This is a genomic window from Winogradskyella sp. (assembly GCF_013213835.1).
In the GTDB taxonomy this organism is placed as follows: domain Bacteria; phylum Bacteroidota; class Bacteroidia; order Flavobacteriales; family Flavobacteriaceae; genus Winogradskyella.
On record NZ_JABSSU010000007.1, the window covers coordinates 1 to 230686 of the forward strand.

The following is a 230686-nucleotide window of genomic DNA, read 5'->3' on the forward strand; positions in this document are numbered from 1 at the left end:
TAGATGTCCTTTTTATTGCACATTTAGAAGGATGCGGTGGATTTTCAATTATTGCAAACGGAACATTTGGATTTTCTTCCTCTACTTCCTCTACTGCCTCTACTTCCTCTACTTCAACAATTTCCACATCTTCAGAATAAACATCTATAGGTTCTAGGGGTTCTGGCGAGGTTGTTTTTTCTGTACTACCAGCAACTTCAAATGTAATTGGTAGAGTATAAGGCACAACCACATTCTCTCCTCTTTGCTTACCAGGAATAAACTGTGGTAATGCCTTTATAACACGTTTCGCTTCTATTTCTAGCTTAACATGTGGTGCTCTTGCTTTTACATCAATAATTTTTCCTGATTGATCAATTCTAAATTGAACAAAAATTCGTTTCATACCAGACGGTAAATCTAATTGACTTGTCATATTTAGATCAAAATTTCTTGCAACATGTTTTTGAATAAATTCTATGACACATCTTTTCTTATCGTCATTTGTTGATTCACCTTCACATACCGTTGGATGAGGTACACTCTCAACAACGTGAAAAGGCACTTCTGACTGTTCTTCTAATTCAAGATTTTCTTCAACTACTATGGTCTCTTCTATTTCGACCTCTTCAGTTTCAGGCTGTACCGGTTTTTCTTGAGCAAATAGCGAAAAATTCGTTACTAGAACTAATGTAAACAACGCTGTTCTACATTTTAAATTAACTTTTTCTTGTAGCATGAATATATTTTATTGGTTAATAACTTTGTTTGCATCAATTATTATTCCATAAAACGGATTAATCACAATATTGACAACCACTTAATGATACGGCAATACCAAAAGTCAAGTTAAATACACTACCATTAAAAGCCCCTAAACCACTTAAAACCGGATCATAATCATCTAGTGAAGTCAGCCCATAAATATAGGCTATATCTGTATAAAGTGATACTTTTTCATTGATCGCATAATGCAATTCTAAACCACCGAGAAGATTTAAATACGATTGTTTGTTATCTGTTAATTCACCTAAAGGTTGTACAAAACTAAATCCAGGACCTGCATGCAAAATAGTTCTAAATCTATAAGGCAAAACACCTAAAAACTCAGTAGGATCATAAACAAACTGAACATTTACTCTAGAATAATTTATTTTAAATTCAGGTGCATCAGCATCATTCTTAGCACGATTAAAGCCATAATCTAATTTAACTCCATACGTTCTCTTAAACATATGCTGAATACCTAAATTTACTGTCGGAAAATTGACTGATTGCGCAGAGACTCCATCAATAAATCCGTTAGACGATGGGTTGTTAAACCCTAAAGCAAATAAAGCTTTCCATTTACTAGATTGTTTAAATTGTGCGTTACCATGAAACACAAAAAAAACAAGACTTAAAAAGAAAAGGTAGATTTTTAAATATTGTTGCATCAGATAGTTTTTGGTTTATTTGTATTATGTACTATAACCTGCCTTACAAAACTAAGCAATTCTTATTTGTACTTATTAAACTGAGTATTGTAGTTGGTGCACTTTACTTTATCTATACCAAACTTTTTGAAAACAGTCGTTTAGATATTAATCAATTTCTTTCGGTTTTACGTAAAAACAATCCATTCTCATTAAAAACTGTTATTATTCTAATGACCTTAAGCATTTGTAATTGGTATTTTGAAATTCTGAAATGGAAACATCTTGTCAGTACATTTCAGAAAATTTCATTTAAAGACGCTATTGAACAAAGTCTAGGTGGCCTAACTGCTTCTTTAATAACACCTAACCGTATTGGTGAATATGGTGCTAAAGCTATTTACTTTTCAAAACCATACAGAAAGCGCATTGTATTACTCAACTTAATCGGGAACATTTCTCAAATGGCCATTACCACTATTTTCGGTATTGTTGGGTGTATTGTATTTGTGAATTTCTATTCAATTGAAGTTGATTATTTTAAAATTACCAAGATCATTTTTGGCTTTGTTTTAGCTGGCTCACTTACCGCCTTTGGTATTAGAAAAATATCATTGCGTGTAAAAGGTTATTCGATGCGAGAAATGCTTATTCACGTCAAAGCAATAGGCACATCAACACATCTAAAAATACTATTTTTTTCATTGATGAGATACGTAATCTTTTCTTTTCAATTTTATTATTTGCTTAAAATTTTTGGTGTTGACATAAGTTACTTTGCTGCAATGATTGTAATTACAAGTATGTATTTTTTGGCTTCTATAATTCCGTCTATTTCTATATTCGATGTTGTTGTAAAAGGAAGTGTGGCAGTGTTTTTATTTAGTTTTATTGAGGTTAATGAACTTATAGTTTTAAGCACAACAACCATAATGTGGCTACTTAATTTTGCTTTACCAAGCTTATTTGGCAGTTATTATGTGATAAACTTTAAACTGCCATCTGCGAACGAATGATAACAATTTTGGTCATATCAGTTATTATTGTATACCTTATTCTCATCAGCTCATTAATTATTGGATTTGATAGAGTTGAGGATTTTAAGCTTCAAGATTTGAAATCTAAGACTTCTTTTTCGGTGGTCATTCCTTTTAGAAATGAAGCCGAAAATCTTCCTAATTTGCTTAAGACGATTTCCGACTTAAACTACCCAAAACACTTATATGAAATTATAATGGTAGATGATGCTTCTGAAGATGATTCGATCGCACTCATAAAAAAAACACTCAACACCAAACCTTTTAAGAATTGTCAATTCAACATTAAGATTATTTCAAATCATCGCACATCTTCTTCTCCAAAAAAAGACGCCATTACCTCAGCCGTTGCAATTGCAAAATATGAGTGGATTATAACTACTGATGCCGATTGCTTAGTTCCTAAGTACTGGTTAGATACGTTTGATGAATTCATACAAATGCAAGACACAAACTGCATTGCGGCGCCAGTAATGTATAATGGAAATACGTCTTTTTTTAATAGATTTCAAACACTAGATTTTTTAAGTCTTCAAGGCACAACTATTGGTGGCTTCGGAATTAAAGCACCCTTTTTATGCAACGGTGCCAATTTCGCCTATTCTAAAACTATCTTTAATCTGGTAAATGGTTTTGAAGATAACTCGGATATTGCAAGTGGCGATGATATTTTTCTACTCGAAAAAATAAAGAAGCTAGATGCAAAAAAAGTACATTATTTAAAAAACACCAATGCCATTGTCCAAACAAAACCAGTTGATACTTTTAAAGAGCTGATAGAACAACGGTTACGTTGGGCTTCTAAAACAAGCCATAATAAAAATTGGAAAGTGAAATGTATTGGCTTAATTGTAGTGATAGCAAATGCTATAATGCTTTTTTTATTGCCTTTACTTCTGGTTGGATACATTGATTTTAGAACTGCAATTTCAATACTAGTAATTAAACTTTCAATTGACTTTTTACTACTTTTTAAAACCTCAAGATTCTTTAAACAAGAACACTTACTACTCTCCTTTATCTCTAGTAGCATTTTATATCCAATATTTAGTATTTATATCGTCATTTTATCACTATTTCGTGCTTACCACTGGAAAGCTAGAACACACAGAAAGTGATTTTGATTAGATATTTTTTGGTAGCTTTACTTTATCATTAAAAATTGTAATTAGAGATGAGATACTTAGTAATCCTATGCATGGTATGTTTTAGTTTTCAATGGAGCATAAGTCAAGAAAGCTATACGATCAATGGTGAAAGGTTTGAATTAAAGACTGAAATTGAAGGTAAACTAGATCTTTTATGGAACACCATAAATGGTAACTACCGATATTTTATTCGTACCGAAGATGGCTCCATAATCGAACTAAAGAATACACAAGGTACTGATAAAAATTACAACGAAGAATACAAAAAAACACTTCGAGAGCTTACTCAACTAGACACAAATAAACTTAAATTAAGACTTTATGATCTTAAAAGCTTTTTAGATGGATATAATGCATCCGCCGATTCAAACTACACTTTTGAAGCAACAGATAAAAGTATTTTAATGCGCTTAGGTGTATCTGGTGGAATTACTAATAATCCGTTTGTTGGAAACCTGGATAACACTAAAACACCACTATTTGGTGCTGAATTAGAATTATTAGAAGCAAATAGCAGCCTGAGACATGCGGGATTTATTCAATTACGACATGCTTTAGAAAGTGATGACTTTCAATATAGCACAACAGAATTCTCACTTGGTTATAGATATAGAGTCATAAATAAAAGTACATTCTCAATTTATGGACAAGTGAAATTGGCCACACTCAATTTATCTAATGTTACTATTCTAGATGAAGACAATATGGAAAGTGATATCAGTGACACTGCTTTTGACGTGCCATTAATATTCGGTATTGGTTCTGATATTAAAGTTGGCGAAAAGAGTTACATCACTATTATTTACGGTGAATTATTTAGTGCTTTTTTAGACAACCAAGGTAATTTCTCAACTGATATTTCTGTTGGGTATAAGTTTAATTTGTAAGCATCATAGATTTCGTAATTTTTCAAAATCCTACAGGAAAAATATAAACTCATGAGTCTAAGAAACTTCAGAACTTCAAATCCTGTGTTTCATGGTTATTTTTGGGATGATGGTAAGTCGTCTTCAAAAACTATGACTGTTACTGGCATATTTTTTAAGTCAATGTTGGGCATATTAGTTATATCAGTGATTACAGCCTATTTATGGAAACTCAATGAAGAAGGAATGCCCATGCGTTGGTTTACTCTTGGTGGTATGCTAGGTTCTGTAATTATTAGCATAGTAATTTCCGTAAGACAAAACTGGGCATACTTTTTAGTACCGCTTTATGTTATAGCTAAAGGATGCTTTTTAGGAGGTTTTTCATCTTACGCACATCGTAATTTTCCTGAGTTACCTTATCAAGCTATAGGTGTCACCATAGTTACCTTTTTTGTAATGCTAGTGCTGTACCAGCTAAGAATTATTGTTGTTACAAAAAAACTACGAAGTGTTATCATATCTGCTTGTGTTAGTATCATGGTTGTATACCTCATCTCGTTTATTCTTAGTCTTTTTGGCATAAAACCTTACATCTGGGGAACATCTTGGTTTGCAATCGCCTTTAATATTCTCGCAGCAATTGTGGCATCTTTTGCTCTACTTTTAGATTTTGATTATATAGAACGCTATAAAAATAAAGCACCTAAACATAAAGAATGGATTGCCACTTGGGGACTTTTAGCCACACTCATTTGGTTATATATTGAGGTATTAAGATTAATGCAGAAATTTGCCATACGGTTTTAGATTCTCTGGTTAATGCGCAAAAATCACAAAGCTTCTTGTCTTTAATTAGTCAATAACAAAACATGTAAATCAGTGTAACACAGTGGCAATGTCTCAAAGAATAGTATAGTTGATTAATGTATTCTAACTACAATTGGTAATTCAAAGGAAGTAGTGACTTCTTGTCCACGTTTTGTAGCTGGTTGTAAATTAGGAAGTTCTTTAATACTTTGGCGCATTAGGCTATCTATTTCAGGAATTTCTGCAACAGTCTCAGGTTTAATAGTAATAGAATTTACAACCAAATTACCCTTGTTATCAATAGTTATTTTAAGCCGAATGGTATCATTTACATCATTAGAAACTATTATGTTTTGAGATTCGAGATAGCTATTAACACTTAGAAGAAGTGTATTCTGAAAGCATTCTTTACTTTCTAACTTATCTATAATACCATCGCAAATACTAAATCTAGGATAAAGGTCAACATCATTCCAGTTGAAAGTCTTCAAATCCTCTTGGAGTAAATCCTCAGAATTCAGCTTTTTCTTTTCAAAATAATTGCAAGACGTAAATAGGATAATAATAAAAAGAAAAACTATTCGATTCATTAGCGCATTTCTAATAGCGAAATGTACGATATTTTTCTATTTTACTCTCTAATAGATTTTTAAAAAAGGGAATCTAAAAATGGTTGCTTTATTTCTTCTGTTGAAATTTTTCTTCTTTTAATTCTTTCAACCTTTTTTCTGCGAAGATTCTAAATGGATTATCTTTCTTTACTTCTAAAAAATCTTCATAAAGTTTAATCTTTGAATCAATATCTGCGTAATATTCATCCTTTGTTCTCAATATGAAAAAATCTGTCATGATATCTTCTGGATTCTCTTTCTTGGCTTTTTGAAATTGTTTTAGAGCTTCTCTATGTTTTTTTTGTCGATTTAATACTATACCTAACTTTTGGTATTCCTTATCTAAAGGGATATCACTCAACAATAATGACCTTCTGTAATATTCTTCAGCTTTTTCAAAATTACTTAATCGTTCGTAATAACCCCCAATAACAAACATAGCGTCTGCATCATTAGGACTAAACTTTAAAGCTTCTTTTCTATGATAAATGGCATCTTTATAATCTGAATTCTGAGCATAACAAATACTCAATTTTTCATGTAAAAATTCTGAATTCTCACCAAAGTCTAACAGCTTTTTAAACCAAACTTTAGCGTACTCGTATGAATCTTCAAAATAATAGGATTGTGCTTTTAAACTGATGAGTTGAACATTTCTATCATAAGATGCTAAACCTTTATTTACAAGCTCTCGAGCTTCTTTAAATTTTCGTTTTCTTATTTGGTGTTTTGCAATTTTAAATATTGCTTTTTGGTGCGTGTCATCTAACTCAAAGGCTTTAGTAAACTCTTGTATGGCTAACGTATCACTTTGCTTTTCTAACAACAATCCTAATTCGTAATGAAAATTAGGATTTAGACTATCTGATTCTATGAGACTCTCATAAATGTCTTTTGCTTCTATATATTTTTTAGTAAGACGCAAGAGTTTGGCATATTCAAATTGAAATATGACATTTTCTGGATTAGCATGTATTGCCTTTTTGTAATGAGCTATACTTTTATCATAATTACCTAAAGCTCTGTAAGCCATCGCAATTTTGTGATACACCGAATCTTGACTCGATAAGGATTGATACACTTCTATAGCTTTTGTGTAATTGCCCAGAGCATACAATTTATCTGCTTCTTTAAATGAAGATTGAGCATACACACTACTAACTGTTAATATTGACACTAACAGTATTACTAAATATCTAAGCATAATTTTGTTGCTATTGTTATTCAACTTCAAAAGAAATAGGTAATGAATAAGGTACTGTAACTGACTTGCCTTTTAAGGTTCCAGGTATAAGCCTAGGCAATAGTTTTATAACTCGTTTGGCTTCTTCTTCTATGTCTTTACTTGGACCTCTTGCTATAATATCTTTAATGTGTCCATCTGTAGCTATTTTAAACTGAACAAAAACTCTTTTTCGACCTTCGTTAAGACCTTTTGCTACCTTAGAATTAAAGTGCTGTTTTACATGATCATTGATAAAATCATTAAAGCATTGCTTGCGTTCTTCATTACTTGAAGAGTCTTGGCATTCAGCCAAACTTGGTACATTATCAATTGCATGAAAAGGAATTTCTATTTCATCCGTCACGTCATTTTCAACAGACTCAAAAACTGCTATTGATTTGCCATCAGTTATTACCACTTTGTGAAAATCATCTGAATCTAATCCTTTTAACATTTGGTCAAATTCCATTTGCTCTTCTGGTGTTTTATTTGCCATATCATTTACAAAAAGTCTATGCACACCATCACTAGTTATTGATTCCCAATGTGCTTTTGCTTCATCAGTTTTTTTCCATTCAAGATAATCAACGTAAGATTTATGCTTACCTTTTATTATCTGTTCAGTTCTTTCTATGTCTTCATCAGTTAGTACTGCTTGTTCTCTTTTCCTTTCTAATGTTCTTTCCATTATAAATTTTGTAAAAGCCTTAAGCTTTAAAAAACTCTCTCTAGTCTCTATATACCTTTCTATACTTTTATTGCTTATCCCAGCAAAATTTGATAATATCATAAAGTCGACACCTTCTTCATTCTTTTTTAATATTTCATTGTAATAAATTTCTAATAATTCTTCATCAGTCAATTCTTGAGTTTCGGATGAAGATTCAGTATTAATAGTCTCTTGAGCCCTTACCTCAGTAGATGAGTAAATCAACATTCCAAAAACTAATGGTAGTATTAAAGTATACTTAAGTAAGTTCTTTTGTTTCGATTTGGATTTTTGTAACATAGTGATTCGTTTTTTGATTAAGGATTTCTTGAAAAATGAATTTGTAAATGACATGTGATGAACATCGAAGACTTGCCTTAAGAGACTTTGATAATAGTCTATTTTATCTTGATGCTTTATCGCTTTAGAATCTGCAATGAACTCGTGTAACTCTTTTGCTCTATTTTGATAGATGTATGCTAACGGATTAAACCACAAGACAATTTTTAATAATTCAAAAAATACCAGGTCTACAGTATGAAATTCTTTTACATGGACTACTTCATGATTATAAATAGTAGGTCGTTCTGAATCCGAAATTTGATCTCCGAGAAAAATGGTATTAAAAAAGGAAAAAGCTGCACTACTTTTTATTATTGGTACTACCAGAATATTACCATTCCATCGTTTAGGACTTTGGGACTTTATCCAATATAGCTTGCCAAGCCTAAATAAAAAGAGTAAACCTGCCAATACTACTCCAACATAAAAAATCAACAGCCATATCGGTGTTTCTGGCTCATATATGGTAATACCCGCATGGTTGGCCATTTCAATATCAAGATTTGATGGTGTTGCACTACCAATAAAAACTTCTGGTAAGCTTATTACTGCATTCTTGGTTGTTAATGTTCTTATACTTTGAAACTTAAGAAACGGTAACACCAAGGATAATATTGAAGTCATTAATAAATACGCACGGTTACAATTGAAAAACGTTTCTCGCCTTAAAAACAAGTCATAAACGATTAAAAACAATGCTTGAAAAGCAACAATTTGGATAAGATTATACAACATACTTATTTATTTTTGTTAATCTCTTTCAGTATGGATTCTATATCCTTGATATCTACATCATTTTTTTGAACAAAGAATGACACTAAGCTTTTAAACGACCCTTGAAAGTAATTATCAACTAACTTATTTATTGATTGATTACTGTAAGAAGATTTTTGTACAACAGGAAAATAAACATGTCCTTTACCTTGCTTTTCATAATCTACAAAGCCTTTAGATTCTAAAATTCTTACAATGGTAGAAACTGTATTATATGCAGGCTTTGGATCTGGCAAAAAGTCTATAATAGACTTTACGTTGGCTTTTTCTAACTGCCAAAGTACTTGCATAATTTCCTCTTCTGCTTTTGTTAATTGTTTCATTTTCAAAATATTTTCCTTGCTAATATAACTAATTTTTTAGTTACAACTAATATCTTAGTTTAATAAAATGTAACTAAGCACCCTTTTTTGAGTCTAATTGGTAAACTCGTTTTTTATGGAACTTTTTTTAGTCGTCTTAGGTATTTTATTAATGTTATTAGGTATTGCTGGAAGTTTCCTTCCTATAATTCCTGGGCCATTAACCAGCTGGGCTGGGTTATTAGTTTTACATTTCACAAAAGGTGTGGAGCTTAGTAACACTTTTTTAATTGTGACAGCAATTGTGGCTATAATTATTCTGATTCTTGACTATGTGATACCAGCCATGGGAACAAAAAAATTTGGTGGTAGTAAAGCTGGTGTTATCGGAACAACCATTGGCTTAATAGTCGGTATCATAGTACCAATTCCATTTGGTATTATTATTGGGCCGTTTTTAGGTGCTTTATTTGGGGAACTAACCCATAGAAACGATATGAAAAAAGCCACCAAAGCGGCCTTTGGATCCTTTCTCGGATTTATAGCTTCTACCTTTATGAAGTTTTTGATTTCGGTTATTTATTTAGGATTCTTTATCGTAAAACTTATGGAACACGACGCAAGTTGGTTCTAGTCTATAAATCACAAAACCTGGCAACGAGAGTAGCCAGGTTTAGTTTTTTTGCTATTAACTCAACAATTACTTAAGGGATTAATTAATCATTGTTGACATGCTAAAAGTAATGTTCTACTTTAATATTTTGTTGTGGTAAAACCGCAGACTTGTTGCGGAAAAACCGTAATTCTTAGCAATGACAAGGGTTTAAAGCCGAAATTTACAGCCTAAAAAACCGCAATTTTTTGAGTTTTCTTATAAAAATCCTTTTTCTCTAGCCTCACTTAGCAGAGTTTCGTCTTTTCCATCAGATACCGAAAAGAGTAATTTTAGTTGTTTTTTGCGCTTTTCAATCGCACTAGTTGATAAAGAAATATACTCTCTTAAGCTTTTCGTTTTTATACCTTGAGATAATAAATGCAATATTTTCCTGTTAATTTCATCTACATAGATTTCACTAGTGATAGTTTTCTTTATATAGTTACTCACTGTACTGCTATAATATGGTGGATATCTTAAAATCTGTTGGAAAGCATCGGCTAGCTCCATAGATGTTAAATCACTTTTTATTAAAAAGCCGTCAGGGTTTATTTCCTTTATGATATTATGAATTCTAAATGATTCATTAAACATGGTCAAAATAATGATCTTAGCATTTGGCAGCACATCTTTAGCGAGTAATGCGAGATCTTCTCCTGATGCATATTTACCATCCTCAGATGCTGGAAGGCTAATATCAAAAAAGCAAACATCATAAGGTGTATTTTTAGATGCTCTATTTATCATCAATTGTGCTGTATCGCAATTATTGGCAGTATCAATAAGTAAGGTTTGGTCGTCTTCTTTTGTTGCCATTAACACATTTTGGTAGCCTTCTAAAATAATAGGATGGTCATCTACCATGAGTATGTTAATATGTTTCATGTGTGTTCGAGGTGTAAGGGATTTTAACGTTAATAGCTGTACCTTGATTTGGTTGAGATGAAAAGGTAATTTCCCCGTTAATACTCTTTACACGAGAAGTCATATTCTTTAAACCAATTCCCTTCTTACTCTTGGTAGTGTCAAAACCGTTACCGTCATCAATGATACTCAAGCAAATTACATCATTTTCTAGAGATAAACTAATTTTTACTGCTTTGGCGTTAGCGTGCTTGTAGATATTTTGCAATGATTCTTGTATAACTCTATAGATGTTAATCTTAGTTTTATTTGGCACTATATCCCAGCTAATATCATCTGTATGATTGAATTCATTTTTTAAACCATAAGCTTGAGATTGATTATCGTTGAGTTCAGTAACTATATCCATAAAACCTGCACCCGAAACAAAATCTGTATTTAACTCATGGGATATCTTTCTAATATCTTCTTCAATAACTTTCAGTTGACCTATGTAATTTGCGCGAGACATCATCGCCTCTTTTCCGTCTTTAAAATTAATACTATCTAAACTTAACCTGGTCCCAAACAATCGTCCTAAAACTCCATCATGTAATTCTTCTGAGATTCGCTTTTTCTCTAAGGTTCTTGCTTCCTCTACCTTGTCTTGTTGCCCAAGCATGAGATTATAAATCTGTTCATTAGCTTCTTGTTGTACTTGCATTAATTTCAACTTTCTATTCTTAGCCCGTTGAGACAGCAAAATATAAATTAGAATGGCTGTCAACAATATGCCTCCAGATAAAATAATGAGATAAAGGTTCTCTCTCGAAATTTGCTCATTCTCAGCTTCAAGTTGATCAGTTTTTAGCTCGATTCTTGCAAATTTATTTCTTACATTTCTTTCAACTTTCAGCAAACTATCCGACAATTTAACGTGCTCATTTAAATATTTCACAGAGGATTCAGAGTCTTCCAACTCAGATAGTAACATTAAAACTTCTAATAAAATATCATTTGCCGTTATTTTTTTAGACAATTGATAAGTCTCATTTGCGTATTTTAAAGCTTCTGCTTCTTCACCAACACCTTTAAAATACTTTGCCATACTAATGCAAGCTCCCATTTTAACAAATTCGTCATTTATACTATCTGCAATTTTATAGGATTCATCAAACAGCTTCTTGATATTCTGATGACTATCTAAGTTACCTAAGTATTTAGAGTACGCTAAATTTTCTAATACCAAAGCGTAAAACGAAGGATCTTCAGCCTTAAGATCATAATTCTCTACTAGATCTTTAAAGATATCTACAGATTCTGAATACTTTGATTGCTTTCGTTTTGCGGAACCAATATTGTTAAGTGTGTAAATCCCATTATTAAAATCATCCTCCATACGCAACGCCACCTCATAGGCTTGTTGATGATACTCTAAGGCCTCCTCAATATTATCTAACTCATCAGATATACTAGCTAGAGTTGAAAATAAAATCCACTTCTGTTCCTGTATCTCATTTGTTTCCTCCACTCCATCTAATAATCTTAGCGCTTTAACAGTGCTTTCACTAGCACCAAAATAGTCCTTCCCATCTAGTTGTATTTTAGCCAGTCCTCCTAGCGCTGCAGACATATCTAAACTTAAATTGAGATCTCCAAAGCTCTTAACTGCTTTAGTGTAATAATAATAAGCACTATCCTTTTCCTTAAAAAAATATGCATAACCAAGAGCGTAATAGTTGTAAGCCAAGCTTTTGGAGTCATTGAGTTGAGTTGCTAAACGCTTAATCTTATGATTGCTGTTAATATAGTTATCCATATCGTCTACATCGATATAAAAATAACTGATATTCTTCTCCACTTTGAGTAAAACAGAATCATTATTAGAGGTAGAAGCTAGTCTTTTTGCATCTAGTAAAACTTTAAAGCGTTTATTAGGCTCTAGATTTTCTGTTTCAGAATAGGTAAGTAGTTTAGAAATACTATCTAGAAGAATTTTATCTTTTTCATTCTGACAATACACAGAATTAACAAATAATAAAATAGAGAAAAATTTGAGCGTTATAAACTTCAATATCTAAAGAATCTGGAATTAGCTCAAATTTAAATAAAATAAATATTTAATGTAATGAAATTGTCTACAAACAGGAAAGCCCTTGCTTTTTAAGCAAAGGCATTATTATACTTAAGTTTAAAGGAGTCTTATCCTCTAGTAGGCTTCCTTAACTTAGTTTTATTGTGTGCTAATAAGTCAATACTAACAGAATTTTCTTTAATGTTTGTTTCGTTTTCAACAACTGTACTATCTGATTGTACACCAGAAACAGTTAATAAAGCTACAGCTACTAAGGCAAGAGTAATTTTTAAAGTTTTCATACGAAATAGGTTTAAGTAATAGTCAACAATTATTGGCGTAGCGACCATCGCTACAACATTTGAGGGAGGAAAATGGATAATTAACTATTTTAGGAGTAAACCTAAATATGTACTAAAACTTACGAGGGAAGTTTTTTGATAAAATCTAAAAGTAAAATGGATTAAATATGGCCTCATCATTCTGAGGTTTCAAGGGACTTCAAATATAGACTTTATTATGAAACAAAAAACAATTTCATCGATAAAGTGTATATTTTCAACGACAAAAAGCATGTCTTCAGGCTTTTTAGCGCTATTTTTTGTGTTTAATCTAAAGGTGAAGACTATATTTTAAACAAAAAAGCATCCCGATTCAACCGATTATTTATCACTTTTCTATTGATTAGTGACATGGAGGAAAAGGAAAGCCTTTCATTGGCAAAAAACTCAACGATTTAAGTTTTCTACAACACCCAACTCTAAATAGAATTGAGCACAACACAACATTTTTATATTTATGTATTTGCAGATACAAATACGTAATAATCATATTCTGTTACAAAAGTATAATACTATAGTTTAAAAACAAACATGTTTGAATTAATATTTGATATTATTACAAAACTGTTAGCTACAAATTTAAATTTGTACATTTAAAACTAATTTCCAACTAAATCATATGAGCAAACAATCATACCTCTTACTAATTACTATTATTTCTGCTTTGGGCGGGTTATTATTTGGTTATGACACAGGTGTTATCAATGGGGCACAATTTTACCTAAGTAAATATTTTGAACTAACTGATGCCTTAAAAGGTTGGGTTGTTGGTAGTGCACTTTTAGGCTGTTTTGTAGGTGCAATTGTTGCAGGGAAGCTCAGTATTAAAATTGGGAGAAAAAAATCACTAATTATATCTGCAATTCTATTTACAATTTCTGCCTATGGCTCTGGGCTACCAAGTTTATTCCCAGAAACTGTGACCGTATTAGTTATTTTTAGAATTATTGGTGGGCTCGGAATAGGGATCGCTTCCATGAATGCACCAATGTATATCGCTGAAATAGCACCTGAAAAAATTAGAGGTAAAATGGTCACCTACTATCAACTTGCCATTGTAATTGGCTTTTTTAGTGTATTCTTAGCCACGTATTTTATTGGTAATAACTTAACGCAAGAACAAAATATTTCTATTGGTTGGAGACGTATGTTTTGGTCTGAACTTATCCCAAGTTTCTTATTTTTAGCGCTTTTATTTTTCGTGCCGAAAAGCCCAAGGTGGTTATGTTTAAAAGGAAAAACAGGTGAAGCACTTCAAATATTAGAGAAAATTCAAGACTCTGAGAGTGCTCAAAGAGACATTAAAGAAATAGAAAAATCTTTGAAAGACGAAAATGAAGAGGCAGCGAAAGTAAATCCATTTACCAAACCATTTTTAGGTATTATAATAATTGGCACGATTCTGTCAATATTACAACAATTTACTGGTATAAATGCTGTATTATATTATGGTGCAGATATTTTTGAAAAAGCATTGGGCTATGGACAAGAAGACGTGCTTAAACAGCAAATTTTACTAGCATTCATAAATGTAATTTTCACTTTAGTTGCTATGTATTCTGTAGATAAATTTGGAAGAAAACCATTAATCTATATTGGCTGTATTGGTATGATTACAGGATTCTTATTGTTAGGTGTAACCTTACAACAACAAACTGTTGGTGTGCTATCCTTAATTGGAATACTAGTATTTATTGCATCTTTCTCTTTATCTATGGGGCCAATTGTTTGGGTTTTATTATCCGAAATGTTCCCAAATAAAATAAGAAGTGCCGCTATGTCTATTGCGGTTGCCGCGCAATGGGCAGCCAATTATTTAGTGTCTCAATCCTTTCCTATGGTTGTTGGTAGCGACTTAAATAAAAGCTCCATGTGGAATGGATCTCTTCCATATTTCATTTTTATCTTTTTCATTATTATAATAATTGTAATTACTTATAAATTAATACCCGAAACCAAAGGAAAAACACTTGAGGAGGTAGAAGAGATTTGGAAATAACACAAATCATATAAAACCAAAAAAGCATCTCAAATGAGATGCTTTTTGCGGTCTGGACGGGACTCGAACCCGCGACCCCCTGCGTGACAGGCAGGTATTCTAACCAGCTGAACTACCAGACCGTGCTTGATAGCGGATGCAAATATACACTGCATTTTTAATTCCACAAATAAAAATGAAAAAATATTACTCTAGGTTCAAATAAATTTTTGACGCTCTATCATATAGGTCGTTAAGATTTGATTAAAACCCGCATTTATGTCAGCTTCAACATACTTAATTCTATATTGTCCACACTTGATTTTGAGGTCATTGAAATAGTCTGTTACGGCCTTTTCATAATTTTCTTTTATAGAATCTGCATACAAATTGATGTATTCTCCTGTTTCAACATCTATAAACCGTTTTGGTCGGTTGTCAAATTCAAAAGAGAGTTCTTTTGATTTATCTATGATATGAAACAAAACAACTTCATGTTTATTATGCTTTAAATGCCTCAACGCCTCAAAGAGCTTTTCATCATCCTCTGCGGTTTGAAACATATCTGTAAACACAAAAATCAATGACCGTCTATGAATCTTCTCGGCAATTTGATGTAGATATCTATACGTTTCTGTTGTCTTAGATTCTGGCTTAGAGATTACAGCTTTACTAAGTTGACTTAATAACATCTGATGATGGCGTTCACTTCCTTTTTCTGGTGAGTAAAAATCATAATTATCACTATAAATACTCAAACCTACAGCATCGCGCTGTTTTTTTAATATGTGCATTAATGACGCACTTGCCAAAGCTGAAAAAGCTATTTTATTAAGATTATCTATTGTAGTACCAGCAGATTCTGGATAATGCATAGAGCTACTATTATCTACAATAAGATGACATCGTAGATTAGTTTCTTCATCATAACGCTTGGTGTATAAACGGTCTGTCTTGGCATAGAGTTTCCAATCGATATGTTTAGTACTTTCGCCTTGATTATAAATTTTATGTTCAGCAAATTCAGCAGAAAATCCATGAAATGGACTTTTATGCATTCCAGCAATAAAGCCCTCAACTACTTGCTTGGCTAATAATTCGAGATTTTTAAAACCACCTGCTTTATTAAGTTCTAACTGTAAATTCATATGCTACCGAAACTAAAAAAGGTTTGCCTATTAGGCAAACCTTTTATCAATTCTTTATGAATGTCTTTTTATAATAATGCGTCTATAGCGTCTGAATATGCATTTTTTGGTGCCACACCAACTTGACGACCTACTACTTCACCGTTTTGAAACACTAATACTGTAGGAATATTTCTTACACCATATTTTGCAGCAAATTCTTGGTTAGCGTCAACGTCAACTTTACCAACTACAGCTTTTCCTTCATATTCTGAACTAATCTCATCAATGATTGGCCCAACCATACGACAAGGTCCACACCAAGCTGCCCAAAAATCTACCATAACAGGCTTATCGCTCTTTAATACCGTTTCTTCAAAAGTTGCATCTGTTATTTCTAATGCCATAATATTTATATTTTATTGTGTTGTACTTTGTTTAAATAATTCACAAACTTAGTCAAAAAAATCGCTATTCCTTACACTGGATATATTCGATTTGGCTATGATGTTATTAATCAGTCTTATACTAATTCAATTTATACATTACATCTTGTGCTTCGAGCTCTTTTAGTAGCTCTTGAGAGATTTTTACCTTTTGTTTTCTACTTGGCATTGTAATTTTTAGTTTTTCGGAATTGTCATACACCAAAAAATTTAATGTATTATTTCCGTCGTGCATTCTAAATAAATCTTGAAGTTGAAGAATCGTATCTTTTTCTAATTCATCTATATTTAATTGAATGGATAGTTTCTTAGCATAAGTATCCATGACATCATGCAACAACTGAAAATTGTTGAACTGAATTCTTGGATCACCTTTTTTACCAGTGTCGCGATTTGTCCAGCCTTCTTTTACAAATGCTCTTACATAAACAAATGAATTTTGAACCAAGAAATGCCTGTGCTTTAAATAATCTTCACCAAAGATTCTGAACTCAAAACTATCGGTATAATCTTCAATGGAAAATGCAGCCCAACCTTTGCCTTGTTTACTTACACGATGTTGCACATCTGTTACTACTCCACCAAAAGTGATTTCCCTATTAAGAACAGCTTCCAAATTATTAAATACTGAAATGTTTCCATTACAGAAGGTTCGCATTTCAATTTTAAAATCGTCTAACGGATGACCCGAAATATAAATCCCTACAACCTCTTTTTCTCTTGAAAGCTTCTCCATGGTTCCCCAATCCTCTGATGGCGGCACTTGTGGCTCTGCTATTGTGACTCCACTTGCTTCACCAAATAGGCTTACCTGGGCAGAGTTTTCATTTTCCTGATGCTTTGCACCATATTTCATTGCCTTTTCTAAAAAGGTAATACCATCACCATCATGAGCAAAATATTGTGCTCTGTGCGTGCCTTCAAAACAGTCAAAACCGCCAGCATATGCTAATCCTTCGAACGATTTTTTGTTTGCCGCTCTTAAATCTACACGCTTTGCTAAATCGAAAATAGACTTGTAATTCCCACCTTCTTTTCTATTCTCTACGATGGTTTTTACTGCGCCATGACCAACACCTTTTATGGCTCCCATTCCGAATCTAACCGCATTGTCTTGGTTTACCGAAAACTTGTAATAACTTTCATTAACACTTGGCCCTAATACTGGTAAACGCATACGTTTGCATTCTTCCATAAAGAAGGTTACCAATTTAATATCGTTCATGTTATTAGACAGTACAGCTGCCATATATTCTGCTGGATAATGCGCTTTTAAATATGCTGTTTGGTAAGCAATCCAAGCGTAACATGTTGAATGCGATTTGTTAAATGCATAACTCGCAAAAGCTTCCCAATCTTTCCAGATTTTTTCAAGCTTTTTTCTGTCCATACCTTTGGCTTCAGCTTGGTCTAAAAACTTAGGCTTCATTTTATCTAGTACAGCCTTTTGCTTTTTACCCATTGCTTTTCTCAAAACATCAGCTTCACCTTTGGTAAAATCTGCTAGTTTTTGAGATAATAACATTACTTGCTCTTGGTATACAGTAATGCCGTAGGTTTCTTCAAGATATTCTTCCAATTCTGGCAAATCATAAATGATTTCTTCTTTACCATGTTTACGATTAATAAAACTTGGAATATATTCTAAAGGTCCCGGACGATACAAGGCATTCATGGCGATAAGGTCAGCAAAAACAGTTGGCTTTAAATGCTTCATGTGCTTTTGCATTCCGGGTGATTCGTATTGGAAAATCCCAACCGTTTCACCTCTTTGGAATAACGCATAGGTTTCTTCATCATCCAACGGAAAATTCTCTGGGTCTAGCACAATGCCATGCTTCGCCTTTACAATCTTAACTGTATCTTTAATTAACGTCAAGGTCTTTAATCCAAGGAAATCCATCTTCAACAGACCAGCACTTTCTACAACTGAGTTATCAAACTGCGTGACGTATAAATCTGAATCCTTTGCAACAGAAACAGGTACATAATTGGTAATATCGCCTGGTGTAATAATTACACCACAGGCGTGAATACCTGTATTTCTTACTGAACCTTCTAAAACTCGTGCTTGATTTACGGTTTCTGCTTGTAAATCGCTACCATCAGAAATATTAAGTAGTTCATTTACTTTATCTAGTTCTTCAGCCCTAAACTTTGCTGCTAATTCTTTTTCACTCTTGCCAAAAATCTTTCCAAGCTTAGACATATTCGGAATTAACTTCGCAATATGGTCAGCTTCATTAAGCGGCAAATCGAGCACGCGCGCGGTATCTCTAATTGAAGATTTAGCCGCCATAGTACCATAAGTGATAATCTGAGCTACTTGATTTGCACCATATTTATCAATTACATACTGCATAACACGACCACGACCTTCATCATCAAAATCGATATCAATATCTGGCATACTCACACGGTCAGGATTTAAGAAACGCTCAAAAAGTAAATCGTACTTAATTGGGTCTATATTGGTAATCCAGAGACAATACGCTACCACAGAACCTGCAGCAGAACCACGACCTGGCCCAACAGAAACATCCATTTTTCTGGCTTCGCGAATAAAGTCTTCTACAATTAAGAAGTAACCTGGATAACCTGTGTTTTCTATAGTTTGAAGTTCAAAATCTAGACGCTCTTCTATAGCTGGTGTAATTTCGCCATAACGCTTTTTAGCACCTTCATAAGTGAGATGTCTTAAGTACGCATTCTCACCGCGCTTTCCTCCATCTTTTTCATCATCTTCATGCTTAAATTCCTCAGGAATATCGAAAGCTGGAAGTAAAACATCTCTGGCCAATTCAAAAGGTTGAATCTTATCAACGACTTCTTGAATATTAACAATCGCTTCAGGAACATCTCTGAATAAAGCCTTCATTTCTTCTGAAGACTTAAAATAGTATTCTTGGTTTGGTAAACCATAGCGGTAACCACGTCCACGACCTATTGGCGTCGCTTGCTTTTCACCATCTTTTACACACAATAAAATATCATGGGCATTTGCATTTTCTTGAGCTACGTAATAGGTATTATTCGTTGCTACCAATTTTACATTATGCTTTCTCGCAAACTGAATTAAGACTTGATTGACACGATTTTCATCTTCTTGATTGTGACGCATTAACTCAATATACAAGTCATCACCAAAGGTGTCTTTCCACCACAACAACGCTTCTTCAGCTTGGTTTTCACCAATGTTCAATACCTTACTTGGTACTTCGCCATAAAGGTTTCCTGTTAAACAAATAAGATCTTCTTTGTATTGTTCAATAAGCTGTCTATCAATCCTTGGTACATAATAGAAACCATCAGTAAAAGCTGCTGAAGATAATTTGGCTAAATTATGATAGCCTTTTTTGTTTTTAGCTAATAGTACGATTTGATAACCGTTATCTTTTCGAGTTTTATCTTGGTGGTTTTCACAGACAAAAAACTCACATCCAATAATTGGTGTAATTAATTTTCCTTTTTTCTCTTCACCATTTTCTTCTGCCTCTGCGTGTTGGGCTTTTATTTTTTTATTGTGACCTGAAACTGCTTGCACAAAGTGAAAAGCACCCATCATATTACCATGGTCGGTTAATGCAACAGCTGGCATATTTTCGCTTGCCGCAGCATTCACCAAATCATTAATACTTATAGTAGATTGAAGAATTGAAAATTGACTGTGATTATGCAAATGGACAAAATCAACTTCAGAGAGTTTTGCAACTGCTTCAGTATCTGTTTCAATGGTATCACTAGCAGATTGTTGCTCTTTCTGAAGACGTTCATTAATCTTAGCACTTGCACGTTTTAGATTAATGTGTTTTAAACCTATGAGTTGAATTACCTCTGGATTCTCTTGAGAAAATTGTTCAAAATAATCTGGTTGAACATCGAGTTGTTCTTTAGTGTACTCTTGTCGTCTTATTAATTCTAAGAAACAACGAGTTGTCGCCTCAACATCCGCTGTTGCATTGTGCGCTTCAGCAAATGGCTGATTGAATAAAAACTGATGTAACTCTGTTAAGGTTGGTAGTTTAAATTTTCCTCCTCGACCACCAGGAATCTGACATAAAGTGGCTGTATGCTCTGTACACGTATCTAATACTGGTAATTCTTGTAATGGGTTTGCAACATCTTCGCGTACAAACTCAGCACCCATAATATTAACATCGAAGCCTACATTCTGTCCTACTACAAACTTAGTCTTAGATAAAGCAATATTGAATTTCTCTAAAACCTTTTGCAACGAAATACCTTGTTCTTGAGCTAACTCGGTTGAAATACCGTGAATTTTTTCTGCATCATAAGGAATATTGAAGCCTTCTGGCTTTATCAAATAATCTTGATGCTCAATACAATTTCCCATAGCATCATGCAGCTGCCATGCAATCTGTATCGCTCTTGGCCAATTATCTGTATCTGTAATTGGTGCATCCCAGCGCTTTGGTAAACCCGTTGTTTCGGTATCAAATATTAAATACATAAAATCGTCTTGAGGTAGAAAATCGAAACATTAAAATTAATAAATAATGCTTCTTTTCAGAAATGAAGTTATAAACAGTTTTAAACAAACAAAACCCCAAGCATTATGCTTAGGGTCTTCAATATTATTTGCTGTGATTACTACGCTTGAAGATAATCTGGAACACCATCCATATCAGAATCTAAAGCATCTGCTGGATCACCATCAGCGTTAGGATCTGCATTTTCGTCTATAGTTAAAATGCCATCATCATCGTCATCATTATCTAAATAATCTAAAGTACCATCACTATCGGTATCTCCTGTTTCAAAAACAGTAAATAATCCATCATTATCATCATCATTATCTAAGTAATCTGCATCACCATCACTATCGGTATCTGCAGGATTCCCATCCATATCTACTTGAATTTCGTCCACAGTTGGTACTCCATCTCCATCATCATCATTATCTTGATAATTTGGTGTACCATCACCATCCGTATCATCGTTATCTAAATCACCATCACCATTAAAATCTTCAAAAACATCAGGAACACCATCACCATCAGTATCTGAACAGTTTAATCCATCAATCACCGTTTGGATAGATCCATCTTCGTCACCACAATATTCAATTTGCTCCTGTAAATAAAACTGGTATTGGGCACATAACTGAATGTAAGTCCCTAATGTAGCATTCGCAAACTCAGTTTGAGCTACATTACTATTTGCATTAGCAAAAAAGCACGGAAAAGTGCAAGTACCTAATAAATCAATTTGATCTTGTATGGCTCTATCAACATCACCACAATAACTACGTTGCTCGTTTAGTGCTGCTATGTAAGCATTACATGCAGCTTCAAAAGCATCGCTGTTTATAAATCCATTTGCTTCTGGTTGACTTGCTACACTATATGATGTTGCTGCAATTGTAGTTTCCATCTCCTTGTCCTCGCATGTAATTGGATCAGCAGGTATTGTACCAGTTAATATTGGAACTCTGTAAAAAACACCTCTCGTCACAGCAATAGAATTCAAACCTGATGCATCAAAAGCTCCAAAAGAAAATGTACCCGTTAACGTACCACTTACAATATCTATTTCATCAATAATTATTTGCCCATACTCTGGATTAACAGGATTCGCAGGATCTGGATTAGGTTCTGGGTTATTATTTGTACTATAAAATGCACCAAAACCATTATCGTATTGCGCTTCTGTTGTATTAACATCACCAACAGTAAAAGTTCTTTCAACAACTGAAGGCACCTTAAGATTTATAGTTTCTCCGTTTCTAGTTCCAGTAATAGTTAAAAAACCATTTGCATCTATACTTGCAGAAAAGCCATTAGCACGCCAGATTTGCTGCTCTAAATCACCCTGAAACGCAGGTGAATTAAACTGAACTTCATCTCCACAACTAAATACCGTTAATAGAACGAAAGATAAGAGGATTAGTTTTTTCATATTTTTATTAAATAGTAGCTAGTTTCAAATATAACGAAACAAGAATTCCAAAAGTATAATAATTTTTCATTCTACATCATATATTTGGCATTACTATTAGCCAAAAACACCTTTCTTTTAGTTAATCTGACTAAAAGCCTTGAGAATTAAAAATTTATACTATCTTTGCGCCCTCATTAATAACAGAGGTCGAGAACCTCATTAATTAATTATTATGCCTGTAAAAATTAGATTACAAAGACACGGTAAAAAAGGAAAACCTTATTACTGGATCGTAGCTGCGGATTCTCGCGCTAAAAGAGATGGTAAATACCTAGAAAAATTAGGTGCTTACAACCCAAACACAAATCCTGCAACAATTAACTTAGATGTTGATGGCGCCGTAAAGTGGTTAAACAATGGTGCACAACCAACTGACACTGCAAGAGCTATCTTATCTTACAAAGGTGCTTTACTAAAAAAGCATTTAGCTGGTGGTGTTAAAAAAGGTGCTTTAACTGAAGAGCAAGCTGAAGCTAAATTCAACGCTTGGTTAGAAGAAAAAGCTGCTAAAGTACAAGCAAAAGCTGACGGTTTAACAAAAGTAGATGCTGACGCTAAAGCTAAAGCATTAGAAGCAGAAAAAGCTGTTAACGAAGCTCGTATTGCTGCTAACGCACCTGTTGTTGAAGAAGTTGCTGAAGAAACGGCTTCTAACGAAGAAGAATAAAAAATTTATTTTTATACTTTTAAACCCTGGCCGAAGCGTCAGGGTTTTTTTATTCCCGAGAACATGGGATTTTTTTAAATCGTCATATTAATTAAAATAGATTCCTGCTTCCGCAGGAATGACAATTATTTTGAAAAAAGAAGATTGTTTTTACTTAGGTAAGATTGTAAAGAAATATAGTTTTAAAGGTGAACTTTTAGTCAAGCTAGATACAGATGAACCTGACCTATACGAAAATCTGGATGCCATCTTTTTAGATTTAAGAGGGAATCTAGTTCCTTTTTTTATTGAATCTTCTCAACTCCATAAATCAGATTTATTGAGATTAAAATTTGAAGATGTTGAAACAGAAGCTGACGCAGAAGCACTCATTAAATCAGAGTTGTATTTACCATTAGAATTACTACCTAAACTTGAAGGTAATAAGTTCTATTTTCATGAAGTGATTGGTTTTACCATAACTGATGAAAACTTTGGTAAAGTTGGCATCATTAAAACTGTAAATGATTCAACTGCACAAGCGTTATTTGAAGTTGATAGAGATGGTGTTGAAATCTTAATACCAATGAATGATGAGTTTATTGTTAAAGTAGATAGAGACAAAAAAACAGTTATTGTAAATACACCTGAAGGATTGATTGATCTTTATCTTGGGTGAAATTACAATAAACAAAATCCAAATTCCAAAATGCAACATAAAATTTAGATTCCTGCCTTCGCAGGAATGACAAAAGACAATTTAAAACTTGTCATTCTGAACTCGTTTCCGAATCTTTGTGTAAAACTTTAGAGATGCTGAAATACATTCAGCATGACAGCAAAATGAACAAGCCTTTCAAATTCAAACAATTCACCATTCAACAAGACCGATGTGCTATGAAAATTGGCACTGATAGCGTTTTACTTGGTGCTTGGACATCAGTTAAGCATAATCCTTATTCAGTTTTAGATATTGGTGCTGGCACAGGTATTTTATCATTAATAATTGCACAGCGTAGTTTTGCTGAACAGATTGAAGCTATAGAAATTGATGATAATGCGTTTGAGCAATGCTCAGAAAATTTTGAAAACTCACCATGGAATGACCGTTTGTTCTGTTACCATGCAGCTTTACTAGAATTTGTAGAGGAAGTTGATGATGCTTTTGACCTCATCATTTGTAATCCACCCTTTTATTCTGAAGACTATAAAACCAATGATGCTTCAAGAGATTTAGCAAGATTTAACGATGCTATGCCTTTTGAACACATCATCTATGCAGTTGCGCATTTACTTTCAGAAAACGGATTATTTTCAATAGTTATTCCATATAAAGAAGAACAAAAACTTATTGATTTGGCTAAAAAGGTTGGACTTTCAGCAAAACGTATTTTGCATGTAAAAGGGAATCCGACAACTGATATTAAACGAAGTCTTATAGAATTTTCAGCTCAAGATTGCACTACCGAAATTAAAGAACTTATTATTGAAACTGGTCGCCATCAATACACCGAAGATTACATCAATCTAACTAAGGACTTTTATCTTAAAATGTAAATTATACATGGTATTTATATTGCCCAAAGAAAACGTTTTCGTTAATTTTGCTTTCATACTAAATAACTACATATGAAGCCAGACTTATTTGAAGCTCCAGATTATTATAACTTAGACGAACTACTTACAGAAGAACATAAACTTGTACGCGACGCGGCAAGAGAATGGGTAAAACGCGATGTTTCTCCAATTATAGAAGAAGCTGCACAAAAGGCAGAATTTCCAACATCAATTATTGGTGGATTGGCAGAAATTGGTGCTTTTGGACCTTACATTCCTGAAGAATATGGTGGCGCAGGATTAGATCAAATCTCTTATGGTTTGATAATGCAAGAAATTGAACGTGGAGATTCTGGTGTACGAAGTACAGCATCTGTACAATCATCATTGGTAATGTATCCTATTTGGAAATACGGTAATGAGGAACAACGTCAAAAATATTTACCAAAGCTTGCTTCTGGTGAATGGATGGGGTCATTTGGATTGACAGAACCAGACCATGGAAGTAATCCAGGTGGCATGACAACCAATTACAAGGATATGGGAGACCATTACCTTTTAAATGGTGCTAAAATGTGGATTAGTAACGCACCGTTTTGTCAAGTAGCTGTAGTGTGGGCAAAAAATGAAGAAGGTCGTATTCATGGGCTTATTGTAGAACGTGGCATGGAAGGTTTTACAACACCTGAAACACATAACAAATGGTCACTAAGAGCTTCGGCTACTGGCGAACTCATTTTTGATAATGTAAAAGTACCGAAAGAAAATTTACTACCTAACAAATCCGGCCTTGGCGCACCGCTTGGTTGTTTAGACTCTGCACGTTACGGCATTGCTTGGGGAGCAATTGGTGCTGCAATGGATTGTTACGATACTGCTTTACGTTACAGTAAAGAACGTATACAATTTGGCAAGCCTATTGGGCAATTTCAGTTACAACAAAAGAAACTCGCTGAGATGATTACCGAAATTACTAAAGCACAATTATTAGCTTGGAGACTTGGGGTGATGCGCGAAAATGGTACTGCAACCTCAGCTCAAATCTCTATGGCAAAACGTAACAATGTGGATATGGCCATAAATATTGCTAGAGAAGCAAGACAAATGCTTGGCGGCATGGGAATTACTGGTGAGTACAGCATAATGCGCCACTCAATGAACCTTGAAAGTGTAATTACTTATGAAGGCACACATGATATTCATTTATTAATTACTGGTCTTGATATTACTGGATTAAATGCGTTTAAATAACTATACTAAGTGATTTCAATCACTAAAGAAAGCAGCTCATTCTGAGCTGCTTTTTTGTTTCATTTATTTGTATCTTTATCTGTATGAAAAAGAAGCTTTTACTACTCATGGTGGTACTTGGACTTATTGGCTGTAACTCTGACGATGAAACAACACCAAGAACACCACAAGTCTATAATTTGTTATCTCTTGGCGATAGTTATACAATTGGCCAAAGTGTTTGTGAGACTTGTCGTTTCCCTGAACAATTAAAAGATAGCTTAATTCAAACTTTTCCTGAAGAAGACAGTTTTAATCTTCAAGTTATTGCACAAACTGGTTGGAAAACCACTGATCTTATTAATGCTATTGCAAATGAAAATCCTCCAAATACTTTTAATTTAGTGACTTTACTTATCGGAGTCAATAATCAATATCAAAACAGACCCTTTTCCTTATATGAAGAAGAATTCCCGATACTTGCTAACAAAGCAATTGAGTTAGCCCAAGACAATGCCAATAATGTCATAGTGGTGTCTATACCAGACTATGCATTTACACCTTTTGGCCAAGGTTTTGGATTCTCACCCACAACATCTGAAGAGATTGATCAATACAATGTATTTGCAGAAACCTACTGCATTGCCAATGGTATTACTTATATAAACATCACAGACATCACACGTCAAGGTTTAGTTAATACAGATTTGGTTGCTGCTGATGGTTTGCATCCTTCTGAATTGGCTTATGCACTTTTCGTAGAACGTATACTGCCAGAAGCCATTAATAAATTACAATAATGTTTTACTATTTTAGTACAAACATTATTTATGTCTTCAAAACGTAGATTAGACCGCGCTTTTAAAAACGCAGAAGTTTTTCATTTTGATAACTCGAGTAAGTATATATTATTCAGCGATTGTCACCGTGGCGATAATAGCTTTGCTGATGACTTTGCGAATAACAGAAATATCTACTTTCACGCATTAAGTCATTATTTTAAAGAAGGCTTTAGCTACTGTGAACTCGGTGATGGTGATGAATTGTGGGAAAATCTCTCTTTTAATTCAATCTTAAATGCACATAAAAACGTGTATTTACTGATGAAACAATTTCATGATGAAGGCCGCTTACATCTCATTTGGGGAAATCATGATATGGTATACCGTAATCCAAAATATGTTGAAAAACACTTGTCTATGTATTTTGATCCCAAAGTCGGAGAAGATGTAGAACTTTTTTGCGGTTTAAAGTATCACGAAGGAATTGTTTTAAAGCATTCTGAAACTGGGCAAGAACTTTTTTTGCTTCATGGTCATCAAGCTGATTGGTGGAATTACATATTTTGGAAATGGAGTAGATTTCTTGTTCGTATCCTTTGGAAGCCATTGAATGTTATGGGAATTGCAGATCCAACCAGCCCGGCGAAAAACTACAAAGAACTAATAAAAGTTGAGCGTAGAACCAAAAAATGGATTACTGAAAATAAAAACCTCGTCACCATTTCTGGTCACACGCATAGACCACGTTTTCCTGAACCTGGCGACATAGCCTTTTTTAATGATGGTAGCTGCGTGCATCCAAGAAGTATTACTGGTCTAGAAATTGAAAACGGAAAAATATCATTAATAAAGTGGCAGATTAACACCACTAATGACGGTACTTTAAAAATTGAAAAAGTATTACTTGAAGGGCCAACTCCTTTATTAGATTACAAAACGGAATAAACAACAGCTGAGATTTTGAAAGTTTATGACTCTGGAGCCAACTCAACTTCCAAGCCTTCCATTTCTGGTGTCATTTGAATTTGACATCCTAAACGTGAGTTGTCTTTAACATAAAATGCCTCAGAAAGCATTGCCTCTTCATCATCTTGTATTTCTGGTAATTCAGTATCGCTAATTACATAACACTGGCAAGAAGCACACATCGCCATTCCACCACAAACACCAATTGTACCTTCTGGAGCCAATTCGTACGAACGTACTACCTCCATAAGATTCATTGCCATATCTGTTGGCGCTTGCACCTTATGTGTTACTCCATCTCGGTCTGTTATAGTTATGTTTATGTCTTGTTCCATATGTTTTAGTCGTTAGTAACAAGTTTAAAGTATTAAGTAGTATTCAATACATATATTATTCTTTCTAAATTAGAAATACTGTTTTAATGAGTAATTGTAACTCAAGACTAATTACTTTCTAATAAATACTTTTTACTAAGTTACTTTTTACCAAGTTACTCAATTGCTTTTACTACGGCTTTTGGTGCTTCCTTACGTGTGCCATCAAAACCATCTACTCCACTGACGGTTGTGTATTTAAGAACATAACGTTTTCCAGGATTTATAATTTGATATGCGGCTTGACACATTAATGTTGCCTCATGAAAACCACAAAGAATCAACTTTAATTTTCCGGGATAAATATTACCATCACCAATGGCAAAAATACCAGGAATATTAGTTTGATAATCTAAAGCATTATTCACCTTGATGGCATTTTTTTCTATTTCTAGCCCCCAATTAGCTATCGGCCCTAATTTAGGAGATAGTCCAAATAAAGGAATAAAATGATCTGTCTCTAGGTAAAATGGTTCTTCGTCTTTCTTAGTAACTTCTACCGCTTCAACCTTACCATTACCCTGAATTGCAGTAATTTCTGCTGGTGTGATTAAATTTATTTTACCTTCATTTTTAAGTGCCTGAACTTTTTCGACAGAATCTAAATGGCCTCTAAATTCGTTACGTCTATGCACCAATGTAACACTAGAAGCAACATCAGCCAAAAAGATACTCCAATCTAAGGCTGAATCTCCTCCACCTGCAATAACCACTTTTTTATTGCGATACATTTCAGGTTCCTTAATCATATATTCAACACCCTTGTCTTCAAAATCTGTAATGTTATGAATTAAAGGTTTTCTTGGCTCAAAACTACCCAAACCACTAGCAATAGCTACAACTGGAGCTTTGTGCTGTGTACCTTTATTGGTTGTAACAATAAACGAACCGTCTTCTTGCTTCTCTATGGTCTCTGCACGTTCACCAAGCGTAAAACCGGGCTCAAACTGTTTACCTTGTTCTAGTAACTTTTCCGTTAAATCTCCAGCAAGAATTTCTGGATAAGCTGGGATATCGTAAATCGGCTTTTTAGGGTACAATTCTGAACATTGACCACCAGGTTGAGGCAAAGCATCTATTAAATGACACTTTAGTTTTAGAAGTCCGGCTTCAAAAACCGTAAACAATCCTGTAGGTCCAGCACCTATTATAATAATATCTGTTGTAATCATGAAAAATGAATTGGAAACAAAACTACTAATGCATTTTTGAGTATAAGGTGACAAAAGTCACATAACTACTCTACATTTATAACACGCTCAATTTGCGGAGCATATTTTTTAATAGTCATTTCTACACCAGATTTTAAAGTCATCTGATTTACACTGCAAGATGTGCATGCGCCAACAAGCTGCACCTTTACTAACTTATCATCATCAATTGATAATAGGTTAATATCGCCACCATCACTTTGTAAAAAAGGACGGATTTCGTCTAATGCTTTTTGCACATTTAATTTTAGTTCTTCTGAGCTCATCTACTTTTTATTTACTGCAGAGCAACCTGCCATTGTTGTAATTTTTATTGCTTCGGTAGCTGGTAAAGCTTCATTTCTAAATACCACTTGTTGTACTACTTCTTTAGTTAATTCTTCAAATGCTGCTTCTATTGGTGTTGCCGTTTGCAAAGCAGCAGGTCTACCAACATCTCCTGCTTCTCTTATACTTTGTACAATTGGTACTTCACCCAAAAATGGCACATCTAAATCTTCAGCTAAGTTTTTAGCTCCCTCTTTCCCAAAAATATAATACTTATTATCAGGTAATTCTGCTGGTGTAAAGTACGCCATATTTTCTATTATGCCTAAAACAGGCACATTGATACTGTCTTGCTGAAACATTGCGACACCTTTTTTAGCATCTGCTAAAGCTACATTTTGTGGCGTACTTACCACAACAGCACCTGTAATTGGCATGGCTTGCATAATACTTAAATGAATATCACCAGTACCTGGAGGCAGGTCTAAAAGTAAAAAGTCTAATTCACCCCAAGCAGCATCAAAAATCATTTGATTTAATGCTTTAGAAGCCATTGGACCTCGCCAAATTACCGCTTGTTCTGGTTTTGTAAAAAATCCTATTGATAACACCTTGACACCATAATTCTCAATAGGTTTCATTTTAGATTTTCCATCAACATTTACAGATAATGGTCTTTCATTTGCCACATCAAACATAATCGGAATTGATGGCCCATAAATATCAGCGTCTAACACTCCAACCTTAAAGCCCATTTTAGCCAATGTTACAGCCAAGTTAGCTGTTACTGTAGATTTACCAACTCCACCTTTACCGGATGCTACTGCAACTATATTTTGAATACCAGGAATTGGCTTTCCTTTGATTTCATTCTTTGGTTTATTTACGGGTGCATCAACTTTGATATTTACTTTAATCTTAGCCTTTTCGTAAACTTCTCTATGTATCGTTTGTAAGATTTCAACTTCTGTTTTCTTCTTTGCTTGAAGACTTGGGTTTTTAATTGTGATGTCTACTATAACCTCATCTGCAAACGTTACCACATTTGTTACCGCGCCACTATCTACCATATTTTCACCTTCTCCCGGAACAGTAATGGTTTTAAGTGCATTTAATATATCTTGTTTATTAAGCTTCACGTCTTATTTTATCTAGTTTTGTTCTGACTGCAAAGATAACTAATAATCCAAGAAGACATCTTAGTTCATTTAGAAGTTTTATCAATCCTAATATTGGCTTAAATTATTCTATTTCAGTTCTAACAACGCTTTAACTGAATAAAACTTCATAATTATAAATCAAAAATCTTAAGCGGCATAATTTATGATGCATTTTCAGAAACCAATCATTCATGAATCTGCGTACCTTCTTCTTTATATTATCTTTCTTAACTATTTCAAACTTCTCTTTTGCACAAGGTAAAATTGGCAGAGCTGAAGATAGCCTTAAGGATGCTGACGAACAAAGTTCTAACTCTGAATCTAACAGCAACAGTTTTGACTTCAGCTCGTCTGATGACGCACTCTTCGGAAATATATTTGCCGAACTATTTGGTAGGTTCTTTTTTGAAGCTTTCAGAGGTGTTTTTATTGAACTTCCTGACGAAAAACAACCATTTTTAACGGCATATCCGTACGCTGAATTAGGGAATGGTAACTACTCGAATAACTGGAATGATACTTCAACTAACTGGCGTGGAGCAATAACCATTAAATATATTTCTGAAAGCTCAAGGATAAAAGGCGGTCATCTAAACTTTGATTTTAAGTTGAATGATAAACTGGCTATTGAATTGGATTACCTGCAACTGTGGGAACGAAGTTCTATTTATGAGAATGACCAGCTTGCTATTTACAATGCATTCTTTAAATATAACCGAATACGAACAAAACATTTTAACGCATTTTGGGGCATTGGCCCAACGTTTGTTGATGGAGCTGTAGATGAAATCGGCATTAGTTATGCTATTGGTGCAGAGGTTTTCCCGATTAAACCAATAAGTTTTGAAACGTCTTTTAATCAAACCTTTATTAACAGAAGTACACTAAATAGATTTCAAGGCTATATGAATTATCACTTAAAACAGTATCGATTCCAAGTCGGCTATGAATATCTCAAAATTGGCAGTCAGAAATTTTCAAATATTGGTTTAGGTGTTGGTTTGTATTTTAACTAATCATCAAACTTTAATTCTTGGTTAGGATCCCAATATACCTTTTGTAAATCCTGAATTTGACTATCAATCACAACAATACCTTCATTCTCTAAAAGTTGTTGCATCAAATTTGTACCATCGAAATGATGTTTCCCAGTTAGTAGTCCTTTTCTATTAACCACGCGATGCGCTGGCACATCCTTACCGTGAGAATTATTCATAGCATAACCCACAATTCTAGCGCTTCTGACAGCACCAAGATACTTAGCAATTGCACCGTAAGAGGTTACTCTTCCAAAGGGAATTAATCTAACAACCTCGTATACTTTTTCAAAAAATGGTTTTGGCTCGGCACGCATTACCACTCACTTAGTATATTAATAAAAGTCACTAAAGCAACAATCCCAGTGATAACACCTATACTATAATTCATGCTCTTTTGAGATGTAAATTTTGTATCCTTAATCTTTTCGAAAAAGAAGATATAAAAGTAGAGCATTACAAAAGTGCCCATTGCAGCACCGGTAACATAAGTAATAATCGTTGTTCGTTCAAAATTAAGCCAACCAAAAGAAGCCAAGGTAATAGTCATGTATGCTTGATACGGAATTGGAAAGACATTTAATGCCGACAAAAACATACCATGAAAAAAACGACTACGTTTGCTTTTATCCTCTGTTTCTACTGGTGTTTCATTTTGATTTCTAGCAATGACGAGAAAGTAAATTGTAATCAGTACAAATATTACGAAAGCAACACGTTGCAAAATTTCTACAACATCTGGTCTATTTGATAAATATCTTGAAAAAATAGAGGCTAAATATGTTTGAACAAAAACAATTGAACAAACTCCAGAGGAAAAGGTAATACCACTTCCTGGTCCTTCTTTAAGACTAATTTTAGCAGCAGTCATATTCAATAATCCTGGTGGTATTACACCTATAAGTGCGACGAAAAGTCCTAAGAAAAAAACGACAGTAATACTCAAATCTTAATTGATTTTGAATCTAATATACGTAATTGGTTTGTCTTTCTCTAAATATTGATTTTCGTAAAAGGTTTGTATTTGAGTTACTTCTTCTGGACTACCTTCTAATTTATAGACATGATGATTGGCATAAACCACCTGACAACCTAAACCATGAAGTAACCCAAGCGTATAACCGTGCATAAACTCACTGTCAGTTTTTAAATGCATAATACCATCTGGCTTCAACACTTTTTTATAACGCTCCAAAAATTGCATATTGGTTAATCTATGCTTGGTTCTTTTGTATTTAATTTGAGGATCTGGGAAAGTAATCCAAATCTCATCAACTTCGTTTTCGTCAAAAATATATTCAATAAGTTCTATTTGCGTTCTTATGAATTTTGCATTAGGAATAGCTTCTTCAACAGCTGTTTTTGCACCACGCCAAAATCTTGCTCCCTTAATATCTATACCTATAAAGTTTTTTTCTGGATAACGCTGAGCTAATTCTACAGTATATTCACCTTTACCACAGCCTAATTCTAAAACTATAGGATTTTGATTCTTAAAAACCTCCGTTCTCCATTTTCCTTTATATTTATATATCTGGTCAACTAGGTCTTCTCTAGTTGGTTGAAATACATTTTCAAAAGTTTCATTTTCTCTAAATCGCTTTAGCTTATTTTTACTTCCCACGTGGTTTACTGCTTAATAATAATTCGGTAAAATTAAGGAAACATTTTAGGTTTACCTTTGTTAAGATGTATCTAAAATTGAAAATTAGATAAGTGCAAAATAAAAAGAGAATATTAGTTGCTCCATTAAATTGGGGATTAGGCCATGCAACGCGTTGTATACCAATAATAAATGAGTTAAAATCTCATGATTTTGAACCTATCATTGCTAGTGATGGTTTCGCGTTATCGTTGTTACAGAAAGAATTCCCAGAATTACAATCCATTAAACTACCATCATACAATATTACCTATGCAAAGAAGGCCAATAGTTTCAAATTAAAATTAATAAAAGATTCCCCACATCTTTTAAAAACGATAAAAAGAGAACGTAATCTTATTAAACAACTAGTTGAAACCGAAAATCTGTCTGGCATCATCTCTGACAATCGTTTTGGCATTAGACACAAAAGCATTCCTTCTGTATTTATAACACATCAACTCAAAGTTTTAAGTGGTAATACGACTTGGTTGAGCAGCAAAATGCATCAAAAAATAATTACAAAGTTTGATGAATGTTGGGTGCCTGACTATAAAGGCAAGAACAATCTCAGTGGCGATTTAGGCCATGTTGACGATTTAAATATTTCATTGAAATATCTTGGACCTTTAAGCAGATTTCAAGGAAAAGACTTAACCACAAAGTATAAACTACTTGTAGTGTTATCTGGCCCAGAACCACAAAGAACGTATTTAGAGGAAAAAATTTTAAATGAACTTATCTCTTTTGAAGGTAATGTGTGCTTAGTTAAAGGCATATTAGAAGCCGAGCAAACTATTGAAGAACACCAAAATACTATTATTTACAACTATATGACTAGTAATCAGCTTGAAGAGGCATTAAATTCAAGTGAAATGGTACTAAGTAGATCTGGTTATACGTCTTTAATGGATTATGCAAAACTCGGAAAGAAAGCATTCTTAATACCAACACCTGGTCAGTTTGAACAAGAATATTTAGCAGAAAAATTACAAAAGGAAAACATCGCGCCATTTAGCACACAAAAAGATTTTAATATTGATATGCTTAATGAGATGAAAAATTATAAAGGTTTTGTGAGCGATGAGGCAGACTTAGACTTTAAATCACTTTTCAATCTTTTCTAAAGTAAAAGAGAATTCACTACCAACACCAAGCTCACTTTCTACATATAACTTTTCTTCATGAGCTTCTATTATATGTTTAACAATAGACAAACCTAAACCAGAGCCTCCTTCTTTTCGTGAACCACTTTTGTCTACTCTATAAAAACGTTCAAAAAGTCGTGGTAAATTTTCACTATCTATACCTTCGCCGTTATCTGTAACTCTTACTATTACTTTGTTTTTAATGAGGTTTTCTATACTCACTTCTGTTGTTCCCTTTTGTCTTCCGTACTTAATAGAATTTACAATGAGATTTGTTAGTACTTGCTGAATACGTTCTTGATCTGCATTAACCAATATAGGATTGGCATAGTCCATATCAAATGTTAGCGTGATACGTTTCTTAGCTGCCTTCATTTCAAATAAGTCAAACACGTTTTGTACCAACTTAACAATGTCAAAAGTTTCTTTATCCAAATTAAGATCACCAACTTCTAGTCTGGTAATCATATCTAAATCTTTAATGATGTAGGTTAAACGCTCAACACCTTTACTTGCTCTTTTGAGGTATTTTTCCCTAAGCTTTTGATCTTCTATTCCTCCATCTAAAAGTGTATCAATATATCCTTGAACGGTAAAAAGAGGTGTCTTTAGCTCATGAGAAACGTTACCTATAAATTCTTTTCTATATTCTTCTCTTACTTTTAAGGTTTCAATTTCAATCTTTTTGTCTCGAGCATACTTATCGATCTCTTTTCGGAGCGTTCCCATGTCTGTTGTAATAGGTTGCTGTCTTAAAGTGGTAGATTCTAAAAGTGTAAGATCATCATAGATCTTTTTTACACGCTTGTAAATAAATCGTTCAACCCTAAACTGAATAATAGAGAAACACAACGGAAAACAAACAAGTGGGAAGAAGATAACTTGCCAATTTATTACATGATAGTAATACAAAAAAACACTCACTAGGAGTGTTGAAAATATCGTTACATATAACGATGTTCTAATAGCGAACTTATAAGATTTTTTAAGGCCTTTCTTTTGCATTAATCTACAAACTTGTACCCAACGCCTTTTACTGTTTTAAATGATTTGTCACCAATTTTTTCACGAAGTTTTCTAATATGTACATCGATAGTTCTTCCGCCAACAACAACTTCATTACCCCAAACTTTATCTAAGATTTCTTCGCGTTTAAATACTTTACCAGGCTTAGATGCCAACAAAGATAGCAATTCAAACTCTTTTCTTGGTAAAATAATCTCTTCACCCTTTTTAGTAATCTTGTACTCTTCTCTATTAATAATAAGATCACCAATCTTCACAGAGTCTGAAGCACTCTCAGTTTCTTTGAGTCTTCTTAAAAGTGCCTTTACTTTACTGACTAATACTTTTGGTTTTATAGGTTTGGTGATATAATCGTCAGCACCAGCTTCAAAACCAGCGACCTGAGAATAATCCTCACCACGTGCCGTTAAAAATGTGATGATGGTATTATTCAATTTTGAATCTTGCCTAATTCGCTCACAAGCTTCAATACCATCCATTTCTGGCATCATCACATCGAGAATAATTAGATGTGGCTTATGTTTTTTGGCCTTTTCTATGGCTTCATTACCATTTTCACCAGTAATAACTTGATAACCTTCACTTGATAGGTTATAACCAACAATCTCTAAGATATCTGGTTCGTCATCAACAAGTAATATTTTAATGTCCTTCTTTTTCACCAATATGATTTTTTAAGGTTGGGTAAATATAAAGTATATCTGTTTACGTTATTAAAAATAGTAAATTGATAACAATTCGCTAACATTTGTAAATATCACGAAAGCAAACATAGAATGCACAACCATAATATGTTATCTTATTGTAAATTAAGACTCTTGTTGATAAAAACACCATTAACACTCGGTAAATGTTAGTATATTTGGAGCACTAATTAATTTACATTACAATATGAAAAAAATTTACTCTTTATTTTTAACATTAATCTTGGCATCTTTCTCGTACGGTCAAGTAATTAATGAAGTTGATCCAGACCAAAGTGGCTCTGACACTCAAGAGTTTGTGGAAATTTCCTGGACAGCTAACACTTCTTTAGACGGTTTAGTATTAGTGACATTTAATGGTAATGGCGATGCAAGCTATGGTGCTTTCGATTTAGATGGCTTTAGTACAGATGCCAATGGATTCTTTGTTGTGGGTAATACAGCTGTAAATGGGGTTGATTTAGTTCAACCTAGTAATTTTTTACAAAACGGTGCTGATGCTGTGGCTTTATATACAGGTAGTGACACAGATTTTCCTAATGGTACAGCGGCTACAACATCCAATTTATTATCTGCACTAGTTTATGGAACGAATGACTCGGATGACACAGATCTTTTGTCTGCCTTGGGGGAAACTACTCAATATAACGATACAGCTACTGAGTCTATGCAAAGACAAGGTGATGGATCTTATTTAGCTGCTGCTCCAACACCAGACGCAGCGAATTCAGCAGAAACTTGTGATTTAATTCTTAGCAATATTAATTCTACATGTGACGCAATAACAGCAGGTACAGACACTTATACAGCGACAGTAGATTTTACAGGCGGTGGAACAGGTACTTACACTGTAACTGCGACTTCAGGGACTGTAGACCTTACGCAAGGTGATCCTTCAGTTGATGCCACAGGTACAATTACAGTTACTGGAATCAATGAAGGAACGGATATTACAATTAATGCTGCAGACGGCGGTGCTTGTGATCTAGATGCTAATGTGTTTTCACCTTCTTGTGTTCCAAGTAATGATTTACCTATAACTGATGATTTTGATTATAGTGATGGAAGTCTAATTGGTAATGGGCTTTGGACTGCTCACAGTGGTACTCCAGGAGACTTTCAAGTTTTATCAGGTCAAGGTGTAGTGCAGCACGGCGCACCAAGTGAAGATATAAATATTGAGTTCACAGCTGTTACGGGTAGTGTTTATTATTCTTTCGATTTTAGTGTTGACAACCCTGGCAATGTAATAGGAACAAATGGTACAGATTTTGAATATTTTGCTCACCTGATGAATGATGGTGGAAGTTTCAGAGCTCGCTTAGATATAGTCGCTCCAAATACTACAGGTGATTACACATTAGGAATATCATCTGGTACATCTACGGCTGAAGCTACTTGGGCAACCGACTTAACTTTTGGTACTACATATAGAGTTACGGTGCGATTTGGTCAAGATAACTCTGAAGCACAGTTATGGATCGATGCAACTTCTGAAACTGACACTTCTATATCAGGATCTACTGGTGGTGCTCAAACTGTAAATCAATTTGCTTTTAGACAATCCGATTCAAGTGAAAATGAAACTATTAGAGTAGATAACCTTACTCTTTCTCAATCATTTAATGAGACCTTATCATTAAATCAATTTGACGCAACATCTTTCTCAATCTTCCCTAATCCAACTAATACTGGTATTGTAACAATAACATCTTCTGTTAACGAAGAAATAAATGTACAAGTATTTGACTTATTAGGTAAGCAAGTAAAGAACGAAACTCTAACAAACAATACGTTGAATGTTTCAAATCTTAAAACTGGAATCTATTTAGTTAAGATTACTCAAAATAATGCTTCTGTTACTAAGAAATTAGTGATTAACTAATCATTATTTGATACATATTTAAAGCGCAACTAGTTTTAGTTGCGCTTTTTTATTTTCCATATTTTTGTATCAGTTAGTTTAACTGATTTCATGATAGATACAAAAGCTGTTTTTAATATTAATTCTCAATCGAAATTTGAAACGATTGCACTTGAAGTATTTAAACATCAGTTTAATAATAACGCTATATATCGATCTTTTTGCGACTTGCTTTATATTCATCCTTCAGATGTAAAAAGCATTAAGGATATACCTTTTTTACCGATCCAGTTTTTTAAGAGTCATGAAATTTTAAGTTCTAGAGAAATAGTAGAAAAAACCTTCACTAGTTCAGGTACAACTGGAAGTATCACAAGTAAACATTATGTTACAGATTTAAGTGTTTATGAGCAAAGCTATATCAAGGCTTTTGAACACTTTTATGGCAATATTGAAGATTATGTGGTATTAGCACTATTACCTTCATACCTTGAACGTGACGGTTCTTCTCTAATATATATGGTTAACGATTTAATTACTAAATCTAATCGACTAGAAAGCGGCTTTTACCTTAATAATCTAGATGAATTAGCTGAAACTCTACATCAACTTGAAGCTAAAAAACAAAAAACATTACTCATTGGTGTTTCATTTGCATTACTTGACCTTATTGAACAGTATCAATTTAAATTGAACTACACCTTAGTCATGGAAACTGGTGGTATGAAAGGCAGACGTAAAGAAATTACACGAGAAGAACTTCATTCTATACTTAAAACTGGCTTTGGAGTTAATCAAATACATAGTGAATATGGTATGACTGAACTTTTGAGTCAGGCTTATTCTAAAGGTAATGGCATTTTTGAATGTCCACCTTGGATGAAAATACTTACTAGAGATACCGAAGACGCACTTTCACTTCAAAAACACAATAAAACTGGTGGCATTAATATTATTGACCTCGCTAATATTAATTCTTGTGCTTTTATCGCGACTCAAGATCTTGGCAAAGTCCATGAAAATGAACAGTTTGAAATCATTGGAAGATTCGACAACTCAGATATTAGAGGTTGTAATCTTATGGCTTTGTAAGGAATTAAAAATATTTACGACTAAATCAACGCTATAGAAAAAGAAAGATTTTCATATAGTTGATTGATTGGTTAGAGAAGCCCAAACGAGAGTTTGGGCTTTTCACTTTGCTTATACAATCTTTATGATATATGTGTTTCTCTTTCCCTTATTTAAAATGATATACTTATCATTGATTAAGTCTTCTGAAGACAAGTTATAATCTTCTTTAACTTTTACTTTATTTACAGATACCGAGTTTTCTTTTAGTGCACGTCTCGCTTCACCATTAGATTTTAAAAAGTTGGTTTTTGCAGCCAGTGCACCAATCATATCTAATCCTTCATCAAAATCAGCCTTAGATATTTCTGCTTGTGGTACACCTTCAAAAACATCTAAGAATAAGGTTTCATTTAAAGTCTTTATATCTTCTTTAAATGACTTACTAAATAAGATATTTGACGCTTTTTCCGCATTTTCAAAATCTTCATGAGAATGCACCATCGTTGTGATTTCTTGGGCTAATCTTTTTTGTAAAATTCTAAGATGTGGTGCTTCAGAATGCTCAGAAATTAAACTATTAATTTCATCTTCAGATAAAAATGTAAATATCTTAATATACTTCTGAGCGTCTTCATCACTAGAGTTTAACCAATATTGGTAAAACTTGTATGGAGATGTTCTTTTGGCATCTAACCAAACGTTTCCACCTTCAGATTTACCAAATTTTGAGCCATCACTTTTTGTAATTAATGGACAGGTGATTGCAAAACCTTTTCCACCACCAATTCTTCTAATTAATTCTGTACCTGTGGTTATATTTCCCCATTGGTCACTTCCACCCATTTGTATTGTACAGTCATTATCTCTGTATAAATGCAGGAAATCATAACCTTGCACTAACTGATAGGTGAATTCAGTAAAACTCATTCCGTCGTTAGAAGTTTCGCCAGAAATTCTATTTTTCACAGAATCTTTAGCCATCATATAATTAACAGTGATGTGCTTACCAACATCTCTAATAAATTCAAGGAATGAAAACTCTTTCATCCAATCGTAATTATTTACTAATACTGCAGCATTAGCATCATTACTATCAAAATCTAAGAAATGAGATAATTGTTTTTTTATGGCTTCTTGGTTGTGACGTAAAGTTTTCTCATCAAGTAAATTTCGCTCAGAAGATTTACCAGACGGATCACCAATCATACCTGTCGCACCACCAACTAAAGCCACAGGCTTATGACCACAACGTTGATAATGTGCTAACAACATAATAGGAACCAAATTACCTATATGAAGAGAATCTGCCGTAGGATCAAAACCAACATACGCACTGCGCATAGCTTCATCTAAATGCTCTTCAACTCCTGGCATACTATCGTGCAACATGCCTCTCCATTTTAGTTCTTCGACAAAATTCTTTCCCATTATTATGTTTGATTTTAAGATTACGCAAAGATATATTTCCACATCAAATCACAAAAGACAATTTTAATGTAATTTAGCTGTATGATACTAGTAACAGGCGGCACAGGAATTGTTGGTTCTCATTTACTTTATAAACTTACTTGCAATGGTGAAAAAGTAAGAGCAATATACAGACGAGAAAAGACCATAGCACGCACAAAACATGTGTTTTCTTATTTTTCTAATAATCCTGAAGACTTATTTAACTTAATAGAATGGGTAAAGGCTGATATTAATGATATTCCAAGACTTGAAGTTGCTTTTAAGGATGTAACTCACGTATATCATTGTGCTGCATTTGTGTCTTTTGAACCTGACAAATATCATCAGCTTAGGAAAATTAATATTGAAGGCACAGCGAATATTGTAAACCTTTGTATATCGTATAAAATTAAAAGACTGTGCTACGTAAGTTCTATTGCAGCTCTTGGTCATAATGAAAACCCAGAAATACGCATTCATGAAAATACACCTTGGAATCCTGAAGCAGATAATAGCGTCTATGCCATTACTAAATATGGCGCAGAAATGGAAGTTTGGCGTGGCTCACAAGAAGGTGTTGATGTCGTTGTAGTAAACCCTGGAATAATTCTTGGTGCCGGATTTTGGAATGGTGGCAGTAGCGGGAATTTGTTTAAAAAAGTGAATAAAGGCATGTCCTTTTATACCAATGGTATTACTGGTTATGTTGATGTATGGGATGTTGTTGACCCTATGATAGCTCTAATGAATAGCAATATTATTAACCAAGGATTTGTATTAGTATCTGAAAACCTCAGTTATAAGGATTTTTTAACTAAAACTGCTCGTTTTTTAAATGTAAAAGGACCTACTAAAGAAGCGAAATCTTGGCTTTTACAAATATTTTGGAGATTAGATTGGGTAAATCATAAGCTAACAGGTAAGCGAAGAATACTTTCTAAACAAGGCGCAAAATCGGTGGTTAACACATCAAAATATGATAACTCGAAAATAATCGAGACGTTAAATTACCAATTTAAGTCTATAGACAAGACCATTGCCTCTGTGAGTGAATTATACCTGAAAGACCTTAAATCTTAATTCTTTTTAGATGTAAAAGGATTTTTATTTTTCTTGATTAAGGTTGAATCAGGAAAGTTTTTATGTACCTTATGTATAGAATCATTCTTTCTTTTTCTAACCGCTTTTATTGAATCCTTTTTGCGTTGCTCTATCTTATCTAGTTCTTTTTCCTCGTCCTCTAATTTCTTCTTTTCCTTTTCAATTCTAGATTTGACATTTTCAATCATGGATTTGTAATTATCAGAATCGAAGGCATAATATGCATTACTTTCTGCAAACTGCAAACTATCAATATTATGTTTTGTAAGCACATAAGTTTCTGGCTCAAACCCTTTGGTTTCTAATAATTTCTTATTGACACCTTTTGCGCCACTTACAACATACAAATCGAATAAAACAGCTTCCATCTTATTTTTAGAAATAAGATTTTTAGGTTTTTCTGGCTTGCCACTGTTAGTACAAGCCAGAAAAAATAATGTCAATAATAAGCTATAAAATCGTTTCATTACCTATCAAAGGTTAGTCTTCTACCAGCTTTAACGTCTAAAACTTTAAAGTTTTTGTACGCAAGTTGTCCATTCACTAAAGTATGGGTAATTCTACTTTTAAAAGTACTTCCTTCAAAAGGAGACCAACCACATTTATATAAGATATTATCTCTATTTACGGTCCAAGGATGATTTAAATCTACAATAACTAAATCGGCATAATAGCCTTCTTTTATATAACCACGCTTTTCTACATCAAATAAAATAGCTGGGTTATGACAAGCCTTCTCAACAATTTTTTCAATAGAAATTTTGCCTTGATGATGTGCTTCTAATAAAGCAACAAGAGCATGTTGCACAAGTGGTCCACCAGATGGCGCACTAGTATATGGATTACTTTTTTCTTCTAGCGTATGAGGTGCATGGTCTGTTGCTATCACATCAATTCTATCATCTAAAAGTGCTTCCCACAATTGATCTCTATCAGTAGCGGTCTTCACTGCCGGATTCCATTTAATATGACTTCCTTTTTTAGCATAATCTTCATCTGAAAACCACAAGTGATGGATACAAACCTCTGAGGTGATTTTTTTATCCTTTAGAGAGATGTCATTTGTGAATAGGTGGGTTTCTTTGCCAGTAGACAAGTGAAATACATGTAATCTGGCACCTGTCTTTTTTGCCAATTCTATAGCTTTTGAAGACGATAAATAACATGCTTCTTCACTTCTAATAATCGGATGTAATTCCATAGGAATATCATCACCATATAGCGCTTTATATTTTGCTAAATTCTCTCTAATTGTACCTTCATCTTCACAATGTACGGAAATGACCATATTGGTGCTAGAAAAAATCTTCTCTAAAACTTCAGGGTCATCAACCAACATATTACCTGTAGAAGAACCTAAGAAAAGTTTTAATCCTGCTACCCCATTCGGATCTACCTTTAAAATCTCATCTAAATTATCATTTGTACCGCCAAACATAAACGAATAGTTGGCATGAGAAGACTCTGCTGCAATAGCAAATTTTTCTTCAAGCTTTTCAACAGTAGTTGTTTGAGGGTTGGTGTTTGGCATCTCAACAAAAGAAGTTATTCCACCTGCTAAAGCCGCTTTTGATTCTGTTTCAATATTCGCTTTGTGCGTTAATCCTGGTTCTCTAAAATGTACCTGATCGTCAATCATTCCAGGTAACACATAATTTCCTTCAGCATCTATTACAATTGTATCTGGTGATTTAACGCTGATAGATTCACCTATTTCAACAATGATATCATTCTCAATTAAAATATCACCTTCAGTTATTTTTCCCTCGTTTACAATCTTTGCATTTTTAATAATAGTATTTCTCTTTACCATAGTTTTAAAAAAATAAACTTTTCAACTTTAGACTAATTACTCCAAAAACAGCTTCATATATAATACTACCGCTCATTTTTGATTTTCCCTTAATTCTATCCTTAAATATAACTGGAATTTCAACAATTTTAAAGCCTTTTTTCATGGCCTTAAATTTCATTTCAATCTGAAAAGCATAACCTACAAACTTGATTTTATTTAAGTTAATAGTCTCTAACACTTCACGTTTATAGCACACAAAACCAGCTGTAGAATCTTTTACTTTCATCCCTGTTATTATTCGCACATAACGTGATGCGCCATAGGACAACAAAATTCTAGACAAAGGCCAGTTTACCACTGTAATGCCCTTTACATACCTAGATCCTACTGCAACATCTGCATTATTTTCATTACAGGCATTATATAGGTGTATTAGGTCTTTTGGGTTATGCGAAAAATCAGCATCCATTTCAAAAATATACTGATAGTTTTTTTTCAACGCCCATTTAAACCCATCTATATAAGCAGACCCCAAACCACTTTTATTCTTTCTTTCAATTAAAAATAGCTTTTGATTAAATACAACTTGTAGCTTTTTTACCGCCTTCGAGGTATAATCAGGTGAGTTGTCATCTACGACTAACACATGGAAGTCCTTTTTTTGTTGAAAAACAGCTCGGACAATTGCTTCTATGTTTTCAACTTCATTGTAAGTTGGTATGATTACAATAGCATCAGACATTTGATCCATATGATTTAGTTAGCCTTAATTTTTAAGGATTGGACAAATGTAACGGTTTTGAAGTATTTTTTAATGTTATAAAATTCATAAGATTCTAAAAAAATATAAATTATGCTGAACTTGATTTTCTTTATATTTTAGCATCATGCGCGACTTTATAACTCACGATTGGCTAACAGCTTTCACAGTTTTTGGTTTACTTGGAATTGTTATATCAAAAATCTTAAACACATTACGGTTTAATGATTTTTTATATGTTGTTGGTAATTCGAAATATTTGAATATTTACAATCGAGACCAGAAGTTTATTGACCCTTTTGAAGGTTTCTTATTTGTAAACTTAGTTGTATCTGTTAGCATCTTTATATTTTTCTTTTATGATACTTATGTTGAGACAGTTAATTTTGAACTCATTAGTTTTTTAAAACTGCTTTTCACGGTAGCAACTATTATCATTATTAAAATACTTTTAGAACGTTTATTAGGTAGTCTTTTTGAAATAGACAGTCTTATTGACAACTACCTTTTTCAGAAAATCACCTTTTTCAATTACTCTGGCCTCATTTTTATGCTGTCTAATCTGTTTATTTTATATACTACTTTTGATCTAAATATTGTCATAATAACAACATTAATACTCATTTTTTTACTTAATCTTATTGGCTTCATTACTTCATTCAAATATTATCAAAAGTTTATAATCTCCAATTTTTTCTATTTTTTGTTGTATCTTTGCGCTCTCGAAATTGCGCCATATATCATTTTATATAAGGTAATTAGAGAATATAACATCTAAAAAAACGATACAGCATGAAAGTGAAAACGATCTTAGTATCACAACCTGAGCCCAAAATTGAAAACTCTCCATACTTTGACCTACAAGAAAAGCAAAAAGTAAAAGTAGATTTTAGACCTTTCATTCACGTTGAAGGAGTATCTGCTAAAGAGATAAGACAACAAAAAATAGACTTAAGCAAGTTTACTGCAATAATCCTTACAAGTAGAAATTCCGTAGATCACTTCTTTAGAGTGGCTGAAGAAATGCGTTTTAAAGTGCCAGATACTATGAAGTATTTCTGTCAATCTGAAGCAGTTGCTTATTATTTACAAAAATATGTCGTTTATAGAAAGCGTAAAATATACGTTGGTAAACGAACATTTGCAGATTTAATGCCGTTAATCAAAAAATATAAAGACGAGACATTCTTATTACCAACTACAGACAAGGTTAAGCCAATTATTCCTGAAAACTTAGATAAGTTAGGTGTTAATTGGACCCAAGCAACCTTCTATAAAACTGTAATTAGTGATTTGTCAGATTTAGCTAATGTATACTATGATATTTTAGTATTCTTTAGTCCTTCTGGAATTGAGTCATTATTTTATAATTTCCCTGATTTTAAGCAAAACGATACGCGAATTGCAGTATTTGGAAATACGACAGTAAAGGCTGTTAAAGAAAAAGGGTTGCGCGTAGATATTGCTGCACCGACACCAGAAACGCCTTCTATGACAATGGCATTGAAAAAGTATATTGATTCTGTTAATAAAGGAAAGTAATTTACTTTAATTGATATAAATAAAAAAACCCAACTCATTAAGTTGGGTTTTTTTAGTATATGTTGCGTTAGTGCGCATATCGCTGTGGGCCACCACGTCTTATTTCTTCTGACGCATAAGACTCAAACTTCTTAAAGTTTTCTCTAAAGGCATTAGATAATTTAAATGCCATTTTATAATATGCCTCGTCATCATTCCATGTGGATCTTGGACTTAACACTTCTGATGGAACACCAGGACATGACCTTGGTTGTGCCACACCAAATACAGAATGAATATGGTAATCATCATAATTGTATAATCCTAAGTCACCATTTAAAGCTGCAGTAATCATCGCTCTGGTATACTTTAATTTCATACGTGTTCCTACACCATAAGGACCACCTGTCCAACCTGTATTTATTAACCAAACATTTACACCAGCCTCTTTCATTTTCTTGCTTAGCATATCAGCATACTCAGCAGGGTGTAAAGGCATAAACGGTGCACCAAAACATGCTGAGAATGATGGTACTGGCTCTACAACACCTGCTTCAGTTCCTGCAACTTTAGCTGTATAACCAGATATAAAATGATAAGCTGCTTGCGCTGGAGTCAACTTAGATATTGGAGGTAATACACCAAATGCATCTGCCGTTAAAAAGAATATATTCTTTGGATTAGAAGCATATGATGGTTGTTTAATATTATCTATGTGATAAATAGGATAACTTACTCTTGTATTTTGTGTAATAGAACTATCAAAATAGTCGACATCGCCATTATCCTTAAAAATGACATTTTCTAATATTGCACCTGGCTTAATTGCTCGGTAAATATCTGGTTCTTTTTCTTCAGAGAGATCAATTACCTTAGCATAGCAACCACCCTCAAAGTTAAAGATAGAATTTTCAGCTGTCCAACCATGTTCATCGTCACCAATCAGTTTTCTATCTGGATCTGTTGAAAGGGTTGTTTTACCAGTACCAGATAAGCCAAAGAAAATTGCCGTTTCACCATTGTCACCAACATTGGCAGAACAGTGCATTGGCAATACATTCTTTTCAACTGGAAGAATAAAGTTCAATGCAGTAAAAATTCCCTTCTTCATTTCACCTGTATAGGCTGAACCAGCAACTAGAGCAATCTTCTTAGTAAAATTTAAAATTGAAAAATTACCTTGTCTTAAACCATGTGCCTCAGGATTAGAACATTCATAACCTGGTGCACAAAGTACCAACCATTCTTCATTAAAATCTTTTAACTCTTCTTCATCTGGTCTTAAAAACATATTATAAATAAACATATTAGACCAAGGATATTCAGTTACTGTTCTCACATTCATTTTGTAACTCGGATCAGCACACACATATCCATCTCTGACATACAACTCCTTTCCACTTAAATAGGCTTCTATTTCATTTTGTAGGAAATCAAAATTTTCTGATGAAATTGGTTTATTTGAAGGTCCCCACCAAATGCGATCTTTAGTGTAATCGTCTTGAACCAAAAAACGGTCTTCTGGAGATCTACCTGTAAATTTACCTGTATTAATAGCCAAAGTGCCATTTAAGGTTTCTTTACCCATTCCTTTTTCTATGGTAGCAGCTTGTAATTCTTTAGGCGATAATTGATAATTAATTTTAGCATCTTTGATGCCATACTTTTCTAACGAAATCGTTTTCGTAATTGAAGCGTGGTTAGCCATAATTATGTGTTGTTTTTAGGCTTTCAAAATTAAGACATTATTTTAAAATAGATATGGGTTTAAAGTATTAATTAACTTTTGATTTTAAGATGTCTATTAACATTACTAGCCATGCACTAATGAGAAGCACACCACCTAATGGAGTGATTAAAGCAATTGATTTAAAATTAAAACTAGAAAGTGCATCTGTTGCTAAGCCATAAATAGACCCAGAAAAACACAAAACACCAACAATTATGAGATAAAAAACCCATTTTTTTGCTTTGATATTCAGAAAAGAAGATGAACCAATTATTAAAAGCAGAAAAGCATGATACAGTTGGTAACGCACACCGGTTTCAAATGATTGAATAGCGTCTGCGTCGACTAATTTTTTTAATCCATGAGCTGCAAAAGCACCTAATACAATTGCAATAACCCCAAAAAAAACACCTGTAGCTAATATTTTTTTGTTCATAATTAAAGTAAAAACTGATAATAAAATCCCTTTTCTATTTCTTACATTCGTGTTACACAAAATTAGTCATATTTATATCATTATGCGAAAGATATTAATCATTGGGGCCGGAAAATCCTCCTCTTACCTTATCAAATATTTGGTTGATAAATCTAAAACTGAAAACCTCAAGATTACTATTGGTGATATAAATGTGGATGCCGCCAAAAAGCTTACCAACGACGATGCTGTAGATGTTGTTAAACTTGATGTTTTTGATGCTGAATCAAGAACCGAAGCTGTTAAAAATGCAGATATAGTAGTCTCGATGTTGCCTGCTAGATTTCATATTGAAGTAGCAAAAGATTGTATAACCTATAAAAAACACATGGTGACGGCTTCTTATGTCAGTAAGGAGATGGAAGTGTTAGATGAAGAAGCAAAAGCTAATGGTCTTATTTTTATGAACGAAATAGGTGTAGATCCTGGTATCGACCATATGAGTGCCATGCAAGTTATAGATCGAATCAGAGACAACGGTGGAAAAATGATTTTGTTTGAATCATTTACTGGAGGTTTAGTTGCACCAGAATCTGACAATAATCTTTGGAACTATAAATTTACTTGGAACCCAAGAAATGTTGTTGTTGCCGGGCAAGGTGGAGCTGCAAAATTCTTGCAAGAAAACCAGTATAAATATATTGCTTACCATCGTTTGTTTAGGCGAACAGAATTTTTGGATGTTGATGGTTATGGAAGATTTGAAGCCTATGCGAACAGAGATTCATTAAAGTACCAACATGCTTATGGACTCGATCATGCACAAACCTTATATCGTGGTACGATGAGACGTGTCGGTTATAGTAGAGCATGGAATGTATTTGTGCAATTAGGTATGACAGATGACAGCTATACTATAGATGACAGTATAAATATGAGCTATCGCGACTTTGTCAATGCCTTTTTACCTTACAGCCCAACAGATTCTGTTGAATTAAAATTTAGACATGCTCTTAAAATAGATCAAGATGATGTTATTTGGGATAAGTTCTTAGAATTAGATCTTTTTAACCCAGATAAAATGGTTGGTTTAGATAAAGCCACTCCAGCACAAATTCTTCAAAAAATCTTAATGGATAGTTGGACGTTAGATGCTGATGACAAAGATATGATTGTGATGTACCATAAATTTGGTTACGAGATTAATGGTGAAAAACGTCAGATAGATGCCACTATGGTAGTTACTGGCGAAGACCAAACGTATACCGCAATGGCTAAAACCGTTGGTTTACCTGTTGCTATGGCAACTATGGATATACTTAACGGTAAAATAAAAACACCTGGAGTTCAAATACCAATAACTAAAGAAATTTACGAACCCATTCTTGAAGAACTTAAAACTTACGGAGTAGAATTTAATGAAAAGAAAGTACCTTATTTAGGCTACAACCCTTTAAACCTTTAAGTAGAAATACTATGAAAAAGGCGGAGTTATTCCTAGGCATTGGTTTATTATTACTAATGATTTTAAGGCTGTTTGTGAGTTATCCGTATTCTGCTATTCTAATAACTTTGACTTCAATTCTTTTAGGATTAATCTACTTCTTTTTAAGTTTTCTTTTATTAAACGGAATTAAGCTTAGACATCTTACCAAGACAGGTGCGTTTGCTGGCATAAGTTCTTTAAGAATAATAGGAACCATATGCACAGGTATAATTTTATCATTCATAATCATTTATTCCCTTTTTAAATTTCAAGAATGGCCATATGGAAGTATTGGACTTGGTTTATCTCTTCAACTTATGGCTGTTATTGTCGTTATAACAATTATTAAGCTTATTAGGACTAAAAAACAATTCTACTCAACATTACTTATGCGATTAGGAATTATTTCTTTTTTATCATTAACATTTTACTTTGTTCCAGATGCAAAACTTTTAGAAATAAAGTATAGAGATTATCCTGAATATATTGAAGCAGAAAAAAACTTAAGAAAAGATCCTAGCAATAAAGTTTTACAGCAAAAAGCCCGAGAAGAACGAATTAAAATGGACAAGTCTTAATACTTTTTTTATTTCAATTTGAAATCTATTCACTAATTTTATATTTCAATTTAGAACACTAAAACTAGATTTCAATGAAAATAAATGACAAAGGCATCTATATTGATGGTATAGATAAAAAAATACTTCGTGCACTGATGGAAGATGCCAGAACTCCTATATTAGAAATTGCACGTTTAGTAGGGATTTCTGGGGCTGCAATTCATCAACGTCTTAAAAAGTTAGAGAAATCCGGTTTATTAGCAGGATCAAAATTTATCATTAATCCTAAGATTTTAGGTTATACAACCATGGCATTTGTTGGGGTATACCTAGATAAAGCAGTTAGTAATCCTGAAGCCGTAAAGCAATTACAAAAAGTACCAGAAGTTATTGAATGTCATTATACCACTGGCGAATGGAGCATCTTTATTAAAATCTTATCTAAAGATAATGAGCACCTCATGCATTTACTAAATACTCAAATACAAGGTATTAAAGGTGTTTCTAGAACCGAAACATTTATTTCACTTCAACAGCAGATTAATAGACAGATAAAAATATAAGACAATAAAAATGCTCTGAGTACTCAGAGCATTTTTATTATATATGTTTTGATAATTAATCTCTTCCACCAAACACTTGTAATGCCCAATAAAGTAATGAGGCTAATGCACCAATTGCTGCAACCAAGTATGTTCTAGCGGCCCATCTTAAGGCATCCTCAGATCCTTTATACTCTTCAGGTGTCACCATATTCTTAGCTTTCAACCAAGCTAAAGCTCTATTGCTAGCGTCGTATTCTACTGGTAAAGTGATGAAACTAAACAAGGTTGCGAATCCCATCATTGCTAAACCAGCTAAGGCTACCCAATAACCTATACCAACCCCAGCAGCAGCACCAAGTACAAGTCCACCAATAACTACCCATTGGGACATTCCGGAAGTAACGCTCACAATTGGCACCAATTGAGATCTCATTTCAAGGTAACTATACGCTTGAGCGTGCTGTACTGCATGACCAACTTCATGCGCAGCAACGGCAGCGGCAGCGGCATTTCTCTGGTTATAAACGGCTTCGCTTAAGTTAACCGTCTTATTTTTTGGATTATAATGGTCGGTTAATTGACCTGGTGTTGAAATGACCTCAACATCGTAAATCCCATTATCTGCTAACATTTTTTCGGCAATTTCTCTACCACTCATTCCGTTTCTTAAATGGATTTTGGAGTACTTTGCAAACTTTCTTTTAAGCGTGCTACTTACCATCCAACTCACAAGTGCAATTGCCCCTATTAAAACATAATATCCTAACATAGTTTTATTTTTTAGTAATGTAAATGTACTAAATGAACAGCAAAAAATAAGCCAAAATAATATTAAGAAAAAATGTCAGATATTGACAATTACATGGCATCAACTGACCAATCGAAAGCCTCGGCGATCTCTTCGTAAACAATCTTACCTTTTATAATATTAAGACCTTTTCTTAAAGATGCATCTTTAGCACAAGCCACTTCCCAACCTTGATTTGCTAATCTTAACACATAAGGTAAAGTAACATTTGTAAGAGCCAATGTAGATGTATATGGCACAGCACCTGGCATATTTGCTACGCAGTAATGCACAACGTCATCAATGATGTAAGTTGGATCCTCGTGAGTTGTCGCTTTAGTCGTTTCTATACAACCACCTTGGTCTACTGCAACATCAACAAGTACGGTTCCTGGACGCATATCCTTAAGCATATCTTGTGTAATTAACTTTGGCGCTTTAGCACCTTTAATTAATACTCCACCAACAATTAAATCATGATCTTGAATACGCTTTCTGATATTAAATTCACTAGAAAACTCAGTAACAACGTGATTAGGCATTACATCGTTTACGTAACGTAACTGTTTCATGTTAATATCCATAATGGTCACATGAGCGCCTAAACCTGCAGCCATCTTCGCTGCTTGAATACCAACAGTACCAGCACCAAGCACTAAGACTTTTCCGGGTGGCACACCCGGAACGCCGCCAAGTAACACCCCACGACCTTTAATTGGTTTTTCTAAATATTTCGCACCTTGTTGAATTGCCATACGACCTGCAACTTCCGACATTGGTGTTAATAATGGTAATGAGCCATCTTCATCCTCTACAGTTTCATATGCAATACAAACTGCTTCACTCTTAATCATTGCTTTTGTCAAAGGTTCACTCGAAGCAAAGTGGAAATATGTAAATACGACATGATGCGGTTTAATTAAACCATATTCTTCAGCAATCGGTTCCTTAACTTTTACAATCATATCTGCAGCTGCATAAACCTCTTCAATGGCATCTAACATAGTTGCACCTACATCTTGATAGTCCTTATCAGAAAATCCACTGCCTAAACCAGCTGTTTTTTGAACATACACTGAATGATTGTTTTTAATAAGTTCGAAAACTCCTGCTGGTGTCATACCAACTCTATTTTCATTGTTCTTGATTTCTTTAGGGACTCCGATTTTCATGGTTAATTGTTTATAAGGATTCAAAAGTCGAAATTCTACTAAAAAAGTAAGCTGTGCAAATTTGGACTCAAAAAGAGATGCATTATTATTGAATTAACATAATATGTTTTATTTATTGAAAAATATGCAATAATACTCTGATTTTAAGCATAATAAATCAATAGACAAATGTTGTAAAAATCCGATGAAATGAAACCAGATAAATTCGATATAAAAGAACCTAAGTTTAGTGTTAGAATTATTGATAAGATTTCATGAAATATTCAGTCAATTGCTAAGGTGACTTTGTCAACTTTTCCGTTCACAAAAACAACCATTAAATATTCTGGTTCTGAATTAAAAAAACTTGGTGGACTACCTAATTTGTATGTAAAAAAGTCTTTGTTTCCTTTTGATGTATTATTGGGGTTTCCTAATAATTGTAATACTTCATTCTTTGACTTACCAATAAGAAGTCTGGACTCAATCAGATCATCTACCATTTTATGGCGTACAGACCAATTTGATCTCCACTGATCAGTATCAAAAGGTTCTTCAAAAAGCGAAATCAAAGAATAACTAACAATAGAGGCTATGAAGAAAAGCAATACCAGTTTATATGTTCTATTTAGCCTCTTCATTATTAAGAATTTTACTCAGTTCTATTCTATCTTAAAAACTAAACTTCGACTACACTCAGTTTGACAGTTTAAAAAAATTCAAATTGACATTTACAGTAACTAATCTACAACTTTTTGCAACCTTGCCTTTTGAACTACAGTAGTCGGATATGAAATGACTTCCACTCCATCTTCTCCTTCTGTACCAGAGACTTTTTGTGCTTTTTTACTAGAAAAGGTTATTTCAAAATCCACATGGTCTTTATAAAAACGCTCTGTAGTGGTTAATATATTGCCTTGCACTTCGAACATGGAATATAAGGTATTATCAATCAACTTGGCATCAAGAAAAATACCGTTATTTTCATCAACAATATAGTCGCCTTTTTCAGCATCTTTCTCAATGAGATTGTATAAACGTTCTTGTCTGTTACCATTCATAATGTAGACCAAAGTGTATTGATATTTCCCAATAGAATCGGTTTGTTGCAAATGGAATTCCATATCTAATTCTTGCGTTCCATTTGCATTTACAATAGTTAACTTTCCTTTATAAATACCATAAAAGTCTCCAGGGAATTGTAGACTATCATTTTGTGCGTTTAGAAAGGTAACGATTAAAGCAAATAAAGTTAGAATTACAACTTTCTTCATGTTAGCCAACAATATTTACAATCTTACCAGGGACCACAATCACTTTTTTAGGTGTACGACCTTGTAATTGTTCTTGTGTTTTTTCGTTAGCTAATACTGCTTTTTCAATATCATTTTTACTCATGTCTAATGGCAATTCCATTGTGAAACGCATTTTACCGTTAAATGATATTGGGTAATTCTTACTACTCTCTACCAAGTGCTTTTCTTCAAATATCGGGAATGACGCAGTGGAAATTGAATCTTCATTTCCTAGTGCATTCCATAATTCTTCTGCAATATGTGGTGCATAAGGCGAAATCAAGATTAAAAGTGGTTCTAAAATTGCTTTTGAAGTACACTTTTGAGCAGTCAACTCATTTACGGCTATCATGAACGTAGATACCGAAGTATTGAAGGAGAAATTTTCAATGTCTTCTTCTACTTTTTTAATGGTTTTATGAAGCGTCTTTAAGTTATCTTTTGTCGGCTCTGCGTCCGTAATCTTTAAACCATTGTCGTTGTAGAATAACTTCCAAAGTCTTTTAATGAAACTATGTACACCTGTAATACCTGCAGTATTCCAAGGTTTATATTGCTCTAATGGTCCAAGGAACATTTCATACAAACGTAAACTGTCTGCACCGTATTGCGCACAAATGTTATCTGGATTCACCACATTGAACTTAGATTTAGACATTTTTTCAACGTCGCGTCCTACTTTATAAACACCATCTTCAAGAATGAATTCAGCATCCTTAAATTCAACACGCCAATTTTTAAATGCTTCAACATCTAATTCATCAGAAGAATTTACAAATGACACATCCGCATGAATGGTCTGTACCTTCAAGTCACCAACTAATCCTTTTGATACGAATTTATTTTCTCCTTCTATTCTGTAAACAAAAGCAGAAGTCCCTAATATCATCCCTTGGTTAATCAGTTTTTTAGCAAACTCATCGTGCCCAACATAACCTTTATCAAACATAAATTTTTGCCAAAAACGCGAGTATAATAAGTGACCTGTAGCATGCTCGCTACCACCAATATATAAATCTACCTGCTGCCAATAATCAATAGCTTCTTTAGAGAAAATAGCCTCATCATTATGTGGATCCATATAACGGTTAAAGTACTGTGAACTTCCTGCCCAACCTGGCATGGTATTTAACTCTAACGGAAACACTGTTTCGTTATCTATCAACTCATTACTCACTACTCTATTCTCAATACTATGCCAAGCCCAAACTGTTGCATTACCTAATGGTGGCTCACCAGTTTCGGTCGGTAGATATTTTTCAACCTCTGGTAACGTAATTGGTAAATGCTCATCGGCAATCATTTGTGGCATACCATTTTTGTAATACACTGGGAAAGGTTCTCCCCAATAACGTTGACGACTAAATACAGCATCACGTAATCTATAATTTATTTTCCCTTTACCTTGACCTATTTGCTCTAACTCATAGATGACACGCTTTGTTGCTTTTTTGTAATTCATACCATTAATGAAATCGCTATTAGCAATTATCGTTTTCTCTTTATCTGCAAAAGCTTCTTCAGAAATATCTGCACCTTCAATAATATTAGGAATCGAAATATCAAAATGCCTTGCAAAATCATAATCGCGTTGGTCACCACATGGTACTGCCATTACAGCGCCTGTACCATAGCTTGCCAATACATAATCACCAATCCAGATAGGAATTGGTTCTTTGGTAAACGGATGCTCTGCATATGCGCCAGTAAACACACCTGAGATATTCTTAACATCTGCCATTCGGTCGCGCTCGCTTCGTTTTGCAGTAGCTTCGATGTAAGCTTCAACAGCGTCTTTTTGTTCAGCAGTTGTAATTTGAGATACTAAATCGTGTTCTGGAGCTAAGGTCATAAAACTTACACCAAAAATGGTATCGGGTCTTGTAGTGAAGACTTCAATTTTAGCATTGTAATCTTTCACGTTGAAAACTACAGAAGCACCAACTGATTTGCCAATCCAGTTGCGTTGGCTTTCTTTAAGAGAATCTGTCCAGTCAATTGTTTCTAAGCCTTGTAACAAACGTTCAGCATATGCCGAAATACGCATGCTCCATTGGGTCATTTTCTTTCGCACAACTGGATGTCCGCCACGTTCAGAAACACCATTTACGATTTCGTCGTTAGCTAAAACTGTTCCTAGTGCAGGACACCAGTTAACTTCGGTTTCTGCCAAATATGTTAATCTATATTTTAATAGAATTTCTTGTTGTTCTACTTCAGAAAAGTTTGCCCAAGCTTCAGCAGTAAAGATTTCTACATCATCATCGCATGCTGCATTTACATTTGCATTTCCTTCTGCTTCAAAGATTTTTACTAGCTCCGAAATAGCTTCTGCTTTATTGGCTTCATTATTATACCATGAATTGAACAGTTGAATGAAAATCCATTGTGTCCATTTGTAATATTTAGGGTCAGACGTTCTTACCTCACGAGACCAATCGAACGAAAACCCAATCTGGTCTAACTGACGACGATAGGTTTTAATATTCTGTTCTGTTGTGATTGCTGGATGCTGCCCAGTTTGAATAGCGTACTGCTCTGCTGGTAAACCAAAACTATCATAACCTTGTGGGTGCAACACATTAAAGCCTTTATGACGTTTGTAACGCGCATAAATATCTGAAGCAATATAACCTAGCGGATGCCCAACGTGTAAACCTGCACCACTTGGATAAGGAAACATGTCCAAAACGTAATATTTTGGTTTTTCAGAATGGTTTTCGGCTTTAAATGTTTGGTTTTCTGCCCAATATTTTTGCCACTTAGCTTCTATGTCGTTGAAGTTGTATTTCATGGTAATTAATTCCTCCTAATAAAGCGGCAAATTTACGCTATTACTGCACAATAAAAAACTAAAGCCAATAATACTGTTAGACCGCTAATTTGTTTAAATTCGTGACGTTGAATTTTAATTCTGGGTATTTATGTCTGAAAATTTTGAAACTACACTCGCTAATCACGAAAGCTTACAAAAACTTATTAATGAAAAAGATATAAATACATTTGTCAAATTTCCGTCATTTGACACCTTTAGTAGTGAATTTATAGATTGGTTAAGTCCGAAATACCATGAGGCATTTCTTGAAATTTATAACACACATTCTGGTACAAAGAAAGAATCTAAAGTTGTAAAACTCATTAACTCAACTTGGTTCTGTAATGCTGAAACTAGCGAGAAAATTGTTGAATTTTTACTTCCTAGACTACAAGCTACCAATGTGCTCTCTCAAGAATTAGCCAAGAAAATAAATGGCAATAAAGATTTAGAAGTTATTTTAAAAGTGAGCAGCTCTTTAGTCAATAATGTGCTCACATATGTGAATAAGGCCATTTTTGAGAAAGACCATCCGAAAATTCAAGAAGAAAAAAACGCAATTATAGATAATTGTCTTGCGGTTTGTGATGAACTGAAAAGATATAAAGCTTCAAGTGAAATTGAGTTTTCTATGTTCAATGGTATTTTAGACAGACTAAAGAGCGTAAAAATGAATGAAGCTCAACAAATTAAGTATGACTCTTATTTAAAAAAATCCCAGTCATCTTCAAATAAATATGTCATTGTTACTGTTATCATCGTAATTATTGCTTTAATCAGATTAATAGCTAGATTTGCTAATTAATTATTAATCCTAATCACCTATGGCTTCATCTTTTGACAAATACCAAAAACGAAAACTTGTATCATCCTACGTTTCTGTGGTTATTAGTATTGCGTTGGTATTGTTTTTATTAGGTTGCCTTGGATTACTTGTGATTAATTCAAAAAAATTAGGGGATCACTTTAAGGAGCAAGTGGTAATGACCATCTACCTGCAAGATTCTGCTAAGGAAGTTGAAGTAAATCAGTTGAAAAAGAGTTTGGCAATGTCTGATTACACCAAAGAAGCTACATATGTTTCTAAGGAAGAAGCTGCTGAATTTATGAAAGCAAAAAATGGTGAAGATTTTATGGATTTTGTAGGATATAACCCGCTTAAAAATTCTATAGATGTTTACCTTAAAGCAGACTTTGTTACCAACGAAAAACTCAATGAAATAACAGACGGCTTATCGAACAAATCCTTTATTGAAGAAATTCGTTATGATAATGACCTTGTAGAATTGATGAACAATAACGTTAAGAAAATTAGTTTTTGGGTGATTGTCATTAGTGCTTTATTTACATTAATTGCAGTGCTATTAATTAACAGCTCAATACGATTGGCTGTATATTCTAAACGATTTATTATAAAAACCATGCAGATGGTAGGTGCTACAAAAAGTTTTATTCGTAGACCTTTTGTTTGGAAAAGTGTGCAACTTGGAATTATTGGCTCTGTAATATCTTTAATAGGTATGGCAATAGTTCTATATTATCTAAATATTTACTTCCCAGAGCTAGAATTACTTAATAATACCTTGATGATTGTAGGTCTTTTTGCTGGTATTTTTATAATTGGCATTATCATCACTTGGATTAGCACATTTATTGCAACGCAGCGTTTTCTGAATTTAAAAACGGATCAGTTGTACTATTAACCTATTTAAAAGGTTACACTTTAAATCATTCTAACAGTATTTAGCACATCCTCTTTGTAAGTAAAAATTATTGATCATTCAATTTTTTAGCAATTAAACTTATAAAATCGCAATTCAACGGTCATAATTTTCCCTATGTAATAAAAAGGTTATTATTACGTTAACTAATTAAGCCCTTACTTAATAAACCCTTATAAAATGAAAAAGACGTTGTCCTTTATCGCTGACGCGAGTTTTGTATTAATTTTAATTTCTTTTTTGACGCTTCAATCTTTTATGGTTCAGAATTCTGATATTGAAAAAAGTCAAAATACCATTGAAAACGTCAATAAAATCACAAAAGCCAAGAAGTAATTAAGAGTTACTTCTAATTCCATTAAACACTTTACAAATGCGAGACCTCATGGTTTGGTATAATAATGCAACGATCCCTGCGTTAGCTTTATAAACCACCTCCGATGAATACTTCTGTACGCAATGCAATAATCATCACTATACTTGTTATTGTTATTCCACTGTTAATCTTTAGGTCTTGTGTCATCTATAATCCAAATCCTAGTGATTGCACAATTGTCAGTACAAAAATCACAGCAATAAAAGAAGGTGGATCTTATGACATCGTATTTAAAGGCAGCGAAAATGAAAGTTACTACATTAACCGAGGGATTGAGCAAGGTTTAAATTTAGATTCTCTTAAGACAAATGTTTTAAATAAAACTGTTACTTTGCACATTGCTAATTTATTATTTGGTCCTACCAAACACATTTCGCAAATGCGTGTTGATGATCAGATAATTTTTACTGAATTTGACTAAAGCATATCATGGGAGAAAAAAAACGCAAAGAACAATCAAAAGCAGAATTCATCTTCGGAAAGAAAAACTATAAATTTATGCTTATAGGATTAGCTTTTATAGTCATTGGCTTTATTTTAATGTCGGGCGGTGGAAGTGATGATCCTAACGTTTTTGACCCTTCAATTTTCAGTTGGAGACGTATTAGATTAGCACCTACTTTAGTGCTTATTGGTTTCGGAATTCAGGTATATGCGATACTTCTTAACCCAAATAAAGAGAAGAAATCCAAAAAATAAAATTCAAAATCTTAATTATTTCCTTTTGAAAATTGTAATTTGATGCAAGATATTTGTTTTTATGGAAATCATCGATGCAATCATTTTAGGAATCATACAAGGACTAACAGAGTTTTTACCTGTGTCTTCTAGTGGTCATTTAGAATTAGGTAAAGCCATTTTAGGCGACAACTCATTACCCAAAGAAAGTCTATTATTTACAGTCGTTTTACACTTTGCAACTGCACTAAGTACTATAGTGATTTTTAGAAAAGATATCGCTGATATTATAAAAGGTATTTTGAAATTTCAGTGGAATGAGGACATGCAATTCTTAGCAAAAATTGTTTTATCCATGTTACCAGCAGTTATTGTAGGGCTCTTTTTTGAAGAACAGTTAGAACAACTTTTTGGCGGTAATATCATGCTTGTAGGCTGCATGCTTATAGTAACAGCCATACTTCTATTCTTAGCCGACAAAGCCAAAGACACCAATAAAAATGTCTCATTTAGCAATGCGTTTGTTATAGGTATTTCTCAAGCAATTGCTATGCTTCCTGGTATTTCTCGCTCTGGCGCTACCATATCAACATCGGTACTATTAGGTAATGATAAAACCAAAGCTGCACGTTTTTCCTTCCTAATGGTTGTGCCATTGATTTTTGGCAAAATTGCAAAGGATATACTTGGTGGTGAAATCACATACGAAAATTCTAATTTCACTGTATTAGGTATCGGATTTATAGCAGCTTTTGTTGCTGGGTTATTTGCTTGCAAATGGATGATTGCCTTAGTAAAACAAAGTAAACTGACTTATTTTGCTATCTATTGTATTATTGTTGGTGCCATTGCAATAATCTGGTCACTACTATAATGAAAACCGAAGAAGATTATAAAAACGGACAGGTTTTATTGATAGATAAACCTTTAAATTGGACCTCTTTTCAAGCAGTAAACAAATTGCGTTGGGCTATTAGACAAGCCTTTTCTATTAAGAAAATAAAAGTAGGTCATGCTGGTACATTAGATCCACTAGCGACAGGTTTGTTAGTCATATGCACAGGAAAAATGACCAAGCAGATAAATACTTTTCAAGGTCAAGAAAAAGAATATACAGGCGCTTTTGTAATTGGAAGTACGACTCCTTCTTACGATCTAGAAACTGAGATTGATGCTACCTTTCCAACCGAACACATTACTGAAGATCTAATTCATAAAGCTACAACTCAGTTTATTGGTGATATTGAACAATTTCCACCAGTGTTTTCTGCTATAAAAAAGGATGGAAAGCGTTTATATGAATTTGCTAGAGCTGGCGAAGAGGTTGAAATTAAATCTAGAACGGTTCATATTTCTAAGTTTAAAATTACATCTATAGAAGGTAATACTCTTAAGTTTAGAGTGGTTTGTAGTAAAGGTACTTACATTCGTTCTCTAGCGCACGACTTAGGAAAAGCCTTAAACTCTGGAGCCCATTTATCTGAATTAAGACGAACCAGAATTGGTGATTTTAAAGTTGAAAATGCCTTAACACCTAAAGATTTCATGAGTCAACTTCCATAAAAAAAGTAAGTCTTACTTGTAATTTATATTCTGTTTTAAACCATTTCGTTAGTATCTTCGTATATACAAGAGGATATAAAACCCACTCTTTGAAGTTTTTAGAAAAACATAAAGCTGCTATTATTACATTACTTCTCACAGGAATTGTAGTGCTTTCGCTTTTCAGTTTTCAACTAAAACTCAAAGGAAAACTTCTTACCGAGAGTTATTACTTAATTGAGCCAGAAGAAGAACTTACCAAAGAAGAACAAAAAATTATTGAAGATTTAAATAAATCTGCATCTAACAAAGCTTTTAATGAAGATGAAGAATACAAAGAAATGATGCGAAATTTTAAATCTATTAGTGCTAATGACTTTGAGCGTACTACTAAAGAACTTGAAGAGGCAAAAGCTTCGGAAACCGAAGTTAAAGAAGACATTAGTATTAACACATCATCTCTGGGAAGTGACAATACTTATGCATTAAACGCTAATGAAACTGGTTCTTACAAAAAGCTTCAAGAGCAATTAAACAAACGTTTAGAGAATAAAAAACAAGCCGAAGCACATGCCAAAACTAAAAGTACTTTAACCTATTCACTAAAAGGAAGAACACTCACCTATTCTGATAATCCGAGATATCTTTGCGAAAAAGGTGGCAAAATAGTAGTAAGTATACATGTGAATCACAAAGGTCAAGTATTTGATGCGTTTATAAACGGTGCATCAAATTCTAATAACCAATGTTTAATAGATCACGCTATTGAGTATGCAAAATCAGTAGAATTTGACACATCTAGTAAAACAGATCAATTGGGTACGATTACATTTTTATTTAGTGGTAAATATTAAACTAATAAGTCAACCAAATCTTCAACCGTAGATTGTCCCTTATCTTTATTGTACCAACGTTGTAAATCTTCCTTAAACTCAGGTGTTAGTTTACCATGCTCCGCCTTATAATCATTTACCATTTTGGCAGCAATAGATGGTCTTGGTCCAAATGTATTCACTACTTCTTCGGTTGAATTATCAATCATTATTAGTTTTGGTATAGCCTTTCCTCCATTGGTTAAAAATTCATTCATCAAGGCATCATTATCATCTCTTAGCACAACTCTTAAATCAATGGTATCGTTGAGTTCAGCAACTTTATTTATTACAGGCATAATATGCGCAGCATCACCACACCAACTTTCTGTAATAACCAACCAAGTTACAGGCTTATCGTAAGATTCAATTTTAGATTTAAATTCATCTGAAAGCTTAACCGTTTTATCCCAACGTTTCATGCGTCTATCATTAAGCATTGTGTAATTAACAAGTGCTTCCGTTTTTTCGTGCCCTGTTGTTGACTGATTTTCTACAAGTTCTTGTACTAAAGTTCTATATGCTTCGTAAGTCATCGATTGATCTAAACTTGTTGCTATAATATCTTTTATCATTGTTTGTTCTGCCAGTTCCATAGTATATAAATCTATTAGTTCTATACCACAAAATTACTTGTCTTTATCAATAAATAATGTGACATATGTTACCTTAGTAGAGTATTCTTTAAAAACTTACAAAATGAAAAGTGCTAATTGGATATATACACTTAAAATCATTAAACTAATTGGGCTATTTATATGGGCATTATGCTTTATTGCAGATAACTTTGGATGGTTTGAGTCTTCTGAGATTATGAATACTGAACTTCTTAAAACCATTAAGTATCTTGGAATTTTAATCTATTTATTGAGTTACCTTTTTGAACTAAAATTTGTTGTAAAAGAAAAAGACATTGAAATTTCTAAACTAAAGACTAAACTTCTAAATTATGAAAAATGATACGTTAAAACGTTGCGGTTGGCCATCTAACGATGCTCTTTATATAAAATATCATGATGAAGAATGGGGAGTCCCAGTTTATGATGATGACACCTTATTTGAGTTTTTAGTTCTTGAAACGTTTCAGGCAGGATTAAGTTGGATTACTATTTTGAGAAAACGAGAGAACTTCCGAAAAGCCTTTGACAACTTCAATTACACAAAAATCGCCCAATATGATGCATCTAAATTCGAAGAATTACGCCAAAACGAAGGTATTATTAGAAATCGTCTAAAAATAAAAGCAACTACGACAAATGCGCAGGCGTTTATTAAGATACAACAAGAGTTTGGTAGCTTCTCAAAATTTATTTGGGCATATGTTGATGGCAAACCAATAAAAAACAAGTTAAAAGATTACAGAGAAGGACCAGCAAATACTCCTTTATCAGACCAGATAAGTAAAGACTTAAAAAAACGCGGGTTTAAGTTTGTCGGTACAACTATAGTTTATGCTTTTATGCAGGCTACAGGAATGGTTAATGACCATGAAGTCTCATGTTTCAGATATAACGAAGTCTAATTTATTCGCCTATGAAACTCAAAATAAGCTTAATTCTTCTTTTTATAATTCAACTCAGTTTTAGTCAAACTAAAAATAAAAAGGAGGAACGCATCCCTAAAGACCAGTTTCCAGATCAAGCATTAGAATTAATAAACGAACTTCCTACTAATTGTAAACGTATAAGATTTTACAAAGAAACTGATGGTGACAAAAAAAGTTACGAGGTAAAATTTAAATACCAGAAAAAGAACTACAGTATTGAATTTTCTGAAGATGGAATTTTAGAAGATATTGAAGTACTCATTAAGTTCAAAAACTTAGAGAAAGTCATTAGAGCGAATATCAAAACTCACTTTAAGTCTTACTATAAAACGTATAAACTTATTAAAGTACAAGCTCAATACCTGTATCAGAATGACGTTGATTTCAATGAATTTACAAAATATGTTCTCAACAATACCAAAGAACTACAACCCAATTTTGAGATTATTGCAGAGGTAAGAGAAGTCAAAAAGCGCGAGATTAAAGAATTTACTTATAATTCAAAAGGAGAGTTCATAAAAGACATAACATTAGAACCAGAATCTTACGAGCATGTCCTTTACTAAAAGCATCATCACTTTTTTAGCGAGTTTATTAGGTTTAAACATAGTGTTTACACAATCTGATTTTGAAAGTTTAGGAGAAACCGCCTTTGCTTTAAACACTAATATCTCTTCTGATTGCAAGATAAACTTTGCTCTGAGATCTCGCTACTATTTATACCAAGACGAATCATTTAATTTTGAAAACAGACAAATAGATCTTGTCCACTTTTCAACATTTAGTATTGACTATAACAAATCGGTTAGTTTTGGACTTCAATATCGTTTTAGAGAATCAATAGATGGTGGTTCAAATGAGTTGCGTGTAACTCAACAGTTTAATTATACCAAAAAGAGAGAAGGTTTACGATTTGGACATCGTATAAGAATAGAACAACGTATTTTAAATGAATTTACAATTTTTAGGACACGTTATAGATTTGCTTTAGATTTCCCTCTTAAAGGACAAAAATTAGATGTTAACGAAGCATACTTTATTGGTGCTGTTGAAGCGCTTTTAAGTATGAGTAAATCAATACGCCCAGAATTTGACCAAAGAACTACCGTGCAAATTGGTTGGTTACTGCCGCACCAACTCAGACTACAATTAGGACTAGAATATAGATTTGAAGCTTTTAATTTAAATACTGAGGAACGACTTTTCGTGCTGACTTCTGCTATTTTAAAAATTTAGAGAAATCTTAAAAAGTCTGACCTAGAAATAGACCTCGCACCTAAACTTTCTAAATGATTTGTATGTAATTGGCAATCTATTAACTTATAATTTGAATTTCTTATGAAGGTTATAAAACCAACTTTACTGGCATTACTCACCTTGGCAAACATACTTTCACCACAAAAAACCCCATTATTTAAATCAATACCATATAAACCTCCAACCAATTCTTTGTTTTTCCAAACCTCAACAGATTTTGCATAACCTAGGTGAAACAAATTCTCGTAGGCATCTATCATATCTTTTGTAATCCAAGTTCCTGATTGCCCATGGCGCTTCATCATAGCACATTGTTCTACCACTTCTCTAAAAGACTTATTCATAGTAACTTTAAAATCGCCTTTACGCAGAACTTGTTTCATGCTTTTGGATACTTTTAATTCTTTGGGAAACAAGACAAATCTTGGGTCTGGCGACCACCAAAGTAAGGGCTCTTCATCTTCAAACCACGGAAAAATGCCATTAGCATAAGCATGAATCAACCTTTTAGAGGATAAATCTCCACCAACAGCCAAAAGACCATCTACTGATGCCTCAGACACATCTGGAAACTCTATTTTCTCTGATAAAAAGTGCACTTCTATGGTCTCTTTCTACTTTTTTTGTTGATTTATAGTTAAATATATAGACTTAGTTTTGAAAATATTGGATTTTTACAGATATTTGCTTTTGACTTTTATTTGTAGATTTTTGTTCATCATTGCTTTTTTTTAAATTTATTTATAGAAGTCAAAACCTAAAACCACAATATTAAGTCTCGATTAACCATCGAGACTTTTTTTTATTGAACTAAAAAAGGCTTGTCTATTTTAATAAACAAGCCTTTATAATTTATCACTTCAATACCAATTAAAAAGGTAAATCATCATGATCATCCTCATTTAAATCACTAACTGGCTCAAAAGCTTCAGTTGGTGGAACCGGAGGCATATTACCATTATCTGCAGCTGGCTGTACAGCTTCAATTCTCCAACCTTGAATAGAATTAAAGTATTTTGTCTCACCTTGTGGATTTACCCATTCTCTTCCTCTTAGGTTAATATTAATTTTTACCTGTTGCCCTACTTGGTAGTTATTAAGTAAATCCGTTTTATCTTGAATAAACTCAACCATAATGTGTTGCGGATATTGTTCTTCTGTCGTAACTACAATCTCTCTTTTTCTGAATCCATTGCTTCCAAAAGTTTGGGTCTCTCCAATCACCTTAATACGTCCTTGTACTTCCATTTTTATTTATTAATCTGTTTAGTTTTATATTTTTTAAGGTCACGAAAGTAATAACTTCCATGCACTTACTACGTCTCCGTAACTTAAATAATTTTGCGCTAACTTATGTTTTTCTCTATGAGATGCGGATGTTATATTAGGATAACGATCACTGACATCTGCAATAAACTGATTGACCTCATCAGTAGTAGGTAATGCGTCAACATTTGCGAGCATACCAAGATCATTACCAGTTAAAATCATACTATTTCTAATATTCTCGGGTAAAGCATCTACACCAATACCTAAAGTTCTGAGCGGTTTTGGTATTTCAAAAAAGCCCTTATTAGCTCGTGTATAATAACTTCCACCTGCTCGAGATACTAAATCTAACTTATCTTGATTAATGGTATCATTTTCATCCATTACCTCTTCAGAAATATGAAATTTAACCACTTCACATATCACTAAATTCCCTGCTCCTCCTCCTGTTCCTAACTTAACGATATCATTAACTTTACACTCAAATTGAACAGGAGATTCGGCAACTCTAAAAGGTTTTACCACATCTGACGGTAACATTGTAAGACCAGCTTTTTCAAATTCGTTAACACCTTCAGGATATTCAGTACTACTCAAGGACATCTGTTGCACAATATCATAACTGACAACATTAATCACAACTTCTCTAACAACTTCAATGTTTTCTAAAGTATGTTTTGTTGTGTTATCTCTAACACGTCGCGCTGGTGAAAAAATCATTATCGGCGGATTAGAACTAAAGACATTAAAAAAACTATAAGGTGATAAATTAGGATTACCATTTTCATCAACAGTACTAGCAAAAGCAATAGGTCTTGGGGCAACTGCACTCAATAAATAACCATGTAACTTGGCTGTAGTTAAATCCTTTGGATTAAATGAAATCATGTAGCTAGCTCATTTTGAACAAATATAATTATATTGGTTAGCTGATAAAAGTATTTTATACACATAAGCATACAATATTATCAACAGTATTTCATTAACTAACTAAGAAATTATATTGATTAATGACCTTTAACGCTAATCGTGATTTTATTCGTTGGATAATTATATTGTCTTCATTTATAATTATTTCATTAATTCTTTGGAATACCTATTCATTTTTTCAAAAATTTAAGGCTGAAGAACGAAATAAAATGCAAACTTGGACCTTTGCTTATCCTGAATACACAAAATATTTTTATCAGGATGGAATAGAACTGAACTCAATTGCTGAACGAATAATCATTGATTCTACTGTGACCACACCAATGGTTCTTTTAGATAAAAACAATAAAATTTTAAATGAACGAAATATAGATTCTTCGGTTTTAAAAAGTCCAACAAAGATGGTAGACTTTATTAATAAGCTTATCTCACAAAATGAACCTATTGAAGTTGAATTGCACAACAAAGAAAAGGCAAGGTTATACTATGGTAATACCCCATTATTAAATAAACTAAAGTATTATCCTCTAGCACTATTACTTATTATTTTGTTGTTTGCCGCTGTTGTGTACTTTTTTTATAAAAGCTCTAAAACTGCTGAACAAAATAAGCTCTGGACAGGTATGGCCAAAGAAACAGCTCATCAAATTGGTACTCCATTGTCATCATTAGTTGGTTGGACCGAAATCTTAAAAACAGAAAATGTCAATTCTAACTATATCTTAGAAATTGAAAAAGACATTGACCGATTACAAACCATCACAGAACGTTTTAGCAAAATCGGGTCTGCACCTACATTACAAGAGCAAGATATTGTTGAAGCCACTAGTTCTTCATTCGAATACTTAAAAGCTAGATCATCCAAGCTCATTAATTTTAAAATTGAACATCCAGAATCCTCCATTTCTGTAAAACTAAATGCACAACTTTACAGTTGGACAATTGAAAACCTAGTGAAAAATGCCATTGACGCCATGAAAGGAAAAGGTGCTTTACAACTTGAAATAACTCAAAAAGAAAAACTAGTTTTTATTAATATTTCTGATACAGGTAAAGGAATTGCTAAGCAACAATTCAACAAAATTTTCGAGCCTGGTTTTACTACTAAAAAGCGCGGGTGGGGACTTGGCTTGTCTTTAGCAAAACGGATTATTGAGGATTATCATAACGGAAAAATAAAAGTACTTCACTCAGAAATAGGTAAAGGAACTACAATTCAAATTGCAATGAAGACTATATAAATTCCTTTGCAATTTTACTAGCAACAGTTTCAAATTCATCTCTAGACAGATGCGTTTTACTCGTAAAACGTGCATCGTCCATTGTATGTAATGGAATAAGATGCACATGTACATGTGGTACTTCTAAACCTATAACAGACATGCCTACACGCTCACAAGGAATCACTTTCTCTATCGCTAAGGCAACGCGTCTCGAAAATTGCATTAAACCTAAATAGGTCTCTTCATCTAAATCAAAAATTTTATTGACCTCTTTTTTTGGAATACAAAGCGTATGACCTTTGGCATTAGGATTTATATCTAAAAAGGCATAAAACAATTCTGTCTCGGCAACCTTGTATGATGGTATCTCACCATTAATAATCTTTGTAAATAGTGTAGCCATAAATCTTGAGAAGTTTTCATAAAAATAAAAAGATTCCTTTAAAAAGGAATCTTCAATACTCATTATTTATCTGACATTCTTCGACTTCACTCAGTGTGACATGAGTATATTATCGAGAAATCTCTAAAATATCAAATTTCATTATACCGTTTGGCACTTTAATTTCAGCAACATCACCAACAGATTTTCCTAAAAGCCCTTGACCTATTGGTGAATTCACAGAAATCTTACCAGCCGCTAAATCTGCTTCACTCTCTGCCACCAAAGTATAGGTCATTTCCATACCATTAACCTGATTTTTAATCTTTACAATAGATAATGCTAAAACCTTTGACGTATCTAACTGAGATTCATCAATAACCCTTGCATTTGCCAATGTTGCTTCCATTTTAGAAATCTTCATTTCTAATAAACCTTGAGCCTCTTTTGCTGCATCATATTCAGCATTTTCGCTCAAATCACCTTTATCTCTAGCATCAGCAATGGCTTGGGAAGCCTTTGGGCGCTCCACATCTTTAAGCTGATTTAATTCTTCTCGTAATTTTTTTAGTCCTTCAGCTGTATAATAAGATACTTTACTCATAATTCTTTCGTTTAACACATTAATAACTAATATGATATCTAAAAAAGATCCCGAACTAAATTCGGGAAAATAAAAAATCTCGCCTTAACGAGATTGTCTGACAAATATACAAATTATTTACGGTATAGTTGAAATAATCGTAACTTGCTTTTTTAAAAAACTCTATGAAAAGACTCGTATTTCTATTTTCGGCATTATTGTTTACGTGTAGTAGTGATGATAATAATAACACCAACTGTAACTTTTTATTTGATGCAACAGTAAATCTTCAGGTAAATACTAATTTACCTCAATTTAATCAATTACAATTTCCTGGCAATGGTGTTTATGTACCCAACCAAGGTAATAGTGGTATTTGGCTATGGAGTGCTACATCTTCAACATTATTAGCTTGGGATGCGGCTGATCCAAGTCAGGTCCCTACTGGTTGTTCTACGTTAATAGATGCAGGCACTGGAGATATCGTAGAAACGACGTGTGATGACGTCAATAGATACAGTCTTACTACTGGACAAGGTCTTGACGGAAATACAGAACCCTGCACGTTAAAACCGTACAGGGTTGATAATCTTGGCAATGGTCAATTCTTAGTTTCCAATAACTAAAAATTAAAGGTTACACCCAACAAGAAGTTAGTGATGGCTTGAGGATAAAAGCCAGAAAAGAATCCTGTAGAAACACCTGTTGGACTGCTTGCGTCATCAAAATCAAACGAGCCAAAGTAACCGTTTGCTACATATTTTTCATTAAAAATATTATTTACCAAACCTGTCAAAACAATAGAATCAACAATCGACTTTGTTTCTAATGTATAGGTAAGATTAAAATCGTTAACAAAGAAACTATCTAACTTAGATTCTGGGTTTTCAGTATTTCCCATGTATTGCTCACCAACAAACTTACTCAATAGAGACATTTGTAGGTTTTTTGTAGGTTGTAAGACAATTGCATTTGCAGCAACAATATCAGGTGAAAACGCAATATCTGTTTTACCCAAGTTAACTAACTCACCATTCAATGAGGTAATTGTTTCTCTATTTTTATTCGTACTTATAGTCATATTTGGTTGTAAGGTCAACTTTGGTGTCAAAGGAATTATAGCTTCAAGTTCTAATCCTAATCGATAACTTTCACCACTATTACTTCTTAACTGAGCACCAACATCATTAATTTCACCTGTAAGTACTAATTGCTCATTATATAGCATTAAATAACTATTTGCACTAAAACTGAAATTTCCTTTTTTGTGTCTCCAACCCAGTTCAAAATCATTCAATTGCTCTGGCTCTATGTCAGGATCGTTTTCAAATTCGTCTCTACTCGGTTCGCGATTTGCACGTGCATAAGAAAAATAGAAATCATTACTGTCATTTAGTGAATAGGTGATTCCTGCTTTTGGATTAAAAAAGGTATAATTCTCATCAACGTTAAACATCGTGAGATTAGAATTAATACCTGAGGTTTCATAATTCACATTACGTACTTGTAAATCACCATACAACTGCACACGATCATTAAGCTTATAATTTGCCTTTGCAAAGGTTGAGAAATCATTTTTCTTGGCATTTCCATCATAATAGCGATCTCTAATATCGGACTGACTTGCAAACTCTGCCCAAATTACCTCACCAAAGTGGTCTCCATCGTAGTGACTAAATGAACCACCAAATAACATATCTAGGTTGTTGTTTTTATAATTGACATTAGCATTAATAACATAAAAATCATTATCTAACCAACGACGACGAATTAAATCAGTTGTATTTTGGGTGACACCATTTACAGTTAATTCTTCAAATCCATACGTAGCAAAATCATCATCTTCTCTGAACTGTTCAAAATATCCACGACCATAGGTATAATTTAATCCAATATTAGTAGACCAATTATTATCAAAACGTTGATTCCAGTGCAATTGATAATGATCTTGACTGTAATTATCCACTTCGTTGTCATAAAATCTAGTATTACCTTCATCGTCAGTGTAAATTCCTGCAGGATTAAAAGTTCTATCATTCTCTAATGTCGTGCGGTCTATGCCAAACCACGATTGGTAGGTGATATTGTTACCACCAAAAACTACAGCTTTAATCAAGGTATTATCATCCACAAAGGATCCTTGAATAAAATAAGATTTCAAATCTGTTGAGGCTCTATCTACGTAGCCATCGGATGAAATATTTGACAAACGACCAGCGATTTCAAAGTGATCATTAATTAAACCTGTACTATATTTCACAGTATGTTTTCTAGTATTAAAGCTTCCAAATGAATTAGATATTTCACCATAAGGCTCTTTAGATACTGCATCTGTTAATAAGTTGATACTTGCACCAAAAGCACCAGCACCATTAGTGGATGTACCAACACCTCTTTGCAATTGTAAACTCTCTACAGATGAGACGAAATCCCCTAAATTAACCCAAAATGTACCTAAGGATTCAGCGTCATTATATGGAATTCCGTTTATGGTAATATTTGTGGATTGTGCACTTACACCACGCACTCTTATCCCAGTGTAGCCTACACCTGCACCAGCATCACTTGTGGTAACAACTGAAGGTAAAAAGTTCAGTAAAACAGGAACATCTTGACCTAAATTACGCTTCGCGATGTCCTTCTTTGATACATTCGTGTGTGTAATTGGTGACTTAGCATCAACACGAACAGCTTTGACTAAAACTTCATCTAGTTTTTCAACTTTTGTTGTGTCTTGTCGTTGTTCTTGAGCGTTGAGTGAAATGACTAAAAAGAAAGAAAATAAAAAGATATACTTTCTTTTTTGAGATTCCTGCCTTCGCAGGAATGACAGATTGTTGAATAAAGTTTTCATACGACTACAATTGTTTCATAATCGAATAAAAAGAGGTAATTATTCTTTGGTTAAAATTGATTGTTTCGATGTACATGAGATATTGAAACAAGTTCAGCATGACACAACATCTTTATTTCCTTAGCAGCATTACCTGCCCAGGTTCAATGGGTATGATCTCAGCCTTTTTAAAGTTAAAAGTTAAAAGTTAAAAGTTAAAAGTCTTTAAAACTGCTAACTAAAACTGAGAACTGCTAACTAGAAAAGCACCCCTTTTGAGAACGGCGCGAAGATACTACAGAATTATGATTTGTGATTAACGATTTTTGATTTTTTTAAATCTTTGGTGGTTTCCTGTTAGCTTTCTTTTCAGAATTTTTGCGTTTATTATCTAAGCGTTTTTGTTTTACAGCTTTTGGAATTTTAGTTGGTTTTCGTTTAATCTCTTCTTTTAGACCTTCATTTATAAGATCTAAAAAGCGTTTAGTGACAATGGCTTTATTTCTGAATTGACTGCGACTCTCATCTGAGTTCAGGATTAAGACACCTTCTTTATTCAACCTATTATTCAATCGAATCTGTAATCGTTGTTTTTGATCTTCGTTAAGTACTTTTGAGTCAGCAAGATTGAAAGATAGAAGCACTTTGGTAGCAACCTTATTTACATTTTGCCCTCCACTACCTGAACTTCTCACAGCTTTAAAAGTAAGCTCAAATTTTAATGCTTCAACATCCACTACTTTTAAATTTGATGTGGTGCTTTTAATAAATCGTTAACGGTTTTAACTGGATTGAAGGTAATAATAGGAACCTCAACAAAAATGGTATTCCAAAAAGCCATACTACCATTCCAAAGTCCTGGTAATTCAAGCGCTTTTAAATCTTTACCGTTTTGAGTTTTATTGGTTATAAAAGCAGCATTATGATCTACAAAGTCTTCAAGATTATATTTTTCTCCTTTGTAATTCTTTACACCACAAACTAGGTCTACTGGATTAAAGTGTGTGGCATTACTCAGCTTATCTTTTTGCCATTTATTATTCAAATCAATTTGAGCAGATTCTACAATTTGTAAGGATTGGTTTCCAAACTCATCTTTAACCCAGAATGGACCTCCCCCAGGTTCACCCTCGTTCTTTACCATGCCGCAAACTCTAATCGGTCTATCTAATTTTTCGCGTAAATACTCAATTTTATATTTATCTAGGTATTTATGATATTCTCTAGATATTTTAATACTCATCTCTTCTACAAGAAACGTTTCAATCTCCGTAAATTCTGCTTCTGAAATTTTCTCTTTATCTAAGTAATGCATGTATTCAAATGCCTTTGTTTGTAATTTTAAAAGAATACCTGCTAAGACCTTTTTGTACTTGGTCATTTCTTCCTTGTACTGCTTTACAACAACATTATCTATATTCTTAATAAATATAACATCAGCATCTAACTGGTTTAAATTTTTTATTAACGCACCATGACCAGATGGTCTATATAATATGGTTCCATCTTCTTGTCTAAAAGGTTCGTCTTCAAAAGTCACAGCAATAGTATCAGTTGACTGATGTTGATACGAGAATGAAATATTAAATGATACACCAGTATCTTTTTCAACTTGTTCTTCAATTCGAGTAAATTCCTCTGAAAACTTGTCTTTATGCTTTTCTGAAATTGTAAAGTGAAGCTCAGCAGTATTATTCACAGAAGCATAAAGTGCTGCTTCGTATAAATGCTCCTCGAATGCTGTAGAGATGTGATGACTTTTATATTTATGAAATGGCAACAAGCCTTTTGGTGAGTTTCCAAAATTTAGTTGATCTTCATTAAGCATCGTATTGACAAAATATAACGCTTTATCATTATCACTTAGCTGATAATAATCGATATTTCTTTGCTTGAGATTATCAAGAACTTGCTGATAAAAAGGAAACTTCTCTAAACCAACAATAAATAAGGCTAAATCTCTTAGATTATTCTTATTTATAAATGAGTTTAAAGATTCCTTGCTTGGGTGATAGTCTTTTAAAAATTTATATAAAAACTTAAACATTCTTGTCGCCGCACCCGAGGCAGGAACAAATTTTAAAATAGAATGCTTGTCTTTATTGGCGTCAAAATAGGAGGTATTATCATTAATAGATTCTTCATTTAGGCTAATAATACCATTAACTCCTTTTTCTATGGTTGCCGCATCAGCAATATTTGTAAAAGGAATACCTGATTTAAACAATTCTATTTGGGAGTTTACTTGTTCAACAGTTAATCCCTTATTCTCAATTTGTTTTAAGTCTTCAAATGTAAAACTCATAGGTTATTCTTAAGTAGGTTGTCTACATGTTTAATAGCTAATTTAAGCCGTTCTTGTTTGTTGCCTTTCAATACAACGAACGGCTTTTTATGGGTAATTAAAGCTGATTTAAAAGCGTTAAACATGAGCTCTCTTTCATTTGGTCTATCTCTTAAATCATCAGCTTCCCATGGAGTGTCAATATAGGTTAAAAAATAGAGATTATACGTATTTTTCAGCGCATATTTTTCTAAAACAGGATCGCAAGTTCCTGAGTAATAAGCTTCACTATATACCTTAGATTCAAGTAAATCAGTATCACATATAAGAACAGAATCTGTCTTTTGCGCTAAGTCGTTTTCTAATTTCATTTGGCCTACAGCAATAGGTAACAAATCGTGAGGTTCGCAAGTTTTGCGTTCATTATTCCATTTATTTTGCAAATATTCACGCGCATATTCTGGCACCCAAACAGAATTATAATGTCTTGCTAGTTGCCTAGATAAAGTCGTCTTACCCGTAGATTCTGGGCCAAACAGTACAACTTTTATACAGTTTGCTGGTTGTTGTTTAAGTGCTTCTTCCATGCTAGATATCCGAAAATTGCAATTATGGTAAACCCTAAATATTGAAAACTTGTAAAGGTTAATCCCTTATAGAAGTATAAAGGTACTGAGATAATATCACCTATGATCCAAAAAATCCAATTTTCAATTTTACGTCGCGCCATTAACCACATACCTACAAAAAATATCGCTGTGGTTATTGTATCTACATAGGCAACCCAATCATTCCATTTTTCAAAAGTTTTATACACCACAAATACAAATAAAAGTGTTGCAATAAAAATTCCGACACTTAAAGAACGTTCTTTATTTGTAGTTCTAGAAATAGGAGTAACATGAAATTCATCTACTTTTCGCGTCCAAATAAACCAGCCATAAACACTCATGATAAAATAGTATCCATTAATCATCATATCACCAAGTAATGACCACTTCAATAATAAATAAACAAAGATTATTGTACTTATCATTCCAGTCGGAAATACCAAAATATTGTTCTGTTTAGAAAACCAAACCGATAGAAACCCAAAAATTACAGCAACAATTTCTAAAACAATATCTACAGTTGCATACTCCACATACTGCGTAAAGAAAAAATCAAAAATCTGGTTCATAATCGCTTCTGTCTGTTTTGACAACTTTCATTTGTAATACTGAAATATCGACTTCTTCAAAAGAACGTCTAATTTCTTTAGTTAAAAATGGCATTACCACATCATAATCACCATAAATCTGAGTACTCAACGGGTTTTCTAAAACCGTAAATTCTGAATCTCTTAAACGTTTTATAAAATTGATGACATGAATTTCATAATCATCTTGCAATGGTGATAATGTTAATTCTACTGATATTTTCATATTTATTTCCCATGAAAATGGGAATCTCTTAAATTATAATTTATTTATTCTATTGAGGTACTGAAACAACACTTCGACAAGCTCAGTGTGACAGATCAGTATGACAATCACGCACGTAACTCATCAAAAAACGTTTCATCTTCTTCAAATGCTGTACCGATGACTACTAAATCGGCTCCTGCATTATAAGCAGCATCTAACGTTTCTTTTGTTCTTATTCCTCCACCAACGATTAGTGGAATATTTAATATTTTTTTTACTACTGAAATGATCTCACCTTCAATAGCATGGGTTGCCCCGCTTCCAGCTTCGAGATAAATTAGTTTCATACCTAATAATTCTCCTGCTTTAGACGTATTTACTATGGCTTCAACATGCTCTCGTTTCATTGGCTTTGTTTGACTTACACGTTCTACAGAAGTTGTTTTTCCGTTTTCAATCAATACATAACCTGTCGGCATCACTTCGAGATTGGTTTTAGATAATTTAGTAACTGATTCTACATGTTTACCAATTAAATAATCTGGATTTCTTCCAGAGATTAACGACAAAAACAAAATGCCATCCGCTTTGTCAGTTATTTGAATCACATCACCAGGAAATAATATTACCGGCAGATGAGTATGTTTCTTTATATTTTCAACCAATGTTTCGGTAACTCCTTCATTAACTTCACTTCCACCAACAAAAATATGTGTCGCAATCGACTGATTGACTTTTGTCATAAATCGTGAAACCTTATCTAGAGACATTTTATCTGGATCTATTAAAACCGCTAATAACTTTTTTGATTGAGAAATGGATTGAAGTATGTCTTTATGCAGATTATTCATGAGGTACGATATAAGCACAGGTAAAACCTTCAAACTCTAAAAAGGCTGCATTAAATCTATATTTCTTGTCTTCATAATCTATCCAAGCAACCGTTTGTTCATCTTCGACCATAAACGGAATTACCAAAAAATGTTCTTTAAATAGCATTCCTGATGTTGCGAACAGTTTGTATAAAGATTCTTTTATTCCCCAAATAATAGTCAATCTTCTTATATAGTAGTCTGAATCTTTTATTAAATATTCAAACTCGTAGTTAATGAATTTATGAGCGATAATTCCAATTTTTTCTCTCTGTTTTTCAATATCAATACCAACTTCTTTGTCACTGATAATGACACCAGAAAAAGTAAACGAATGTGTAATTGAGATATGTTTTCCGTCTTTTAGATATGGTTTCCCATTATCATCGTAAAACAAATCTTGATCTGTATAACCAAATTCTCGCAACAAATGACGCACACTCAAAAAACCACGTTGATGAAGTTTACTTTTCATTCCCAAAACGCGTTCTAAACTACTTTTCTTGAGATCTAAAGGTTGAAAGAGTTCATTATAAGATTCTTCAATTTTCCAGATTTTAACAGTAGTTTGTGAGTTAACTTTTATGGATTTGTACAGTGGCATTTAATATTCTGAAAGCTATTGATTACCTTTGCACTGCCTTTGGCAGATTTGGCATTTATTAGTGGACGAATTTAACCAATTCAATGCTAAACCCAAAGGCGGATTATTTTTAAAAGAGATAAAAAATTATGAGCACAAAAACAATTGCTTACGTACCAAATAAGGTAAAAGACATGTCGCTTGCGGCTTGGGGAAGAAAAGAGATTGAATTAGCGGAAGCTGAAATGCCAGGTTTAATGAGTCTTCGTGAAGAGTATAAAGATGAGCAGCCATTAAAAGGTGCACGCATTGCAGGTTGTTTGCACATGACGATACAAACAGCTGTTTTAATCGAAACATTACAAGCTTTAGGTGCAGAGGTCACTTGGAGTTCTTGTAATATATTTTCTACACAAGATCAAGCTGCTGCTGCTATTGCTGCTGCTGGCACTGCGGTTTACGCTTGGAAAGACATGACCGAAGAAGAATTTGATTGGTGTATAGAACAAACATTATTTTTTGGTGAAGACAGAACACCATTAAATATGATTCTTGATGATGGTGGAGATTTAACAAATATGGTATTAGATAAATATCCTCACTTAGCTGATGGTATTAAAGGTCTTTCTGAAGAAACTACAACTGGTGTACACAGATTATACGAACGTGTTAAGAATGGTACATTACCAATGCCAGCAATTAATGTAAACGACTCTGTTACTAAATCTAAATTTGACAATAAATACGGCTGTAAAGAATCTGCTGTAGATGCTATTAGACGCGCTACTGATGTGATGCTTGCTGGTAAACGTGTTACTGTTTGTGGTTATGGAGATGTTGGTAAAGGAACTGCAGCTTCTTTTAAAGGTGCTGGATCTATAGTAACAGTTACTGAAATTGACCCAATTTGTGCCTTACAAGCTGCAATGGACGGTTTTGAAGTAAAGCGTTTAGAAACCGTTGTTGGTAACTCTGATATTGTAATTACAACTACAGGAAACAAAGACATCGTAAGAGCTGAGCACTTTAAAGCAATGAAGGACAAAACCATTGTTTGTAACATCGGACATTTTGATAACGAAATACAAATGGCTTGGTTAAACGAGAATTATGGTGACACAAAAGATACCGTTAAACCACAAGTAGATAAGTATACTATTGAAGGTAAAGACATCATCATCTTGGCTGAAGGTCGTTTAGTAAACTTAGGTTGTGCCACTGGTCACCCAAGTTTTGTAATGAGTAACTCGTTTACAAACCAAACGTTGGCTCAAATAGAACTTTGGAAGAACAGCGAAGCATACAACAACGAAGTGTATATGTTGCCAAAGCATTTAGACGAAAAAGTAGCGAAACTACATTTAGAAAAAATTGGTGTTGAGCTTACAGAATTAAAAGCCGACCAAGCAGAATATATTGGTGTAACGGTTGAAGGTCCATATAAACCTGAGCATTACCGTTATTAATCAAATTCCAAAAACTAAATTCCAAGACCCAAGCATTACTGCTTGGGTTTTTTTGTTACTTTTAGTCATTAGCCACTAACACCATGAAACAACTAGATAAGCTTCAAGAGTTATTATCCGAAATTGAAAAACATATCCCTAATTTTGAAGTTCAGAATTCTAAAGTTTCAAAATCTTCAATTGGTTGGCATCTAGACCATAGCTTAAAAGTTGTTAATGGCATATTGGGTGTTTTAGATGAAAATCCGAATCCTAATAAAAAGCCTCTTAAATTATTGGGTCGATTGTTTTTATTTTTCGGCTACATTCCTAGAGGAAAAGGCACTGCTCCAAAGGTAGTGCGACCACCAGAACACATTCTTTTAATTGATATAGAACAACAACTTGATGACGCAAAGGCAAAAGCTAATCAATTACATCAGATTGCTGAAAGTGCTATGTTTACGCATCCATATTTTGGTTCGCTATCCAAAAAGCAAAGCATAAGATTTATAGAAGTACACACCAAACATCATTTAAAGATTATAGATGATATCCTAAATAAAAACCCTTCCTAATAAAAGAAAGGGTTTCATTCATCAATTTTTAACCTAAAAACATGATGTTTAATCTATAGATAGATTTAGATTTTTTAAATCGTAGAAATAGAATTCTTTACTATCATTCATGGCTACAAACAAACCATGAGGAAATTTGTTACCAAGAGATACTGTTGTAACATCACAACCGTCTGTTTCAACCGTTCCAAGATTGATTTCCTTTACAAATTCATTAGTATTTCTATCAAAAACTGAAAACGAATGTGCTTGTTGATTTGAAACCACTAAAAATCCTTTGTCTTCATTCTTAACAATTGCGATACCTTCAATATCTCTTTCAAAAATATTAGCCCCAAAACATGTTAATTCCTTGTTCCCTTTTGATGGGTCAGCATAATATTTATGTATACAATTCATCTCATCAGAATAAAACACAAATCCTAATTCATTATCTACAGCTATTGCCTCTATTTCCTTCTTTCCACTGAAATCTCCAAATTCTCTTACCAATTCAGAACGAATTCCAGTACTATCAGAAACAAATTGATATTGATGTAAATAATTGGATGTTGGACCACTCTTTCTGCTAACTATAGCATATGTACTATCACCATCAGAATAGCACGCAACACCCATTGGACGCTTTTTATCTATTTCCAATTCATTGGTAAATACAGGAAACCCACCATTATCTAATGGTTTCATATCAGGAATTGAATATAGTCTTATCTGATGTTTTTCTCGCTCTGTAAAGACTATCACATCGGTCGTTGTAGAGTCATTCAGTTTAAAACCATAAGACACATCAACATTGTTAGGATAACTTAACCCTGTAATAGATTTCTCTTCTATTATCTTTCCTTCTAAATCAAAGGCATAGACGCCACCATTCAATTCATCTTTATCTGTACCAAAAACGATACTTTCTGAGGGATTCTCTTTGTTTACCCAAATTGCTGGGTCATCAGTATCATGCGGTGTTTTTTCTGTTATTAAAGTGGGTTCAATTACAGGCAGGTTGTTCTTCTTGCAACCCAAAACAAACAACACTAATACTAATAAAAAACAGGCCTTACTTTCTCTTAAATAAATCATACTTTAATCCAAAAGTTACACGTGTTCCGTAATACTCAGCTTGCATAGTTCTATTTCTCACACCTTGAAAATAACGAAGTGGCTGATCTGTAATATTATTTACATCAGCATATATTCTCAAATTGTCATTAATTGCATAATTTAAATTAAAATCTAAGAAAAACTGCTCGTCATAATAACGATCTGTAAAAGCATTTCCTCCAATCTCATCAACATAAGAATCAGAATAGTTGGCAGATAAACGAATATTAAACCTCTTATCTGTATATGCTAACGACCCATTAAACATATTTGGCGCTGTACCAGGCAGACCTAAACCATCTCTTAAGTCTCCAGCCTGATCTGCAACTCCTTCTGTACTCGAATCTAAATATGTATAGTTTAAATATATATTGAAATTCTTAGCAAACCCTGGTAAGAAATCTAACTGACGTTGGAATGACACTTCAAATCCAAATACCTCTGCGGCATCACCATTTAAGGGTTGAAAAACGTTATAACCGGAGGTACCAGGTCCTAAATCATTATTATCTGTCGCAATAGTTTGAGACACATAAATAAAATCTTGAATATCTTTATAAAATACACCACCAGAAATAATACCAACATTATCAAAGTAATACTCAGCCATTAAATCGAAGTTCATAGCTGTTGTTGCTTCTAAACCTGGATTACCTAACTCAATCTCCTCATCTTCATTAATTATATTTCTGAATGGCACCAAATCTGAATAATCTGGTCTAGCTAATGTATTTGTCCAAGCCAATCTTAAAACTGCTTTTCTACTTAGGTCATATTTAAAATGAATACTTGGTAATATGTTAGTATATGAGTTATCATCTTTTGTTAGAGATGAAGCTGCCGGATCAAAATCACCATCATCATCAAAGCTTACAATATTTCCTTCAGTTTCTATTGAAGTATTCTCAATTCTCACACCTGCTAAAACAGACAACTTATCAGATAATTTTTGATCTGCCATGATATAACCAGCAAAAACATCTTCCGTAACATCAAAATTTTGAGACAAGAACTCTTCAGGTAATGAAGTTTCTTCAAATAACGCAGAATTACTAAGGTTTAATTGACCTAAGTACTCTGGCGACACATAATTACCTGCAACGTATTGTCCGCCAGCTAGATAATCAGCATCTGTTTGGTTTGTTAGAGGCATAGTACCGAAGTCAAAATTTCCTGCATCAGCAGATAATGGCTCAAATTCAGAGAAGTCATTATCTCTTATTTTACTTTTAAGCCTAGCCCTTAAACCAGCTTTAATAAAGCCATCACCATTACCAAATAAATCTGAAGGTATTTCTACATTAGCGAATAAGTTAATGTCCTCTTCTTCGGTAAACTGATTTTCTTCAGTTATTTCTCGTAATGAATAACTATCTAATGCAACATCATTTGCATTAGCAGCAGTAATTACTGGAAACTCAGTATCTGAAAGATTTACATTGAAAGCTACAGGTTCTCCATCTAACCCTTCTTCTAATTCATAAGAAATATAGCGTTCATTTAAACGCTCTTCTGATGCACTTGCATAAGATGTCAACCAATCAAATTTAACTTTTCCAAATAAATGCTCACCTCCAAGTGTATAGTTTTGCATTCTCTGATCTTCTAGACGTGTATTCTGATTTCTATCATTATCTAATCCACCTTTTGTCTGTCTTCTTATTTCACCTTGAAAATCAGAACCTACACCATTTATGATAGTTGTTGGCTCAATAGACCTGTATCTCAATCTGTAACGATTCTCTCTATCATCTCTCCAGTTATACATGGTCTTAAGATAAATAGAGTTATTAGCATTGAATCTATAATCAAAATTTGCTGAAAAACTTCTACGAACACGTTGTACTATATAGGTTCTAATATCGTGTTCCGCTACGTAAGGATCAACATCTACATCATCTCCAGAAATTGGATCTTCTGCTTCATTCGCCCACTCAAACTCAATATTATCAGATCCGAAATCATTATCATTGATAGAACCTGCAAACATCCAACCGAATTTTCCATCCTTACTTCTATCTCCATATAATAATGATCCGTTAAGAATTCTTTTATCTGTTATAAAATTAACACCTGACCCAGCTGTTGCAGAAAGTCTAAAACCTTCTGGTGCACTTCGCGTTATTAAGTTCACCGAACCACCAATAGCATCGCCATCCATATCTGGTGTTACTGCTTTATTCACCTCAATCTGCTGAATCATATCTGCAGGAATTAAATCCATCTGCACATTACGGTTATCACCTTCAGCCGATGGGATTCTTGAACCATTTAAGGTTACTGAATTTAATTGTGGTGCAAGACCTCTGATAATAATATTTCTTGCTTCTCCTTGATCTACCTGCATTGTAATACCTGGTATACGTTTAACAGCGTCACCAATATTTGCATCTGGAAATTTCCCTACCTGATCCGCAGATACAACATTTGTAATATTTAGCTTATTTTTTTGTGTATTTAAAGCCTTTGCCTGTCCACCAATAAATCCTGTTAGAATGACATTGTCTAATGTCTCTGATTTTTGAACAAGAACAACCTTTATTTCTGTTGTTACATTTTCAATAACTTCTACCTCAACAGTCTGATCTGCATAACCTAGATATTGTATTGTTAAGGTTTGTTTACCCGATGGCACTTCTAGTAGTAAAAATTTACCCTCAGAATCAGAAACTGTTCCTTTTTTTGAGTTCGCTACGCTAATAGTTGCATAAGGCACAAAAATACCTTGCTCGTCTGTTATAACACCTTGAATATTACCTTCTTGAGAAAAACCAAAAAGTATATTCACTATTAAAAAAAGTGTGAAAATAAACTGTTTTTTCATTGTATTTGTTAGTTGGTTAATTAATCCTTCAAATAAAGGAATTGTGCGGCCGAAGCGTATTAACTAACATTTACGATATGTTTATGGTTTACCAGTTTAAGAGTAGGAATTAACAATCAGTTAACTATTAGGTTATTATTAACAAACCTAACTTTGAAGTTTAATTTACGTATTCGGAATACGCAACCGCGTATTCAAAATCCAGCTTTCTACGAGTGATCTATTTGTAGTAATTTCCGCAAAAACATAAAGATTAGAAGAAAAACAGTAGGAATCTTCAGCAAGTTCAAGGACGACTTTATCATCACAATAACTTGAATGTAAAAAGTATAATTCCTTATTAAGAATTAATACATATCCCACATGATTGTCTAAGCCAACAAAGTATAAACCGTCACCATATACTGTATTAACCCTAGATTTTAGTTCATCCAAGCTTAATCCTGAAAATATCTTAAGACTTGATTTTTGTTGAAGTAGCTTCGCTTCATTTAATCCTGCTGCTTGCGCCATCTTATAACGATTTAGATTGAAGCCTAAATGCTTTAGCGTGGTAGACACAAAATAACCACAAGCAATTTCCCCATTATTTGGTATATCTGTATGACCATTAAAATCCCAAGTTGTGCCATACCAATGCGGTACAATCCCATTTAACAAAGTTGTATATATGTAGTTTGACGCACTATCAATAGCTTTTGTTCTATCCGTTTGATAGCGTCTTTTAAAATAGGCTTTATCATTAATGATTTTATGTCTTAATTCAGTATAATTTCCTTTAGGTTTAAAATTTAAGTCAAGTTTTAAAGAATCTTCCGAAACTGCTTCTTGAGCTTCTACCATTCGTTCAACCACTTCAATTTTAGAAGTCTTTTTACAATTTAAAAGCAACAGAAAGAAAATACAGTAAAGCATATGTCTCATAATACTTTAACGTATAGAACGGCTTTGTATTATGTTGTCCGTCATCTAGAATTAAAAACATAAAATAAGTAATGTTACGTATAGTATGGCATTAAAAAAACCATTAGTTTTATAATGTTTGGTAACCAAATTTAATAGAGAAACCTTTTTAACGACTTTTCAATCTCAATAATTTTCTAAAGCATCTCAAAAACTATGAAAAAAGAATTAAACTTGTCATTCCGAGCTTGTCGAGGAATCTCATTGTTACTATTAATCTTCTTTTTAATTGGTTCCCTAAGCTGCGATAAAAACGATGACGATAACAATGGCTCTCAAAACCCTATAGACCAATTGCCACCAGCAACACAAACTGGCGAAAATACCGCAGGATGCCTTGTTAATGGCGAAGCTTTTTTACCTAATAATGGGAGTATACAACCACTTGTATTAAACTATCTAAATGGTGAAGATTTTACTTTAGGCATCTCTAGAGAAGTTAATGGCAGCCTATATACTATAAGAATAAGTCAGTTTAATATACCTTTACAAGAGGGTGAAACCTATTTGTTAAATACTGAATTCACAGGCAGTCCATCGAGCGCTCAGTATATAATTAATACGTTTCCTCCACCATCACCAAATTATTATTCTACAAACAGTATGGTAACTGGTGAGCTCACTATTACTAGCAACGATTTTAATAACGCCATATTAAGCGGTACCTTTTGGTTTGATGCTATTAATAGCGAAGGCGACATCGTAGAAGTGCGCGAAGGCCGCTTTGATATACAACTATAAACTTTTTTAAAATAAAAAAGACCCACAAGTATAAAACTCTTATAGGTCCTTTATTTCTATATGTATTTTAAATCCTATTGCTTCGGATGCACTAATTTCATTTCATCAATAAGATGTGTTGCCCCTGCATACTTATCTACTATAAACAGTACATAACGTAAATCTACCATGATGTTTCGGCAAATTTCTGGATCATAATTCATATCACTCATTGTGCCTTCCCAAACACGATCAAAGTTTAGACCTACTAAGTTTCCTTGGGCATCAATTGCAGGACTACCAGAATTTCCACCTGTGGTATGGTTAGTACCTAAGAAACACACTGGTACTTTACCATTCTTATCCGCATAATTGCCGTAATCTTTTGAATTATGTAAATCTCTTAATTTCTGAGGTACATCAAACTCATAATCACCAGGCACATATTTTTCAATAACTCCATCTAAATACGTTACCGGATTATAATACACAGCATCTCTAGGTGAATAGCCTCTTACTTGACCATATGTAACTCTCAATGTGCTATTAGCATCTGGAAAATAACGCTCGTCTGGAAGTGCTTTCATTAATGCCGTCATGTATTCGGTTTGTAATGCATTAATCACTTCATTCTTTTCCTGAAATTCTGGATCTATGCTGCTATAAAACTCATCAATTATTGGCTTTGCATAGGCGTATGCTGAATCAGCATTTAGATTCTTGATAATTGTTTGAGCATCACCTTCAAGTAATTGTAATGCTGAGTCTAAATTTACAAATGCCGATGTTTCATAAATTGAAGCATTAGCAGTCTTTCCATAAAGTGGCATAACATTTAGATGCACACCTTTATCAACCTCAATATCAAAATTCTTATGAATACCTTCTAAACGACCTTTTAAACTTGCTTTGGCTCTGTCTAATACTTCAGGATTTGATAATAATGCTTGCTCAACTTGATATGATCTAAAGATCATATGCATTAATTCATTAGTTACTATAAATACTTCAATAAAGTTTCTTCGTTTTATATTACTCTGAGCAAAATCCTTATAAAGTTTATCAAATTTTGGTAGAATATGACCATACTTATCTTCTAAACCTTCTTCCTTAAGTGCTCTTTTAAAGGTCTCTTCAAATTCGCGACGTTTGGCAACTGCATTACTTTTTTCAATACCTAAGTTTTCACCAATCCACTTTTTCCAAGCATTTGCAATTCTTGCCTGTTTAGACGCATATTTAATTCTAACAGCATCACTTTCTTTCATTTTAGCATCAATCACTTTTAACGCTGCCTCTCTGATAGCAATATTTGTTGGGTTAAATTCTGAAGTAATATGTTCTATCGCTACTGCTGGAAGATACTCATTAGTACGACCAGGAAACCCAAATACCATTGTAAAATCACCTTCTTCAACACCATCTAAGGACACAGGCAAAAAGTGCTTTGGCTTATATGGTACATTGTCTTTACTATATTTTGCAGGCTTATTGTCTTTGTTGGCATAAATTCTAAACATCGAAAAATCTCCAGTATGCCTAGGAAACACCCAATTATCAGTATCACTACCAAATTTACCAATACTACTTGGTGGCGCACCTACTAAACGGATATCTTCAAAACGTTCTGTTACAAATAAGAAATACTGATTGCCTTTATAAAACGACTTGGTCTTTACATCTTGCCATGCTTCTTTTGGCCAAGTTTCCATTGCAGCATTGCTATTCTTTGTAATTAAGGATTGCTTTTCTTTTTCGGTCATGCTATCAGTAACACCATTTAAAACGGTATCTGTAACATCATGAATGCTTACAATAAATTCAATAAACAAACCTTCATTTGGCAATTCTTCTTCTAAAGACATTGCCCAAAATCCATCCTTTAAATAATCATTTTCTAAAGATGAATGTGATTGAATCTGGCTGAAACCACAGTGATGATTGGTTAAGACTAAACCTCTATCTGAAATAACCTCACTAGTACAACCACCATTAAAGTGACCTATTGCATCTTTAAGGCTAGAATTATTAACATCATAAATGTCCTTTGCAGATAGTTGACTTCCTAAGCTTTGCATTTCGCTTTCATTCATGCCTTCTAATAACGAAGGAATCCACATGCCACCTTGTTGAGCAGACACTTGGAAAACAATGAAAAAACAAAGCAATTTTATAATTCGCATATTAAATATTTTTTAGTTTTTGTAAAGATAGAAAAACCACATTTTATATCTTTAATACTTCTTGTTTTTAAAGCGATAAAATGATAAATCACCAATCTAAATTGCCAAACGTTGGCACCACTATTTTTACAGTAATGAGTGCTTTGGCAAAAGAACACGGTGCACTTAATTTATCACAAGGTTTTCCTAATTATCCAAGTTTACAAAAATTGAACCAATTGGTCACTGATGCTATGAACTCAGGTCACAATCAATACGCACCAATGGCAGGAAATCTAAGTTTAAGGTTAGCTATTACTAACAAGTATAATCTACTTTATAAAAGCACGTATCATCCTGAAGATGAGATTACAATTACCGCTGGCGCAACACAAGCCATTTATACTATCATTTCTGCCTTTGTAAAGCCAAAAGATGAAGTCATCATTTTTAAACCTGCTTACGATTGCTATGAACCCGCCATTGCATTGAATGGTGGTAAAACCATTTCCATTCAGCTTTCAGCACCAAATTATAGCGTGGATTGGTCTGAAGTTGCTTCAAAAGTGAATTAAAAAACAAAAATGATTGTCATTAATTCACCACATAATCCAAGTGGTACAGTTTGGTCAACCGCTGATATGATTCAGCTTCAAAATATTACAAAAAACACTGATATCATTGTATTGAGTGATGAAGTATATGAGCATATTGTTTTTGATGACGAAACTCATAAAAGCGTGTGCTTATTTAATGACTTAAAGCAGCGTAGTTTTATCACAGCTTCATTCGGAAAAACATTTCACAATACAGGATGGAAAATTGGCTACTGTTGCGCACCTAAGTATCTTATGGAAGAATTTAGAAAAGTGCACCAGTTTAATGTGTTTAGTGTTAACCATCCGATGCAAATTGGTATTGCTCAATTTATGCAAGATGAAAACACCTATTTAGAACTGCCACAGTTTTTTCAAAATAAACGTGATCTATTTTTGAATCTCATTTCTGAATCTCGTTTTAAATTCACGCCTTCTAAAGGCACCTATTTTCAAGTTTTGGATTATTCAGCCATTACTGAAAAGCATGATGTAGATTTTGCTAAACACCTCACCAAAGTATTTAAAATTGCGTCAATACCACTTTCAGTATTTAATGAGAATAACAAGGATGATAAGGTCTTACGCTTCTGTTTTGCTAAAACCGATGATACTTTAATTAAAGCTGCCGAAATTTTATGTAAAATATAAGTAACTTTTTTTAATTCAATGTGTCAAAAGAACAAATGACAAAATCAAATTACAATATGAAGTATTACATTTTACTGTTATTCTTAGGATTTTCATTATCTACATTGGCTCAAAAAGTTGAGAAAAATGGTAAAACTTATGAAGTTAAGAATGAGAAAGTATGTTTAGATGGTGAAGACATCACTACAACCCTAAGTGCAGAGGAAAAATCTTTAATCCTTGAAGATGCCGCAGCAATTTCTGAAAAAATGAAACTCGAAAAGAAGGCTCAAAAAGCCAAGGAAAAAGCTGAAAAGAGGAATGCACAAGAGGCTAAAAAAATAGAAAAGGAACGTAAAAAAGCAGCAAAGGAAGTTAAGAAGGTTGAGAAGGCAAGAAAAAAAGCTGAGAAAGCACTTAAAAAACAAGAAAAATTAAAAAAGAATTACAGAAAAGCTCAGGACAATTTAGCTAAAGCTGAAAAGAAATATAAAAAACTTAAAAAGAAAGGAAAGCTTTCACCAGTTGATGAAACGAAATGGTTAGAAAAAATTGAAAAACTAACCGAAAAAGTAGCCAAAGCTAAACGCAAACTATAATTACCTTTTTTGCCCGTCAATTGTATTCTAAATTCGTAATTTTATACTATGAAGAACGAATTAAAAGTTGCAATTATTCAAACCGATTTAGTCTGGGAAAACCCAGCTGACAATAGAAAACAACTTGCTTACAAGGTCAATGCTATTTCTGATAGTGTTGACCTTATTATTTTTCCAGAAATGTTCACTTCCGGATTTACGATGAATGCCTCTACAGTTGCAGAAACTATGGATGGCACTACCATAAATTGGCTGAAAGACCTTGCACAACATAAGCAAGCTGCTATTATGGGAAGTCTGGTAATTAGTGGAAATAGCAATTATTATAACCGTTTTGTTTGTGTTGAACCTTCTGGTAGGATTCATCAATATGACAAGCGTCATACGTTTACACTCGCAGGTGAAGACAAAGTCTATACTGCGGGAACAGAGAAACTTATTTTTGAATATGAAGGTTGGAAAATTTGCCCACTAATTTGTTATGACTTGCGCTTTCCTGTTTGGGCTAGAAACACTGCAGACTACGACCTTTTAATCTATGTTGCCAATTGGCCAAAAGTAAGGGTTAGTGCATGGGATGCCTTATTAAAAGCTCGTGCAATTGAAAACATGAGTTATTGTATTGGTGTAAATCGTATTGGATTAGATGGCAATAATTACGAATACACTGGACATTCTGGCGCGTATGATGTTTTAGGTAATCGTTTAGATACCATAGCGGAAAGTGCAGAAAGTAACGAAATCATAAACTTAGATAAAGCTCATGTTAGTAAATACAGAGAAAAATTAGGCTTTTTAAATGATAGAGATCGCTTTAATCTAGAAGCGTAAAGTCTATTATAAAATCAAAACTGGCTCTTACCTCTTCAACCTTTTCCTGAGGTACGTAACTTACACGCTCTGGCTGTATACCTAGAAGATAATTACCCGTATCATATTTACCATTGCCATTTGTATCATGCACAACTCTTAGTGCGTATAACTTTGGTATTAAATCAGTAAAGTCAACCATAGGTAAATCCTTAGCATAACGTTCGTATGCGACCTCACCTTTATTATCAATTAATTGCACAATTAGTGGCAATTTTGCATTTCTAAGATTGACTCTAATGTTTCCGTATTCAGATTTTAGCTTAGTTCTAAAAGCATAATTAACCGTATCCTTATTTGTACCTTCATAGAAATCTGTGAATGCTTCAGGATATACTGTAAATGTATAACGTTGACCTTCTTCTTTTTCAATAGGGAAAGAATACCTATTTAATAATGAATCATATTTTACTTCGTACTTTAGATAGGTAGAATCGCGATCCATTAAGGTAATTTTAGTTGTATCAATTTTTGAAAAAGGCACCGAACCTTCTAATGTAAAATCCTTATCATAGTCTATGACATTGGAAGATAGTTTCTTTATCGTTAATGAGTCTTTATCTAGTTTTCTAAAGCGATGTTTAAAAGTGTCAATAAACTTTTCATTAGAAACAATGAATAACGTCGTATCAATCTCAAGCTTTGGCTTATACCAATAATATAATGTATCGGTTTTGGTGTCTTTTGTAATTCTCGTTTTAAAGTCTTCTGGTGTTTCAGCCAGAATCTTTATTTTCATAGACTCATAATCACCTTCATAAGGAAAAATAATTTTAGTCTCACCATCTTGCTTCGGCTTAAAACCTTTAAAATTGGTTTGCTCTTTAAACAAGGTTAACGGATATGTTGAATCATTTGGAACAGTAATAAATCCTTCATGAAATGCTATTTTTTCAGTCTTTTGATCGAAGGTGAAATTTCCATTTTTATCTTTTAATGCAATCAACTTATACGTTCCTGCTTTAATATTATCAATACTAAATGTGGTTACGCTATCAAGCGTATTGGTAACATAAATAGGCTTTTCTTTAAATACTATGGAATCGGTATATGTAGAATCCACATCGTACAACATCACTGAAATGAAAGGATCTGGCTCCTGCATTAAAGCATCCTTTACATAGCCTTTTACAGATAAAGAGTCTATGGTCTCGCCTGTTGAAAATACATATCTGTAGTATGGATATGGATTTTCCTCGTTATTATCTACAATACTTTCCCCAAAATTGAAAGCATAAGTTGTATTTGCTTTTAAAGTATCTTTTATTTTGATAGAAATATACTTGCTTGCTCCTCCCATAGGATAAATCACAGGATCATACTCCATTGGTGGCGATATAATAAGCTGTTTTCTTATATCCTTTATTTTAATGTATTCATCAAAATAAATTTTGATTTCAGCTGCGTTAAAATTAGTTGAGAAATTCTCTGGCACTGATTTTTCAATTACAGGAGGATCTTCATCAATTTCACCACCTGTTGGAGAACCTCTATTTGCACAACTGGCAAGAGTAATTCCTATAAGTATAATAAAAAAAATACGCTTTAATGACGTCGTCATCTGTATAGAATAGTTTAGCACAAAGAAACAATTTTAAAAGCTACACACAAAACGCAAAAATTAATTTGCAATTGCCATAGTTGCTAGACTTAACTTAATATTAGGAATTTTTAATAATTGTTTAGCACAAGCCTCAACCGTAGCGCCTGTAGTTATAATATCATCAACCAATAAAATGTGCTTACCATTTAATGTGTTATTAGGAGATATATCAAACACTGAATTATCTTCATATCTTCTAGATCGTCCTTTAAATACTTTAGTTTGAGTAGATTTAATGCGTTGTAAAACAGTGTCATTATATTCAATATTTAGAGCATTGGCTATTGCTCTGCCAAAAGCAGTAACCTGATTATAACCTCGCTTTTTTAATCTAGATTTATACAATGGCACAGGTATTACAACATCTACGTATTGATATGCTTGTAAAGACTGTAACTCTGCACCTAACCAACTACCCAAAATTCCACTAATATGCTCATGTCCTTTATACTTTAAGTTGTGCAATATCTGCTGTACTTTTCCCTTTTTAGAAAAGTACAAAAGTGCGGTTGCATTCTCTAACTGTACACGACCATAAAGCACTTTTTTTACATTTTCAGAATTATTAAAGTGAAAATTAGTTACAGGTAACTCATGACGGCAAGTTATACAAATACTAGATTCATTGTCTTGTAAGGGATTATCACAAGCCTCACATACATGAGGGAAAAACAGGTTTATCAAATTTTTTAACACTTATATCGAATAAAATAAGATTATGATTCAAGATACTATAATTTCGTCGTCAATTAATAGAAATTAATATGTTAGTTAACCCTCGTTTATTTAGCTACAGATTAATTATAGGTTCTTTATTGGTTGTTTTAACTGCACTAGGAGTATATAGTTTCACAAACTATAAATCTATTAAATCCTACGAAAACTTCTTGGTGCAAGAAAAGGTTTTGATAGAAAAAGAACTATCAGAAATCTTGTCTAGTTATGACGAATTAAGCCAAGATTACGATCTTTTGTCTGCCGAGCTCCAAGAGGCAAAATTAGAAACTAAAATTGCTTTAGATTCTTTAAGATTATTAAAAGGAGACTTATCAATTATCACGAAGTTTAAAAATCAACTCTCTGTTATTAAAACAAAGAGTAGAGTTTTATTAAGTACCATAGATTCTTTAAATGCTGAAAATTTAAGGCTAAAAGAAGAACAACTGTATGCCTTAAATAAAATAGAAAATAAATCTAAAAACATCAACAAACTTAAAGAGGTTAATGCTTCTTTGAATAAGTCTATAGACGAGGCAGCTGTTTTAAAGGCAAGTCATATTGAAGCAACATCTTATAAATTAAAGTCTGGTAAGAAACGTTTCTCGGAAAAAGCGAAGCGCGTAAATACCTTAGACATTTGTATTTATTTACCAGAAAATCCATTGACCCAAGAAGGTAAAAAGGACATATATGTACAGATTGTTAGTCCTCAAGGAAATGTCATTGCAGACAAAGGTGAAGTGAGATTTGGAGACACTTCATTACTATATAGCCAAAAAGAAGTGGTGAATTACAATAACGAATCATTAGAATTCTGCTCTCAAGTAGTGGCTGATACCAAAGACCAACCACTTCAAAAGGGCATTTATTACGTTAACGTCTTTCATCAAAATCAAAGAATAGGGTCTACTAGTATTACATTGAAATAATTCGCCCATCATAATTTTTGAAAAACCGTTCTCTTAATTTGAACGGTTTTTTATTTTTGCACCTATGGCAAATGAAGACAAATTCAAAAAGGTAATCTCTCACGCAAAAGAGTATGGTTACGTGTTTCAGAGTAGCGAAATCTACGATGGATTAAGTGCAGTATATGATTATGCTCAAAATGGTGCTGAATTAAAGAAAAACATTCGCGACTATTGGTGGAAAGCCATGGTGCAAATGCATGAAAATATTGTAGGTATAGACGCAGCAATTTTTATGCATCCAACCACTTGGAAAGCTTCTGGTCACGTTGATGCATTTAACGATCCATTAATTGATAATAAGGATTCAAAGAAACGTTATCGTGCAGATGTTTTAGTAGAAGATTATTGCGCTAAAATTGAGGCTAAGATTGAAAAAGAAATCAAAAAAGCGGCTAAGCGGTTTGGTGATGCTTTTAATAAAGAAGAATTTGTTTCTACCAACGGAAGAGTTTTAGGCTACAAAGAAAAGATTGATACAATTCTTAAACGTCTTGGTAAATCTTTAGAGAATGAAGATTTAGCAGATGTAAAAGCGCTTATTGAAGAACTTGAAATTGCTGACCCAATGACTGGTTCTAAAAACTGGACAGACGTTAAACAGTTTAACCTTATGTTTGGCACTAAACTCGGTGCTAGCGCTGAAAGTGCTATGGACTTATATTTAAGACCGGAAACTGCTCAAGGTATATTCGTTAACTTTTTGAATGTTCAAAAAACAGGTCGTATGAAAATTCCTTTCGGAATTGCTCAGACCGGTAAAGCCTTCAGAAATGAAATTGTTGCGAGACAATTCATCTTTAGAATGCGTGAATTTGAACAAATGGAAATGCAATTTTTCATTAAACCAGGCACTCAAAAACAATGGTTCGACTATTGGAAAGATACGCGTCTAAAATGGCACAAATCTCTTGGAATGGGAGACGACAATTACCGTTTCCACGACCATGAAAAATTGGCCCATTATGCTGATGCAGCTACAGATATAGAATTTAGATTCCCATTCGGATTTAAAGAATTGGAAGGTATTCATTCTCGTACAGATTTTGATTTAAAACAACACGAAGAATACTCAGGTAAAAAATTGCAGTACTTTGACCATGAAGAAAATTCGAGCTACACACCTTATGTGTTAGAAACCTCTATTGGTTTAGACCGTATGTTCTTAGCTGTGTTCTCTAACAGTCTGCAAGACGACACTTTAGAAGATGGCAGTGAACGAACTGTTTTAAAATTACCTGCAGTTTTAGCACCAACAAAAGCTGCCGTATTACCATTAGTTAGAAAAGATGAAGCCTTAACAAAAATGGCAAAAGATATTGTAGATGACCTTAAATGGGATTTTAATGTAATTTACGATGAAAAAGATGCTGTTGGTAGACGTTATAGACGACAAGATGCTGCTGGTACGCCATTCTGTATTACTGTAGATGGTGAAAGTATTGAAAATAATACTGTAACCATTCGTCATAGAGATACTATGGAACAAAAACGTGTAAAGGTTGATGAACTTAGAGATATCATTAAAGCTGAAGTTGATGTGAAACATTGGCTCATGAAGATGAAATAAATACAAACTTTTTAATACCTAACCATGAGAGAACTAAACGACATACTCACTATAATTGACAGTTATATTGGTAGCGCCGCTTGGTTTCCTTATGTACTACTAGGTACTGGTTTATTCTTTACCATATACCTAAGATTCCCACAGGTTAGATACTTCAGATTTGCATTACGCGTTGTTAGTGGTAAGTTTGACAAGGCCGAGCATGAAGGTGATACTAATCATTTTCAAGCCTTAACAACGGCGTTATCTGGTACAGTTGGTACAGGTAATATTGCCGGTGTTGCATTAGCCATTCATATTGGTGGACCTGCTGCAGTTTTTTGGATGCTGATGACTGCCGCGGTTGGTATGTGTACAAAGTTTGTTGAAGTAACGCTATCGCATAAATACAGAGAAAAAGCCGAAGATGGTACAATGGCAGGTGGCCCAATGTACTACATGAAGAACAAACTGAATATGAAATGGCTAGCCGCCATTTTTGCTATTGCGACAATTCTTTCTTCTTTTGGTACAGGATCTTTACCACAAATAAATAGTATATCTGCATCACTCAATGCTACCTTTGGTTTAGATGAGATGCTTGTTGGTGGAGTTTTAGCTGTTTTACTTGGTCTTGTTATTATTGGTGGAATAAAACGAATTGCCGCTGTAACCTCTAGACTTGTTCCTGCAATGGCATTTATTTACCTTGTCGGTGCACTATCAGTGATTATTTATAATTATGATAATATTATACCTTCATTTATATCAATATTCTCTGATCTTTTTACAGGTTCTGCAGCAACAGGTGGTTTTTTAGGTGCAAGTATTGCTTTTGCATTTAATAAAGGTGTCGGTAGAGGACTTTTTTCTAACGAAGCAGGACAAGGTAGTGCTCCTATCGCACATGCTGCTGCAAGAGCGAAAGAACCAATTTCTGAAGGTCTTGTTGCTATTTTAGAGCCTTTTATTGATACTATTGTGATTTGCACTCTGACTGCAATGGTATTATTGTCCTCTGGTGTATGGACAGAAAAACTTCAAAATAAGTTTGATTTTGTTGATATGGAAATTCTAGATGGCAAATATTTTGATACCACAGATGACGGAAGAATTGCATTAGGAAGTCATATAAGTAAAGAAAAGCCATTACCACTTTTTACAGGACAACTCAATGTTATTGATGGTAAAATACAGGAAGATATCTCAATAATTAATGCTAGATCCTTAGCTGAGAATATTGCCATTTTTAGAAATGAAAAGCCTATCAATGAAGTCATAAATATAACCAACGGTAAACCCGAAGATGTAACTCTTGTTTTTGAAGGAAAATCATTAGTACACAGTGCACCACTAACAGCAGAAGCTTTTACCAGAAGTTTCTTTGGTCGTTATGGCCAGTATATTGTCTCAATAGGCTTGTTATTATTTGCCTTTAGCACGGCTATTAGTTGGTCATATTATGGTGGACGAGCAATGACATATCTTTTAGGGTCTAAATCTGTAGTGTATTATAGAATTGTATATGTGTTTGCTTTTTTTATTGCTTCGTTTGCAGATACTACAGTGATTTGGACACTTTCAGGGATTACAATTGCATTAATGACGCTTCCGAACTTATTCGGAATTCTGATGCTACGAAAAGACATGAAGTCAACTGTTGATAGTTATTGGAGTAACTTTAAAAAAGATTGGCCTGAAGAGAAAACACCTGAATGATAGTCTTTCTTAAAATCTATAAGCTACAGTGATCCCAAACTTTCCAATAAAGTCGTAATCGGTATCACCACTTTCAAATAGATTTCGCCCTATTCCAAAATTAACTTCACCTGTAAGTCCTTTTTTTGTAATCCATTTTCCGCCCAAACCTATTCCTAGTGCAAAGTCAGTCGTCCAATTATCTACACCATCATCAAAAATAAAATCGACATCTCTATTCACTCGATTCAACATTCCAAAACCTTCAAGAAAAAAACCAGCCGCATACTTTTTCCCAAAATAATATCGGTAATACGGCGACGCATAATAACTTATATCATCACTTATCTCAGAATCATATGGTATAAAAACACTTATTCCAACACCAGATTCTTCATCTAACAAATGCTCATATCCTACTTCAAAGGCACCCAATACGAGCACAAAAGCATTGAGTTTTACTTCATGTTTTTTTAATATCTCTTGACTTACAGCTTCTTCATTCTGAGCATTAATAGTACTTATTGAGCAAAGCATTACAAATACCAAAAGTATCTTTTTCATAATATTGATTGAATTGATTTAGATCATAATTGCTAACACAATTATAGTTCATAGATACAAAAAAATAAAAATGGTTGCGTGAGAATTATCTTAAAAATAAGCCTTCAACTGTATTGTTCCAGTATGAATGGTGTTAGAAGTCTCTGTTTTTCTTCCAAAATAGTTAAGATTTAAATCTAAAAACTTAGTCAATTTTTTCTGAGCTAATAAACTCCAAGTGAAGTTCTTATCGGGTTGCAAACCTTCTAGCATTTGATAAGCAACTGGCGTATTTGCATTACCTTCAAAGGCATTTTTGAAATAATTAAACTCACCTGTTAAAGCAATTTTTTGAGCTTTATTATAGGTAAACGAAAGTCCATAATTATTCTGAGCTAAGGTCTCTAAACTTCCAATGGTATTAGTTTTTGTGGTGTATTGATAAAAGACATCAAACTGTGCATTCTCACTAAACACATAAGACAGTTTTGGTTGAAAACTCTCTTCTTCAATCTCAAAGTTTCGGTTACTAAAGTTCTCACTAAAACTTTCATCCTTACCTAAACTCGCAATAATATTAAATAACCAATTTGTGGCGAACTTATGATTAAACTGTAATTGATGATTCAATAATTTGTTTTCTTGAAAACCTATTGACAATAAATTTCTACTTCTGTTAGACAAAAATGTATACGATGTAGTGTAGCGTTGTTTTCCTCTGTTGAAGAATAACACATTTCTAATGCTGTTATTCAATGCTAACTCATTCTCTTCATCTTCTGCAAAGGGATTGAGGTTAAAATTATTGCCTTCTCGTCTAAACTTTCTATCTATCAAATACGAAGTCTGATTATAAAAATGTGAAAAGAATTTCTTGGTTTTGTTCTCAGATTTTGCCCATTGCATCGGATTAATGGTTATTGCTTGGCTCAACCTATTTTGGTGCGTTTGCACAAACACTTGATTGGGTAACAGCACTCTAATATAACTGCCTTGGTCAGCAAACTGAGCAATTTCAAACTCGTTGAGTTCTTGTATACCATTCTCATTATAATCTATCCAAGTGTATGCACCTTGACCAGCTTCAACCTCAACATAAGTAAAATCTTGTTGTGGTAAGGTACCAGAATTAGTTTCGAAACTGGTATTCCAGAAAATGAGATTATTAAACAATTTTTGATTAAAATTTAAACGGCTATTCAAACTCTGCTCATCAGGTGAATCTTCTATTACGGCTTTTAAATCTCTATAGTTTACAAAGAGTTGAAGATTGGTGTATTTATTCTGAATTAATCTCGACTTTAAATAATAGGTGTTTGAGGTATTTACCCGCTCTAACACGTTATTTCTAATACTATCATTTAAACGTTTGATGTAACCAACTTCTGCAAAAACTTTGGTGCTATCACCAATTCCAACAAAAGCTTCATAAGATTGAAATTTTTGACTTAATGGTGTTAATTCTTCAGTTTCTATAGTGGTTTGTTCGTTACCTTCAATAGCAAATTTAGTACCTACCCATTTTTTGTTTTTGCCATACACAGCTCTATTAAATGACCTCAAAAATGTAGACTTATTAATAGTACCTTCACTATTTAACAAGCTCGAATTAGAGAATATATTAAAGTTGCCAAGCTGAAGGTTTGCCGTAAGATTATGTCTGTTACCACTAATATTTTCTGAATAATCAAGAAATTCAAAATTGTAGGATGCTACACCTTTTTTAGAATGTGACAATTGTAATCCTGAAGTCATTAATAGTTGATTCCCAAAGTTCACATTACCTTGGTTGTTCTCCGTGTTATCTAAATTCCAATCACGACTAAATTCTGCTCTATATAAACGCTGAATGGTTCTAAAATTATCTTGAATATAGTCTGCATCTACCAATGCCGACAAATTCCAAAGGCTATCAGATTTTATGAGGCTTTGATTAATCCTGAACTTACCAGCAAAGCCATTATTATCGTCGTCGTCCAAATTAGAAAATAAGTTATTATCGTTTTTGCTTCCAGTCAATTCAAAATAGATATCCGTTTTTTCAGAAGGCTTATATCTTCCATTCAATACCGCAATTTGCAAGCGTTCTGGTGCAACCAATTGTGTTATGGGTTCATAGTTTCCTTGAGGTATGCCACCAATTGGTGCTACATATTCAAAAATATTGCTCACTGCATTCCCATTACTTAGCACATAATTACCTTGATTAGCGCCAACCAAAGTAAACCTAACACTAAATAATTCATCATCCGGATTTTGTGAGAACACAAAGATGGCTTCACCATCAACAATGTCTTGCCGATAGAGAATTCTATTTTCAGAAAAAGATTCTGGTGTTGCAGAAGGTGCAACCATTAGACTTTCATCATCACCTGCATCAGCCAAAATCTGAGTTTGCTCGGAAGATAAGTTTTGTTGTAATGGCTGATTTTTGGCATCACTTTCTGAATACACAGAGACATTCAGGCTTAACCTTTCGGTATTAAAACTACTTCCACCAAAAACTGTAAAACGTGAATAATTTCGTTCGCTAAATTGGTAATCTACCGTTATTCGCATTTCGGAAGTAATCGGATACGTTGAATTAAAAATGATTTCACCAGCATTGTAATCAATAATATAATCTCTGTTCTCACCACGTTCTAATGGCACACCATTGACATAAACCGTTTCACTACCAGAAACAATGAGTACAAATAATTCATTATTTGGACCACGTAACTTATATGGACCTTGATTACCTTCTTGTGCTGTAAACTGTGTTGTTGTAAACTGTCCTCTTACCAATGCACCAGATGCAAATACAGAAGTTTTATCACTGAGATTAGCATTCACCATCAAGCCTTGTACACGTTTAGAAAATTTAGCGAAGTAACTATTGGTATTCACAAGGTCTATATCACCAGCTCTAATGTTCCAATTGTCACTTAAAAGCTCTATAAAGACTTGATCAAACTCATCTAAACGCTGTGAATAGCCGCTTTCTTGTAATGGAATATTAGCATCTTGAATAGATGCTCGTAAAGATACTTTATCACTTAATTTACCAGAAATCTGAAGGTCTAACTCACTGTTCAATACGGAGTTTTGATTGTTTCCTATGGTAACACCTCGCGAAATACTTCCAGAAGTTGTTAATCCATCAAATGGTGTGAACGTATTTCGTGTATTTGTATTTCGTAGCTTATATAAAGCTTCAGCACCTTTAGACCTATCAACTATAACATTATCATCTAGCTGCTTATATACCTTAGTTATAAAATCTGGATATTTTAGATATTCAATATCAATAGAATCTAATTGAATATTTTTTTTGAAAGTTAAAATAGACTTGGCAAAATCCACTTTAAAATTAGTAGAATCAAGCACTTTATTATCCTTTGTAGTCACAATAAATCGCGAAGGATTTATACTCACAGAATCTATTCGAATAGTATCCTTCACCCCAAAACGTTTTTTCTGGTATCCGCTATTTTTATCTTGGGTAGAACCAAGATAAGAGCATAAAAGAATTAGAAAAAGAATCGCTTTTTTCATCTAGAACTATAACTTCTTATCCTACAAAATATTTTAATGTTAAAATAGCTGCAAAATAATAGTGTAAAAGTAGGGTATTATTTAATTTTGGTCGTTGTCGAGTTATACATCTTGCAAAAGACATATTCACCAAGATGTCAGGTTGAGCATTGGTTGATGTCAAAATATATTTTGATTGAAAGCACACTGCGAAGCAGTCGAAACCACTTCAACAATTAGTAATTTTGTTCTAATCGAACAATTAAAAAGATTACCGCTTTCGCGGCAATACATATGAAAATAGCATCTTACAACGTAAATGGCATTAGAGCAGCTATAAATAAAGGCTTTATAGATTGGTTAAAAGCTACAAATCCAGATGTGATTTGTCTTCAAGAAATCAAAGCAATGAAAGAACAGCTCGACTTAAAACTGTTTGAAGACGCTGGTTATAACTATCATTATTGGTTTAGCGCGCAAAAGAAAGGTTACAGTGGGGTTGCTATATTGAGTAAAACTGAACCAAATCACATAGAATTTGGCACCGGAATAGAATCCATGGATTTTGAAGGTAGAAACATTAGAGCAGATTTTGATGGTGTGTCTGTAATGAGTATGTATTTGCCTTCTGGTACTAACGATGCACGATTAGCGCATAAGTTTGAATACATGGATTTAATCCATGATTACTTGAATAATCTGAGAAGTAAAATACCAAATTTAGTGGTTTGTGGTGATTATAATATTTGTCATGAAGCTATTGATATTCATAACCCAAAAATGAAAGGTGTTTCGGGATTTTTACCTGAAGAACGCGAATGGCTTGGGCATTTTATTGATAGTGGTTTTACAGATAGTTTCAGATATTTGCATCCAGAACGCCAAGAATTCTCTTGGTGGAGTTACAGAGCAAATTCTAGAGCCAATAATAAAGGTTGGAGATTAGATTATGCCATGGTAACAGAGCCTTTAAAAGAAAACATAAAACGAAGCGTTATACTAACCGAAGCAGTACATAGCGACCATTGTCCGATATTATTAGAATTAGATATTTAAAAATATAGATTGAATTATGATTAAAAGAATTTCTTTAGTAGTTATCACATTAACTCTTTTCTCATCTTGTGTATCGAAAAAAATATACACAGAACTTGAAGACAAATATGCCAACTTAAAAAAAGAGAATCGAGGCTTAAATGATGAAGTTGAGTCACTATCATCGGCAAACACTAAACTCAATAACGATTTAGCAAGTCTACAATCTGCATATGATAAAGCTGTAGCTGAAAGAGACAAATTGCAATCAGATTTAGCGGCTACCAAAACAAACTTAGATAACTTAAAAGCAAGTTATGACGCATTAGAGAAGAACAGTTCTGCTGAAATTGCTAAAAACTCTAAAAAGAATAGAGAACTACTAGCACAGCTTGAAGCAAAAGAACAAGCCTTAGCCGCAGAAAATGAACGTTTAGAAAAATTAAAGAAAGAACTCGAAAATCGTTCTAAACGCGTTGCTGAACTAGAAAGTGTGATTGCTGCTAAAGATGCTAATATGAAAGCGCTTAAAGACGCCATTTCTAAGGCCTTAACCGATTTTGAAGGTAAAGGTTTAACTGTAGAGCAACGTGACGGTAAAGTGTACGTTTCTATGGAAAACAAGCTGTTATTTCAATCTGGAAGCTGGGCAGTTGGTTCTCAAGGAAAAGAAGCTGTAAAGCAACTGGGTAATGTTTTAGCGGACAATCCTGATATCGCCATTTTAATAGAAGGTCATACCGATAATGTACCATACAAAGGCAATGCACAACTAAGTGGCAACTGGGATTTATCTACAAAGCGTGCTACAGCTATCGTTAACATCTTAAGAGAGAATAATAGTATAAATCCAGAAAATTTAACAGCTGCTGGGCGTGGTGAATATGCTCCAATTGCAACTAACGAGACTGCTGAAGGCAAGGCTAAAAATAGACGAATTGAGGTGATTTTAACACCAAAATTAGATGAGATTTCTAAGTTATTGAATGATATATAATTTGTCATTCTTGCGTAGGCAGGAATCTCACATACTAAAAAACCTTAACATAGATTTAGACCTTTCAAGTTTTAAAAACCTGAAAGGTCTTTTTATTTTTGTTTAGATTCTTTGGTGACTGAGGTTCACGAAATAATTGTATAAAATCCTAAAACAACACTATAACAAACTCAGTGTAACAGTTCAGGATGATAGATGAAGTTTAACTAAAAAGTTTCCTGCTTTCGCAGGAAGTAATTATGAAATATACAACACTACCACATACAGATATTAAAGTCAGTAAAATTTGTCTCGGCACAATGACTTGGGGAAATCAAAACACCCAAGATGAAGGGTTTGCTCAAATGGATATGGCACTAGACAAAGGTGTCAACTTTTTTGATGTTGCCGAACTATATCCTGTACCTGCAACAGCAGAAACATATGCAGATACAGAGCGAATTATTGGTAATTGGTTTACTAAAACCGGAAAAAGAGATAAAGTCGTTTTGGCCACAAAAATTGCTGGACCTGGTGATTACACGGCTCATATCAGAACTACTGGCTTTAGAAAAGCTTCACTTAACGAAGCCGTTGATAATAGCTTAAAACGCTTACAAACTGATTACATCGATTTATACCAATTACATTGGCCAGAACGTCAAACTAACACTTTTGGGATTAGAGATTACAAGCATAATCCTAACGATGGTTGGGAAGATAACTTCAATGAAATTCTACATAACCTTGATGAAATTATAAAGTCTGGTAAAATAAGACATGTTGGTATTTCTAACGAGAAAGCATGGGGAACAATGCGTTATTTAGAAGAATCTAAAACACATAATTTACCTCGCATGATAACCATTCAGAATGCATATTCTTTATTATGTAGACCTTTTGAAGGTGAGCTAGCTGAAGTAGCTCTTAGAGAAAATATTGGACTTCTCGCCTACTCACCAATGGCTTTTGGTGTGCTTTCTGGTAAATACATTAAAGGCACTGCAGCGGATAATGCAAGATTAAAACTCTTTCCGAGGTTTGCACGTTACAGTAGCGAACAATCTACAGAAGCTGCTAAGCGTTACCTGCAAATTGCAGAAGATAACGGAATGACTTTAGCTCAAATGGCATTAGCGTTTGTAAATCAGAGACCATTTGTAACTAGTAATATTATTGGCGCTACTAACCTCAATCAATTGGAAGAAAATATAGATAGTGTTAATATTGAACTTTCTAAAGAAGTTTTAAATGCAATAGATGCTGTACATGCAGCAATTCCAAATCCTGCACCTTAGGATTTATAGTTTTAGTGAGTATTTTATTAATAAGTCATGTAATTTTTTAACTTCGATTGGTTTTGAAATAAAGTCACTGATACCAACATTCTGAGCTGCTTTCTTGTCATCACTATAGGTACTAGCAGATACAGCAATAATAGGAATCGGATTGTTCATAAATTTTGATGTCTTCTTAATTCTTTCAGTAGCATTAAGACCATCTAATAATGGCATTTGGATGTCCATGAAGATCATATCATAATCATAGATTTTATATTGATCGATTGCTTCTAAGCCATTATTTGCGTAATCAATGTGAATATTGAACTTCTTAAGCATCATGCCTAATACTTTTTGGTTCATAATATTATCATCAACCACTAAAGCATTAATTGTTTTGTCAAGTCGAGGTAATTTATTCAACAATCCTATTCCATTCGCATCTCTTGTTAACTTATTGGCTCTTTTCAATTTAAGTGTAAAATAAAAGCAAGATCCTTTTTCAGCAGAAGGTTTAAACCTTAATTCCCCATTCATCAGTCTTACCAAATCATTTGAAATAGTTAAACCTAAGCCTGTTCCTCCGTATTTTCTTGTTGTCGATAAATCCTCCTGCTCAAAGGCTTGAAAAATCTTATTAACCTTGTCATCTTTAATTCCAACTCCTGTATCTTCAATTGAAAACTTTAGCTTATCAAATTCCCCGTCAATTTCCTTTTGTTCAATTGTAAATCTTACCCAACCCTTTTGAGTAAACTTGATCGCATTGTTAAGAAGATTAATAATAACTTGATGAATTCTGACTGTATCTCCATATACAAATCTTGATGCCTCACCTGATTTCTTAAAGTCATAGAATAAATCAATTCCTTTTTCTGTAGCTTGAAACTTAAATATTTTGATTAATTTACTTAAGTCGTCTTGAAGGTCAATTGCCCTATTTTCGAGGGTCATTTTTCCCGCTGAAATTTTAGAATAGTCCAGAATTAAGTTAATCAGACCAAGTAGATGACTTGAAGAAAAGTCTGCAATTTCTAACAATTCCTTTTGATCCTTATTTAATTCTGTTTGATTTAATAAGTTAACCGCACTAATAACACCATTTAACGGTGTTCGTATTTCATGACTCATATTTGCTAAAAAGCTAGATTTATAAGATGCTGTTCGCTCTAGCTCTTCTATGGTCATATTAAGACCATCTATGTTTTGAAGTAGATTTTCTTTAAGATGATTATAAGCTTTAAACAAAAAATCAACTTCTAAAATATTAGACTTATCATTCAATGTTGTATTCTTATTATCCTTAAAACCAGATTTGATAAATCTATTAATTGAGAATTTAAGACGTTCTAAATCTGTTGCTAGACGTATTGAAAAATAAAACATCAAAATTGCCAGAATACCAAACATTGCAACAATAGAAATAATAACATATTTATTGATATCACTATTTTTTTTAGTGATTTCGATATTACTTAGGTCTTGTATGGTGTTAAATTTATCTAATATTGTTACGTTTAGTCTAACAATCTTATCATACAATCCTGTATTGCTTGTTTTACCAATTTCATAATATAATTCCACCACTTTATTAAATAAGTATTTATATTTCAGTAAGGCGTCTTCTACTTTTTTATTTTTATAATACTTTAAAATTAGAATATCACAGTAACGATTAAAATCAGACAGATAACTACTGTCTGTGCGTAGTAAAAAATCTTTTTCAAAACGTCTTAGAGATAAAATTTCTTCATTATTTATTAAGTTAGAATCTTCTATAATATGAGCTATCTCTCTCATTGAACCAATTGTACCATAATCTCTATAACCTAATTCTAATTGTTTCCTTTTAATTGTATTGGCACTACTTTGAAGTAAAATAAAATCATGTTTAAGCTCATCAATTAAACCGATAAACTGCTCATTTTCACTCATCATCCTTAAATCTACCAATAAGGGCTCTAGTTGTTGTTTTTGTATTCTAATTTGATTGATATATCCATCTATATTTGCTTCTTTCTTAGTGTCATAAAATAGCTTAGACTTATAACCATAAAGCAAAAATGACTGAAAACTAGAGGTTGTATTTATAATTTGAGACTTTAGATTAGCTATTTGACTACTTAAGTTTTCGTGATCAAGTTTTTGGTTATTAAAATATTTGTAACCAAAAAATAAAAGAATTGCTACTGAAAATACAGATAAAAAAGCAGAGATTAATCTAAATCTAAACGTTTTATAAAAGGTAAATTTCATTATTTATAAGAAAAAAGGGACTGTGAAATTAGTAAAATAAAACCCTTTAAAAGTTAACATAGGATTAATAAATAACCCAAATGCCAAAATCAAAAAAACCCTTTCCGACAATTCGAAAAGGGTTTTTACTTAGATATTATTTGATTTCGTTACCATCTTTATCAAAGAAATGGTATTCAAGATATGTGTAAGCATCTCTAGGTAAAATTTTTACCCATTTTTTATGTTCAAAGAACCACTTTGCACGTACTGATGGATACCCTTTGGTTAGAAAGGCAGCTATAAAAGGATGAGCGTTTAGTGTTATCTTTTTATAGTCTTTTTTCAAGAGACGTTCTAGGTCTTGCTTAATGCGTTGCACAACTTTTATTGGTGCCTCGATTTCATCTCCACCTACTAAATTAGGATTTTCTTCCTTAGTCTTAATTTTTCGCTCTGGTCTAACTCTTTGTCTTGTAATTTGAACTAAACCAAACTTACTAGGAGGCAATATTTTATGTTTTGCCTTGTCATCTTTCATCTCTTCTCTAAGATGATTGTAAAGTTGTCTACGGTTTTCTGGTTTACCCATATCTATAAAATCTACAACTATAATTCCACCCATATCACGTAATCGCAATTGACGGGCAATTTCTGTAGCAGAGATGAGGTTTACTTCCAGAGCAGTATCTTCTTGGCTTTTTTCTTTGTTTGAACGGTTACCACTATTTACATCAATAACATGCATTGCCTCTGTATGCTCTATTACTAAATAGGCACCTTTGGCCATAGAAACTGTTTTACCAAAAGACGTTTTAATTTGGCGTTCAATCCCAAATTTCTCGAAAATAGGAACGCCATTTTTGTAATACTTTACAATAGACTCTTTCTTTGGTGCAATCTTTTGCACATAATCTTTTACTTGTATATACAATTCTTCATCATCTACTACTATACCAGAGAATGAATCATTAAAGATGTCTCTTAAAATTGAAGACGCTTTATTCATCTCTCCTAAAACTTTTGTAGGATGATGTGCCTTGTATAGCTTTTTACACATTGCTGTCCATCTCGTCAGCAAATTTTGCAAATCATTGTCGAGTTCGGCTACTTTTTTGCCTTCTGCGACAGTACGAATAATAACTCCAAATCCTTTTGGTGTGATACTTTTAACTAAACGTTTTAAACGATCTTTTTCTTCTTGAGATTCAATTTTTTGAGAAATTGAAATTCTATTAGAAAATGGTACTAAAACAATGTATCTACCAGCAATAGATAATTCTGAACTAATGCGTGGTCCTTTTGTAGAAATTGGTTCTTTTACTACTTGTACTAAAATAGATTGATTAGACTTTAAGGCATTTGTAATACTGCCATTTTTATCTAAATCTTTTTCTAAAGGAAAGTCTTTGAGTGTATAATCTCTTAATTTCCCTGTGCTTACACGCTTAATAAATTTTAAAAGTGAAGGTAGTTTTGGTCCTAAATCATGATAGTGTAAAAAACCATCTTTTTCGTACCCCACATTAACAAATGCAGCGTTTAGACCAGGAATAACTTTACGTATTTTGGCGATAAATATGTCACCTACCGCAAAATTATTATCCTCTTCATCTTTGTGCAATTCAATAAGCTTTCCATCTTTTAATAAGGCAAAATCAACAATATCTGAACTCGATCTTACGATTAATTCCTTGTTCATAATGTTAATTTGTATCCCATAAATTTGGGATGGATTTTACTTTATTATTTGACACAGGATTCCTGATAAAATATCAGGATTTCCAACAAGTTTAAATTATTAGAAAACTTAAACTTTATATCAAAGAACGTTTTTTTTAAAACTGAAAAAAAGTAGTTGTACCTACAACTACTTTTTCAGCTTATTTCTTTTTATGACGATTAGCGCGTCTACGTTTTTTACGCTTATGCGTCGCTACCTTGTGTCTTTTTCTCTTTTTACCACTTGGCATAATGAATAATGCTTTTTTTAATTAATATTTTTTTTAACTTTTCTAGTTTACGTCAACATTAGATTTAACTCCTTCTAAAAATACTTTAGCAGGCTTAAACGCAGGTATGTTGTGTGCTGGAATTTTGATAGTCGTGTTTTTAGAAATGTTACGACCTGTCTTCTCAGCTCTTGTTTTTATAATGAAACTTCCGAAACCTCTTAAATACACATTATCACCACTTTCTAGAGATGATTTCACTTCTTCCATAAATGTTTCTACAGTAGCTTGAACATCTCCTTTTTCCATTCCTAGTTTATCAGAAATTTTAGCTACTAAATCAGCTTTTGTCATTGTTATTAGTTTTTGGTTACTATTAATTATAAGGGATGCAAATATATGTAATTTAATTTCAATATTTCAAACGTAATTAATTAAAATTTAACGTAATAAAGATTTAATTTTGCTTGTCAACCAAAAAAGGGAAATGGAATTTAACAAAACTATAACTTTCTGGTATTCAAACAATAAAAGAGATTTACCTTGGCGTAAAACTAAAAACCCATACCACATTTGGCTTTCGGAAATTATTTTACAACAAACACAAGTTAAACAAGGATTATCTTATTACGAAGCTTTTGTTAAAACCTTTCCTACTGTTTATGATTTGGCTGAAGCATCTGAAGAAAGAGTGTTAAAGCTTTGGCAAGGACTTGGGTACTACTCAAGAGCAAGAAACCTTCATTTCTCAGCGAAATATATTGTAAATGAACTCAATGGGATTTTTCCTTATTCTCATAAAGATATTTTAAAACTGAAGGGTGTTGGTGATTACACAGCAAGTGCTATTGCTTCCTTTGCCTTTAATGAGATTGCAGCTGTAGTTGATGGTAATGTTTATAGAGTACTTTCTCGTTATTTTGGCATTAGTACCCCAATAAATTCTACAAAAGGTATCAAAGAATTTAAAGCTTTAGCGTCTTCATTAATTGACCATAAAAATCCAGGTTTCTTCAATCAGGCAATAATGGAATTTGGTGCTATACAATGCAAACCAAAAAAGCCAGATTGTACCTCATGTCCTTTAAATATGAGTTGTATAGCACTTGAAAAAGACCGTATTGATCAACTTCCAGTTAAGCTAAAAAAGACAAAGATTACCCATAAGTACTTCAACTTTTTGGTCATCATTTCTAATGATAGTAAGATTATCTTGGAGAAACGCGAATCTAAAGGCATTTGGCAGAACCTATACCAATTTCCACTAATAGAATCGGAAAGAAGTTTGGACGCTCATGAATTTAATGAGTTGAATTTAAAAGACTCACCTTTAAATAATTTAGAATTTGAGTTTGCATTATACAACGACAATGACATTGTACATAAACTTTCGCATCAACACTTGCATACAAAATTTTGGATAATCACTTCAGAAGAATCTCTTGAAAATGCTATTTCAATATCAGAAATTGAGAACTATCCTGTACCTATTCTTATTGGTAAATTCATAGAAGAATTCAATTTTTCAAATTAAAAGGACTCATATTTTTTTCATACATTTAAACTAAGATTACAAAAAGCTTAATTTTGTAATCTTTTAATAATAGATATCATGTCAGGAACATTAAATAAAGTAATGCTAATTGGGCATTTAGGTGATGAAGTAAAAATGCACTACTTTGATGATAAAAATTGTGTTGGTCGCTTTCCTTTAGCGACAAATGAAACTTATACAAACAGACAGACAAATGAACGTGTTACAAATACCGAATGGCATAATATTGTTGTTAGAAACAAGGCTGCGGAAATTTGTGAAAAATACCTAAGTAAAGGTGATAAGGTATATATTGAAGGTCGTATAAAAACCAGGAAATGGACTGACGACAAAGGTTTGGAACGTTATTCTACGGAAATACAGTGTATAGACTTTACATTCTTAACTAATAAGAATGAGCAACAAGGACAGATGCCAAAAACTAACCAACCAATATCACAACCTCAGCAATCTACACAACCAAGTGTAACACCTGAAGATGATGATTTACCATTTTAATTTCTAATTAATTCGCTTTGGACCCAGAACCCTCGGTTTTATTGTCAAATCTTCTAGTTTCTAATACATCATTCATTTCTAGCGTTGTATTACTATTTATACTGCTTGCATGTTCGGCATTAATATCAGGTGCTGAAGTTGCATTATTCTCATTAACAAAATCAGATATAGACGAAGGTTTGGAGAACAAATCTGCGGCCATGGCGATTATTTCTTCATTACTAGAGCGTCCTAAAAAGCTGTTAGCGACCATACTAGTTGCAAATAATTTTATAAATATTGCAGTAGTAATATTATTCGCTTATATCGGTGAAACTATATTTCAGGATATTTCTAATACCCTAGTCCGTTTTTTATTAGAAGTTGTAACCGCAACTTTTCTTATTTTGTTATTTGGTGAAATAGTCCCTAAGGTTTATGCCAGCAGAAATCGTGTTGAGTTCTCGAATTTCATGGCAAGACCTTTAAAAGTATTGGATGTTATTTTTTCACCTATTAGTCTTCCAATGCGTTTTGTTACTGTGAAAATTCAAGAGTCATTTGGTAAAAAACGCTCTAATATTAGCGTAGACCAATTATCTCAAGCACTAGAACTTACAAATGATGATGACACCACTAAAGAAGAACAAAAGCTTCTTGAGGGTATTGTATCTTTTGGTAACACAGATACCAAACAGGTGATGCGTCCTAGAATGGATTTATTTGCTTTAAGTATAGATACCTCATTCAATAAAGTTATTAATGATATCATTACTCAAGGTTATTCTAGAATACCGGTATATGAAGAAACTATTGACAATATAAAAGGTGTCTTATATATTAAAGATCTTCTTCCACATCTCAGCAAAAAACAATTTGATTGGACCAAGATTCTGAGAGAACCTTTTTTCGTGCCAGAAAACAAGAAACTAGATGACCTAATGGTAGAATTTCAAAATAAAAAAGTGCATTTAGCATTGGTAGTAGACGAATATGGTGGCACCTCTGGTTTAGTATCTTTAGAAGACATTATTGAGGAAATAGTAGGTGATATTAGTGATGAATATGATGATGTAGATTTAATCTACACTAAAATTGATGATAATAACTATAGTTTTGAAGGTAAAACACCTTTAAAAGATGTCTATAAAATTGTAGGCCTAGAAGACGATGTTGAAGCTTTTGAAAACCGAAAAGGTGATGCTGAAACTTTAGCTGGTTTTGTACTAGAAATCTCTGGTGGATTCCCAAGAGTACAGAGCAAAATAAATTTCAATAATTACGTTTTTACTGTAGAAGCTTTAGAACGTAGACGTATTAAGCAAATAAAATTTACTAAACTAAAATCCACCCCATGAAACGTGTAGTGTTTCCCTTACTTAGTTTATTTATGATTGGTTGTGGCAATGATCCGTTACCAAAACCAAAAGGTTATTTAAGATTAGATTATCCGGAAGCTAAATATCAGAAAACAGATATACCTCTTCCATTTACATTTGAACAAAACAACCTTTCTGACCCTATAAGAAAAGTAAAATCATTAGGTAGTACTAAAGGTATCGAAGTTAAATATCCAAAATTAAAAGCAACAATTTATCTTAATTATAAGACTGTAACTTCTACTAACTTAGATAGCTTACTTAGAGATGCACAAAACCTTACCCAAAAACATACTATGAAGGCAGATGAAATCTCTCAAAACCTGTATGAAAATATTGAACAGAATGTTTTTGGAATGCTATATGAGGTAGGTGGTAATGCAGCTTCACAATCTCAATTTTACGTTACCGATAGTATCAATCACTTTTTAAGTGGTTCACTATATTTTTATGCAAAACCAAACTATGACTCTATTTATCCAGCTTCTGAGTATTTAAAAAACGATATTAAACGTATTATGGAATCTATTGAATGGAAAAAATAATATGATTCAATTCTAATTGACTATTCTTACATTCAATTAAAATTTAGGTAAAAAAAAAAGCAGCCAATTGGCTGCTTTTTTATTCTAAAAGCTAAAAGACTAGAAGCTATATCTTAAACTAGCATTCCAAGTTCTTCCGTTTGTATTGAATAATCCAAAACGATCAGAGTTTTGAATAGTAATCTCATTAAACGCGTTGAATACGTTACCACCTAAAGTAAGTTTGTTTCCACTTAATTCGAAGTCGTAAGAGAAACCAAAGTCAGTTAATGAGAAAGGATCTATAGTACCTACATTTTCTGTTTGTACTGAATTACCATCATTTAACCAATGTCTGTCGTAATAGTTGATATTTCCGTAGAAATCTAAATCTTCAACCACCTCAGCTCTAAATCCGAATCCTGCGGTAAACTGAGGAGCAGTAGAAACATTAACACCTTCTCTGTTAACACCATCACGAGTTTCTAATAACTCACCAGTATCAGAGTTGTAAACAGAAACATTCGACTCACCATCAAACTTCCAGCTACCAGAAGATACATACCCAGTTAAGCTAATGTTATCAGTTAATCTATACTGTAAATCTAATTCTACACCTGTATGAACCTGACGAACACCTCTATCAAAAATACTTTGGAAAATATCATCAGAATCGTCATCTGGAGTACCATTATCATCCTGGTCAGAACCTAAGATTGTTCTATTATCCCAATCAGTGTAGTAGAAGTTAAAAATTGCCTTGAATCTGTTAGTCTCAAAAATATAACCTAATTCAATACCTGTGATTTCTTCATTATCAACTTCAGGATTGTCAACAATTACACTAGATCTTCTGATATTTTCAAAAATGTTATCTAAGAATGGTTGTCTTGAGTAGTAACCAAAGTTACCGAAGATTGTACTTTCTTCACCAATGTTATAGCTAACACCAGATTTTAAATTATAACCAATTTTACTTAATTTATCTGACTTACCAGGATCTGTAAAACGACCTTCTCTTTGGTAAGATTGGTTAGAAACAGCACCTTGGAAGAATGCAGAGAACTTATCTGTAGCATACTCTAACTGAGAGAATACACCTTGATAGTTAATATTTTCTGAGTAATCATAATCAATTCTTTGACCTTCATCAGCAAAGTTAAATAATGCAGCCCAAGGATTTGGATCGAAAGAATCTGTTACAGTTGCACCGTCAGGTCTGTCATTAGCCCAACCAGATAAACCATAAAAATCAGCTACTTGTCTAAAGTGATCACCTCTATAAAATCTGAAATCAACACCAGCACTTAAATCTAATTGCTCAGTTAACTCAGTTGAGAAATTAGATACTAAACCGTACCATTGGTGGTTGTTAACAGAAGATCTTCTGATGTAACCTGCACCAAGTGGAGCACCATAGTCACCACCAACACCGATTAAAGCATTTTGCTCTTCAATAGCAGCATAGTCTATTTGACCGTCAGCAGTACGGATACGTCCATTACCTCTTGGACCTGTTCCACCACCACGTCCCCATGATGCATACAATACAGTAGATAAATCCGACTTTTCAGAAATATCCCAATCCCAGTTTAAGTTCATTACTGGTTTGTGGTAATAGTTTTGTCTTTCAGACTCAATACCATCATCAGTGTAACCCCAATGTTGGTTAAATTTAGGATCTCTATCTATAGTCTCTTGACTTTGAGACCATCTTTGTCCGTGTAATTGAGGAGCACCAGTTAATAAGAAGTTTAAGTTGTGCTGCTCATTTGGCTTATAACCTACAGAGAAGAAATATGTTTGTCCTTGACCATAAGTACCTTTTGCCCACTTTCTGTGTGCTTGCCAGTGGTCTAACAATACAGAGAAAGACCAACCTTTATCATTAATACCAGAATCGTAACCAGCAGTAGTTTTGATATAACTATCGTTACCACCTAATACTCTTACGAAACCACCTTCTGTTTTTTCTGAAGACTTCATTACTAAGTTGATTGTACCACCAACAGAAGAAATTGCAAGTTTAGAAGCACCTAAACCTCTTTGTACTTGTACACCATTAGCTACGTCAGCAATACCTGCCCAGTTTGACCAGTATACACGACCATCTTCCATACCATTTACTGGCTGACCATTTAATAATACAGCAGTGTTAGTTTGGTCGAAACCACGTAAGAAAATCTGACCGTCACCGAAACCAGTTTGGTTAGACACATAAGCAGAAGGAGTGTTCTTTAAAATTTCTGGTACCTCAACGTTACCAACAGCTCTTTCTTGAATTTCAGACTTTCTAATAGTAGATACTGCTACTGGAGTCTTTCTGTCTTCAGCTAAATCGATAACACCAGAACCTACAACAATAACTTCATCTAAGCTATTATCTGCAGATAATACTACTGTACCAACATTAGCATCACCACTAAACGTAATCACTTTAGAAGTGTAACCTACATAAGAAATAACAATCGATCCAGAGTCTGCTTGAGTCGTTAAAGTAAAGTTACCATCAAAATCAGTTGTAACACCGTTTGAAGTACCTTTTTCAAGAACGTTAGCACCTGGAAGCGGAGAGTTCATTTCAGCATCTACTACTTTACCTGTAATAGTGCTTTGCGCAAAAGCTACTGTAGAGAACAATGCTACTACAGCAACAAGTAAAAATTTAGTAATTTTTTTCATTTTAATTAGTTTCAATTATGGCGCAAAAGTAGTCTTTATAATTTGATTTACATTACCAAAATGTTAAGAATTTTAACATATTTGTTAACCGAATCTAGATTTCATTCCGTTTTTAATAGCTATTTTAAGCATTCAATGTTTTATTGAGAATTATTTTAAATTATCACTAATTACGAAGGCTAATTTTTGTGATATTTAAAAAACCTTTGAAAATTGATTTTTTCAAAAAAAAAAATCAATTACTCACTATTTATTTAAATCAAAAAAAGCATTTAGAGAGAACCCTAAATGCTTTACTAAAATTTTAAATATTCATTAAGAATTCTTTCTGTAATGTTCTAATAGACTTGAAGTGGAAGCATCGTGCTTATTTATTGCTTCACCGCTAAATTCTTTCAATATTTTATTTGCAAGCTGCTTACCTAATTCAACACCAAACTGATCATAACTATAAATGTTCCAGATAATTCCCTGAACAAATATTTTATGCTCATACATGGCTATAAGTTTCCCTAAGCTTTCAGGCGTCAACTTATCAATTAACAAGGTAGTTGTTGGTTTATTACCTTCAAAAATCTTGAATGGCAGTAACTTTGCCTTTTCCTCTTCAGATAACCCTGAACTATTCAATTCAGACAATACTTCAGATTCTGATTTTCCATTCATTAAAGCTTCGGTCTGCGCAAAGAAATTAGACATTAACTTATCGTGATGTTCTTTATTACCATGTAGCGAATGCACAAAACCAATAAAATCTGCTGGTATTAGCTTTGTGCCTTGATGAATTAACTGAAAAAAGGCATGCTGAGAATTTGTCCCAGGCTCACCCCAAATAATAGTTCCTGTTTGGTAATTAACCTTATCTCCTGTTCTATCTACATACTTACCATTACTTTCCATAATGCCTTGCTGTAAATAGGTAGCAAACTGATTTAAGTATTGTGTATAAGGAATAATAGCTTCGCTTTCTGCTTTAAAGAAATTGTTATACCAAATGGTTAATAATGCAGAAACAACAGGAATATTTGATTTAAAATCAGTGGTCTTAAAGTGCTCATCCATTTTACCAGCGCCATTAAGAAGGCTTTCATAGTTTTCATAACCTAATGCTAAACTGATAGATAAACCAACAGCACTCCAGAGGGAGAAACGTCCACCAACCCAATTTTTCATAGGGAAGATATTTTTCTCATCGATACCAAATGATTTTACGCTTTCAATATTTGTGGATACCGCTACAAAGTGCTTAGACACTGCTTCTGTTGGCAGAGACTCTAAGAACCAACTTCTTATAGAATTCGCATTTGATAAAGTCTCTTGCGTAGTGAATGTCTTAGAAACAATAACAAATAATGTTGTTTCAGGATCTAAATTCTTTATGATCTCGTTGTAATGATCGCCATCTACATTACTTACAAAATGCGTGTTTAAGTGATTTTTATAATATTGAAGTGAATCTACAACCATCGCTGGCCCAAGATCCGAACCGCCAATACCTATATTTACAACATCAGTTATAGCTTTCCCAGTATATCCTTTATGATCACCATTTACTATTGAATCTGTAAAAGCTTTAATTTTTTGTCTAACCTCAAAAACTTCAGGAACCACATTCTCACCATCAACAAAAACCTCAGCGTCTTCTGATGTTCTTAGTGCTGTGTGAAGTACTGCTCTTCCTTCTGTTGCGTTAATAATATCACCTTCAAAGTATTTTGAGATAGCATCTTTTAAATCAACTTCATTTGCTAACTCTATTAGAACATCTATTGTTTCTTCAGAGATTCTATTCTTTGAAAAATCTACATAGAAATCGTCCCAGCTAAGTGTTAGCTTACTAACGCGCTCAGTATCTTCTTCAAATAACTCCTTTAAATGTTTAGATTGTATTGTTTCAAAATGTGATTGTAACTTCTTCCAAGCATCTGTCGATGCCGGATTGATTGATTTTAGTCCCATTATTGTATTGATTGATCTTCTGTTATTGTATTAACTTTTTCTTTTGGCTCTGCATCTAAGAAAAAGATATCATCTAGTCTCTTCTTAATTGGCTTTATATGCTCAAGGTATTTCACCTTTAAACTATCACCTATAGGCTCTGCTTGTGGTAATTTTTGTTTGAATGGGTCAACCTGTCTACCATTCTTCCAAAAACGATAGCACACATGTGGTCCACCTGTATTACCAGTCATACCGACATAGCCAATAACGTCACCTTGCTTTACAAACTGCCCCTTTTTGACAGCCTGTTTACTCATATGTAAATACTGTGTTGTATATGTATCGTTATGTCTAATCTTAACATACTTACCATTACCGCCACGACGTGTTGATTCGATGACTGTACCATTTGCAGTAGCCATAATTGGTGTGCCAATTGGTGCGGCAAAATCAGTACCTTTATGGGGTCTAATCTTGTAACCGTAATATGCAATTCTTCTCTTTAAATTATAGCGAGAAGATACTCTTCCAAATTTTACAGGTGATTTTAAAAAGGCACGTCTCATATTTTTTGCCTCTTCATTAAAATAATCTCTGATGCCTTTAATTGAGTCAGTAACAAACTCAAAGGCATAAAGCGAATCTCCTTTATGTTCAAAATATGCAGCTTTTACATCATGTACTCCTGTGTAAATACTATCGTTAATGTATTTATCAGTGTATATAACTTTAAAACGATCTCCAGGTTGTAAACGGCTAAAATCTATGGTCCATGCATAAATATCGTCTGCTAAAATATAAGCTAACTTATAACTTAAACCTTTTTCTTCGAGAGTTTCTGAAATACTATTTTTTATTACACCAGTAGCCGTTTTTTCAACATACCTTATGGGTTTTTTACCTTTATAGGTTTGTATTGAGTCTTTAAAATCAATCACCACATAATCTTCTAAACTTTGCTGATAAATAAAAGCTGATGGTTTTTTAATGCTATCACTAAGGTTTTCCTTTGGGAATAATAATGTGTAAGGCTTACCTACTTGAAGTTTTCTAGCTATATCAAAAGTATCTTTAGCCTTTTCGGCAATCTGAAAAATTTTGGGATAACCTATGTGGTTGCGGTCTAGAATGATACCGAAAGTATCACCTTTTCTTATTGTATCTCTTTTGAACTCGTAGTGCTTTTCACTAAAACCAAACTCTACTTTTTCCTTTTTTACAACAACAGGTTGTACATTACTGTCTTCGTTTGGTTTGACGTCCTTACATGCTGAAACAAATACCAAAAGTAAGGTAATTGCTATCAATCTTCTCAACTGCATTAATAATGCGGATTATAAATTATTTCCCCAATTCTTTAATTCTTCTTCCGTCCATAAGTCTGGAAAGAAAATACGTCTTTGATATTTTGGATGCATATACTTTTTCCAATCGCTACCTCCTGTCGCTTCACCATCACCAAGTCCACTTTCTATATAATGTCTTGCAGCATTGTAATGCGCCATTACCCAAGTAACGTTTACTGTATAATCAAAATGTCGCATTGCCTTAACTAAATCTTTATCTTTTTGATCTTCTTCTGGCAACTCTTTAAAACGTGTCCATAGATTCTTGGTATTATAGGTTTCCATAAACCTTAAGAACTCGTCTTTATAACGCGCCTCAAAATTAACTAAAAGTGTGGATTTTTTACCTGTTTTATGATCTTTTCCCGCAGCTTGCCAATATAAATGCTCAAAAGCATGTGTGAATGGTGTATTTCTATCTATGTTTTCTCTAAATCTGTAATCAATAAGGTTGATAAGTTCTGTAGATGCGAACTCAATCAAACGGTATTGAGCACTCTGAAAACCACTAGCAGGAGTTAAGGTATATCTAAACTTCATATATTGCTCAACCTCCATGCCTTCTCTCATGATATTAAATGACGTGGTAAGCATATCAAAATAACGACTAACGCGCATTATTTTGCTCTCAAAAAACACAACATCTAAATCTTCCTTTTCTGCAACTTGCGAAATTTCATGCAGTATCATTTTAAAAATGAGTTCGTTTATTTGATGGTAGGCAATAAATACCATCTCATCTGGCAATGTAGTTCGCTGAATTTGTAAATTTAATAACGCATCTGTTTGTATATAGTCCCAATAAGTTATAGGCTTACTGTATAGTAAGCCATATAAATGATCATCTGTGTCTTGGTCTATTTTATTATACTTTTCTTGAAGCTCTTTTAGAATTTCGTCAAAGTTAGGTTGGTCTGACATATATTTAATTGTCTATTACTATTGGCAAAGAATACTTTAATCCTTTGAATGCTTCTAAGTCTGCTCTTAGTGAACCTACAGCCAAATCTGCATGAATTTTTAATGGTATTTTATTTTCATCATCACTTACCCAAAGCGTTAAACTTTCCTCTTCTTTAAATACACGACCAGCCATGACATATGGTCTAAATTTAAGTGCATTTATCTTCACTCTATTTCCATTAAGTCTAATCTTAACTGTTTCTCGTCCTAAAAATTTAAGCTTAAAACCATAATTCTCTTCATCAAAGAACATATTCGTCTGAATTTCATCACCAATCTTTAATGACGGCACATCAATGCTATTTCTCAAATAATAATACATTGAAACCATGTCTTGAACATCTTTCTCAGTAGAAAACGTATCGATTTTTTTCTTTTTCTTATTATTTACAATCGCCTTCCCTTCTTTGTGATCAAAATCAATTTCGATATCCTTAGTATGTCCACCTTCATCTATTTTTCTGATAAATTTATAAGGCGAACCAGTATTTTTATCAAAATAACTCTCGTATCTGTCTCTTACTTTAAAGAACAAATTAACAGCACCAGTCGTTTTTCCTTTACCCACGACATGATAGACGGATTTACCATTCAGGTTTTTTTCATTCACCTTCAAAGTTGCTTCACCAGCTTTAAACCAGCCGCTATAACTCATTCTAAACTTAAACCATTCTCCTTTTTGAAAGGCTGAATCTGTTTTTGTGCTTGAAGGGTTAAGCCCTGCAAAGAATATTAATAATGTAAGTAGATATTTCATAACGCTTTTATTGTAAATTTAAAAAATGTCACATAATTAATATGTTACATTAATCTTAAATACAATTACTATTCCAAAAATATAAAAACGATAAAACCCAAACTATTAACCTGAGTTAATTTAATATGTGAACAATAGAATTATAAAGTACCTCGTTTAGCTTGTTCTCGCTCTATAGATTCAAACAAGGCCTTAAAATTACCGGCGCCAAAACCTCTTGCACCCATACGTTGTATAATCTCAAAAAATAGCGTTGGCCTATCTTCTACCGGCTTGGTGAAAATCTGCAGCAAATAACCTTCTTCGTCAGCATCAATCATAATACCTAAGGCCTTGAGCTTTTCTATATCTTCTCTCAACTCATGATCAAAAATATCTAATCGTCCTGGCACTGCTTTATAATATTCTTCTGGAGGAGTAGATAAAAACTCAACACCATTTGCCTTTAATTGAGACACCGTTTTAATGATATCATCTGTTGCTACTGCGATGTGTTGTACACCAGCTCCTTCATAGAAATCTAAATATTCTTCTATCTGCGAACGCTTCTTACCTTCAGCTGGTTCATTAATTGGGAACTTTATTCGACCATTACCATTAGACATTACCTTACTCATTAATGCTGAATACTCAGTATGAATTTGCTTGTCATCAAAAGACAGGAAGTTTTCAAACCCCATAACGTCTTCATACCATTTTACCCAAACGTTCATTTGATTCCAGCCCACATTACCAACCATATGATCAATATATTTTAAACCAGCAGCAGGCGGATTATAATCGGTTTTCCATTCAACAAATCCTGGCATAAATACGCCATCATAGTTTTTTCGCTCTACAAACATGTGAACCGTCTCGCCGTAAGTATAAATTCCTGCAGTGACTACTTCACCAAATTCATCTGTATCTGCTTTAGGCTCTTGATAGGACTTAGCACCTCTAGATGTGGTTTCTTTATAAGCACTTCTTGCATCATCAACCCAAAGCGCTACCACTTTTACACCATCACCATGTTTTACAATGTGGTCATTAATTGATGATTTACTATTTAAAGGTGTTGTAAGCATCAGTTTTATCTTGTCTTGTTTTAAAACATAACTAACAGCATCTGTAGATCCCGTTTCTAAGCCTCTATATGCATATGATTGAAAACCAAATGCGGTTTTATAAAAGTGAGCAGCCTGCTTCGCATTACCTACGTAAAACTCTACATAATCTGTTCCTAAAAGCGGTAAGAAATCTTGTGCTCCTTCAAATATTTTTTCTAAACCGTAGTTTACTGATTTAACCTCCTTTGCCATGATATAGTTATTTTATTTAGTATCGAGAGTCTATGTCTCTCATTATTTCTTCTATTGATTTTTCTTTTTCTACTTCTTCAGAAATTGTATCGTTAGATATTTCATAAGTTTCGTCTTGCCAAGTACCTTCAGTAGAATCTTCTTCGATTAAAATTACTTCTTCGTCTATGTCGTTCTGATTATTGTTTTCAATATCTTCTAAAAAATCGGACGATAATGCCGCACCAAAAAAGATTAAACCAATTATGGTCAGAAATACAATTATTCCATTAAAAACAATGGCAATAATATTTAAAATCTTACCTGTATTGACATTACTTCTAGTTTGGGGTGAATATGCTTCATAGTGTTCTGCATATTCTTTAAGACTTTTATTAGCCTGGATTAAGCCGAAAATTGCCATTATCAACGGAATTATAGCTGTAAAACCATAACAACAACAGCCTGCTATTCCTAAAACTAATGATACAACACCTAAAATAAGTGCTAATGGATCTGCTGGTAATTTATTTTGACTCATTTACTCTAACCAAGATTTATAGTAATCTTCATCTGCTATTTTTAGCGCTTCCTCTGTGACCTTTAAAGGCTTAAAGGTATCTACCATAACAGCTAACTCATCTGTCTTTACCTTACCAATACTGCGCTCCATTGCACCAGGATGCGGTCCGTGCGGTATACCTGCTGGATGTAACGAGATATGGCCCGCATCAATATCATTTCTACTCATAAAATCACCATCGACATAATACAAGACTTCATCACTATCTATGTTACTATGATTATAAGGTGCTGGAATAGCTTGTGGGTGATAATCATATAATCGCGGTACAAAGCTGCAAACTACAAATGCATCTGTTTCAAATGTTTGATGCACTGGTGGTGGCTGATGCACACGACCTGTTATAGGTTCAAAATCATGTATAGAGAAGGCATAAGGATAATTAAACCCATCATAACCAATAACATCAAACGGATGTGATGCGTAAACCATCTCTATAATTTCATCTTGCTTTTTTATATTGATTAAAAAATCACCTGATTCATTATAGGTTTCTAATTCTTCTGGTCGTCTAATATCACGCTCGCAAAATGGTGAGTGCTCTAATAATTGACCAAACCAGTTTCTATAGCGTTTTGGTGTATAAATTGGTCTGTATGATTCTACAATAAATAATCGGTTATCTTCGGTATCAAAATCTATTTTATAAATAATACCTCTTGGAATTAATAAATAGTCACCATACTTAAAATCTAAATTACCTAACATGGTACGTAACTTACCAGTGCCCTTGTGAATAAAGATTAACTCGTCTGCATCTGTGTTTTTGTAGAAATAATCTTTTGTGGATTGTTTTGGAGCAGCCAATATAATATTGCAATCACTGTTTGTCAATACAACTTTTCTACTATCTAAATAGTCGTCTTCTGGTTTTACTTTAAACCCATGAAAACGATATGACTGCATATTATTAGCTTTAGCAACCTTTGGTGCTATACTATATTGCTTCTTTATCGCTTTCACCTGTGTTGGTCTTTGCTCATGATAACTATTTGTTGACATACCGTCGAAACCTATAGTACCAAACAATTGCTCATAGTAAAAACTGCCATCTGGCTTTTTAAATTGTGTATGGCGCTTTGGAGGAATTTGTCCTAATTTATGATAAAATGGCATTATTATTTAGTTAATTAGTGTTTTGTCTGTTCTCTTAATGGCCAAAACCATTGACCTTTAAAGTTACGAAAAATGTATTATATAAATACGATACTGAAACAAGTTCAGCATGACAGGATTGTCATTCTGGATTCCTTTTGATCAAGAAATGTAAGTGTAGCTTTATGTCTTCCCAGTAAGGTTTCATTGGTCTAAAATTACAAAAATAAATTAGAACCAAAATCCTAAATTAAAAAACCAATACCCATTGCCAGTTTCTGGAGAATACGTGTATTTACCTTCTAGAGGTCCAAGAAAAGTTTCGAGCGAATATCCTAAGGCATAGCCACTAAAATCTGGTGAACTAAGCCATTCACCTGTTTCAAAAATACCATCTTCAATATTAGCATAGTTAGCTGCTAAAATGATGTGATTATTTTTTATGAATTCATAATCAAATGTAAATACTGCTTTCACAAAACTGTCACCTGTCAGTGCTATATAGTCATAACCGTAAAAAGATGAAATGTTATTTATAAAATTATGACCGTAACCTCCTAAAGCAAAACCTAAAGCTCTTGCCGAGTTGTCTCCAATTTTAAAACCGCCATGGGTCTGTAGATGCAAGGCCAACTTATCAGTAAAGCTTAATGCATATCCTAAATCTGCTTTTGCTATAGAAAATAAGTCAAAGTTTACATTAGGGCCATTTGCATTTAAATACCAATGAAAATCACCATTAAAGAAAAAACCACTTTTTGGAAAATAGGGATCATCATAACTATCAAATTTGAGGTTCCCAAAAACACTGTAATAATTTGTGTTTTCGAAGACAATTTCCTCGTCCTCTTCCTCTTCAAGTAAAGTTTCTGAAGTCAATTTTAATCGCTTATACTCAGCACCTAAACGTAATGAAAAATCCTTCCTAAATATAGTTTGGATATATAGCTGATTTGTAAAATCCGTAAGTTCTGTATCTATTCTATTTAGACCTTGAATTAAGTTAGAATTCTCATCTTGTATTAAAGTAGGGCTGATGTTTCTATTAAATTGATTAAAACGAGATTTTACACCTAAACTTACATAAAATCCTTTATCAATAAAGTAGTCAAAATTATAACGCGTATTATCTCCAAGTATGACATCTAACGAAGCTATATCATTATTAAACAATAGCTTCTTTTTTGTAAGATTTGCTAAAGCCGCGCTTTTATATAATCCGTCATAGTGTACACCTAATTTTAAAAAAGTTGTAGCATCTGTCTCTCTAATTTCACCTTTAAGCTTGTAAGATCCGACACTATCTTTTTTTAGTTGATATCTAAATGTCTCAAAATTGTTAGTCGCTATCAAACTATTAATACCTTCTTTAAAATTCTGATAACTTATTTTTTTATCATTTCTAAGTTTTAATTTACCTCTTAAATATGATCTCGTGTAACGCTTATTACCATCGAAATCTAATCCTGTAATCCTTAAACTATCTAACGGAGTTACTACAGGTCTCTCTGGATTGAATTTTTGCTGTTTTTTAATACGCTTTAAATCTTCAATATTAGCTCTTGCAGCCTCTTCACCATTAGCAATTATATCTCCACCTTCACTAAATGACACTACTGAAAAATTTGTAATATCTGGTTTAATATAAACATCTGTTAAAGGAGCTTTATCCTTCATTGCTTTAATAGTACGAAAGTTATTGATTTGCAGTAAAATCTCATCAGCAGACTTTAAATGTTCACGATCCCTTAATGCATCTTGTACATCGACACCAATTATAATATCCATTCCTTTTTCTCTCAACAACTCAACTGGAAAATTGTTTGTTACGCCACCATCAATTAATATTCTATCATCAATAACAACTGGTTGAAATAGCGAAGGTAATGCACCGCTTGCAGTAACAGCCTCTGCTAAACTACCTTCATCCATAACTAAAGATTCGCCCGATTCAATATCAGTTGCAATACAAAAAAACGGAATTGGAAGATTATTAAAATCCTTGACTTCATTAACATGAAGCATCATTTGATACAATAAATTATAAACGTTTTGTCCTCTAGAAAGTGCCGATGGTAAATTAATTTCAAAATTTTCAAAAGGTAAACTTACTGCGTACTTATAGGAGTTCTCTCGTTCATAAAATGGTTTAGTTGCTCTAGTGAATTCGTCATTAATTAACTCGTTAAAATCTGTCTTATTAAAAAGTGCTTCTAATTGTTTACCAGAATACCCAGAAGCATAAAGCGACCCTATTATAGCTCCCATACTAGTACCAGCAATATAGTCGATTTTAATATCAAGACTATCAATGACTTTTAATACTCCAATATGAGCAAATCCTTTTGCTCCACCACCACTTAGCACCAAACCAACTTTGGGCTCTTTTTGCTCTTGAGCATTTATAGTATTGAAACTTACACATAGAATGACTACCAAAAGCACCCTAAGAAAGCACTTAATATTTTGATTTGATTGATTAGTTTTCAAAAGATTATTCTTTATGATAGTAATTATAAATTTTACTCGCTCTAGACACTCCAACAACAGCTTCAAGCTCATCCAATTTGGCATTTGCAATACGCTTAACGGTTTTAAATTGTTTCATTAAATCGATAATCGTTTGCTCACCTACTCCAGATATATTTTCTAGTTCTGTGGTAAGTGCACCTTTACTTCTTCTGTTTCTATGATGCTCTATACCAAAACGATGGGCTTCATTACGCAATTGCTGTATGATTTTTAGTGTCTCACTTTTTTTGTCTAAATATAAAGGAATTGGATCATCTGGATAGAATAATTCTTCTAAACGTTTTGCTATACCAATAATTGCAATGGTACCTCTCAACCCTAACACTTCTAAACTCTTTAAAGCTGAAGATAATTGACCTTTTCCTCCATCTATTATTATGAGTTGTGGTAATGGTTGGTCTTCTTCAAGCAGACGTTTATAACGTCTAAAAACCACTTCTTCCATTGAAGCAAAATCATCTGGACCTTCAACTGTTTTTATATTAAAATGTCTATAATCTTTCTTACTTGGTTTTCCGTTTTTAAATACTACACAAGCGGCAACAGGATTTGTTCCTTGAATATTTGAATTATCAAAACACTCAATATGCCTTGGCTCTACCGAAAGCCTTAAATCTGCTTTCATCTGCGCCATTATTCTGTTGGCATGTCTATCTGGATCTACAATTTTTATTTGCTTTAGTTTATCCATTCGATAATACTTTGCATTTCTAATTGATAAGTCCACTATGCTCTTTTTATCACCAAGCTTAGGTATAGTCACCTTAATTTGCTCTCCTAAATCTACCTGAAACGGTACATAAATCTCTTTTGAATTTGAATTGAACCGTTGACGAATTTCAGTAATTGCCAATTCTAAAAGTTCTTTATCTGTTTCTTGAAGCTTCTTCTTTATTTCTAATGTATGAGATCTAATAATTGAACCATAACTTAACTGCAAAAAGTTGATATATGCATAGGTCTCATCACTTACTATAGAAAAAACATCCACATTACTAATCTTTGGATTGACAATGGTAGATTTAGATTGGTAGTTTTCTAAAACTTCTAGTTTCTCTTTTATTTTCTGAGCGTCTTCAAATTGCATTGCTTCAGCATACTGCCTCATTTGGGATCTAAATTGCTGCAAAGAATCTTTAAAGTTTCCTTTTAATATTTCCCTGATAGCAATCACATTTGCCTGATATGCTTCTTCTGTTTCTCTGCCTTCGCAACCACCTTTACAATTTCCTAAATGGTATTCTAAACACACCTTATACTTACCAGCTTCAATTTTAGCTTCAGAAAGATCATAATTACAGGTACGTAATTGATATAATCCTTTTATTAATCCTAAAAGTGTTTTAACGGTTTTCATGCTGGTATATGGCCCAAAATATTCAGAGCCATCTTTAATCACTCGTCTCGTTGGGAATACTCTAGGAAAACGTTCTTTTTTAATGCAAATCCAAGGATAAGATTTGTCATCCTTAAGCATTACATTATACTTAGGTTGATACTTCTTAATAAGGTTGTTCTCTAGTAGTAATGCATCATTCTCAGTTTCTACAACAATATGTTTTACAGTAGATATATTTTTTACCAATACACGTGTCTTACCATAATCATGATGCTTAGTAAAATAACTACTAACACGCTTTTTAATATTCTTAGCTTTCCCTACATATATAAGTTTCTCGTCAGCATCAAAATATTGATAAACGCCGGGTTGATGGGGTAAGGTTTTTATCTGTATTTCTAAAGAAGTTTCAGCCATTAAATCAAAAGTAGGCAAAAGTTATAAGTTACCAGTTATGAGTAATTAAAGTTAACAACCAAATGTGCTAAATTCAATAAACAAACCTAAAAGTTTGAGTAACTTTAAATACTTATTAACTTTAGACACTTTAAGAATTATCATGAATATTGTTATCCTCTCTAGAAACGAACATTTGTACTCTACGAGACGTCTCATTGAAGAAGGTGAAAAAAGAGGTCATGAAATTGAAGTTATAGATCCTTTAAAATGCGATATCATTATAGAGCAAGAAAAACCTACAATTTTTTATAAGGATCGTTATCTAGATTATGTTGACGCCATTATACCTAGAATTGGAGCGTCGGTGACATTTTTTGGCTGTGCTGTGGTGAGACAATTTGAAATGATGGGTGTTTTTACAACAGTCACCTCTGATGCCATTATACGAAGTAGAGATAAACTTAGAAGTTTTCAACGTCTTTCTAAGGCCGGTATTGGTATGCCAAAAACAGTGTTCACCAACTATTCTAGAGATGTTGAGGAAGTATTAGATCATGTTGGTGGCCCACCAGTAATTATAAAATTATTAGAGGGTACACAAGGATTAGGTGTTGTTTTGGCTGAATCTAAAAACGCCGCGGAATCCGTACTTGAGGCCTTTAACGGATTACAAGCGAGAGCACTTGTACAAGAATATATTGAAGAAGCAAAAGGTGCAGATTTAAGAGCATTAATTGTAGATGGGCAAGTAGTTGGAGCAATGAAACGACAAGGTAGAGAAGGAGAATTTAGATCTAATCTTCATCGTGGTGGCACTGCCAATTTAATAAAGCTTACCGAAGCAGAACTTAAGTTAGCTATAAAAGCGGCCAGAGCATTGAAATTGCCTGTGTGTGGCGTGGATATGTTACAATCTTCAAGAGGTCCATTAATTATGGAAGTGAATTCTACACCAGGGCTTGAAGGTATTGAAGGTGCAACACACAAAAATATTGCTAGAGCAATTATTACGTTTATTGAACGTAATAGAAATTAAAAAAATGAAAATCCTGCTTTCGTAAGAAATGAAAAAGATTCCCATTTTCATGGGAAATGAATATGAGTGAAAAAGAAGTTTTAGACATATTAGGAAAAAAAGTTGGGCTTGGTGAAAGTGCAAAGGTAAGTTTTAACGTTGCCAAATTACATACTCAAAATACTATAGATGTCCCAGTAATTATTGAGCGTTCTAAAAAACCAGGTCCTACTGTATTAATTACAGCTGGTATTCATGGTGATGAAGTTAATGGTGTTGAAATTGTTCGTCAAATTATTGCTAAAGGTATTAATAAACCAAGCAAGGGAACTATTATATGTATCCCAGTAATTAATGTATTTGGGTTTATACATATGGACAGAGAATTCCCTGACGGTAGAGATCTCAATCGTGTTTTCCCTGGAAGTGCGAAAGGCTCTTTAGCCAGCCAAGTTGCTCATAAACTTATGACAGAAATTGTACCTCATGTAGATTTAATTCTAGATTTTCATACTGGTGGTGCAGACCGATTTAATGCAGCTCAAATACGGATCTCTAAAGACGATATTATTTTAGATGAGCTTGCTCAAGTATTTGGTGCACCAATCATTTATTATTCCAAAAATGTACATAAATCCTTTAGAAGTACATGTCACAAATTAGGAATTCCGATGCTGCTATTTGAAGGTGGAAAGTCTTTTCATATTGACAATACAGTTACTAATACTGGTGTAAATGGTACTAAACGCATTCTATCTCATTTAGAAATGCTCAATAAAAAATTTAAAGCCTCAGCACCAAAGAATAGCGGTATTAAAATTAACGACAGTAAATGGATTAGAGCTAAACATTCAGGAATGTTCAAAACCAGTGTTTCGGCCAATACAATCGTAAACAAAGGTGATGTCTTAGGCCATATTACTGATCCCTATGGTAGCTTTAATTATTTTGTAAAAGCACCAAACGATGGCTGTGTTTTTAATGTAAATGAATCACCCATCATCTATCAAGGTGATGCTATTTTTCATATTTCCACAAAACTAGAATCGTGACAAAACCAGAACTTAGAAAAAAATATAAAACGCTTCGAGAAGAATTATCAATAAACCAAATAGAAGATTTTAGTCTCGACATAGCAAATCAACTATTAAAGCTAGATATTTGGAATGAATCGTTCTATCATATTTTTTTGACTATTCAAGAACAAAAAGAGATTAATACCGAATACATTTTAAACATACTAGCCGGTAAGGATAAAAATATCGTCATTTCAAAAAGTAATTTTGAAGATTATAGCATGATTCATTATCTGCTGACAGATAATACGAGGATACAAAAGAATAGCTATAATATTCCTGAACCAGTAGATGGAATCACCATTGAATCAAAACAACTCGAAGTCGTATTTGTTCCGCTTTTAGCCTTTGATGAAAACGGAAACAGAATCGGTTATGGGAAAGGGTTTTATGACCGTTTTCTAAATGATTGCAAATGTGAAACCATTAAAATCGGATTATCTTTTTTTGAAGCCGAACAAAAATCTTTTGAAGCTGCCGATAATGATGTTAGATTGGATTATTGTGTGACTCCAAATCAGGTGTATTCTTTTCAGGATTAGTTTCTTTAAATGCCTTTTTATTAAACACCAATAAAATCCCGATACCTGTACTTATAGCAACATCGGCAACGTTAAAAACAGGATCAAAAAAGGAAAAAAAGCTTCCACCAACAAATGGTAACCATTCAGGCAACACTCCTTGCCAAATAGGAAAATGCAACATATCCACAACGTTACCATAAAACACGTTGGCATAACCACCATCTTCAGATAAAAATGAAGCAACTTGCATAGTACTATCACTAAATAAAATGCCGTAGAACACAGAATCTAATATATTACCTAAGGCACCAGCAAATATTATTGCAATTGCAAAAGCTAGTGTTTGAGATTTTTGTTTCTTAACAACATCAGCCAACCAAAAACCAATGCATGTTACTGCAACAATTCTAAAAAGCGTTAGAATCAGTTTAGCAGATTTGTCTGATATAAATGTAAAAAAGTCACTCAGCTTGGCACCCCAAGCCATACCATCATTTTCTACAAAAGCAATCTGAAACCAAGAAAAAACAACCACTGGTTTATCTATTAAAGAAAAATGTGTCTTTATGTAGATTTTACTCACTTGATCAATAAGTAAAATAAAAAAAATAAGGGTCAATACTTTTTTAGATGACATCTAAATTACTGGTATTACAAAAACATAAACTATAAAAATAGCCCTGAAATAAATATTCCAGGGCTCAATATATTTAAAATATTGTCTTAAGCTCAATAATTAAATACTGCTTTAACAGTAATTTATTACTTCTGCATGTTTTTGGCTTCAATACTTAAGGTTGCGTGAGGTACAAGTTTTAATCTTTCAGGATTTATTAATTTTCCTGTAACTCTACAAACACCATATGTTTTGTTCTCTATTCTAATGATGGCATTCTTTAAGTCGCGAATAAATTTTTCTTGACGAATAGCCAGTGCTGAGTTTGCTTCTTTACTCATAGTTGCACTACCTTCTTCAAAAGCCTTAAACGTTGGTGACGTATCATCAGTACCATTGTTATGGTCATTCATGTAAGCACTCTTTATTAATTCTAAATCATGCTCTGCGTGTTCAATTTTTTCCTGAATTAACACTCTAAATTCTTCTAATTCCTTATCAGAATATCTGTTTGTTGTTTCTGCTGACATATCTTCTAATGTTTTTGTATGAATAGCTTGGTATTTACTTCATCGAAAGCAATATCTATACCATTACTAACTTCATCTATTAATTCTAACTTATCTGTTAATGTTTCGGATTTAATATAATCCTTATTGGAAGCTATAGCTGCTGCAACGAGCGCATCATTTTGTAGTTGTACTTCAATTCGGTCTGTTACTTCATAACCAGATTCTTTTCGTAGGTTTTGAATACGATTTACGAGCTCACGAGCAATTCCCTCCTTACGTAAATCATCAGTTATAGTAACATCTAGTGCAACCGTTATGAGGCCTTCACTTGCAACTAACCATCCTTCTATATCTTGCGACGATATTTCTACATCGTCGATTCCTAAAGTAATATTTTTTCCGTTAATGTCAATAGCAATTTCGCCATTTTGTTCAATTTTTTGGATATCATCAGCTGAAAACTGATTAACTGCACCAGCAATAGCTTTCATGTCCTTACCAAACTTTGGCCCTAACACCTTAAAATTCGGCTTTATTTGCTTAATTAAAATGTCTGAAGCATCCTCTAACAACTCTATTTCCTTAACATTAACTTCATGCTTAATTAAATTAGAAACTGCTTCAATTTCTTCTTTTTGCTCAGCAGAATTAATTGGTATCATTATTTTCTGCAATGGCTGACGCACTTTAATCTTCTCTTTAGCTCTTAACGATAAAACTAACGACGCTATTGTTTGAGCACTTTCCATTTTTCGTTCTAAAGACTTATCTATAAAACTTTCATCATACTCAGGAAACTCAGCTAAATGGACACTTTCAAAAACTTCTTTACCAGTTACAGATGATAAATCTAAATACAATCTATCCGTGAAGAATGGCGCAATTGGGGCACCAAGCTTAGCTAAAGTCAACATACATGTGTATAGTGTTTGATATGCTGAAATTTTATCGGTTTGGTAATCACCTTTCCAGAAACGTCTTCTACTTAATCTTACATACCAGTTACTTAAGAAATCTTGTGTGAAGTTTGAAATTTCTCTTGCTGCCTTTGTTGGCTCATATTCTGCGTAATACGCATCAACTTTTTTGATAAGTGTATGTAATTCTGAAAGAATCCAACGGTCTAATTCTGGACGTTCTTCTAATGGAATTTTTGCTTCAGAATATTTAAATCCATCAAGATTTGTATATAAACTGAAGAATGAATAGGTGTTATACAATGTTCCAAAGAATTTACGTTTCACCTCTTCTACACCATCAATATCAAACTTTAAGTTATCCCAAGGATTGGCATTACTAATCATGTACCAACGTGTAGCGTCTGCACCGTGATTTGCTAAAGTTTCAAATGGGTCAACAGCATTGCCAAGACGTTTCGACATTTTTTGTCCGTTCTTATCTAGAACTAACCCGTTTGATACTACATTTTTATAAGCTACAGAATCGAATACCATAGCACCAATAGCGTGCAATGTATAGAACCAACCACGAGTTTGGTCAACACCTTCAGCAATGAAATCTGCTGGATAAGATTCGTTATTATCAATGAGTTCCTTATTCTCAAATGGGTAATGCCATTGTGCATAAGGCATAGAACCAGAATCGAACCATACATCAATTAAATCGCTTTCGCGCTTCATTGGTTGACCAGAATCTGAAACCAGAACAATCTTGTCAACCACATTTTTATGAAGGTCTATCTTATCATAGTTGGCTTCAGACATGTTACCAACTTCAAAATCTGCGAAGATATCGGCTTCCAAAACCCCAGCTTCAACAGCGCGTTGCATTTCGGCTTTTAATTCTTCAACAGAACCAATACATTTAGCTTCTTTACCATCTTCTGTTCTCCAAATTGGCAATGGAATTCCCCAAAAACGTGAACGTGACAAGTTCCAATCGTTGGCATTAGCTAACCAGTTTCCAAAACGACCTTCACCAGTTGATTTTGGTTTCCAGTTTATGGTTGTATTCAACTCATGCATACGTTCTTTGACATCAGTCACTTTGATGAACCAAGAATCTAATGGATAATATAAAATTGGTTTGTCAGTTCTCCAACAGTTTGGATAGCTGTGCTTGTATTTTTCTACCTTAAAGGCTTTGTTTTCTATCTTTAGTTTGATAGCGATTTCTACATCAACAGATTTCTCCGGTGCTTCGCCATCATCATAGTATTCATTCTTTACATACTTACCAGCAAACTCACCCATTTCTGGTCTAAATCTACCTTGAAGATCAACCAATGGTACTAAATTGTCATTATCATCTTTAACCAACATTGGTGGCACTTCTGGCGTGGCCTGTTTTGCTACCAAAGCATCATCTGCACCAAACGTTGGTGCTGTGTGTACAATACCTGTACCATCTTCAGTCGTTACAAAATCACCAGAAATAACTCTAAAGGCATTTTCTGGATTATCGTTTGGTAAAGCATAGTCTAACAATTGCTCATACTTTATACCAACTAAATCTGCACCTTTGAATTCCTTAACTACATAAAAAGGAATCTTTTTGTCTTCAGATTTATATTCTAATAATGCTGGTTTATCTTCAACTTCAAAATATTTTCCCGAGAATTGTTTTCCAATCAACGGCTTGGCCAATACCACATTCATTGGCTCAAATGTGTATTGGTTATATGTTTCAACTAACACATAATCAATCTTTGGCCCTACAGTTAGTGCTGTGTTACTAGGCAATGTCCAAGGTGTTGTCGTCCAAGCAAGGAAATAAACTGTGCCTTCATTTTTGAGAAACTCTGGTAATGTCTCTTCAATAGCTTTAAACTGAGCAACTACTGTTGTGTCAGTGACATCTTGATACGTACCTGGTTGATTTAACTCATGCGAACTTAAACCTGTACCTGCTTTTGGTGAATATGGCTGAATGGTATAGCCTTTATATAATAAATCTTTAGTGTAAATCTGCTTTAATAACCACCAAACAGATTCCATATATTTTGGTTTGTAGGTAATGTATGGGTCATCCATATCAACCCAATAACCCATTTTTTGAGTAAGGTCGTTCCAGATGTCTGTATAACGCATAACGGCTTTTTTACAAGCTTCGTTATACTCTTCTACAGTAATCTTCTTACCAATATCTTCTTTGGTGATTCCTAATTCTTTCTCGACACCAAGTTCTACTGGTAATCCATGTGTATCCCAACCAGCTTTACGCTTTACTTGAAATCCTTTCATGGTTTTATAACGTGGAAATATATCTTTAATAGCACGCGCTAAAACGTGGTGTACACCAGGCAAACCGTTTGCTGAAGGTGGGCCTTCAAAAAACACAAATGGCTCGTTACCTTCTCTAGTAGTTACACTTTTCTCAAAGATATTATGCTCTTGCCAATAGCTTAAAATTTCTTCTGATACTTTTGGCAAGTTAAGTCCTTTATACTCTGGGAACTTCTGACTCATATTTCACACTTTTTTCAAGTGTGCAAAAGTATGAAATTTGGCTGATTTATTGAGTTTGTTGAACGCAAATCAAGTCAAAAAACGAACTAAATCTTCAATTTTAGATATTTTTTGAATTCTAATTGCTGTATTTTTTAATGAAATGGTATTGTATTTAGAAATAAAGATAGCATTGTAGCCTAACTTTTCAGCTTCTACAATACGCTGTTCTACACGTTGTACTGGACGTATTTCACCACTAAGTCCAACCTCAGCAGCAAAGCAAAAATCCTTTTGTAAGGCTTCATCTTCGTTAGATGATAAAATGGCTGCAATAACGGCTAAATCAATTGCTGGGTCGTCAACTGTAATACCACCTGTAATATTTAAAAACACATCTTTTGCACCAAGTCTAAAGCCAGCTCTTTTTTCTAAAACAGCCAACAACATATTAAGTCGTTTTGCATTAAAACCTGTAGCGCTTCGCTGTGGTGTACCGTAAACCGCAGTACTTACCAATGCTTGTACTTCGATTAGCAATGGACGCATACCTTCTAAAGTCACGGCAATAGCATTACCTGAAAGTTCTTCGTCTTTCTTAGAAATTAAGACTTCACTTGGGTTACTGACTTCTCGCAACCCAGAACCTTGCATCTCGTAAATTCCAAGTTCATTGGTTGAACCAAATCTATTTTTGTTGGCTCTAAGGATTCTAAACACATGGTTACGGTCACCTTCAAACTGTAAAACTGTATCTACCATATGCTCTAAAATTTTTGGACCTGCTATGTGGCCATCTTTAGTAATATGACCAATAAGCACAACTGGAGTGCTGGTTTCTTTGGCAAACTTCATGAGTTCTGACGTGCATTCTTTAATTTGAGAAATACTACCAGCAGAAGACTCTATATAATCGCTATGTAATGTTTGAATGGAATCTATCACCACAATATCTGGCTCTAAAGTTTCAATTTGCTTGAAGATATTCTGAGTTTTAGTTTCAGTTAATATGTAGCAATTAGCGTTGTTCGGATTAACACGTTCTGCACGCATTTTTATTTGTTTCTGACTTTCTTCACCAGAAACATAAAGTGTTTTATATGGTAAATTTAAAGCGACTTGAAGCAAAAGTGTACTCTTACCAATTCCTGGTTCTCCGCCTAAAAGCGTTAATGAACCTGGAACAATTCCGCCACCTAAAACACGATTAAATTCTAAATCTGTAGTTTGAATTCGCGTTTCTTTGGTAGAATCTATCTCATTAATTAATAATGGTTTTGAAACACGTTTAGAAGACTTGCTTGTAGAAGCTTTCCAGCTGTTTTTATCCTCTTTTTGAACGACTTCTTCTACTATAGTATTCCATGATTTACAGGAATTACATTGTCCTTGCCATTTTGCATATTGAGCTCCACAATTCTGGCAAAAAAAGGTTGTTTTTACTTTCGTCATCTATGCTCTAATTATCGTCACCACCATTTTTTTCATTTTCCTCTTTTTTCTCTTCTTCCTTTTTTTTCTGCTCCTCTTCTTTTTTCTTCTTTGCCTTCGCTTCCTCTTCTTCTATTTTTTTGATTTCCTTTTCTAACTTCTTTAGTTCTTTATCTTCTTCTTTTTTCTGTTTGTCAAGCTCTTTTTGCTTGCGCTCTTCTTCTTTTTTAGCTTCCTTTTCAGCACGTTTTGCTTCTTTCTCAGCAAGCTCCTTTTCTTCTTCTTCGAAAATTAAATTTTCTAACACCTCAATCTTAGCAACTATAAAATCGTAATTGATATGACCTTCTTCATTTAATTCTAAAGCTTCTTCATAATGTTTAATTGCCTTTGATTTATTTTCAGTTTTTTCAGCATAAACACCAGAATAATAAGGTCCTAAAACGGAAGTGGGATCCTGCTTTTTTGCTAACGAAGCTAAACCTCTATATGATTCAATATCTTCGCGTTCTTCAGCAGCTTTAGCCATTTTTTCAAACTCTTCTAAAGGTATTGGCTTATCAATTCCAAACATATCGTCAATACTTTTATAACGCTCAATGAGGTATTGATCTAGAGTACCTTCATATGGTATTACTTTCTCTTTAATTTCCTTTTCATTTAGAGGTTTATACAGGTTGAAAATTTTGTCAAAAGCTCTAGAAATACCACTCGTCACTAAGGTATAATGTGTTTCATCTTCAAAATCATCAAAATAGTAGGTAAATTTTTCATTTCCTATGGATTTAAGTGCCGTATTGGTTGCTAACACAGATTCTCTAATAGGGACAATATCCTTATCACTTGTTGCCATGTAATAGATGTAATCCTTCTCTATCCACGAGAATCGTTTTGATATACTTTCAGTAATGTTTCCTAGAAAATCTGGGCTCAAATTGACATAGGCTTGAAAAATTGGGTTCTCTCTCATTAAAAATGCATTAGAAAAACCTGCCATTGCGTTATGACCAACCACAACTCTAAAATCACTTGTATTGTACAATCCATCAATGTATGGTATAAGCTCTGATTCCACAAAGTTGTAAAAATCTAGTCCAGATTCCTCTGGCAATCCTGTAACTTCATTCACATAAGAATCGTAATAACGATCTCCGCCTTGCATAACACCAACAACTATAGAACCTGGCATATCATCAAAATAAGTCTGAAACTCTACTTGACCAACTACAGGTTCAAACAAATAATCTCCATCAAAAACAATGATAAGTGGATGCTTTACCTGAGAATCTTCGTCATAATTTTTGGGTAGTTTTATTTTTAGCTGTCTCGCTGTATTAGTCTTGTAAGACTTTAATTCTTTGTACAACACTTGAGCGTTAATTGCAGTAATACAAACGAAAAACATGACAAATGGAAGTATAACTTTTTTCATGATCCTTAGTTTTTAAGCTCTCGCTCTATTTGATACATTTTCTCTAGCATTAAATCCTTATCTATATATTGAGAAGGTGTTAATGACAGACCAGATTTATAACTTATTAATGCCTTTTTAAGACTGCCATAAGTTTCGTGATACATACCAATGTAATAAGCCCCAAGCATAGAACCTGGAAACTCTTTCTTTACATAAAGCGCTAGTTTTTCCATAGCTTCAGCATCATCTTTACTTTTACAGGCCGCTGAAATGGCTCTTAAATCGTTTTCTACAACCTTCTTTTCAAATCCATAGAAATACTCAATGTCTTGGTATTTCTTGATTAGATAATCAAAAGGTGATCCTTCGTAAGTGAGGATTTTTTCTTTGTACTCCTTTGTGTCAATAGGCTGATAAAGTGAAAATATTTCTTTTAAGGCTCTAGAAACTCCTCTCCCAACTAACGATAAGTGATTAGCATCTTTAAAGTCATCGAACCTATAGTGAAGCTTTGTGTTATCAATAGATTTAAACCCATTGTTACATTCTAAAACTGATGTTCTATTATCACTTTCATCCTCATCGCCTGTTGCGATGTAATAAAAAGTTTCGTCTTCTAATTTAGATAAGCGCTCTTTTAATTTTGTTCGCATTTCAACTTCTAAATTCGGACTTAATGCTATATAAGCTCTGAATAACGGAATGTCTTTTAGCAAATAATTATTAATGAAAGTGGCGCTTAAACCATGACCTGCAATCATTCTGAAACTTGAGGATTTATAGTTCTCTTCTATATAAGGAAGTAATTCAATATCTATAAACTCATAAAAGTTTGAATTGTCCTCTCTTAATAACAAATCATCTTCTCTTGTTTCACTTTGACTTACACCAACGATGATACAATCTGGTATATTTTCCCAATAGGACTGATAATCAACATTACCAGCAACAGGCTCAAATAAATAATCGCCATCCAGAACTACAAGAACAGGATATGTTCGCTCTGATTTGGAATCATAATTCCTTGGAAGTTGAATTTTAAGTTCACGTTTTTCCTCTAACTTATAGGATTCTATGCTATCCCTTTTAACCTGAGCATTCATAAATCCCACCAGCATAAAACATGCAAATAGGGCACATAAATTCTTCATTGATATAAAGACTTAAAGTTGTAAGAGCAAGTTAAAAAAATAATTCTGTCTAAGGCTCTATTTTCTATTATAGATTGGCAAGTAAAGTAAGGACAACCCACCCAAGACAATAATCATTAGTGTTTGAGAACCCCAGAGTACCCATCCAAAAGTAAAAGTTGGGTCTTTAGCAACACCAAAAATAGAAAATGCCGCATAAACAGCTGCAGGATACGCACCAGTTCCGCCATTTGTAGCTGCGACACTAAAACTTGCAGAGATAAATCCAATTAATACTGCTGCAAAAGGAATTCCATGAAGGCTTTCGAACGCGAATGTTGTGGTATAAAACATGAGTACATACATACCCCAAATAAAAAGTGTATGCCCTATAAAGGCCCATTTCTTTTTCATTTTAAATATACTAAGTGCACCTTCAATCAACCCACTTATGAAGACTCTTATTTTATTTACAAGAAAATAATTGCTTTTTCTAAAGATTAGGAATAATAACCCAAATAAAAGTATTCCAGCCCCAAGAATCACGAATATATTAGCACTCAATTTATCGGAAAAGAACTGAACTATAAATTCGAATTGTAAAATTAGTGTAATACCAATAATACCCAACATCACTATCATATCTGCAATACGTTCAGAAACTATGGTACCAAATCCTTTTTCAAAAGGTACATCTTCATAATTTGTTAGAATTGTTGCTCTTGCAACTTCACCAGATCTCGGTATTCCATAATTAATCAGGTAGGTTGCAAAAACAGCCATAATACTATTTCCAAACTTCACATTATAACCCATTGGCTCCAGCATAAATAACCAACGGTAAGCTCTAGATAAGTGACTAAGATTTAAGCAAACAACACTAACAAGTATCCACCAATAATTGGCTTGCTTTGCCTCTTCAATAATCTGACTTAGAGGCACTTTACTCAACGAATACCACACCAAACCAATGCTTATGAGTATAGGTATGGCAATGGTTAGTATTTTTTTTAAGCTTGGCTTCAAAAAACTAGTTTAGAAGATTATTTTCTTCGTTAGGAAAGACCAAAGATGGCTTAAAGGTTTTTGCTTCCTCAATATCCATGAAGCCATAAGTGATGAGAATCAAAATATCACCTACAGCCACTTTACGTGCTGCAGCACCGTTTAACGTAATTTCACCGCTATTACGTGGACCAGGAATACAGTAGGTTTCTAGACGTTCACCATTGTTATTATTAACAATCTGAACTTTTTCTCCTTGAATAATATTGGCAGCATCCATTAAATCTTCATCGATAGTTATACTACCTATGTAATTTAGGTCAGCACCAGTGCATTTGACACGGTGAATCTTTGATTTTACGACTTGAATTTGCATTAGGCAAAGATAATTAATTTAAAGCGATATTATCTATAAGTCTTATATCGCCAGCATACACAGCAATAAAAGCTCTATATGTTTTATTTTTTGATTTTCTTTTAACTGGTTTTAAGGTTTTTGTGTCAGCAATTGTAAAATATTCGAGCTCTAAAAGCGGTTGTTTTTTAAATTGCTTTTCAACCCATTCCGTTACCTTAGTAGCACTTTTTATGCCAAACTGCTCTTTGGCAAACAATAGAGTTTTATATATAAAAGGCGCAGCTTCTCTGTCCTTTTTTGTTAATCGTGTGTTTCGAGAACTCATAGCCAAACCATCCTCGGCTCTATGAATAGCACATCCAATAATGTTTACTGGGATCTTGTAGATTTCAACAAGTTTTCTGATTATTTGAAGCTGTTGAAAGTCTTTCTCACCAAAGTATGCTTTTTCAGGCTTCACAATTTCGAATAAGCGTTTCACTATTGTACCAACTCCATCGAAGTGACCATCTCTAAATGCTCCTTCCATTTCATGCTCTAAGCCATCGAAGACAAAAAATTGAGATTTAATATCCTCACCGTAAATATCTTGAACTGTTGGAGCATACACTATTATAGAATTACTTACTGTACCTAGAAGTTTAACGTCATCTTCTAAAGTCCTTGGATATTTAACTAAATCTTCTTCATTGTCAAACTGTGTAGGATTAACAAACACGCTTACCACAATAATGTCATTTTGACTCAAACCTTTTTCAACAAGTGACAGATGCCCGTCATGTAGTGCTCCCATTGTTGGCACAAACCCAATAGATACATTCTCTTTTTTCAGCGTATCTAAACAGGTCGACAAATCTGTTTTATTATGAATTAATCTTAAGCTCAAAACTCAAATAAATGAGTGCAAACATAAGATTTTACTAGCAATCTGCATAAATTTTCGTAATTTTGCATGTTTTTAAAATTAATTAACTAAAGCTGTAGATTTATGAAAGACAAACGAATATTGTATGTGTCCTCGGAAGTTGTACCTTATTTACCAGAAACAGAGATTTCTTCAATGTCATTTGAAGCTCCAAGAATGGTGAACAAACAAGGAGGTCAAATACGAATATTTATGCCTCGCTTTGGTAATATTAATGAGAGAAGACATCAACTTCACGAAGTTATTAGACTTTCAGGTATAAACCTTGTTATCAACGACTTAGATATGCCGTTAATTATTAAAGTTGCTTCGATACCTAAAGAAAGAATACAAGTATACTTTATTGATAACGAAGAATATTTTAAAAGAAAAGCTACGCTTACAGATGAAGACGGTAACCTTTTTTCGGATAATGACGAACGCGCAATATTCTTTGCTAAAGGTGTTATTGAAACTGTAAAGAAACTAAATTGGGCTCCAGATATTATACATATTAATGGTTGGTTAGCTTCTCTTTTACCACTTTACTTAAAAGAGTTTTATAAAACTGAACCTCTATTTGCAGAAAGCAAGATTGTGACGTCTATTTACAATCAGAATTTTGAAGGTGAACTCAATAATGAAATGATAAATAAGGTTAAGTTTGATGGTCTTGAAGATGGAGCCGTTGAGTTATTAAAAACTCCTAACTACAGTAACTTAATGAAAATTGCCATTGATAATTCAGATGCTATCATTAAAGGTTCTGCAGAGTTACCAGAGGATATTGACACTTATATTGATAGACTAGAAAAACCGGTTTTAGATTACCATACAATTGAAGAGTTTGCTGATCCATATACAGAGTTTTACAAAAACAGTGTGCTAGACGATTAATCGCTTAATCACTTAACAGGATAGAACCTGTTAAGTATCTTATTTTGAATTGTTTTCAGAAAATTGTGTGTCATGTAGATTATATTTGACCTTTCACAGATTTTTTCTTGTATTGATGATTTATAGATTAAATTCGTTCATGAACAATATTTACATTCGATAATTTGTTCACTAAATTTAAAAATATACCAAATAAATAAATTAACCTATGTGTGGAATTGTTGGATATATAGGGCGAAGAGACGCCTACCCAATTATAATTAAAGGACTTCAGCGATTAGAATATCGTGGCTATGATAGTGCCGGAATTGCATTATATGATGGAAACGATATTAAACTATCAAAAACCAAAGGAAAAGTTTCTGATTTAAAGGAACGTTTAGAAAATGAAATCACTACCGACGGAACTCTAGGAATTGGCCACACACGATGGGCTACTCATGGTGTCCCAAATGATGTTAATTCACATCCTCATTATTCCAATTCTGGTGATTTAGTAATTATACATAATGGAATCATTGAGAACTATGACTCATTAAGAAAAGAACTTATCAATCGTGGTTACACGTTTAAATCAGATACTGATACCGAAGTCCTTGTAAATCTTATCGAGGACGTAAAGAAAAATGAAAATGTTAAACTAGGAAAAGCTGTTCAAATCGCTTTAAACCAAGTGATTGGTGCTTATGCAATTGCTGTATTTGATAAAAATAAACCAAATGAAATTGTTGTTGCTAGATTAGGAAGTCCTCTTGCTATTGGTGTTGGTGACGATGAATTCTTCATTGCAAGTGATGCTTCACCTTTTATTGAATTTACTAAAAATGCTATATATCTTGAGGATGAAGAAATGGCAATAGTGCGCAGAGGAAAAACTGTGAAGGTTAGAAAAATAAAAAATGATGACCTTGTTGATCCATATATCCAAGAATTACAATTAAACTTAGAACAGATTGAAAAAGGTGGTTATGACCACTTTATGCTTAAGGAAATATACGAGCAACCAGAAGCTATTCAAGATACTTTTAGAGGTCGATTATTGAGTAATGAAGCTATGGTTAAACTAGCCGGTGTTGAAGACAATATGAAAAAGTTTTTGGCCGCAGACCGAATAATAGTTGTTGCTTGTGGAACATCTTGGCATGCTGGTTTAGTTTCTGAATATATATTTGAAGATCTCGCTCGCATTCCTGTAGAAGTTGAATACGCATCTGAGTTTAGATATAGAAATCCAGTAATTACAGAAAGAGATATAATCATCGCAATTTCTCAATCAGGAGAAACGGCAGACACTTTAGCAGCAATAAAACTAGCTAAATCTAGAGGTGCATTTGTATTTGGTGTTTGTAACGTAGTTGGTTCATCTATTGCTAGAGAAGCAGATGCAGGTGCATACACTCATGCTGGACCTGAGATTGGAGTGGCTTCTACCAAGGCTTTTACAACACAAATTACTGTACTTACTCTAATGGCATTACGCCTAGCTAGAGCTAAGGGAACTATTTCGAGTTCAGAATTTAGACATCACTTAATTGAATTAGAAACAATTCCAAATAAAGTTGAAGTTGCACTGAAATCCGACGCTTACGTTGAAACAATAGCTGATATCTATAAAGATGCAACTAACTTCTTATATCTAGGTAGAGGATATAATTTCCCTGTAGCCTTGGAAGGAGCTCTAAAATTAAAGGAGATATCTTACATTCACGCTGAAGGATACCCAGCTGCTGAGATGAAACATGGCCCAATTGCTTTAATAGATGAACAAATGCCAGTTGTTGTAATTGCTACAAAAAAAGGACACTACGAAAAAGTAGTGAGTAATATCCAAGAGATTAAATCTAGAAAAGGAAAAATTATTGGAATTGTAACAGAAGGAGATGTTAGTGTTAAAGAATTAGCGGATCATGTTATAGAAGTTCCTGAGACAATAGAATGTCTCACACCTTTATTAACAACAATACCTTTGCAACTTTTATCTTATCACATAGCTGTTATGTTAGATAAGAATGTTGATCAACCAAGAAATCTAGCAAAATCTGTAACTGTAGAATAATTACAGAAGCGTTTCTTGTTAAAAAACCAATTATAAGCGCCTATAAATTGCATTATTGACAATTTTTAGGCGCTGTTTTTTAAAAAAACTCTTATGCATGCATAATTTTCTGAGAATTTGTTACCAACTTATCAGTATAATTATTTAAATTGGCATTTTGTAATAATAACTAATTCTCTAACATGAAGACAATCTTAAAGATTTTTGCGTTGTTTTTTTGCGTGGTTTCTTATTCTCAGACCACTGTAAAAGGAAAAATTACTGATGATAGTGGACTACCTTTACCTGGTGCCAATATTGTGGTAGTTGGAACAACCACTGGTACCGTTTCGGATTTTGACGGTAACTATACAATTACGGCAAATCAAGATCCACCATTCTCAATTCGTATTAGCTATACAGGTTTTGAAGCTCAAACAATAGAAATTACAACAAATAACCAAACCGTCGATGTAATTTTAAAAGAAGGTAATTCTTTAGATGAAGTTGTAATATCAGCGTCTCGTACTCCAGAAAGAATCTTTGAATCACCAGTTACGGTAGAACGCTTCGGTTTAAAAGAAATTAAGAACACTGCTTCATCCGATTTCTATGACGGATTAGAAAATCTTAAAGGAGTTGACGTTAACACCAATAGTTTAACTTTTAAATCTGTCAACACAAGAGGTTTCGCATCATTCGCTAACACAAGATTTATGCAGTTAGTTGATGGTATGGATAATTCAACACCAGCCCTAAACTTCCCTATAGGTAATTTGGTTGGTATGACTGAGACAGATGTTTTAAGTGTAGAATTATTACCTGGAGCTGCGTCTGCTCTTTATGGTGCGAATGCGTTTAACGGTATTTTATTCATGAGAAGTAAAAATCCATTTGATCACTCTGGTATAAGTGCATACGTGAAAGGTGGTGTAACATCTCAAGAAGCGGCTGGAAATAATGAATACACAGACATAGGCGTGAGATTAGCTCATAAATTCAGTGATAAATTCGCTGCTAAGATCAACTTTGGCTATCTTAAGGGTACAGATTGGTATGCTACTAATGCAAATGACCGATTTAATAGAGGCTTGACAAGAGAAGACACAAATTATGATGGTATAAACACTTATGGTGATGAGGTATTTACCAACATAAATAATGTTGCCCAAACCCTTGAAGCCCTTGGATTAGCACCTGCAGGCTCGTCAGCATTAGTGCCATCTGTAGATGTGAGTAGAACCGGTTATGAAGAAAGAGATCTTACCAATTACAACGCTGAAAGTGTGAAAGCGGATTGGGGACTTTATTTCAGACCATGGGCAAATGATTTTGAAATCCAATATGTTGGTAAAGTAGGTACAGGTAATACGATTTATCAAGGTGCTAACCGTTATAATATTAAGAACTTTTTCCAACAGCAACATAAATTAGAAGTAAGAAATGATAATTTCTTTGTAAGAGGTTATGTAGTTGCAGATAAGGCTGGTGATTCATACGATATGGTATTTACTGGTATAAATATGAATAGAGCTTGGAAAGATGATCTTACGTGGTTTGGTGAGTACGTAGCAAGTTACATTGGTGCTACTCTAGGAGGAGCTGATGATGCTAATGCACATATTGCAGCAAGGCAAGCCGCAGATACTGGCAGGTTCTTGCCAGGTAGTCAACAATTTCAAAACGCATTTGATAGAATTATTCAAGACCCTGACTTTGCAACGGGATCTAGATTTCAAGATGAGTCTAGATACTATCATGTAGATTACAACTACAACTTTGGTGACTTAGTAGATTTTGCAGAAATACAAGTAGGTGGTTCTTACAGAAGATACAGATTAAATTCATCAGGAACCATCTATACGGATGTAGATGGACCGATTAATTATTCAGAGGTTGGAATTTATACGCAGTTACAAAGAACTTTAGAGTTAAATGAAAATGTTGAACTAAAATTAACAGGTTCTTTAAGATACGATAAATCTGAATTATTTGATGGTTTCTTTTCACCAAGACTATCTGCTGGATTTACGATTAACGAAGACCACAATATTAGAGCATCTTTTCAAACAGGATTTAGAAACCCAACAACTCAAGACTTATATATTGGTTTAGATGTTGGTAGAGCTATACTTGTTGGTGGTGCTTCAGACAACCCTGCTAGAGATATTAGAAATTATGACGTTAGTGCTGCAGGTGCTGCTATTTTAGGTTCTTCAAACATCGCGTTCGATGGTACTGCTGCATACAATAACTCGTTCTTAGCAAGTTCTGTAACTGGTGGAGGTGCATTGGAAGTAGGAAATTCTAGTTTAGTAACACCAGAACAAGTAAGTTCTATAGAAGTAGGTTACCGTGGTAAATTAGATAAAGTAATAATAGATGCTTCTGTCTACTATAACAGATATCAAGACTTCTTGGCTAATGAAACTGTAATTGCTCCATTCTATGGTGAAGTTGATCCAGATGGAAACGGACAAGTTGATTTAACTAACCCTGATACTCAATTAGCTGCACAAGCTCTTGCTAATGGTGATTTTCAAGCATATCAAACTTACACGAATTCTGACGAAGAAGTGAATTCTTATGGTGCTGCTATAGGTGTGTCAACTAAAATATTCGATGGTTTTGATTTAAATGCAAACTATACTTACGCAAAATTAGATTTTGATGTTGCTGCTAACCCAGATTTTAGAACAAACTTTAATACACCAGAACATAAAGTTAAAGTGTCTTTTGGTAAAACTGAACTTTTTGAAAATATTGGATTTAATGTTGCTTGGAGATGGAGTGATAATTACTTCTGGGAAGCATCATTTGGTGACGGTGATATACCGGCATTTAATGTCCTAGATGCTCAAGTAAATTTTAGAGTACCAAGTATAAAATCCACATTTAAAGTTGGTGCAACAAACTTACTTCAAGATGAATACTTCACTGCATTTGGTACAGGTTTCATAGGATCTCAATATTATCTGTCTTGGACGATAAATAACTTATAATAACTGAAAAAGAAAACATTAGAGTCATGAAAAAAATTAAATATATACTATTATCATTTCTCACCTTAAGTATTGTTGCTTGTGAGAATGAATTGGTAGAAGACCTAAGAGAAGTTAGAAGTAACACTACTGAAGTTGTATTGCCTGAATTAAATACCGGTTCAGCAGACTTTTCTAACTATGTTTCAATTGGCCCTTCATTTACTGCTGGTTTTACCGATAATGGCCTATTTATAGCAGCACAAGAAAATTCGTTCCCAAACATATTAGCATCTCAGTTTGCAAATGGCAATGGTGGCTCATTTACACAGCCTCTTATGAATGATAATTTTGGTGGTTTGGCCCTTGGAGGTCAAAGATTAACTGATCCAAGACTTGTCTTTGGAGGTGCAGGACCAGTTCCACTTGAGTCTGTTATTGGACCAGTAACGGTATCAACTGATCTCGCTTTAAATAATCCTGCAGGCCCATTCAATAATTATGGAGTCCCTGGTGCTAAAAGTTTTCATTTTCTAGCCCCAGGATATGGTAATATTGGGAATTTAGCACTTGGTCTTGCTAACCCCTATGCTGTTAGAATGACAGGAGCAACTCCAGATGCTACAATCTTAGAATTAGCAGCTGCTCAAAACCCAAGCTTTTTTACGGCTGATTTAATAGGTGGGAATGATGTTTTGGGCTATGCAACTTCTGGGGGTGATGCTAATTTAGATCAAATAACGGATCCTAATACTTTTGCTGGTGCGTTTAATGCTATTATTACAACACTAACAGCTAATGGTGCTAAAGGTGCTGTAACTAATATTCCTTATGTAACAAGTTTACCATATTTTACAACCGTTCCTCATAATCCTATTCCATTAGATGCAGCAACGGCGGCGTTCTTAAATAGTGCTGGAGCCTATGGAGCTTACAATGCTGGTGTTGCGCAGGCATTAGCAGGATTAGTTGCTTTTGGTCAAATCACTCAAGAAATAGCGGATGCTGAATTAGCAAAAAGAACAATAACCTTTTCAGCTGGTGAGGGAAACCCAGTAGTAATATTCGATGAAAGCTTAATTGATTTAACAGGTTTAAATCCAGCTCTAGTAAGTATGAGGCAGGCTACAGCTAATGATTTGGTAGTTTTACCAGCTTCAACAGTTATTGGTACTGAAGCTGTTCCAGGCGATCCAAATAGTGTTAATGGTGTTGCAGTACCTCTAGCAGATCGCTGGGTACTAACTCCAGAGGAACAAGAAGAAATTGCTACTGCTGTTGATATGTATAATGCTACTATAGCATCAGTGGCTAGTAGTAATGGATTAGCTTTTGTAGATGTTAACGCTATATTAACTGAAGCTTCTTCGTCAGGTATTCAATTTGATGCTTATAACTTAAATACTGATTTGGTTTTTGGTGGACTAGTGAGCTTAGATGGAATTCATTTAACTGCAAGAGGTTATGCCTTAATGGCAAATAGTTTCTTAGCAGCTATTGATGCCACATATGGGTCTAATTTTGTTGAGTCTGGTAACGTCGCTAAAGCAGGTGATTTTCCAACAAATTACTCACCTGCTCTACAATAAAAATATCACGATATTAAAATTAAAGGCGTGCTTTAAAAAAGCATGCCTTTTTTTATTTAAAAAAGCAACGATATTTTAAATAAAACTCTATCTTTGCAGCGCAAAAATCAAGCTGATTTTTCATATTAAAATATTGCAAAACAAAAACATATAAGTAATGTCAAAAGTTACAGGTAAAGTTGCACAAATTGTAGGTCCAGTTATCGATGTTGAATTCGCTTCTGGAGCAGAACTTCCAAAGATTTATGATTCGTTAGAAATTAACAGACCTGATGGTTCAACCTTAGTACTAGAAGTACAATCTCACATTGGTGAAGATACAGTACGTACTATTGCGATGGACTCTTCTGATGGTTTAAGTAGAGGAACTGAAGTTGTCGCTACAGGTGCTCCTATCCAAATGCCAATTGGTGAAGATGTTTATGGACGTTTATTTAACGTTATTGGTGACGCTATCGATGGTCTTGGAGATTTACCGAAAGCTGGAGACGAAGGTTTACCAATTCACAGACAAGCACCAAAGTTTGAAGATTTATCTACTTCTACAGAAGTGCTATTTACAGGTATTAAAGTAATTGACCTTATTGAGCCTTATGCAAAAGGTGGTAAGATTGGATTATTTGGTGGTGCTGGTGTAGGTAAAACAGTACTTATTCAGGAGTTAATTAACAACATCGCAAAAGGACATGGTGGTTTATCTGTGTTTGCTGGTGTAGGTGAAAGAACTCGTGAAGGAAACGATTTATTACGTGAGATGTTAGAGTCTGGTATTATTAAATACGGTGATGACTTTATGCACTCAATGGAAGAAGGCGGTTGGGATCTTCAAAAAGTAGATAAAGCTGCTATGAAAGATTCTAAAGCAACTTTCGTGTTCGGGCAGATGAACGAACCTCCTGGAGCACGTGCTCGTGTAGCATTATCTGGTTTAACTATTGCTGAATATTTCCGTGATGGTGCTGGTGATGGACAAGGAAAAGATGTATTATTCTTCGTAGATAACATCTTCCGTTTTACACAAGCTGGTTCTGAGGTATCTGCACTTTTAGGTCGTATGCCATCTGCGGTAGGTTACCAACCAACATTAGCAACTGAAATGGGTGCGATGCAAGAGCGTATTACTTCTACTAAGAAAGGTTCTATTACATCTGTACAAGCGGTATATGTACCTGCGGATGATTTAACGGATCCTGCTCCTGCAACAACCTTTGCCCACTTAGACGCAACAACAGTATTATCTCGTAAGATTGCTGAGCTAGGTATCTATCCTGCGGTAGATCCATTAGATTCTACATCTCGTATCTTAACACCAGAAATCTTAGGTGATGATCATTACGATTGTGCTCAAAGAGTAAAAGAGTTATTACAACGTTATAAAGAATTACAAGATATTATTGCTATCCTTGGTATGGAGGAATTATCTGAAGAAGATAAAATGGCTGTAGGACGTGCGCGTCGTGTACAACGTTTCTTATCTCAACCATTCCACGTAGCAGAGCAGTTTACAGGTATCCCAGGTGTATTAGTAGATATCAAAGAAACTATTAAAGGTTTTAATATGATTATGGATGGTGAATTAGATCACTTACCAGAAGCAGCATTTAACCTTAAAGGTTCTATCGAAGAAGCTATCGAAGCTGGAGAGAAAATGTTAGCTGAAGCGTAAACAGCTTAAAGCGTAAAGCTTAAAGCATAAAGCATAAAAACATGTACTTAGAAATTGTATCACCAGAAGCAACACTATTTAGCGGAGAAGTAGATTCTATTGCTGTACCTGGAGTAAATGGTGAGTTTGAAATGTTAAACAATCACGCACCTATCGTTTCAATTTTAAAAGAAGGAAACGTTAAGATTAAAGGTAACATTCAACTTGAAGAAGAGGTTGAAGATAAGTTTACCAAATCTGATAATGGTGTATGGTTAGCCATTAATTCTGGTACAATAGAAATGAAAGACAACAAACTTATTGTATTAGCAGATTAATACAATAGCAGTTTTATTTTAATAGACAATTAACGCGAAGCTCTCACTTCGCGTTTTTTTATTTCATTTTTAAAATAGTGAGTTCTTTGTTCGCATTTAAAATCACTAAATGCAAATGACCACCTATACGCATCTTTTCAATGGCTTTGGCATCATGATTAGTTAGATTAACCAAATCTTGATACATAGATAGGTTATTGTCTCTATTTTTAGTCAAAATAAAACCTTTAGAAGCATCGTAACGTACCGTTTCAACCTCAGCATCATATATATTACCAACGCCCACAATCTCTTTAACTGAATCGTTATTTAAGTCTACAAACTCAAAATCTAAAATAGGTCCAAATTGCGCTTCTACAGGTAATGCTTCAAATGAAAAAACGGCTTCACCTTTATTTTCAATATAGAATGAACTGAATGATGAAGCTTCTAGATGCAGAGCGGTTTCAATATTATCTTCACCGTAAACATCAATAATATTTGAGTCTGCAAACGCCTTATAAGTTGTTATTTTATCCTTTAGAAAAGGGGTTTGTTGCGAAGAGCATTCTTTTCCTCTTACTGGAAACAAATTACCATTAGATTCTTTGCTCAGCGCAATATCGAAACTTTCATTATCATCAAAGTAATTGGCATATATATGAAGTGGCTTCTTTTCTGATGGTTTGAATTTATTATTATTCCCAAAATTACCTACAAAATAATCGTCATCACCATCATTGTCGTAATCAATGGCCTCTATAGATTGACACCAACCCGATATATCAGATAACGCATTGTTAACCTTAGTGAATTGCCCTTTCTGATTATATAGCAATGTTACAGGCATCCACTCGCCTACTACAATTAAATCTAAAAATCCGTCAGAATCATAATCCGAAAATACCGCATCGTTTACTAGTCCTAAATCTTTTAGCCCTTCAGCTTTTTGAGATGTTACATCTGTAAAAAAACCGTCATTATTCTCTAACACAAATGAATTTGGTGTCATTGGATATTTACCCGAAACCAAGCGTCCACCGACAAATAGGTCTAAATCACCATCATTATCATAATCGCCTGTTGCAATTGCTTTAGTAATTGTAAGCATTTTTGGAAGTTGGCGTTTTGAATAATTCCCTTTACCATCATTGATATACAACCTATCCTGAAGCATTACACTATTTTCCTCTTGACTGTAATTACCTGAAGCGACATATACATCTAAATCACCGTCATTATCTACATCAAAAAAGTGCGCATTATTGTCATTAAATGCCTTATCGTTTTCAAATAGTCTTTCATTACTCTTACTGAAAGTACCATTAGAGTTCTGAATATATAATTCTGATGGATTACCCATTGTATTACCAATAAACAAATCATCTAATCCATCATTATTAACATCCGCAACTGCTAAAGTATTATCAATTGTAGATTGCTTTTGTGGCAATAACAACTGTAAATTATAATCGTTAAAAACTACTGCTTTATGCCTGTAATCTATTCCTAAACTTGAAGCCGAAACTTTATCGAAAATTTGATTGGCTTCAGAATTACTAAAATTATTATCAAATGCTTCAGAATATCTTAAAGTCAAGTTTTGATTTGCCTTTATATTTTCGAGTAATTGTGTTTTGCCATCATTCCAGTGAATTTTCAAACTATCAATAGCATTTAATTCACCAAGTCCGAAATTGAGTGTAGTTGTTACCGAAGACTGATATCCTCTTGCAGAATACAGGTCTTTTACTTGCTGTAAATCTGTAGTATAAACTTCTACTCTAGCACCAATACCATTTCTATTTTTCTCTGAACCTTCAAGTGATATCTTTATATAATTAGAATCAGAATTATTTCGATATATCGATGCTTTATCTGACTGATTATTCAGAACCAAATCTAAGTCACCATCATTATCAAAATCAGCATAAGCAGCACCGTTTGAGTTAATTTTAGTACCAAACCCTAATTCCGAAGAACTGTCTTTAAATGTATAGTCCTTATTGTTTGTAAACATGTAATTAGCAAGTTTCACCGATGGAATTAAATCTAAGGCTTCTTTTAAATTTTGTTCTTTGTCTTGACTTAAATCCTTTGCTAGCATCTGCTTTCTAAAATCTTGGTTAGCGATGTCTTTTTCGATACCATTAGTTATAAAAATATCGTTATATCCATCATTATTGAAATCTGCAATTAATGGTGCCCAACTCCAATCTGTTTTGGCAATGCCAGCAAGTTGCCCTATCTCACTAAATGTATTATAGCCATTATTAAGTTGTAACATATTAGACATATACTGATGATGATAACCTCTATTTACCATACGATTAAATTTTGCCGTATTCATAGAGGCCATATTTTCTTTACCTCTTTTTCTATCGGCAGCTAGCATATCTAGCACAATAAGGTCGGGCTTTAAATCATTATTAATATCTGCAAAATCAGAACCCATACTGTTATTAGAAATGTGTTTGAAGACACTTAAAACCGAGTTGGCAAACGTTCCATCTTGATTATTGATATACAAAACATCTGGTTCTATAAAGTCATTAGCCACATAAATATCTGGCCAATTGTCGTTATTAAAATCACCTATGGAGGCACTTAATCCCCAAGCCTTATTAAATGAAATTCCCGAAGCTTTAGTAACATCTTTATAAATTCCATCATCATTTCTATACAAACGATCAATATCATCTTTAGTAATACTTGGTAAATCTTGCGGTTGCAGGTATAAATCTTGATTGGTGTCTAGACTATGATTAACCATATACATATCTAAATCTCCATCTTTATCATAATCAAAGAAATAAGCCTGAGTTGAAAAACTATAATCCTTTAAACCGTATTTAAGTGCTTCTTCTTTAAAGGTATTGTCTTTTTGATTGATATATAACTTGTTTTGCCTTGCTTTACGTTGCTTTATTGAACCCGATTTACAAACATAGATGTCCAACCAACCATCATTATTAATATCTATCATGGTAACACCTGTTGACCAGCCATTTTCGTCAGCTACACCAGCATCCTCTGTAATATCTTCAAAAACAAAATTGCCCTTATTTAGGTATAACTTATTTGAATTTTGATTAGATGTGAAATAGATATCTTCTAAACCATCGTTATTAATATCACCAACAGCAACTCCACCTCCATTATAAATGTAACTATAGTTTAGAAAATTGAAATCAACTGTTTCTTCAACACTATTTTCAAAATCTATATTTGAATGACTTTCTGGAATAGACGTAAACATTAGACCAGAACCGTCTTGAAATGGCTCTGTATTAGTGTTACAGCTAAAGTAGATGACAAAAAAGAATAAGAGGTACTTATCGAGTTTCATTTTTCTAAGTATAGAAGACTAATTTAAGTACTTTTTGAAGAATTTACCCTTAGATTTTACTCAAAATCTTATCCATAACCCAAGCGGTATGCGTTGCTGTTGAACCTGTTGAAGGATGCTTAAAATCTACACTTAAGTGTTTCATCATATTCTCAATATGATATTGTTGTATATGCTTGGGATTATCTATGTAAAACGTTTCTTCCCCATCTGAATTTATGACTGTAATTGGTTCTTCTAAAAAGACCGAAAAGGTAATTTCACCATCGCTTCCAATAATTCTAACTTTATCTTCTCTTTGGTAAGTACCAAAACTCCACATGCCACTACCTAAAACACCAGATTGGTGTTTCCAAGACCCAGAAATAATATCTTTTGAAGTATATAGGTTTTGCTGATTGTCTGATATTCCATTAGCTTCAGAAATATCGCCTAATAAATACGTAAATAGGTCTAAACCATGACTAGCCAAATCATCAAAATAGCCTGCCGTGGCTATATCTTCATCTGTACGCCAATTATAGGTGTCAGACTTATCTAAGTCACTAGCCGTTCTACTTAAATACCAACTGATGTGTCTTACATCACCAATCGTTTCTGTTTCTAACAAAGATTTGACTTTATTAAATCTCGGCAATGACCTGCGGTAATACGCTACAAATAGCGGCAAACCTTTTTCTTCAAAGGCGTTGTTAATCGCTACACAATCTTGATAATTAGATGCCATTGGCTTTTCGATACAACATATTTTCCCAGCTTTAGCAACTTTTAAAGCATAGTACTTATGTGTATCTGGTGGTGTAGCAATATAAACAGCATCAATATTTGGGTGATTAATTAGGGCATCTGCATCATTATAAAAGTTAGGTACTTGATGTCTTGAGGCATAATCTTCTGCGAGTTCTAAATTCCTACGCATTACAGCAAATAATTCAAGACCATCAGTCATTTTATATGCAGGGCCACTTTTTATTTCAGTGACACTGCCACAACCAATAATGCCCCATTTTATGGTTTGCTGCATGCTATAAATGTTTAACTGCTTCTAGTTCAACTTTTAACTCTTGAAACATATTCATAATACTGCTCATCTTCAGCTCCTTTTCATCGTATTCTTGTGTATTAATACAGCATGTAAACTCCCAAAGTTCTAGAATACTTTCTTTTAATACCAAATACGGTTTATAAGACTTATTATCTGACTTTAAAATTAATGCATCACTGTCATCTTCTGTAAGATAAACACGCTTGTACACCAAGCCATCATCTTTGGTTAATACAATATACGTTCGTCCGTTCTTAATATCATTAATATCTTCCACAAACTTTGCAACCACAAAAGAACCGTCTTTAACTGGTAACATAGAATCACCTTTTATAGGAAATGCGCGATGTGTTCCGGTAGGTAAAAAAGGTAATTTTATCTTTTGAAGTTGTTCTATATATTCCGGATCATCATAACCAGATAAATAACCTGCTGAAGCTTTTGCAGGAATAATTTCAATAAGATCCTCATTATCTTCATTCACAGTAACAGGAAACAACACACGTTTGTTACCTACTTCTATAAAAGAAGTGTCTTTGGCTTTTCGCAAATCATTACGAACCAATATATCTATTGGAATATTTAAATAATTAGAGAGTTCTATTAAACGCTCAATAGGTGGTTCACTTCGTCCTTCTTCATAAGATCCGACCATAGAGCGCGACCATCCTAAATCGTCTGCAAAACGCTCTTGAGACAACTTCCTTAAAGCTCTGAGGTGTTTTATGTTGGCTTGTATGGCTTTCATCTACTTAAAGTTTCATTATAACTTATAGGTTACACAATTAATTATCTTGATAAGTATTGACTATTACTACTAAATGCCCATTATGGGCTTTCATCAAAAATAATTTTAACAACTTTTGCTACAAATATAAGCAATAATAACTACAAATAGTAGCTAATTTTGTTAGCCATATGTATTTAAACTGTCACACATATTACAGCTTACGCTATGGCACTATAAAACCAGAGCAATTACTTGCTATTGCTTCAGAAAATGGTGTAAAAACACTTGCATTGACAGACATTAATACAACCTCAGCTTGCCTAGACATTGTTCGTTTATCAAAAAAATATAAGGTAAAACCGGTACTTGGTGTAGACTTTAGAAATAGCGCTCAGCAAGAATTTATTCTAATTGCAAAGAACAATAAAGGCTTTCAAAATATAAATGACTATCTCTCTAAATTTCTACATAATGAAGATTTAAAAATTCCCCAACGGCCAGATGCTGATTTAGAAGATTGCTTTATAATCTACCCTTATCAAAAAGGGAAAGATTTTGAGCTTAAATCAAATGAATTTTTGGGTATTACACCAAAGGACCTCAACCAATTAAAATTTTCAAAATGGAATACACATCGCCACAAATTAGTAGTCTTAAAAACGGTGTCTTTTCAAGATAAAAAAGGATTTAACACACACCGGTTACTACGTGCTATAGACAATAATACATTACTGAGTAAGCTACCTAAATCTGAAGAAGGTAACGAAAATGACAAGATGCTACCTTATGATGAGTTGTGTCAATTATACTCAGAGTTTCCAAGTCTCATTAACAATACAGAACATCTTCTAAACGATTGCTCTATATCTTTTGACCTTGAAAATCCCATACCTAAAAATCAACGTTTCCTTACAGAAAACGCAGATACAGATTACCAACTTTTAGAGCAACTAACCTATAAAGGTATTCCGTACCGTTATGGTAACAATGTAGATTCTAAAATCTACAAACGCATTAAGAAAGAACTCGATATTATAAAACAAAAAGGGTTTGTATCATACTTCTTAATTAATTGGAAAATCTTAGAATACGCAAGAAGTAAAGACTATTACTATGTTGGTCGTGGAAGCGGTGCTAACAGTATTATTGCCTATTTACTCAGAATTACAGATGTAGATCCTATTGAATTAGATCTATACTTTGAACGCTTTATAAATCTCTTTAGACAAAATCCGCCTGATTTTGATATTGATTTTTCCTGGAAAGACAGAGATGACATCACACATTTCATCTTTAATTCCTTTAAAAACACAGCGCTCATAACAGTCTATAATACATTTAAATTTAGAGCTTCAGTAAGAGAACTTGGAAAAGTATTTGGATTACCAAAATCTGAAATGGATATACTGACTCGTGGTAAGTTTAATGTAAAACAACTCGATAGATTATCACTTCTCGTTCTTAAATACAGTCAATATATTGAAGGCTTTCCTAATTACTTAGGTATACATGCAGGCGGCATTTTAATTTCAGAAAAACCCATTCATTATTATGGCTCAACCTTTATGCCACCAAAAGGATTTCCTACCACACAGTTTGACATGGTAGTTGCTGAGGATATTGGTTTATATAAATTTGATATTTTAAGTCAACGTGGTTTGGGTAAGATAAAAGATGCTGTTGATATTATTGATAAAAACTACACGCATCAATCACCTTTAGACATACATGATATTAAGCGTTTTAAAACAGATGAACGCATAAAGCACTTACTCAAAAATGCAAAGGCTATTGGCTGTTTTTATGTAGAATCACCTGCCATGCGCATGCTTTTAAAAAAACTGAGCGTAGACGACTATCTTGGTCTTGTAGCAGCCAGCTCAGTCATTAGACCTGGTGTTTCTAAATCTGGTATGATGCGCCAGTATATTCTACGTTGTCGTAAACCAGAACACAGAAATGATGCGCCCAAAGTACTCTTAGATATCATGCCCGAAACTTATGGTGTTATGGTCTACCAAGAAGATGTCATCAAGGTAGCTCATTATTTTGGTGGCCTTACACTTGGTGAAGCAGATATGCTAAGACGTGGAATGTCTGGTAAATTTAGATCTAGAGCAGAGTTCTTAAAAGTAAAACAACAGTTCTTTGACAACTGTAAAAATGATGGGAAATCTTTAGAGCTCACTACTGAAATATGGAGGCAGATTGAAAGTTTTGCTGGCTATGCATTTGCTAAAGGACACTCTGCATCTTACGCTGTAGAAAGCTATCAAAGTTTATTCTTAAAAGCGTATTACCCTTTGGAATATATGACGGCTACCATTAATAATTTTGGTGGTTTTTATAGTACAGAACTTTATATACACGAAGCTAAAATGCATGGTGGCAATATAGAATCGCCATGTGTAAATCATTCTTATAATCATGCTATTATTATTGACAAAACCATATATCTAGGTTTTATGTTTTTACATGCTTTTGAATCTAAAACCACACAAAACATACTTAGAGAACGTGAGTTAAACGGTAGATTTCAATCGCTCGATGATTTTATAGAGCGTGTTCCTATCTCTATTGAACAAATCACCATTTTAATAAAGATTAATGCATTTCGATTTACAAAAACCAATAAGCGTGAGCTCTTATGGGAAGCGCATTTAAAAATTAGTAAAACGGTCGTTGAAGAACATATGGTTACCTTATTTAAAACAAAACGTATCAACTACAATACTCCTAAATTACCGAGCACAGCTTTAGAGAATGCCTTTGATGAAATTGAACTACTAGGTTTTCCGTTATGTAGCCCATTTCAACTTTTAGAAACAGGTTCTAAAAGTAAACTACGTGCTAAACATTTAGGACAACTTGAAGGCAAGTACATAAAGATTGAAGGCTATTTAGTCACCACTAAAAATACAAGTACCTCTAACGGTAAACGAATGTACTTCGGAACATTTTTAGACAGAAATGGAGACTTTATAGATACCGTACACTTTCCACCTATTGCGAGTAAATATCCCTTTAGAGGAAAAGGCATCTATGAAATTACAGGTAAAGTTATGATAGAATTTGACTGTGTTTCTATTGAAGTCTCAAAGTTTGAACGTCTAGCTGTTATTGAAGATCCTCGTTATGCTGTGACATCAACTAATCCGACATTTCAAAGAAAAAAAAGTTTTAAAGATTTGAAAAAGACACACGACCCGATGGGGTTTAAAAATAGAATATCAAAAAATAATACTACCAATGTCACTTCGAGTGATTTGTGAAACATGAGCAAATTGTATCGAGAAGTTTTTATCCATAGCAAAGATCTCGATAATTTTTCCTTTGACTTCGACAAGCTTAGCCTGACAGGAAAACACTCGAACTGACGTTAATTGTAAAATATAAGAATGAACAACAACCGCAGCATAGTACATATGGATTTAGACACTTTTTTTGTGTCTTGCGAACGTCTATTAGATAGTCGCCTTGATGGTAAGCCTGTGCTTATTGGAGGCACAAGTGATAGAGGTGTTGTGGCATCATGTAGTTATGAGGCTCGCAAATTTGGCGTGCATTCTGCTATGCCCATGCGCATGGCAAAACAATTATGTCCAGAAGCTATTGTACTTAGAGGTAATTCTGGTATTTATACTAAGTTTTCTCAAAACGTTACCGAGGTTATAAAAGAGAGTGTTCCGCTTTACGAGAAAACGTCTATTGATGAGTTTTACATTGACCTTACCGGAATGGATAAGTTTTTTGGATGCCATAAACTTGCTTCAGAATTAAGGCAGCGCATTATTAAAGAAACTGGCCTACCTATTTCATTTGGACTATCACTTAACAAAACGGTTTCAAAAATTGCCACTGGCGAAGCAAAACCAAATAACGAAATACGTATTCCTATGGGAACAGAAAAACCATTTTTAGCACCACTATCTGTAAAAAAAATCCCTATGGTTGGTAATGTCACTTATAAATCGCTCTGCGATTTAGGTGTTAAGCGTATAAAAACCGTACAGGATATGCCTATGGAATTAATGCACAAAGTTTTGGGTAAAAATGGACTTTCGATTTGGCGTAAGGCCAATGGTATAGACCACAGTCCTGTAATACAATATCACGAGCGCAAATCTATTTCCACAGAGCGTACTTTTGGACAAGACACTACCAATATGCACAAACTAAAAGGCTTGGTTATTGCTATGGCAGAAAACCTAGCTTACCAATTGCGACGTGGTAATAAGTTAACGGCATGTGTCACTTTTAAGATTAGATATTCTGATTTTCAAACTTACACACAACAAAAACGTATTCCTTATAGTGCGATGGATCATAATATCATTCCTGTGGTGTTAGATCTATTCCATAAATTGTATAACCGTAGACTATTGGTACGACTTATTGGTGTTAAGTTTAGTCATCTGGTTGAAGGCGGCCATCAAATCAATTTGTTTGAAGATAACGAAACCCAACTCAACTTAGCAAAAGCTATAGATAAAATGCGCGAACGCTTTGGAGACAGAGCTGTTATAAGTGCTGCCGGTATGGAAGCAAAAACCATAAGTCGTTGGAATCCTTTTAATGGGGAACCACCACCACTATTAGCAAATAGACACCAATAAAAGTAAAAATTAGTATATTAGAACTATGTGCTATTCTAATGCCTTACGGAAACAACGCGAAAACATAGAAAAAGAATTAAGAGATCAAATAAAGGTTAAGTTTCACCCAAAATCAACCTACAAACCTTATTATCATCTCAACGGATTTACACATGGTAACCTACAAATTATACCCATGAAAGATCCAAGCACAATCTATGATGCCTCTTGGGGAATCATCCCAGATTGGGCCATGCATGATCCTGAAAACTTTCAAAAAAAAAGTAATACACTCAATGCCCGATCAGAATCTATATTTGAAAAAGCTTCGTTCAAAGATAGTGCAGAAGACAAACGTTGTTTAATTTTATCTGATGGCTTCTTTGAACCTCATCATATCAATAGAAAAGCACATCCATACTTCTGTTACCAACCATCCACAAGTCACTTAGAAGGAGATATTTTTGCCTTTGCAGGGCTTTATAATGAGACAGATCACAATACATTAAACGCGACTATTTTAACAACCCAAGCTAACGACTTCTTTATGGAAATTCATAACAAAGGGAAGCGAATGCCTTTGGTATTAGATCCTCATTATTTTGAAGATTGGTTAGATCCAGGTACAAGTTCTCAAGAAGTCAATGAAATCATTGCAATTGGTATGACCTCAAAATCATTTGACGCATATCCTGTAAGTCATGATGTTTATAAACGCAATGTAGACACAAATCAACCTTACATTGTTCAACCGATACAGAAGGACACTTTATTTTAACCTAATCCTCAACATACTCCAAGATATCACTCGGTTGACAATCTAATGCTTTGCAAATAGCCTCTAAAGTCGAAAAACGAACAGCCTTGGCCTTTCCAGATTTTAGAATGGAAAGATTTGCTGTGGTAATACCAATAATTTCAGCAAGCTCTTTGCTCTTCATGCCTCTTAGAACAAGCATTTTATCTAAGTTTACAATAATTGGCATAGCTATATGGTTAATTCGTTTTCTTCCTTAGCGTGTTTTGCCACTTTAAAAGTTTCACTTAATATCATGAAAAATAAACCCAAACACATTAAAATAAGATGTGGGGTTAAACCCGTACTTATTTTAAACTGACCTAATAAAACTATTCTCGATATAAAGGTCAATATAGAGCCTAATAACCCTACTCCAACCAATAAATACCCTATTTTATAAAAATTTTGTATAACATCACTATGAAAAGGTTTTGCTTTTTGAAAATAACGCAACGTCTTTCTGAAGACGAACAAACAATAAATCGAAGCTATGGCCAAACAAATATATGCAGAAGTGAATAGCTGCTTAATGTAGATGGGTTTATCAGAATCAGGAAAATTCTCATTAAAAATAAAATCTAATGATTCGGGGTTAATAAACATGTATACTGCAAAAAATAATAGAATTGCTACAAGCGGTATGCAGGTTACTATCCAAATAAAATCCACTAAACTTTTAAGAATAATTAACTTCTTCATTTTCAAAAATTATTGTTTTACGATAACAAAAATAAATAAAATTATTGAAAAACAATAATTTTTTACAAAAACATACTATTCCAACATTAGTTATATTTGTATCATATGGATGCAATAATTACCTATAATAGAAAAATACCTATTTATAAATATGCACTTGGTTTTGCGGCAATTGGTGTAGGTTTATTAGGGCTATTTAATTTAGTAATCTTTAGTATAGTACCACTTCTATTTGGTTGTATGATGCTAAAAACAGAAGGTTCAGAAATAGATTTAGAATCTAAAACCTTCAGAGAAACAAACTCAATTTTAGGTGTCAAAATTGGTAAATGGCGTCCACTACCAACTATAGATTACATCTCAGTTTTTGCTACTAATGAGAATATCACTGTACGTGCATTGTCTGCAGAAACTACAAACGCCTTTCCTATCATTCACTTGAATTTATTCTACGATAACAACAAGAAAATTACAGTGTATCAAACAAAAAGTAAGGTTGATGCCTTTGATGTCGCTTCTCATATTTCAGAAGCCTTATTAATTGACATATTAGACGCTACCGAAAAAGGAGAATCTAAATGGTTAGAGAAATCTAAGGTGGTTTAATATTAAATATGCCAAACACATTTGTTACCATAGCACGCTACACATATTCTTCGGAAGCACAAATCATCAAAGGTCGGTTAGAAGCTGAAGGTATAGAGGTATTTCTAAGAGATAACATTACTATTGATACTGACCCATTGGTGAGTAATGCTATAGGTGGTGTAAAACTAAATGTCCTGTCGGAAGATGAAGTAAAAGCCAAAGAAATTCTAAAATCAATTTCAAACTTCACTCTTGATGATCAAGGTAACACATTAATATGTCACAACTGTGGCAGTGAAAATATTAGCCTTTATTCCACTTTAAACAACTTTAAATCAATGATGAGTTTTATTATTGGTTTTATTTCTGGGACACTACCATTTAATGCACGATATGAATATAGATGTGATGATTGTAATACCAAAATTAAAACCCAATAAATATCTCAACTCAATTAAATGATAGAAACAGAATTCACTATTAAAGAACCAGACTCCTCAATAGGTTTCAAAATTCTGATCGCTTTTATTCTAACCATATATACATCAATCTGCTATTATTTTATAACTACTAACGAAGACACTTCAAAAACAACAGCTTATTTAGTCCTGCTTGGTGTTGTAGTAATAAAATATATGGTGCTTCCCGGTTTAATTACTAAATCTACGCATCTAAATTTTACATTAAAGAAAATTAAATATGAATCAGGTATTGGTAATTTTAGATTTGGAACCCGATGGAAGCAATTAGAAAACCTAAATTATATTTCAGTATTTAATACTAAAAACGAATATGAGGTAAAACTATGGTTTAAAGACAACCAAAGTATTAGCTTATTCGGATATGAACACTATGATGAAGTAATTGAAAAGGCTTTTTTCTTCTCAGAGAAATTAGATATTGATTTACTTGACGCAAGAGAAAGAGGTTATCATAAATGGATAAATAAAGAAGTTTATCGTTCTACTGGAAAAATCAAATATTTAGATTAAGTATACTTTAAAAGCTTATCAGCTTGTCGTAAGTAAGTACTTTTTAGCTTTTTTACAACCTCACTAATTTCTTCTTTGTTCAATTGCCCAAACCCAAACCGAATGGCACAAGTGTTTTTATCTTGATATAAAATTGTCTTTGGTAAAAACACATCTAATTTTTTAGCTTCTTCTGCGAACTTCACTAAGGAAATAGGTTCAATAAACTCTAACCAAATCGCTAATCCACCAGACGGTCTTTGATAATTTATAATTCCATTGAATGACTCATCTAAACAGTCACATAGCCAATCTAGACGTTCTTTATAAGTAATAATATTCTTTTTTAGTAATCTATATATTTCACCTTCAGAAATTAATTCAGATAATATTTGCTCTTGTATAACATCACCTTGCTGATCTAACAACTTAAGGTAATTATTAGCTTCAGAAATCAAATTTCTAGGAGCAATTACAAATCCTGTTTGAAAACTAGGAAATAAAGATTGTCCCATTTTACCCAAGTAGATGACCATACCATCAGAATCTGCAGTTGACATTGGCAACATTGCAGAACCTTCAAACTGAAAATCATAATCAAAATCATCCTCTATAATCGCAAACCCAAATTCTCTAGCCAACTGCAAGAGTTTTAATCGTCGTTCAGCACTTAGAGTACTCGTTGTTGGATAATGCCTATGCGCAGAAACATATACACATCTTATTTTGTTCTTTAAAAAATGTGTTCTAATATAATCTACATCTAAACCCTCGTCATCAATAGGAATTGTTTTAATAGTTGCACCAGCTTCTTGAAATATGGTATTTGAAGAATAATGACTCAGCTCACCAACCAAAACAATATCACCTTTTTTTATTAATAATTGAGATACAATAAAAAGACTCATTTCAGTACTTCTTGTGCTCAAAATATTTTGTGAAGAAATACGGAATCCTCTAGTCGCATTCAAAAAATTAGACAATTGTATTTTAAAGGTAGATGTCTCAGAAGTATCTGTTCTTTGGAATTTATGCTGTAATGACTTTCGTTTCATCGTAGCTGTGTACCATCTCGAAAATTGATACACCGGATGCAATCTAAAATCAGGTTGACCATCACTAATTTTATACTTTGCGGAAGTGTCCTCTTGGGTTGAGGCCAAATGAAAAGACGTTTGAAACGGAAAACCTGCTGCTTCAGGATAGTTATAAGCTTGATTTACTTTTTGTGCCGTTGCTTTAATCGCGGCACTAGTCTGTTCTGGCACCAAAACAAAAGTACCTTTATTAGCAATAATATCTACCCAACCTTGCGAAGCAAGTTCATCATAAATAGCTACAGCCGTATTTCTATGTACCTTTAAAAGACTTGCTAAAGCTCTAGTACCAGGTAATTTTGTCCCTTTTTCGATGTAACCACGTTGTATAGCATTTATAAATTGCTGAGCTACTTGAATATAGACAGGTTGCACCAATGATTTATCATAAGTGATAAGTTGCTTTAAAATATCAAAAACCGGACTACTCAATGTTTTAAGACTGGACTATTATAATCGTCCGGAAAGTTACGACTTTTGCAGCCTCAAAATAAATGAAGACATGTTAAAAAAGTTTAGCTTATTTACAGCAATGATAATTGCGTTTTTTCAACTTAATGCGCAAGAGATTCCACAACAAGAATTAGACTCTGTAGTGGTAACAGGTACACGTATAGATTTACCTTTTAGAGAAAACTCAAGAACCATAAATATTGTAACTTCAGAAGACATAAAAAACAGTGCTGCTGTTAATGTTGCTGACTTATTACAACAAGTTGCTGGTGTAGATATTAGACGTCGTGGTACTGGTGGAAGTCAAGCCGATTTATACATTAGAGGTGGCGGTTTTGACCAAACCTTATTATTAATTGATGGCATCAAAATGGATGATGCGCAAACTGGTCACCACACCATGAATGCGGCTTTACCTATTGAAGTTATTGAACGTATCGAAATTATAAAAGGCCCTGCAGCTCGTGTTTTTGGACAAAATGCTTTTACAGGTGCTATAAACATTGTGACTAAGAAAAGCCTGAAAAATACTGTATCTGCAAATTTAGAAGCTGGTTCATTTGGTCAACTGAATGGCAATGTTACTGCTGGTGTTGAAAAGGAAAATTCATCTCACATTATTCATGTTGGTCGTGTAACTTCTGAAGGTTATAGAAATAATTCAGACTACGACAATTCTAATTATTACTTAAAAAGCACCTTTAATAAAAATGCACAAGCCATAGAGATGACAGCTACATTTATGGAACGTAGATTTGGTGCCGAGAACTTCTATACCACTAATACTACATTTAACGAATATGAGGAAACTCAAAATAGTTTAATTGCATTTACAACAACTTTTAGAAAGGAAAAATTAAAAATACAACCTAGAGTCTATTGGAAACGTAATCAAGATATGTTTTTATTAAGACGTAACGAACCAAGTTTTTTCAGAAATTTTCATGTTACAGATAAAATTGGTGCTGAGGCTAACGCCTCTTATACGTCTAAATTAGGTATTACAGGTTTTGGTGTAGATGTATCTAAAATTTACATAAGAAGTAATAATCTTGGTAATCGTAATCGTTTTATGACTAATGTTTTCCTTGAGCATAAGTTTTCATTGGCTGATAACAGATTAGATATTACGCCTGGAGTAGCACTTACATATTTCTCTGATTTTAAATTTCATGCATTTCCTGGTTTAGATATTGGTTTTGATATTACACCAGATTTAAAAGCTTACGGTAATATTGGTTATACGTACAGAATACCTACATACACCGACTTGTTCTACAGTGACCCAGTAACTGCAGGTAATCCAGATCTAGAACCAGAAGAAGCATTCGCACAAGAATTAGGTATCAAATACATCACCCCAAAATTTAGAGCGTCTTTAGCATTTTTCAATAGAGATGCGCAAAATCTTATAGATTATGTGCGACCTAACACTAATGAATCTGTATTTTCAGCAACTAACATTGCAGAAGTTAATACTAAAGGTTTAGAGTTTGATGCGTCATATAATTTTAAAATAAATGGCAAAAACCAAACCTTAAACTTTGGTTATGCCTATTTAGATGATAACATTCTAGATCAAAACGAAGAATTATCACGATACTCGTTAAGAACTTTAAGGCACCAGTATACAACGCGTTTAAGCACGCAATTACTTAAGAATATGCGCCAAAATATCGTTTACAAATATGCCGAACGAACTACAGGACAGACTTATAATGTTTGGGATGCTTCTTTGGTATACACATTATCTCAAATGGAACTTACAATAACTGCTAGTAACATTTTTGATGCAGATTATATCGAATCCGGTTTTACACCAATGCCACCAAGTAATGTACTTTTTGGCTTACGATATAACTTTAAATAAAGTAGTTTTCAATTATATATTGTGAACCCACAATAAATGAATATTTAAAATCATTTGTTGTGGGTTTTTCTTTTAGAATTATCTGCTGTAATTATTTTTAGGGAATTTTTGTAACAAAATTAAAATTTCATCTACTTATATTTATGTAAGCAAATCACTACATCCGGAATAGTGATATTGATTAACCATCAAAATCTTCTCAAGGCTTTAAATCTTGATACAATTAAAATTAAGGAATATTCAGTTGTACAAACTGAATGCAACTACATAGATGGTTGTGACATTTTACCAGAAAATAATTTTTAATGTGTTTTCTGGATGAAGGCTAATGATTGTTTTAAAGATTAGAATAACTTTTTAAGCGCTAAAGTTTCATCAATTTTATGTCTCAAATAAGACAAATTATTTTGTGGAAAATTGAAGCGTTTAAAGCAAAAGAAATCAATTTAAAAGTATTAGATTTAACGTTATGAACATCTTTAAAAGACTATTCAATTTTTTCCAGTCTAGAGCTAACTCAATGACAGACAATCTCGAAGATTCAGTCTTTATTATAGAAGACAAGCTTGAAGAAATGAAAGCAGATCTTTCTGAGAATATCGCACATTTAGGGAAAATTCAGGCACTTTCAATTGAGAGGAATCATGAATATAAAAATGATTTAAATGATATTGAAAATTTTGAGCAAAAAGCGATTGACATTATCAAAAATGGACAAGAGAATGAAATAAATAAAGAAAACGTTGAGAAATTGGCTAAAGAAGCACTTATTAAAAAGGAAGAAATTCTTGCTAAAACTGAGGCCACAAAAGATGAACGTGAAACATTAAATCAAAAAGTAAAATCATTACAAGAAACTGTTGAACTCATAAAAACTAATATCTCAGATTGGGAAAACGAACTAAAAAGCCTCAAAGCTGAGATAAAAGTGAATCAGGCTGAAAAAAATATAAATCAACGAATGACTGAATTAGAAAATATGGGTACTGTGGATAAATTAGAAGCTTTAAAAGAAAGCATCTTACAGTATGAGATGTTATCAGATGCAACTATTGAAGCACAAGACGATGAACGCATCAGTTTAGGAAATGATATCGATTTCACTTTAAATGAAGCGGAAACTAAAGCTAGCTTAGCATTGAAAAAATTAAAAGATCAATTAGAATTATAAAACATTAACATATTGGAACAGTATTTTGACATAGTATTTTCACCAGTAAACATGACGCTCAGCATCTTGTTGATCATCTTAATTGTGTATTGGCTTGTTACCATGATAAGCGGTATTGATTTTGATTTGGATATAGATGTCGACATAGATGTTGACGTTGATGCAGATGTGGACATTGATCTTGAAAGTGGTCTAGAAAGTGCTAATATAGATTTACATGATGTTGCTAGCACTGAAGTTGAAAGACAACACGTAGTCAATAAACGCACACGTAAATTAAAATGGTGGCAAGTCGTTTTAATCTATTTCAACTTTGTTGGTTTACCGTTTATGTTCACGTTTACCTTTTGGATTTTCAATTGGTGGCTCATATCTGTCATTACAACTACACTAACCGAAAATTACGACACAAACTTCGGTCATACTATTGTACTTCTATCAATAATTCCATCATTGTTTCTTACAAAAATAGTGACAACACCTCTTAAATCGTTCTTTAAAAACCTTAACAAAGATGGTGATAAAGCTGTCGATTTTATTGGTAGACAAGCCAAATTGTTATCAACCATTTCAGAAGATAAAATGGGAAATGCAGAAGTCGTTGTAGATGGCAATGTCATGAATATCTATGCAAAATCTTTAGATGGAACAGAAATTCAATTTAGAGAAGACGTTCTCATTATTAAACAGTCAGAAGACAAAAACTACTTTTTAGTAGCTAAAGCAAAACTTAATTAACATAACATTTTAAATAATTAATAAACTATGGAAGGAATCTTAGTAACAGTATTAGCAATTGTTCTATTCTTAATCATTGTAATCTTCGCTATAATTGCGATGTTTTACAAAAAAGTCCCTCAAGGGCAAGCATTAGTACGAACAGGTTTTAGTGGCACAAAAGTAGCTACAGATAAAGGTTTGTATGTGGTACCATTATTTCATCGTGTTGAAATCATGGATATCTCAGTAAAGAAAATACAAATTGAAAGGTTAGCAGGTGAAGGATTAATTTGTAAAGACAATATGCGTGCAGATATCAAAGTGGCATTCTTTGTACGCGTTAACAATGAAGTAGAATTTATCAAAAAAGTGGCACAAACTATTGGTGTAGATCGTGCGTCAAGAAAAGAAACTTTAGAAGATCTTTTTGAAGCAAAATTTTCTGAAGCTTTAAAAACAGTCGGGAAGAAATTTGAATTCACACAACTATATGAAGCACGTCGTGAGTTTAGAGATGAGATTGTAGATATTATTGGTACAGATCTTAATGGTTACACCTTAGAAGATTGTGCTATCGATTACTTAGAACAAACTGCAGTGTCTCACTTAAAACCAGATAACATATTAGATGCAGAAGGTATTAAGAAGATTACAGATCTTACTGCAGAACAAAATATTAAAGCCAACCTTATTAAGCGCGATGAAGAAAAAGTCATCCGCAAACAAGATGTAGAAGCTCAAGAAGCTATCCTAGAATTAGATAAGCAATTGGCTGAAAAAGAAGAGCAACAAAAACGTGAAATTGCAAATATTAAAGCACGCGAAGAAGCGTCAACTTTAAAAGTAGCTGAAGAAGAACGTTTAAAATCTGAAACAGCACGAATCGCTACAGAAGAAAAAGTAAAAGTTGCTGAAGAAAACATGCAACGTCAAATTATTGTAGCAGAGAAAAACAAACAACGTACAGATGCTATTGAGACAGAACGTGTAGAAAAAGACCGTTTATTAGAAAGAACTGAAAAAGAACGTATTGTAACACTAGCTCAAATTGAAAAAGAGAAAGTTGTAGAAGTCGAGAAAAAGAACATTCAAGATGTGATTAGAGATCGCGTGACACTTGAAAAAGGTGTGGTTGAAGAGCAAGAAAATATGAAAGATATTGAAGCATTTAAAACCGCAGATAGAGCAAAACAAGTGGCTATAACAAATGCTGAAGCTGCTGCCCAAGAAGATTTAATTAAGACTATTAAAGCTGCAGAGGCTCAAAAAGAAGCTGCGAAACAAGCAGCAGAAAAGATAAATATTGAAGCGCAGGCTCAAAAAGAAGCTAGTGAAAAAGAAGCAGATGCTCGTAAAACACTTGCTGAAGCTAAAGCTAAAGAAGAAGCTACAATTGGTATGTCAGAAGCTCAAGTAATGCATGCAAAAGCTGAAGCTAGCGAAAGACAAGGTGTGGTTGAAGCATTAATCATTCAGAAAAAAGCTGAAGCTGAAGCTAGTGGAATTACCGCAAAAGCTGAGGCTAAACGATTAGATGGTCTTGCAGAAGCTGAAGTAATTAAAGAAAAAGCTATCGCTGATGCATCTGGAATTGAAGAAAAAGCTGAAGCTATGAAGAAATTAGATGGTGTTGGTAAAGAGCACGAAGAGTTCAAACTTAAACTAGATAAAGAGCTTCAAGTGGACCTTGCTAAAATCAAAATTCAGAAAGATATTGCCGATGCACAAGCTCAAGTTATTGGTGACGCATTAAGAGCTGCTAATATTGATATTGTTGGTGGCGAAACCATGTTCTTTGAGCAGATTATTGGTCAGATTACAAGAGCTAAAGGTTACGACCGTTTAGTAGAACATTCAGAAACTGTAACCGAAGTCAAAGACGCTATTTTAAGCAGCGATGATGTTAAAGGCAACCTCTTAGATAAAGTAAAATCTTTTGCTGACAAATACGGCATAGGTTCTGAAGACATTAAAAACTTAACCATAGCAAACCTGTTAAGTAATCTTCAAAACAAATCTGAAGATGATGGTGAGCAAACCATGTTAAGTAACTTAATGAACCTTGCACAAGGCATGGGATTACTTAATAAAAAGATGAATGATTTATAAAAGTTGTAAGGCTGTTTTATAAGTCAATGAGTTGATAAACTGTCACATTTAGCATTGGTTGAAATCAAAATGCATTTTGATTGAAAGCACACTGCGAAGCAGTCGAAATGTCTAAAAAAATTAGATTTCTCGACTACGCTCGAAATGACAGGAACATAAAACTTCTAAAAAAGCCTAATACAAACTACTAAGGTAAAAGTGATAAATCCATTTTGATTTTGAAACTAACCTAAGACTATTTTAATCTCGATGTATAGAGTAAAACTTTTATAAAAAATGGCAGACAACCAAACTGATAATCATATAGCTTTAGATTCTGGAACCTATGAAATAATCCAGAGTCGTTTACTAAAGCAAAAAAACGATTTACAAAATCGTTTACACTTACTCAATGAAGAGCGCAAAAAGGTCTTCGGGTCTTTAGAAACGCAACTCATTGCTAATGACCGCATCAATACAGAAAACAACTGTATTGCCAGAGATATAGTATCCATTGGTAATCTGAGTCTTTTCGGTTATAATGTTCATTTTGGCTTACGTACGTCTATTTCCTTGAGTGATGTTTTTAGTGTTTATGAGTTTGAAAGAAATGGCGAAACCTTAGGATTTAAAGAAAGTACTTCAGGATTAACACTCATTGATGACCCAGTTTTTATCAACGATTTTGAGAATCTATATAAGTACTATCGCAATACTATTTTTTCAAAGTTTGCTATTATTGGTAATTACCTTCACATGGTGTTTCAACTTAGTGAATCGGTAACAGATATTAAAACCTTTAAATGGCTCATAAAAGGTAATACACTACAATATGTAGACAATCGTAGTGACCACGAATATCGGTATCCAGAACAATACGATTTTGTTTGGATAGAAGCTGGTAGAGATAACCAACGTCATGGCACACATGCCCATGTTTCAATTTTAGATAAGGTATTTGTAGAAACTATTGGTGGCGATTTAACCATTAAGGTAGAAGATAATACTGACAATGGTAAAGGCATATACGATGAAGATGTAGAATATAAAGACCAAACTTTAGATGATGGGCAATATCGTTATGCAGATTTAGGAAATCTTATTGTTTTAGAGATAAAACCATTTCAAGAAGCACCACGATATTTTGTGTATAACCACAAACTAAAAGTTGTAGAAAAAATTAATTCTATAGCACAATCTGCTGTATTGCTTCCAGATGACCAAGGTATTATTTTTCCAAGTGGTTACTATCTGCAAACTGGTGAGTACAATGTGTTTTCAAACAGTACTTATGAGTTAAAATTTCAACAGAAAATAACTTCACCAAATGGTGAAGACCATTTGTATGTCTTTTATGACCCAAATGATAGTGTTTACGTGTTGATGTCATATAATGTTATTGAACAAGAAGTAAAAACACCTATCGTTTGTAACGGATTTACCATTTTAGAAAAAGGTGAGTTATGTTATTTCCGTACCGAAGATGAGCAAACCAAGCATCATATGATGCAAATTTGGCAAACACCTTATCTCAATGGAGATATTATGCCTTCTGAACATGAAGATACTTTATTGTTCAAAATAGGAAATAAGGACATTGTGAAAGCAATGGCAGAAACCAACGAGCTTATCACTTTATTAAATAAAGAAGATAGTTATGACGGTTTATATGATGATATTGCTAATGCTTCAAAAGACATCTTAGATTCCTATTACTGGATTGCAAAAGAAGAAACCCAACAACTCAATTTGCCATTAGCTGAAATCAATAAAGCATCTAATGCTGCTATTGATGAGTTTGAAAAAGTTAAGCAATTACGCAGACAAGCTGAGCAAGAAACAGTTTCAATTTCAAAAAAGTCTGAAGCATTATTCAGTAAAGTAAAAAGTACGTCTTTTAAAACCATCAATGATTTTGTTGAGTTACTGACTCAACTGCGAACGTTGCGAGGTGAAACCATTGGTTTATATGAAGTTCGTTATGTAGACTATGAGTTTATAAAAAATATTGAAGCACAAATTGTAGAGCAAAATGACACAATTTCTAGACGTGCTACAACCTTTTTACTAGATGACAAAGCTCTAGAACCGTATCACAATGCTATTGCCGAAAAGCAAAAGGCATTAGATGCTTTAAGAAAGGTTATTGATATCAAAGCTTTAGAAGAAGAGGTCAATAAAATTGCTGAAGATTTAGAATTGCTAATTGATATCGTGTCCAATCTAGATATTGAAGACACGTCGCATTCAACAAAAATCATCGAAAATATTTCTTTGATTTTTGCAACCATAAATCAGGTGAAGGCTGCAATAAAAAACAAGTTAAAAGCCGTTGGAAAGAAAGAAGCACAAGCCGATTTTACAGCACAACTTAAGCTTATTGACCAAAGTATCATTAACTATATTGATATTTCCAACACTCCAGAAAAATGTGACGAATTCTTAACTAAAGTTTCTATTCAACTCGAAGAATTAGAAGGTAAGTTTTCAGATTTCGAAGAGTATATTACTCAAATCATAGAAAAACGAGAAGAAGTCTATACGGCGTTTGATAATCGCAAATCTAGTCTTATTGAAGCTCGAAACAAAAAGACTATCGCGCTTCAAAATGCAGCACAACGTATTATAAAAGGCGGACAGAAAAAAGCGGAATCTTTAGACAATATAGCAGCTATCAATGGCTATTTTGCAAGTGACCTTATGATTAATAAAGTGCGAGACATCATAAGTCAACTTAAAGATTTAGGTGATATTGGTAAATCTGAAGCTATAGAAACTGCGCTTAAAGTAGCTCGTGAAGATGCCTTGCGTAAATTAAAAGACCGCAACGAACTTTATGAAGATGGCGATAACATCATTAAACTTGGTAAACATAAGTTTGGGGTTAACAAGCAGCAACTAGACATTACTATAGTTTTTAAAGATGATGAATTATACTATCATCTAACAGGAACCGATTTTTATCAAAAGTTAGATAACGACATTCTGAACAACTCAAAAGATATTTGGAATCAAGAGCTTATTTCTGAAGACCAAAATGTTTATAGAGCAGCTTATTTAGCGTATAATATATTTACAAATGGTGATGAAAAGGCTTTATTAAGCTTCAATGCAGATGAACTATTAAAACATGTTCAAGATTTTATCAGTGGTGATTATTCTGGTGGTTATGTAAAAGGTGTGCATGACTATGATGCTATTCAATTCCTTAAAGTTTTATTGCAAAAACATAAGGAATTAGATTTATTAATCTATCAACCAAATATTAGAGCTGAAGCACAATTTTTCTGGAATAACCTGTCGGAAGAGTGCTCAACGGAATACAATCATGTTTTAAAAAGCGCAGGTGAAGTTTTAGCTGTTTTCCCTGAGAGTAAAGAGTATGACTTTATTATTGAAGAACTGTCTAAAGACATTCTAGAAAGTAGACATATTGAGGATGAGAAAATAGCGCAATCTATTGCTGAATATCTGTTTAATGAATTAAAAGATAATGACACCTTTACAGTCAGCAGTGAAGCTATAGCTTTAAAAAATGCCTTTGAAAAAACGCTAAATTCTCAAAAAGTAACGAGTAAATTTAGAGAACGTTTAGAAGCTACAACATCTCAAAAAGACCGCATAGAATTGGTAAATCATTGGGTTGCAGCTTTTGCAAAAGCCAATGAAGTTGAATTAGTGCCTTATGTTAATGAATGTGTAGCTTGTATTCTATATAAAAACAATGCAGCATCAAATTCGGCAGTTGCAGAAACAGAAATCAAAACCTTAAAAGGTGTGCATTCGAGTATTATCAATGGCACATATAGTTTTAGTTATCATAAATTCTCAAGTGAATTAAAACATTTTAATACCGTTAAAGTTCCTGCGTTTTCTGCATTTAGAACAGCGAAACATGAGGTTATTGAGCAGCTTAAAGCACAATTGAGACTCGATGAGTTTAAACCTAGAGTATTAAGTTCTTTCGTAAGAAACAAACTGATAAACGAAGTTTATTTTCCATTAATTGGTGATAATCTAGCCAAACAATTAGGAACTGTTGGTGACACAAAACGTGTAGACCGCATGGGCATGTTGTTACTGATTTCACCACCAGGTTACGGTAAAACCACCTTGATGGAATATGTAGCCAATCGACTTGGATTAATTTTTATGAAAATTAATGGCCCAGCAATTGGTCATGAAGTCACTTCTGTAGACCCAGAAGCAGCTAACAACTCAGCAGCAAGAGAAGAACTTAAAAAGCTTAATCTGGCTTTTGAAATGGGTGACAATGTGATGTTATATTTGGACGATATTCAACATTGTAATCCTGAGTTTCTTCAAAAATTTATCAGTCTATCTGATGGTACACGTAAAATTGAAGGTGTTTTTGAAGGTAAACCAAAAACCTACGATTTACGTAGTAAGAAGTTTTGTGTAATTATGGCTGGTAATCCATACACTGAAAGCGGAGAGAAATTCCAAATTCCAGATATGCTTGCCAACCGTGCAGACATCTATAATTTAGGTGATATTATTGGAGATACAGCACACTTATTTAAGTTAAGTCTTATCGAAAATGCATTAACAAGTAATCCTGTTTTGCAACAATTAAGTGCCAAATACTTTGATGATGTATACACCTTAATTGACCGTGTAGAAAACAATTTGGCAGATGCAGAACTTAAAGGAAATCATAGCAATCAGGAAATTGCTGATTATGTTTCTGTTTTAGAAAAAGTGATAACATTAAGAGATACTGTTCTTAAGGTCAATGAAACTTATATTACTAGTGCTGGTATGGAAGATAGCTATCGTACCGAACCTAGTTTTAAGTTACAAGGATCGTACAGAGACATGAATAAATTGGTTGCCAAAGTCGTCCCAATTATGGATGACAAAGAATTGCAAACTGTATTATTATCCCACTACGAAAATGAATCACAAACCTTAACGAGTGCTGCAGAAGCCAATCTTTTAAAGTATAAGGAATTAAGTAATTCTTTAACTGAAGAAGAACTGCAGCGTTGGGAAGCTATTAAAGCAATTTTCGCTAAAAACAACAAGCTAAATAGTCTTGGTGGACAAAACCAAATGTCTCAAATTATTGCTCAAATGGCAGACTTCACAGATAATATTGAAGGCATAAAAGAGATTCTTAGAAAAGGGTTTTTAGAAAAATAAAAACTAATAGTTAATAATTAGTTATGTCATTTTTCAGCGGTAGTTGACTAATACATTTCGACTAGCGCTCAATGTGATATTTACCCTATTTCAAAGTTTCTAAAACCTCTTTCAGCATTCTAAAAATGGGCTTCTTATTAGGGTATAGAAGAAATACTTTAAATCTATTCATATTAAAATTTGAAATTCCTGGTCTAAATATACAGTTACAATTCTAAAATATAAGTTGATCACATCTATGGTATGATTTAGTCTTTGAATTAACAATAACCAAACTTTAGTAACGTTTTATTAACTTTGATATCTAAACTCAGGAAGATTTGAAATTGAACCTACAAGACATACCACGAGTTAAAACAATCTCTAAAGCTGATTTTATAAAAAACTATTTCAAACCACAAAAACCGGTGGTTATAGAAAATTGTATTGAAGATTGGCCGGCATACAAGAAATGGAGTCTTGACTACATGAAAACTGTTGCAGGTGATAAAACTGTACCATTATATGATGACAGACCTGTAGATTACAAAGAAGGTTTTAACGAAGCTCATGCCACAATGAAAATGAGCGAATATGTAGATTTACTCAAACGAGAGCCTACTAAATTCAGAATCTTTCTTTGGAATATATTAAAAGAAGTCCCACAACTACAAAAAGACTTTAAATATCCAGATTTTGGATTACGATTAATGAAAGGACTTCCGATGTTGTTTTTTGGTGGAAAAGAATCCCACACTTTTATGCATTATGATATTGATTTAGCCAATATTTTCCATTTTCACTTTGAAGGTAAAAAACAATGCATCTTATTTGATCAAAAACAGAATAAGTATTTATATAAAATTCCACATTCTCTAATTACAAGAGAAGATATTGATTTTCATAATCCTGATTTTGAAAAATGGCCTGCATTAAAACATGCTAAAGGTTGGATTTGCAACTTAAATCATGGTGAAGTGTTATATATGCCTGAAGGTTACTGGCATTACATGCGCTACATTACACCAGGGTTTTCTATGAGTTTAAGAGCTATTGCCAGAAATCCAAAAAATCTAGGTAAGGCTATATACAATGTATTCTTAATGCGAAATTATGACAACATTATGAGACGTATTAGAGGACAAAAATGGATAGATTGGAAAAACCAAAAAGCAATAATCAATACTCATAAAACACTGCAACAAGAGGTTTGAATTTAAAACTTTAATATATTTGGCCTCTCAAATTAATTATACTTATGAAAAATTTATTCTTATTAATAACATTAGTCTCGTTTTCTTTCGCAAGCGCCCAAGTATTTGAAGGTAAAGGAGATAAAAAACTTCAAATTGGTGCTAATTTTCAAGATGAAGCGACTGGTGTTAACTTCACATTTGATTATGGTTTAGGAGATAACATCTCTGTTGGTGTCTCTACTTCATATGCATTAGGCATGGATGACATCTTAGCTGATGCTGCAGATTTTGGTGATCGTTTTGACTTAAAAGCAAGATTTAACGCTAATCTTGGAAGCGTTTTAAATATCGATGATAATTTCGATTTTTACCCAGGAATCAGCTTAAGTTTAAAGAATTTTGGTGGTCACTTGGGTGCGAGATATTTCTTCTCAGATGGTTTTGGTATTTATACCGAAGCAGCGTTTCCGTTTGCTAAGTATGATGATCAAGTAGATTTATTTTACAACCAATTTACTATAAATGTAGGTGCTAGTTTTAATCTATAATTAGCTAATAAAAAAATTAGAAGCCTTTTCAATAAATTGTTGAAAAGGCTTTTTTATATATAATCATTTATCTTTTCATAGATAAGGTGAGATTCCCAGCCGCGATAAAGTAGATAATCGGCAACTTTTTTTCGCTTCTTAAACTTATTCTGTTCGTTAATTTGATCTATGCGCTTCAAAATTAAATCGTCTAAGGTATTAAGATAGTCTTCTTCCTTAATTTCATTTAAAGCAATTTCTATGCTACATTTTGAAATTTCCTTGAATTTGAGCTCTCTAATAATTCGATTTTTACCCCATTTTTTTATCCTGAATTTACCTGATACAAATGCTTTGGCGAACCGCTCTTCATTAAGATAATTCTCTTGAATGAGATGCACCACAATTTGATCAATGGCCTCAGGAATCATTCTCATTTCCAAAAGTTTAGTCTTCACTTCTTTATGACAGCGCTCCTGATAAGCACAATAATTCTCAAGCTTCCTTTGCGCTTCATCGACAGTATATGTTCTTTGTAGATTCAAGCTCTAAAAATATAATAATTTGATAATTTAAAATGCATCTTTGTTAACGTTAACATACAATACTTTTGTAATCAGTTAATTAATCCACTTTATGAAAAGAAATTACTTTTTCTCAATTGTCTTCAGCCTAACATTTTTTCCTTTCGTTTTTAGTCAAATCCTAACAGAATCTTTTAACGATGATTCTGGTTTTACAAAAAGTGAAAATTTTTTTACTGATGGTCCTGACGACTATTTTGGAATATTTGATCCACTAGGAATTTCAGATGATTACGATGGAAGTCCCGTAACAACAGGAATACCTACATACACTGGAAATACAAATACATATTTAATTGGAGAAGATTTAGATGGTAATGGCGGTTCTGCAACCAGAACACTTACTTGGTCAAATATTGATATATCTGGTTATAGCAATTTAACATTAAGTGTTGATTTAGCAGCCGATACTGGGGCGTTCGATGCTGCAGACAACATAACTTTTGAGGTAAATATTGATGGTTCTGGTTACAATAGTATTATTGTTTTTAATGGAACAGGAACCAATTCAGATGCTACAAATGGCTCAATAACGTTAAGTACAATATTTCAAAATGTTAACGCCAACATTACAGGAACAGGAAATTTATTAGATTTAAGATTATCAATAACAGCAAACGCCGATGGTGAAGAATTTGCCATAGACGAAATTATTCTAAACGGAACACCTCCTGTGGCATGCAGCCACTCAATTACTAGTTTTTCACCAATAGAAGGTCCTGAAGGCACTGAAGTTACAATAATTGGAAGCGGCTTCACTGCTACTAGCATTGCTTATTTTAATGGTATAGCAGCTACTACAACTCAGTTTGTTGATAATAATACTTTAATAGCGACTGTACCAAATACTGCTACTGGTTCTATATCTGTAATAGAGTCAAGTTGTACAGAAACAAGTTCAAATTTTACAGTAACAGAATTCACTGGCACTTGTTCTAGTCCATTTAATGATTTAATAATTTCTGAGGTTTACGATTCTTCAAGTGGTTCTTTAGGTTATATCGAATTATATAATGGAACTGGAGCTACAATAGACTTATCAGAATATGAAATTGACAGATACGCTACTCTTGGTGGTGCAGTCACTTTTACATACAACTTCCCAGCAATCAATATAAATGATGGTGATGTGTTGATTGGAAAAGTAAGTAATGATAGCGATGTTGATGGTATTACACCAGATTTTATATTTACAAATACAAGTGGATTTAATGATGATGACCGTTTAGAGTTGGTGTTTTCTTCTACAAATACAGTTGTTGATGATTGGCACGATGATTCTGTGACAGGTGCGGCAGGCTTTTCTTATTTGAGAAACACCAATATTACAGGACCAAACCCTAATTTTGATGCTTCAGAATGGGTTGGAAACGGAACAGAAGATTCGAGTGATTTAGGAAATTACTCAATAGTTATTCTTGGAAATCCAACAATAACAAGTCAACCAACCATTGTCAATGGATGCCTTGACGTATCAATTTCTATCATGGCTGCGGCTGGAAATAGCGGCACACTAACATACCAATGGAAATACAACGACGGTTCAACTACTAATTGGTTGGATGTTACACCAGCAGCGTTTGTTGCAGCTACCGTAACAGGTGAAACTACCAATGCCTTATTTATTTCTGGTATAGACTTAAATGGATATCAATTTTATTGTGAAGTAACTGAAGATGCCACCTGTTCTATTGCTAGTAATGCTATCAGTACAACTTCTAGCACAGTAACTTGGGACGGCACAAATTGGAATTGGAATGATGGTACCGCACAAAATACACCGCCAACACTTTCTGACAGTGTCATTATTAACGGAAATTTTGATACGGCCGGAGGCGGATTAGAAGTCAGTTTCAGCGCATGTAGCCTAACTGTTAATGCTGGTTTTAATCTAAACGTTCAGAATGATACTTATATCCAAATTCAGAATGATATTATTGCTGATGGTGATATCAATGTATCAACTAGGGGATCTGTTGTTCAAGTTAATGATTTAGCTACAGTATTAGGAACTGGTAATATTTTAGTTACAAAAGTAACGGCCATTATGAATACGGCTAACGAATACACTTATTGGAGTTCACCTACTGCAAATACAACAATAGCTAATGGGTTAACAGACAGTAATCCTTCTCGTAGATTTAAATTTAACGGAGTAAATTTCTTAGATGCAACAGCAGAAACTAACAATAACGGTGCAACCGCTCCTGGCCAAGATAATATTGATGATGATGCTAATGTATGGATACCTGTTGGTGGTGCAGAAGTTATGACGCCTGGTGTTGGATATGCTTCTACACACAATCCTTTAATCTTCTTTTTCCCTGGCCAATATCAATACACCTTCGAAGGTTATTTTAACAATGGAATCTATAATGTTCCTGTTTATAGAAATGACTCTGAATTAAATGATAACAACTGGAATTTTATCGGTAACCCATATCCATCTGCAATTAATGCTGCTGACTTCTTTAATGAAAACGCTCAAGAATTGAACGTTAACGGAGCTATTAAAGGTGCTATTTATTTATGGTCGCATGTTAGCCAAGCAAATGCTAATAATAACGGAAACCAAGTATCTAATTTTGCACAATCGGACTATGCTATTCTAAATTATATGGGCGGCACTGAAGGCAACACATCTCAAGGTGTACCTAATGGTTATGTAGCATCTGGCCAAGGATTTTTTGTAGCGATGAGTGATGCTGTAACACCTGATTCAACTACTGGTGATATTGCGCAAAGCAATGTGGTTTTCAATAACTCTATGAGATCGACTGGTAATAACGATCAGTTTTATAGAAATTCTAACACTACTGTTGAGAGGTATTGGCTTAATCTAACGACCGATAATGGTGCTTTTAGTCAAATATTAGTGGGTTATACAAATAACGCAACATCCAACTTTGATGGTTATATCTTTGACGCACCTAAAAACATTAACAATGGCGTACATACTGCTTTATACTCTAACATTGCTGGAGAAAGCAGAAAATTCGGAATTCAAGGGAAATCCATTTCAGATTTAGATATAGATGAAGTGGTGGATTTAGGCTATGTGACAAATATTAACGAAGCTACAATCTACACCATTTCATTAATTCAATTTGAAGGTAGTTTTATGACTGCAAATAAAATCTATATCAAAGACAACCTATTAAACATTATTCATAACCTTAAAGATTCAGACTACTCATTTACATCAAATACAGGTGAATTTAATTCTCGTTTCGAAATTGTATTTCAGAATACAACCTTATCTACAAATGATGAGTTAATGCAAAATGCGGAATTGAAAATCATTGAACAGAACAATGGAGACCTTCAATTTAAAGTAAGTAGAAACTTTAACATCACAAATGTAGAAATATTAGATATTTTAGGAAGAAGCCTCTATAATCTAGATGCGAATAGTTCTTCTGAAATTTACGACTTGCAGCTAAATAGAGCTAATTATATCGCAAGAGTAACACTGTCTAATGGACAAGTCTTAAGTAGAAAAATTGTTAAACAACAGTAGTTAAAGCGCATATCTTAATGCAAGAATAAAATTTCTACCAGCAGCAGCTATACCTGAAGAATATGGTCTATATCTTTGATCTGTAATGTTCTCTAAGGTTGCAACTAACGACAGCTTTTCACTAAAGGTATATTGAGCTCTCATATTCATAGTGTACCATGAAGGCGAATAAGGATTACCATTATCATCTCTTGCATATAGATAATCTTTTGATAATTCTGATGGTGCCAGTTCATTAAATGAAAGTTCACCATTGTAAACTAAAAAAGCGTCAAACAACAGTTTTTCGTTTTTCCAGATTAAATGTGTTCTACCAAAACTTGGTGCCACATGCCTAACTGGTACTTCAATGCCATTATTCTCCTCTGTACCCCCAATAATATTGTATTGTGAACGTAGTTTTAATTTCTCATTGAAGTTTACTTCAACCCCAGCTTCAAAACCGTAAATCCATGCCTTCGATGCATTTTGAATGGCTTGTACGGTGCTCAACTCCCCATCATATATAATTTCTGTTTCCCCATTTAAAACAAAGTTTCTTGTAATAAGCGCATTGTCTAAGAATGTATAGTATGTACCAAGATCAAAAATGACTTTATCATTAAAATTTAACTTTAATCCTAATTCACCACTATATGCATATTCTGGTTTCAAGTTGTTATTAGGCACTACAACAGATCCAGGTTCGGAATCAAAAACCTTACCTATATCATCAATATTTGGTGCTCTAAATGCAGTTGAAGCATTAAGTTTCCATTGAATCATATCGCTCGGTGACCATGTTATACCAGCCGTACCAGTAAGTGCACCCGTATTCACTTCAGAATCGTTAAAGGGTAGATTTAAAAATGCATTATTTTCTATAAAATCCGCCTTTGTAATCACTTGATTATATCTTAATCCTGTTTGAAATACAAATTCTTTGCTAGGTTTAAACTTAAGGCTGGCATATGCTGCCATTGACTGCCAAGTTGAACCATCTGGATATCTTGTAACATTAGGAACACTTGTATTGGCGTCAATATTCTCTTCTTTTCCTTCTGAACCTACAAGATTAAACAAATACTCCAATCCATAAAACAAAGATGTTTTTCTACTTAATCTTTTCTCTAAATCGAGATTGAAGGATAGCGCATCGACATTTTCCTCTCTGGTTTCTCTTAATGGAGATTGATATTCTCTAACAATTCTACTTTCTTGAAAATTTTGATATGCTAAGGTTGTTTGTATCTGATCATAAAAACTAGAACTACTGCTGGTTTTTGTGACTTGAAAACTACTCATAAACCAACGTTGAGGTCCGTATTGCCATTCTGCAGAACGTAACATGTCATCTCTAGGTCGAAGTAATCTATCATATCGTGGATAGTCGGTCGTGGATGTATAATACAAACCCAAATCAAATTGTAAATTATCTGAAGGCTCGTAATGTACTTTTTGCATTAAGTTTAATTGATTATATCCAGTTGGTTTTTGAATTTTAGGATTAGGATTAGACACTAAAATATCTTCACCATTTTGAGTTATAATATAATTAGGCCTCAGATATTCATTTGGTCCATGACTACCCATTTTGAGATCATCAAAACTAGAGAAACTTACGTTTGTTAAAAAACCCCATTTCTTATATCCAAGATTTAAATCAAAATGACCCGTTAACTCATTATTTGCGCTAGCATATCTTCCAAGTGTATTAACTTGTAAAAACATCTCATCCTTATATGACAATTGAGGCTTTTTAGTGTAAAAACTCATTACACCACCAACAGCATCACTACCATAAACCACTGAACCAGCACCGAGTGTAACTTCAGTATTATTAATTGACAATGGATCTATAGATATCACATTTTGAAGATTTCCTCCTCTAAATATGGCATTATTCATCCTTACTCCATCAACAGTAATCAATAATCGTTTAGTAGAAAAACCTCTAATCATAGGACTTCCACCACCAAGCTGACTTTTTTGAATAAAAACATTTCCTGTATTGTCTAATAAGTCTGCACTAGTTTGTGGGTTTGCAACAACAATATCGCGAGCACTTATATTTATTATGGACTGTGGAATATCGCGTTTGCTTTGCTCAAATCTCGAAGCTGAAATAACAATTTGTTCTAAACCTTCAACTTTTGGCTGCAAGAAAATAATATTAGAATTTGATATGATTTCTGACTTTGCAATTTGAAGCTTATTGAATAAAAGGTTTTGAAAAATGACCACCTCATTTAGGTTAAATCTTTTTAAATCTGCTTTACCTTTAGCATCGGTAACAAGATACTTCGTCTTTTTTAAATTGTAAATTGCAACATCCTGTATTGGTTCATTGGTATCTTTATCTAGTACAGTAACTACTTGAGAAAAACTCAACTGAACAAAAAGAAATAAAACTAAGAGATAAAAATTCTTAAACGCCACCTTTACACGCATCTACAACAAGAGCTTTGATTATGATTCTTAACGAAATACTTCGTTGAGTACTTTAAGTGATTTTGGTTTTTTAAAACCTTCCAAATGTAACTCAAAATAAAACAATAACATGCTTAAAAAAGCTTGTCTTTGTTTTCCATTAATTTTCAGTGTATGTAGGGCATCAAAATTTATGCCTAAAAGCTGATTAAGCAATGTTAAATTGTCACCTGAAATCGTATAAATACCATTATTAGTATTGGTAAATATACCTGATTGAAGGTCGAAAAATAAAAACTCATTGTTAGATCTTTCAGGGTAGAAACCTAAATATCTAGTGAGCCTTAACAGAAACAATAAATGAAAGTTTGAAAATTGATCTTCATTATCTAAATATTGAAATGAAGTCTCTAAATAATTGTATAATTCTGCATTCTGTTCTTCTTCCTTCAATACCAAGGATAACACTTCAGAGAGAAACATTACAATAGAACTTTTAAAAATATCGGTATGAAGTGATGAATAAATGTAATTCAACTTTGCTTCTTTAATAGAATGTAACGTTTGATTTGGTTTATAATTTTCTTCTATTAAAAGTTGAGATAAAGGTTGAAAATAAACCGTTTTTGACTGACCTCTTTTAGACTTTAAAACACCACGAAGTATATAACTTACAACACCTCTTTGAAGTGTATAACACTTTACAATGAGATCATAATCTCTATATTTTAACCTTGAAAGAACTATGCTCTGGTTTTTGGTAAGCATACTATCTCACAATTAAGACTTTCAAAACTTTAGTTTCAAAAGAATCTAGGTCTGAAATCATAACTAAATACACACCAGATTGCACCACTGAATTTGCTAAGTTTTTACCATTCCATATTGCTGTTCCACCATCAATGGCAAAATTATAATTAGCGCTTGAGGCTCTTCTATTAACATTAGACTGTGCCTCAGCCACTAAATTACCTTCTACATCAGTTATCTTAATATTTACATCTTCCGTTAATCCACTTATCTTTATGCCTTTATTGATATCATTGAGATCATTAGACCCTAAAAGATCATATTCTGGTCTTACTGGATTGGGATAAACAAATGCATTTTCTAAAGTGTCTTCCGTTTTTGATCCTCCAGCTCTAAATGACAAAAGCCCTTTCACAGTAGCTATATAAACAATACCATTATTAGAATCAATAGATATATCATTTATAGAGTTGGAAGGTAATGGCGAGTTGTCTGTTGTAAAATGATAAATAGTATTTTGACCGTCAGGAGAAAAACAAAAAACACCAGAATCTACTGTGCCTACCCATTTATTGTTAGAACCATCAACTTCAATATCTAAAATAGACTCCCCAGCCAACAATTCCTTTGGAATACCATCTTCTAAAATAATTATAGATCTTAAAATAGGATTAGGGTCCTCAAAAAAACCACCCGTATTAAATAGCACACGTAATCCTTTTGTCATTCCTACCCATAATTGGTTATTATTATCAACTGCTACAGTCGTAAAACGACTAAATGGCGGAATGTTTTGACTTTCAGCATTCATATTTCTTATGGGATTACTTCCGTTGCTTTCATTGTAAGCTATAAGACCATTGGAATACGAGCCAATCCATTTTGTACCATTGCGATCAATATCTAAATCAAAAAAACCAAATTCGTCATTAAAAGCATCACTGATGATTGAAGAAAAGCTATAAGATTGCCAACTACCTGAATTAGGATCATAGCTTTTTAAAGCACTGTCTACTCTGCTATTTAAAACCCATAATCGACCAGAGTTATCAAATTCTAAACCAGATATTCTTACATCAATATAATTTGGATTCCCGGGGAGACTCAATGATTCTAAACCACTATTTGATTCATTAAACTGAAATGTAGATTCAAAATTGTTCATCTCTAGCATACCGTCAATAAAAGAACTTATAAAGACTTGATTAGGATTGAATATATTAGGAGCTATTCTATTCAATTCTCTTGTTCCTTGAAGGCTATCAAAAGGTATACTTTGCCATTCATTATCTTCAAAATAACTAACACCTCTTGAATTCAATGGATATGGGTTGAGCGATTCTGAAAATTCACCATATGTTACCCAAACGTTTTCGGTTTCTGCATCTATTCGAAAAGGACTATTTAATAACGGTCCGTTTGGCTTAATCTCTGTGTACAAAGTATTATCAATTAATGAACTTCTTAATACACCTAAATCTTCTGATCCCATATATATAAAACCATCGAACTCGACAGCTGAAGTATAGGAAGTTTCGAACAAATCATTTGGCTGAAAAATATTTACTAACTGGATATTAGGATCATATACATATATAGCATTAGCAGTACTGACTACAAAATGTGATGTATTCACCGATGTATCTGTCGGTAATTGTTCAAATACAAAAAGTGAATTTATCTGAGTACCATCAATTTCTACAAGCGTTCTATTTAATCTAATCGCGTAAATTTTATTATTAATTACATTTACGGTTGCAAAATTTCCACCTATAAATGTTTGCCACTGTTCGAAATCTACAAGATTGGGGTTGTCTAAACTTGCTTTTTTCAATCCGTTAGCACTATAACATGCGACATAAATATCGTTATTGAATATTGTAACTTGATTTACATTTATTTGCGCACCACCATTTCCTAAAAAATAAGTATCCCCAAACTCTAATGCATTCAAATCATATACAGAAACACCGTAATCAGTAGAAATATAAACCAAACCCTCATGCTCGAAGAAGTGATTTATTCGCTTTCTTGCTGGCGTAATGTTTTGTTTTTCTAAAATATCTATCACAGTTAAGACACTACCATCAATCTCTGAATATATTTCAATCAAACCTGTTTCATAACCTAATACTACATATTGATATTCTTCACTATATAAAAGTGTTGTAATTTCTTCCCCTGAAAGCCCCTGAACAGTAGTGATTGTTCTTATCTTACCCGTCAATACATCATACTCAAAAAAAGCACTTTCGGCTGCTGCATAAATTTTATTATTACCTTCTACAACATCTACTATTTCATTATATGAATAATGTCCTTCCCATAAGGCAGAGAAATCCTGAGAAAAACTTTGAGTAGTTATAAATACAATGCATACAATTAACTTAAAGACTCTTAAAAACATTTATTTAATTCTTTGTCCAAATATATTTAATACTAACGATAATCTCAGGGATATCATATAATTACTAACAAAAAAAGCTTCTGTTTTACAGAAGCTTTATATATTTAAATTGGACAAGGTTCTTAAATTACACCTTGAGCAAGCATTGCATCTGCAACTTTTACAAATCCTGCAATATTAGCTCCTTTAACATAATCAATATAACCATCATCATTTGTTCCGTATTCAACACAAGAATCATGAATGTTTTTCATAATTTCTTTTAATCGTTCATCAACTTCTTTTCTTGTCCAGCTCAATCGTAATGAGTTTTGACTCATCTCTAAACCAGATGTTGCAACACCTCCGGCATTTGAAGCTTTTCCAGGTGCAAATAAAATACTAGCTTTATGGAATTCATGAATTGCTTCTGGTGTTGAAGGCATATTTGCTCCTTCTGACACACAAATACAACCATTATCAACTAATTGTTTTGCTTCGTCACCATTTAGTTCGTTTTGAGTTGCACATGGTAAGGCAATATCGCACTTCACAGACCAAGGTCTTTCTCCTTCAAAATACTTTGCTGAAGGATATTTGTCAGCGTACTCACTAATTCTTCCTCTTCTGTTATTCTTAAGATCCATTACAAAAGCTAATTTCTCTGAATCAATACCGTCTTCATCATAAATATATCCGCCAGAATCAGATAGTGTTAATACTTTTGCACCTAGCTCAATAGATTTTTCCGCAGCAAATTGTGCTACGTTTCCTGAACCAGAAATAACAACATTCTTACCTTGGAATGAGTCATTACTTGTGCTTAACATATTCTCTGCAAAATAAACAGTACCATAACCTGTGGCTTCTGGTCTAATTAAGGATCCACCCCAAGATTGACCTTTCCCAGTTAACACGCCTGTAAATGTATTGTTCAGTTTTTTATACATCCCAAACATAAATCCTATCTCTCTAGCACCTACACCAATATCACCAGCAGGTACATCTGTATTATGTCCAATATGTCTATATAATTCAGTCATGAATGCATGACAAAAACGCATTATTTCGTTATCTGATTTTCCTTTTGGATCAAAGTCAGAACCACCTTTACCACCACCCATTGGTAGTGTCGTTAAACTATTTTTAAACACTTGTTCGAAGGCTAAGAACTTCAAAATACTTGCGTTTACTGTAGGATGAAATCTTAATCCACCCTTATAAGGACCGATTGCAGAGTTCATTTGTATTCTATAACCTCTGTTAACTTGTATTTCCCCAGAATCATCTACCCAAGAAACTCTAAAAGAAATTAATCGTTCTGGCTCCACCATTCTTAATAAAATGTTTTTGCCATGATAAATATCGTGCTTTACGATATACGGAATAACTGTTTCTGCAACTTCGCGAACTGCCTGTAGGAATTCTGGCTCATGGCCGTTGCGCTTTTCAACTAGTGCTAAAAACTCTTCAATTTTATCTTTCATATAAAATATTGTTAATAAATAGTGGTTTATTGACTGCAAATATACGTTATCTTCAAAATTAACGTATGTTTTTTTTGATATTCTCAATATTATTTTAAATCACACTGTTGATATTGTAAATATTTTAAACATGCAAGAAAAGTGTCTTTCATCCGTTTTATTTTGTGGTTAGTCGTGTTTTCATATATTTGTTTAGCCTTTCGTAATAATTATACAGTTTCATGAACGTTAAGATTAAAAAACTACTTATGCCCTTAGTATTGTTAATATCGGTGCAATTAGGGTATGCACAATTTGGATTCTCTCATGAAATTGGTGTAATTACTGGTCCAGTGGCTTATATGTCTGATTTTGGTGTGAGATATGACTTTGAAACAAATTCTGGAAATACAGGTTTTGGAATTGGCATCGTACATTATATCAACTTTGCTTATCGCGCAGACTGTAATTGCTACACAAGTGATACTTATTTTAATGACCACTTTAAACTAAGAAGTGAAATAGCTTGGAATAAAACAACGTTAAACCATTTTGGAAAATGGGTAGACTCAGATAGAACGACTGTAGAAGCTAATCAATTAAGAGCACATACCGGTGAAGCCCAAAATTGGGATGTGGGTATGCAATTAGAGTATTTCCCAAGAAGCATTAGAGCCTTCGCAGCTGGCGCATATTCTTTTGCTCCTTTTGTAAGTCTTGGAGCACATTACGTCACATTTAATCCTTCTGTTGAAACCACCTTTGGTGATCAAAATGAGAATAACCCGAATAATTATTATTCGTTTTGGGAGCCAGGATCTGTCAATGCAGAATCAGGATCAACATGGTCAATAGTATCTAGTGTTGGTACTAGATATAAACTCACAGTATTATCTGATTTAATGGTTGATTTAAGGTTTCAATATTTCTTTAGTGATTGGACGGATGGCCTTAATCATCAATTACCGTCAAACAAATCGAATGATTGGATGGTTTGGCTGAACTTTGGATACATTTATTACTTAGATTAAAAAAAAACACTGCATAAAAAAAGCCAAACATTACGTTTGGCTTTTCTTTTTTCAAGATGTTCTATCTAAGGTTTATCCTATGGCTTGTTTTAAATCTTCAATTAAATCTTCTTCGTCTTCTATTCCAACGCTTAATCGAATCAAAGAATCAACAACACCTGTTTTCTCACGTTCTTCTTTTGGAATACTCGCATGTGTCATACTAGCAGGATGACCCGCTAATGACTCCACACCACCTAGAGATTCTGCAAGTGTAAAAATCTTTAGGTTTTCAACAATCTTTATAGCTTCATCGTAGTTGTTTCCTTTTGTTGTAAAAGATACCATACCACCAAAATCATTCATTTGAGACTTTGCAATGTCATGGTTTGGATGACTTTCAAAACCTGGCCAATATACTTTTTCAATTTTTGGATGACTAGCCAAGTACTCAGCAACTGCTCTACCATTCTCGCAATGACGTTGCAAACGGATGTGTAATGTCTTTATACCTCTTAACACCAAAAATGAATCTTGTGGGCCACAAACCGCGCCACTCGCATTTTGAATAAAATAAAGTCTATCCGCTAATTCTTTGTCCTTAACAACCAAAGCACCCATAACAACATCACTATGACCTCCTAAATATTTAGTAGCAGAATGCATTACTATATCCGCACCTAATTCTAATGGTTGTTGTAAGTATGGTGTAGCAAATGTATTATCAACGGCTAAAAGCACGTTATGTTTTTTAGCAATACTAGCCGTTGCTTTAACATCAATAACATTCATCATTGGGTTGGTTGGTGTTTCTACCCAAATAAGTTTTGTGTTTTCATTGATATAATCTTCAATGCGTTCGGCATTTTCCATGCCTATGAAGTGAAATTTAATTCCAAAGTCTTCATAAATTTTAGTAAACAAACGGTACGTTCCACCATATAAGTCATTTGTAGAAACAACTTCATCACCTGGTTGTAACAATTTTAAAACAGCATCAATTGCCGCTAAACCAGAACCGAAAGCCAAACCATAGTTACCGTTTTCTATGCTTGCAAAGGCATTCTCTAAGGCATTTCTTGTCGGATTATGAGTTCTTGAATATTCGTATCCTTTATGTCCGCCAGGAGTAGATTGTGCATACGTTGATGTTTGATATATTGGTGGCATTACAGAACCATAAGCCGGATCGTGTTCTTGACCACCATGTATTGTCTTTGTGTTGAATTTCATAGTTTATATAATTAAAAAACCTTAGACGAATTAGTGCCTAGCACTTTACAAAATCGTTTATAAGGCAACAAAAGTAAAGCATAATTCGTTGTATTCAAATCTATAGTTTACCTTTAGTTATTGTTTAACATCAATCTATTTTAGCTTGAAACGCTCACTACAAATTTTGGTTTTAATTTTCCTAGTTTTTTCATGTAATGATGAATCTAAATTATTGCAATTTGAAACAACTTCATTAGATAAAGATTTTGAAGCTGATATCTCAATTACTTATGATAGTACTTTAGGTAAGGATGAATTAAGTAAAACAATAAACACCAATATTGAAAAAGCAATCCTCCAAAATGTTAGTTCTAATGAAAACGCAGAGCATTTAAAAGATGTGGCAAATGCATTTAATAAGGAATATTTAGATTTTAAAACGCAGTTTGAAGAAGCAGCAGAACCTAAATGGGAATTACATATTGAAACAGAAAAAACATACCAATCAGAAGACGTTATCACCATAGCCATTAGTACTTACGAATTTAAAGGTGGCGCGCATGGTAATGATGCGATTTCATTTTTAAATCTTAATGCCAAAACAGGACAGACTTTTGAATTTAAAGACAGCATTAAAGACATAGAAGCATTTAAATCAGTTGCAAAAGCACATTTTATAAAAAGCCTTGAAGCTGAATACAAAAATGGAAAAATGGAAGATTTCTTCTTTGGAAAACAATTTCAATTAGCCGAAAATATTGGTTACACCGAAGATGGCATAGTGTTATTATACAATATCTACGAAATTGCTTCCTATGACCGAGGTTATACAGAATTTGTAATTCCGTTTGCGGAACTTGATGGTGTTTTAATACTCAATTAGTTGTATTGTTTAACGCTTTACGCAAAGCTAAAATATAACCCAAATGAATACCTTCATGAAAGTTGTTAAACTCAATAGCTTCTTCTACATTGCTTAAGGTGTTTTTAGTCGTAACTGTATACTGATTATAGGTCTGAAATATTTTTGACTCGTAATCTTCCTTCGTTTTTTCAATTGTAGAGAATAGCAGACTTTTAATGGCATCAACTTCAGCTTCAGTTAAATCTTTTTCTGGTTTAGTACCTTTTCTATAAGCATCTATCATCTCATTAGAAACTATAGTAGCCAATCCAGAAAGCTTGTACACCAAAAGCTGTTGGGTTACAATGACATGAGCAATATTCCAAATAATATTATTGTTAAAGCCTTTAGGGATAGTATTTAAATCCACTAAAGACATATTTTCTAAAAACCCTTTTAATAGTTTTCTGTTTTTAATAGTGATATCAAAAGTCCATTCCATAAGCATATATTTTCCTTAAATGTAATTATTTTTTAAATCAAATACGGTTTCTTTGCAATGCTGAAATCATATATAAATGAAAACACTCTTTTACTTAAGTACTTGCGATACTTGTAAGCGTATTATCAATTCGCTTGATTTACCTGAAGACATTAAACTTCAAGATATAAAAACTGAAGCCATTACAGCTCCACAACTAGAAGATATGCGTGAATTAACAACGAGCTATGAGAGTTTATTTAGCAAGCGCGCAAGGTTATATAAAGAACTTGGACTAAAAGATAAATCCCTATCAGATGATGATTATAAAAATTACATTCTAGAACATTATACCTTTTTAAAACGACCAGTACTTATCTTCAATAATAATATATTTATTGGCAATTCTAAAAAAGTAGTAGAGGCTGCTAAAAAAGCAATACATGAATAGTAGAGCATTTGCCATTTTTGCACTTTTTATGGTGCAGCTTATCTACGGTTTAAACTACACTATCGCTAAAGTTGTAATTAATGATAACTACATTAAACCTTTTGGCTTTGTGCTTTTAAGAGTTGCATGTGCGACTGCACTTTTTTGTGCGCTCAGTGCAATTATTCCACAGCAAAAAATAGAGAAGCGGGATTTCTTTAAACTCTTTGTCGCTTCTGTTTTTGGGGTTGTGGTTAATATGTTATTCTTCTTTAAAGGTTTAGAATTTACGTCACCTATACATGCTTCAGCAATAATGACTATTGTACCTATCATTATATTAATTCTGTCAGCTTACATTCTTAAGGAAGAAGTCACAAAAAAAAGAATTTTTGGAGCAATTTTAGGTTTTTCGGGCGCTTTGGTTTTAACCATTTACGGTAAATCTGATAGAGTTGGGGACAATATACCACTTGGTAATTTACTTATCTTTCTCAATGCTGTTTCTTATAGTATTTATATCATTTTAATTAAAAAACTAACTAAAAAATACCATCCATTTACATTTATAAAATGGCTATTCTTGTTTGGTACAGTGTTACTTATTCCGTTTGGTTATCATGAGTTACAACTTGTAGAGTGGCAAACATTTACGCCATATATTATTTTTTCGGTATTATTTGTAATTATTGGGGCTACTTTTGGCACATACTTATTAAACCCTTTAGCACTTAATAAACTGAAAGCATCTACAGTTGGTGTGTTCATTTATTTACAACCCGTTATTGCTGGACTTTTTGCTATAATTATGGGCGCTGACACCATAGACATCATAAAAATCCTTGCGATGGTACTGATATTTTCAGGTGTATATTTGGTGTCCTTAAAACCTAAAAAGGCAATCTAATTTGAAGTTAAGATCAAAAATATTTAAAGCAGTAGACGACATTCCAAAGGCATATTGGGATAGCTTAAATTGTTGTGATAACTTATATTATTCACCAGACTTTTTAAGAGCTTTCGAAATTGCAAATACAGATATAGATTTTAACTACATCATTGTACTTAAAGATGAAGAACCCGTTGCGTTTGCCAATACACAGATTGTAACTATTGGTATCGAAACGATTACCAAAAACATAAAAATGTCCTCAAAAATAAGACGTACTGTGAACAACATGTTTTGTAAAAACAGCTTACGTGTTATGTTTTGTGGTAATATATTTTTAAGTGGTGAGTATGGTACATTTCTGAAAGAAGGTGAACCAAAAATTGAAACTTTTAAAGCTTTAGCTAAAGCCACAAAAAAGATATATCGTTGTACGAGACTGCATGCTATTTTTATTAAAGATTTTGAAAATGAATCATTAGACATTACTGATCATTTGAAATCTTTTGATTATGCTTCAATGCACGTTGAGCCAAACATGATTATTTATCTTAAACCAGAATGGCAATCCTTTGATGATTATACAAAATCTCTAAAATCTAAATACAGAGTAAAAGCAAATAGAGCCGATACTAAAAGTGGAGTATTGAAGGACAAATTCTTTTCAACTAAGGATATCATCAACTATAAAGATGAGCTACAAAGCTTATATCAAAACACTATTGATAATGCAGATTTTAACGCGCAAATCCTTAACCTTAATACATATATCCATCTCAAAGACACCTTTAAAGAAAAGTTTATAGTTAAAGGGTATTTTCTTGATGGTAAACTTGTCGGATTTTTATCTGCAATGCAAAACAAAACACATTTAGACGCGCACTTTATCGGTATAGATTATTCTCAGAATAAGGAATATGGTATTTATCCAAGAATTCTCAATGATTATGTTCGTCTTGGTATTGAAACCCAATCTGAACAAATTAACCTAGGTAGAACTGCATCAGAAATAAAAAGCACACTTGGTGCACAACCAAAAACACTCACTTGCTATTGTAAGCATAAACGCTATTTACCAAACCAAATCTTGAAACCCTTTATAAAAAACGTTCAGATCAAATCATTTAAGCAGCATCAACCCTTTAAAACAAACTAAACCTCTAAAGGTCTTGGTCTTACACCATGCTTGCGAGTATCTTCTTTGGTAAGTACTTTAAAGTCTTTCGATTTTGGAAATTTATCCGCCAATTCAAGAAGAGGTTCGGGTAAACCTGTCAGTTTTCTTGTCTTTAAATCTATCCAAGAACCCATCATTTCACAAAACGCTAAATTTTCCCCTTTTTGATTGTAGAAATTATGTTCAAACTTAAAAAGCATACCATCTTCACTCAATCCTGACACTTCAATTGTAACGGTAATTGGCATGCCTAAAAATGACTCTTTAAAATAGTACATGTGTTCATAAAACACAACCGGACCAATACCAAATTTCCTAATCTCGGGCATTGTAAAACCTTGTTCAGCAAAAAAAGACATTCTTGCATGACTCATAAAATTGGTGTAGGCAGAATTAGCTAAATGCGCATTTGCATCAACATCACTCCAACGGATTTCGAACTGTTTTTTGTACATAAATTTATTTTAAATAATCATGACAAAGTTATAAAAGTCCCTACAGTAAGTTCATCCCTTTAAGAAGTTATTAAGACATACATTTTTGTACCTTTGCTCAACTTTAATGACTTCAGATTAATGATACAATCCATGACAGGTTATGGGAAGACTGTATTACAGCTCCCAACAAAAAAAATATCAATAGAATTAAAATCTTTAAATAGTAAAAATTTAGACATCAATGCGCGCATGCCTTCAATGTATCGTTCTAAAGAATTAGATATAAGAAAAGGTATTGCAAAACATCTGGTTCGCGGAAAAGTAGATTTTTCTCTTTTTGTTGAAATTACAGGAGAAGATACAAGTTCTAAGATTAACAAAACCGTGGTACAAGAATATATCAAACAACTCAGAGAAGTCGTTGATGGTGACACCACAGAATTGCTAAAAATGGCTATTAGATTGCCAGATGCTGTAGCAACCGATAGAGATGAAATTGATGAAGAAGAATGGACTATAATCAATAATGGAATCAATGAAGCGCTTTCTAAAATTGTGGCATACAGAAAAGATGAAGGAGCGATATTAAAACAAGATTTTCTAAATAGAATTAAGACGCTTAAAAATCTTTTGGAAGATGTAATAACCATGGACCCAGAACGCATTGAAGGAGTTCGTGAAAGACTAAACAAAGGAATTGCTGACATTAAAGAAAAGGTAGACGAAAACCGATTTGAACAAGAACTGGTTTACTACATTGAAAAATTTGATATTACAGAAGAAAAGGTTAGACTAGATAATCACTTAGACTATTTTATTAAAGCGTTAAATTCTGATGATTCTAATGGTAAAAAGTTAGGCTTTATCTCTCAAGAAATTGGAAGAGAAATAAATACTATAGGTTCTAAATCTAACTATGCACCAATGCAAAAGTTGGTGGTACAAATGAAAGATGAGTTAGAGAAAATTAAGGAACAATTATTGAATGCCCTTTAATTACACTGAATTATGTCAGAAGAAATGAATAAAAAACAGGGTAAACTTATAGTGTTTTCGGCACCATCTGGTTCTGGTAAAACAACCATAGTACGTCATTTATTAAAGCAAGAAGAGTTAAATTTAGAGTTCTCTATTTCTGCAACTTCACGCGAAGCTCGTGGCAACGAAGTGCATGGTAAAGATTACTATTACTTATCTCTTGAAGAGTTTAAAAACAAAATTAAAGCTGACGAATTCTTAGAATGGGAAGAAGTTTATAGAGACAACTTTTATGGCACTTTAAAAGCTGAAGTAGAACGTATATGGGCAAAAGGTAAGCATGTTATTTTTGATATCGATGTGTCTGGTGGTCTTCGTATAAAACGCAAATTCCCAGAACAAACTCTTGCTGTTTTTGTGAAACCACCAGATTTAAATGAACTAGTTAGACGACTTAAGGAAAGAGGTGAGGAAACAGAAGAAAAAATAAGTATGCGTGTTTCTAAAGCACCTGCAGAATTAGCTACTGCTCCACTTTTTGACGAAATTGTTGTGAATTCTAACTTAGAAGAAGCACTTAACAATGCTTATCATTTGGTTTCTGATTTTTTGAAAAACTAAGAACTGTCATTCCTGCGAAAGCAGGAATCTAATTAACTCATACTAATTTAAAAATGAGATTCCTGCTTTCGCAGGAATGACAAAGGAATGAAAATAGGACTCTACTTTGGCACATTTAATCCAATTCACATTGGTCATCTTACCATAGCAAATCATTTAGCTGAGCATAGTAATTTAGACCAAATTTGGTTTGTAGTTACACCTCAAAGTCCTTTTAAAAAGAAAAGCACACTACTAGACAACCATCAACGTTTAGAAATGGTTTATCGTGCAACCTACGATTATGACAAGCTCAAACCTAGCGATATTGAGTTTGGTCTAAAACAGCCAAATTACACCATTGACACGTTGACCTATCTTTTAGAAAAATTTCCTCAGCACGAGTTTTCATTAATTATGGGAGAAGACAACCTAAAAAGTTTTCATAAATGGAAAAACTATGAGCTCATTCTAGAAAATCATGATATTTATGTATACCCAAGAATTTCTGAAAGCTCTGTAAATGAGAGATTTATTAATAACAATAAAATTTTTAACATATCGGCCCCAATAATGGAGCTGTCTTCTACGTTTATAAGAAAGGAAATTAAAGCTGGAAGAAACATTAGACCAATGTTACCTGAAAGTGTATGGCAATATATCGATGAAATGAACTTTTATAAGTGAAATCCAAGTTAAAATGCTAAAAGAGCATTATAGTTTCCTAAAGAATTTTTATTTTAACCCTCTAAAATTAATCCTAATATCCGAGATGATATTTGCTGTCGTTTTTTTATCAATTATAACAACGCTTATAGCTTATAAAGTTAGAGCCATCATAAAGCGCAATAATTTAGAGACTAAAAGCGAGAAAAGAGTTTTGGTTATAAGTATCTTACTTGTACTTTTCATTATAACAAACATTACATTACCTTATCCACAGTCGTTATATTGGTTTATTGGCCTAGGCTTGGTGATATGTAGTATAATATTGTCCTTCGACGTTATTAAAAAAGAATTACGCCGTTTTAAGTCCTTAAGCCCTAAAACAAAGGTGACTAATGTTTTATATTACAGTTTAGCCATAGTTGTTACTCATATTCTCTTATACAACTAAAAATGATAAAATGCATCTTTTAGATGTTCTACCTTATAGTTGTTATCTTTCTTGACAATCGCAATAATATCAAAACGAATTTCTACATCTAAGTCATTTACTATAACATATTCATTTACTGCTTTTACTAAATTTTGAATCTGTTTAGGTTTTACAAAATCTTGCGGATTTCCAAAGTGGATAGTTGAACGTGTTTTTACTTCAACAATAGCCAGTACATTTTTTTTCTGAGCAATAATATCTACTTCCGCTTTATCAAACCTGTAATTCTGTTCAAGAATTGAATATTCTTTATTTAAAAGAAAATCAACAGCAAGCTGTTCGCCTTTTTTACCAAGTTCGTTGTGTTGCGCCATAATTCTAAAATAGAAAAATAATAGTATTTTTAGATAACTATTTTATCAATCAAACCTTTCATCTTGGAATTTCCTTTCAACTTTAATGATTATAGCTCTACGCTACTTATATTTTTTTTTAATGGCATTATTTTTTCTGCATTAACCCTTAGGCAAGGTCTAATTCATAATATCACTGCGAGCAGATGGTTAAGCTTACTTTTATTCTTATATGCTATGTATATTACTCCATACATGCTTGGTTACGCTGGTTGGTATGGTGGTGGATTCACTAGAGAGTTCTTATTTTTTATCCCATTTATGCAAGTTTTACTTATTGGTCCTGTGGTCTATTTTTACTCAAAAAGCTTGTTGAACTCTAGTTTTAAACTTTCTAAAAAAGACTACTTTCACTTTATTCCAGCTTTGCTTTATGCATTTTATAGCTTAGTTGTATTCATCACAGATAAGCTAGTATTGGATGAGTATTATTTCTATGCTGACAATAAAGACAAAGACTTGTCAAACTGGTATCAAGTTGCGGGAGTAGTCTCTATGTTTATTTATTTAATAATGAGTCTAAAATATTATGCTTACTACAAAAAGATACTTTTTGAGACAGTGAGTTATGCAGAATCTATTTTATTTAAGTGGATTAAAAACTTCATGATTGCCTTTTTAACCATACTGGTTTTGAGAATTGTTTTCTTTATAACAAATCCAGAATGGGGAAATTTTGGAAGTCAATACTGGCATTATATCGCCTTCTCATTTGTGTTTTATTATATCGCTATTACAGGCTACAGTAGCATTATTAAGCAAACAGCTTTAAAAGGTGAAAAACTAGAAATAATTAATGTTTTTGAGGAAAGCTTGAAGGTAGATCAAAATGAAAATAAACCAAATACGTCTGACAAAGACGACCAAGAATGGCAAGAAAGACTTTCTGAATTAATGACTAAAAAAAATCTTTATGAAAATCCACGACTAACACTCTCAGATGTAGCAAGAGAATTAAACACCACCACCAAAATAGTATCATCTACAGTTAATTCTGGATTTAATAAAAACTTTAATGACTATGTTAATGAGTACAGAATTGATGCAGTAAAGGAAAAACTCAATAAAGGGGAACATAATACACGAACGTTATTAGGAATAGCTCTAGATTGCGGATTTAATAGCAAAGCAACTTTTAACCGTGCTTTCAAGAAATGTACAGCTTTATCACCAAAAGATTATGTAGATAAAATGGCTTAAAAAAGGTCTCAAATCGAGATTTGAAGCGAATGATTATCATTATTACTTCACATTTGTATCATAATTACAAAATAAACTACAATGAAGACATTATTAACAACTATTAGCTGTTTTATAACACTATCCATAGCTTCACAAAACAACTTCACACAAAATATTGATTCTATTATTGAGTCAACAATACAAAAAAATGACCCTGGTTTAATGATTGGCGTTGTTAGAGATGGTCAGATTATTTACGAAAAATATTATGGGCTTGCCAATTTGTCTCATAAAATAAAAATGGATAAAAACACAAGATGTAATATAGCCTCTACAGCGAAACAGTTCACCGCACTAATGATTCTAAAATTATCATTGGAAAACAAGCTTTCATTAGAAGATGATATTAGAAAATTCATCCCAGAGTTGTACACAAATGTTAAAGAAGCAATTAAAATTAGACATCTCATCAACCACACAAGTGGTATAAGAGAATATATTGGGTTAATGGACTTGCAGAACAAAGCATGGTGGACTCGTGTTGGCTTAGATAATGACGATGTTTTAGAGTTACTAAAAAAACAGGAAGACTTAGGTTTTAATCCGGGATCAAAATATGTCTACAGCAACTCCAACTATAACATTTTGGCAAAGATTATCGAAAAAGTTACTCAGCAAAAATTTAAAGTTTATGCAAAAGAATTTTTCAAATCTCTTGGAATGGAAAACACTGCTTTTCCAAAGGGATATATGACTGTAATTCCTAATAAAGCTGAGGCATACTCAGATTGGGGAGGTGGAGAATGGTATGAAGATATTAAAGTGACTAAAACTGCGGGAGAAGGTTTTTTATTTACCACATTGAAAGATCAATTAATGTATGAGCAAGCCATTCAAAATGCGAAAGATAGCAACAACCAATTACTTATTAAAAGTCAGTTGCCTATTGAAAATAGTGAGATTAAAAGTTATGGTTTTGGTTTAAGATTATTTAACTGGTTTTATGGACCACATAAGGCAGTTCATCACGACGGTGGCACGTATGGTTATAAATCACAAACTGTTCGCTTTACGGATCAAAATCTTAGCATTTTTGTAATGACTAACAACGGTAAAATTGGTACTGATGATATGGCAGACCAAATTGCAAAAGTGTTTTTACCACCAGCTGAAATAAAAGAAACTTCTTATGCAGATCGCTACTTTGAACCTATAAAAAATATAAACCCACTAGTTAATGGCCAATACAGATCACAAAAAGGTCAATTGATTAGAATTGAAAACGAGAAAGGTAAAACCTATTTTAAAAGAGGAAACTTAAAAATTGAACTCATAAAAGAGAAAAATCACCTATATCATCCAGATTACAACAACAAACAAAAAATAATTTTTTATGATAATGAAATGGTACTGTTTGACACAGATGGAACCTCAACTCAATTCAAAAGAATAAACACGCCCTTAGCAACAGTTGAAGATTTAAATATCTTGGTAGGTACTTACCATAATTCAGAATTAAACATTAGTCTTTCATTAAGATTATCTGAAGAAAACATTTTAAAAGTTAAATTCTCAACAAAGTCTATGGAAAGAGATGTTGAAGTGTTAAACCGAATAGAAATGCAATCACGAAATTTTTTATTCAAGGTAGAAAGAGATCTTTTTGATAGACCAAACAACTTACTCGTGTCATTGGGAAGGGCATTAAATATTAAGTTTGTGAAAAAAACCAACCTTAAATTTCAACCACAAATTAAAACAGAGTCTGGATCCATACAAGTAACTACTATTGGATCAAGGAATGGCAATACTTCAGACATTTTATTAACTAAAAATTACGATAATGGTAATGAGGAATGGTCTAAACGACTGGGTGGAAATAGTTGGGATAAAGCAAGTTCTATAATCTCTACCAAAGATGGTTATTTAATTGTTGGCTCAACCAGTTCTTATGGTGTAGGCAATTACGATTTCTATGTAATTAAAGTAGACAAAAAAGGACAAAAAATATGGCAAAACACCTACGGTAAATCTAACAATGACTACGCATATTCTGTTGAAAAAGTTAATGAAGGTTACATTATAAAAGGTACAACACAACTTTGTAATTCTAAAGATGTATTAAATAGAACTTGTACTACAAATGTATGGTTTGTAAACATAGATGAGAAAGGAAATGAATTGTCGAATACTGTCTTAGAAGAAATAAAGTCAAAATGAAAAAATTAGCTACAGCGATAATAATATTTTTTAACATCAACTTAATCTTTACGCAAACTACAGAACAACATTTAAAAACCATAGACGATTTTTTAATAGAAGAATATAAAAAAAATGAGCCTGGCGCTGTGATATTAGTTGCAAAAGAGGGTACTATCATTCTCCAAGACTCCTACGGTCTAGCATCCCTAAAACCTAAGCGTAAAATGAAAACCGATATGGTATTTCAAATTGCCTCTATAACTAAGCAATTTGTGGCAACAGCGATATTGCAATTGGTTGAGGAGCAAAAAATGAATTTGGAAGACCCTATTCAAAAATATGTTCCCTATTATCCTGAAAAAAAATATCCAATTACCATTCATCACTTGTTATCACAGACATCAGGTATTCCTGAATATTTTATTTTGAGTGATGATGAATTATACCTTTTAGCGAAAGAGCATACACCTGAAGAACTCATCAATTATTATAAAGACGCACCATTAAATTTTAAGCCAGGTAGTAAATGGGAGTATAGCAATTCCAACTACCCACTTTTAGGTGCTGCCTTGGAAAATGTTACAGGATTATCTCTCAGAACATATTTGCAAAAATATATTTTTAACCCTTTAAATATGAATTCCACAGGGCTTTGGTTCAACGAGAATATAAAGTCAAAAAGAATACCTGAAGGTTATAATTATAATAACTTAGGCCAATTATATCCAGCACCAAAAATTGTAGGTTCTGCAATGTACGCAGCTGGTGGTATGGTTTCAACAATTAACGATTTATTTAAATGGAATAGAGCATTAAAGAATAAAAAAATACTTTCTGAGTTTGTCGTAAATACACTCACTTCAGAAAAATACACTACAGATCATCAAGGAACAGGTTATGGTTATGGCGTTTTTCTTAAGAACATAAAAGGTAGTTCAACTATTGAGCACGGCGGAAATCTTTATGGATTTACAAGCACTACTTTATATTTACCAAAAGAAGATATTTTTATTTGCATTTTAACTAACAAAAAGTACGACCGTACTGATGAAATAGCAAATTACATAGCTAGTGTAATAATCAATAAACCTTTAAAAATATTAAGTGAAAAAGAAATTACTACCGAAAAATTAAAGGATTACATAGGTACATATCAGCTAGTGGACAATAGCATTTCAAGAGTTTTAGAAATAAGACTTTTTAATGGTCAACCGCTACTTATAGATCCAAAAGAACCTGATAGTGCAGCTATTTTAACGCCAGGAGGTGAAGATGCCTTATTGCTCAAGGTAGGGAATGCCTACTTTAAATTTAGCCGAAATGAATCTAACCAAGTCACTGGTTATAAAGTAAAGCAAGGTGATAAGACATTCATTTTCAAAAAAATAAAATAACTAATGTATAATAGACTCATTTTAGGAATTTATAAAACTTCCAACTTATAACCAACACCATGCACATTAACAAGTTTTACCGAAGTGTCTTCTTTTAGCTTTTTACGAAGTTTCGAAATATAAGTGTCTAAACTTCTACCTACAATAACACCTTTATCTTCCCAAACACGTTTGGTAAGCTCATCTCGCTTAACCACAATGTTTGGGTTTGCAACGAATATTTCGAGTAGCTCACATTCTTTTTGAGACAAACTAATCTCAACCGCTTCTTTTATAAGCTTGTTTTGGTCTGCATAAAACTTATAACTTCCTAATCTAATAAAGGGTTGCTCAATAACTTTTTGTGACTTAGCTTGGTTAAACTTACGTCTTAACATTAGGAATGACAGACAGATCAAAATCAAAGACCCTATTGTTATAATAATCCCATAATTTGAAGTATTCGACTTTAGCCGACCTAGAAATTGTACTTGAATTTTATAACAACCTTTCGGTAAATTTCTATCTAAACACGGAATGATAGTTTTCTCTATCTCATTACTAATTTCATAACTATACGCAACCTCATTATCAGCACATTGAATGACTTCTACTCTATACTTTTTTGGTAAATCAGTATTCTTAAAACTAATATCGATAAAGTCGACCAAATCTGTAGGAACAATAAAAACCTGTTCTTCAAAACTTAGCTCAAATTTTGAGTCTGATATTGCTTTAATCGGCAAGACCAAAGACGTGGAATCAATATTAGCAAGTAGTAATTGATTACCTGCGGAACGCATAGCAACTTTTACATCTGCCGCAAACTCATCATGATTATAGCCTTCAGAACAAGATGACACAAAGAAGTAAAGTGTTATAACCGATAAAAAATATAAGATGTTCTTCATAGCGACTGTAAATAACAGACAATTTGATGATATTTTACAAGTGTTGACACTTCTTTTACACTTTTTTGACATTCTGCATTTCGTCTCAACCTAGTTTTATCCCATCAAAAAATAATTAAAATATTCATCATGAAAAAACGAATTCTATTTGCAGTTATATTTCTAGCTTTTGCTTTACAATTAAATGCTCAAAACAAAGAGCTTCTAGACATTAATACATCAACAAGCGCTATTAAATGGTCTTGTGATTACGCGTTCTATTTTGGTGGTCATGAAGGCAACATCAACTTTAAAGAAGGTTATTTCATCAAAGACCCAAATGGGACTATTACTGGTGGAAAATTTATCATTGACATGAATACAATACGAAGTACTGACATGGATGAAGAAGAAGCGAGAGTTAGCTTAGATGATCATCTAAAGAATGAAGACTTTTTTGATGTTCCAAAATTCCCAACAGCGAAGCTCGAAATTACCAAAGTGAAATATCACGACAGTAATCACATGAAGATCTTTGCAGACTTAACTATTAAAGGCGAAACAGTTGCTATCAACTTTCAAGCTGAAGTAGACTATGAAAATAAAGAACTAAAAACCCGATTTAAAATAGATCGTACACGTTGGGGCATTACATATAATTCTAAAGAAGTTGAAGGCAAACTCAAAGATGGTTTAATCTCTGATGCCATTGGCTTTGAGGTTGCGATTAAATTATAGCGTATCTTGAAAGTGAAATTCTGAAAACCACTTTTTTTGAAATGAAGAAACTCAAAATCATCATAATATTTCTGTTGTTATTTCAGGGCTGTAAGTCGACTCAATCAAGTTTTAACTACGAAAAACTTCTATGGACTACAGATTGGAGTCCTAATAAAGAATTGATAGTCGTTGGTGGTAATTGGGATACATTACAAATCCTTTCCGCCAACGATTTAGAAGTTGTAAAAAGCTATAAAATACCAAGAACAATAACAAAAACAGCTTGGCATAACTCTGGTGAAATCATTGCAGTCACTTCTCAAATTTCAAAAGACGTTGCAGTATTAATTGACACAAAAACCGATAAAATTACCAAATTAGAACATGTCCACGAGCATGGCGCTAGAGGATTGAGTTGGAATAGTGATGGTTCGTTATTAGCTATTGGAGACAATTCAGGGCATTTAACATTATTTGATAGTGAAGGGAATTTCATTAAAAAAAAAGATTTAGAACAAAAGGCAATCACAGGTTTAAGCTGGCATCCAACCAAAAATACTGTCGTTGCTGTTGGTAGTCAAATTTCAATATACGATGTAGATAAAGACGAATTAAAAACCATGATTCCGCGAGAAATTGAGATTTTAATGTTAAGTGCTGCTTGGCATCCATCTGGTGAGTTCTTTGTCACAGGTGATTATGGGGATTTTGAAAAAGATTATCCACCTTTATTGCAATTTTGGTCACAAACCGGAAACAACATCAAAAATATTGAAGAAAGCAAAGCAGAATACAGAAATCTAAAATGGACTAGCGATGGTAAAACTCTAGCTAGCGCTAGTGAAAAAATTCGTCTATGGAATACTGATGGCGAATTACTTAAAAGTCGTTCTCTTGGTAATAGTTTACTATGGGGGATTGATTGGAATAGCGACAATAACAAAATTGTGGTTACCAATGAAAATGGCGATATTAAAATATTAAATCAAAATCTAAAAATCGTTTTAGAAAAAGAGAATAATTAATCTTCCTTTTTCTGCCATACAGAACTATGACGCGCTGAGCTTGTAGAATTGCAACCGAGAAAAAGAGTGAAAACTTAAAAAGACGGTTCTGTAACTATTCAAAAGTTACTGATGATGTCGTTTTTTCAACTTTCAAGCTTACTTCTTTACCAAAAACCAATGCTCTATTATCTGGTTCGTGGCCAGCTGGCATATTGAATGCTATAGGAAAATCGTAATCCTCTAAAACGTCTAAAATCAACTGCTCTACAGAAGTTCCCCAAACGGTTGTATTCCTTTTAATTTTAGTCATATCACCAATAATGACACCTTTGCAATTTTCAAAATAGCCAGCACGCTTTAAACTTTGTAGTAATCTATCAATATGGTATTTGTACTCACCAATTTCTTCAATAAATAAGATTTTACCAGAAGTATCAATACTTTCTTTAGAGCCCAACATGGTTTGTAAAATGGTAAGGTTTCCACCAACAAGTTGCCCTTTGGCTTCACCTGCTCTATTATATTTAGAACCTTCTAATTCATAATTCACAGGATTTCCAAAAATGGTAGATTTAAAAGTCTCTATAGTTTCTTTAATCTTATCAAAATCATCAGATAAACTCGTACACATTAAACCGTGGATAGATTCAAAACCTTCATTATGTAATTGATTATGTATAGCCGTAATGTCGCTATAGCCAATCACCCATTTGGGGTGTTTTTTAAACTTAGTGTAATCTATTTTATCTAATATTCTTGCGCTACCATAACCACCACGCGCGCACCATATGGCACTTAATGTTGGGTCATCAAAGGCTTTTTGTAAATCCTCACAACGTTCTTCATCTGTACCTGCAAAGTGATTATTCTGATTAAAAACATGCTTTCCTACAACAGCATTTAAACCCCAACTTTTTAATAAATCAACTGAGCGCTGCACTTCAGCTTCTCTATTCTTTAAAATTCCTGATGGTGCAACAATGGCTACTGTATCGCCAGCTTTTAAATATGGTGGTTGTACTAAATCTGTTGTCATTTCAGAAGTGTTATCAGTTTCATTTTGAGCTAAAAGTCCATGATTAAAGCCAAATATTATGGCTAAAAACATAAATAAAAATGTACGCTTCAAAATCATAGAAATCGGCTTTTTGTAAATGTACATTTTTTTTAGAACTGTTCTTATATTGTGTACTTTTGTAGCTTCAAAATATTGAAATCATGTCAAAACGATATACCATAACAGCAGCATTACCATATACTAATGGACCAATTCATATTGGGCATTTGGCAGGTGTTTATGTTCCAGCTGATATATACTCAAGATATTTAAGATTAACTGGCAATGATGTGGCTTTCATTTGCGGAAGTGATGAGCATGGTGTGCCAATTACAATTAAAGCAAAAAAAGAAGGTGTCACACCTCAAGATATTGTAGATAAATATCACGCAATCATCAAAACATCTTTTGAAGATTTTGGTATTTCGTTTGATAATTACTCACGTACCTCAGCTAAAATCCATCACGATACAGCTTCAGAATTCTTTAAAACCTTATATGAAAAAAATGAATTTGTTGAAGAAGTTTCTGAGCAACTTTATGATGCAGAAGCCAATCAGTTTTTAGCCGATAGATTTGTAATTGGCACCTGTCCAAAATGTGGATACGAAGAAGCTTATGGTGACCAATGCGAAAATTGTGGAACTAGTCATAATGCTACAGATTTAATCAATCCAAAATCAGCAATAACTGGTAATACGCCAACTTTAAAAGAAACAAAACACTGGTTTCTACCCTTAAATAAGCACGAAGAATTCTTAACAGAATGGATTTTAAATGGTCATAAAAAAGACTGGAAACCTAACGTTTATGGGCAAGTAAAATCATGGATTGATGATGGATTACGACCAAGAGCTGTAACCAGAGATTTAGATTGGGGAATTCCGGTACCTATTGAAGGTGGCGAAGGCAAAGTGCTTTATGTTTGGTTTGATGCACCAATAGGTTACATCTCCGCAACCAAAGAATGGGCTGAACGCGAAGGCAAAAATTGGGAAGATTACTGGAAGGATGAAGATACAACCTTGGTACACTTTATTGGTAAGGATAATATTGTGTTTCATTGTATCATTTTCCCATCGATGTTAAAAGCTGAAGGTTCTTATATTTTACCAGAAAATGTACCAGCAAATGAATTCTTAAACTTAGAAGGCAACAAATTATCTACGTCTAAGAATTGGGCAGTTTGGTTGCCAGACTATTTACAAGATTTCCCTAATCAGCAAGATGTATTGCGTTATGCATTAACTGCCAATGCACCAGAAACAAAAGACAATGACTTTACTTGGAAAGATTTTCAAGCAAGAAACAATAACGAGCTGGTTGCCATCTTTGGTAATTTCATTAATCGTGTGGCTGTATTAACCAATAAATACTATAATGGCGTTATTCCTGAGTCATCGGGATTTAAGGCTATAGACGAAGATACATTAGCTGCCGTTAAAGCTTATCCTGCTGTAATATCAAGTTCAATTGAGCGCTACCGATTTAGAGAGGCAAGCCAAGAATTGATGAACCTTGCGCGTTTAGGAAACAAATATTTGGCTGACGAAGAGCCATGGAAAACCATAAAAACGGATGAAGAACGCACAAAAACTGTCATGTTTGTAGCATTACAAATTGCTTCTGCATTAGCGGTTTTAAGTGAACCTATTTTACCATTTACTTCTGAAAAACTAAAAACCATTCTTTGTCATTCTGAACTCGAATCAGAATCAACTTGGAATGACGTTTCAACAAAAGACATCTTATTACCATCTGGTCATCAATTACAAGAAGGTAAACCTGAATTGTTATTCACCAAAATTGAAGACAAACAGATTGAGGCGCAATTAGAAAAGCTTGAAGCTAGTAAAAAAGCAAATGAGGCCGCTAACAAAGCCACTGAACCTCAAAAAGATGAAATTACTTTTGAAGACTTTACAAAGCTAGACCTTAGAGTTGGTACTATTCTCGAAGCCGAAAAAATGCCAAAAACAAAAAAACTCTTAGTATTAAAGGTTGATACAGGTATAGATACAAGAACCATTGTTTCTGGTATTGCTGAAAGCTTTAAACCAGAAGAAGTCGTTGGCAAACGTGTGACTGTGTTAGTAAACTTAGCACCAAGAAAATTACGTGGTGTTGAGAGCCAAGGCATGATTTTAATGACTGAAGACGCTTCAGGTAATTTAGTATTTGTTAATCCAGACGATTCTTCTGGCGTTGGTAATGGTTTGCAGATAAGCTAGTTGTGAAAATTGAAAAGACCAAATGAAACAAATATTAAGCGGACTAATTTTAACTATTTTACTCACTTCTTGTGTAAATAAACGTGAAGGAGAAGAAAAAACAGGACTATTATCAAACTTTATAAGTTTAACTGACAATGAAGACGCTGGAGTCAACGAAATATTAGATTTCTATGGCGGGCGTTGTGAATACTCAGTTGGCGCATCTGCATCAACAAGTGAAGGAACAAAGAGATATTTTGAACTTGAGATGAGCCAAAGTGAAGCTATTGAGAATAGGCTTGACAAACCCAAATTACCTTCATCAAATATTGCCTTTATTTTTTTTAAAAATCTTAAAGAAGAAAAAAAGAATTACGACGCTATTCATGTCATTTTAATTTCCAAGGATAAGTCCAAACAGGTGTTTAAATATCCAATTTCCACTCTTGAACAGGTTGAACAAAGGATGAATCTGAATAATAAAACTGTGAACTTGCTTAAAGAAAAGAAGTTTGAAAAATTAAACTCGATGTTAAACAATGAATTAATTCCCTTTAATAAGGAAGAATTTATAACTCGCTTAATTCAAGTTGAACCTCAGTTTGGAAACATAAAAGAGTATCGATTCTTTGGGTTTATGATAGTTCCATTTAAGGGTAAAGAAATACTTCATTTATCCGGGGCTTTATTACGTGAAAAACAAAATCATGAATTTAGTATAGACATTGATTATAATTCAGATAATGAAAAACTATATCAACTTCAATTCAAAAGCTGATTAAAAACATTTTTCAACTATAGGAATAACCTTATTGCGTAGACAGATACATGAACCTCTTACCATTCATTATTTCTAAAACCCAGCTGTCAGAAACTAGTGTAAAAAACACACTAAGGCTTTTAGATGAAGACTGCACTGTTCCGTTTATTTCACGATACAGAAAAGAACAAACAGGGAATCTTGATGAAGTAGAAATTGGAAGTATTGTTACGTTAAAAGCGCAATTTGAAGCTTTACAAAAACGTAAATCGAATATTCTTAAGACTTTAGAAGAAGATAAGGTTTTAACTGCAGAGCTTCAGAAGAAAATAGAACAAGCTGAAGATGTAACAACACTAGAAGACCTTTATTTACCTTATAAAAAGAAACGCAAAACCAAAGCCGAAACTGCTCGCAAAAATGGTTTAGAACCATTGGCTAAAATCATAATGAGTCAAAATGCAAATGATATTGACTCAATTGCATTTAGATATACAAAAGGTGCTGTAACTTCTGAAGAGGAAGCGCTTGAAGGTGCGCGTCATATTATAGCTGAATGGATTAGCGAGCGTACAGATATTAGGAATAATATTCGTTACCAATTAGAGCGTTTTGCGACGATTAACACAAAAGTTGTTAAAACAAAATCTGGCGATACTTCGACTGCGGTCAGCACAAGCGAAAAAGCTCAAAAATTTAGAGATTATTTCGATTGGTCTGAGTCCTTGAGTCGCATACCTTCACATCGATTACTAGCTATTCTTAGAGCAGAGCAAGAAGGCTTTATTCGTGTAAAAATAGAAATTGACGATGAACGTGCTTTAACTAAAATTGAAGACCGAATCATCAAATCAAATAATGCTTGCGCTGACCAAATAGAATTAGCTATTAAAGATGCATACAAACGATTATTATTACCATCTTTAACCAACGAAGCGCTTCAAAACGCAAAAGCAAAAGCAGATGATGCTGCTATAAAAGTGTTTTCAAAAAACTTAAAACAATTGCTTTTAGGTGCACCTGTTGGAGAAAAACGTGTATTAGCCATTGACCCAGGATTTAGAACAGGTTGTAAAATTGTTTGTCTTGATGAAAAAGGCGCTTTGAAGCATAACGAAACCATTTATCCGCATCCACCAAAACAAGATACTATTGGTGCAATGAAAAAAATTAGCTCATTAGCAGATGCTTACAAAATTGAAGCTATTGCCATTGGTAACGGAACAGCTTCAAGAGAAACCGAAGCTTTGGTTCGTAAAATTAGATTTAGAAACGATATTGAAGTATATGTGGTGAGTGAAGCTGGAGCAAGTATTTACTCTGCTTCAAAAATTGCTCGTGAGGAATTTCCAAATTACGATGTTACTGTACGTGGTTCGGTGTCTATTGGAAGACGTTTACAAGACCCATTAGCAGAATTGGTAAAGATTGATGCCAAATCTATTGGTGTTGGTCAATACCAACACGATGTGGACCAAACCAAACTAAAAACAAGTCTAGATACTGTTGTTGAGAGTTGTGTGAATGCTGTTGGTGTTAATATCAATACTGCAAGTAAATCACTATTAAGTTATGTATCTGGTATTGGACCAAAACTCGCCGAAAATATTATTGCTTATAAAAACGAAAATGGTGTTTTTACCTCTAGAAATGATATTAAAAATGTACCACGTTTGGGTGGAAAAGCGTTTGAACAAAGCGCAGCGTTTTTAAGAATTAAAGGTGCCACTAATCCGTTAGATGATTCGGCAGTGCATCCAGAACGTTATGCCTTGGTAAAACAAATAGCTAAAGACGAAGGTAAATCTATAGAAGATCTCATTGGCAATTCTGAAGCACTCAAAAAGACTAATTTAAAGACATACATTTCAGACGATGTTGGTTTACCAACACTCGAAGACATCATCAAAGAACTTGAGAAACCAGGTTTAGATATCAGAGAAAAAGCCAAGGTATTTACCTTTAATCAAAACATAAAAACCATTAACGATTTAAGAGAAGGCCAACTGCTTCCAGGAATAGTGAATAACATTACCAACTTTGGTTGTTTTGTTGATGTTGGTATTAAAGAAAGTGGCTTAATTCATGTATCTAATTTATCAGATTCTTATGTTAGTGATGTCAATGAGCATGTGAATTTACATCAACAAATTATTGTGAAAGTTTTAGACGTAGATTTGCAACGTAAGCGTATACAATTGAAATTGCATAAATAACTAGAACTCTACTATGCATTTCATCCTGTTTCTTAACAAGAACTTTCTGTTTACAGACTAGAAAACTAACTATATCTGCAAATTCAGTTAATCTTTTCTAACAAAAAGTTAAATCAACAATTCTTATTTATGCTTTTCAGTAATTTCACATAAAAAAGCTTCAATTAATTAGAAATGTCATTCTAAAAATTATAACACATTGTCTTTTCTACATCATTAGTTGTAAGCTTCAAACTATTCAAATATGATTAAGTCATCTAAAGTTTACGCTGTTATTTCATTACTTTTTTTCTTTTGTTCAATATTAAGTTATTCTCAAGAACAATCTAGTTTTTTAAAAAGCTATACTGATTATACCGAAGCATCGAGAGAGATAATACATGTGCACCTTAATAAATCAGCTTACCTAGAAGGTGAAGATATCGGATTCACAGCATATGTGTTTGATAAGTCTACAAAACAACCATCTTTGTCTACCACAAACTTGTATGTCAACTTAGTTGATGATACTAATAATGTGGTGAAAAAGGCACTTCTAAAAGTTGACAATGGTGTGGCATCAAATGTATTTACGATTGATACTACATTAACTACAGGTAATTATACGTTTAAAGCCTACACGAATTGGATGCGCAATTTTAATGAAAGAAATTACTTCGAAGAACATATAGAAATTATCAATCCCAACGATTCAAAAAAGCCGAAAACGAAGGTGGCATCAAAAAATTTTGACGCCCAATTTCTGCCAGAAGGTGGGCACCTTTTAAACGGTGTCATAAATAATATTGGCGTTATTATTAAGGATCATAACGGTTATGGCATAGCTAATGTAAAAGGTAAAGTCTATGACGATAATAACCAATTCATTACTGAATTTGAAGTCAACCAACTAGGAATAGGCAAGTTTTTATTATTAGCACAATCTAACACTAGCTATAAAATAAAACTAAATAAAAACGGTAATATTTACGACTTCAAGCTAAATAGTATTATAGAACCTATTGGGGTAACCTTATCCGTTACAAGTCATAGAGGAAAAACTATTGTCGCTCTCACCACAAATAAAGAAAGTCTCTCTTATGTAAAAGATAAAACATATACCCTTGCACTGCACAATGGCAATGAGATGAAGGTTATGGCGCTTACATTTGAGAATGAAACCTCTATTGTAAAAGTATTCAATCAAAGTTCTTTGCCTTCAGGCATGAACATTTTCACTTTATTCAATGAAAATAATAAACCTATTGCTGAGCGTCTTTATTTTAACTATGATGGCATTGAAATTTTAAAAACAACACAACCAATTAAAACTCAATTTGGAGATTCATTACGCTTAAAGTTTAAGGTTAATGACATTGATCCTAAAGCGTATAATAATATGAGTATTTCAGTACTTCCGAAAGAAACGAAATCCTATAACCACCATCAAAATATATTAACAAACACTTATTTAAAATCCTATGTAAATGGTTATGTAGAAAATGCCAGATATTACTTTACTGATATTACAGAGGACAAAAAACGTGATTTAGATAATTTGTTAATTACCCAAGGCTGGAGTAGTTACGATTGGAATAACATTTTTAGAGGTAAACCCATCCTAAGTCATAATTTTGAAGTTGGTATTAATGTCAAAGCTAACCTTTCATCTGAAGAATCTAAAAAAGACAAATCCTCTAACACTTTAATCTATGCCTTGGATGATAACGGATTTGATGTAAGCGAAGTTAAAAAAGGTGATAGAAATCACCTAATAGAAAACTTATTCCCTTTTGATAACAGTACCGTAAGCTTTTCTAAGATAACCGAAAATAATAAAATGGAAATACCATCTATGTATCTTCAATTTTTTCCAAATAAAATTCCTTCTTTCAATACTGGTAAAGAACAATCAATATTACAAACAAGATCAGTTTCAGATATTTTTTCAGAACAGAGTTATCAAAGTAATGTAGTACTTGAAACCAACGACGATATTCAAGAATTAGATGAAGTATTGCTGCAATCACAAATTAGCTCAACTATACAGCGCCAAAATGAATTATCTAATGGACGCTTTGGAAGAGTAACTGTTGTAGACGAATCAATGGGAAACACCTACTTATTTTTAAGTGATTATTTAAGGTCAAAAAATATTATTGTAAATGAAGGCGTAGGGGAATTTACGGTGAGGTTTTTGTACTCAGGAGCTGCGAGAGGTCCAGGTAATAATGGAGGACCTACTAATGCAAATATTTTTTTAGATGATTTGTTGTTATTAGACACTAGTATTCTTAACCGCTTTTTGATGAAAAATATTGATTATCTCGAAATTAATCGTTGGGGAATGGGAGATGGTATACGAAGTCCATATGGATTTATTAGAATCTACACCAAGGATTTGAAAGTATTAAAATCTAATAAAATTACAGCTAGATCTTATGAATTCCCACTAACCTTTACTGAGAAAAAACAATTTTATATCCCTAAGTACAGGTATAATAATGATGACTTTTTTAAGCACTACGGCACTATAGATTGGAAACCAAATGTAGCTGTCAACAACAATGGTGAGATAAGTATAGTTATTGCAAAACCAGAAGTGCCTTTTAAACTACATATAGAAGGCATAGCAAATGATGGTGCATTTATTTCTGAAGAAAAAACGATAACATTAAATTAATTAAAAAGTTAATACGATCTCATGCTTAAGATAGCATATCACCCTATTTATAAACATCCTTTACCAGAAGGTCATAGGTTTCCGATGATAAAGTATGAGCTTTTACCTGAGCAATTGCTGCATGAAGGTACCTGCATAAATGATAATTTCTTTGAACCAGAAACACCTAACGACAAGTATATTTTAGCAGTACATACACCAGAATATTACTATGATTTAGTCAATATAACTTTAGACCAAAGAGCCGCTAGAAAAATTGGGTTTCCACTAAGCGAAGTGTTAGTAGAGCGTGAAGTTATCATTGCTGATGGTACTATTCAATCTAGTTTACATGCATTGGAATATGGCATAGCAATGAACATTGCAGGTGGCACACATCATGCCTATACAGATAGAGGTGAAGCCTTTTGCTTGTTGAATGACCAAGCTATTGGAGCAAGATACTTACAATCTAAAAAATTGGCTAGCAAAATTTTAATTGTAGATTTAGATGTGCATCAAGGTAACGGCACTGCTGAGATTTTTCAAAATGACAATTCTGTATTTACCTTCTCAATGCACGGTAAGGCCAATTATCCCTTCAAAAAAGAAAAAAGTGATTTAGATATTGCCTTAGAAACCAATACTGGTGACGAGGATTATTTAGACATCTTATATCAGACACTTCCTAAACTTATAAATGAGGTTCAACCAGACTTTATTTATTATTTGAGTGGTGTAGATATTATAGCAAGTGACAAGTTAGGTAAGTTAGGTCTAACCATTAATGGTTGTAAAGAACGTGACCGTTTTGTCCTTCAAACTTGTAAAGAACATAATATTCCTGTGATGTGCTCAATGGGTGGTGGATATTCACCCGACATAAAGGTTATTGTTGAAGCTCATGCTAATACATTTAGACTAGCACAAGAGATTTTTTTCTAATCATTGTAAGGTTACTAGGGAAATATTGACAACCTATACATGATTAAAGAATTTAGAGAATTTAGCACTGGTGCAATTTTAAATATAGCCAATGAGTCCCTATTAGAGCCTTTTAAAACCACTAAGCCTATAGGCCTTTTTACATTTATATGGACGAAGGATTCAGAAGCCCATTTTGAAGTAGATGGAGTTCCTTTTACATTAGAGGGAAATACTATTTTAGCACTTACACCAGTACAAAATTTTAGGTTAATAGAAGGCAAAAATTTAATTGTCTATCAATTTAATAGAGAGTTTTACTGTATTAAAGACCACGATAAAGAAGTTGGCTGTGCAGGTCTAATTTTCTTCGGAAATGATTTTATTCCGATCATTACCTTATCAGAAAATGAACAAACTAAATTCTCGTTATTGCATGAAGTTTTTCTTGACGAACTAGATACTAAAGACAATATTCAAGCTGAAATGCTGAGAATGCTCATGGCGCGTTTTATGATAAAAGCGACACGGATTCTCAAAAACAGTTCTGATACCTTAAAATCTGAAGCCTCTAAAATAGACCTACTCAGACACTTTAATGTCCTTGTGGAAAGCCATTTTAAAGAGGAACATAGTGTAGCCTTTTATGCAGAAAAACTATTTAAATCACCCAAAACACTTTCTAACACCTTTGCTAAGTTCAAAAAAAGTCCATTAAAAATAATTCATAATAGAATTATTCTTGAAACCAAACGACAATTATTGTATACTGATAAAACCGCCAAAGAAATTGCCTATGACATTGGTTTTGATGATGCGTCTCACCTAAGTCGTTTATTCAAAAAAATTACCTCTTTATCACCTTCGCAATTTCAAAAACAACACAAAAACAGTCATTAGGGAAAAATTGACATGCCACAAGGTAATATGAACATTCTTTAGCCTTGTTATCGGTCGCATCTTTGCAATGTAAAATTAAAACAACGTAAAGATGAATTTAAAACATACTTCCATTTTCAATCTGATAGAAATTTTCAGAAAAGGAAAGCAGCAGGTTCAACATACCATTAATCCAAAAACACATTGTGAGCAAAAACACATTCACGATTTCTATTGTGATAGTGAAAGACCACATCTTAATATTCGATAACAAATAATAAAACTAAAATTTAAAAATTATGAGCACATTTAATGTACCAACACGAGACGAAGTAAACGAGAACAATCAAGCAATTTTCGACAATCTTAAAAGTAAACTAGGATTTGTACCAAACCTTTATGCAACCTATGCACATAGCGATACAGCTTTAGAAAATTACTTATCATTTTCAAGCGCTAAAACATCGCTTTCTGCTAAAGAAAAAGAAGTTGTAAACTTAGCTGTAAGCCAGGTAAATGACTGTATCTATTGTTTATCAGCACATACAGCAATTGGAAAAATGAACGGTTTTAATGATAATGAAATTCTAGAATTTAGAGCTGGTTATTCTTCTTCTAACGACAAATTAGATGCATTGGCAAAACTTGCAAAAAATGTAACCGAAAACAGAGGAAGAACAGATGCTTCTGTTATTGAAAACTTCTTCAATTCAGGCTATAACAAAGGAAATTTAATTGATGTAATTAGTCTAGTTGGGGACAAAACTATTTCAAATTACATCCACTCAACAACTCAAATTCCAGTGGATTTTCCGTTAGCACAACAATTAGAAACCGCAACTGTTTAAAAATTATTAATAATCAGAATCATAACACATAAAAATTAGGAATCATGAAAAGAATCTTATCAATATTCGTAATCATCATAGCATTTAGTTTAAATGGAAATGCACAAGACAAAATGATGAAAAAAGAAATGGGTGCAAAAACAGTTACCCTAGAACAAACTAAAGGTGAATTTACACAGCAAAATTTAACCTTAACAGAAGGAAACTACATATTTGAAATTTCGAACAATAATGTAGGACACGATGTTGGTTTTGTCTTAGTAAAAAAGGGTGATGATGCCTCTAAGCCAGAAAATCATATTAAAACCGCTTATGTAACCAATGTTGTAAAAAACAACACCAAAGGACAATCCAATATTACAACATTAGAAAAAGGTGAGTATGTGTATTTCTGTCCTTTAAACCCAACACCACAGTATACTTTAACTGTAGAATAAGATGAACAAAAAGCAAAGCGCAAGTGAATCACTTGCGTTTTTTTAACATCTCTTATTTGCCAGAGAAAATCTCCTTCAATTGAGAAACCATGTTACCATTACCAGATACTGTAATCTCGCCAATTTTATCGGCGATTTTTTCAACATATTCCATCTCTTTAAGCTTGTATAACATATCATTCTCTTCCATCAATTTCGCGGTGTTTAACAAACTACGAGTAGAAGCTGTTTCTTCACGTCTCATAATAACATTGGCTTGAGCCTTCTTTTGTGCGATTAAAACTTGGTTCATTATTTCTTTCATTTCACCAGTTAAAATCACATCTCTGATACCACAGTTCAATATAGTTACACCTAACTTTGACGCACTTGTTTTTACATCTTCAAATACGGCTTCTGCAATATTATCTTTACGCTCTAACAATTCATCTAGAGTATAGGCACCTACATAGGCACGTAATACTAACTGCATTGTTATGTACAATTGCTTCTCGTAATCCTTGTTTTCTAAAAGTGCTTTTTCTACATCGGTAACTTTATACTGTGTGTAAAAGTTAATTCTAATTGCAGCTTTATCTTTAGTTAACAATTCTTGTCCAGAAATTTCTAATTGTAACTGACGTAAATCTACCTTGGCAATTTTAATTGAGGTATCATTTTTCCAGAAACGATATGTACCACCATCTAATGTTTTAGTGTAAACATCATCTACCAAGAAAACAGCCTTTTCGTAAGTGGCTACCTCAAAAGTTCTGATATATCTAGAGACTTCTAATTTTCCGAAAAGTGCCTTGTCTATATTTTCTGTAATATAGATTTTGTTCAAATCGACCCTTAGATATTCACGATCAATTAAACCTTTCCAGAAGACATATCTTCCTGAAGTAAGAACAGATTTAAAGATGCCTTTTTCATATAGAAACACCAATTCACCGTCCTTTACATCTACTACATCGAGCATTTTTGCTAAGACCTCATCTTTTAACAAGATCTCTAATGCTACTGGTGCAGTAAACATAGTACTCAAATCAAACGTTACAATACGTTTATTGAAACCTAGCCAGTGTATTCCCTGTGTAATTACCTTTACGTAATCACCACCTCTAAATACCAAACCTACTTTTCCTGCGTTAATTCTTACTCGTAACATTGTTCTTAATTTTAAAATTAAACTTCAAATTTTGCCAACTAAGGCATATGGTAATGCATGTAACGGACGGATTACCAACTTATAAATCACAGACGAGTACTGTAATTTAAGAGCATCTATTATTTTCCATTTTAAAAAGCAGTAGATTGCAAATCATCTCAATGGTATGGAACAACTATTGATAACCTTTGCCATAATTAGTGTAATGAAAGCCAGCAAACAGAAACATTTGTTTTACAGGTTTACCTTTAAACATTACAGTAACTATTTTAAGAGATTACTGCTTAGAAATTCTGAATACCTTTAAGATTGCTTTAGAATAACCGCTATCAATTGATAGTTGAAATAAAAAAGCCAATTCACAACCTATGCTTTTTGTCGTTTTTGTGAGCAGTTGACAGACTGCGTGGCTATCAGTTTTACAAGATGATAAGCTTTGGTGGACATACTTTGCCCTAAAGCTGCATTTTGAGTGCAGTGCTCTAACCAAACTGAGCTACAAAGCCTAAAATAGTGGCTCTGACAGGACTCGAACCTGCGCAATTAAAATCTATCGCTCTAACCGCTGAGCTACTTCCCCATTTATGCGGTATTATTTTGTGGGGAAGATGGGAATCGAACCCATGACTAATAGAACTTGGGACCATTTTTTGGTGAATAGGTCTAACCTTCAAGTCTAGTTGCATATAAAAACATCATACATCACTGCAACGTTTTATACAATAGTGCTATACCGAAACACCCAACAAGACCAGCTTGATATTTTAAAAAAAGCGCGCTGAGAATACCTTCGCTTATAGATAAGCTTTCCTTGGATTATAGCCGTAGCTCTTCCCTAGTTTTCCACACTCATTTCATTGCTAGAAAGTCATGTACCTATCTGATGCCTAATTACATTGTAGCCGTTCGGCAACTTAGACTTGGCCTGCATAGTGGCTCAAAGACCACGCTTTGCAATTACAAGGGTTGGCTCCCTCACCATTCATAGGCGTCCTCTTTTGAGGCGGCCTACTAGAATGTTCACCGCACAATTAAGGTTTGCGACCTCAATTGTCCCATATATTTCAATGGGTTTAGGCAACCACTAGCTGCTACAATGCCCGAAGTCTTTTGCTTTATCGCTGTATGAAATGTACAGTGCTCTACCAATTGAGCTATATCCCTTTTCGATATGGACACTAGGAATCGAACCTAGACCTTTAAGATCTCTTGACCTAGAAGAAGGGCTTCGGAAATGGCTTCGTAGATTTTAGCCTACAAAATACCAACCTTCTTCTTGTATGTTTCCCAACATACGATACGTTGAGCCACCGAACCATTTCTAGTCGGGTACCTCTAATACTGCAATACGCTCCGCAAGACTGGATTATCTCCACGTAACCTATTACTACAACTTTTTCTATTGATGTCTCCATCTCAAGCCTCCTTTAAAATTGGCTATAAACCCTAACATACTTCAGCGGTTGCCCCTAGCATGTTGTGACTTATGTTGGTTGCTTGCTTACTTGTACTACTTTTAAAAAAGCAGTCTCCATTTGCAGTGCCTGCAAACAGATTTATCCTTGTTACCAAGTTTATCTAAGGACGATAAGCCGCCCCATTACACATTAACCGAAATTAATCTGTAACGATTGTTTTGTATTACGACATCCAATTTTAAGATGTCATAAATTGTCAATGAACGTTTTTGTGGAACAGACAGGAATTGAACCTGTATCTCTACATTTTCAGTGTAGCGCAATGACCAACTTTGCTACTGTTCCTCATTTAAGTGTGTAGATTGATAAAATCAGTGCCAATTTAAGTTGTAAACTCAATAGGACTCGAACCCATACCTCAAAATTCGTAGTTTTGAATGCTATCCATTACACCATGAGTTTATATTAAAATTTGTGGAAGTGGTAGGACTCGAACCTACATGCTTTAAAAGACCTAATTTTAACTCATTTTTTTTCATTTCTTTTATAGGTTTCGTTGAATTCGTGAACTCATTTCAGTCAGGCGAGCCAACCATTTGCTCAACACTTCCTTTTAAAAATCGGCAAACTAACTTATAGCTTAATTAAAAATTAGTGTTGCCGATTTTCTCCTTCCCTTTTACAATAAATTATTTAACCGATTCTGAAACCATCTTTTTGGTGCTTCTTCAGTTTCTTTTTTGGCCTGATTTTCTATAATTCTGTCTTCATTTTCTTGAGCTTTTCTCTTCTTTCTCACTCGAGCAAGAACTCCATCAACGAAGCTTATAAAATCATCATTTAAAGCAAACTGTTTTGCATCCTTCAAAGACTTAATAGCGTCTTGATATTTTGCTATTCTCTCAAATAATTGTCCTTGTAATAAAGCGATACTTGCCTTATCAATAGCTTTTACAGTAAAAGCAAAGTCAATTAACTTTTGAGCTTCTTCAAAATCCTCATTGTTTATTAAAAGCCTTATATAATCTGGATAGATATCTGGGACATCTAACCTGCTCGCTAAGGCACTCTCAAAATAGCTTTTAGCCATATCATATTCGCCCAATTGTTCGTAATGCACTTTGGCCATTAAGTGCAGGGCTTTCACATTTTCCGGATCGTATGCTAAAGCATAATTTAATGCTTCAACAGCTTTTTCTAATTCCCACGGATAAGCTTCAATAGCTCTAAATAAGTGGATGTTATATACATTGTTCTCCATAATACTTCATAGTTGTGCCGAATGAATTTGTATAAATTCAGCAGGTTATTGTTTTAACTCTTTCGGTGTTAAAACTGTTTAGACCGACCTATTCTAAATGCCAGGAATAAAAAAATCCGAAACAGTTTACTTGCTTCGGATTATTATTAGAAAAGTAATTTTACCAATAATACCGAAGCCCTATAAATGACCCTAAGTCATCACTAAAAATTTGAAATGCTACTATGTACTTTAGCATGGCTTCTTTGTTTTTAATCTGAAATAAATTTCAGAATTCTTATTAATTATAGTTTGCAGATGATTAATAAATTCTGCGATGCAAAGATGAGAAGTATTTTTTAATTTCCAAATAAAAATTGAATTTATTTATTTGATTATCAGGTGTTTGCGTTTGTTTTAAGCAATTAAATCCCTGTCCGCATAGTGCAGATATTTGAAGTTTTTTGCAAGCTTCTGTTTTTCAATAGCTTAATCTTCAATCTTTATATTTTTAATTTTTAAAATCTATTTTCAAATTTTTTGAATTTTTTCATAAAAAAAGCGTCCAATTTTGTTGGACGCTTACTTCTATTTATAGTTTTCTCTCTTTTTCCTTACATAAAAGATGATTAAAAATAGACACATATCGTCCTAGACCGTTGAAATAATTCGATACTATTTCCGCGATAATCCCACTGATACATCAGTGATTTAGGTGCTCTATGTGCTATTGTATTTATCATTATGGGCACAAATATGCAATTTTTTAGACAATCAATTCTAATGAACTACTCATTGATACTAAAAAAACCAATCAAAATGAAATTAGATTAATTATGAATAAGACTAAGAACATTGGTAAACTTTATATTAAGTGATATAGTCAGTATCTTTACAAAAAAAGAAATTATGTTATCAAAGACAATAGAAGATGCTTTAAATAAGCAGATTAGAATAGAGGCTGAATCATCTCAAGTGTATTTGGCAATGGCCGTTTGGGCAGAAGTTAAGGGATTAGAAGGAATTTCTAATTTTATGTATGATCAATCTGATGAAGAGCGTGAGCACATGCTAAAGCTTGTAAAATTTGTGAATGAGCGAGGTGGACATGCGCATGTTTCAGAATTGAATGCGCCTAATGTCACTTTCAATTCGTTCCAAGAAATGTTCGAAAAATTATTAAAACATGAAATTTTTGTTTCTGAAAGCATTAATGAATTGGTGCATATTTCACTACAAGAAAAAGATTATGCCACACACAACTTCTTACAATGGTATGTTGCTGAACAGATTGAAGAAGAAGCTGTAGCCAGAACTATCTTGGACAAAATAAACATGATTGGTGATGATAAAGGTGGCTTATACTTATTTGATAGAGACATACAGCAGTTAACCGTAAATTCAGCTGCACAAGATTTAGGTCCAGTATAAAAATGTTAAATTTTATTTAGAATAAATTAAAATAGTTATTTTTGCGCCGTTGATAACGATGAAAATCGATGGGCAAAAAAAAAGAGAACAAAAAACTTAAAAAAGAACGCATTAAAGTTCTTAAAACAAGTGGCACGGATTCTTTAGGAAAAGTAAAGAGCAAATGCTGTAAAAAGTATAAAAAAGCAGAACACAAGCGTTGCAAAAAATGTCCGTGTTTTGATCTTCTAAAAAAAGTGGCTTAACGCCATCAAAAAGTCCTCAGAATTGAGGACTTTTTTTATAAGGTGACTTACCTTCATTGGTGTATTTATATTACATATTAAAACTACTTTTTGTAACTAATGTTACTTCAATAACATTGAAAATAAGGTAATTTTGATTGGTTTCATTTTTAAATAATTCATTAATGAAAAATCTAAACCTACTTTTATTATTTTTTGTTGCACTACTTTTTAATTGTAATAACAACAATACAGATCCATACGGTCAACATCATTCATCTCATAGTGAAGATGCCATTACTGCAGACACTCATCCGGGAAAAAGACTTTTAGAAACACAATGCTATGTTTGTCATAATCCTAAAGGACCAGAAAAAGATGGAAGAATTGCACCACCAATGATTGCAATTAAAAAGCACTATATAAATGATAACACCTCAAAAGAAGAATTTAAGGAAGCGTTATGGAACTTCTTAAAATCACCTTCAAAAGAAAAAGCAAAACTACATGGTGCGGTGGAAAGATTTGGTTTAATGCCATATCAACCCTATCGTCAAAAAGATATAGAAACTATAGGTGATTATATTTATGACTATGACATCGAAGAACCTTCTTGGTTCAAAGCGCATTGGGAAAAGAGACATCGTCATAAAGAACAACAATACGAAGAGTAAAAATGATTAGATTTAATTCTACCAACCTTTCATCACAATTAGTCGTTCAAATATATACACTCGAAAAGATTTAAAATACAGTATAAATGAAGTTAGAAGTCTATCACATATCCTTTACCACTGATAAATATCATGTTTTTAACTAAAGATTTAAAGTACTTTTCGATATCATAAAACTATACTATTATGTTAACATATAATCTCACAAATTACGGATGGAATAACGGTGTTTTAATGATTGCCGTTTTTGCATTAGTCTGCTTAATTCTTATTGGTATCTTAATTAATTTTATGACCAGTGGCGGAAATAAAAAAGAACCCGAAGAATAAACTTCCTACTTAAACACATTATTGTTTTAAAAAACAGAAAATTCTTTTTATAAAAAATGGCCGCTAGTTGCTGGTGGCCTTTCTCTATTTAAAACTTAATATTTTATTTTGTTTATATATTTTTACGATATATTCAACATATGTTCGTTTTTGTTCGTTTTATGTCAAATTATATTAAACATTATTAAATTTTCCGTAATTTATTGGTGTTTCTATTCAATTATTTTCATAGATTGAAGCCAACTAATTAAAACAATCTAATATAATGGCAAATGTTTTATGGCTTCAAGGAGGGGCATGTAGTGGCAATACTATGTCTTTTCTAAATGCTGAAGAACCAACCGTTGTCGAGTTAATAACAGACTTTGGACTCAATATTCTTTGGCACCCTACCACCGGTCTCCAAATCGGTGATCAAGTTCAAGATTTATTAAAAGACATTCTTTCAGGCAAAGAACAAATGGACATTCTTGTCTATGAAGGCTCTTTAATTGAGGGTCCTAATGGCACTGGTTCTATGAACTACTTTGCAGACAGACCAATGAAAGACTGGATTAAAGAACTTTCTGAGGTTGCAGGTTATGTAGTCGCTATCGGTGACTGTGCAACGTGGGGTGGAATTCCCGCAGTTGCACCAAATCCTAGTGAGTCAACTGGATTACAATTTCACAAAAAAGAAAAAGGTGGTTTCTTAGGTGCTGACTACGTATCTAAAGGCGGCTTACCGGTAATTAATATTCCTGGTTGTCCAGCACATCCAGATTGGATTACACAAATTCTCGTGGCTATTGCTGTCGGAAGAATAGGCGATGTGCAAATTGACGACTATCACCGACCTAAAACCTTCTTCACAGACTTTGTACAAGACGGTTGTACTAACGTTACTAATTTCTTACAAAAAACAGATGGCGGATTTGGTGAACGTGGTGGTTGCTTGTTCTATGAGGTTGGATGTAGAGGCCCAATGACTAGGGCAAGTTGTAATAACATCCTTTGGAACAGACAATCAAGTAAAACACGTACTAATCATCCTTGTTTAGGATGCACCGAACCGGGATTCCCACATAACGATCTTGCTAAAGGAAGTGTGTTCAAAACTATGAAGTATATGGGCGTTTTCCCTAAGGAAGTACCAACAGGACGAAGCAAATTAGCGTACTATATGGAAGCAGGTTTCCAGAAAGTGCTTCCTGTTAACAGAAAAGTGATGGAAACATCCAAATAACTAACTAAAGAAAGAATTAAAATGTCTGTAAAAGAATTAAATATATCACCTGTAGGACGCGTTGAAGGAGATTTAGATGTAAAGGTATACATTGATAATGGAAAAGTGACGCGTGCACATACTCAAGCAGCAATGTTTAGAGGTTTTGAAAAAATTATGGCAGGTAAAGATCCACAATCTGGATTAATTGTTACACCGAGAATATGTGGCATATGCGGTGGATCGCACTTATATTGTGCATCTTCTGCATTAGATACAGCTTGGGGAACGCAATTATCACCAAATGCATTATTACTTAGAGCAATTGGTCAAGCTACAGAAACCATACAAAGTATTCCGAGGTGGTTTTACGCCATTTTCGCTACCGATATGGCCAATAAAAAGTTTGCAAATAAACCACTATATCAAGAAGTAGTTAAACGTTGGGCAGCTTATGTGGGTGAAACTTTTCAAATAGGATTAACAGCGAGTGCTTTACCAGTGCAAGTCTATGCCTTATTTGGTGGACAATGGCCACACTCAAGTTATATGGTTCCTGGTGGTGTAATGTGTGCACCTACTTTAAAGGATATTACAAGAGCACACGCAATTATGACACAGTTTAAAAACGACTGGCTTGAGCCTGTTTGGTTAGGTTGTACCATTGAGCGCTACCTCGAGATAAAATCATGGGACGATATGCTGGCTTGGATGGAAGAAAGTGAATCGCACAAAAACAGTGACCTTGGATTACTAATAAGAGCCGGATTAGAATTTGGTTTAGATACCTTCGGTAAAGGTGTTGGTAAATTCTTAGCTTTTGGAACATATTTACATAAAGATCACTATAACAATCCAACGATTGAGGGTAGAAACGATGCTTTAATTAGTTCAAGTGGTTTCTTTGATGGGGAAAACTGGCATGAGTTTGATCACTTAAAAGTAAGTGAGCACGTAAAGCACTCTTGGTATAACAATCAAGAAGACGGATTGCATCCTTGGGATGAGCCACTTCCCGACCCAGCTAAATCAAAAACACTACATGATACAGATTTTGACGGACAGTATTCATGGGCAAAAGCACCAAGATATGATGGTCACGCTGTAGAAGCAGGACCAATTGCACGATGCTTGATGAATGGTAATCCTAATAATCTAGATCATCAAATCAAAGACCCATTCTTTGTTGATGCCTTCAAAAAACTTGGTGGTGCAAGTGTATTCACACGTGTACTAGCACGCGTACACGAAGCGCCAAGACTTTATAAATTAATAGACCAATGGCTATCTGAAATTGACTTAGATGGAGAGTTCTACATCAAACCTGTAGAAAAAGATGGTAAAGGTTTTGGAGCTACAGAAGCAGCAAGAGGATCTTTAGCACATTGGGTTGAAATTAAAGATGGTGTAATTAAGAACTATCAAGTTATGGCACCTACTACTTGGAACGTTGGACCTAATGATTCTGAAGGTAATCCTGGGCCGATAGAAGCCGCATTAGAAGGCATAGATATTGAGGATCCTAGCGATCCTGTTGAGGTAGGTATTGTAGCTCGTTCGTTTGATTCATGTTTAGTATGTACTGTTCATGCCCATGATGAAAAGAGCGGAGTTGAGTTATCTAAATTTAAACTATAACAATCAATATATTAATCATTAAAACTTTCTTAGGTCTTTTTGGACTCAAGAAAGTTTTTTAAGTTTTAGTGCACACATGAAAACAGCAATAATGGGTTTTGGTAACCCAGTTCGAAGTGATGATGGCATAGGTATGTACGTTATTGAAGAACTCAAAAAAAATATTGGTGAATCTGATCATATCAACATATTTGATATGGGAACGGCTGCATTTGAAGTTCTCTTTGGACTTAAAGGTCATAACAAAATAATTTTAGTCGACGCAGTAGTAAATAGTAACGAGCCTGTTGGCACCTTGTTTAAGGTTCCTGCAGAAGAAGTACTTAGAGCACCACAAGATGATCCATTGGTATTCTTGCACGGGATGAAATGGGATCAGGCACTATCCTATGCAAAAAAGATTTTGCATGATGAGTACCCAGAAGATATTCAGGTATATCTCATAGCGATTGAAAATACGAAGCTCGAAGTGGACTTAAGCCAGCCGGCAAAGGAAGCTGGTGACAAGGTTGTGCAACATATTTTGGAAGATTTAGCACAAGAAAAACTAATTAACGCATAATGGTTGCACTTAAGGCATCACATATACAATTAGATAATAGCATTGTTTCTAAGGTGTTTCAAAACATTCATTATGCCTATGTCGCTTACGCGAAAGCACAAAACCGATTACTTATTACGCCGGTAAGTAGCAAGTGGTTTGTAAAAATGTACGAGCCTACACAGTTTTTACTGAAAGATAAAAATTTAAAAGGCGATAAATCCATTGCAGTAAGAGAAATTTTAATTGATAATAATATTGAGCAACAGGATAGACCACTGAATTTCGAGGTTGTCGAAAAAACCAACTTGATTAAAATACAACTCTAATGTCTATAAAACCTAAAGATGAAGACGCATGGCTTTTAGACTCAGAGGTACAATCTAAAGTTGAAAAAATAAAAGGTCAATGGAAAGTATCACTTGTATTTATTGACACTAAAAATCCCCGAAGGATTTTAATACGTGAAATTGGTAATTATAGAAGTGAAAAACTGGCAAATATTAGTGCAAAATATATGCAACAAACGGCGGCGAGAGATCCTCGAGGCACTCAAAAAGTAAATAAAGATGGTTACAATTTTAACATCAACTAGTAATAAGAGTCAGGTAGAAGAAATTATCAAATCTATTGAACGCTTACATGAACTTGTTAATATAAATTCGTTTCTCGATAATACGCCTGAAATATTATATGATATTAAAGTATCGGAGAATATGTTATATACAAAAGCGGATTGGCTAGATGCAGAACCTCCATATGTTTTTCCTGAGGTTGAGTTTTGTTCTGATAATTTATTAGCCTTAGTCTTCTTTAAATTAAACAACCATTTAAAAGCGTTAGAATATACATCAAAAGATGGATTATTGGCGTTTCATATAATGATATCTTCATCAATAAAACAAGGGTTTGAAATAGACCTTAATATGGCTCAAGAATTTTTATCACCTCATAACGAGTGTATAGTAAGACACTATGGTAATTGCACCACATCAACAAGTTTTGACGCACTAAAAAACCTCTATTTATCAGCACTTATAAATTATAAAGATGTTGATTCAAAAGCATTCACTATAAAACACTATTGTAATTTATTATTTGAAGTAGGAAATTATGCTGAAGCTGAAGAATTTATTAGAAGCACACTTTATGAGAATCATCTAACACATATTTCTAGTATTTGTCTTAAAAACAGCTTAGCAACTGCAATGATGAGTCAGTTACAATATCCATTTAATGAAGAAAAGATTGATACTATTTTAGATCTGTATGACGAGTGTCTCTCATTTTATGAATCAATAAATGATTCAATTAATACTGGTTTGTGCTATGTAAATGCTTCAGAGGTGGCTAGCTATAAAAATGATTATGTCTCATCAAAAAATTATATTAATAAAGCGATTCTAATTTTTAAAAAAGAAGAGATTTTTGAATTATTAGGTGAAGCAAATCTTCGTAAGGCGAACTTGTTATATAATTGGTCAAAAAATGGAAGTCCGCAATATTACAAACCAGCAATAAATGCTTATCAGGATACTTTAAAGATATTTAAAAGAGATACGCATCCAGAACAGTTTGCAGACATTCATCATAATCTGGCCTTGATATATTCTGAAATTCCAGTGTCTCTTGAGGAGAAACCTATGTGGACAGCCTTTTGCGCTTCGTCCTTTAAAGAAGTCTTAGCAATTTATAAAAAAGAAACACATCCTTATCAGTTTGCAATGGCCAGTCATAATTATGCCACAGCACTTATGGGTTTCCCAGAAGCCAAATTACATAACAATACAGATAAAGCTTATGGTCTATTTGGAGATGCCTTGAGTATTAGAACGGCCATAAATTATCCTTTTGAACGTGCTTTAACACTTGTCAATCAGTTAGAATTGATGTGGCTAATGCACAATGAAACAGAAATAGAAGAAACAGAAAATTATGAGTTAATGCTTCAAAAAGCCAACGAAATTAAAACTTTGGTTACTGATGAAAAACTTGTCGCTACAGCAAACGAGCATATTGAAGCTTTAGAAAACCTTAAATCCGTATTGACAAAAAATGCACGAGACATCGATAGTAAGTAGTATAATGCGAACGCTCGAAATGGAATTTGAGCAAGAGCAGTTAAAACAGATGAAAGCCATTCACCTAAAAGTGGGCATTTTATCTAATATAGAACCAAGGCTTTTACAAAATGCATATGTAGCCTACAATCAGGCCAATCCTGGCTATGAACGTGTAGGTTTGCATATAGAGTCTGTAGATATCAAAGTAAAATGCGAAGTGTGCACGCACGTGACGCACGTTAAAAACTATCGTTTTTTATGTGAAAACTGTGGGCGACCCACAAAAAACATTATTCAAGGCGAAGAAATGTTAATACATAAAGTAGAATTTGAAGATTAAAAAAAGAAAGAAACTATGTGTGAAAAATCAACAACAGGACAGGCAGTAGAAAAATCAACAAAAGCACCTCGTGGTACCGTAGCCTGCGAGAACACAAATATCAACTTACTGAAGGCTAACGACTATGTAGCCGATGTGATTCGAAAGGAAATGGCCAAACACCAAACCTTATTAATCAACGTCACCTCATCTGCAGGAAGTGGTAAAACCACTCTAATGCAAAAAACTGCAGAACGCCTAAAGGACAAGTTGAATATGGCTGTAATGGTAGGCGACTTAGAAACGGAACGTGATGCAGTAAGAATTCGAGAAACAGGAATTCAGGCATTACAAATTGTAACTGGTGGTATTTGCCACTTAGAGTCACAAATGATTCATCAGGTGTTAGACCAATTCGATTTAGCAAATATCGATTTGTTATTTATTGAAAACGTTGGAAACTTGGTATGTCCTGCTTCTTTTGATTTAGGTGAAGATTACCGTGTTACACTTATTGCTACAACTGAAGGTGATGACAAACCAAAGAAGTACCCAAGAATGTTCTTAACGAGCGATTTAATGTTGGTGTCTAAGTCAGATTTATTACCGCATTTACCATTTTCTGTAGATGCCGTAACTAAAGATGCGAGAGAAGTCAATCACGAGTTAGAAGTGATTCAGATATCATCTTTGACTGATGAAGGTATCGATGCGTGGTGTGACTGGTTGGTGAAAAAAGTAGTAGCCAAGAAAGAAGGAAAGAACGTTTTGGTTTAAATGAGATAAATGAGCAATACCTATTGCATACAAATTTCGGGACGTGTTCAAGGCGTTGGGTTTAGACCTTTTGTCTATAACCTTGCTTTAGAACACCAACTCACCGGAACGGTAAGCAATAACGAAAACGGTGTGCTTATTTACATCAACACAACTGAAGCTCAAGCACATAAATTCTTAGATGCTATCATCGCTTCTGCGCCTAAAGTTTCAAAGATTATACAATCGTCAATTTCAGAAAGTGCGACTCAAAGTTTTAAGGCATTCAAAATAGTGCCTTCAGAGACCAAAGGTCAAATCAATATTCCGTTGACACCAGATTTTGCAGTTTGTAATAGCTGTAAAACTGAAATGGATGACCCAAAAAATAGGCGTTACAATTATGCGTTTACAACTTGTGTCACTTGCGGTCCGCGTTATGCCATTACCACAAAATTTCCTTTTGAACGTGTACACACCACAATCAATAGTTTTGAAATGTGTGGCACTTGTGAAGATGAATATACAGACCCAACAGACAGGCGATTTCATTCACAAACCAACTCGTGTGCAGATTGCGGGATTGCACTATCAATAACAGACAACAACGGAAATGTCATTGAAAGCAATCAAGACAGTATCTTAGATAAAGTTGCTAACATATTACATCAAGGGAATATCATTGCCTTGAAAAATACGAATGGGTATTTGCTGTGTTGCGATGCTTCTAATCCAGAAGTGATTCAAACATTAAGAATTCGAAAACAACGACCTAATAAGCCTTTTGCAGTTGTTTTTCCTTCTTTGGATGCGGTTCAAAACGCTTTTGTAATATCACCTTCTGAAGCTAATGCTCTGAGTTCTGAAGTCGCACCAATTGTAATTTTAAATAACAAAGTTTCAACTGGAATTGCAACGCAAACCATAGCGCCAGCACTCAATCAAACTGGTGTGATGTTACCACACACGGCCTTGTTGTATCTCTTGATGAAACGCTTTGGGAAACCAATGGTAGCCACAAGTGGCAATAGTCACGGATTGCCTATGATTTCTACTGAAAAAGAAGCGCAAAAAAAGTTAAATGGCATAGCAGACTACCTTGTACACCATAATCTTGAGATTAACTTTCCGCAAGACGATTCGGTGGTGAAATATGTTAATGACCAACGCATTATCATTAGACGTTCTCGTGGATTGGCGCCAAGCAATCTGTCTCAGAAATCTGAATTAGACAATGTGCTGGCCACAGGTGC

204 protein-coding genes, 3 tRNA genes and 1 pseudogene (1 of these 208 cut by a window edge) are annotated in these 230686 nt (G+C 33.5%); 109 read left to right on the forward strand and 99 right to left on the reverse strand.

What is annotated here, in order from left to right:
* Together HRU50_RS11490 and HRU50_RS11495 are read right to left on the reverse strand one after the other, a co-directional pair.
* On the reverse strand, positions 1-718 hold a 718-nt coding region (locus tag HRU50_RS11490), incomplete at its 3' end, for an energy transducer TonB (RefSeq protein ID WP_296351234.1).
* 58 nt (positions 719-776) lie between these two features.
* A complete protein-coding gene (locus HRU50_RS11495; RefSeq protein ID WP_296351235.1) occupies positions 777-1415 on the reverse strand; it encodes a cell envelope biogenesis protein OmpA in 639 nt (212 codons plus the stop codon).
* 26 nt (positions 1416-1441) lie between these two features.
* Between HRU50_RS11495 and HRU50_RS11500 the strand changes: the two genes are divergently transcribed.
* Genes HRU50_RS11500 through HRU50_RS11515 form a run of 4 tightly spaced genes read left to right on the forward strand, consistent with a single transcriptional unit; the run spans position 1442 to position 5255 of the window.
* Positions 1442-2410, forward strand: coding sequence for a lysylphosphatidylglycerol synthase domain-containing protein (locus HRU50_RS11500; RefSeq protein WP_296351236.1), 969 nt, complete (start codon positions 1442-1444; stop codon positions 2408-2410).
* Positions 2407-3549, forward strand: a complete 1143-nt coding sequence (locus HRU50_RS11505; protein ID WP_296351237.1) for a glycosyltransferase — start codon at positions 2407-2409, stop codon at positions 3547-3549. The genes HRU50_RS11500 and HRU50_RS11505 overlap by 4 nt, the downstream gene beginning before the upstream one ends.
* 56 nt (positions 3550-3605) lie before the next feature.
* Positions 3606-4466, forward strand: a complete 861-nt coding sequence (locus HRU50_RS11510) for a hypothetical protein (protein WP_296351238.1) — start codon at positions 3606-3608, stop codon at positions 4464-4466.
* Between the two features lie 51 nt (positions 4467-4517).
* Positions 4518-5255 carry a Bax inhibitor-1/YccA family protein gene (locus HRU50_RS11515; RefSeq protein WP_296351239.1) on the forward strand — a complete coding sequence of 246 codons (738 nt, stop codon included), beginning with the start codon at positions 4518-4520 and terminating at the stop codon, positions 5253-5255.
* Positions 5256-5368: 113 nt separating this feature from the next.
* On the opposite strand, the gene HRU50_RS11520 is transcribed toward HRU50_RS11515, so the two are convergent.
* The 4 genes from HRU50_RS11520 to HRU50_RS11535 form a co-directional block, all read right to left on the reverse strand.
* Positions 5369-5845: a hypothetical protein gene (locus HRU50_RS11520; protein ID WP_296351240.1), complete on the reverse strand. Its 477-nt coding sequence runs from the start codon at positions 5843-5845 to the stop codon at positions 5369-5371.
* 88 nt (positions 5846-5933) lie between these two features.
* Positions 5934-7070 carry a tetratricopeptide repeat protein gene (locus HRU50_RS11525; protein WP_296351241.1) on the reverse strand — a complete coding sequence of 379 codons (1137 nt, stop codon included), beginning with the start codon at positions 7068-7070 and terminating at the stop codon, positions 5934-5936.
* A 16-nt stretch (positions 7071-7086) separates the two neighbouring features.
* On the reverse strand, positions 7087-8877 hold the full coding sequence (locus tag HRU50_RS11530) for a M56 family metallopeptidase (RefSeq protein WP_296351242.1): 1791 nt from the start codon (positions 8875-8877) through the stop codon (positions 7087-7089).
* Positions 8878-8879: 2 nt separating this feature from the next.
* Entirely contained in the window at positions 8880-9239 is a 360-nt protein-coding gene (locus tag HRU50_RS11535; RefSeq protein WP_296351243.1) for a BlaI/MecI/CopY family transcriptional regulator, read from the reverse strand.
* 115 nt (positions 9240-9354) lie between these two features.
* Between HRU50_RS11535 and HRU50_RS11540 the strand changes: the two genes are divergently transcribed.
* Positions 9355-9852 carry a DUF456 domain-containing protein gene (locus HRU50_RS11540; RefSeq protein WP_296351244.1) on the forward strand — a complete coding sequence of 166 codons (498 nt, stop codon included), beginning with the start codon at positions 9355-9357 and terminating at the stop codon, positions 9850-9852.
* A 237-nt stretch (positions 9853-10089) separates the two neighbouring features.
* Here the strand turns inward: HRU50_RS11540 and HRU50_RS11545 are convergent, their stop codons facing one another.
* The 3 genes from HRU50_RS11545 to HRU50_RS11555 all read right to left on the reverse strand — a co-directional run bounded on the left by HRU50_RS11545 (position 10090) and on the right by HRU50_RS11555 (position 13092).
* Positions 10090-10758 (reverse strand): response regulator, encoded by a 669-nt coding sequence (locus tag HRU50_RS11545; protein WP_296351245.1) that lies wholly within the window; start codon positions 10756-10758, stop codon positions 10090-10092.
* Entirely contained in the window at positions 10745-12739 is a 1995-nt protein-coding gene (locus tag HRU50_RS11550) for a sensor histidine kinase (RefSeq protein ID WP_296351246.1), read from the reverse strand. Before HRU50_RS11550 ends, HRU50_RS11545 begins: the two co-directional genes overlap by 14 nt.
* A gap of 179 nt (positions 12740-12918) precedes the next feature.
* Positions 12919-13092 (reverse strand): hypothetical protein, encoded by a 174-nt coding sequence (locus HRU50_RS11555; RefSeq protein WP_296351247.1) that lies wholly within the window; start codon positions 13090-13092, stop codon positions 12919-12921.
* A gap of 658 nt (positions 13093-13750) precedes the next feature.
* On the opposite strand from HRU50_RS11555, the gene HRU50_RS11560 reads away from it, so the two are divergent.
* Positions 13751-15130, forward strand: a complete 1380-nt coding sequence (locus tag HRU50_RS11560) for a sugar porter family MFS transporter (protein ID WP_296351248.1) — start codon at positions 13751-13753, stop codon at positions 15128-15130.
* A 48-nt stretch (positions 15131-15178) separates the two neighbouring features.
* On the opposite strand, the gene HRU50_RS11565 is transcribed toward HRU50_RS11560, so the two are convergent.
* The 5 genes from HRU50_RS11565 to HRU50_RS11585 all read right to left on the reverse strand — a co-directional run bounded on the left by HRU50_RS11565 (position 15179) and on the right by HRU50_RS11585 (position 22601).
* A tRNA-Asp gene (locus HRU50_RS11565) sits at positions 15179-15252 on the reverse strand.
* Positions 15253-15327: 75 nt separating this feature from the next.
* Positions 15328-16257, reverse strand: a complete 930-nt coding sequence (locus tag HRU50_RS11570) for a DUF58 domain-containing protein (RefSeq protein ID WP_296351249.1) — start codon at positions 16255-16257, stop codon at positions 15328-15330.
* 68 nt (positions 16258-16325) lie between these two features.
* On the reverse strand, positions 16326-16643 hold the full coding sequence (gene trxA / locus HRU50_RS11575; RefSeq protein WP_296351250.1) for a thioredoxin: 318 nt from the start codon (positions 16641-16643) through the stop codon (positions 16326-16328).
* A gap of 121 nt (positions 16644-16764) precedes the next feature.
* Complete coding sequence (dnaE, locus tag HRU50_RS11580; protein WP_296351251.1) at positions 16765-21153, reverse strand: DNA polymerase III subunit alpha; 4389 nt, start codon at positions 21151-21153, stop codon at positions 16765-16767.
* Positions 21154-21293: 140 nt separating this feature from the next.
* Positions 21294-22601, reverse strand: a complete 1308-nt coding sequence (locus HRU50_RS11585; RefSeq protein WP_296351252.1) for a DUF6252 family protein — start codon at positions 22599-22601, stop codon at positions 21294-21296.
* 214 nt (positions 22602-22815) lie between these two features.
* Here HRU50_RS11585 and HRU50_RS11590 point away from each other — a divergent pair, with 214 nt between their 5' ends.
* From HRU50_RS11590 to HRU50_RS11615, 6 genes are all read left to right on the forward strand, one after another.
* Entirely contained in the window at positions 22816-23310 is a 495-nt protein-coding gene (locus HRU50_RS11590) for a 30S ribosomal protein S16 (protein ID WP_296351253.1), read from the forward strand.
* 130 nt (positions 23311-23440) lie between these two features.
* Positions 23441-23968 (forward strand): ribosome maturation factor RimM, encoded by a 528-nt coding sequence (rimM, locus tag HRU50_RS11595; protein WP_296351254.1) that lies wholly within the window; start codon positions 23441-23443, stop codon positions 23966-23968.
* Positions 23969-24132: 164 nt separating this feature from the next.
* Positions 24133-24846: a methyltransferase gene (locus HRU50_RS11600; RefSeq protein ID WP_296351434.1), complete on the forward strand. Its 714-nt coding sequence runs from the start codon at positions 24133-24135 to the stop codon at positions 24844-24846.
* 72 nt (positions 24847-24918) lie between these two features.
* Entirely contained in the window at positions 24919-26097 is a 1179-nt protein-coding gene (locus tag HRU50_RS11605) for an acyl-CoA dehydrogenase family protein (RefSeq protein ID WP_296351255.1), read from the forward strand.
* An 83-nt stretch (positions 26098-26180) separates the two neighbouring features.
* A complete protein-coding gene (locus HRU50_RS11610) occupies positions 26181-26876 on the forward strand; it encodes an SGNH/GDSL hydrolase family protein (protein ID WP_296351256.1) in 696 nt (231 codons plus the stop codon).
* Between the two features lie 30 nt (positions 26877-26906).
* Positions 26907-27803 (forward strand): metallophosphoesterase family protein, encoded by an 897-nt coding sequence (locus tag HRU50_RS11615; protein ID WP_296351257.1) that lies wholly within the window; start codon positions 26907-26909, stop codon positions 27801-27803.
* Positions 27804-27826: 23 nt separating this feature from the next.
* Here HRU50_RS11615 and HRU50_RS11620 read toward each other — a convergent pair whose 3' ends face one another.
* The 4 genes from HRU50_RS11620 to HRU50_RS11635 form a co-directional block, all read right to left on the reverse strand.
* Complete coding sequence (locus HRU50_RS11620; RefSeq protein WP_296351258.1) at positions 27827-28159, reverse strand: 2Fe-2S iron-sulfur cluster-binding protein; 333 nt, start codon at positions 28157-28159, stop codon at positions 27827-27829.
* A 155-nt stretch (positions 28160-28314) separates the two neighbouring features.
* Positions 28315-29370: an NAD(P)/FAD-dependent oxidoreductase gene (locus HRU50_RS11625; RefSeq protein ID WP_296351259.1), complete on the reverse strand. Its 1056-nt coding sequence runs from the start codon at positions 29368-29370 to the stop codon at positions 28315-28317.
* 65 nt (positions 29371-29435) lie between these two features.
* Positions 29436-29675 carry a NifU family protein gene (locus tag HRU50_RS11630; protein ID WP_296351260.1) on the reverse strand — a complete coding sequence of 80 codons (240 nt, stop codon included), beginning with the start codon at positions 29673-29675 and terminating at the stop codon, positions 29436-29438.
* Positions 29676-30815 carry an Mrp/NBP35 family ATP-binding protein gene (locus HRU50_RS11635; protein ID WP_296351261.1) on the reverse strand — a complete coding sequence of 380 codons (1140 nt, stop codon included), beginning with the start codon at positions 30813-30815 and terminating at the stop codon, positions 29676-29678.
* Positions 30816-31027: 212 nt separating this feature from the next.
* On the opposite strand from HRU50_RS11635, the gene HRU50_RS11640 reads away from it, so the two are divergent.
* Positions 31028-31852 (forward strand): hypothetical protein, encoded by an 825-nt coding sequence (locus HRU50_RS11640; RefSeq protein WP_296351262.1) that lies wholly within the window; start codon positions 31028-31030, stop codon positions 31850-31852.
* Here the strand turns inward: HRU50_RS11640 and HRU50_RS11645 are convergent.
* The 3 genes from HRU50_RS11645 to trmB are packed head-to-tail and all read right to left on the reverse strand — an operon-like array spanning position 31849 to position 33497.
* Positions 31849-32190 carry an MGMT family protein gene (locus HRU50_RS11645; protein WP_296351263.1) on the reverse strand — a complete coding sequence of 114 codons (342 nt, stop codon included), beginning with the start codon at positions 32188-32190 and terminating at the stop codon, positions 31849-31851. The genes HRU50_RS11640 and HRU50_RS11645 overlap by 4 nt on opposite strands.
* Complete coding sequence (locus HRU50_RS11650; RefSeq protein ID WP_296351264.1) at positions 32190-32819, reverse strand: lysine transporter LysE; 630 nt, start codon at positions 32817-32819, stop codon at positions 32190-32192. The genes HRU50_RS11645 and HRU50_RS11650 overlap by 1 nt, the downstream gene beginning before the upstream one ends.
* 3 nt (positions 32820-32822) lie before the next feature.
* Entirely contained in the window at positions 32823-33497 is a 675-nt protein-coding gene (gene trmB, locus HRU50_RS11655; RefSeq protein WP_296351265.1) for a tRNA (guanosine(46)-N7)-methyltransferase TrmB, read from the reverse strand.
* Positions 33498-33589: 92 nt separating this feature from the next.
* On the opposite strand from trmB, the gene HRU50_RS11660 reads away from it, so the two are divergent.
* Complete coding sequence (locus HRU50_RS11660) at positions 33590-34642, forward strand: glycosyltransferase (protein ID WP_296351266.1); 1053 nt, start codon at positions 33590-33592, stop codon at positions 34640-34642.
* Here the strand turns inward: HRU50_RS11660 and HRU50_RS11665 are convergent.
* Positions 34622-35668: an ATP-binding protein gene (locus tag HRU50_RS11665; RefSeq protein ID WP_296351267.1), complete on the reverse strand. Its 1047-nt coding sequence runs from the start codon at positions 35666-35668 to the stop codon at positions 34622-34624. The genes HRU50_RS11660 and HRU50_RS11665 overlap by 21 nt on opposite strands.
* A complete protein-coding gene (locus tag HRU50_RS11670) occupies positions 35668-36351 on the reverse strand; it encodes a response regulator transcription factor (RefSeq protein ID WP_296351268.1) in 684 nt (227 codons plus the stop codon). Before HRU50_RS11670 ends, HRU50_RS11665 begins: the two co-directional genes overlap by 1 nt.
* 229 nt (positions 36352-36580) lie before the next feature.
* Between HRU50_RS11670 and HRU50_RS11675 the strand changes: the two genes are divergently transcribed.
* Positions 36581-38278, forward strand: coding sequence for a T9SS type A sorting domain-containing protein (locus HRU50_RS11675; RefSeq protein ID WP_296351269.1), 1698 nt, complete (start codon positions 36581-36583; stop codon positions 38276-38278).
* 90 nt (positions 38279-38368) lie between these two features.
* Positions 38369-39349, forward strand: coding sequence for an acyl transferase (locus HRU50_RS11680; RefSeq protein WP_296351270.1), 981 nt, complete (start codon positions 38369-38371; stop codon positions 39347-39349).
* A 111-nt stretch (positions 39350-39460) separates the two neighbouring features.
* Here HRU50_RS11680 and tyrS read toward each other — a convergent pair whose 3' ends face one another.
* A complete protein-coding gene (tyrS, locus tag HRU50_RS11685; protein ID WP_296351271.1) occupies positions 39461-40759 on the reverse strand; it encodes a tyrosine--tRNA ligase in 1299 nt (432 codons plus the stop codon).
* An 81-nt stretch (positions 40760-40840) separates the two neighbouring features.
* On the opposite strand from tyrS, the gene HRU50_RS11690 reads away from it, so the two are divergent.
* Positions 40841-41860 carry an NAD-dependent epimerase/dehydratase family protein gene (locus HRU50_RS11690; protein WP_296351272.1) on the forward strand — a complete coding sequence of 340 codons (1020 nt, stop codon included), beginning with the start codon at positions 40841-40843 and terminating at the stop codon, positions 41858-41860.
* On the opposite strand, the gene HRU50_RS11695 is transcribed toward HRU50_RS11690, so the two are convergent.
* Genes HRU50_RS11695 through HRU50_RS11705 form a run of 3 tightly spaced genes read right to left on the reverse strand, consistent with a single transcriptional unit; the run spans position 41857 to position 44418 of the window.
* Complete coding sequence (locus HRU50_RS11695; RefSeq protein ID WP_296351273.1) at positions 41857-42348, reverse strand: DUF4296 domain-containing protein; 492 nt, start codon at positions 42346-42348, stop codon at positions 41857-41859. The genes HRU50_RS11690 and HRU50_RS11695 overlap by 4 nt on opposite strands.
* Positions 42348-43694 carry a dihydroorotase gene (locus HRU50_RS11700; protein WP_296351274.1) on the reverse strand — a complete coding sequence of 449 codons (1347 nt, stop codon included), beginning with the start codon at positions 43692-43694 and terminating at the stop codon, positions 42348-42350. Before HRU50_RS11700 ends, HRU50_RS11695 begins: the two co-directional genes overlap by 1 nt.
* 4 nt (positions 43695-43698) lie before the next feature.
* Positions 43699-44418 (reverse strand): polyprenol monophosphomannose synthase, encoded by a 720-nt coding sequence (locus tag HRU50_RS11705; RefSeq protein ID WP_296351435.1) that lies wholly within the window; start codon positions 44416-44418, stop codon positions 43699-43701.
* A 145-nt stretch (positions 44419-44563) separates the two neighbouring features.
* Between HRU50_RS11705 and HRU50_RS11710 the strand changes: the two genes are divergently transcribed.
* Positions 44564-45214, forward strand: coding sequence for a DUF4271 domain-containing protein (locus HRU50_RS11710; RefSeq protein WP_296351275.1), 651 nt, complete (start codon positions 44564-44566; stop codon positions 45212-45214).
* Between the two features lie 14 nt (positions 45215-45228).
* A complete protein-coding gene (locus tag HRU50_RS11715) occupies positions 45229-45978 on the forward strand; it encodes a uroporphyrinogen-III synthase (RefSeq protein WP_296351276.1) in 750 nt (249 codons plus the stop codon).
* Positions 45979-46045: 67 nt separating this feature from the next.
* Here the strand turns inward: HRU50_RS11715 and pckA are convergent, their stop codons facing one another.
* Positions 46046-47665 (reverse strand): phosphoenolpyruvate carboxykinase (ATP), encoded by a 1620-nt coding sequence (pckA, locus tag HRU50_RS11720; RefSeq protein ID WP_296351277.1) that lies wholly within the window; start codon positions 47663-47665, stop codon positions 46046-46048.
* A gap of 67 nt (positions 47666-47732) precedes the next feature.
* Positions 47733-48122: a DUF423 domain-containing protein gene (locus HRU50_RS11725; protein ID WP_296351278.1), complete on the reverse strand. Its 390-nt coding sequence runs from the start codon at positions 48120-48122 to the stop codon at positions 47733-47735.
* 82 nt (positions 48123-48204) lie between these two features.
* Between HRU50_RS11725 and HRU50_RS11730 the strand changes: the two genes are divergently transcribed.
* From HRU50_RS11730 to HRU50_RS11740, 3 genes are all read left to right on the forward strand, one after another.
* Entirely contained in the window at positions 48205-49566 is a 1362-nt protein-coding gene (locus HRU50_RS11730; protein ID WP_296351279.1) for a saccharopine dehydrogenase C-terminal domain-containing protein, read from the forward strand.
* 11 nt (positions 49567-49577) lie between these two features.
* Positions 49578-50165, forward strand: a complete 588-nt coding sequence (locus tag HRU50_RS11735) for a hypothetical protein (RefSeq protein ID WP_296351280.1) — start codon at positions 49578-49580, stop codon at positions 50163-50165.
* A 74-nt stretch (positions 50166-50239) separates the two neighbouring features.
* The gene (locus HRU50_RS11740; RefSeq protein WP_296351281.1) at positions 50240-50710 is read left to right on the forward strand and encodes an Lrp/AsnC ligand binding domain-containing protein; all 471 of its coding nucleotides are present in this window, start codon (positions 50240-50242) and stop codon (positions 50708-50710) included.
* A gap of 55 nt (positions 50711-50765) precedes the next feature.
* Here the strand turns inward: HRU50_RS11740 and HRU50_RS11745 are convergent, their stop codons facing one another.
* The 5 genes from HRU50_RS11745 to leuS all read right to left on the reverse strand — a co-directional run bounded on the left by HRU50_RS11745 (position 50766) and on the right by leuS (position 56719).
* On the reverse strand, positions 50766-51461 hold the full coding sequence (locus tag HRU50_RS11745) for a zinc metallopeptidase (protein ID WP_296351282.1): 696 nt from the start codon (positions 51459-51461) through the stop codon (positions 50766-50768).
* 89 nt (positions 51462-51550) lie between these two features.
* Positions 51551-52651 (reverse strand): alanine dehydrogenase, encoded by a 1101-nt coding sequence (gene ald / locus HRU50_RS11750; RefSeq protein ID WP_296351283.1) that lies wholly within the window; start codon positions 52649-52651, stop codon positions 51551-51553.
* 263 nt (positions 52652-52914) lie between these two features.
* Positions 52915-53271, reverse strand: a complete 357-nt coding sequence (locus HRU50_RS11755) for a hypothetical protein (RefSeq protein ID WP_296351284.1) — start codon at positions 53269-53271, stop codon at positions 52915-52917.
* 99 nt (positions 53272-53370) lie between these two features.
* A complete protein-coding gene (locus HRU50_RS11760) occupies positions 53371-53904 on the reverse strand; it encodes a hypothetical protein (protein ID WP_296351285.1) in 534 nt (177 codons plus the stop codon).
* A gap of 1 nt (position 53905) precedes the next feature.
* A complete protein-coding gene (gene leuS, locus HRU50_RS11765) occupies positions 53906-56719 on the reverse strand; it encodes a leucine--tRNA ligase (RefSeq protein ID WP_296351286.1) in 2814 nt (937 codons plus the stop codon).
* Positions 56720-56849: 130 nt separating this feature from the next.
* Between leuS and HRU50_RS11770 the strand changes: the two genes are divergently transcribed.
* From HRU50_RS11770 to HRU50_RS11805, 8 genes are all read left to right on the forward strand, one after another.
* Entirely contained in the window at positions 56850-57545 is a 696-nt protein-coding gene (locus tag HRU50_RS11770) for a hypothetical protein (protein ID WP_296351287.1), read from the forward strand.
* A gap of 19 nt (positions 57546-57564) precedes the next feature.
* Positions 57565-58443, forward strand: coding sequence for a permease-like cell division protein FtsX (locus HRU50_RS11775; protein ID WP_296351288.1), 879 nt, complete (start codon positions 57565-57567; stop codon positions 58441-58443).
* A gap of 198 nt (positions 58444-58641) precedes the next feature.
* Entirely contained in the window at positions 58642-58797 is a 156-nt protein-coding gene (locus HRU50_RS11780) for a hypothetical protein (RefSeq protein ID WP_296351289.1), read from the forward strand.
* A gap of 104 nt (positions 58798-58901) precedes the next feature.
* On the forward strand, positions 58902-59258 hold the full coding sequence (locus HRU50_RS11785) for a hypothetical protein (RefSeq protein WP_296351290.1): 357 nt from the start codon (positions 58902-58904) through the stop codon (positions 59256-59258).
* Between the two features lie 8 nt (positions 59259-59266).
* Entirely contained in the window at positions 59267-59536 is a 270-nt protein-coding gene (locus HRU50_RS11790) for a DUF3098 domain-containing protein (RefSeq protein WP_296351291.1), read from the forward strand.
* Positions 59537-59597: 61 nt separating this feature from the next.
* Positions 59598-60389: an undecaprenyl-diphosphate phosphatase gene (locus HRU50_RS11795; protein ID WP_296351292.1), complete on the forward strand. Its 792-nt coding sequence runs from the start codon at positions 59598-59600 to the stop codon at positions 60387-60389.
* Positions 60389-61078 (forward strand): tRNA pseudouridine(55) synthase TruB, encoded by a 690-nt coding sequence (truB, locus tag HRU50_RS11800; protein ID WP_296351293.1) that lies wholly within the window; start codon positions 60389-60391, stop codon positions 61076-61078. The genes HRU50_RS11795 and truB overlap by 1 nt, the downstream gene beginning before the upstream one ends.
* 89 nt (positions 61079-61167) lie before the next feature.
* Positions 61168-61911 (forward strand): hypothetical protein, encoded by a 744-nt coding sequence (locus HRU50_RS11805; protein WP_296351294.1) that lies wholly within the window; start codon positions 61168-61170, stop codon positions 61909-61911.
* Here the strand turns inward: HRU50_RS11805 and HRU50_RS11810 are convergent.
* Complete coding sequence (locus HRU50_RS11810; RefSeq protein ID WP_296351295.1) at positions 61908-62525, reverse strand: thioredoxin family protein; 618 nt, start codon at positions 62523-62525, stop codon at positions 61908-61910. The two genes, HRU50_RS11805 and HRU50_RS11810, sit on opposite strands and share 4 nt — an antisense overlap.
* A 103-nt stretch (positions 62526-62628) precedes the next feature.
* Here HRU50_RS11810 and HRU50_RS11815 point away from each other — a divergent pair, with 103 nt between their 5' ends.
* From HRU50_RS11815 to HRU50_RS11830, 4 genes are read left to right on the forward strand one after another with little or no spacing between them, the layout of a single operon-like run.
* Positions 62629-62889, forward strand: a complete 261-nt coding sequence (locus HRU50_RS11815) for a hypothetical protein (protein ID WP_296351296.1) — start codon at positions 62629-62631, stop codon at positions 62887-62889.
* Positions 62879-63451, forward strand: a complete 573-nt coding sequence (locus HRU50_RS11820; protein ID WP_296351297.1) for a DNA-3-methyladenine glycosylase I — start codon at positions 62879-62881, stop codon at positions 63449-63451. Before HRU50_RS11815 ends, HRU50_RS11820 begins: the two co-directional genes overlap by 11 nt.
* Positions 63452-63462: 11 nt before the next feature.
* Positions 63463-64041: a hypothetical protein gene (locus tag HRU50_RS11825; protein WP_296351298.1), complete on the forward strand. Its 579-nt coding sequence runs from the start codon at positions 63463-63465 to the stop codon at positions 64039-64041.
* Positions 64028-64711: a DUF2490 domain-containing protein gene (locus HRU50_RS11830; RefSeq protein ID WP_296351299.1), complete on the forward strand. Its 684-nt coding sequence runs from the start codon at positions 64028-64030 to the stop codon at positions 64709-64711. The genes HRU50_RS11825 and HRU50_RS11830 overlap by 14 nt, the downstream gene beginning before the upstream one ends.
* Here the strand turns inward: HRU50_RS11830 and aat are convergent.
* From aat to HRU50_RS11845, 3 genes are all read right to left on the reverse strand, one after another.
* Positions 64708-65331, reverse strand: a complete 624-nt coding sequence (aat, locus tag HRU50_RS11835; RefSeq protein WP_296351300.1) for a leucyl/phenylalanyl-tRNA--protein transferase — start codon at positions 65329-65331, stop codon at positions 64708-64710. The genes HRU50_RS11830 and aat overlap by 4 nt on opposite strands.
* A gap of 271 nt (positions 65332-65602) precedes the next feature.
* Positions 65603-65980, reverse strand: a complete 378-nt coding sequence (locus HRU50_RS11840) for a DUF3127 domain-containing protein (protein WP_296351301.1) — start codon at positions 65978-65980, stop codon at positions 65603-65605.
* 39 nt (positions 65981-66019) lie between these two features.
* Positions 66020-66889 carry a flavin reductase family protein gene (locus HRU50_RS11845; protein ID WP_296351302.1) on the reverse strand — a complete coding sequence of 290 codons (870 nt, stop codon included), beginning with the start codon at positions 66887-66889 and terminating at the stop codon, positions 66020-66022.
* 122 nt (positions 66890-67011) lie between these two features.
* Between HRU50_RS11845 and HRU50_RS11850 the strand changes: the two genes are divergently transcribed.
* A complete protein-coding gene (locus tag HRU50_RS11850) occupies positions 67012-68172 on the forward strand; it encodes a HAMP domain-containing sensor histidine kinase (RefSeq protein ID WP_296351303.1) in 1161 nt (386 codons plus the stop codon).
* Here HRU50_RS11850 and HRU50_RS11855 read toward each other — a convergent pair.
* On the reverse strand, positions 68165-68557 hold the full coding sequence (locus HRU50_RS11855) for an HIT family protein (protein WP_296351436.1): 393 nt from the start codon (positions 68555-68557) through the stop codon (positions 68165-68167). The two genes, HRU50_RS11850 and HRU50_RS11855, sit on opposite strands and share 8 nt — an antisense overlap.
* A 109-nt stretch (positions 68558-68666) precedes the next feature.
* A complete protein-coding gene (gene greA, locus HRU50_RS11860) occupies positions 68667-69140 on the reverse strand; it encodes a transcription elongation factor GreA (protein ID WP_296351304.1) in 474 nt (157 codons plus the stop codon).
* A 164-nt stretch (positions 69141-69304) separates the two neighbouring features.
* On the opposite strand from greA, the gene HRU50_RS11865 reads away from it, so the two are divergent.
* Positions 69305-69745 (forward strand): hypothetical protein, encoded by a 441-nt coding sequence (locus HRU50_RS11865; RefSeq protein ID WP_296351305.1) that lies wholly within the window; start codon positions 69305-69307, stop codon positions 69743-69745.
* On the opposite strand, the gene HRU50_RS11870 is transcribed toward HRU50_RS11865, so the two are convergent.
* The 8 genes from HRU50_RS11870 to HRU50_RS11905 form a co-directional block, all read right to left on the reverse strand.
* Positions 69742-71973, reverse strand: a complete 2232-nt coding sequence (locus tag HRU50_RS11870) for a TonB-dependent receptor (protein WP_296351306.1) — start codon at positions 71971-71973, stop codon at positions 69742-69744. The genes HRU50_RS11865 and HRU50_RS11870 overlap by 4 nt on opposite strands.
* A gap of 314 nt (positions 71974-72287) precedes the next feature.
* Positions 72288-72689, reverse strand: coding sequence for an alternative ribosome rescue aminoacyl-tRNA hydrolase ArfB (gene arfB, locus HRU50_RS11875; RefSeq protein WP_296351307.1), 402 nt, complete (start codon positions 72687-72689; stop codon positions 72288-72290).
* Positions 72690-72694: 5 nt separating this feature from the next.
* The gene (locus HRU50_RS11880) at positions 72695-74257 is read right to left on the reverse strand and encodes a DUF4301 family protein (protein WP_296351308.1); all 1563 of its coding nucleotides are present in this window, start codon (positions 74255-74257) and stop codon (positions 72695-72697) included.
* Positions 74254-74823 (reverse strand): ATP-binding protein, encoded by a 570-nt coding sequence (locus tag HRU50_RS11885; protein ID WP_296351309.1) that lies wholly within the window; start codon positions 74821-74823, stop codon positions 74254-74256. Before HRU50_RS11885 ends, HRU50_RS11880 begins: the two co-directional genes overlap by 4 nt.
* Positions 74784-75416 carry a nicotinamide riboside transporter PnuC gene (pnuC, locus tag HRU50_RS11890; RefSeq protein ID WP_296351310.1) on the reverse strand — a complete coding sequence of 211 codons (633 nt, stop codon included), beginning with the start codon at positions 75414-75416 and terminating at the stop codon, positions 74784-74786. Before pnuC ends, HRU50_RS11885 begins: the two co-directional genes overlap by 40 nt.
* Entirely contained in the window at positions 75400-75660 is a 261-nt protein-coding gene (locus tag HRU50_RS11895) for a hypothetical protein (RefSeq protein WP_296351311.1), read from the reverse strand. The genes pnuC and HRU50_RS11895 overlap by 17 nt, the downstream gene beginning before the upstream one ends.
* Before the next feature lie 107 nt (positions 75661-75767).
* Positions 75768-76493 (reverse strand): geranylgeranylglyceryl/heptaprenylglyceryl phosphate synthase, encoded by a 726-nt coding sequence (locus HRU50_RS11900; protein ID WP_296351312.1) that lies wholly within the window; start codon positions 76491-76493, stop codon positions 75768-75770.
* The gene (locus HRU50_RS11905) at positions 76486-77118 is read right to left on the reverse strand and encodes a 4'-phosphopantetheinyl transferase superfamily protein (RefSeq protein WP_296351313.1); all 633 of its coding nucleotides are present in this window, start codon (positions 77116-77118) and stop codon (positions 76486-76488) included. Before HRU50_RS11905 ends, HRU50_RS11900 begins: the two co-directional genes overlap by 8 nt.
* A gap of 128 nt (positions 77119-77246) precedes the next feature.
* Here HRU50_RS11905 and ahcY point away from each other — a divergent pair, with 128 nt between their 5' ends.
* Both ahcY and HRU50_RS11915 read left to right on the forward strand, forming a co-directional pair.
* Positions 77247-78563, forward strand: a complete 1317-nt coding sequence (gene ahcY, locus HRU50_RS11910) for an adenosylhomocysteinase (protein ID WP_296351314.1) — start codon at positions 77247-77249, stop codon at positions 78561-78563.
* An 83-nt stretch (positions 78564-78646) separates the two neighbouring features.
* Entirely contained in the window at positions 78647-79120 is a 474-nt protein-coding gene (locus HRU50_RS11915; protein ID WP_296351315.1) for a DUF1569 domain-containing protein, read from the forward strand.
* 48 nt (positions 79121-79168) lie between these two features.
* On the opposite strand, the gene HRU50_RS11920 is transcribed toward HRU50_RS11915, so the two are convergent.
* The 3 genes from HRU50_RS11920 to HRU50_RS11930 form a co-directional block, all read right to left on the reverse strand.
* Positions 79169-80197 carry a phytase gene (locus tag HRU50_RS11920; RefSeq protein ID WP_296351316.1) on the reverse strand — a complete coding sequence of 343 codons (1029 nt, stop codon included), beginning with the start codon at positions 80195-80197 and terminating at the stop codon, positions 79169-79171.
* Positions 80175-83042 (reverse strand): TonB-dependent receptor, encoded by a 2868-nt coding sequence (locus HRU50_RS11925; protein ID WP_296351317.1) that lies wholly within the window; start codon positions 83040-83042, stop codon positions 80175-80177. Before HRU50_RS11925 ends, HRU50_RS11920 begins: the two co-directional genes overlap by 23 nt.
* Before the next feature lie 165 nt (positions 83043-83207).
* Positions 83208-83966, reverse strand: coding sequence for a hypothetical protein (locus tag HRU50_RS11930; protein WP_296351318.1), 759 nt, complete (start codon positions 83964-83966; stop codon positions 83208-83210).
* A 195-nt stretch (positions 83967-84161) separates the two neighbouring features.
* On the opposite strand from HRU50_RS11930, the gene HRU50_RS11935 reads away from it, so the two are divergent.
* On the forward strand, positions 84162-84746 hold the full coding sequence (locus HRU50_RS11935; protein WP_296351319.1) for a DUF6252 family protein: 585 nt from the start codon (positions 84162-84164) through the stop codon (positions 84744-84746).
* A 74-nt stretch (positions 84747-84820) separates the two neighbouring features.
* On the opposite strand, the gene HRU50_RS11940 is transcribed toward HRU50_RS11935, so the two are convergent.
* Entirely contained in the window at positions 84821-86908 is a 2088-nt protein-coding gene (locus HRU50_RS11940) for a S46 family peptidase (RefSeq protein WP_296351320.1), read from the reverse strand.
* Positions 86909-86991: 83 nt separating this feature from the next.
* Between HRU50_RS11940 and HRU50_RS11945 the strand changes: the two are divergent.
* The 3 genes and pseudogenes from HRU50_RS11945 to HRU50_RS11955 all read left to right on the forward strand — a co-directional run bounded on the left by HRU50_RS11945 (position 86992) and on the right by HRU50_RS11955 (position 89543).
* Positions 86992-88134 (forward strand): annotated as a pseudogene (locus HRU50_RS11945) (methionine aminotransferase).
* 56 nt (positions 88135-88190) lie between these two features.
* Positions 88191-88712 (forward strand): hypothetical protein, encoded by a 522-nt coding sequence (locus HRU50_RS11950; protein ID WP_296351321.1) that lies wholly within the window; start codon positions 88191-88193, stop codon positions 88710-88712.
* A 48-nt stretch (positions 88713-88760) separates the two neighbouring features.
* Entirely contained in the window at positions 88761-89543 is a 783-nt protein-coding gene (locus HRU50_RS11955; RefSeq protein WP_296351322.1) for an amidohydrolase, read from the forward strand.
* Here HRU50_RS11955 and HRU50_RS11960 read toward each other — a convergent pair.
* Positions 89527-91143 (reverse strand): Ig-like domain-containing protein, encoded by a 1617-nt coding sequence (locus HRU50_RS11960; protein ID WP_296351323.1) that lies wholly within the window; start codon positions 91141-91143, stop codon positions 89527-89529. The genes HRU50_RS11955 and HRU50_RS11960 overlap by 17 nt on opposite strands.
* A 60-nt stretch (positions 91144-91203) precedes the next feature.
* Positions 91204-91869 (reverse strand): phosphoribosyltransferase family protein, encoded by a 666-nt coding sequence (locus HRU50_RS11965; protein WP_366927379.1) that lies wholly within the window; start codon positions 91867-91869, stop codon positions 91204-91206.
* 80 nt (positions 91870-91949) lie between these two features.
* On the opposite strand from HRU50_RS11965, the gene HRU50_RS11970 reads away from it, so the two are divergent.
* The 3 genes from HRU50_RS11970 to HRU50_RS11980 all read left to right on the forward strand — a co-directional run bounded on the left by HRU50_RS11970 (position 91950) and on the right by HRU50_RS11980 (position 96141).
* Entirely contained in the window at positions 91950-92834 is an 885-nt protein-coding gene (locus HRU50_RS11970) for a hypothetical protein (RefSeq protein WP_296351324.1), read from the forward strand.
* Between the two features lie 64 nt (positions 92835-92898).
* On the forward strand, positions 92899-94443 hold the full coding sequence (locus HRU50_RS11975; protein ID WP_296351325.1) for a glycine--tRNA ligase: 1545 nt from the start codon (positions 92899-92901) through the stop codon (positions 94441-94443).
* A gap of 24 nt (positions 94444-94467) precedes the next feature.
* Positions 94468-96141, forward strand: a complete 1674-nt coding sequence (locus HRU50_RS11980; RefSeq protein ID WP_296351326.1) for a sodium:alanine symporter family protein — start codon at positions 94468-94470, stop codon at positions 96139-96141.
* Positions 96142-96150: 9 nt separating this feature from the next.
* On the opposite strand, the gene HRU50_RS11985 is transcribed toward HRU50_RS11980, so the two are convergent.
* Positions 96151-96684 (reverse strand): DUF3575 domain-containing protein, encoded by a 534-nt coding sequence (locus tag HRU50_RS11985; protein ID WP_296351327.1) that lies wholly within the window; start codon positions 96682-96684, stop codon positions 96151-96153.
* 90 nt (positions 96685-96774) lie between these two features.
* Entirely contained in the window at positions 96775-100200 is a 3426-nt protein-coding gene (locus HRU50_RS11990; protein WP_296351328.1) for a hypothetical protein, read from the reverse strand.
* 273 nt (positions 100201-100473) lie between these two features.
* On the opposite strand from HRU50_RS11990, the gene HRU50_RS11995 reads away from it, so the two are divergent.
* The 3 genes from HRU50_RS11995 (at position 100474) to HRU50_RS12005 (ending at position 103488) form a co-directional block, all read left to right on the forward strand.
* Entirely contained in the window at positions 100474-101235 is a 762-nt protein-coding gene (locus HRU50_RS11995) for an exodeoxyribonuclease III (RefSeq protein ID WP_296351329.1), read from the forward strand.
* Between the two features lie 16 nt (positions 101236-101251).
* Positions 101252-102211 (forward strand): OmpA family protein, encoded by a 960-nt coding sequence (locus HRU50_RS12000; RefSeq protein WP_296351330.1) that lies wholly within the window; start codon positions 101252-101254, stop codon positions 102209-102211.
* A gap of 239 nt (positions 102212-102450) precedes the next feature.
* Positions 102451-103488 carry an aldo/keto reductase gene (locus HRU50_RS12005; RefSeq protein ID WP_296351331.1) on the forward strand — a complete coding sequence of 346 codons (1038 nt, stop codon included), beginning with the start codon at positions 102451-102453 and terminating at the stop codon, positions 103486-103488.
* Between the two features lie 3 nt (positions 103489-103491).
* Here HRU50_RS12005 and HRU50_RS12010 read toward each other — a convergent pair whose 3' ends face one another.
* The 3 genes from HRU50_RS12010 to HRU50_RS12020 all read right to left on the reverse strand — a co-directional run bounded on the left by HRU50_RS12010 (position 103492) and on the right by HRU50_RS12020 (position 108011).
* Positions 103492-105726 (reverse strand): ATP-binding protein, encoded by a 2235-nt coding sequence (locus tag HRU50_RS12010; protein WP_296351332.1) that lies wholly within the window; start codon positions 105724-105726, stop codon positions 103492-103494.
* A gap of 136 nt (positions 105727-105862) precedes the next feature.
* Entirely contained in the window at positions 105863-107407 is a 1545-nt protein-coding gene (locus HRU50_RS12015) for an Rne/Rng family ribonuclease (RefSeq protein ID WP_296351333.1), read from the reverse strand.
* 313 nt (positions 107408-107720) lie between these two features.
* On the reverse strand, positions 107721-108011 hold the full coding sequence (locus HRU50_RS12020) for an HU family DNA-binding protein (RefSeq protein ID WP_296351334.1): 291 nt from the start codon (positions 108009-108011) through the stop codon (positions 107721-107723).
* Positions 108012-108144: 133 nt separating this feature from the next.
* Between HRU50_RS12020 and mutY the strand changes: the two genes are divergently transcribed.
* From mutY to gldD, 4 genes are all read left to right on the forward strand, one after another.
* On the forward strand, positions 108145-109191 hold the full coding sequence (mutY, locus tag HRU50_RS12025; RefSeq protein WP_296351335.1) for an A/G-specific adenine glycosylase: 1047 nt from the start codon (positions 108145-108147) through the stop codon (positions 109189-109191).
* Between the two features lie 78 nt (positions 109192-109269).
* A complete protein-coding gene (gene ssb / locus HRU50_RS12030) occupies positions 109270-109710 on the forward strand; it encodes a single-stranded DNA-binding protein (RefSeq protein ID WP_296351336.1) in 441 nt (146 codons plus the stop codon).
* Positions 109711-109727: 17 nt separating this feature from the next.
* The gene (locus tag HRU50_RS12035) at positions 109728-111047 is read left to right on the forward strand and encodes a gliding motility-associated protein GldE (RefSeq protein WP_296351337.1); all 1320 of its coding nucleotides are present in this window, start codon (positions 109728-109730) and stop codon (positions 111045-111047) included.
* Positions 111044-111613 carry a gliding motility lipoprotein GldD gene (gldD, locus tag HRU50_RS12040; RefSeq protein WP_296351338.1) on the forward strand — a complete coding sequence of 190 codons (570 nt, stop codon included), beginning with the start codon at positions 111044-111046 and terminating at the stop codon, positions 111611-111613. Before HRU50_RS12035 ends, gldD begins: the two co-directional genes overlap by 4 nt.
* 99 nt (positions 111614-111712) lie before the next feature.
* On the opposite strand, the gene HRU50_RS12045 is transcribed toward gldD, so the two are convergent.
* The 10 genes from HRU50_RS12045 to uvrC all read right to left on the reverse strand — a co-directional run bounded on the left by HRU50_RS12045 (position 111713) and on the right by uvrC (position 126527).
* Positions 111713-114274 carry a carboxypeptidase-like regulatory domain-containing protein gene (locus HRU50_RS12045; protein ID WP_296351339.1) on the reverse strand — a complete coding sequence of 854 codons (2562 nt, stop codon included), beginning with the start codon at positions 114272-114274 and terminating at the stop codon, positions 111713-111715.
* A gap of 315 nt (positions 114275-114589) precedes the next feature.
* Entirely contained in the window at positions 114590-116233 is a 1644-nt protein-coding gene (pgi, locus tag HRU50_RS12050; protein ID WP_296351340.1) for a glucose-6-phosphate isomerase, read from the reverse strand.
* Positions 116233-117537 carry a peptidoglycan DD-metalloendopeptidase family protein gene (locus tag HRU50_RS12055; RefSeq protein WP_296351341.1) on the reverse strand — a complete coding sequence of 435 codons (1305 nt, stop codon included), beginning with the start codon at positions 117535-117537 and terminating at the stop codon, positions 116233-116235. Before HRU50_RS12055 ends, pgi begins: the two co-directional genes overlap by 1 nt.
* Positions 117538-117549: 12 nt before the next feature.
* Positions 117550-118482: a tryptophan 2,3-dioxygenase family protein gene (locus HRU50_RS12060; RefSeq protein WP_296351342.1), complete on the reverse strand. Its 933-nt coding sequence runs from the start codon at positions 118480-118482 to the stop codon at positions 117550-117552.
* A gap of 4 nt (positions 118483-118486) precedes the next feature.
* On the reverse strand, positions 118487-119281 hold the full coding sequence (locus HRU50_RS12065) for a DUF3108 domain-containing protein (RefSeq protein WP_296351343.1): 795 nt from the start codon (positions 119279-119281) through the stop codon (positions 118487-118489).
* Positions 119282-119421: 140 nt separating this feature from the next.
* Complete coding sequence (hppD, locus tag HRU50_RS12070; RefSeq protein ID WP_296351344.1) at positions 119422-120582, reverse strand: 4-hydroxyphenylpyruvate dioxygenase; 1161 nt, start codon at positions 120580-120582, stop codon at positions 119422-119424.
* Between the two features lie 16 nt (positions 120583-120598).
* The gene (locus HRU50_RS12075) at positions 120599-121102 is read right to left on the reverse strand and encodes a CCC motif membrane protein (RefSeq protein ID WP_296351345.1); all 504 of its coding nucleotides are present in this window, start codon (positions 121100-121102) and stop codon (positions 120599-120601) included.
* Entirely contained in the window at positions 121103-122260 is a 1158-nt protein-coding gene (locus HRU50_RS12080) for a homogentisate 1,2-dioxygenase (protein WP_296351346.1), read from the reverse strand.
* 210 nt (positions 122261-122470) lie between these two features.
* Positions 122471-124729, reverse strand: a complete 2259-nt coding sequence (locus tag HRU50_RS12085; RefSeq protein WP_366927380.1) for a patatin-like phospholipase family protein — start codon at positions 124727-124729, stop codon at positions 122471-122473.
* Positions 124730-124733: 4 nt separating this feature from the next.
* Complete coding sequence (gene uvrC / locus HRU50_RS12090) at positions 124734-126527, reverse strand: excinuclease ABC subunit UvrC (RefSeq protein ID WP_296351348.1); 1794 nt, start codon at positions 126525-126527, stop codon at positions 124734-124736.
* Between the two features lie 142 nt (positions 126528-126669).
* Between uvrC and rimK the strand changes: the two genes are divergently transcribed.
* The 3 genes from rimK to HRU50_RS12105 all read left to right on the forward strand — a co-directional run bounded on the left by rimK (position 126670) and on the right by HRU50_RS12105 (position 129142).
* Positions 126670-127545, forward strand: a complete 876-nt coding sequence (rimK, locus tag HRU50_RS12095) for a 30S ribosomal protein S6--L-glutamate ligase (protein WP_296351438.1) — start codon at positions 126670-126672, stop codon at positions 127543-127545.
* Positions 127546-127607: 62 nt separating this feature from the next.
* The gene (locus HRU50_RS12100) at positions 127608-128576 is read left to right on the forward strand and encodes a succinylglutamate desuccinylase/aspartoacylase family protein (protein WP_296351349.1); all 969 of its coding nucleotides are present in this window, start codon (positions 127608-127610) and stop codon (positions 128574-128576) included.
* Complete coding sequence (locus HRU50_RS12105; protein WP_296351350.1) at positions 128573-129142, forward strand: 5-formyltetrahydrofolate cyclo-ligase; 570 nt, start codon at positions 128573-128575, stop codon at positions 129140-129142. The genes HRU50_RS12100 and HRU50_RS12105 overlap by 4 nt, the downstream gene beginning before the upstream one ends.
* On the opposite strand, the gene HRU50_RS12110 is transcribed toward HRU50_RS12105, so the two are convergent.
* The 9 genes from HRU50_RS12110 to panC all read right to left on the reverse strand — a co-directional run bounded on the left by HRU50_RS12110 (position 129090) and on the right by panC (position 139883).
* Positions 129090-129761 carry a lipoprotein signal peptidase gene (locus HRU50_RS12110; protein WP_296351351.1) on the reverse strand — a complete coding sequence of 224 codons (672 nt, stop codon included), beginning with the start codon at positions 129759-129761 and terminating at the stop codon, positions 129090-129092. The genes HRU50_RS12105 and HRU50_RS12110 overlap by 53 nt on opposite strands.
* A 125-nt stretch (positions 129762-129886) precedes the next feature.
* Positions 129887-130270, reverse strand: coding sequence for a TraR/DksA C4-type zinc finger protein (locus tag HRU50_RS12115; protein ID WP_296351352.1), 384 nt, complete (start codon positions 130268-130270; stop codon positions 129887-129889).
* Positions 130271-130275: 5 nt separating this feature from the next.
* Positions 130276-133680 (reverse strand): isoleucine--tRNA ligase, encoded by a 3405-nt coding sequence (ileS, locus tag HRU50_RS12120; RefSeq protein ID WP_296351353.1) that lies wholly within the window; start codon positions 133678-133680, stop codon positions 130276-130278.
* A gap of 69 nt (positions 133681-133749) precedes the next feature.
* A complete protein-coding gene (gene radA, locus HRU50_RS12125; RefSeq protein WP_296351354.1) occupies positions 133750-135111 on the reverse strand; it encodes a DNA repair protein RadA in 1362 nt (453 codons plus the stop codon).
* A gap of 7 nt (positions 135112-135118) precedes the next feature.
* Entirely contained in the window at positions 135119-136522 is a 1404-nt protein-coding gene (locus HRU50_RS12130) for an alpha/beta hydrolase-fold protein (RefSeq protein ID WP_296351355.1), read from the reverse strand.
* Between the two features lie 5 nt (positions 136523-136527).
* Complete coding sequence (locus tag HRU50_RS12135; protein ID WP_296351356.1) at positions 136528-137655, reverse strand: alpha/beta hydrolase-fold protein; 1128 nt, start codon at positions 137653-137655, stop codon at positions 136528-136530.
* 57 nt (positions 137656-137712) lie between these two features.
* Positions 137713-138660 carry a lysylphosphatidylglycerol synthase transmembrane domain-containing protein gene (locus HRU50_RS12140; protein WP_296351357.1) on the reverse strand — a complete coding sequence of 316 codons (948 nt, stop codon included), beginning with the start codon at positions 138658-138660 and terminating at the stop codon, positions 137713-137715.
* Between the two features lie 4 nt (positions 138661-138664).
* Positions 138665-139015 carry an aspartate 1-decarboxylase gene (panD, locus tag HRU50_RS12145; RefSeq protein ID WP_296351358.1) on the reverse strand — a complete coding sequence of 117 codons (351 nt, stop codon included), beginning with the start codon at positions 139013-139015 and terminating at the stop codon, positions 138665-138667.
* A 13-nt stretch (positions 139016-139028) separates the two neighbouring features.
* Entirely contained in the window at positions 139029-139883 is an 855-nt protein-coding gene (gene panC / locus HRU50_RS12150; protein ID WP_296351359.1) for a pantoate--beta-alanine ligase, read from the reverse strand.
* A 102-nt stretch (positions 139884-139985) separates the two neighbouring features.
* Here panC and HRU50_RS12155 point away from each other — a divergent pair, with 102 nt between their 5' ends.
* The 6 genes from HRU50_RS12155 to HRU50_RS12180 all read left to right on the forward strand — a co-directional run bounded on the left by HRU50_RS12155 (position 139986) and on the right by HRU50_RS12180 (position 149386).
* Entirely contained in the window at positions 139986-140798 is an 813-nt protein-coding gene (locus tag HRU50_RS12155) for a glycogen/starch synthase (protein ID WP_296351360.1), read from the forward strand.
* A gap of 208 nt (positions 140799-141006) precedes the next feature.
* A complete protein-coding gene (gene glmS, locus HRU50_RS12160) occupies positions 141007-142854 on the forward strand; it encodes a glutamine--fructose-6-phosphate transaminase (isomerizing) (RefSeq protein WP_296351361.1) in 1848 nt (615 codons plus the stop codon).
* A 182-nt stretch (positions 142855-143036) separates the two neighbouring features.
* Positions 143037-145835: a TonB-dependent receptor gene (locus HRU50_RS12165; RefSeq protein WP_296351362.1), complete on the forward strand. Its 2799-nt coding sequence runs from the start codon at positions 143037-143039 to the stop codon at positions 145833-145835.
* Positions 145836-145861: 26 nt separating this feature from the next.
* Positions 145862-147403: a G-D-S-L family lipolytic protein gene (locus HRU50_RS12170; RefSeq protein ID WP_296351363.1), complete on the forward strand. Its 1542-nt coding sequence runs from the start codon at positions 145862-145864 to the stop codon at positions 147401-147403.
* Positions 147404-147560: 157 nt separating this feature from the next.
* Positions 147561-149069, forward strand: a complete 1509-nt coding sequence (gene atpD, locus HRU50_RS12175) for a F0F1 ATP synthase subunit beta (RefSeq protein WP_296351364.1) — start codon at positions 147561-147563, stop codon at positions 149067-149069.
* Between the two features lie 41 nt (positions 149070-149110).
* Entirely contained in the window at positions 149111-149386 is a 276-nt protein-coding gene (locus tag HRU50_RS12180) for a hypothetical protein (protein ID WP_296351365.1), read from the forward strand.
* Between the two features lie 58 nt (positions 149387-149444).
* On the opposite strand, the gene HRU50_RS12185 is transcribed toward HRU50_RS12180, so the two are convergent.
* The 3 genes from HRU50_RS12185 to HRU50_RS12195 are packed head-to-tail and all read right to left on the reverse strand — an operon-like array spanning position 149445 to position 154507.
* Complete coding sequence (locus HRU50_RS12185) at positions 149445-152714, reverse strand: VCBS repeat-containing protein (RefSeq protein ID WP_296351366.1); 3270 nt, start codon at positions 152712-152714, stop codon at positions 149445-149447.
* 49 nt (positions 152715-152763) lie between these two features.
* Positions 152764-153738: a Gfo/Idh/MocA family oxidoreductase gene (locus HRU50_RS12190; protein WP_296351367.1), complete on the reverse strand. Its 975-nt coding sequence runs from the start codon at positions 153736-153738 to the stop codon at positions 152764-152766.
* 1 nt (position 153739) lies between these two features.
* Positions 153740-154507, reverse strand: coding sequence for a LexA family transcriptional regulator (locus HRU50_RS12195; protein WP_296351368.1), 768 nt, complete (start codon positions 154505-154507; stop codon positions 153740-153742).
* Between the two features lie 170 nt (positions 154508-154677).
* Here HRU50_RS12195 and dnaE (HRU50_RS12200) point away from each other — a divergent pair, with 170 nt between their 5' ends.
* From dnaE (HRU50_RS12200) to HRU50_RS12210, 3 genes are all read left to right on the forward strand, one after another.
* Positions 154678-157761 (forward strand): DNA polymerase III subunit alpha, encoded by a 3084-nt coding sequence (dnaE, locus tag HRU50_RS12200; RefSeq protein ID WP_296351369.1) that lies wholly within the window; start codon positions 154678-154680, stop codon positions 157759-157761.
* A gap of 126 nt (positions 157762-157887) precedes the next feature.
* Positions 157888-159105: a DNA polymerase IV gene (dinB, locus tag HRU50_RS12205; RefSeq protein ID WP_296351370.1), complete on the forward strand. Its 1218-nt coding sequence runs from the start codon at positions 157888-157890 to the stop codon at positions 159103-159105.
* Positions 159106-159130: 25 nt separating this feature from the next.
* A complete protein-coding gene (locus HRU50_RS12210; RefSeq protein ID WP_296351371.1) occupies positions 159131-159862 on the forward strand; it encodes an SOS response-associated peptidase in 732 nt (243 codons plus the stop codon).
* Position 159863: 1 nt separating this feature from the next.
* Here HRU50_RS12210 and HRU50_RS12215 read toward each other — a convergent pair whose 3' ends face one another.
* Entirely contained in the window at positions 159864-160070 is a 207-nt protein-coding gene (locus HRU50_RS12215; protein ID WP_296351372.1) for a helix-turn-helix transcriptional regulator, read from the reverse strand.
* A gap of 2 nt (positions 160071-160072) precedes the next feature.
* Positions 160073-160582, reverse strand: coding sequence for a DUF2975 domain-containing protein (locus tag HRU50_RS12220; protein WP_296351373.1), 510 nt, complete (start codon positions 160580-160582; stop codon positions 160073-160075).
* A 105-nt stretch (positions 160583-160687) separates the two neighbouring features.
* Between HRU50_RS12220 and HRU50_RS12225 the strand changes: the two genes are divergently transcribed.
* From HRU50_RS12225 to HRU50_RS12235, 3 genes are read left to right on the forward strand one after another with little or no spacing between them, the layout of a single operon-like run.
* Complete coding sequence (locus tag HRU50_RS12225; RefSeq protein WP_296351374.1) at positions 160688-161188, forward strand: hypothetical protein; 501 nt, start codon at positions 160688-160690, stop codon at positions 161186-161188.
* An 8-nt stretch (positions 161189-161196) separates the two neighbouring features.
* Entirely contained in the window at positions 161197-161610 is a 414-nt protein-coding gene (locus tag HRU50_RS12230; protein WP_296351375.1) for a DUF2007 domain-containing protein, read from the forward strand.
* An 18-nt stretch (positions 161611-161628) separates the two neighbouring features.
* Complete coding sequence (locus HRU50_RS12235) at positions 161629-162162, forward strand: hypothetical protein (protein WP_296351376.1); 534 nt, start codon at positions 161629-161631, stop codon at positions 162160-162162.
* Here the strand turns inward: HRU50_RS12235 and HRU50_RS12240 are convergent.
* Positions 162159-163670, reverse strand: coding sequence for a PLP-dependent aminotransferase family protein (locus tag HRU50_RS12240; protein WP_296351377.1), 1512 nt, complete (start codon positions 163668-163670; stop codon positions 162159-162161). The genes HRU50_RS12235 and HRU50_RS12240 overlap by 4 nt on opposite strands.
* A gap of 70 nt (positions 163671-163740) precedes the next feature.
* Here HRU50_RS12240 and HRU50_RS12245 point away from each other — a divergent pair, with 70 nt between their 5' ends.
* From HRU50_RS12245 to HRU50_RS12275, 7 genes are all read left to right on the forward strand, one after another.
* Positions 163741-165561 carry a TonB-dependent siderophore receptor gene (locus tag HRU50_RS12245; protein WP_296351378.1) on the forward strand — a complete coding sequence of 607 codons (1821 nt, stop codon included), beginning with the start codon at positions 163741-163743 and terminating at the stop codon, positions 165559-165561.
* A gap of 469 nt (positions 165562-166030) precedes the next feature.
* Positions 166031-166732: a PspA/IM30 family protein gene (locus tag HRU50_RS12250; RefSeq protein ID WP_296351379.1), complete on the forward strand. Its 702-nt coding sequence runs from the start codon at positions 166031-166033 to the stop codon at positions 166730-166732.
* A gap of 12 nt (positions 166733-166744) precedes the next feature.
* Positions 166745-167470, forward strand: coding sequence for an OB-fold-containig protein (locus HRU50_RS12255; RefSeq protein ID WP_296351380.1), 726 nt, complete (start codon positions 166745-166747; stop codon positions 167468-167470).
* A 27-nt stretch (positions 167471-167497) separates the two neighbouring features.
* Positions 167498-169561: a flotillin family protein gene (locus HRU50_RS12260; RefSeq protein ID WP_296351381.1), complete on the forward strand. Its 2064-nt coding sequence runs from the start codon at positions 167498-167500 to the stop codon at positions 169559-169561.
* 276 nt (positions 169562-169837) lie between these two features.
* Positions 169838-174706 carry a DNA repair ATPase gene (locus HRU50_RS12265; protein ID WP_296351382.1) on the forward strand — a complete coding sequence of 1623 codons (4869 nt, stop codon included), beginning with the start codon at positions 169838-169840 and terminating at the stop codon, positions 174704-174706.
* Between the two features lie 320 nt (positions 174707-175026).
* Entirely contained in the window at positions 175027-175899 is an 873-nt protein-coding gene (locus tag HRU50_RS12270; RefSeq protein ID WP_296351383.1) for a cupin-like domain-containing protein, read from the forward strand.
* Positions 175900-175943: 44 nt separating this feature from the next.
* Entirely contained in the window at positions 175944-176429 is a 486-nt protein-coding gene (locus tag HRU50_RS12275) for a DUF6646 family protein (RefSeq protein ID WP_296351384.1), read from the forward strand.
* A gap of 53 nt (positions 176430-176482) precedes the next feature.
* On the opposite strand, the gene HRU50_RS12280 is transcribed toward HRU50_RS12275, so the two are convergent.
* The gene (locus HRU50_RS12280; RefSeq protein ID WP_296351385.1) at positions 176483-176953 is read right to left on the reverse strand and encodes a regulatory protein RecX; all 471 of its coding nucleotides are present in this window, start codon (positions 176951-176953) and stop codon (positions 176483-176485) included.
* A gap of 91 nt (positions 176954-177044) precedes the next feature.
* On the opposite strand from HRU50_RS12280, the gene HRU50_RS12285 reads away from it, so the two are divergent.
* On the forward strand, positions 177045-180512 hold the full coding sequence (locus HRU50_RS12285) for a lamin tail domain-containing protein (protein WP_296351386.1): 3468 nt from the start codon (positions 177045-177047) through the stop codon (positions 180510-180512).
* On the opposite strand, the gene HRU50_RS12290 is transcribed toward HRU50_RS12285, so the two are convergent.
* The 4 genes from HRU50_RS12290 to gdhA all read right to left on the reverse strand — a co-directional run bounded on the left by HRU50_RS12290 (position 180513) and on the right by gdhA (position 187544).
* The gene (locus tag HRU50_RS12290) at positions 180513-182942 is read right to left on the reverse strand and encodes a TonB-dependent siderophore receptor (RefSeq protein ID WP_296351387.1); all 2430 of its coding nucleotides are present in this window, start codon (positions 182940-182942) and stop codon (positions 180513-180515) included.
* Between the two features lie 27 nt (positions 182943-182969).
* Positions 182970-183689: a DNA repair protein RecO gene (gene recO / locus HRU50_RS12295; RefSeq protein ID WP_296351388.1), complete on the reverse strand. Its 720-nt coding sequence runs from the start codon at positions 183687-183689 to the stop codon at positions 182970-182972.
* A 1-nt stretch (position 183690) separates the two neighbouring features.
* A complete protein-coding gene (locus HRU50_RS12300; protein ID WP_296351389.1) occupies positions 183691-186078 on the reverse strand; it encodes an ABC transporter substrate-binding protein in 2388 nt (795 codons plus the stop codon).
* A gap of 122 nt (positions 186079-186200) precedes the next feature.
* Positions 186201-187544, reverse strand: coding sequence for an NADP-specific glutamate dehydrogenase (gene gdhA, locus HRU50_RS12305; RefSeq protein ID WP_296351390.1), 1344 nt, complete (start codon positions 187542-187544; stop codon positions 186201-186203).
* 248 nt (positions 187545-187792) lie between these two features.
* Between gdhA and HRU50_RS12310 the strand changes: the two genes are divergently transcribed.
* Complete coding sequence (locus HRU50_RS12310) at positions 187793-188554, forward strand: glutamate dehydrogenase (protein ID WP_296351391.1); 762 nt, start codon at positions 187793-187795, stop codon at positions 188552-188554.
* Between the two features lie 72 nt (positions 188555-188626).
* Here HRU50_RS12310 and HRU50_RS12315 read toward each other — a convergent pair whose 3' ends face one another.
* Positions 188627-189766, reverse strand: coding sequence for a cystathionine gamma-synthase (locus HRU50_RS12315; RefSeq protein WP_296351392.1), 1140 nt, complete (start codon positions 189764-189766; stop codon positions 188627-188629).
* 214 nt (positions 189767-189980) lie between these two features.
* Here HRU50_RS12315 and HRU50_RS12320 point away from each other — a divergent pair, with 214 nt between their 5' ends.
* On the forward strand, positions 189981-190631 hold the full coding sequence (locus HRU50_RS12320) for a DUF3298 and DUF4163 domain-containing protein (protein ID WP_296351393.1): 651 nt from the start codon (positions 189981-189983) through the stop codon (positions 190629-190631).
* Here the strand turns inward: HRU50_RS12320 and HRU50_RS12325 are convergent.
* The gene (locus HRU50_RS12325) at positions 190624-191094 is read right to left on the reverse strand and encodes a DinB family protein (RefSeq protein ID WP_296351394.1); all 471 of its coding nucleotides are present in this window, start codon (positions 191092-191094) and stop codon (positions 190624-190626) included. The genes HRU50_RS12320 and HRU50_RS12325 overlap by 8 nt on opposite strands.
* Before the next feature lie 76 nt (positions 191095-191170).
* Between HRU50_RS12325 and HRU50_RS12330 the strand changes: the two genes are divergently transcribed.
* The 3 genes from HRU50_RS12330 to HRU50_RS12340 are packed head-to-tail and all read left to right on the forward strand — an operon-like array spanning position 191171 to position 193548.
* Complete coding sequence (locus tag HRU50_RS12330) at positions 191171-191524, forward strand: ArsC/Spx/MgsR family protein (RefSeq protein ID WP_296351395.1); 354 nt, start codon at positions 191171-191173, stop codon at positions 191522-191524.
* Complete coding sequence (locus HRU50_RS12335) at positions 191517-192410, forward strand: DMT family transporter (protein ID WP_296351396.1); 894 nt, start codon at positions 191517-191519, stop codon at positions 192408-192410. The genes HRU50_RS12330 and HRU50_RS12335 overlap by 8 nt, the downstream gene beginning before the upstream one ends.
* A gap of 1 nt (position 192411) precedes the next feature.
* Positions 192412-193548, forward strand: a complete 1137-nt coding sequence (locus HRU50_RS12340) for a hypothetical protein (protein WP_296351397.1) — start codon at positions 192412-192414, stop codon at positions 193546-193548.
* On the opposite strand, the gene HRU50_RS12345 is transcribed toward HRU50_RS12340, so the two are convergent.
* Complete coding sequence (locus HRU50_RS12345; RefSeq protein WP_296351398.1) at positions 193545-194024, reverse strand: thioesterase family protein; 480 nt, start codon at positions 194022-194024, stop codon at positions 193545-193547. The genes HRU50_RS12340 and HRU50_RS12345 overlap by 4 nt on opposite strands.
* Before the next feature lie 120 nt (positions 194025-194144).
* Here HRU50_RS12345 and HRU50_RS12350 point away from each other — a divergent pair, with 120 nt between their 5' ends.
* The 3 genes from HRU50_RS12350 (at position 194145) to nadD (ending at position 196271) form a co-directional block, all read left to right on the forward strand.
* Complete coding sequence (locus tag HRU50_RS12350) at positions 194145-195002, forward strand: YicC/YloC family endoribonuclease (RefSeq protein WP_296351399.1); 858 nt, start codon at positions 194145-194147, stop codon at positions 195000-195002.
* Positions 195003-195014: 12 nt separating this feature from the next.
* A complete protein-coding gene (gmk, locus tag HRU50_RS12355; RefSeq protein WP_296351400.1) occupies positions 195015-195605 on the forward strand; it encodes a guanylate kinase in 591 nt (196 codons plus the stop codon).
* Between the two features lie 87 nt (positions 195606-195692).
* On the forward strand, positions 195693-196271 hold the full coding sequence (nadD, locus tag HRU50_RS12360) for a nicotinate (nicotinamide) nucleotide adenylyltransferase (protein WP_296351401.1): 579 nt from the start codon (positions 195693-195695) through the stop codon (positions 196269-196271).
* A gap of 426 nt (positions 196272-196697) precedes the next feature.
* Here nadD and HRU50_RS12365 read toward each other — a convergent pair whose 3' ends face one another.
* Positions 196698-197057 carry a YraN family protein gene (locus HRU50_RS12365; RefSeq protein ID WP_296351402.1) on the reverse strand — a complete coding sequence of 120 codons (360 nt, stop codon included), beginning with the start codon at positions 197055-197057 and terminating at the stop codon, positions 196698-196700.
* A gap of 63 nt (positions 197058-197120) precedes the next feature.
* On the opposite strand from HRU50_RS12365, the gene HRU50_RS12370 reads away from it, so the two are divergent.
* From HRU50_RS12370 to HRU50_RS12380, 3 genes are all read left to right on the forward strand, one after another.
* Complete coding sequence (locus tag HRU50_RS12370; RefSeq protein WP_296351403.1) at positions 197121-198296, forward strand: AraC family transcriptional regulator; 1176 nt, start codon at positions 197121-197123, stop codon at positions 198294-198296.
* Between the two features lie 81 nt (positions 198297-198377).
* The gene (locus HRU50_RS12375) at positions 198378-200498 is read left to right on the forward strand and encodes a serine hydrolase (protein WP_296351404.1); all 2121 of its coding nucleotides are present in this window, start codon (positions 198378-198380) and stop codon (positions 200496-200498) included.
* Positions 200495-201874, forward strand: a complete 1380-nt coding sequence (locus HRU50_RS12380; RefSeq protein ID WP_296351405.1) for a serine hydrolase — start codon at positions 200495-200497, stop codon at positions 201872-201874. The genes HRU50_RS12375 and HRU50_RS12380 overlap by 4 nt, the downstream gene beginning before the upstream one ends.
* Positions 201875-201903: 29 nt before the next feature.
* Here the strand turns inward: HRU50_RS12380 and HRU50_RS12385 are convergent, their stop codons facing one another.
* Positions 201904-202764, reverse strand: a complete 861-nt coding sequence (locus HRU50_RS12385) for a helix-turn-helix domain-containing protein (RefSeq protein WP_296351406.1) — start codon at positions 202762-202764, stop codon at positions 201904-201906.
* Positions 202765-202893: 129 nt separating this feature from the next.
* On the opposite strand from HRU50_RS12385, the gene HRU50_RS12390 reads away from it, so the two are divergent.
* Complete coding sequence (locus HRU50_RS12390; protein WP_296351407.1) at positions 202894-203481, forward strand: YceI family protein; 588 nt, start codon at positions 202894-202896, stop codon at positions 203479-203481.
* Positions 203482-203522: 41 nt separating this feature from the next.
* Positions 203523-204488 carry a hypothetical protein gene (locus HRU50_RS12395; RefSeq protein WP_296351408.1) on the forward strand — a complete coding sequence of 322 codons (966 nt, stop codon included), beginning with the start codon at positions 203523-203525 and terminating at the stop codon, positions 204486-204488.
* 94 nt (positions 204489-204582) lie between these two features.
* Here the strand turns inward: HRU50_RS12395 and HRU50_RS12400 are convergent, their stop codons facing one another.
* The gene (locus tag HRU50_RS12400) at positions 204583-205506 is read right to left on the reverse strand and encodes an LD-carboxypeptidase (RefSeq protein WP_296351439.1); all 924 of its coding nucleotides are present in this window, start codon (positions 205504-205506) and stop codon (positions 204583-204585) included.
* 182 nt (positions 205507-205688) lie between these two features.
* Between HRU50_RS12400 and metG the strand changes: the two genes are divergently transcribed.
* The 9 genes from metG (at position 205689) to HRU50_RS12445 (ending at position 216445) form a co-directional block, all read left to right on the forward strand.
* Complete coding sequence (metG, locus tag HRU50_RS12405; protein WP_296351409.1) at positions 205689-207758, forward strand: methionine--tRNA ligase; 2070 nt, start codon at positions 205689-205691, stop codon at positions 207756-207758.
* Positions 207759-207780: 22 nt separating this feature from the next.
* Positions 207781-208518 (forward strand): hypothetical protein, encoded by a 738-nt coding sequence (locus HRU50_RS12410; RefSeq protein WP_296351410.1) that lies wholly within the window; start codon positions 207781-207783, stop codon positions 208516-208518.
* 50 nt (positions 208519-208568) lie between these two features.
* The gene (locus tag HRU50_RS12415; RefSeq protein WP_296351411.1) at positions 208569-210716 is read left to right on the forward strand and encodes a Tex family protein; all 2148 of its coding nucleotides are present in this window, start codon (positions 208569-208571) and stop codon (positions 210714-210716) included.
* A 244-nt stretch (positions 210717-210960) separates the two neighbouring features.
* Entirely contained in the window at positions 210961-213378 is a 2418-nt protein-coding gene (locus HRU50_RS12420) for a hypothetical protein (protein WP_296351412.1), read from the forward strand.
* Positions 213379-213399: 21 nt separating this feature from the next.
* Entirely contained in the window at positions 213400-214302 is a 903-nt protein-coding gene (locus HRU50_RS12425) for a histone deacetylase (protein WP_296351413.1), read from the forward strand.
* 39 nt (positions 214303-214341) lie between these two features.
* The gene (locus HRU50_RS12430) at positions 214342-215181 is read left to right on the forward strand and encodes an AraC family transcriptional regulator (protein WP_296351414.1); all 840 of its coding nucleotides are present in this window, start codon (positions 214342-214344) and stop codon (positions 215179-215181) included.
* Positions 215182-215272: 91 nt separating this feature from the next.
* Positions 215273-215431, forward strand: coding sequence for a hypothetical protein (locus HRU50_RS12435; protein ID WP_296351415.1), 159 nt, complete (start codon positions 215273-215275; stop codon positions 215429-215431).
* 28 nt (positions 215432-215459) lie between these two features.
* Positions 215460-216008 (forward strand): carboxymuconolactone decarboxylase family protein, encoded by a 549-nt coding sequence (locus HRU50_RS12440; protein WP_296351416.1) that lies wholly within the window; start codon positions 215460-215462, stop codon positions 216006-216008.
* A gap of 44 nt (positions 216009-216052) precedes the next feature.
* Positions 216053-216445 carry a hypothetical protein gene (locus tag HRU50_RS12445; protein WP_296351417.1) on the forward strand — a complete coding sequence of 131 codons (393 nt, stop codon included), beginning with the start codon at positions 216053-216055 and terminating at the stop codon, positions 216443-216445.
* 52 nt (positions 216446-216497) lie between these two features.
* Here HRU50_RS12445 and HRU50_RS12450 read toward each other — a convergent pair whose 3' ends face one another.
* The 4 genes from HRU50_RS12450 to HRU50_RS12465 all read right to left on the reverse strand — a co-directional run bounded on the left by HRU50_RS12450 (position 216498) and on the right by HRU50_RS12465 (position 220274).
* Entirely contained in the window at positions 216498-217595 is a 1098-nt protein-coding gene (locus HRU50_RS12450) for a slipin family protein (RefSeq protein ID WP_296351418.1), read from the reverse strand.
* A gap of 1690 nt (positions 217596-219285) precedes the next feature.
* Positions 219286-219358 (reverse strand) — tRNA-Phe (locus HRU50_RS12455).
* 130 nt (positions 219359-219488) lie between these two features.
* Positions 219489-219624 (reverse strand) — tRNA-OTHER (locus HRU50_RS12460).
* 68 nt (positions 219625-219692) lie between these two features.
* Positions 219693-220274, reverse strand: a complete 582-nt coding sequence (locus tag HRU50_RS12465) for a hypothetical protein (protein WP_296351419.1) — start codon at positions 220272-220274, stop codon at positions 219693-219695.
* Between the two features lie 888 nt (positions 220275-221162).
* Between HRU50_RS12465 and HRU50_RS12470 the strand changes: the two genes are divergently transcribed.
* The 12 genes from HRU50_RS12470 to hypF all read left to right on the forward strand — a co-directional run.
* On the forward strand, positions 221163-221684 hold the full coding sequence (locus HRU50_RS12470; RefSeq protein ID WP_296351420.1) for a ferritin: 522 nt from the start codon (positions 221163-221165) through the stop codon (positions 221682-221684).
* Between the two features lie 409 nt (positions 221685-222093).
* Positions 222094-222582 carry a hypothetical protein gene (locus HRU50_RS12475; protein WP_296351421.1) on the forward strand — a complete coding sequence of 163 codons (489 nt, stop codon included), beginning with the start codon at positions 222094-222096 and terminating at the stop codon, positions 222580-222582.
* A 186-nt stretch (positions 222583-222768) separates the two neighbouring features.
* Positions 222769-222912, forward strand: a complete 144-nt coding sequence (locus HRU50_RS12480; RefSeq protein WP_296351422.1) for a hypothetical protein — start codon at positions 222769-222771, stop codon at positions 222910-222912.
* A gap of 265 nt (positions 222913-223177) precedes the next feature.
* A complete protein-coding gene (locus tag HRU50_RS12485; RefSeq protein WP_296351423.1) occupies positions 223178-224137 on the forward strand; it encodes a hypothetical protein in 960 nt (319 codons plus the stop codon).
* Positions 224138-224158: 21 nt separating this feature from the next.
* Positions 224159-225754, forward strand: coding sequence for a nickel-dependent hydrogenase large subunit (locus HRU50_RS12490; RefSeq protein WP_296351424.1), 1596 nt, complete (start codon positions 224159-224161; stop codon positions 225752-225754).
* Between the two features lie 76 nt (positions 225755-225830).
* On the forward strand, positions 225831-226316 hold the full coding sequence (locus HRU50_RS12495; protein ID WP_296351425.1) for a hydrogenase maturation protease: 486 nt from the start codon (positions 225831-225833) through the stop codon (positions 226314-226316).
* On the forward strand, positions 226316-226624 hold the full coding sequence (locus HRU50_RS12500; RefSeq protein ID WP_296351426.1) for a hypothetical protein: 309 nt from the start codon (positions 226316-226318) through the stop codon (positions 226622-226624). Before HRU50_RS12495 ends, HRU50_RS12500 begins: the two co-directional genes overlap by 1 nt.
* Positions 226624-226890 carry a hypothetical protein gene (locus HRU50_RS12505; RefSeq protein ID WP_296351427.1) on the forward strand — a complete coding sequence of 89 codons (267 nt, stop codon included), beginning with the start codon at positions 226624-226626 and terminating at the stop codon, positions 226888-226890. The genes HRU50_RS12500 and HRU50_RS12505 overlap by 1 nt, the downstream gene beginning before the upstream one ends.
* Positions 226865-228376, forward strand: a complete 1512-nt coding sequence (locus HRU50_RS12510) for a hypothetical protein (RefSeq protein WP_296351428.1) — start codon at positions 226865-226867, stop codon at positions 228374-228376. Before HRU50_RS12505 ends, HRU50_RS12510 begins: the two co-directional genes overlap by 26 nt.
* Positions 228351-228698, forward strand: coding sequence for a hydrogenase maturation nickel metallochaperone HypA (locus HRU50_RS12515; protein ID WP_296351429.1), 348 nt, complete (start codon positions 228351-228353; stop codon positions 228696-228698). Before HRU50_RS12510 ends, HRU50_RS12515 begins: the two co-directional genes overlap by 26 nt.
* Before the next feature lie 15 nt (positions 228699-228713).
* Entirely contained in the window at positions 228714-229454 is a 741-nt protein-coding gene (gene hypB / locus HRU50_RS12520; RefSeq protein WP_296351430.1) for a hydrogenase nickel incorporation protein HypB, read from the forward strand.
* 9 nt (positions 229455-229463) lie between these two features.
* A protein-coding gene (hypF, locus tag HRU50_RS12525) for a carbamoyltransferase HypF (RefSeq protein ID WP_296351431.1) crosses the window boundary here: on the forward strand, positions 229464-230686 show its 5' portion. The gene runs 1075 nt beyond the window's last position; 1223 of the gene's 2298 nt are visible here — the first part of the coding sequence; its start codon is at positions 229464-229466; its stop codon lies beyond the right edge, outside the window.

Coding starts and splice junctions, on each gene's coding strand:
- HRU50_RS11495 (WP_296351235.1), bottom strand. CDS start 1,415: ATGCAACAATATTTAAAAATCTACCTTTTCTTTTTAAGTCTTGTTTTT.
- HRU50_RS11500 (WP_296351236.1), top strand. CDS start 1,442: ATGTACTATAACCTGCCTTACAAAACTAAGCAATTCTTATTTGTACTT.
- HRU50_RS11505 (WP_296351237.1), top strand. CDS start 2,407: ATGATAACAATTTTGGTCATATCAGTTATTATTGTATACCTTATTCTC.
- HRU50_RS11510 (WP_296351238.1), top strand. CDS start 3,606: ATGAGATACTTAGTAATCCTATGCATGGTATGTTTTAGTTTTCAATGG.
- HRU50_RS11515 (WP_296351239.1), top strand. CDS start 4,518: ATGAGTCTAAGAAACTTCAGAACTTCAAATCCTGTGTTTCATGGTTAT.
- HRU50_RS11520 (WP_296351240.1), bottom strand. CDS start 5,845: ATGAATCGAATAGTTTTTCTTTTTATTATTATCCTATTTACGTCTTGC.
- HRU50_RS11525 (WP_296351241.1), bottom strand. CDS start 7,070: ATGCTTAGATATTTAGTAATACTGTTAGTGTCAATATTAACAGTTAGT.
- HRU50_RS11530 (WP_296351242.1), bottom strand. CDS start 8,877: ATGTTGTATAATCTTATCCAAATTGTTGCTTTTCAAGCATTGTTTTTA.
- HRU50_RS11535 (WP_296351243.1), bottom strand. CDS start 9,239: ATGAAACAATTAACAAAAGCAGAAGAGGAAATTATGCAAGTACTTTGG.
- HRU50_RS11540 (WP_296351244.1), top strand. CDS start 9,355: ATGGAACTTTTTTTAGTCGTCTTAGGTATTTTATTAATGTTATTAGGT.
- HRU50_RS11545 (WP_296351245.1), bottom strand. CDS start 10,758: ATGAAACATATTAACATACTCATGGTAGATGACCATCCTATTATTTTA.
- HRU50_RS11555 (WP_296351247.1), bottom strand. CDS start 13,092: ATGAAAACTTTAAAAATTACTCTTGCCTTAGTAGCTGTAGCTTTATTA.
- HRU50_RS11560 (WP_296351248.1), top strand. CDS start 13,751: ATGAGCAAACAATCATACCTCTTACTAATTACTATTATTTCTGCTTTG.
- HRU50_RS11570 (WP_296351249.1), bottom strand. CDS start 16,257: ATGAATTTACAGTTAGAACTTAATAAAGCAGGTGGTTTTAAAAATCTC.
- trxA (WP_296351250.1), bottom strand. CDS start 16,643: ATGGCATTAGAAATAACAGATGCAACTTTTGAAGAAACGGTATTAAAG.
- dnaE (WP_296351251.1), bottom strand. CDS start 21,153: ATGTATTTAATATTTGATACCGAAACAACGGGTTTACCAAAGCGCTGG.
- HRU50_RS11585 (WP_296351252.1), bottom strand. CDS start 22,601: ATGAAAAAACTAATCCTCTTATCTTTCGTTCTATTAACGGTATTTAGT.
- HRU50_RS11590 (WP_296351253.1), top strand. CDS start 22,816: ATGCCTGTAAAAATTAGATTACAAAGACACGGTAAAAAAGGAAAACCT.
- HRU50_RS11600 (WP_296351434.1), top strand. CDS start 24,133: ATGAACAAGCCTTTCAAATTCAAACAATTCACCATTCAACAAGACCGA.
- HRU50_RS11605 (WP_296351255.1), top strand. CDS start 24,919: ATGAAGCCAGACTTATTTGAAGCTCCAGATTATTATAACTTAGACGAA.
- HRU50_RS11610 (WP_296351256.1), top strand. CDS start 26,181: ATGAAAAAGAAGCTTTTACTACTCATGGTGGTACTTGGACTTATTGGC.
- HRU50_RS11615 (WP_296351257.1), top strand. CDS start 26,907: ATGTCTTCAAAACGTAGATTAGACCGCGCTTTTAAAAACGCAGAAGTT.
- HRU50_RS11620 (WP_296351258.1), bottom strand. CDS start 28,159: ATGGAACAAGACATAAACATAACTATAACAGACCGAGATGGAGTAACA.
- HRU50_RS11625 (WP_296351259.1), bottom strand. CDS start 29,370: ATGATTACAACAGATATTATTATAATAGGTGCTGGACCTACAGGATTG.
- HRU50_RS11630 (WP_296351260.1), bottom strand. CDS start 29,675: ATGAGCTCAGAAGAACTAAAATTAAATGTGCAAAAAGCATTAGACGAA.
- HRU50_RS11640 (WP_296351262.1), top strand. CDS start 31,028: ATGAATCTGCGTACCTTCTTCTTTATATTATCTTTCTTAACTATTTCA.
- HRU50_RS11645 (WP_296351263.1), bottom strand. CDS start 32,190: ATGCGTGCCGAGCCAAAACCATTTTTTGAAAAAGTATACGAGGTTGTT.
- HRU50_RS11665 (WP_296351267.1), bottom strand. CDS start 35,668: ATGCAAAAGAAAGGCCTTAAAAAATCTTATAAGTTCGCTATTAGAACA.
- HRU50_RS11675 (WP_296351269.1), top strand. CDS start 36,581: ATGAAAAAAATTTACTCTTTATTTTTAACATTAATCTTGGCATCTTTC.
- HRU50_RS11680 (WP_296351270.1), top strand. CDS start 38,369: ATGATAGATACAAAAGCTGTTTTTAATATTAATTCTCAATCGAAATTT.
- tyrS (WP_296351271.1), bottom strand. CDS start 40,759: ATGGGAAAGAATTTTGTCGAAGAACTAAAATGGAGAGGCATGTTGCAC.
- HRU50_RS11690 (WP_296351272.1), top strand. CDS start 40,841: ATGATACTAGTAACAGGCGGCACAGGAATTGTTGGTTCTCATTTACTT.
- HRU50_RS11695 (WP_296351273.1), bottom strand. CDS start 42,348: ATGAAACGATTTTATAGCTTATTATTGACATTATTTTTTCTGGCTTGT.
- HRU50_RS11700 (WP_296351274.1), bottom strand. CDS start 43,694: ATGGTAAAGAGAAATACTATTATTAAAAATGCAAAGATTGTAAACGAG.
- HRU50_RS11705 (WP_296351435.1), bottom strand. CDS start 44,418: ATGTCTGATGCTATTGTAATCATACCAACTTACAATGAAGTTGAAAAC.
- HRU50_RS11710 (WP_296351275.1), top strand. CDS start 44,564: ATGCGCGACTTTATAACTCACGATTGGCTAACAGCTTTCACAGTTTTT.
- HRU50_RS11715 (WP_296351276.1), top strand. CDS start 45,229: ATGAAAGTGAAAACGATCTTAGTATCACAACCTGAGCCCAAAATTGAA.
- pckA (WP_296351277.1), bottom strand. CDS start 47,665: ATGGCTAACCACGCTTCAATTACGAAAACGATTTCGTTAGAAAAGTAT.
- HRU50_RS11725 (WP_296351278.1), bottom strand. CDS start 48,122: ATGAACAAAAAAATATTAGCTACAGGTGTTTTTTTTGGGGTTATTGCA.
- HRU50_RS11730 (WP_296351279.1), top strand. CDS start 48,205: ATGCGAAAGATATTAATCATTGGGGCCGGAAAATCCTCCTCTTACCTT.
- HRU50_RS11735 (WP_296351280.1), top strand. CDS start 49,578: ATGAAAAAGGCGGAGTTATTCCTAGGCATTGGTTTATTATTACTAATG.
- HRU50_RS11740 (WP_296351281.1), top strand. CDS start 50,240: ATGAAAATAAATGACAAAGGCATCTATATTGATGGTATAGATAAAAAA.
- HRU50_RS11745 (WP_296351282.1), bottom strand. CDS start 51,461: ATGTTAGGATATTATGTTTTAATAGGGGCAATTGCACTTGTGAGTTGG.
- ald (WP_296351283.1), bottom strand. CDS start 52,651: ATGAAAATCGGAGTCCCTAAAGAAATCAAGAACAATGAAAATAGAGTT.
- HRU50_RS11755 (WP_296351284.1), bottom strand. CDS start 53,271: ATGAAGAGGCTAAATAGAACATATAAACTGGTATTGCTTTTCTTCATA.
- HRU50_RS11760 (WP_296351285.1), bottom strand. CDS start 53,904: ATGAAGAAAGTTGTAATTCTAACTTTATTTGCTTTAATCGTTACCTTT.
- leuS (WP_296351286.1), bottom strand. CDS start 56,719: ATGAAATACAACTTCAACGACATAGAAGCTAAGTGGCAAAAATATTGG.
- HRU50_RS11770 (WP_296351287.1), top strand. CDS start 56,850: ATGTCTGAAAATTTTGAAACTACACTCGCTAATCACGAAAGCTTACAA.
- HRU50_RS11775 (WP_296351288.1), top strand. CDS start 57,565: ATGGCTTCATCTTTTGACAAATACCAAAAACGAAAACTTGTATCATCC.
- HRU50_RS11780 (WP_296351289.1), top strand. CDS start 58,642: ATGAAAAAGACGTTGTCCTTTATCGCTGACGCGAGTTTTGTATTAATT.
- HRU50_RS11785 (WP_296351290.1), top strand. CDS start 58,902: ATGAATACTTCTGTACGCAATGCAATAATCATCACTATACTTGTTATT.
- HRU50_RS11790 (WP_296351291.1), top strand. CDS start 59,267: ATGGGAGAAAAAAAACGCAAAGAACAATCAAAAGCAGAATTCATCTTC.
- HRU50_RS11795 (WP_296351292.1), top strand. CDS start 59,598: ATGGAAATCATCGATGCAATCATTTTAGGAATCATACAAGGACTAACA.
- truB (WP_296351293.1), top strand. CDS start 60,389: ATGAAAACCGAAGAAGATTATAAAAACGGACAGGTTTTATTGATAGAT.
- HRU50_RS11810 (WP_296351295.1), bottom strand. CDS start 62,525: ATGGAACTGGCAGAACAAACAATGATAAAAGATATTATAGCAACAAGT.
- HRU50_RS11815 (WP_296351296.1), top strand. CDS start 62,629: ATGAAAAGTGCTAATTGGATATATACACTTAAAATCATTAAACTAATT.
- HRU50_RS11820 (WP_296351297.1), top strand. CDS start 62,879: ATGAAAAATGATACGTTAAAACGTTGCGGTTGGCCATCTAACGATGCT.
- HRU50_RS11825 (WP_296351298.1), top strand. CDS start 63,463: ATGAAACTCAAAATAAGCTTAATTCTTCTTTTTATAATTCAACTCAGT.
- HRU50_RS11830 (WP_296351299.1), top strand. CDS start 64,028: ATGTCCTTTACTAAAAGCATCATCACTTTTTTAGCGAGTTTATTAGGT.
- HRU50_RS11840 (WP_296351301.1), bottom strand. CDS start 65,980: ATGGAAGTACAAGGACGTATTAAGGTGATTGGAGAGACCCAAACTTTT.
- HRU50_RS11845 (WP_296351302.1), bottom strand. CDS start 66,889: ATGATTTCATTTAATCCAAAGGATTTAACTACAGCCAAGTTACATGGT.
- HRU50_RS11850 (WP_296351303.1), top strand. CDS start 67,012: ATGACCTTTAACGCTAATCGTGATTTTATTCGTTGGATAATTATATTG.
- HRU50_RS11855 (WP_296351436.1), bottom strand. CDS start 68,557: ATGGCTACACTATTTACAAAGATTATTAATGGTGAGATACCATCATAC.
- greA (WP_296351304.1), bottom strand. CDS start 69,140: ATGAGTAAAGTATCTTATTATACAGCTGAAGGACTAAAAAAATTACGA.
- HRU50_RS11865 (WP_296351305.1), top strand. CDS start 69,305: ATGAAAAGACTCGTATTTCTATTTTCGGCATTATTGTTTACGTGTAGT.
- HRU50_RS11870 (WP_296351306.1), bottom strand. CDS start 71,973: ATGAAAACTTTATTCAACAATCTGTCATTCCTGCGAAGGCAGGAATCT.
- HRU50_RS11880 (WP_296351308.1), bottom strand. CDS start 74,257: ATGAGTTTTACATTTGAAGACTTAAAACAAATTGAGAATAAGGGATTA.
- HRU50_RS11885 (WP_296351309.1), bottom strand. CDS start 74,823: ATGGAAGAAGCACTTAAACAACAACCAGCAAACTGTATAAAAGTTGTA.
- pnuC (WP_296351310.1), bottom strand. CDS start 75,416: ATGAACCAGATTTTTGATTTTTTCTTTACGCAGTATGTGGAGTATGCA.
- HRU50_RS11895 (WP_296351311.1), bottom strand. CDS start 75,660: ATGAAAATATCAGTAGAATTAACATTATCACCATTGCAAGATGATTAT.
- HRU50_RS11900 (WP_296351312.1), bottom strand. CDS start 76,493: ATGAATAATCTGCATAAAGACATACTTCAATCCATTTCTCAATCAAAA.
- HRU50_RS11905 (WP_296351313.1), bottom strand. CDS start 77,118: ATGCCACTGTACAAATCCATAAAAGTTAACTCACAAACTACTGTTAAA.
- ahcY (WP_296351314.1), top strand. CDS start 77,247: ATGAGCACAAAAACAATTGCTTACGTACCAAATAAGGTAAAAGACATG.
- HRU50_RS11915 (WP_296351315.1), top strand. CDS start 78,647: ATGAAACAACTAGATAAGCTTCAAGAGTTATTATCCGAAATTGAAAAA.
- HRU50_RS11920 (WP_296351316.1), bottom strand. CDS start 80,197: ATGATTTATTTAAGAGAAAGTAAGGCCTGTTTTTTATTAGTATTAGTG.
- HRU50_RS11925 (WP_296351317.1), bottom strand. CDS start 83,042: ATGAAAAAACAGTTTATTTTCACACTTTTTTTAATAGTGAATATACTT.
- HRU50_RS11930 (WP_296351318.1), bottom strand. CDS start 83,966: ATGAGACATATGCTTTACTGTATTTTCTTTCTGTTGCTTTTAAATTGT.
- HRU50_RS11935 (WP_296351319.1), top strand. CDS start 84,162: ATGAAAAAAGAATTAAACTTGTCATTCCGAGCTTGTCGAGGAATCTCA.
- HRU50_RS11940 (WP_296351320.1), bottom strand. CDS start 86,908: ATGCGAATTATAAAATTGCTTTGTTTTTTCATTGTTTTCCAAGTGTCT.
- HRU50_RS11950 (WP_296351321.1), top strand. CDS start 88,191: ATGAAGTATTACATTTTACTGTTATTCTTAGGATTTTCATTATCTACA.
- HRU50_RS11955 (WP_296351322.1), top strand. CDS start 88,761: ATGAAGAACGAATTAAAAGTTGCAATTATTCAAACCGATTTAGTCTGG.
- HRU50_RS11960 (WP_296351323.1), bottom strand. CDS start 91,143: ATGACGACGTCATTAAAGCGTATTTTTTTTATTATACTTATAGGAATT.
- HRU50_RS11970 (WP_296351324.1), top strand. CDS start 91,950: ATGTTAGTTAACCCTCGTTTATTTAGCTACAGATTAATTATAGGTTCT.
- HRU50_RS11975 (WP_296351325.1), top strand. CDS start 92,899: ATGGCAAATGAAGACAAATTCAAAAAGGTAATCTCTCACGCAAAAGAG.
- HRU50_RS11980 (WP_296351326.1), top strand. CDS start 94,468: ATGAGAGAACTAAACGACATACTCACTATAATTGACAGTTATATTGGT.
- HRU50_RS11985 (WP_296351327.1), bottom strand. CDS start 96,684: ATGAAAAAGATACTTTTGGTATTTGTAATGCTTTGCTCAATAAGTACT.
- HRU50_RS11990 (WP_296351328.1), bottom strand. CDS start 100,200: ATGAAAAAAGCGATTCTTTTTCTAATTCTTTTATGCTCTTATCTTGGT.
- HRU50_RS11995 (WP_296351329.1), top strand. CDS start 100,474: ATGAAAATAGCATCTTACAACGTAAATGGCATTAGAGCAGCTATAAAT.
- HRU50_RS12000 (WP_296351330.1), top strand. CDS start 101,252: ATGATTAAAAGAATTTCTTTAGTAGTTATCACATTAACTCTTTTCTCA.
- HRU50_RS12005 (WP_296351331.1), top strand. CDS start 102,451: ATGAAATATACAACACTACCACATACAGATATTAAAGTCAGTAAAATT.
- HRU50_RS12010 (WP_296351332.1), bottom strand. CDS start 105,726: ATGAAATTTACCTTTTATAAAACGTTTAGATTTAGATTAATCTCTGCT.
- HRU50_RS12015 (WP_296351333.1), bottom strand. CDS start 107,407: ATGAACAAGGAATTAATCGTAAGATCGAGTTCAGATATTGTTGATTTT.
- HRU50_RS12020 (WP_296351334.1), bottom strand. CDS start 108,011: ATGACAAAAGCTGATTTAGTAGCTAAAATTTCTGATAAACTAGGAATG.
- mutY (WP_296351335.1), top strand. CDS start 108,145: ATGGAATTTAACAAAACTATAACTTTCTGGTATTCAAACAATAAAAGA.
- ssb (WP_296351336.1), top strand. CDS start 109,270: ATGTCAGGAACATTAAATAAAGTAATGCTAATTGGGCATTTAGGTGAT.
- gldD (WP_296351338.1), top strand. CDS start 111,044: ATGAAACGTGTAGTGTTTCCCTTACTTAGTTTATTTATGATTGGTTGT.
- HRU50_RS12045 (WP_296351339.1), bottom strand. CDS start 114,274: ATGAAAAAAATTACTAAATTTTTACTTGTTGCTGTAGTAGCATTGTTC.
- pgi (WP_296351340.1), bottom strand. CDS start 116,233: ATGGGACTAAAATCAATCAATCCGGCATCGACAGATGCTTGGAAGAAG.
- HRU50_RS12055 (WP_296351341.1), bottom strand. CDS start 117,537: ATGCAGTTGAGAAGATTGATAGCAATTACCTTACTTTTGGTATTTGTT.
- HRU50_RS12060 (WP_296351342.1), bottom strand. CDS start 118,482: ATGTCAGACCAACCTAACTTTGACGAAATTCTAAAAGAGCTTCAAGAA.
- HRU50_RS12065 (WP_296351343.1), bottom strand. CDS start 119,281: ATGAAATATCTACTTACATTATTAATATTCTTTGCAGGGCTTAACCCT.
- hppD (WP_296351344.1), bottom strand. CDS start 120,582: ATGGCAAAGGAGGTTAAATCAGTAAACTACGGTTTAGAAAAAATATTT.
- HRU50_RS12075 (WP_296351345.1), bottom strand. CDS start 121,102: ATGAGTCAAAATAAATTACCAGCAGATCCATTAGCACTTATTTTAGGT.
- HRU50_RS12080 (WP_296351346.1), bottom strand. CDS start 122,260: ATGCCATTTTATCATAAATTAGGACAAATTCCTCCAAAGCGCCATACA.
- uvrC (WP_296351348.1), bottom strand. CDS start 126,527: ATGGCTGAAACTTCTTTAGAAATACAGATAAAAACCTTACCCCATCAA.
- rimK (WP_296351438.1), top strand. CDS start 126,670: ATGAATATTGTTATCCTCTCTAGAAACGAACATTTGTACTCTACGAGA.
- HRU50_RS12100 (WP_296351349.1), top strand. CDS start 127,608: ATGAGTGAAAAAGAAGTTTTAGACATATTAGGAAAAAAAGTTGGGCTT.
- HRU50_RS12110 (WP_296351351.1), bottom strand. CDS start 129,761: ATGTCATCTAAAAAAGTATTGACCCTTATTTTTTTTATTTTACTTATT.
- HRU50_RS12115 (WP_296351352.1), bottom strand. CDS start 130,270: ATGTCAGCAGAAACAACAAACAGATATTCTGATAAGGAATTAGAAGAA.
- ileS (WP_296351353.1), bottom strand. CDS start 133,680: ATGAGTCAGAAGTTCCCAGAGTATAAAGGACTTAACTTGCCAAAAGTA.
- radA (WP_296351354.1), bottom strand. CDS start 135,111: ATGACGAAAGTAAAAACAACCTTTTTTTGCCAGAATTGTGGAGCTCAA.
- HRU50_RS12130 (WP_296351355.1), bottom strand. CDS start 136,522: ATGAAAAAAGTTATACTTCCATTTGTCATGTTTTTCGTTTGTATTACT.
- HRU50_RS12135 (WP_296351356.1), bottom strand. CDS start 137,655: ATGAAGAATTTATGTGCCCTATTTGCATGTTTTATGCTGGTGGGATTT.
- panD (WP_296351358.1), bottom strand. CDS start 139,015: ATGCAAATTCAAGTCGTAAAATCAAAGATTCACCGTGTCAAATGCACT.
- HRU50_RS12155 (WP_296351360.1), top strand. CDS start 139,986: ATGAAAGACAAACGAATATTGTATGTGTCCTCGGAAGTTGTACCTTAT.
- glmS (WP_296351361.1), top strand. CDS start 141,007: ATGTGTGGAATTGTTGGATATATAGGGCGAAGAGACGCCTACCCAATT.
- HRU50_RS12165 (WP_296351362.1), top strand. CDS start 143,037: ATGAAGACAATCTTAAAGATTTTTGCGTTGTTTTTTTGCGTGGTTTCT.
- HRU50_RS12170 (WP_296351363.1), top strand. CDS start 145,862: ATGAAAAAAATTAAATATATACTATTATCATTTCTCACCTTAAGTATT.
- atpD (WP_296351364.1), top strand. CDS start 147,561: ATGTCAAAAGTTACAGGTAAAGTTGCACAAATTGTAGGTCCAGTTATC.
- HRU50_RS12180 (WP_296351365.1), top strand. CDS start 149,111: ATGTACTTAGAAATTGTATCACCAGAAGCAACACTATTTAGCGGAGAA.
- HRU50_RS12185 (WP_296351366.1), bottom strand. CDS start 152,714: ATGAAACTCGATAAGTACCTCTTATTCTTTTTTGTCATCTACTTTAGC.
- HRU50_RS12190 (WP_296351367.1), bottom strand. CDS start 153,738: ATGCAGCAAACCATAAAATGGGGCATTATTGGTTGTGGCAGTGTCACT.
- HRU50_RS12195 (WP_296351368.1), bottom strand. CDS start 154,507: ATGAAAGCCATACAAGCCAACATAAAACACCTCAGAGCTTTAAGGAAG.
- dnaE (WP_296351369.1), top strand. CDS start 154,678: ATGTATTTAAACTGTCACACATATTACAGCTTACGCTATGGCACTATA.
- dinB (WP_296351370.1), top strand. CDS start 157,888: ATGAACAACAACCGCAGCATAGTACATATGGATTTAGACACTTTTTTT.
- HRU50_RS12210 (WP_296351371.1), top strand. CDS start 159,131: ATGTGCTATTCTAATGCCTTACGGAAACAACGCGAAAACATAGAAAAA.
- HRU50_RS12215 (WP_296351372.1), bottom strand. CDS start 160,070: ATGCCAATTATTGTAAACTTAGATAAAATGCTTGTTCTAAGAGGCATG.
- HRU50_RS12220 (WP_296351373.1), bottom strand. CDS start 160,582: ATGAAGAAGTTAATTATTCTTAAAAGTTTAGTGGATTTTATTTGGATA.
- HRU50_RS12225 (WP_296351374.1), top strand. CDS start 160,688: ATGGATGCAATAATTACCTATAATAGAAAAATACCTATTTATAAATAT.
- HRU50_RS12230 (WP_296351375.1), top strand. CDS start 161,197: ATGCCAAACACATTTGTTACCATAGCACGCTACACATATTCTTCGGAA.
- HRU50_RS12235 (WP_296351376.1), top strand. CDS start 161,629: ATGATAGAAACAGAATTCACTATTAAAGAACCAGACTCCTCAATAGGT.
- HRU50_RS12245 (WP_296351378.1), top strand. CDS start 163,741: ATGTTAAAAAAGTTTAGCTTATTTACAGCAATGATAATTGCGTTTTTT.
- HRU50_RS12250 (WP_296351379.1), top strand. CDS start 166,031: ATGAACATCTTTAAAAGACTATTCAATTTTTTCCAGTCTAGAGCTAAC.
- HRU50_RS12260 (WP_296351381.1), top strand. CDS start 167,498: ATGGAAGGAATCTTAGTAACAGTATTAGCAATTGTTCTATTCTTAATC.
- HRU50_RS12265 (WP_296351382.1), top strand. CDS start 169,838: ATGGCAGACAACCAAACTGATAATCATATAGCTTTAGATTCTGGAACC.
- HRU50_RS12275 (WP_296351384.1), top strand. CDS start 175,944: ATGAAAAATTTATTCTTATTAATAACATTAGTCTCGTTTTCTTTCGCA.
- HRU50_RS12285 (WP_296351386.1), top strand. CDS start 177,045: ATGAAAAGAAATTACTTTTTCTCAATTGTCTTCAGCCTAACATTTTTT.
- HRU50_RS12290 (WP_296351387.1), bottom strand. CDS start 182,942: ATGCGTGTAAAGGTGGCGTTTAAGAATTTTTATCTCTTAGTTTTATTT.
- recO (WP_296351388.1), bottom strand. CDS start 183,689: ATGCTTACCAAAAACCAGAGCATAGTTCTTTCAAGGTTAAAATATAGA.
- HRU50_RS12300 (WP_296351389.1), bottom strand. CDS start 186,078: ATGTTTTTAAGAGTCTTTAAGTTAATTGTATGCATTGTATTTATAACT.
- gdhA (WP_296351390.1), bottom strand. CDS start 187,544: ATGAAAGATAAAATTGAAGAGTTTTTAGCACTAGTTGAAAAGCGCAAC.
- HRU50_RS12310 (WP_296351391.1), top strand. CDS start 187,793: ATGCCCTTAGTATTGTTAATATCGGTGCAATTAGGGTATGCACAATTT.
- HRU50_RS12315 (WP_296351392.1), bottom strand. CDS start 189,766: ATGAAATTCAACACAAAGACAATACATGGTGGTCAAGAACACGATCCG.
- HRU50_RS12325 (WP_296351394.1), bottom strand. CDS start 191,094: ATGGAATGGACTTTTGATATCACTATTAAAAACAGAAAACTATTAAAA.
- HRU50_RS12330 (WP_296351395.1), top strand. CDS start 191,171: ATGAAAACACTCTTTTACTTAAGTACTTGCGATACTTGTAAGCGTATT.
- HRU50_RS12335 (WP_296351396.1), top strand. CDS start 191,517: ATGAATAGTAGAGCATTTGCCATTTTTGCACTTTTTATGGTGCAGCTT.
- HRU50_RS12345 (WP_296351398.1), bottom strand. CDS start 194,024: ATGTACAAAAAACAGTTCGAAATCCGTTGGAGTGATGTTGATGCAAAT.
- HRU50_RS12350 (WP_296351399.1), top strand. CDS start 194,145: ATGATACAATCCATGACAGGTTATGGGAAGACTGTATTACAGCTCCCA.
- gmk (WP_296351400.1), top strand. CDS start 195,015: ATGTCAGAAGAAATGAATAAAAAACAGGGTAAACTTATAGTGTTTTCG.
- nadD (WP_296351401.1), top strand. CDS start 195,693: ATGAAAATAGGACTCTACTTTGGCACATTTAATCCAATTCACATTGGT.
- HRU50_RS12365 (WP_296351402.1), bottom strand. CDS start 197,057: ATGGCGCAACACAACGAACTTGGTAAAAAAGGCGAACAGCTTGCTGTT.
- HRU50_RS12375 (WP_296351404.1), top strand. CDS start 198,378: ATGAAGACATTATTAACAACTATTAGCTGTTTTATAACACTATCCATA.
- HRU50_RS12380 (WP_296351405.1), top strand. CDS start 200,495: ATGAAAAAATTAGCTACAGCGATAATAATATTTTTTAACATCAACTTA.
- HRU50_RS12385 (WP_296351406.1), bottom strand. CDS start 202,764: ATGAAGAACATCTTATATTTTTTATCGGTTATAACACTTTACTTCTTT.
- HRU50_RS12390 (WP_296351407.1), top strand. CDS start 202,894: ATGAAAAAACGAATTCTATTTGCAGTTATATTTCTAGCTTTTGCTTTA.
- HRU50_RS12395 (WP_296351408.1), top strand. CDS start 203,523: ATGAAGAAACTCAAAATCATCATAATATTTCTGTTGTTATTTCAGGGC.
- HRU50_RS12400 (WP_296351439.1), bottom strand. CDS start 205,506: ATGACAACAGATTTAGTACAACCACCATATTTAAAAGCTGGCGATACA.
- metG (WP_296351409.1), top strand. CDS start 205,689: ATGTCAAAACGATATACCATAACAGCAGCATTACCATATACTAATGGA.
- HRU50_RS12410 (WP_296351410.1), top strand. CDS start 207,781: ATGAAACAAATATTAAGCGGACTAATTTTAACTATTTTACTCACTTCT.
- HRU50_RS12415 (WP_296351411.1), top strand. CDS start 208,569: ATGAACCTCTTACCATTCATTATTTCTAAAACCCAGCTGTCAGAAACT.
- HRU50_RS12420 (WP_296351412.1), top strand. CDS start 210,961: ATGATTAAGTCATCTAAAGTTTACGCTGTTATTTCATTACTTTTTTTC.
- HRU50_RS12425 (WP_296351413.1), top strand. CDS start 213,400: ATGCTTAAGATAGCATATCACCCTATTTATAAACATCCTTTACCAGAA.
- HRU50_RS12430 (WP_296351414.1), top strand. CDS start 214,342: ATGATTAAAGAATTTAGAGAATTTAGCACTGGTGCAATTTTAAATATA.
- HRU50_RS12435 (WP_296351415.1), top strand. CDS start 215,273: ATGAATTTAAAACATACTTCCATTTTCAATCTGATAGAAATTTTCAGA.
- HRU50_RS12440 (WP_296351416.1), top strand. CDS start 215,460: ATGAGCACATTTAATGTACCAACACGAGACGAAGTAAACGAGAACAAT.
- HRU50_RS12445 (WP_296351417.1), top strand. CDS start 216,053: ATGAAAAGAATCTTATCAATATTCGTAATCATCATAGCATTTAGTTTA.
- HRU50_RS12450 (WP_296351418.1), bottom strand. CDS start 217,595: ATGTTACGAGTAAGAATTAACGCAGGAAAAGTAGGTTTGGTATTTAGA.
- HRU50_RS12465 (WP_296351419.1), bottom strand. CDS start 220,274: ATGGAGAACAATGTATATAACATCCACTTATTTAGAGCTATTGAAGCT.
- HRU50_RS12470 (WP_296351420.1), top strand. CDS start 221,163: ATGTTATCAAAGACAATAGAAGATGCTTTAAATAAGCAGATTAGAATA.
- HRU50_RS12475 (WP_296351421.1), top strand. CDS start 222,094: ATGAAAAATCTAAACCTACTTTTATTATTTTTTGTTGCACTACTTTTT.
- HRU50_RS12480 (WP_296351422.1), top strand. CDS start 222,769: ATGTTAACATATAATCTCACAAATTACGGATGGAATAACGGTGTTTTA.
- HRU50_RS12485 (WP_296351423.1), top strand. CDS start 223,178: ATGGCAAATGTTTTATGGCTTCAAGGAGGGGCATGTAGTGGCAATACT.
- HRU50_RS12490 (WP_296351424.1), top strand. CDS start 224,159: ATGTCTGTAAAAGAATTAAATATATCACCTGTAGGACGCGTTGAAGGA.
- HRU50_RS12495 (WP_296351425.1), top strand. CDS start 225,831: ATGAAAACAGCAATAATGGGTTTTGGTAACCCAGTTCGAAGTGATGAT.
- HRU50_RS12500 (WP_296351426.1), top strand. CDS start 226,316: ATGGTTGCACTTAAGGCATCACATATACAATTAGATAATAGCATTGTT.
- HRU50_RS12505 (WP_296351427.1), top strand. CDS start 226,624: ATGTCTATAAAACCTAAAGATGAAGACGCATGGCTTTTAGACTCAGAG.
- HRU50_RS12510 (WP_296351428.1), top strand. CDS start 226,865: ATGGTTACAATTTTAACATCAACTAGTAATAAGAGTCAGGTAGAAGAA.
- HRU50_RS12515 (WP_296351429.1), top strand. CDS start 228,351: ATGCACGAGACATCGATAGTAAGTAGTATAATGCGAACGCTCGAAATG.
- hypB (WP_296351430.1), top strand. CDS start 228,714: ATGTGTGAAAAATCAACAACAGGACAGGCAGTAGAAAAATCAACAAAA.